The organism is Bacteroides sp. AN502(2024) (assembly GCF_041227145.1).
Taxonomy (GTDB): Bacteria; Bacteroidota; Bacteroidia; order Bacteroidales; family Bacteroidaceae; genus Bacteroides.
This window is the reverse complement of record NZ_JBGFSP010000012.1, coordinates 1-230,686: the sequence shown is the minus strand read 5'-3', so window position 1 is coordinate 230,686 and position 230,686 is coordinate 1. Positions and strand designations below refer to the sequence as shown.

Below are 230,686 nucleotides of genomic sequence, written 5' to 3'. Positions count from 1 at the left end.
CTCTTTCTTACCTTTCGCCAAAGCGACTACTAGTTTCGCCAAACCTTTTTCATTGATAAACAAGCGTACAGGAACAATCGTAAAACCAGGATTTTTCATCTCCCGCTGGAGTTTTTCCAATTCTTTTTTACTAAGTAACAACTTCCTCTCTCTACGTGCCGTGTGGTTATTGTACGATCCATAGAAATATTCGGCGATGTGCATGTTCTTCACCCACAATTCGCCTTTCGCAAAATAACAAAACGTATCTACCAGGCTTGCTTTTCCCAAACGAATGGATTTGATTTCCGTACCGGTCAGCACAATACCTGCTGTATAGGTATCTATCAGCTCATAATCAAACGTAGCCCGTTTATTCTTTATATTTACAGAGGGTTGTTTCATCTTCACACAATTAATTAAGTATGGCCGTCAGTTTGTTAAACACAATTTGTATCACCGCCGGACATAGTATTAACAATACAGACGACAAAAGGGTATATTTTAATCGTTGTTTTTCTTCCACTCCCATCAGTACAGGAACTCCCTCCCATACCACATAGACGATGTAGAACTGCAGCAACCAGGCAATAATTCTAAAATCGGGTAATAGTCCAGTTACAATCTGGAGTAAGAAAGGCACAACAAGCGCATATCCTGCAAATTGTTGCGTCAACGGCATATTGCTATGCATACCAAACATTCTTGCTCCCATTTCATTTATGGCATAAGCTGCCAGAAAGTAGCCACCGAACAGGGCTACAGCTACGGCACAACAGTTAGTCATAGCTATCTGGAAACTTTGCGGGCCACCCCATCCATTCGTCAGTAATGAACCGATGAATACGGACAAGCCGCATAAACCAATCATAGGATAGACAAAAGCCATATATACTTTTCGTCTATCCTCCTCCATAGAAATTTCCTCCCAAGCCTTGGCCGGAGAGGAAATCAATTTCATTGCTATGTTAAATAGTTCTTTGTAGTTCAATGCTATTTTGCAGTATAACCTTCAACATTATATTCTTTTTCTGTGTACTTATCAGTATTTTCTCCTGTGATTTCAATAGAAGAACTACTTTCTTGAGTTACAACAACAATCTTTTGAGGAGTTTGTCCATCATTATCATTTTTAAAAGAAGAAATTAAAGGACTTATATTAAATGCTTTATAAGCTTCATACGGATTATAAGCAATATTTACCGTCTTTTCTTTATCAATAGCTTCCGATGATTTATGATACAAATGCAATTTCAATATTGAATTTTTAACCTCCTCATCTTTAAAATAGGCCAGCGTAAACGAATGCTGAGAAATATTTTCATATTTTTCTGTATAATAAGGAATAGGAATAACAACCCAATCTGAACCATACATCGAAGGTAGAGCACCTTGATAATTGCTTAAAGGCATAATTGTACGATTAGCTAAAGATTTACTAACTTCCATAGGATATGAGCCTGCTGACACATTACCATTTATTTTTATAGCAAAATTTACATCAACATAAATTTTAGATGTATTTTGGTCAACAGGCTGCGTTTCTGTATCATATTGAGCACTCAAAAATACAATATCACCAGGAGTGGCATTCATCAAACTTTCTACTGTTTTATTTGATATAAAAGTTACTCCTCCCCCTGCTACCTGAAATTCACATTGTGGAAAATTACTCTTTAGAGTGATTATACCAAACACAGAAACAACGGTATTATCTTCTCCTTTCATACAAGAAGTAAAAGACACACTCGTTAATACCATCAAAGCCACCAAGAAAAATTTCATCTGTTTCATAAACATATTTTTTAGATTTTGCAAAGATATAAATTCTAATTCATAATTAATAAATGCAAGGACTTAAAAAATACTGCATCAGATCTTATTTTTATTTTATATGACAATCCTCTTTTTGAGTATTCGATTGTTTTTTCAGATGATCTATTGAAGTATAAAAAGCTACCATTGAAAATTAAAAATCACTATTTGTATATTTGCCTTACCTATGTTTAGCAATAGCCAGTAGATTAATTGGGGTTGAAATACTGTCCCTTATCTTTCGTTCTCTTTCCATATTGCACTGCATGCTGCGGACAAACATGATAACATGCCAGACATGAGGTGCAATCCATTCCCCAGACAGGTCTTCCGTCCACAACTGTAACATTCCCTACCGGACAGCTCTTCTCACAGCACTTACACCCAATACAAGCATCCGTAGCATAAAAGTGCTTGGGAGACATCTGAAAACGGTTAAACAGCGGATTTATAATCCTCGTCTTGATAAAAGGCATACTCCCTTCATGACAGAGAAACACAGCTTCTCTCTTACTTATCAATGCATTTATTTTACTGACAGTCAGAACAGCATCCGCCAGTTTTTTCTCTTCCAACTCTTTATCATCTACGTCAAAACCGGGAAGTAATACATAATTATTAGGCATGGTTACCGAAAAACCGGCATGACATTCCCAGCCTTTATTCTTTAATGCCTTCGCCAACACTTGCCGGGTAAGCCCGGTATCATCACCACAGGAACAAACAAAAAACAAATATTGTCCTTTATACTCCTTTAAAACGAGTTGTCTAATAAAGTTCAATACAATTCCGGGAGGTCCCCACGAATAGACAGGAAATACAAAACCGACCTTTTCATCCGCCCGCAAACAAAACTCCAATACTCCATCCTTTAATGCATCAGAGATAAAAACCAACTCTTCTTTTTGTCCTTTGGAAAGCTGATTTGCAATCCACTTAGAGTTACCTGTACCAGAGAAATAAAATATCATAGAAAAGTATATAAAAAAAGCCGCATCGACGATGTGATGAAACTCTGATAGAACAAGATTTGAGCGCTCGCCTTCTTTGTAATCCACCGGCTTAAAGCTGTCCCGAAGGATGTGGCCCGCCATTGAAGAACGAAGCTTTCTCGGTGCATCAGATTAATTTGATGAGTTTCCCGATCCAGTCGACGCGGCTAATATTTTTGTATCACAAATGTAATCAGAATCTATGAGATTAACAAGAAAAAAAAGGAATTTGTTTACCGACTCATATTTTTTTCATTCCCTTTTATCTGCCTAACAAAAAAAAAGTGCCGGTTACTAGCTTAGTAACTGACACTTTGTAACTCATATCTGTTGAAACTTAAGCATCTTTTGCCTTAGCAACTACAGCTTTGAAAGCTTCCGGGTGATTCATAGCTAAATCGGCCAAAACCTTACGGTTTATTTCAATGCCGGCTTTGTGCAGACCACCCATCAGTTTAGAATAAGACATTCCTTCAAGACGTGCGGCAGCGTTGATACGTTGTATCCAAAGAGCACGGAAGTTTCTTTTCTTATTTCTACGGTCACGGAACGCGTAAGTCAACCCCTTTTCCCAAGTGTTTTTAGCTACGGTCCATACATTCTTTCTCGCACCAAAGTAACCTCTGGTCAATTTCAAAATTTTCTTTCTTCTTGCTTTTGAAGCAACATGATTTACTGATCTTGGCATAGTTTTACTTTTTTTGAATGTTAGCGCCGCTACTTCACGCAGCGAACTTCAGGCTAATGCATTCGGTTAATACTTTAATAATACTTTTACGCTTTTGATTACTTCATCGCTAAGAGTTCCTTAACCTGGCTTACATTTGTTGTATCAACAGTTGTGGAGTAGCACAGATTTCTTTTTCTCTTCTTAGTTTTCTTAGTCAAAATATGACTATGAAAAGCGTGCTTTCTTTTGATTTTACCTGTTCCGGTAAGGGTAAACCTTTTTTTAGAACCGGAGTTAGTCTTCATCTTTGGCATCTTACTTGTTTTTAAATTATTAAATATATAATGGCAACGCACTATACCTGCGCGTTACGCATCCTCTTATTCTGCACTCATTTCCGGCTTCTCTGCTTTTTGTGCAGGAGCAGCATGTTTGGGTGCTCCGCCCGTTGCAGGCTTTTTAGAAGCTTCTTTCTTCTTTGGAGAAAGCTGAATAGTCATACGTTTTCCTTCCAATATCGGCATTTGATCCACCTTTGCATAATCTTCCAAATCATTTGCAAAACGAAGCAAAAGTACTTCACCCTGTTCCTTGAAAAGGATAGAACGACCTTTGAAGAATACATAAGCCTTCACTTTATCGCCATCTTCCAAAAACCCTTTGGCATGTTTCAACTTAAAGTTGTAATCATGGTCATCTGTCTGGGGACCAAAACGAATCTCCTTCACATTAATCTTCACCTGCTTTGCTTTCTGTTCCTTCTGACGTTTCTTTAATTGATAAAGAAATTTAGAATAATCAATAATACGACAAACAGGGGGTTGAGCATTAGGAGAAATTTCCACTAAATCCAATTCTTTTTCTTCAGCCATTTTCAGAGCCTGAAAGATTGGATATACTTTCGGTTCAATATCATCGCTTACTATGCGAACTTCCTTGGCACGAATCTGTTCATTGATTCTGTATTGCCCTTTTAGAGTGTCATTCTTCATTAAAAACGTTTACTTCCTGATTTGTTCTTTTTATTGTTATACTAAATATTTTATTCTGAAACGGCTGCAAAGTTACCATTTATTTATCATATTCTGAACTTCTTCATTCAAAATTTTAGCAAATTCTTCAAATTTCATAGTTCCTTTATCACCTTCGCCTTGTCTACGAACAGAAACTTCTCCATTTTCCGCTTCCTTCTCACCGACAATCAACATGTAAGGAATACGTTTCATTTCATTATCACGAATCTTACGACCGATCTTCTCGTTACGATCATCCACAATCGCACGGATTTCATGCACTTTCAGATACGTCTTTACCTGTTCTGCGTATTCATTGAACTTCTCACTGATTGGCAAAATAACTACCTGTTCCGGTGTCAGCCACAATGGGAACTTACCGGCAGTATGTTCAATCAATACGGCGACAAAACGTTCCATTGACCCGAACGGAGCACGGTGAATCATTACCGGACGATGTTTCTGATTATCAGAGCCCATATATTCAAGCTCAAAACGCTCCGGCAAGTTATAGTCAACCTGAATCGTACCTAGCTGCCAACGACGCCCGATAGCGTCTTTCACCATAAAATCAAGTTTAGGACCATAAAAAGCAGCCTCTCCATACTCAATTTTGGCAGGCAAGCCTTTTTCCGCACAAGCCTCGATAATAGCCTGTTCAGCTTTTTCCCAATTTTCGTCGCTACCGATATACTTTTCACGATTCACTTTATCACGCAAAGATATCTGCGCCTCAAAATTCTGGAAATCCATAGAACGGAACACAATAGATATAATATCCATCACACGAAGGAATTCATCTTTCACCTGTTCCGGACGACAGAAGATATGCGCATCATCCTGTGTAAAGCTACGCACACGGGTTAATCCATGCAACTCACCACTTTGTTCATAGCGACAAACCGTACCAAATTCAGCTATACGCAACGGAAGGTCTTTATAAGAACGCGGGAAGTTCTTGTAAATCTCACAGTGGTGAGGACAGTTCATGGGTTTCAAGAAATACTCTTCCCCCTCTTCCGGAGTATGGATAGGTTGGAAAGCATCCTTGCCATATTTTGCATAGTGCCCCGAAGTCACATACAGCAGCTTATTACCGATTGGCGGAGTAATCACCTCCTGATAATCGTAACGTGTCTGTATACGACGCAAGAACTCCTGCAGACGCAGACGTAATGCAGTACCCTTCGGCAACCACATAGGAAGTCCCTTACCTACCGTCTCGGAGAACATAAACAACTGCATCTCCTTACCGATCTTGCGATGATCTCGTTTCTTCGCTTCCTCCAGCAATACCAGATATTCATCCAGCATTTTCTTCTTCGGGAACGTGATGCCATAAATACGGGTCAACATCTTACGATCTTCATGACCACGCCAGTAAGCACCCGCCACAGAAGTTAATTTAATAGCTTTGATCGGAGCAGTCGTCATCAAGTGAGGACCACGGCAAAGATCAGTAAACGCCCCCTGGGTATAAGTCGTAATGTGTCCATCTTCCAGTTCGGAAATCAATTCACATTTATATGTTTCTCCACGGTCACCAAACATTTTCAAAGCATCTGTCTTTGCAATGCTTTTTCTGACCACGTCTTCTTTCTTTGCAGCCAGTTCCAACATTTTTGCTTCAATGGCAGGAAGGTCACTTTCTTTAATCACGGCTTCACCCGGATCCACATCATAATAGAATCCGTTTTCAATAGCCGGTCCGATACCAAACTGAATACCCGGATAAAGCTCCTGCAAAGCCTCCGCCAACAAGTGTGCACTTGTATGCCAGAACGCATGCTTACCTTCTTCATCCTCCCATTTATAAAGAATAAAATTAGCATCTTCATCAATAGGACGTCCTAAATCATAAGTCTCGCCATTCACCCCACATGCCAGCACCTCCTGTGCCAGACGCGGACTGATACTTTCAGCAATCTGCAAACCGTTCACCCCTTCGTTATACTCACGAACAGAGCCATCGGGAAATGTTATCTTTATCATAATATGATGATGTTATATTTTCCATAATTTGAACGCAAAAGTAACTAAATCTTTTGAGTTTTCTGTTTTTTATCAAAAAAATGTTATTCCGACTGATCCGTAAAACGTTTGATAACATTATAAGCGGACACAATCCCCAACTCACCGGCTTTACTCAGATCAGAAATTCCAAGTTTATTATTACCTAAGAAAATATGAGTAAGCCCACGGTTGAAATAAGCATCTGCAAAATCCGGATTCAGTTCGATAGCCTTATCATAATCGGTAATCGCGGCCCGGTAATCTTTCAGCATAGCCGAAACATTAGCACGATTATAATACGCATATACAAAGTCCGGAGCCAGATTAATCACCTTATCCAAATCTTTTCTGACCACTTCATAATCTACCGCAGTAATCTCTTTGCGCTTATTATCACCCGGAACAACATCTGTTTCGACAGCTTGTTCAGCCTTTTGATATTCCAACTGTTTACAACGGATCAACGCACGCATAAAATATGCCGGGAAGAAATCGCCATCCAACATGATGGCCTGGGTCAAATCTGATACCGCACTCGAGAAGTCCTGCACCAGATAAAAATCAATCGCGCGGGCAAAACGTTTCGAAGCATTCTTGTCATCTTCCACAATCGCCGATGTATGCGTATCAATCAAGGCAAAATGAACTTTCACCTGTTCTTCCGTCAACGGAGCTTCCATATTTGTGATACGAAGACGTTTCGGAAGTATACCCGTACGGTTCATGTCTTCAATATATTTATGGAAGTTCACCGAACGCTTCACGTCACTCATCTTCTCATAATAAGTCAAAGCGAACATCGCTTCCAGCGTTATATTCACGTTCTTATCCTGCACTCGTCCACGATAATCACTTGTATAACGTTGTTCCACTTCCGAGTCATCCGCAATCACTATCTTACGATAGTTATTCATATTCTTATCAGACTTCTTACGGGTTTTCTCTCCCTCTTCACCATCGTTCTCCTTATCTTTGTCCGCATTCTGTGCTACATCCTTATTCGTCACACCGTTTTGCTTGTCTATCTGTGCTTTCATAACTCTAAATTCATCCTGCTCGGCCCCTTTCTTATCTCCAATCTTCCTGCGGGCTTCCGAACGCTGATAATATCCGGTGAGGAAATTTGGATACTGATTGATAACAGTGGTATAGTCTTGTATAGCTCCGCGATAATCACCTGTTTGTGCACGCAGCAATCCACGGTTAAAGACAGCCATCATATTATCCGGCTCCATCTTGATGACAAAATCAAAGTCTTCAATAGCTCGGTTATCATCCCCTACCCGAGCACGTAACAGACCACGATTATAGTGACCGATAAAATTATTCGGATCAATATCCAATGCCAGATCGTAATCGCTCATGGCACCTCTCAAATTATTTTGGTGAAACCGGGCCAATGCACGGTTAATATAAATTCCCGCATTCTTAGCACTCAACGGAATAGCACGGTTGAGATCCGCCTCCGCTTCTGCATACCGGGCCTGCTGCAATTTCACAATCGCTCTTGCAACCCACGCGTCCGGATCATATTTATCCAAATCTAGCGCTTTATTGAAGTCATTCAAGGCAGCAATCGTATCCTTCTGTTGCAAAGCCACTTCCCCCCTCATCAGATAAGCGCGGGTATAACGCGGGGATACTTTCAGTAAACTTTCCAAATCATCTTTCGCAGAATTATAATCTTTCTTTTGGATGTGAGATAAGGTCAGATTATGCCACAAGGTGATATTCTCCGGATCATAATGCAATGCTTTCTTATAATCCTCAATCGCCCCATCGAATTTACTCTGACGAATCCTTGCCAAACCACGAATTTGATAAGCACCCACCACAAACGGATTGCGTTGGATAGCTGCATCACAGTCCGCCTCAGCACCTTGAAAATCCTCCAGATTCAGTTTTGCCAATGCCCTGAAGAAATAAGGTTCATACAAATAAGGCTTAGCGTTAATAACCTGGTTAAAGTACTGAATAGAAAGAACATAATCCTCAAAATAAAGAGCGTTTCGAGCAATAGTCATCACCCGATCCGTATTTATCTGCGCACACACCAGCGTTGGGAACAGTAATAAAACGGTTAAGATTCTTTTTATCATTGATATTTTATACTTGTAAACGAAGCAAAAATAATGCTTTTCGCTTACTTAACAGGGATATAAACGTTTTTTATCTTTATTTTACCTGTTTCATCTTATAAGAACTACGCGCTTTGCCTTTCAACATCGTATTCAGTTTTCCTTTAATCATCTGCTTACGGAGTGCCGAGATATGATCGATAAACATTTTACCATCCAAATGATCAAATTCATGTTGCATCACCCGAGCCAGATAACCTTCCACCTCTTCCTCATGCTCCACAAAATTTTCGTCCATATATTTCACGCGAATCTTATTACCTCTTTTCACTGTTTCATGAATACCGGGAAGACTTAGACATCCCTCCTCCATATTCACTTTCTCCCCCCTACTTCCAGAATATGGGGATTGATATAAGCCTTATTAAAGTCTTTAAATTCAGGATATTCTTCCGAAAGAGGATCCAATGTAATTGTGACTACGCGAATAGGCAAGCCGATCTGTGGAGCGGCCAATCCTACACCGTCCGCATGTACCATTGTTTCAAACATGTTCTCGATCAACTCTTTCAGATTCGGATAATCCGGTGTTATATCCTCTGCAACCTTTCTCAATACAGGTTGACCATATACATAAATAGGTAAAATCATATTTTATACTCTACTAAAAAATTAAATTATTCTTATGTCCTATATACTACGTTTACTCTCCAAATATGTTTGCAAAATAATAGTAGCACTTATCTCGTCCACCAATGCTTTATTTTGTCGGTCTTTTTTCTTCAAACCAGCCTCCAGCATGGTACGGTGTGCAAGAACAGAAGTGAAGCGTTCGTCCACATATTCGACCGGAAGATCCGGGTAGCGCTTTTTCAGCGACCGAACAAAAGGCTCTATATTCTTCATATTCTCCGAAACCTCATTATTCATTTGCTTAGGCAGTCCAATAATAATCCGCTCCACCGGTTCTTTTGCTATATATGCACCGATAAAGCCCAGAAGCTGATGTGTAGGCACAGTCGTCAATCCGTTTGCGATCAACTGCATTGTATCGCTCACAGCTATTCCGGTACGCTTTCTTCCATAATCTATTGCTACTATTCTGCTCATGGGGTACAAAAATACAAAAAAGACGCTTCCCGTGAAAGGAAACGCCTTTTTTATTCTATTATTTCAAAAGTATATTATTCTTCAACAATAGCTACACGGCTCAACTTAGCGTCATCATAGAACATGTTGTCTACACCACCCTTGTAATCAACCTTCAATTGAGAAGCAGAAACACCAAATTCATTAACCATCAGGTCACGAACTGCTTCAGCTCTCTTCTTACTCAACTTCATGTTGTATTCAGCAGAACCAGTACCCTTATCAGCATATCCGGTTACAGTAAATACTTTATCAGTTGCTTTGATACCCTTAGCCATCGCTTCGATATTCATGTATTCTCTCTTGCTGATGTTGCTCTTTCCGATATTGAATACAACAACCAGACGTGGAACGAATCCGGCTTCTTTCTTAACGATCACTTCCGGTTTCTTGTTACGAGCTTCCACCAAGTCACGTTTCAAAGATTCGTTTTCACTCTTCAGAGCGTTAACTCTGTCTCTCATATCGTTCAACTGGCTTTCCGGAACCATCGGTACAGTAGGAACAGCATTCCAACCACGTTTCTTAAATTTGTAAGTAAGCCCAACAGTCACACCGGCCATACCTTCTTTGCTTGCGCCACCAAAAGCATTTTTCATTAACAATCCACGCAATTCCACATTCAGATCCCATGCTGAAGACAAACGGAAACGGTTAATCAAACCTGCATTTAGACCAAGATTATTCTCGACCGGTTTTGTCCATGAATGTACTAGACCAACACCTACATAAGGAATAAATGAATAAACACGCTCTTCATTATATCCGCAGAACATATTAGAAAGGTTGAACATCACATCACCATGGAAATTAGCAACATTCCATTTTTGTTTGTAATACCCATTCGAATAAGTGCCACCTTTTACATAAAGATCATCTGCTTCCGGAGATGCCCCTTTAGCCTGAAGGCCATTATATGCAACACGCAATCCCAATCCCGGAGTAAACCACTTACCTACGGCAATATCAAGCGCCGGAGCAATACGTTTTCCAAAACTAGCCTTACTGTCGTTGTCACCAAAGTACATTTGTGCACCAACTCCACCGCTGATAAACCAGTTAGCACCAAAGCGATTCGTTTCCACACTATAACTCTTTGCTGCATTTTCTTTTTCTTGTGCAGGCAGACATACAGAGGCTGCTGCCAATAAAATAAACAATAAACCCTTTTTCATCTCTAGTTATTTTAGTAAATAATATATTCAAAATTGTCTTACAGGATAGATGCACATCAAATGCCCTATACCTGACAAAGAGACAATAAACATCCCCTTCTTTTAAAATTTAGTGCAAATATAGATATTTAATATAATACAAACAAAAAAACACGTAATTTTTCATTCATCAACAGATTCTCATAGAACAACTATACTTTATTAATATATCAGTTTTACATTGTCAATCCATAGCGTATTTCCCGGAGAGCCAATATAAGCCCCTCCATGACTGGAAGTAAACTGAAGACACATGTGAGTCGGAACATCTTTTTCATTCCCCCAAGCCACCTCATGGATAGGCACACTTTCACCTTTGCTGTTCACCGTATAGTTTTCGGTCACTTGCAGACGCATCATATGAGACTTATATTCCGGACGATTCGTTATGTCACCATACATAATCTCATAAGTTGCATTATTTTTCCAGTCCGTAGAATGATAGTAATAAGTCACCATTGTCCCTATCCGTTTCGCATACACATTACCATTGGCATCCTCCCAGCGTTTCTGCAAAAACAGGATAGCTGCCGGATAATCTTTTCCGGGAACATCTGTAATCTTGCTGAAACCGGTAGCACGGATACGATTCTCCCGGTCAGACATCTTCACTTTGTAATCAAACTGAAGAGCAACCGGCTTCTTTGTAAACGGAATACCGGTCTGCAACATTTTCTGTGGATTTTTAGTACCCTTAATCGGCTCATGCATCGAACCGGTGAAAATAGAACCTGCTGCCAATACCGTAATATTAACAATTCCTAATACCTTTACACTCTCCATGCGTGTATCCAAACGGGCGCAATATCCATCTCCCCGTTTCTCCGGAAAGACCGAAGTATTAGTTTTCGTTATACCGGCAACCTTCGCCATTACATTCGAAGTACCCCAAGGCGATCCGCCCATATTTTTATAAGCCTGATCTCCCTTGATCACCATCGTTGGTCCTATCGCATATACATTCTTCGTATTCCCACCAATAATGCTCGACTCCTTTATCTGACGGTCCACCCATTGGTCCATATCCCCAAAAGGGAGCATTTCAACTTTATGCTGCGCCATCAAAGACAAAGAAGAAATAAATGCAACGCAAGCTGTCATCAACAGTCGATGAACGTTTTTCTGAATCATCAATACTATTCCTTTCTTTTTCTTCTTATAAATTATAATTCCATTGCTTCAAAGCAAAACCCCAGTTCTCCTCTACCAAACGGATCGTACGGTCATCGTATTTATATTTATTCTTCTTATATCCCTTCTTTCCGCCCACATATTTCTCTATATTACTACGTGCTTCGGCAAATCCTGGAATAGAAAGAGACTGATAAACAGTTTCCGTCATACCCATCGCATCCGCTTCGAAATCTTCAAACCTCACTTCCATCAAGTTACCCTCCGGAATAAATTTCTTATCCGATTCATACTTATGATAAAGCTTGGCATAAATAGAAAGGATATTTTCCTCTAACTGTTCATTGCTAATATCCTGCAATTTCAGCGGCTGAATCGTATTAGTAAAGAAACTGCGTGTAGATTCGAATACAGTATACGGATTACGCATCAAGTAAATAAACTTAGCATTCGGGAACATTTTCACCAATTCCTTCACCCTTCCGGTATGCGGAGGATTCTTGCTAAGGAACTGAGTACCATGAGTATTCCACAAAGAAATCTTAATCAACTTAGTGAACACCTCTTCAAACACCTTCAATTCGGCATCCGTTATATCATCAAACAAAAGATATTTATCAGCATATTCCTGTTGATATCTCGGCAGGAACCAGAAATTATAATATGTATAAGGCATCATGTTCGACAAAGCAAACTCCTCTTCCTGGGGAAGATCCACTGCCAGCTCCATATTATCCGTCGGACGCTTATCCGGCATCAGCCAACTCATATTCTTTTTGAAGAAAGGCTGTCCCCACATGATCAGATGAGGGAATACAGTCTGATAAGTAGTGTTATACCCAAAATGCTTGTCACAAGAGAACACATTATGTACAAATGTAGTTCCACTCCGCCAGTGTCCCAGAATGAACACCGGGTCATGCTCCAATGGCTGATTAGCCAACAACTTCTCATAACGCCTGTCTTGTAATGACGCCAGTGGAGAAAGCAATCGGCACACAGCCTTCGTCAATCGGTATTTACCTTTGTAGGCTGCATCAATTTCACGACTGGCGGTGATAGCCTTGAATGTTTTCCAGTCTGCCCCTACCAATGTATTAATCGGAAGTTTGTTAAATTCGAGTAATCCCACTTTATGAATTAAAAATTAAAAATTAAAAAATCTATTTTATGAGTCGCACTGCAAGCCCTTGGCGTTCCAGTTCCTTCACAGCTTTTTCTACCGCTTCGTAATGTTCCGGAGCAATTCCCAATTTTGCCATATCCAATACCGGAATATCCTCCGTGTCACTCATATCTTTCATTTCCACTCGGTCGATAATCATACCTACTGCCGAAGTATTATTGGTGATCGGGTCAATCAGGATAAATGAGCCACAAGATTTATTCTTCTTATAAGGATCAAAGAACAATTCCTTAGCCGTGGTCAGCACCACCCGGGCAATCTGATTCAACTGCAACGGCAACGTTTCTTTAGTCAGCTGACCATTTTCCAGAGACAGATGCTCCATGGTATTCACATCCACCTTATACTTTATCGTATCAATTCGTGTACGGCTCAAATTGGTAGTCTGCTTAATAAAGAATGACTTATTTACATCCATCGGTTCCTCATCCATCCAAACCATCATAGCTTCGAAGTTACGATCCACCGTCGGCAAATTGTCAGGATGCACCAACATTTCACCGCGCGACACGTCAATCTCATCCTCCAGTGTCAAGGTCACAGACTGCGGCGGGAAAGCGTAATCCAATTCCCCGTCATAAGTCACAATGCTTTTCACCTTAGACATTTTTCCGGAAGGAAGAGCCATCACCGTATCCCCCTTACGGACGATACCGGATGCAACCTTACCGCAGAATCCTCTGAAATCCAAATTCGGACGAAGCACATACTGAACCGGAAAACGGAAATCCGTAAAATTATGGTCATTATCAATATGAACCGTTTCAAGGAAATCGAGCAGAGAAACCCCTTTATACCACGGAGTACGTTCCGATTTATCCACCACATTATCTCCATCCAATGCAGAAAGCGGAATGCAATTGACATCAGGAATACCTAATGGAGCAACAAACTCCTTATAGTCAGCCACAATCTCATTAAAACGTTTTTCCGAGAAATCCACCAAATCCATCTTGTTAACAGCCAATACCACATGCTTGATTCCCAGCAAAGACACTAGGAAAGAGTGGCGACGGGTCTGGGTAATCACTCCGGTACGGGCATCCACCAGGATAATAGCCAGGTTAGCCGTAGACCCTCCAGTAATCATATTACGGGTATACTGTTCGTGCCCCGGAGTGTCCGCGATAATAAACTTACGGCCATTCGTTGAGAAATAGCGATAAGCCACGTCAATCGTAATTCCCTGTTCACGTTCAGCCTTCAAGCCATCAAGCAATAACGCATAGTCAATATGCTCGCCTGCGTTTCCGACACGCTTACTATCACGTTCCAGTGCATCCAACTGATCCTCATACAGTTTCTTACTATCAAACAACAAGCGTCCGATCAACGTTGATTTTCCATCATCTACCGAACCCGCAGTCAACAGTCTCAACAAGTCTTTCTGTTCATCCTTGTCCAGAAAAGCTTTTATATCTAATTTATTATCTGCCATTACTTTTTTAAATTAAAAGTATCCTTCACGTTTCTTTTGTTCCATGCTACCCTCCTGATCAAAGTCAATCACACGGGTAGTGCGTTCACTCTTCGTCGTAGTCATCATTTCTTCCACAATCTCTTCAATCGTAGCAGCTCCACTTTCCACCGCCCCTGTCAAAGGCCAGCAGCCCAACGTACGAAAACGAACCATCTTCATTTCAATCTGGTCACGGTACTTTTCAGGCAAACGGTCATCATCCGCCATAATGAGATTACCATCCAGATTAATCACCGGACGCTCTTTAGCATAATACAGCGGAACGATCGGAATATTCTCCAAACGGATATACTGCCAAATATCCAGTTCAGTCCAGTTGCTAATCGGGAATACACGGATACTTTCCCCCTTATGTACGCGGGCATTATAAATATCCCACAATTCAGGACGCTGATTTTTCGGGTCCCATTGGTGAAACCTATCCCGGAAAGAGAAAATACGTTCCTTCGCGCGTGACTTCTCCTCATCACGACGAGCACCGCCAAATGCAGCATCAAACTTATACTTATCCAATGCATGAAGCAAAGCCTGCGTCTTCATCAAATCCGTATGCACTTTACTTCCATGCGTAAAAGGTCCCACCCCTGCATGAAAAGCCTCCATATTACTTTCAACGATCAGATTCCATCCGTACTTTTTCGCATATTCATCACGAAACTGAATCATCTCCTTGAACTTCCATTTCGAATCGATATGCATCAATGGGAATGGCACTTTCCCTGGATAAAACGCTTTTTCAGCCAAGCGTACCATCACTGAGGAATCCTTTCCGATACTGTAAAGCATCACCGGATTCTCAAATTCCGCCGCCACCTCGCGAATGATATGAATAGACTCGGCTTCGAGTTCTTTCAAGTGGCTTAATTTATATTCTTCCATATTTATTTCATTTTATACACTTCACTTTGGGCAAAACAAGCTCCAACAGACGGTTCACCGACTCCTCCAACGTCAATTGGGAAGTATCCAGTGACAAAGCCGGCTGTTCGGGAACCTCGAAAGGTGCAGAGATCCCTGTAAAATTCTGAATTTCCCCTTTCCGTGCCTTCGCATACAACCCTTTCACATCACGTTTCTCACATACCTCCAGCGGAGTACTAACAAAAACCTCCAGAAAATCATCCTTACCAATAATGTTTGCAGCCATTTCGCGAATATCATTATTAGGGCTGATAAATGCAGCAATCGTAATGATACCACTATCCAGAAACAACTTCGACACTTCCGCTATGCGACGGATATTTTCCACCCGGTCCGTTTCGGAGAATCCCAGGTTATTATTAATTCCACTACGGATATTATCCCCATCCAAGATACGGCAAAGTAATCCGCGCTTATGAAGTTCACGTTCCAATGCAATGGCAATCGTACTCTTTCCTGAACCGCTCAATCCGGTAAACCAGATCATCACGCTGTGTTGCCCCAACAGTTCTTCTTTATCCTGCCGCGTCATCATGCGGTCAAATATCGGATATATATGATTCTTTTCTTCCATTTACAGATTCAATTATTAAAAGTTCCAGATCAACGGGATCAGAATAATAGAAATTAAGAAAGTGATGATATTAAGCGGTAACCCGATACGTACAAAATCCGTAAACTTATAGTTACCGATACCTTGCACAATCAAATTAGTCTGATAACCGATCGGTGTCGAGAAGCTGGCAGATGCAGCCATACAGATCACCACAAAGAAAGGGGTAGGACTGACTCCCAATTGGGAAGCAATCGACAATGCCAGCGGGAAAGCCAAGGCAGCAGCTGCATTATTCGTTATCAGTTCCGTAAACAAATTCGTAATGATAAACAACATTGCGAGCAACACATGCGGGCCGTAATCATCACTCAACCCGATAATAAACCTTGCAACGCTATCCGCCACCCCGGAGTTTACCATCGCCTTACTGATGGCAAAAGCACAAGCAATAGTAATCAGAATATCCCACGAAATATATTTAGTATATTTACGGGCAGGGAACAGATTCGTCCATGCCATAATAATAGTCGTAATAGACACAAAGAAAAACATATCCAGCTTGATATCCGGAAACATCTCCTTAGTTACCGGAAGCTCCCCCACCGTTGCGCCGACAATCATCAAAACCAGCAACAACAAAGCAAGCCAACGCTTCTTTTTCCCTGTAATATCCGGCTCATTCCCATTCGTCAACAAGACAAACACAGAAGATTCCCCCCATGTCGGTATAAACGTATCATCAGCCATCACAACCAACGTATCCCCTTCGTGGAGCACCACATCCTCCAGATTCGACACAAAACGTTGTCCGCTGCGTGTTTTAATCTCTTTTACCTCCGCACCGTAATGGCGTTGGAAATTAAAATCCTTCAGTTTTTTATTGATACCGGGAAAACGGGCACCCAACACAGCCTCTACCCGATGCAACCTCCCCCCTTCCTCTACTTCCTCATCCGGCACAGCCGTATCCGGACGTGCATCCGGCAAAAGACGTTTGGAAAAAAGAAATATATAAATGATTCCGGCAATAGCGATAAAAATACCCACCTTTCCGAGTTCGAACATAGAAAAGCCTTCGAATCCTGCTTCCAATATCATACCGTGCACCACCAGATTGGTAGAAGTACCGATCAATGTACAGATACCTCCCAAAATAGTCACATAAGAAAGAGGAATCAGAAACTTCGTAGCCGGGAGACTCACCGACTTAGCCCAATGCTTGATAATCGGAGCAAAAATAACCACAACAGGCGTATTATTCAGAAAAGCGGAAATAAATGCCACCGAAGGTAAGATACGCAACTGTGCCTTAAATACAGTCGTCTTTCCTTGCGGAAGCAATTTCTTAATCACTTGTCCTAATGTGCCCGACTGGCGGATCCCCTCACTCACCAGAAACAACAGAGCAACGGTAATCATCCCTTTGTTGCTAAACCCTTCCAACATCTCCTTAGGAGTCAGAATGCCGGCACACAGAAACAAAACCACTACCGAAAAAAGTATCATGCCCGGTCGCATCTTATCCGCCACCAAAGCCGCTACCATTCCTAATAGGCATAATAGTACAAATACAATTTCAAATGTCATATAAACATTATTTAATGTTCTCTTTTGGGCTCAACGATAAACCACGGATTCAATAAATCCTCCTTATTATATCGTAGAGGTTCTTCCTTTCCGGCCTGATACACTTCCATTCCTGCGGCACGGGCTATCGCATGTCCGGCAGCCGTATCCCACTCCATCGTGGGAGCGAAACGTGGATATACATCAGCCTTACCTTCAGCCACCAGACAGATTTTAATAGAGCTTCCGCTCGAAATCAGTTCCACACTGCCGTATTTCTTCCTCAAATCTGCAATATATAATTCAGTCTCAGGTGACAGATGCGAACGGGAAGCAACCACTATCAGATGATCGTGCACCTCCTTCAAAGGCATCTGTTCCGATTTCCCAATCAACTTCTCCAATGAAACGCTGTCCTCATCCAGACTCACAATACCGGAACATTTATAAGCCCCTGTACCTTCGATCCCGAAATAAAGTTCTTTTTTCACGGGCACATAAATAACGCCGAACACAGGTACAGCGTTCTGCACCCAAGCAATATTTACCGTAAATTCTCCATTACGCTTAATAAACTCCTTCGTTCCATCCAGTGGATCTACCACCCATAAAGTATCCCACTCACATCGGGTCTCATACCCTAAATGCTTCCCTTCTTCACTAAGAACAGGAAAAGGAGTATCATTCAGAACGGCCACAATTGCTTCGTGCGCTTTTCTGTCTGCAATAGTCAGCGGAGAGTTGTCAGCCTTCCTCTCTATTTCAAAGTCCGACGCCGGATCATTATAAATAGAAAGAATCTCTCCACCTGCTTTTAGAGCCGCGTCGATAGCAGCCATTACATATTTTTGTTCCATTCAATCTCTAAATTAAAGCCCTATTCACATTCAGGCAATACATCCTCCCAATTAAGAGTAGACAAATGTAAAAACTTTCTTTACTATAAAAGTTTCCCCACTATCATTTATAACTTCTTTTAGTAGAATGATAAAAATATCTAAACGAAGAGCCACTCCTTCTCAATAAAAAAGCAGTAACTTCCCAGTTACCGCCTTCCTATCCGGAAAAAACATGGGTTCTTTCCAATATATATTACCAAAAAGAAATCAATATACACGATACAGCAGCCAAGCTCCCTGAAAATCCGAACGGTTCGGATATTTAGCCTTGAATGCATCGCGAGCTTCAGCAGCAGCAGACTTGTCAGCAAATGAGCTCACAATCACACGATACATTGCCTTATCAGCATTAAATGCAATCGTAGAGTGATATCCCTGCCCGTCCAACCAATCTTTCAGGCCTTCCGCATTCGCTTTCACTCCAAAGCTACCTACCACAACGCTATAATCCTTCAGTCCTTCGTTACCGGAAACCACTGTAACCTTTTCCTGACGAACACCGGATGTATCTGCCACTTTGGTAGTTGTTACAGGAGCTGCAACCACTGGAGTAACCTCTACCGGAGCTTCCACCTGCGGTTCTGCCAATTCTTGTTGTTTTGCTTTCTCGTAAGCTTTCTTATAGGCACTTTCACTGGATTTACAAGATGTAAATGCCAGCACCAAGCATACTCCCATTCCTAATACGACTAATCTTTTCATATTCCTATACTCTGTTTTAATTAATAATTCAATATTCTCGTCTATTATATTTAGTTTCGGGCAACAAAATAATGGAAATTTTATCACCCGACAAAGAAATCCGTCCAAAAAAAACTTCTATCCCGGCTTCTTCTTATACGAAACAGTACTTGTCGCCTGACAAGTAGGTAACAAAACCACTTCCGTATTTGAAAACAAAGGTACGCCTTAACCTTCAAAGGTCAGCTACAAGAGCCCGTTAAATAAGATTAAACCATAAAAGAAAAAAAGAATGATAAAACGAACCACTTTTTTTCAGTTTTCACGAACAACCTTTCAATAAAAATGTTATATTTGTTGTATTATAATCATTTTAAACATTATACATTATGAAAGGATTGAATGTTTTAGCAGCTTTTTTGGGTGGTGCAGCCGTAGGTGCAGCCCTTGGTATTTTATTTGCTCCTGAAAAGGGAGAAGATACCCGTCATAAAATCTCAGAGATTCTTCGTAAAAAAGGAATCAAGCTTAATCGCAGTGAAATGGAAACTCTCGTTGACGAGATCGCTTCCGAAATAAAGGGAGAAATAGCAGAATAAGTGAGTAACCAAAGAAAGAGTAAAAACAGAGCGACTATGTTTGCAGACGATAAAAGTATTGAGAATTTTCAGCAGTTATTTTGCGAGTTCAAGAAATATCTGGAACTTCAAAAAGAATATACCAAATTAGAACTGACGGAGAAGTTAACCATACTTTTTTCCACGTTAATCATGGTATTAGTACTTATTATCTTGGGCATGGTTGCCCTGTTTTATCTTCTTTTTGCTCTTGCTTATATATTGGAGCCTTTTGTGGGCGGTCTGATGTCGAGTTTCGCCATCATAGCAGGCATCAATGTTGTTCTCATTGTCCTGGTTATTATTTTCCGCAAGCAGCTCATCATTTCTCCGATGGTGAACTTCCTCGCTAATTTATTTTTAACTGATTCAAATAAATAAATTATGAATGTGCAGACCCCGCAGAAATTCACATTAGAAGAGATTGCCGAACGTAAAAAGAAGCTTTTAAATGAGATCCGCGCTCAAAAAAAAGCCATGACAGCTACTACACGCGAAATATTTGCCCCACTTGCTCCGGCAACCAACAAGGCAGATGCACTCATGCGTTCGTTCAATACCGGTATGGCTGTATTCGATGGCGTAATGATGGGAATCAAGATGATGCGGAAGGTACGGGCGTATTTCAGGAATTTAAGATAATATGAACTTATGCGTCTGCAACACAAGGTCGATGCGCCCCTCACTGGTATGATATTCCACTTTGGTATAAAAGCCCACGAGTTTAAAAACGATAAAAAGCACATTTTCATAATACAATTCCTGCTCGCGAATCACGTCATAACCAGTGTCCGCAAAGAAACTTTGTAGACGACGGAAGAAAGAGTCATAGTCACCGGCTTCCACTTCACGATTCGGGAAACCTAAACGATACATACCAAAACGTTCGTCATACCCCTTAATGGTGAGATATCCGCTCTGGTAAATCACCGGAATAGGGTTGTTGGATTCCGAGTCGATACTATTCAGCACCTGTTCATCTCTTGAAAATACGCCTCCAAGGTAGAGATCAGCAGACTCTTCCCCAAACGTCGCGGACGACTCAAAAAGTAATAACAACCGGTCTTTACCATTTGATACATCAAGGCCGTTTTATCAACATAGAAATAACCGTCTTGACGGATTTTCTCGAAGTTCTGGATACCATTAGGATATATTTTATTGCTCATACATGCTACAACCTTGCTATTATAGGGGTTATATAAAGATACGGTTTTCTTTCTATCAATCATTCATCCATATTCTTTCGCATATACTCACGAAGCAAGGATAAACATTCTACAGTAGTCAACATAATAAATTGCTTTTTATCTATTATAGTTAACCCTTATTCGAGAAAAAACATTATCTTTGTCTGTTAAATAAGAAATTTCAATATTATGAAACGTCTGCTCATAAAGAATTTCGGTCCTATTAAGGAGGCTAATCTTACATTAAGGCAAGTCAATATAATCACTGGTATGCAGAGCTCTGGTAAGAGTTGTGTACTTAAAACCGCATGTTATTGTTCATGGGTAGAGAAACGCTTGGAACTCACTCAAAAGGTCAATGGCTTTGGTAAGGGCAGTGCCTTTATTGACATTATGGCAGACTACTATAAAATGACTGGCTATATTCAAGATTACACATATATCGAATATGAAACTCGCTATTTGAAATTCAGCTACGACCATTCATCTAAAACATTTAAGATGACATGGAAATCTAAGCGTTGGGAATATAAACACCCCAAAGTGAGTTATATACCTGCTGATCGAAATTTGGTAGCTGCAATTCCCGGATGGAGTTCATTATCAATGGATGGGAATATGATTGAATTTATGTCTGACTGGGATAAGGCCCGTAGATTTATCAAGAAAGAAGAAAATTTTCTTGATCTAGGAATGTCATATTCATACGATAGTATGTCTAATTCTGATAAAATTCAATTGAAAAATGGAAAACCTTTGATGCTTAGAGAGAGCTCAAGCGGTGTTCAATCACTTCTTCCAATGTATGTTCATTTGGATTATCTTGTAAATGGTCAATACCAAGATCGTACCGGTAAGATTTCATACGATCAAAAAGGGGAGCGTAGAAACTTACTTTCTACAATTTATAATAAAATCAGGAGTAAGGGGAAAATTGTTAATTCAGAAATCGTAACAATAGAAGGATATGATTATAACTTCGGAGGCCATGAAGAAGCAGATCGTTTTAAAGTTATGTATAATAAATATATCAATGTGGATCATAGTGAAATATTCCTTGAGGAACCTGAGAATAATCTATTCCCTCCTACACAATGTAAGTTTGTGAATTGGTTATTAGATGCTATTAAAGGACATAATGATATGTTGTTTATAGCAACCCATAGTCCATACGTTCTTAACCAACTTATAAAGGTTGCTCCCGAAGGCATGAATGTACTGTTTACATATCCTTCTAATGATACAGAAAGGACATATTGCGTAAGACAATTAAACGAAGAGGAAACTCATGAAATATATGATAATGGAGTGGATATGTTCTTTAATTTCGAGTTATATATATGAAACAGAACAAACTACTACATATAATGCCTGAGTGTTTCGTTGATACTAACCTTATAGAATATCTATTGAATGCAGGTGTTAATCATCAACATTGTTGCTCTAAGGTTGTAGGACAATTGAATTCTACTTTTGCAGACAAGTTCGCTATTGGAATTATTGATAAGGATAAAGTTCAACTTGGCTATATCCGAGAATGTGATATCATAGCCCAAACCGAACATTTGACATTGATGAAACATCGTGAACGCCATCAGTATCTTATAACAATTGCTCCAGCAGTAGATAAATTTATTTTAGATTGTGCCGAAGAACAAATGATTGATCCTAATAGTTTTGGTTTGCCGACAGAATTTAAGAAGTTTACGGACGAATCAAAAAAGGTATCTTCCAACTCAGATCCGCGTTTTAAGTCTTTGTTTGCTGCGATTAAAGATAATAGTGAAATTCATTCTCTTAAAATGGCATTAAAGTATTTATGTGAAAATAGATACACACCTGACAGTGCACATCTGAAAGAAATATTTGTCGGTCAATAAGAAATATAGCTATTAATAACACACAAGCACTCTCTAGTCTTTCAATTTCAACACAAACATCGACATCATTACCCTCCTGTTGTTCACCACGAGCGACAGAGCCAAATATCCCCATGCGAGAAGATATTGCCTTTAATCAATCAGCATACTATAAAAAATATATCAACGATCTTCACAGACAGTTGATATATTTAGAATACATATCAGCATATTGCGGATATATAAGGGCCAGATCAAGAATACACCGCTGTATATTTCCTGACCTGCAAAATGTAGGGATCTTCATGTGTGTAGCATGAAGTTAGGGACCTACATATTTTGTTATACTACAAGCTAATAATCTTCAGAATTTAATTAAAAAAGTAAATAGTCAATCTACACCAACCAGCTATCAATTTCATTTAATTGCTATGCTCCTTTCAATAATGCCAATATAAACTGTGGCACTTTCCATGTCATCTTCCCACATTTTCCTACGCTTAGCTCTATCAGTAGAAAGTCCGCCCGTCATCAGATAGCGAACCAATAAGTCACTATCCGCAGAAATCTTATAGCTTTCGTTATAAAAGCCCAGTCTCATCATTACCTCACGCCGGATGCAACAAGTAGGATGGAGCGGAAGCCAACCATGACGCACCTTGTTGAACAGCTTCCAGGAAACCTTGTTGCGAATGCAATATTCCTGAATTGAGATCTTCTAAGGTACTCATTATTGGCTATCTGTGCTGGGACGCTTACGAATCCGTGCTGGGAATTTATCTTTAATGTAGAATAACACACTTGTTATAATTGCCTTATTCCATAACATAGCAAAGCATATCGATGTAACCAGACCGATAATATTACATATTGGATTTCGGATTAAATATATAAATACAAATATGGCGTAAATTCCACACATTATCCAAATATCTTTTGCATCCAAAGTGATATTCATATTACGATTAATATCTTTATGCCGGTATATCGCAAGGAAAAGCATTGCGCTGATTGTTGAAATTGCTGCGGCATATAGCCCTATATATTTTATAAATATGACATTCGTTATGAAATTGACAATTGCCGCAATAAATGCAGTACGCGATACTTGCTTAGTGTCTTTTTTACCTATGTAAATAATGCCATATAATGTTTGAATGATATTGATAATATTGCCAATTACGAATAGCGGAATTAATGGATAAGCTTCATAAAATTTTTCATTAACTAAATATTTGAAGAAAACAGCACAGATCATAATAAGTACGATCCCCCCTGTGCTGAATAGGTTAAAACATTTTTGGGTAATATCAGATATATAAATATCACGATCTTTGTCATTGATGTGTACTGCAACAGATTCAGTCCAAGAGAGATTGAAGATGGCAAACACATTGGTAACAATTGCAGAAAATTTAATAACGACAGCTAATATTCCGTTTGCATGTGTTCCTAACACAACAGAAGCGAGAGTGCGATCTGAAGCACTAATTATCCACCATGATAAACCATTCAAAATTAGCGGGACAGAATAGCGTGCCATTTTCTTCATTAAATTTCTGCAAAGTAAAGAGAAATCAATATATTCACAGACTTCGTCTCTTATTATTATGTAGCAAAAAGCAATGAATTGAGCAATAGCTGTGGAATATAGCATACCCGCAACGCCATACGGGAAAATGATGACAAATATTATATTCAATAAAACAGTCATAATACCAGAGATGGCACTTCCTACAGCATATGACATATTATCACCAAGACCTCTTGCAATCTGAAGAGCAATACACAAAATCGAATTGGTGATAATTCCACTTAAAAATGGTCCAAGGTATTCAAAATCAAGCGATAGAGCAATAGGAAAATATAATATTATAAATAATAATGATGGTCCCATTGCACAAGCTAAGCAATTTGACAGCACACGTGCTGTTTCTTGTTTGTTTCCCCGGGTATCAATAAGGAAACGGAAAATTGACATCTCCATCTGTATCGTTATAACCGGAGAAATCAACAAAATATATGTTAACAACAGATCTATTGTACCATAATCCGACGGAGTGAGAATAGTCGTATATATAGGTAACAATAAGTATGTAATCAGTTGTGTACATACTTTACCAATTGATATAATGAATGTATTCTTTAGTAGTAAGGAGTTACGCCCCATTATGATCTTAAATATGTATTAGTTTATATTTTACAATGAGGTCTTTAATGAGATTTCTGATGGTAAGAAAGATACGTTTCCCGGCAAATTTATAGCAGGTCTCCTTATACGAAGTCTTATAATACGTATTCCAAAATGCATCAATTCGCTTAGGACGTTGCACTGGCATAATCAACTGCATTTGTAATGCCTTTGACAAAGATGTTTCAATATAAGTACAATGTCCTTTTATTATATCCATTAATTTTTTTGCTTCTGATGTGTTGGCAAATACAACGCTCACGCCTTTATTATCTTTAAAGATATCCGAAACTTGATTAATGCCCCAATAGTCCCCTAATGTAATATCACCCTGTCGTGATAGACTGCTGTATTTGCATATATAGCAACTATCTCTAAGCCCATAATTGCTAAAGAACAGGCGTTTATAGCACTGAGTCCAATATGAATGTATTGACGAACCTCCATCTTTAAAAATTATACGGTTAATATTATAATTCCAACCAAAAACTTTATCCCTAAATCGATAATCTGCAACCTTTTTTGAAAAAGAAGTTTCTATCGCTCTTATATGATCTGCAAATAAACGAGGACTCGGGACGCCATGGCAGATCAAATCGCATGTCAACAATTGCTTGCCGGTATTAAGAAACACTTTCTTGATCGCTGCTACTTGGCATGGTGTTCCTATAAAGAGAACCTGTATACCATTAGACAAATCCTGTTTGATAAGAGCATATATATTTGTTATATCACTTTGTACATATTTACTACCTTGTAACCGATATAATTCAGACTCATTTTCTACACGGATATGTTTTACTGTCATATTTTCATCAAACGCAGCTCCGTAAACGGCTCCTCCTTGTTGTAGGATGTGCTTTGAGAGTATCCATGCAATTCCTCCAGAAGAACTATTTGATAACACACCGTTATCGATTATTCTTGCAGCAAGTACAGTTGATGGGAGTGTTTTTGTGTGCTTCCCTTCCGCTTGGCAAATCCGTAGGCACGATTTGCATGAAATACAAATACCTGAATCAATTACAGGCCTTAAAAAACCTTTGTTGTCCGGTTGCATTGAAATGCACTGTTTGGGGCAGATTGCCATACAAGCAGAACACCCGACACACGATTCAAGAGGCAATACAATTCTTTTTTTTGAAGACTGCATATCAAGATAACGATTTTTTTATAAAACCAATTGAATGACCTTTCAATTCAAATCTACACACAGCAACCTTTTCCCAATCGATCGGTTGATCAATATCTGATAAGATAGAACCGATCGAACAATTATTCGTTATCAACCGTTCTTGAAGATTAAGATGATTAAGTAATGTGTGCATACGTGAATTATATGCGCCATTACCAAATACTAAAAACGGCTTCTGATATTGAATGGAAAAAACTGTTCCATGAAATGAACTTGTCAAAATGTAGGTTGCATGATGGAATAATGAGAGAAAGCCAGCCGGTCCTACTTTAGGCCGATAAGCTCCTTTAATCTTTCGTCCGATAGAGACAATGGGCAATCCTGTTTTTTTTTGTAAGGCTAATGCTGTAGTCGGAACGGATATATTTCTACCTAAAAAATATACAAGAATATAGCCGTTCGGAAGTGACTTATTTAACTCGTTTTGCTCAATAGAGACCCAATCAGACTGTTCAAGCAGAAGCGTTGGATCACATACCAATGTTACTTCTTGTTGAGATAATTCACGGACCGGATGTACCATATCTGCTTCTCTTACAGAAATAGCATCGAAACGATGAAGTAAATTCCAATATGTTTTTAAATATTTTTCCCATAACATCACATTTCCAGCTGAAGCTGCATAAGCTATTTTTTTACAGGAAACAGTTCCAAGAAGGTATGCGTCAAAATCTTGAAAGATAGCATTTGGGTTCCATACCTGATCGCTACCACTAATCACAGCATTATATACTGATTCTACATTCTGTAATTCATTCAAAGTTTGACAAGAAGGCGATAATTTTATGTGTTTATGGCGAAACGCCTCAAAACGAAGCCATATTGCTTTATTGTAATGATAGCGAATAATTTTTCCTATCATCGTTTTATAATGATTACAGGATCTTATTCTGTAATCATAATAACCGTATATACGGTTATTATGATAATCAATGATAGAAACCTTGAATCCCTCATTTTCCAATGTCTTCTGCAATGCGTATGCTTGTAGGATTGCTCCATAATTGGTCGTTTTATGAAATGTCAAAATACCGACTTGCATATTGTCTATTTTCTTAAAAGTTTATTGATCCTATATTTTACCCATATTTTTCTCCAAGTCAAAGATTGCCATCTTTTCCGGTGGTAATTTATTACATGCAGTTTATTGCTTTCTTCTACATTATTCGTATATAATCTGTCTGGGAAAATACCCTGAGGTGTGAAATAAATACGTGCTTTTCCATTCAAATCTGATTGGGAATAAAATGGTGTTAACGGCCTTTTCTGAAAATGTATGTACATAATCTCAGATAAAGTTTCCTCGCTATCAACAGACCGATACATCTGAAATAATCTTCCATTTTTCCAACAGAATCGTTGTTTGGCACGATTGGTTATGGTACATGTAGGAGCCACAACAAAAGTTGCATATTGTGGTAATATATCAGCAAATACATTCTCCCCATATTGTATTACATCATTCTCTTTACAAATTTCCGGCATAAATATCTCATCAAAAAAAGCCGGTTCACTAAAAGAGATTGCTTGGGCGAAAGAAATACCATTTTCGAGTTCCCTTGTGAACATCATGTTCATTTTATGGCTATTCTTATAAAAAGTAAGATGCCCTTGCGTTAATATACGTTCACTTTGGGACAATTTATCTAACGAGAGGATATTGAATATCTTGCCGAATATCAAGTCCATATCACAGAATCCCCAAAAGTCGGCACCTTCCAAATAATCTTCAAATAGTTTTCCATATGCAGGTTTGTAATCACATAATTTATATGGAGAAAGAGCATACATAGCTTTGATATTTAATGACAATTTTCCTTGTATCATTTTTTTTAAATCAAAAAACTGCCATTGGAAGATTTCAACGTTAGGTGGACACAATGGAATATTGTGTTGATCTGTAAAAATCAAGAAAGTAATTTCGGGATTATACCGACAACTTTCTAAAAACAAGTCAAAGAAAGGCGGAAATTTCCCGAAATATGGAGAAATCACTTTAATTTTCATGGAAACAACAAATATTGAAACATGAATAAAAACTATGTTCAAAAAAAATCGGACTGTTGTCTTACCTGTTAAAAGGTAGTCTAATATAGTCTGCTGCTATCAGTAGAAAAATAGGAATGAGTTTACAACGATGTCTGATTGCAGTTCCATAATTGGAAGTTACAGCTGCAAACATAGCTATAATGATGACAAGAGTAATGAATAATAGCAGAAGAAAACGTTCATCCGGACTTTTTCCTTTTCTTTTTCTGTGTATTTCCTTTAGTTTCTTATAGATAGGAATAGAAGCCCATATATATAGTATCGCGTCAAAGAATCCAACAATATCTATAACAGAACGTATCATCCACGGAAATGGGGTATATAAAAAATATAACACTCGGACAGGTAAGAACAATAACGTCAAAACAGGGTTAGAAAAAGTAACTCCGCTAAGATAAGCCGCTCGCCCCACGGCTGACATATTGCCGATATTACTAATAGAAGATACATTTAGGTCTACACCTCCTCCGATATTAAATTTCTCCATTCCAATACCACTGGAAAGCATATATAAGAATACGGCAATTGTGGCAATTGTCAAAAAAGCTTCCCGAATAAAATTAGTTCCTTTATTTTGCGTTTTTCCCTCTTTTGATAATATGATTAATATTGTAAGTAAAATCATGGCAATCATGGAAGTATGTAATATCATTGAAGGAATGAGCGCCAATATCGAAACAAGCAAATATCCATTGTTGGTGCGATTATAATATAGATAAGAATACTTTATATATAGAAGCATAAAAAGCATCAGGATAACTTCCCTATTAGCAAAATAACTCGAGAAACGGATCAAATTAGGGAATACCGCTACTATCCATGCGATTTTTATAACCGTTTTGGGATTTTTATATAAGTATGACGCAATGTCAGCAATAATCCAAACACAACAGACACTTAATGTCGCATTTATAACTCGTATCGGCATATAATTTTCCCCAAATAGGCGGAATGAAAAGCTAATAAGCCATGAGTAAAAATAGGCCCCTGTTGGAATATTGGAAAAAATCTCAGTAATTGGCATATTTGCAAAATGCACGGCATATACCCCGTAATTATCCGCATCACCATCACCTTTAACGGATAATAATAAACAGAATCCAATACGAAAAATGAATGCAATTGCCAAAGGTTGTGAGATAATCGAATGTTTTCTGGAACAAAAAGCTAATAAGAGCGTACATATAAACATCGTAAAGAAACCATACCCAAAGTCATCATTTTGGAGAAGAACAAACGACAGGAGTGATGCTACAGCTGCCACTATTGCCGTAAATGCCATGATGTTAGGCGCAATTGTATCTCTTTCAGAATAGATCATTCACTAATTTTTTTATAACTTTCAAATAAAGGCCAGCTGAGTGTGCGATTGTAAAAACTTCGGCTCTTTTTTTGATAACACAAGAGTCATATTTCCTATCCAATGTAGAAAGGATTCCTTCCGCAAGGGCCTGAGAATCTTGACAGGGACACAAAGCGCCATAGCGTTTGTCACCTCCTTCCATAATATCCCTTGGCCCTCCACTCGCACAATCCGTAGCAACACAAGGAAGTCCACAGGACATGGCTTCTATCAACACATTACCAAATGCTTCCTCTTTTGAAGAAAGTACAAATAAGTCAGCACTTTTCATAAATCCGATGACATTATTGGTATAACCTAACAAATCGATATCGTCAGCATACCTACTAGACTGGCGTATTTCTTCCAGTCCTTTTCTGAGTGGACCGTCTCCTAAAATAATCAATCTGGCGTCTTTATTTTGACGGACCTTGTTAAATGCTTTTAATAAAGTTGCAAAATCTTTTTCAGGGACTAATCGGCCAACTGCTAACATCAATTTTACCCCATATTTACGAGCTTTGATAAAAGGATGTTCCGTTTCTGGCGCAGTATTCTCTATTGCTATGGGAGATATTAACGGATGGTATATTTTATAAACCCTTGACGGAGGGATATTGTAACATTTTATTTGCTCTTCTTTTGCTAATGAGTGGGCAGCGATAATCGCATTCAAATATCCGAACAATGATTTATTGAGACAATAGACCACCTTGTGGTACAAACTACCGCCTTTTAATAAAGTACAACGATTGTCTACAATTGAAATAACTTTGAACCGTCTGCAAAATACTTTTATAAAAGCGGTCAGCGTCCCTGCTAATCCTGGCGCTGCCAAAATAACTGTGTTTGGGTGACTATGCATATAATTATATATGCCATATAAAGCCCCTAATAATTTGGCATCTCCTCGATAAAATTTTTTATTAAAGTTGATGATTTCACAACAGGATGGAATTTCTTGCATCATCTCTCCACGAGCATCACCAATTAAAAAACTGACGTTTACCCCATGTATAATAAGCCCTTTAGCCAAATTAATCATAATACGCTGGACACCTCCAGCTTCTCCACTTTGCATCAACATGGCTACAGCCAGATATGAATTTCCACTTGATTCTATTTTTATTTCCATACTTTGATCCATCATTGTAGTTTGTAAATATCCTGCATTTGGTTGATAATGCATGCTATGTCATATTGTTGAATAGCAGCGTGATTGTACGTCCCCATTTCGGTACGATCGCTTTCCAATAAAGTCAATATCGCTTCTTTTATGTCAATTATACGGTGTGGGTTAAACAATATGCCACCTTGCGTATCTATTAAATCGGTACATCCCCTGATTCGGCTGCATACAACCGCTTTACTACAGGCCATGGCTTCCATTAAAGCAACGGGTAACCCCTCTTGCATAGAGGGAAACGCAAAGATATCGGCAGCTGTACACAACTCTGGTATGTCAGACCTATAACCTAATAGTTTTACCCGATGACTCAATCCCAGTTGATTAATTAATGTGTCTAATTCTCCCTTTAAAACACCTCGCCCTGCAATAGTCAAATAGATTTCGGGAATTTCAGAAATAGCCTTAATCAAACGGACATGATTTTTACGGGGAATCAATTCTCCAACAGATATAACCCATATTTTATCATTCGGAATACATAGACTTTTACGCTTAGCTACAATATCTATAGCCTGTAGAGCAAATTTTGACAAATCAATACCCACTCCCGGGATATACTTAACAGAACGAGCGGGTATGTATTTTGCAGCAAACTGATAATCTTCCTGATTTATCGTAATTAGTGTATCTGTCATAAAAGCGCAGAGCCATTCAACTGGGAAATATATAATCCAATTTAATAAAGGTGCGCCTTTAAAAAAATGGAATCCATGAGCTGTATATATCACTTTCGTTCCTCTTTTTCTTGCAGATATGGCTGCAAATCGGCTAATCATTGCTCCAACTGGAGTATGACAATGAATTATGTTAAAATTATTATCATCAATAACTTTTTTCAGAGTCTTATAAGCACGTATGTTCGCGGCTTTTAGAGGGCAACGTTCAAAAGGGGTATCATAATAATAATCGCAATACGGGATATTGCAATCTTCAGGGTTATCATAGTCATTTTTTGCAGCAACATAAGTCTCCCAGCCATAATCCTTAAACATTTTAAGGTATGGAATATGGAATTCCATAATATGTGTTTTAACCACAGTCGCGACAAAAAGGACCTTATTCTTTTGAGTATTATCCATGAAGCACACAGTTTTTCAGAATTTCTTCCCGAACACAATTGAGCAAAACGTATTTACCAAAATTTTAAAATCAAACCACCAGGAACGATGTCCAAGATAATACAAGTCGTACTCCAAGCGGCGAAGCATCTTCTCCATCGTATCGGTGTAACCGTTATAAAGTGTGGCGTATGATGTCACTCCTGGACGGATCTGATAGAGATATTTGTAGCGAATGTCATGTTCCAATATTTGGTCAATATAGAATTTTCGTTCTGGACGCGGTCCGATAAATGACATATCGCCACGAAAAACATTCCACAGTTGGGGCAGTTCATCCAAATGATGTGCTCGTATGAAGCGTCCAACCTTTGTCAGTCTCGGATCGTCATCACCGCAACTGTGGCTCAACTGTGGACCAAATTTCTCTGCATCAAGACGCATCGAACGAAATTTATAGATATAGAACGGACGACCAAAACGACCGATACGTTCCTGTTTGAAGATTGCCGGACCTCCATCCTCCCTCCGAACGGCTATATAGCAAAGTAAAAAGAGCGGAGAAAATACAATCAAAGCGATAAAGGAGAGAAAAAAATCACTTATACGCTTAATATTCCGAGTGAATGCCGACATATGATCAGGAATAAAACTACCTTTGGGCACATATTGACTTACCGGTGTAAAAACAATGATGTCATCATCAGTAGTCTTGGTTTTTAATTTATTTACCCATTTGGCATATGCTTCTTCATTTATTTTATTCGGCATTCTGACCTGTGTATGTAGGTCTGTTTGTTCGACAACTTCTACCGCATATTTCAATAACGGTTTAAGAGTTGCATCTTCCATAATCGAACAAGGCATCTGCATATCTTTTGAGAAACTCCGCAAATTGTTATATCCATTGGATTTGCTAAATAACCGCAAACCGTATGCCGAATAGCCATATGCACACCAAGCCCCTATCTGTTCGTTACGATATAAATTGATAAATGAGCCGTCATTGCCACACTCATTTATTGTTATAATTTGAATGTTCATCGAAAAAAAATGAGCTTTTAACATCAAATGTAACCCACTCATACGACGCACTCTTGTTTATCAACAAGTTACGTTCATAGGTAAGCGTCCAAGCACAGTTTGATAAAGTTGTAAATCACTGGTTCAGTGTTTGCTAACCTCTAACCAGAATTTTATTATCATTAAATATTTAGTTGTTATTAACACTTAAACCCATATTCATGGAGAGCATGCTGCTGTAGTCGGTGCAGCCGCACACGATTTTGGCGAACACTTTGCTGAGGTATTCGGACACGTACACCTTCATCAGTCTGCAGGGTGAGATAAGGATATGATACACCGCTGAGACGTTTGCCATCTTGTCGGCTCCATAGAAGGAGGAGCTTTTCCTCCCGTTTACCGACGGTTTCATGAACCGTCGACCATATTATTGTCAATCGAGTATCGCCCGTTGTTCCGATAGGCCATTATCTGTGGCCGGAAGGAATCGAGATAATCAACAGCTTTTTGAAGGCTTCCGTCCATCGACAGATGACCATCGAATTTCATAGCACTTATCTTGTTTTGGAGATCTATGATAATTGCAGATGTCTCCACCCTGTTTCGCCTGAGCTTTATCTCATCGGGGAAAGTCTGGCAAGTGGATCTCTGACAAAAGCTCGACACCCCCAGTCACCCATGGCAGACTTCTCTCCACCAGCATCACGATGGGTTTCGCCATCATCGGAACTATAATCATCTTTTTCATTTCTCCGGTCAGAATCCGCTTTATTAGTCTTACCTTTAGCCGTTTTAGACTTTAACTTCTGACGCCTCTCACCGAAGAGCTGCTGGTTAGCGTATGACAATTTTTCCTGAGTCGATTTTAGCTGACGCTCCAAAGACTTGCATAATTTATTTTTTGACGAAAGCTCTTTTTGCAAGTACGCTTGATTAGATACTACAGCAGACATCTGTCCTTCAAGTTCCTGTATTTTGACCATAAAATCATCCAGAACAAGCTTCATTGCCTCTCCTGACAAACGGAGATCATGATTCTGATCTGCAAGATATTGAATATAACGGTCTTTTTGATCGGCTGACATACCTTCACTATAATTTATTGGGTTACGTGAGTAGGTTTCCCAACTCAGCAACTCCCTTTTGACGGTAATTATATCTTGCAGTTCGATCATTCTTAAACCTTTGATTTACAGCTTTAAAGGTAATGAAATAATCTCAAAACTGCAAGCAAACTATAAATCTAATTATCTGATTTTTAATATTTTAACTACAGGACTTTCAAGAATTAAAACTACATCTTTCCAGTCAATCCGATAGATAGTCTCCACTCCATTTCGATCTACTTTCATGAATTGATAACCGGCTACAAATTTCTTCTCGAACAGGCTGTATGAACGGTTATCGAATGAAAACATGCGGACGATTCTTCGGTTACGGGACATGACTATAAAGACATCACCATCATTGGGCTCCCTGTGAAGACGCTCACGAATGATGGACAGAATCCGGCTGTGTTTACAACGCATATCGGTAAAATCACGGACATAATAAAAATGATTAAGACCCGTTACACTCAACATAAGCCCTCCAATTTTTTTACTATCCGGACTAAATCCGGATAGCTTAAATTCTTTTGGGATAAATGTAAACCATTGCTTATGCGAATATCAATCCAAATACGAACAGGAGTATCGCTACTACTTCTTGACACTCTCTGAGCTTGACTGATAGTCTTGGAAACTTCCGCACTATCGGTAACTGGAATACCTTCAACTTCGACTTCAACCACTTTTTTACGGGTATCCTTAAACCATTTTTGAAAAATGTTATAAGGAACTTTGTGCTTAACACAAAAAGATTGGAGAGATTCTCCATGAGGCAAAGCCTCACTCTGGTACTGAAAGTAAAACCTTTCAAGATCTTCACTGCTATACATAATGCTATTTTTTTGGTCGCAGCGAAGATAAAACTTTCAAACAATAGCCTTTTTTTTGACTGCTTACGGTACATAGCGATACTCATGTATTACCGTGACTGCATCTTTCTTTTTTCATAACAATATTTTCATAATCTGCAAAATACTTACGTATCCTTTGAATCTGTGCTTTAGTTATGCTTTTAAAAAGAAAAACTTTCTTTATCTTTTCAGCTCCATACGATGCAATAAGTTCTCCAAAGGATGTATTCATAAATACAGTTGGAACAGATTCGACCTCGCTCATATTTAAAATAAGGGTCTCCCCATTATCTATAGCCTCTTTTGCTATTTTAAATAATAACACGCCCGCTTCCGGATATTGATTATCCTTCAGAATGTCTTTTAATAATACTACATTTTCCATATTAAATCATTATATCGTCCAACATCTCTTCAAATGTATCTATACATATATCAAAAAAGACCAAAGTCCCTTGAAAATTATAATCTATTAAATACTGTTTTACATTATTCTTGGCATTTGTACAAAATACAACACCACTATTACTCACCATTCTTAACATACCACCCTCAGAAAGATTGGATGTGACATTATCCAATCCAAAACCTTTGTTATGCGTTTGAGATTTTGCAGAAACACCTATTTCCAGAGATTGTCTTATAGCTTCCGCATCATTTTCATAATTATATCCAGCTTTTTTTAATGTAAACGGAATACCTACCCCAAAGTCACAGGCAGCAACATGAATCATGTGCTTTTCCTTATCATAACTAATATAAGAGAATGCATTCCCGTTGGCCTCTGAATGATCCGCAATATTGTTATATATCTCATCCAATGAAGTCTGAAGTCCTGTTAAATCATACCCATCAAAACATGTTCTGCGGAAAAAGGTTGTAACACTTATACTATATCCCTGAGCTTTATTTTTTACGACTTTCCACAAATTTAATATAGAACTGTTTTCTGACTCAATATGTTCAGTGCTAGAGTTATCAAAATACAAATGAAATTTAAGTTCTTCTTTCAAGAAATCTACGATTTCAGAACTAGCGTTAACTTTTATATGAAATTTTAACCGATGCAAATGTTCGCATAGACACGCTAATAAAACAATATGTACTGGAGTAAATTCCTCCTTTTTTATATTATAGAAATTTAATTCTACAGTACAAGCAAGTGAGAATTTTGATATTTGAGTATGAATAGAATTTATCTGTTCTATCCAGTATTCTCTTTTACTTTTATCTAATGTATAGCTTAGGATCATACCATTTACATAAATTACATAACGCTACGCAAATATACTCATTTATTTGGTTATATTATCTACATTACATTATTTATTATCATTCCGTTTGTAAGCATTCAGTAAACGTCCAAGCGCAGTTTGAAAAAAATAGTATATTTTCTCAAACAATGATATTTTTCAGCTATTTACTCTTCCTTTACTTTATGCTCTCCATAACCGTAACCGTAGCCATGCCTTTTGCCATATCCATAATACTCACCATATTTACCGTAACCATAATAGTAACCGTACTTTTTCTTCTGAAGATCAAGACCGTTTATTACCGTACAAAGAGTAGGCAGCTTATGGGCAGATGCCAGTTCGTTTATCAACGTAAACTCTGCTTTGTGGGTATAATCGGCGCGACATACATAAACAGACAAATCGGCTACACGACCTATCAGCAAAGTATCCGTCACCATACCGACTGGAGCAGTATCCAAAACGACATAATCGAAATTCTTTTTCAATGTTTCGATCGCTTTATCCAAACCGTCACGAGCCAACAATTCCGTCGGATTGGGAGGAACCGTACCACCGGGAAGAATGTACAGACTCTTGCTTACATCCGAAGGCTGGACAAATTCCATCAGATTATTTTCCGGATTCGACAGATATTGAGTAATTCCCGGATCTTTTCTCGGAATATTAAAAACTTTATTCAAACCGGGCTTACGAATATCAAGACCGACAATGACCACCTTTTTTCCCAATAAAGAAAGACTGATCGCCAAATTAGAAGAGATAAAAGATTTACCTTCACCACTCACTGTCGAAGTCACCAGAATCACTTTCTGACCGCCATTAAGCATAAACTGAAGATTGGTACGAATGTTACGGAAAGTCTCGCTCATTAAAGTATTCTGATTCTCAAACACAACAATAGAACCATGGGATTCTTCTGTCAACGGCACATCACCCACAATAGGCAAACTTGTCAATTTCTCGACATCCGCACGCCCCTCTATTTTGAATTTAGTAAGCCCAAGCAGGAAAATAATGCCAACAGGCAAACCTACTCCCAACACGAAAGCAATCATGTAAATCATTTTAGGTTTCGGAGATACCAGGACACCTTCAGCTACCGGCTCATCAATAATTTTCGCATTATTCGCAGTAGCAGCCAACATGATAGCATTCTCTTCACGTTTCTGCAAGAGCATCAGATAAAGCCCCGCCTTGATTTCCTGCTGACGGGCAATACTGACGTACTGACGTTCCTGTCCCGGAGCATCGCTGATACGACGGGAAAAACGACCAGCTTCACGATCCAGACCAGCCTTCACGATGAGCAAGCCTTGTAAAGTCCCATCAATGGCAGCTTTTACATTTGCTTTCATGGCACGAATACTTGTATCCAGATTTACAATCATCGGGTTACTCTCCGTAGAAGTACGAAGTAAACGTTTGCGTTCGATAATCAACTCATTATAACGATCTATTTGAGTAGTCAAACCATTATCAGATAAACCAATATTACTCGGCAACACTTCATACTCATTCGACGGATTATTGATATATTTAGTCAGATCACGAACTAAATTGATCTGTGTTCCGTTTTCCACCCGTTTCTTTTCGTATTCGGCATTTTCCGATATAGCCAATTGGGCATCACTACTGATATCCGTCAAGCCTGCATTTCTTTTAAATGCTTCCAGTTTATCCTCCGTAGTGCCAAGTTCCTCATCGATAATCTGAATACGTTCATTGATAAACTCTCTCGTTTTTTCGGCAACCTCATTTTTATCATTATTCGTATTCCGATTGTACATCTCTATCAACTTATTAATGAAATCCTCCCCACGCTGTATATTCGTATTCATCAATGAAACAACAGCTACCGAAGTTGTTTTGGAGGTAGGCTCTATTTTTAATGCCAACTGATAACCTTTGGCTGTTTCAAATGGCCGGCTAACTACAGCGCTGATATTTCGTTCCACGCTTTGCCCTGCTATCTTCCCATTGAATAAAGAGTCTTTCAATACAAAACCAAATGTACCTGCATCCGTAGGCAACACTGCCGGAAGTTTATCAAAATGCTTTTTATATTCATTCGGACCTATCGTTACACTCACATCCAAAACACCTTCCGGAGCCAATTTCATATCAACCAGGGCTGTACCTGCCAATTTATCCGCCTCTTGCGACGTCAGACTCACGATGACTGGAGAGGTTTTATACAGCTCCTTTTTAGGGAATTCATCCTCATCATAATAAGTAATATAAAGTTCCAAATTATTGACAACCTCTTTCAAGATTGTCTTTGAACGCAATACTTCTATCTCATTGTCGATGCTCTGTGCGGAAGTAATCATTCCGCCAAATCCCAAACTTTCCAAATCAGCAGCGTTTCCACCACCATTCTTTTTATCATCCTTAATCATGATAGAGGCGGAAACCTGATACACCGGAGTTTGAAAATGCAAATACACCCAAGCACCTATCAAACAGGCTAGAACAGAAGCTACAAACCAAGGCCAGTGAATGATATACTTAAAGAGAAGTTCTTGATAATTAACTTTATCTTCCTCCGGTTCATTCATTGGATTGTCGTATGAGTTTTCTTTCATCATTGATTATAAATTTAATAAAACTACCAATATGTTTGCAAGTGAAGCTAAGATGGAAATACCGGAGAACCACAATCCCGTACTAGTCCCCACATCCGAATTCTTCGCCTTCGTCTTATTAGGCGTCACATAAACAATATCATTCTGCTGTAGCTGATAATAAGGAGAGAATACCGTTTCAGCCTTATTCAAATCAAAAGTTATTATTTCCTGTTTATGATCCAGTCCGGTCCGAATCAATTTCACATTATCACGCATGCCGTAAATGGTCAAATCACCTGCCATGGCGAGCGCTTCCAAGAGATTAATCTTCTCGTTGGAAACGACAAAGCTACCGGGCTTGGCAACCTCTCCCAATACCGAAATCCGATAATTAACAATACGTACGGTAACAAGCGGTGCTTCTTTCAGATAAACCTTCAGTTTGTCTATAATCAGGTTTTCGATTTCCGGTTTGGTCAGTCCACCTACATGAATTTCACCCAACACCGGGAAATTGATATTCCCCTGATTATCCACCAGGTATTGTTGCAGAGCCGATGACGCCGTTTCTTGTCCGGTCGTCTTTCTCTCTATTCTACTATCCCTATCCGAATGCACCAGATTGAAAGGTGCAGCCAGTTCCGGAGTAGAACAAGACACGGCAATCGTCAACAAATCCTTGGGCATTACCTTCACGCCAGTCTGACGAACACGCTGTTCTGTCTTATTCACAAAAGCCGTATCCTGTAAATAAGGAACTTTCTTGTATGATTGGCAGGATACCAGCCCAAAAGCAAGTAACGCACCCCAAGTCAATCGTTTCAAATTTCTCATAACCACCCACTCATGTAAATTACAACTATTGATATCATCTTTATTCAAATTCCGGCTCTCCGCCTAATAAGCCTCTTTATCCCCACGGATGAGGTTATACACAGTCCTATATAGGATATATAAATCCAAAAGAAACGTCCATATTCTATAAAAGAGACACGGAATACTCAAAAAGAGACCGGTTTTCCCAAAAAGAGATAAACATACATAACAGCAAGTTCAATAAGATGATGTCCCCTAAAAAGACAAAAGATTTTAGGACTTTATTGAAACGTTGGACTTCCTGCATACTTTTACTCTTAGTTTAGATTCTCATCCCTTATCAGCATTTTTCTCTCTATACTTGATATAAAGTTCTCCTCATTCAGCCATTTTGGCTAAAAACTCTTCTTTGGTGAGATTATCATAGTAATAGTTCATAATACGGATATAATGTCTTAGAGCCTTATCGAGTCCCCTCTTTACCTGTTCATAGGTATCCAGACTCATATGAAGTTCTTTACACATACTTTTCACATCTATCTTCGCACGCTTAAGTTGCTCTGCGATAAACAGACCGAGAGCATAATGAATCCTTTTTTCTTCCATGTTTTTATCCTTTGTTAGTTGCTAAAAAATACATAATACATTTAAATCTATTCACATAGTTTCAGACATGTCTGAAACCCCTATTTCATGTTTTTCCGACCTTCGCCCCCACGCCTTGAAAAATCAAGGTGATAATCAACTAATTATAAATGTTATGACAAATGATTTCAGAATGTCTTATTTCAGACCTCCCATTGCTCCTATCAAAAACGAACAGGGGCGGATTATTACTCCTGCAACACTTGTTCCCGCCTGCGAAGTCTCTATCAAGCAAGTTTTTCAAATGATAACCTGCAACGAGAAGCTCAAAATCCTGACCGGACAAGTACGCAATTCCGAAGATATGCGGGCAGCAAAAGCATCACTATTGCCTTATGTGACTCCCTGTGGTACATTCTCGCGTCGCAACAGCAAATGTTTCGTAGCTTCTTCACATCTGGTAGTAGTCGATATCGACCATCTCGACTCCTATCAGGAAGCAGTGGAGATGCGCAGCGCATTGTTTAACGACCGCCTTCTGCACCCTGTGCTCACGTTTATCAGTCCCAGCGGACGGGGTGTGAAAGCATTTGTGCCCTACCCTCATTTACCTATGGCCGACGACACAGAAAGTATCATAGAAAATATGAAGTTGGCAATGATATTCACGGTGTTGCTCTATGGCACGGAAACGCCACCCCCATTTGGAGAAAAACGCAAGGGCGTAGACTTTTCCGGTAAGGACATTGTGAGATCTTGCTTTCTGAGTCATGATCCGGGAGCATTGTTTAGAAACAATCAATCATTATAAATTAAAATCATACATTACATTTATGAACGAAATCGAATCGTTATGCCGCCTCTGTGAAGCGGTTGAAACTGCTGGAGCGGATATTGCCCCTACGTATGCCGAATATGTACAACTGGCGTTCGCCATCGCAACGGATTGCGGAGAAGCTGGACGCGAGTTTTTCCATCGGTTGTGCCGGATGTCTGCCAAGTACGAACAGAGACATGCCGAACGGATATTCTCCAATGCACTGACTACCAAACACGGAGAAATCCATCTGGGGACCGCCTTCCATCTTGCTGAAAGGACGGGGGTGACTCTCTGCAAAGAGGAAGTGACGAGCCACCGAAAAAATGCAGAAAATGCAAAAAATGCACTGTCCCCAAATCTCACACACGCGCACGTATATAATAAGGTGGACAATGAAGAACCGGACGAATCCGAAGAGCTGCAGGACGGGAGTGACCCGAACCAACCATTGCCTTCTTTCCCCGAAGCGGACTGGCCGAAAATCCTGTTGCTCATCATGAGTTATGCCACTAGCTCTACACAGCGTGACATCATGCTGCTCGGAGCATTGACTGCCATAGGTGCCAGCATGGAGCGATATGTAAGATGTCCATACGCCGGCAAACTTCAGTCTCCTTGTCTGCAAAGTTTTATTGTGGCTCCTGCCGCCTCGGGTAAGGGAATTCTTTCGTTCATCCGTCTGCTTGTGGAGCCTATTCATGACGAGATCCGCCAACAAGTAGCGGAAAAGGTCAAGGCCTACAAGAAAGAGAAAGCCGCCTATGATGTCATGGGAAAGGAACGCTGCAAAGTGGAAGCCCCTCAAATGCCCAAGAATCAAATGTTCCTCATCTCGGGTAATAACAGCGGAACGGGTATTCTGCAAAATATCATGGATGCCAACGGCACCGGACTTATCTGCGAAACCGAAGCGGATACCATTTCTTCCGCCATCAGCTCTGAATACGGGCACTGGAGCGATACGCTTCGTAAAGCGTTCGACCACGACCGCCTGTCGTACAACCGACGTACCGACCAAGAATACCGAGAAGTAAAGAAAAGTTACCTTTCCGTCCTGCTTTCCGGTACACCCGCACAGGTAAAACCACTTATTCCCTCGACAGAGAACGGTCTCTTCTCGCGTCAGCTGTTTTATTATATGCACGGTATATGGACGTGGATCAATCAGTTTGAAAGTGGCGAAACCGATCTGGAAGCTGTCTTCACAAACATAGGCCTGGAATGGAAAAAACGACTGGACCTGATGAAAGCACACGGGCTGCATACCCTCCGACTCACGGATGAACAAAAGCAAGAGTTCAATGCCCTCTTTGCCGATCTGTTTTTCCGTTCGGGACTTGCCAACGGGAACGAGATGAGCAGCTCCATAGCCCGACTGGCCGTCAATACATGCCGTATCATGGCGGAAATAGCTATGATGCGTGCACTGGAGTGCGACCAACCTTATCACTTCAAGGGTGCTTCCGCCCCTCTGCTGACTCCTGACAAGGAGGTTGTCTCCGATAATATCAAAGACGACATTATCACCCGTTGGGATGTGACCATCACTGCTAAAGATTTTAAAGCGGTTCTGGAACTGGTAACTCCACTCTATCGTCACGCCACACATATCTTGTCTTTTCTTCCTTCCACAGAAGTCAGACATAGAACCAATGCCGACAGAGATGCACTTTTTGAAATGATGGGCAACCGGTTCACCCGCGCACAACTGTTGGAGCAGGCGGAAAAGATGAAAATCAAAGCCAACACTGCTCTTAGCTGGCTGAACCGCCTGATAAAAAAAGGATTGCTTACCCATGCAGACGATAAGGGCGTATATACGCGCACGCACGTGCGCGTGTGTTAGGAAGCCCCTGGAAAAAGTGCATTTTTTGCATTTGTATAACCCAGTGAATTCAGTCATTATCAAACAGGGCGTTTTATGAACTCTAAAGCGGCGCTTTAGAGGTGGTAAAGCATCGCTTTACGACTGCTAAAGCGATGCTTTATTTTTTTCTTCTCTAAGGTTCTCCCAAGGCGTCTACAATCACCCTCACCTCCAATGGAGTGAATGAGCGGCGATTGGAATCGTACCCTAAGTCGTACAGACGTTGCAGCAGTCCGGGACAGAAAGAAATCCACTTCTGCATCTTTCGATAGGCAGCAATGTCAGTTAATTCTGGAGAATAGAGTTGCGCCAGTTCCATACGGCCGTAGGCGCGGATTTTGAATTCGTTCATGATAAATAAGTTTCTGATTTACTGTTACAAAAATAACAAAACTTATTCACATATCCTACTTTTTTCCATTGAATAACAGACTGTTACTACACTTAATTGACAACAATTACACGGAAGCATACGCCATTGATTTATTCAACAAAACCTACAACAGATTGCTTAAGGAAATTATAAAGTATTATCGAAGTATATTGACCAGCAAACTGGCTATGGATACCAGAACGGAAAAGCCGGAAATCCACATCGTCGTACTTGTTCCGATATCTGCACTCCGCGCTTTGGTTTTATTTGGAGTGACATACAGGATATCATTCTGTTGCAACTGATAGTAAGGAGATACTAACAAATCCGCATCGTTCAGATTAAGTGTAACGAACTGTCTACGCCCGTTCCTATCTTCGCGGATTAGTTTTACATTATCACGGGCGCCATAAATAGTCAAATCTCCTGCCATGGCAAGGACCTCGAGCACATTTACCTGCTCATTCACCACCGGATAAACACCGGGGGAAGCCACTTCGCCCAATACAGAAACTTTAAAACCGGACATACGGACCACTACCGTAGGGCGTTCTTTCACGTAAGATTTCAATCGCTCCGTTATCAGGTTTTCAACTTCACGACTTGTCAAACCATTCAAAGGCAGTTTACCCAAAACAGGATAATTGATGTTTCCCTGATCATCCAGTAAAAACGTACTGCCTTGTTCGTTGAATGGCTGCGCAACAACCGGATCGGAAGTGGAAACAAGAATGGAAACCTCATCGCCCGGTATCAGCCTTGCGTCCTGAACAGGGACCACTTGCGTATTCACCTGTTTCAAAATCTCCGCATCCTGCAGATAAGGAACTTTCTTATAAGACTGGCAAGCCGAAAAAAAGAAGAAAAAGAGTATCAGTGCAAAAGCACCGGATAATTTCGTATTCATGTAAACGGAGGATAAATGATGACTGGATTAGTTTTTCTCGCAGACAGCTTCGACATAACCGATGGGCATATTGACGCAGGCGCATCCCAGCATATTCAGACGGACAGCAATCTTACTCTTGCCGCCAACCGTGACAAGCTCGCCCACAAGCCCCGTCAAAGGACCTTTGATGACACGGACCTTCTCACCACGTGCCAAGGGAGCACTGTTCATACTGATCGACTCTTCCGAATAGTCGAGCATAAAACGGAAACGGGCCATCTGATCATCGGGAATTACTGCAGGACTGCTCTCACCGCGCATGACCATATACCGGCTCACCGTAGACAGGGAAAGGACCTCTTTGCGTTCTTTCCCATCCGCATGTACAAAAACCATCATGGGAAGCAACACACATTCGACCACCTTGCGGCGGTCGCTCCATTGATGTACTTCCTGCTGGACCGGTACAAAATTTTCAATCCCCATCTTGCCTAAACGCTCGGCCACTTTCTTCTCATGATGCATACGAACCAAGGCGACATACCAGCGTTTAGGGTGTGCTACGCCTTCCCCTGTCCCATTACTAGGCCCAGCACTTAAAGTCTCTTGCGTTAGAATCATACTTTTTTACCCCATACTAGTCCGTTACTTCTTAGGTAACGGATTATACACACACGAAACGCATACTACAATGAAAATAGAAATCACACACATGACAAAGGCGTGAAATATGGAAAAGCCTAATGTTCAATAAGAAAACGATTGAATTAGGCAATGAAAAAGTAGAGAGCATGGAAATAAGCTTATTTCATGTTCAGATAGTTTTTTGCTCTATGTTTCAGATAAAACGAAAAAAAATGGGAGAATATTTGCTAACTATTCGTGTTTTTGTCTATATTTGCACCAAATTTAAGTTCCGTTACCTAAGAAGTAACAGACACATTTTACTTCTGATTATCAACAAATTAAGTATCTATTATCTGTCTACACAACAGTTTCTCACGTAAGATAAATTCCCCTTATTTACCTCTGTGCGTTCTTTAAGACCGAAGCCTTTCAAATAGATTTGTGTGGTTCTGATAGATTTGTGTCCCAATGATTCACTAATCATTTCGATCGATACTCCCCGATACTTGGCGGTCGTGGCCCAGGAATGGCGGAGGGTGTAAGAAGTGACGGGAGACTTCAGATGTAAGGCTCTGGCCAAGTCTTTCAAACAATTATTGAACTGACGCAGGGCGGACTGGTATTCCCGATAAGCCCGTTCATCCGTCCGTTTCTTATCACTACTAAGAATGTCAAACAGATAATCCGGACGATCGGGTTGAGCCTCTTCCCTGCTACGGAGCCGATTGATCATTTCCTTTGCCGTATCAAGCACTTCCACACTCATCGGAGTCTTGGTCTTGATTCGGTTATACCGCAATACATTCTGATCCAAGGCAGATTTCTCCAGATGGGCCAGATCTGCAAACGACATTCCACAGAACTGGAACATCAGGCAGGCAATGGCCTGTGTTCGACGCAATCGATCCGACTTGGGATCTTCATACAGAAGCTTATGCAATTCGACAGCGGGCAGGGCTTTCTTTTGACGAACATCCACTCCCGTATAAACATCGTGAAACAATCGCGGCACATAAGGTGCACGACCTGCTTCCACTCCCCGATTATAAATACAACGAAGCATACGCATATACGTAGAAATCGTGTTGAGTGTCAAGCCACACTCGTAAAGATACTGCCCGTAACGTCGTAAACGCCCGCGGGTGACCTGTCCGAACGACACATGGGACGTGCCGCAAAACTTTCTAAAAGAGAAGAGAGCATTCTTATAGACATGTGCTGTAGAATACCTCCCTTCCTTTTGTAAACGGCCGATGTAGAACTCTGCACACCGGCTAAATCCATTTTTGTTCATAATTTACATCACTAATGATTTTATATATCTTCTTCAAGCATATCCACTTTCTGTATACTCATCTTCTTTCCATCAGCAGTAATCGTTATGGAAAGCGGCATATACAAATCTGTCTGTGGGTAACAGACACTTGCTGCATACACAATTCCCTGCGGGGTAGTCTTATCATATACAATGCCTTCCAATATAGACTTTGACAGGAAGTCCGCATCGACTACCGATGAAAAATCATTCTTGGTAAAGGTCTTGTTCAACACGGTTTTGTTATCACACGTCAGGTGCAGCACGATTTTATTGTCGACATAGGTGTCTCCCATCTCGTTTGTCACATGGGGCAGATTTTCATCCGGAGTACGCGAGACGAAGGAATGATAATCTTTTCCCTTAAACTTAAAGTCAGTTTCGCTCTTAGACGTCTGCATACGCTGCAATCCTTGAGCATCGACACTGTCCATCGTTGCCAGTGTCGACTTATTATCTGAAGATCCTTTTTTACCGCCACATGCACTCACAGCTACTGCCATCAGCAGTAAAAGCCCATAAATTAGTTTTTTCATATATCAATTTTTTGTTTATAAATGGATAGCAAAGGAACAAAAAGAGCAGGATATTTACAAATGTAACCCACTTTTTCCGTATATTTGCAGGAAAGAAGGAAAAGCCAAAATGAACATGAGACACCCCAAGCAGTTATTAGCTGTACTTTTGATGGGAATCGCTTGCACATTGCAAGCACAACGCAGTGAGACGCTGCTCGAGAAAAACTGGAAATTCAGTAAAGGAGACTTTAAAGAGGCTGGTCAGCCGGAGTTTAATGACACTCAATGGGAGTCGGTTGTTATTCCGCACGACTGGGCGATTTTCGGTCCATTCGATATGAATAATGACCTGCAGAATGTGGCTGTGACACAGAACTTCGAGAAAAAGGCCTCCTTGAAAACCGGACGTACCGGCGGACTCCCTTATGTAGGCACCGGATGGTATCGAACCCATTTTGATGCTCCTGCCGACAAGGAGGTGACGCTGCTCTTTGATGGCGCCATGAGCGAGGCACGTGTCTATGTAAACGGGAAAGAGGCTTGCTTCTGGCCTTTCGGCTATAATTCTTTTCACTGTAAGGTAACTTCTTTACTAAATAAAGACGGTAAAAACAACACACTGGCCGTGCGTTTGGAAAACCGTCCGCAATCGTCGCGCTGGTATCCGGGAGCAGGGTTGTATCGTAATGTGCACTTGATTGTGACGGACAAAGTGCATGTACCTGTATGGGGAACACACATCACTACTCCTCATGTCAGCAAGGACTTTGCAGCCATACGGCTCCACACAAAAATAGACAACGTAGGGAAGAAAACAGCTATCCGTATAAAAACGGAAATTCTTTCTCCGAGCGGAAAGGTGGTTGCAAGCAAAGAGAATACGATCCGCATCAATCACGGGCAGCCCCTCGAACAAAATTTTATCGTAAACGAACCCGAGCTATGGTCGCCGGAAAGTCCGTCACTCTACAAGGCTGTCTCCCACATATATGCAGGCGATAAACTGGTAGATACTTACACGACCCGTTTCGGTATCCGCAGCATAGAGTATATTGCCGACAAAGGTTTCTATCTGAACGGAAAACACCGCAAATTCCAAGGGGTATGTAATCATCATGATTTAGGTCCGCTGGGCACCGCTATTAATGTGGCAGCGCTTCGTCATCAACTTACATTGCTCAAAGATATGGGATGTGACGCTATCCGTACTTCTCACAATATGCCGGCTCCCGAGCTCGTAGCATTGTGTGACGAAATGGGATTTATGATGATGATTGAACCGTTCGATGAATGGGATATCGCCAAGTGTGAAAACGGTTATCACCGTTATTTCAATGAATGGGCTGAACGTGATCTGGTAAATATGCTCCACAATTATCGAAATAACCCTTGTGTGGTCATTTGGAGTATCGGCAACGAAGTTCCGACTCAATGCAGTCCTGCCGGTTATAAAGTAGCCCAGTTCCTACAGGACATCTGCCACCGCGAAGATCCGACACGTCCTGTCACTTGCGGAATGGATCAGGTGACTTGTGTACTTGCTAACGGATTTGCTGCTATGATCGACATTCCGGGACTTAACTACCGTACGCAACGCTATAAAGAGTCGTATGACCAACTCCCGCAGAATCTGATTCTGGGTAGTGAAACAGCTTCTACCGTCAGCTCACGCGGCGTGTACAAGTTCCCGGTGGAAGATAAGAAAGGAGCTAAATATGAAGATCACCAATGCTCTTCTTATGACGTGGAGGTTTGTCCTTGGTCGAATATTCCGGACGAGGATTTTGCATTAGCCGACGATAATCATTGGACCATCGGACAGTTCGTATGGACCGGATTTGATTATCTGGGTGAGCCTTCCCCTTATGATACCGATTCATGGCCTAATCACAGTTCGATGTTTGGTATCATCGACCTTGCCGGTTTGCCCAAAGACCGCTATTATCTTTACCGCAGCGTATGGAATAAGGAAGCGGAAACACTACATATCCTGCCCCACTGGACTTGGCCGGGACGTGAAGGTCAAGTGACGCCGGTTTTTGTATATACCAGCTATCCTACTGCCGAGTTGTTCATCAATGGCAAAAGTTATGGTAAACAAAGCAAGAACAACCGTTCGCTGAAGAACCGCTATCGTCTGATGTGGATGGACACAAAGTACGAACCGGGCGAAGTGAAAGTAGTAGCCTACGACAAAAACGGAAAAGCAGTAGCGGAAAGAGTAGTCCGTACCGCCGGAAAGCCCCATCACATCGAACTGGTGAGCAACCGTAACGAACTGACAGCAGATGGAAAAGACCTGGCTTATGTCACTGTTAGAATCGTAGACAAAGACGGTAATCTCTGCCCTGCCGATAATCGTCTGATAACCTTCTCAGTAAAGGGAACGGGTAAATATCGTGCTGCCGCCAATGGTGACCCGACAAACCTGGAGCAATTCCATCTTCCGAAGATGCATGCTTTCAGCGGTATGTTGACAGCTATCCTGCAAGCCGGTGAAACTGCCGGAGAGATTGTCTTTACAGCCAAAGCAAACGGAGTGAAAGCCGGAAATATTCGTATTCAAACGAAATAGGGAGACGAACTTATACGCATCCAAAAGCCCGTTACTGATAAACGACTCTAAATCGCTTTCCAGAAATTTTGGAAATCATGGTACTTGCCGTAGCAGACCAATTCGTCTCCTTCTTCCACTTTCTCATTTTCCGGCAATTCGTTCTTCACATGAAGTTCGGTCAGAGAGATACCCAGGCAATTGGTTATCTTATTCGCCCGTTTCAAGCCTATCATTTTCAGATGAAACTCTTCATCCAGGTTTAGCTCATTCACAAAATATCCTACAAATTTCTTCGGAACCGTGAACTTCACCACATAATAATCCTGATCAATGCGGAACCCTTCCATGTTTGTACCGAAATCGAGCAGTTGCACCAGACTACGGGCAGCATCTTCTTCCGGTGTCAGGATTTTTTCAATATTAAAGGCCTCAAGCACCGCTTTATGTACGGTGTCAATAGCACGGGCAAAGATGCGCGAAACCTTTTTCTGCTTTAACAGAGCAACGACACGTATCGATGCGCCAAAGTTCTCGCCAATTGCTACAATGACTATATCCACACTCTTTAATGGCAACACCGATAATGATTGTTCGTCAGTGGCATCAATGACGAAAGCCGTAGCAACCTTATCTTTGATTGAATCTACGCGACTTTCACTGATATCCGCACCAATAATCTCGTGTCCTAACGCAGACAATCCCTCCGCCAACACATGACCGTAATTTCCTAAACCGATAATAATGCACTTCATATCTTTAGTTTATTATAATGTTATCACTCGGATAACGGTATTTGGTATTCTTTTTCTGTTTGACAATTCCCAACATCAATGTAATCAGCCCCACACGTCCGATAAACATCAACAAAGATACCAACAACTTACTGGCATCACACAAATGAGGGGTCAGATTCAGACTGGATCCCACAGTACTGAGTGCAGAGACACATTCGAAAGTCAATGCCATAATAGACACACCCGGTTCGAGTAGGCTCAATGTGAAAATAAAAATGAATAACACTCCCAATGACATGACTACTGTTGCATTGGAACGCCGGATTGAATCATACGACAATTCTCTGCCCAACACTTCCACCCGTTCAGTGCCACGTAATACGGCTACAAGATTCAGAACGACGACCGCAAAAGCATTCACTTTCACACCACCCGCCGTAGACTGTGAGCCACCGCCAATCCACATCAGGAACAGATAAATCAATAAAGTCTGAACGCTCAACGAGGTCAGATCGACACTACTGAAACCGGCTGTCCGCGGACAAGTGGCATTAAAGAAGGCATGGGTCCATTTGTCAGTCCAAGGCATACCCGCAAAAGAAGCATTCCACTCAAAAGCAGCAATCACTAAGGTACCGATTAATAAAAGCAGGAAAGTCATGAGTAACACGATCTTCGTATTCAAGTTATAAAGATGCTGCATTTTATGACGTTCCAGCTTGCGTGTACGGACTAACTTCCAGAAACGGCGTAGGTGATATACTACAATATCCTTGAAATTGACAAGAATGGGGAAACCGATCCCCCCGAAGATTACCAGCAAAGAAACGGAAATAAACAGTCCGTTATGACCGGTCATCACCATCGGATTCCCTAAATTACCGGAAAGCGTAGAAAAACCGGCATTACAAAAAGCCGATATAGAATGGAAAACAGCAAAACCTAACTCCTCTTTCAAAGTCATTCCCAACGTACCGTGAATACTAAGCCAGATCGAGAGCATGCCCATCCCTTCAATCACTAAAGTAAAGCCTAATATATATAATAAGGTGGACAGTAAGGAGCTTAACGAATTGGAGCTGACCATATCACGCACAACGAGCTGATTGTAAATGGAAGTGTTCCCCATGAAGAACATGGCAAAGAAACTGGTTAATGTCATCACTCCCAATCCACCTATCTGAATCAATAGAATAATGACGACTAATCCGGAAGTTGTGAATGTGGTAGATACATCTACCGGAACCAATCCTGTAACACATACGGCACTGGTGGCTGTAAATAAAGAGTCTATCCAGGTAATGCCATTCACCGTGCAGCGCGGAAGCATCAGCAGGCCCGCTCCAATCAGGATAATAGCCATGAAACTGACTGCCAATATCAAGGACGGATTGGTGCGCCGTCCCAACAGACGCACCAACCCATTGGACAAGTTGAGGAAGGAAAGGACTAATAGTAACAGGAGATGATAAAGCTTCCCATGCAGAAATTCCCAAATCTGCAAAATAGCCCCTTCTTCTTCCGGACGGTAAAAAATAACGGGTACCAACGTAAGATATAATAACCCGTTTAATATCCAGGCTAATCGTCGGTATTGTTTTTTAGTATTCCGGTATTCCAGTGAAATATGCAAAGTAACATCGATCAGAAAGACAATCCAGACTGTTTTATACAGTGTCTGCAAGTGAGCCACTTCAACGACAGACAAGGGAAAACCGTGCTCATATACCACCCCGACAATCAGCAACAGAGATGCCAGATAAGTGAGTGCTTCTACCAGTCCTAACAGGATACGTACGTAGGGTTTTAGCAGTTTATTCTGATACAATAAGAACTTATGATAAATCTTCATACCATCTTTTTTAACAGGGTCGTGCAAACTTAACTAAAATAACAATTAAATCCGATTCTTTGTTGACAAAATTTTCTGAATATTAAAAATTTGAGTACTTTTGGCAACAAAAAACTAAAGAACAACAATATTATGAGTGAAAAAAGAAAAAGGTATATTTTACCCGAGGAAGAGATTCCACACTACTGGTACAACATCCAAGCTGATATGGTCAACAAGCCTATGCCTCCATTGCATCCTGGAACCAAACAGCCGCTGAAAGCAGAAGACTTGTATCCGATTTTCGCTAAAGAACTGTGTCGTCAGGAACTGAATCAGACCGATGCATGGATCGAAATACCGGAAGAAGTGCGCGAAATGTACAAATATTATCGCAGTACTCCGCTGGTTCGTGCCTACGGATTGGAAAAAGCACTCGGTACTCCGGCTCATATCTATTTCAAGAATGAAAGTGTAAGCCCCATCGGTTCACATAAATTGAATTCCGCACTGGCACAGGCTTATTATTGCAAAAAAGAGGGAGTGACCAACATCACCACTGAAACCGGTGCCGGACAATGGGGAGCCGCTCTTTCATACGCAGCCAAAGTCTTCGGTCTGGAAGCTGCAGTTTATCAGGTAAAGATCAGTTATGAGCAAAAGCCATACCGCCGCAGCATCATGCAAACTTTCGGAGCACAGGTAACCCCTTCTCCCTCTATGTCTACGCGTGCAGGTAAGGATATTCTGACTAAACACCCCACTTACCAGGGTTCATTGGGAACAGCCATTTCAGAAGCTATCGAACTGGCACAGATGACTCCCAACTGTAAATATACACTCGGTTCCGTACTGAGCCATGTGACTCTTCACCAGACTATTATCGGACTGGAAGCTGAAAAACAGATGGAAATGGCAGGTGAATATCCGGATATCGTTATCGGATGTTTCGGAGGTGGTTCCAACTTCGGCGGTATCTCTTTCCCATTCATGCGTCACACGATGCAGGAAGGGAAAAAGACTCGTTTTGTGGCTGCCGAACCTGCTTCTTGTCCCAAGTTGACACGTGGTAAGTTCCAGTATGACTTCGGCGACGAGGCCGGATATACTCCGTTGCTACCGATGTTTACCCTGGGACACAATTTTGCTCCAGCTCATATCCATGCCGGCGGTCTTCGTTATCATGGTGCAGGTGTCATCGTTTCACAATTGCTCAAAGATCATCTGATGGAAGCGGTAGATATACAGCAATTGGAATCTTTCGAAGCAGGTTGTCTGTTTGCACAGTCTGAAGGGATTATTCCGGCTCCTGAATCCAGCCACGCCATTGCAGCGACTATCCGCGAAGCTAACCGGTGCAAGGAGACAGGGGAAGAAAAAGTGATCCTGTTTAATCTCTCCGGACATGGCCTGATCGATATGGCTTCTTACGATAAGTATTTGGCGGGTGACCTGGTGAACTATTCATTGACCGATGACGATATTCAGAAGAATTTAGACGAGATAGGAGATCTGGCAAAATAAGATTCCCGCAGTTTTAAGAATAGACAGCCAGAAAAGTAAATCCAAGAATATCATGATTTTTACGGAATAGAGAGGGTGTGTCAAAATTCCCTTTTTGAAGAAATGACCCCTGCTATAGCTATCTGTGGCAGGGGTAAATCTTTATATTCAGGCATTATGACACACCCTCTTGAAGAAAAAATGTTCTTAAACCAAAGACGAGGCTATATTCGTAGAAGAAGGAAACGGAAAGCTAACCACTTACGAATTTAAGTGGAATCCTAAACGCTCCGCCAAATTCCCCAGAGCTTTCTCTGAGAATTATCCGGAAGCAACTTTCACTGTGATTACTCCTGAAAATATGGAAGAATTTCTATTATAGGAACAATATTACACAAATTTGATATACTATTCGATAAAACTATTAACAACAAGACTGCTTTCTCCCCTATCTTTGGGTCCCAAAACATAAAACAGCGTTATTAAATAAGTACCCAATTCACTCAAAACAAAATAATACGATGAATCATAAAACAGAGTTTATCCATATCAAAAGTCTGGCAGGGGAACCTTGTATTATAACGACTGATATCGTTAATCCTGTCTTTAAAGGAGGAAGAAACTTCACTGTACAATCACTCGAAAACAATACTTACCGGATTGATTTAAAGAAAGGAGAAGAAGTGTTCATTTCCCCCAAAGGAGAAGAACCGGAGTTTATTATCTCCCCGATTACCCATACTTCCCAAAATTATTTTGGATTAAAAATCATCCGATAGAACATCTGAAGACATACAAAAATAACAGGCTTTTAAACAGAAGTAATATATGATTCAACAATTTTAGTATCAAAAAAATCATTTCTGAACAAAGGCTGAACAATACTGCTTACCAATCAGAAATAAACAGCCTACATTTGCAAAGAATTTGCAAACAACTTGCAAACAATAACTTTATAATAATTAAAACCTGATAAAGTATGAAGAACATCTTCTTTATTTGCATTTGTGCCTTATTTACAACTATTGGATGCACCGATGATCATGAAATTCTTTCCACAGGAAACAGTGTAAACATTGAACTACTCCCCGACAACAAGCCCAACGATGTACTGAACGCAAGGCTCTTTGAGGTTATCAATTTAGACTATCCGGGATTAGAAAAAGTAAAATCGTATTATGAAGCCAATGAGTATTATTATGCAGCACATGAATTGCTGGAATACTATCGAAACAGATCTGAGATCAACAATCCGAATATCAACTTGATGAACCCGAGTATTACCGCTTCAGAACAAAATATTGCAAACCAAGCATTGGATTTTCGTTTCTATGTACGTAATTTCAAGGAATCAACCGATGCCTCCGGAAATGAAATCTATTATTCTTTTAAAAAGGATGGAAAAATAGACTGGGATTTTATCCCTGCTGAAATCACAGATCAAGAGTTCAAGTCACAGAAGCACCGTCATCAATGGATGCTTCCACAAGCAAAAGCATACAGAGTGAAACAAGACGAGAAATACTTTCAGTCGTGGATGGCTGTTTACAGCGACTGGCTGAACACATTCCCATGCCCAGAAAATGGTACTGTTAATAAAGACAACGTACAATGGTATGGACTTCAACCGGCCGAAAGAGTATTGTCACAAATAAACATTTTACCTTATTTCATCCAGTCGGCCCACTTTACTCCCGAATGGCTTTCTATTTTTCTGACAGCATTCGCCGATGAAGTGGAATGTATCCGCAAAAATTACTTCACGGATGGTAGCAATATTTACGTAACCCAAGTACAAGCCGTCACCACAGCTGGTATGCTAATGCCTGAATTTAAGAACTCAACCGAATGGTTGACGGAAGGCTCACAAAAAATCAGCGAACAGGTAACAGCACAGTTCCTGGAAGATGGAGTGCAAGTTGAATTGGACCCTTCTTATCATATAGGAGTAGTTGACGGGTTCTATAATATCTATAAACTAGCCATGCTCAACGGTAAACTGCACTTATTCCCCTCCAATTATATAGAATTGTTGAAAAAAGCATCTCGATTTGTAATGGATATTATTTATCCCAATTACACAATTGACAATTTCAACGATACACGTTCCAGTTCATATAGTAAAAGTGTCATATTGAAAAATCTGAAGAAATATATGGAGATGTTCCCCGAAGATGAAGAAATACGATGGATGGCAACGGAAGGAAAGCAGGGAACAAAGCCAACGGAATTGGTTCAAGTTTACGATGCGGCAGGTTATTATATGTTGCGCAGCGGATGGGAAAAAGATGCCACGATGATGATTCTGAAAAACAATAAAAATACAGATAACAAATGGCACTGCCAACCGGATAACGGAACATTCGGATTGTATCACAAAGGACGCAATTTCTGTCCGGATGCCGGTGTGTACTCCTACGGTGGTACAAGCTCAAGCAACGCCGACCGTACAGCATTTGCAGCTACAGTCATGCATAACACAATGACAAGAAATAAAAAAGATATAGCTAAAAACTATATGAACGGACGATTGCTATTGCAAGAAAGTAAAAACAATATGGACATCCTCGTCACTGAAAACCAATCATACAGTGACCTGACTCACCGCCGCGCCGTATTCTTCATCAGAGACAAAAAAACATTTGTCCTTGTAGACGAAGGATATGGAACAGGCTCCACCCCTACGGTCAACCTCAACTTCAAACTGTGCCCCAACAAAAACAATGTTGTAATCGACGATGAGAGTGCCCACCATCAATATGGGGCTCATACCCTATTTACAGATGGCAACAATATGATATTCAAAACGTTTGTTGAAACGACCGAAGGATACACTGCAGAAAACAATACAGCATATATTTCTGAAAAACTTGGAGAAAAAACTCATCAGCGTAGGTTCTACCAAGTAAACATTACCAAACCTGCCAACGGAGCCGCACGTTTTATCACCGTTATTTGTCCGTTTGAGAAAGAAGCCGATCTTGAAAAGCTACCTATAAACGCCCGGTTCACAGACAACAATGAAGAGAACGCCGGTACGTTCCATGCAAACGGTGCTTCCGTAGAAGTGAACATTGGTGCTGAAAAATATGAGTTATCCTATACATTATAATCAATAAACAGATCTAAGAACAATGAAATCAAATTTACAAAACCTGACTTCAAGATTCGTTGCAATCTTAATGACGATAGGGTTATGCATATCGGGTGTTTCGTGTACAGACCCTGAGACAACCGACTCTACAAAGTTTGCAATCTTCTATGCCGGAGTCACCGACATAGGTCCCTCAATGAATTTTAAGATGTCCGGACCAACTTATATCGGAGGAACTCCCTCGGATTTTGCAATTACCCGTGTCACTCTCAATGGAGAAGTATATGATACTGATTGTTTCCAGATAGAGCCCCATACAGGAGCTGTTTCTATATCCGAAACTAAAGAACTCGCTGTCGGTTTATATGCTTTAAGCATCTCTTGCCGTTCTAATGGGAGTTTTTATGAATTCAAAGATATCATATCTATCAATATGATGAGAGCCATTCCTGAAGGAATCTATGTTGATCCTAATAAAATAAAAGTCGACTTTGCCGACATTATTAATAATGAAAGCACGGTAGAGCTACCAACAGCACGGGTAAAGAGTGACGGGAATCATATATCAATCAAAAAATATATCATCGCTAACGTACGCAAGAATGGAGAATTAATAGAGAAATTTGACTTTTTCAAAATCTCAAATGAAGGAACAATCTCCATTACAAAAGGAAAATCCGATATCACCCCAGGGAAATATGTACTTGATTTAAAACTTACCACTGCAATTGTGGATGAGGAATCGGAAGAGGGTATTTTTGAGAATGCCATTGAAATAGATGTAACATCCCAGCCATTGTCTTTAACTTATACTCCCAACTCCGTTAAAGCAGAAGAAAACACCCAAAATGTATCAACTGCCCCCGCACTTATCGGTTCTACAGATGGATTGGTTTATTCTATCAAATCTACGACCCCTCAGACTTCGATGATAAGTATTGAGCCTACAACCGGAATTATCACATTGGCAGCTGATAACAAACTGGAAATCGGAACAACTTGCAATGTATCGATTACGGCTTCCAACCAGTATGGAAGCAAAGATTTTGATAATGCATATACCATAAACATAGTTAAGTATATCGCACCTATTTCTGAATTTACTTATAATAATACGGAAAATATCATTCAGGCTGCCGCTTTTGAGCATCCCGTCAATAAAATAACAGGTGATGAAGTTACATACTCATTTGTTAATCTTGACTCCCGATTAAGCGACTTAAGCATCGATCCTACCACGGGAACCATATCTGCTAAAAAAGGGAATAACATTCCTATAGGAGAGCATACAATCACTGTATCAGCTAAAAACAATAAAAGCGAGCTACAGACTTCTTTTAAATTGAACATACAAAAAAATCCATACTATTTCACATACGTACATTGGGGAAACAATTTGAATTTATCTCCTGCAAGAAATTATGCAAGTCAATACAGAGTAACAACAAAGAATGAGTTATCTAAATTATCCATTTCCGTGGCAGATTCGGACATACCGGAAGGCATAGAGGTTAACTGGGCAATCAAAGAATCTACCATGGGCAAAGATGCAACTACGGGAATCCCCCATGCGGAAATTGATCATAACGGTAAAATTACATTCAATGGAGGTTGGACTAACGGAAAAGTCTTCATGTTACTAATATCTGCAACAACCGGAAAAGGAACACCCGGTGAAATCACAATAAAAGTTCCGGTATTTATTCATTGTGCAGGTGCCGTAGAGGGAGTAACCGTAAATTACACCCCCTTTGTATTCCAAGTAAACCCACGTACGGGCGGCACTTCAACAGCCCCTGCAATTTCCGGTGTAGAACCCAGTTTATTTGTAGCTGATTATCGAAGAGCGTTCAACTACTATAATATCAACGGACCGGAAGGGCATATTAATGGACAACCGAGTAAAGCATCATCGTTCATGAACAAACTATGGAATTCATATTATGATCCCAAGACTCCCAATTACGGACAAAAATGGCCGTTATCATATTATGACGACACATCCAGTATGGCAAAAAAACTAGGGTATGTGGATGCATCCAAGAATTGTGCCATCACCATTAACCCCAATAAATGGCAAGATGAACAAGGCTATGCCAATGGAGTCATGATTGGGCAGATAACATTTGTAAAAGATGGAAATCCTAAAAATGTCAGCGGTGGGAAACAGATATCCCCTATAGCCATCTGGTTCGACACTAAATTCTAATCATAAAAAACATCTTATAATGAATACATATAAATCTATAGTGAATACATGGAGCAAAAAAGGGTATCTCACCCTTTTGGTTCTCCTGATTGCAATGACTACATTCGGACAGGAAATTACAGTCAACGGTGTAGTTATTGATGAGACAGAGACTCCACTAATTGGAGCGACCGTCCAAGTGAAGAATACTCAAAAAGGAGTTGTGACAGACTTTGATGGAAAATTTTCCATCAAAGCCCATCATAATGCAACATTGATTATCAGTTATATCGGTTATAAGAATCAGGAGATCAAAATCAAAAATCAAAGAAACCTGAATATCAAATTGGAACCGGATAATGCAATGCTGGATGAAGTGGTGGTAGTCGGCTACGGTAGCATGAAGAAAAGCGACCTGACAGGTTCCGTATCTTCCGTTGCAGCCAAATCCATCGAAGGCTTCAAAACAGGTTCTGTGGTCGAAGCTCTCGGAGGCCAAATTGCCGGTGTACAAATCACACAATCCGATGGTACTCCCGGCTCTGGTTTCGATATTAAAATTCGTGGTGTCGGCACAGTAAACGGTGACTCTTCTCCACTTTATATTGTGGACGGATTTGAAGTTGGCGGAATTGACCACATTGCCAATTCGGACATCGAATCAGTGCAAGTGCTCAAAGATGCCTCAGCTTCTGCCATCTACGGTGCACGCGCAGCTAATGGTGTAATTCTGGTCACCACCAAATCAGGAAAAGAAGGGAAGCCTGTGATTACTTATAACGGTTCCGCAACTTATCGGAAGATCCCTCAAAAGCTGGATATGCTCAGCACTTATGAATTTGTGGCATTACAAACAGAGCTCAATCCTAACAAGTATGAAACGACATACTACCAGGAAGGGAATGATTCAGACGGCGTCCCCTATCGTCATCAAACTTTAGAAGATTATGTAAACGATTCCGGAATTGATTGGCAAAGCGAATCGTTCCAACCTACATGGTCACAAAATCATGATTTTAGTATCAGCGGCGGTACCAAGGATACTAAATATGCTGCTTCATTCTCACATTTTGATGAAAACGGTATCTTTAAAAACAGTGGTTACAAGAAAAATACCGGAAAACTGCGTATCAATCAAAAAATCAACAAGTCCATCACTTTCGATGCCACTGTCAACTATGCCAACACTGTGAAAGAAGGTATCGGTACCTCCGGAACAGGTGGGACATTAAATATGCTTTCCAACATATTGCGCTTCCGTCCTACCGGTGGTAACCATGTAACCAATGAGGAACTTTTAAACTCGGTATTCGACCCATTGGAACTAAGTGAAAACGCCACTTATTCACAAATTAATCCTATTAAACAAGCAGAAGCAGTTAAAGATAGAAGACAATCTGAATTATGGGGTATCAACGCTTCATTAACTATAAAATTAATGAAAGATCTCACGTTTAAGGCTGCGGCCACTTACAATACGACGAATACCCGAAGAGACCTTTTTTATGGCGAAGAATCCAGCCAAGCTTACCGAAGCGGTGGTGTATATGGTTCCACGCAAATGCAGAAAGAGCTACGTTGGCAGAGTAGTAACACATTAACCTATAAAAAGAAAATCAATAAGAAACACTCACTTGATATGATGTTAGGACACGAGTTCGTATTCAGAAGCTCCGAACTACTGTACGGTCAAGCAAAAGATTTCCCATTTGCCAATTTAGGCAATGACAACCTGGGAATCGGTGCTACCCCCAGTAGTGTGTCCACATCCAGAAGCGATAAAAAACAATTGTCTTTCTTTGCACGAGGCAACTACAGTTTTGACAATCGCTATTTGCTCACTGCAACTATTCGTGCGGACGGTTCCACGGTGTTCTCTGCAAAAAACAAATGGGGATATTTCCCGTCATTCTCTGCGGCATGGCGTATATCGGAGGAGCAATTCATGAAAGATATCACCCCTATATCCAACCTGAAACTTCGTCTGGGATGGGGTACAGTAGGAAATGACCGTATCACCAATTATTTGTCTATGGATTTATATACCTCCTCCAAATACGGACTCGGTCAACAGCTTGCCACAGTTTTAAGTCCTAAGCAATTGGCTAATAAGGATTTAAAATGGGAGGGTTCCACCACTGCCAATGTAGGTATCGATCTTGGTCTTTTTGAAAATCGTCTGAATCTTACAGCAGACTTCTTCATCAAAAAAACGAAAGATCTGTTGCTTGAACAAAAATTAGCTTATGTAACAGGATTCAACTCTCAATGGCAAAATATCGGTAAAATTCAGAATAAAGGTATTGAGCTGAATATGAATTCTACGAATATCAAGACCCGCCACTTCTCATGGCAAACAGATTTTAATATTTCATTTATCAAAAACACCTTGAAAGAATTGCAAAGCGGAACATCCTACATACAGTCGGCAACAAAGTTCAATAGTAATTTCAACGGAAATGACTATATTTCAATCGTAGGTTCTTCTCTTGGACAGATGTACGGTTATGTTTTTGACGGTGTTTATCAAACTTCCGATTTCAACCTGCTTCCTGACGGAACGATGCGATTAAAACCCGGAATAGCAGATATCAGCACTCATGCAGGAAAAACAGTAGTGCCCGGTATGGTGAAATATAAAGATATGGACGGGGATGGCGTTATCACTCCTGATGACCGTACGACAATCGGAAATGGACAGCCCGACTGGTATGGCGGTATTACCAACACTTTCAATTATAAAAACATTGATTTCAGTTTCATGTTCCAATTCCAATACGGCAATGACATTTATAATGCGACACGTATGTTCAACACACAATCGCAAGACGAGCGTAGCAACCAGCTGGCAGAAGTTGCCGACCGGTGGACTCCGACACATGCTTCCAATCGTGTTCCTTCTGCCAAAGGATATGTCAAATATGAATTATATTCACGCTTTATTGAAGACGGTTCATTCCTTCGTCTGAAAAATATAACATTGGGATATACCTTCCCCAACAAATGGACAAGAAAAGCATACATAAACCGTTTACGTATATACGGTACAGCTCAGAATTTATTCTGCTTTACCAAATATAGCGGTTACGACCCGGAGGTAAATATGAAAAGCAGTCCGCTTATGCCGGGATTCGATTGGGGAGCATATCCTAAGAGCAGAGTATTCACATTTGGCGTAGAAGTTCAATTCTAAACAAAAAGACAATGAAAAATTTCAAATACTATTTATACACATTAGCTTGTGCTATTACTGTTTCATCTTGCTCGCTGGATGAAACCAGTTATACAGAAATTGAAAAAACAAACTATATGAAAAATGCGAAGGAAGCCGAAAATGTACTCTTGGGTGTATATCGCAATATGGTAAAAGATGGTATATATGGTTTCCATCTATCCATGTATTTCACCATACCCAGTGACATTGCAAAAGTACAAGGAAACAGTACAGACGGTCTTCGCCTCATTCCCTCCAATGCTTATACCAGTTCTCAAACCGAAATTGCAACTACCTGGGCCAACTTGTATAGTGCCATTTATGATGCAAACAACTTCATCGAGACACTGCAACAAAGGATAGGAGATTACGATGAAAAAAATTATAAGCCGGCTGCCATCTACATGGCTGAAGCACGTTGCCTTCGCGCGTTATACTATTTTGAATTGGTACGTTGGTTCGGTAATGTAGCACTAATTACCAACACTGCCCAGTCACACCTACATCCATCCACTTTCACCCAGGCAGATCCGGTAGATGTATATAAGTTTATAGAAGCAGATCTGAAATATGCCATCGAAAATCTGCCCTACGCCCTCGATGATCATATACGTTCAGACAATAGTTTCCGTTTCTCTAAAGGGGCAGCTCTCGGTTTGTTAAGTAAAGTATATGCCACTTGGGCCGGTTATCCGATTCACGATACAAGTAAATGGGAAGATGCTGCAAAAACAGCTAAAATTCTGGTTGAATCCGGAAAACATCATTTGCTTAATGATTACGAACAATTATGGAAAAACACCTGTAACGGTATTTGGAACGAAGCAGAAAGTCTGATTGAAGTAAGTTTCTATGCTCCGACAGTAACAGGGGTGTCTGCCAACGACCCGTGCGGACGTATCGGTAAATGGAACGGAGTACAGGCTAACGGAATCAGAAGTGTCCGCAATGCAGGTAACTGGCGTGTCATACCGACTTTCTTACGTGACTGGAAAGAGCGTCAGAACGATAGAAGATGGGGACTGTCTTTTGCCGATTACAAATATGGCAAATCCACAGATACCGGTGAAAATGGAGTGAAAATTGCAATCAATAACAGCGGTAATATTGAAGATGCTATTTTGGATGATGCAAAAGATGGATTAAAAAAATCATATATTGATAATGTATGTCCCCAAAAATGGGACACTGAAAAATATGTCAGTAGCGCTAATTATCTGATTGATGCCAACCTTTCTAATATCAACTGGTATATCTTACGTTATGCCGATGTACTGCTTTTGTATGCAGAAGCTCTGAATGAATGGAAACAAGGACCGACAGAAGAAGCCTACAGAGCTATCAATATGGTGCGCAGACGCGGATTCGGACTTCCGGTAGAAACTGATAATCCACGTTCAGACCTATCCACCGGTATGTCTTACAAAGATTTCCAATCGGCTGTACGCAATGAACGCGCATATGAACTGGCATTCGAAGGACACCGCCGCCAAGATTTGGTTCGCTGGGGAATCTATTACGAAAGTATCAGACAGACAGCCCAAGACTTAGTAAACTGGTATAGCGGTGGGGACGGATTCTATGTATGCGTTGATTATACGAAGAAGAATAAAAACGAATTGCTCCCAATACCACAACAAGAAATGGATATATGTACTCAGTTTGAGCAGAATCCGGGATGGAAATAATCAATCTAAAACAATCACTAAAATGAATAATATGAAAAAGCAACTTGCCCTCTTTGCTTCGGTTAGTATTGCACTCGCGTCGTGTCAGACATCCCCCAAAGAAGACTACAGTTGGATAAAAAAAGGACTGGATGTGGCGTCTGCGCAATTACTACTTTCAGCAGAGGAGGTTAGCAGTACAGGTCATCTCCCCCGCTCTATCCGCACAGGTTATGATATGAATTTCCTTTGCCGACAGTTGGAAAGAGATTCATTAACATTCAAAGATTCACTACGTGCACAACCGACAGCCGAACAGTTAGGGCAACGTCGCCTCTGCAGCGTTTACGACTGGACAAGCGGTTTCTTCCCCGGTTCGTTATGGCATGCATACGAACTGACAGGAAACGATATACTGAAAGCACGAGCCATCGAATATACCAATCTTCTGAATCCGGTGCGTTATTATAAAGGTACGCATGATTTGGGATTTATGGTCAACTGTAGCTACGGCAATGCAGAACGTCTTTCACCGAACGATACGATCGCTGCAGTGATGAAAGAAACTGCCGATAACCTCTGTGGTCGTTTCAACGACTCCATCGGTGCTATCCGTTCCTGGGACTTCGGAACATGGAACTTCCCGGTGATTATCGATAATATGATGAACCTCGACCTCCTGTTTAATGTAGCAAAAGCAACCGGTGACAATAGATATAAAGACATCGCTATCAAGCATGCTATGACTACCATGCATAATCACTTCCGCCCGGATTATACTTGCTGGCATGTAGTAAGCTATAACAACGACGGAACAGTAGAACGGAAACAAACTCACCAAGGCAAGAACGATAATTCTTCATGGGCACGGGGACAGGCATGGGCTGTATATGGCTACACCGCTTGTTTCCGCGAAACAAATGACAGCACTTTCCTGAACTTCGCTGTTAAAATAGCCGACATGATTATGGATCGCGTAAAAACAGACGATGCTATCCCTTATTGGGATTATGATGCTCCTGTAACTTCAGAAACCCCACGTGACGCATCTGCTGCTACTGTGACCGCTTCGGCCCTCATCGAACTAAGCACAATGATTCCCGATGGAAAGAAATATCTGGATTATGCGGAAAAGATTCTGAAGAGCTTGTCAAGTAATGCATATCTCGCCCAAGCGGGTGACAATCAAGGATTCGTTTTGATGCATTCTGTAGGTTCACTGCCGAATGGTTCTGAAATCGACACTCCGCTGAACTATGCCGACTACTATTACCTGGAAGCATTGAAGAGATTCATGAATCTGAAAGGCATCAACTACAAAGATATCTAATACATTAAATTATAATACTTATTATATCATGAATAAAACTTTAAAGTATATCGCTCTGCTGACAATCACTTGTTTTGTAAGCAAAGGGTACGCTCAGGAGTTGAAAAGCGAAGTCTTTTCTTTTCTTAACATGGACTATCCGGGATTGGAAAAAGTAAAAGCCTTGCATCAGGAAGGCAAAGATGAGGATGCTGCCCAAGCATTACTAGATTATTACCGTGCACGTACCCATGTAAAAACTCCGGATATCAATCTGAACAAACTGACCATCAGCAAAGAAGAACAGCAATGGGCCGATGACGGATTGAAACATACATTCTTCGTGCACAAAGGTTACCAACCTTCTTACAATTATGGAGAAGATATCAACTGGCAATACTGGCCGGTGAAAGATAATGAGCTCCGCTGGCAGTTGCACCGCCACAAATGGTTCACTCCGATGGGTAAAGCTTACCGTATATCCGGTGATGAAAAATATGCTAAAGAATGGGCACACCAGTATATCGATTGGATAAAAAAAAATCCATTGGTGAAGATGAACAAGGAAGAATATGAGCTGGTCAGTAATGGAAAAATCAAAGGTGAAGTAGAAAATGTACGTTTTGCATGGCGCCCTTTGGAAGTGAGCAATCGTCTGCAAGACCAGACTTCACAGTTCCAGCTATTCCTTCCCTCCCCTTCTTTCACTCCGGACTTCCTGACCGAATTCCTGGTGAACTATCACAAGCATGCCGCGCATATCCTTGCTAATTACTCGGAGCAAGGCAACCATTTACTGTTCGAAGCTCAACGCATGATTTACGCAGGTGCCTTTTTCCCGGAATTCAAAGATGCTCCGGCATGGAGAAAAAGTGGTATCGACATTCTGAACCGTGAAATTCACGTACAGGTATACGAAGATGGAGGACAGTTCGAACTTGACCCGCATTATCACCTGGCAGCCATTAACATTTTCTGTAAAGCCTTAGGTATCGCAGATGCTAATGGATTCCGTAAGGAATTCCCTCAAGACTATTTGGATACCATTGAAAACATGATTATGTTCTATGCAAACATTTCTTTCCCTGATTACACCAATCCCTGTTTCAGCGACGCCAAGTTGACAACCAAGAAAGAAATGGTGAAAAACTACAAGTCATGGAGCAAACTGTTCCCGAAGAACCAGGCAATCCGATATTTTGCGACAGAAGGAAAAGAAGGTGTATTGCCGGATTATATGTCTAAAGGTTTCCTGAAATCAGGCTTCTTTGTATTCCGTAATTCATGGGGAATGGATGCTACCCAAATGGTCGTAAAGGCAGGTCCGAAAGCCTTCTGGCACTGTCAGCCGGATAATGGAACATTTGAACTTTGGTTCAATGGCAAGAACTTATTCCCGGATTCAGGTTCGTATGTATACGCCGGTGAAGGCGAAGTAATGGAACAACGTAACTGGCACCGCCAGACTTGTGTTCACAACACAGTAACTCTGAACAATAAGAACTTAGATACAACAGAATCTGTTACTAAGTTATGGCAACCGGAAGGTACTATCCAAACTTTAGTTACCGAGAATCCGAGTTATAAGAATCTGAAACACCGTCGTTCTGTTTTCTTCGTCGATAATACCTATTTTGTCATTGTAGATGAAATGGTAGGTAGTGGTAAAGGTTCTATCAATCTCCACTATCAGATGCCGAAAGGAGAAATTGCCAACAGTCGCGAAGACATGACATTCCTGACACAGTTTGAAGATGGAAGTAACATGAAACTGCAATGCTTCGGCCCTGCCGGCATGAGTATGAAAAAAGAACCGGGATGGTGCTCAACAGCTTATCGCAAACGCTACAAACGTATGAATGTATCATTCAACGTGAAGAAAGACAGCGAAGAAGCTGTACGTTACATCACTGTTATCTACCCGGTTAAGAAAAGCACAGATGCTCCTAAACTTAACGCTAAATTCAAGAACAAAGCGTTCGATGAAAACGGTCTGGATGTCGAGGTGAAAATAAACGGAAAGAAACAGTCATTAAAATACAAACTGTAAAAAGCCACAGCCTCTCCCTGCCCCTTTCGCGGGAGAGGCGACTTCATCATTATCGGAAACGATTCCTCCTCTACCCTACTCCTTCCATTGGCAACACTAAGACTCTTCTCTTGCAGCAGCCAAAAAGAATTCTCTCCACAAACATATACTCCTTTAAAAAAGTTATATTTGCAGAGTAATATAAATTAAGAAAGAACAATGAAATATATCGGAGCACACGTTAGCGCCTCAGGTGGCGTAGAGTTCTCACCTATTAATGCGCACGAGATAGGAGCAAACACTTTTGCGTTATTCACCAAGAATCAACGTCAATGGGTAAGTAAACCTCTAACCCAAGACAGTGTCGGCCTCTTCAAAGAGAATTGTAAGAAATATGGTTTCCAACCGGAATATATCCTGCCACATGACAGTTACCTTATCAATCTCGGGCATCCGGAGGAAGAAGGGCTTGCTAAAAGCCGTATCGCTTTTCTGGATGAAATGCAACGTTGTGAGCAACTTGGATTGAAGCTTTTAAATTTCCACCCGGGCAGCTCTCTCAATAAAATATCAATAGAAGATTGCCTGTCTCTTATTGCAGAAAGCATTAATCTCGCTTTAGAAAAAACAAAAGGAGTAACAGCAGTTATTGAAAACACAGCCGGACAAGGCAGTAATCTAGGAAGCGAATTCTGGCAACTGAAATATATCATTGACCGGGTAAACGATAAGAGCCGAGTAGGCGTTTGTCTCGATACGTGCCATACTTATACCGCCGGTTACGATATTGTCAATGAATACGATAACGTTTTTGATAAATTTGACAAGGAAGTGGGATTCAATTACCTTCGTGGTATGCACTTGAATGATTCAAAAAAAGCACTGGGTACCCATGTAGACCGTCACGATAGCATCGGTGAAGGGTTGATTGGAAAAGCCTTTTTTGAAAGATTGATGCAAGATCCCAGATTCGATAATATACCATTGATACTGGAAACACCGGATGAAAGTAAATGGAAAGAAGAAATTGCATGGCTAAGAAGTCTGGAATAATATCGCACTGTTATAAGCCTGTTATTACTAAAAAGTGATAACATCCGTAGCACCGCTGCCTAAGAATATACAATCCGGTAACGCTAAAAAAGGCAGTCTAACAGGTCTCAGTAATTAGAAATCACCCCTGCCAAAGCATATTCTGGCAGGGGTAAAATCGTTAAAATAGGACTTGTTACACAACCTCTGATAGCTTCTTTATTTCTGGCCTGGACGTGGAGCGCGAGGTCTTTGTCCCTGATGATGTCCTTGTCCCGGTTTCTGTCCCTTTCTGCGGTCAAACTCCTTCCTGAACTTATTAGCGTTCATCTTCTCCTGCTGATAAATCTTCAGAATTTGTTTCTGTGAAAGTATCTTGCTGAATTCATTGTAATACTTTTCACGGACATCCAACATTTTACGGCTTTGAGTAAACTGATTCCGCAACATGGCTGCAATCTCTTCATCAGTCATGGACGGCCGTTCTTTTTTAGCATTGGCATCTGTAGCTTTAGCTTTTTCTGTTCTCGGCTTGAAATTCATCATACGGCATTCGCGCAATTCTTTGAGATATTTCTCATAAACCGGAGTAAATCTGGCAGTTGTTGCATCATCCAGCATCAATGTTCTTACCATCTGGTCCACCTGCATTTGCATCATTTGCTGCTGTGTAGGACGTTGTTTTCTCTCTTTGTTATCTGCATTCTGTGCAGACAAAGTCATCTGGCTTCCCATCAAAAGAACAACCAAAATCACATAAACAAATTTAGTCTTCATAATCTTCACGTTTAAAATAATGATTGAGTTATTTAATTTAAAAATATATCATTTTCAGAGAAGCTGACGAGTTCTTCCAACTCCTCATCCGACAGCTCTTTAATCCATCTATCTACAGGTTCCATACCATTGGCTAATACATTCGAAGAAGGTGTTTTCGCCTCATCTGCCTGTTTCAAAGACGAAGCAAACAGAAATCCGACCCATACTGCTGCCGCGGCAATCACCGTAGAAATAATCAGCTTCATGTGAGATTTCCGATGTTGCTTCACTCCGGCACGTTCCATCACCTTTCGCTGCACGTCCTCGAAGAATCCATCGGGGATACGGTAAGGTGTACGCTTGCCCATATCGTCAAAATCAAAATCCTTTTTCATCATTCTATCTGTTTAATATATATTCCTTTATCTTCTCTTTTGCATAGTGGTAATTCACTTTTAGTGTATCCACTTTACTATCCAATACACGGGCAATTTCTTCATATTCAAGTTCATCATAATAGCGTAAGTTGAATACGATCCGTTGCTTTTCCGGTAAACTTAGAATGGCCTCCTGAAACTTCACTGCCAGCTCATTCTCATAATCAATATAATCGGAAGCCTTCAACTTGCCTATCAACTCTTCCTGAACCTCTTCTGCAGAAACAACTTTCCCCTCTTTACGACTGTTCAGCAAGCGTAAACTCTCATTCGTGGCAATCCGGTAAATCCAGGTTGACAGTGAACTTTCTTCGCGAAACTGATCGATATGCCGGAACACCCGGATAAAGACTTCCTGAAGCACATCTTCCGCATCTTCATGAGATACGACCAACCTACGGATATAATTATATATCGGTACCTGAAAAGAGTCCATCAGCATCTTGAATCCCCGTTCACGATTCAAGGTACAAGCTTCACGAATTTTATTCTCGTTTATCATTCATTCTTTTTCTAAGCTTTATTTGTTAGAACGCAGAAGAGAGGGGAAGTTAAATACAGGATTCTGTATTTTGCTTTTATTAACAGGAAAGAGTAAGAGAGAAGCGACCCATAAAATACACAAAGTGCCTCCATATCTTCTGTAAAGTCGATGGAGACACTTCAAGTAGTCTATCTATAAGATGTAAACAAGAAAATAATTACCAGAACTTATTATGTTCCGCACTATATTCAAAGCCCACAGCTTTCAACTGATTCACTAATTCATCCTTGTCTACATTCATATCTTCACATAGTTCATCAAGTGAAGAATAACAATCGCGCAGCTTCATATTGATGACGCTGAGCAACATCATCGGGTCTTTTGGTAATTCCATAACATACAATCTTTAAAACCGATGCAAATATACCACCTTTTGAGGAAACAAATTAAAGTTTTTACACTTATGATCTCTTTTAACCGGTTTACTCCAAAGGAAGCTAAATTTTCCCATTACTGAAACAGCTATCAGAAATACTCTGTGAAACATCAGTTGTTTTAATAAAAAGCTTGCAACATGAACTTTCCAATATAGAATAATAGTCATTTAAAACTAAAAAGGGAACGGTTATTTTAACAGATTATTCATTTTATCCTTACCTTTGTAAGTGATATTGGGGTATTTTACCCGATCAATAATAAAAAACGATGCAGATACATAATAAGTTCACATTATAAAACAATTTATTATATGTCAATATGGAGCAGACTCATAGGAATTAAGAAAACTGAGGATAGAAACAATGTCATCAGTAATAAAATTACACCTGTACCATTTAGTGCCCTCCACTATGCCATAATAGATGTTGAAGTTGGCCTGCAAGATCATAAAATCCATGATATAGGAGCACTCCTACACGATGGCACGACATTCCATCAAACTTCCAAAGATGAATTGTTTGATTTTCTTTGTGATACAGACTACATTTGCGGTCACAATATCATTCATCATGATGCCAAATATCTGTTCACAGACAAAACATGCCGCTGGATTTTAGTGGATACACTTTATGTCTCACCTTTATTGTTCCCGGAACGCCCTTACCATAGGCTTGTGAAAGATGATAAACTAATTAGTGAACAGATGAACAATCCGGTAAACGATTGCAAGAAAGCAAACGACTTGTTACTGGACGAAATAGCATGCTGGAATTCATTGCCGAAAGAGAAGCGCGTATTATTCGCATCGTTACTAAAGGGGCAAAAAGAGTTTGATGGATTTCTCAGCATCATAAATGCGGAGTATATCAACAAAGGAATACCTGAGCTTATCAAAAAACTGTATGCAGGAAAGATTTGCCAACATGCTGATCTTGACATGCTCATCAAACAATATCCATGCGGATTAGCGTATGCATTGGCTCTCATTGAGACTACCGATTATCGTTCCATCACTCCCGGATGGGTGCTTTACAATTATCCGGAAGTGGAATTTATTGTCAAACTCCTGCGCCACACCAGTTGCCGGGAAGGCTGTGACTACTGCAATACACAACTGGACGTGCTTCATAACTTAAAAATATTTTTCGGATATGAACGCTTCCGGACATACGAAGGTGAGCCACTGCAAGAACAAGCTGCTCAAACTGCGGTGAAAGGCAAATCGTTGCTGGCGATATTTCCTACCGGTGGTGGCAAATCACTTACCTTCCAATTGCCTGCACTCATGGCAGGACGTTCTGTACACGGGCTTACGGTTGTTATCTCCCCCTTGCAGTCCTTGATGAAAGACCAGGTAGACAACCTTGCTGACAGAGGCATCACGGATGCCGTAACCATAAATGGAATGTTAGACCCCATCACAAGAGCACTATCCATACAAAGAGTACAAGACGGAGAAGCCTCGCTTTTGTATATCTCTCCCGAAATGCTTCGTTCAAAAACCATCGAGAAAATATTAATAGCACGCCACGTTGTAAGATTTGTGATAGACGAAGCGCATTGCTTTTCTTCATGGGGCCAGGATTTCAGAGTTGACTATCTCTACATAGGTAAGTTCATCCGAGAATACCAGCAAAAGAAAAAATGCAAGAATCCAATACCCGTATCCTGCTTTACGGCTACGGCAAAACAAAAAGTAATACAAGACATCTGCGACTATTTCAAACAAACATTGAATGTGGACTTGGAATTATTCGCATCAACAGCCTCAAGAACAAATCTGCGTTATTCCGTCATACATGCCGACAATGACAATGATAAATATTTAAAGCTAAGAGAACTTGTGGCTGAATCCACTTGTCCGACCATTATTTACGTATCACGTACCAAACGAACGAAAGAACTGGCAATCCGATTAACCCGTGACGGCTATAAGGCACTTCCTTTCAATGGCAAAATGGAGTCTGATGAAAAGATTGCCAACCAAGACGCATTCATGAATGACCAAGTACCCATCATCGTGGCGACGTCCGCATTTGGTATGGGGGTCGACAAAAAAGATGTCGGTCTCGTGGTACATTATGACATTTCCGATTCACTGGAGAACTACATTCAAGAAGCAGGCAGAGCCGGTCGTGATCCCGGCCTCAGCGCACGTTGTTATGTGCTTTATAGTGACAATGATTTGGACAAACATTTTATACTACTGAACCAGACAAAACTAAGTATCAGTGAAATACAACAGGTATGGAAAGCCATAAAAGACCTTACCAGACAACGCAAGAAAGTCAGCTGTTCTGCATTGGAAATTGCCCGGCAGGCAGGATGGGACGATTCGGTGTCTGATATTGAAACTCGCGTACGAACAGCATTAGCAGCTTTGGAACAAAGTGGATACTTGATAAGAGGAAATAATGTACCTCACGTATATGCCACAGGCATCACAGTAAAGAACATGGATGAAGCCAGAAAGCGAATATCAATGTCATTACTCTTTGACCGTGACGAAATAGAAAAGGCAGTCCGAATCATCAAATCATTGATATCCCAAAAACACATATCCAAAGCTCAAAATTCAGAAGCAGAATCGCGGATTGATTATCTGGCAGATATTCTGGGAATCAGCAAAAGAGAAGTAATATCCGTAGTGGAACGAATGCGGCAAGAAGGCATATTGGCAGACAGTAAAGATATATCTGCCTATTTATTGGATGCAGGTGACTCGGAACGAAAATCGCAAACACTCCTCGAACGTTTTGCAAAACTTGAACAATATATCCTCAGCCATATTCCTGACGAGTCCTTGCGAATATCATGCAAGCAACTGAATGACAATGCAATAAACAACGGGATCAAGACATCCAAAGAAAAAGATATTCGGACACTACTCTATTTCCTCACTGTCAAAGGCTATACCCGCAAGAAAGAGGATGCAGTTCATAATATAGAAATAAGTCGTTTGGCAGACTTGGAATCAACCATCAAGCGTTTGGAAAAGCGATTGGAAATAAGTCGTTTCGCCATAGAATGGCTATACAAGATCGCCTCAGATACGGAAACAGGAGATTCACCGAATAAGGCTATCCAATTTTCTGTAGTAGAACTTCTGAATCAAATAAAATCAAGTCACCAATCCCTTTTCGGCGACCTCGATGACATTCAATTGGAAGACGTGGAAGAAGCACTTCTGTACTTATCCAAAATCGGTGCGCTAAAACTTGAAGGCGGCTTCTTGGTTCTTTATAACGCCATGAATATCCAAAGGATAAAAGACAACAAATCAAGATATAAGCAGGACGATTACCGAATGCTCAACGAATTCTACAAACAGAAGATTCAGCAAATACATATTGTGGGCGAATATGCCAATCTGATGGTGAAGGATTACAACACAGCCCTGCGATATGTCCAAGACTATTTCCAAATGGATTACAGGAAGTTTATTACAAAATACTTCAAAGGGGACAGAGTAAGCGAAATACAACGTAATTTAACACCACAGAAATACAAGCAGTTGTTCGGACAACTATCCAAACGTCAAATGGAAATTATTTCTGATAAGGATTCACATTGCATTGTGGTTGCAGCCGGACCGGGCAGCGGGAAAACACGAGTATTGGTTCACAAACTTGCCTCACTTCTGCTACTTGAAGACGTAAAACACGAACAACTTCTAATGCTGACGTTTTCAAGGGCAGCGGCTACAGAATTCAAACAGAGGCTTATGGAATTGATAGGCAATGCAGCTCATTTTATTGAAATAAAGACATTCCACTCCTATTGTTTCGACCTCTTGGGACGGATAGGAAATCTTGAAGATGCAAAAAATATCGTTGCCAAAGCAGCCGAGATGATCAGTCAAGGAGAAGTAGAGCCTAACAAAATAGGCAAGACGGTACTGGTCATAGACGAAGCGCAGGATATGGGAGTTGAAGAATCTGCACTGTTAAAAGCTCTGATGGCCAATAATGAGGAAATGCGTGTGATAGCAGTGGGAGACGATGATCAAAACATTTATGAATTCCGTGGATCTGATTCCGACTATATGTACCGGCTAACACAAGAAAGCGGAAGTAAATTTGTCGAGATGACCGAGAATTACCGCAGTGCACGCCATCCGGTGAATTTTGCCAACCAATTCTTGAGAGCCATTGACAAAAGAATAAAAAGTACGCCCATTATCTCCATGAGAAAAGAAGAGGGTTGGGTCGAAGTAACACGCCATCAATCAAAGTGCATGTATCAGCCACTCGTTGAAAAATTACTTCAACATAAAGACAAGGGTACTTCGTGTGTACTCACCCAAACAAACGAAGAGGCTGTTATCCTGATGGCCCTTTTACGGAAACATGGCATAAACAGTAAATTAATACAGTCAATGGATGGTTTACGCTTCTGGAATATAGCCGAAATAAGATATCTCCTGCGGTATATAGATAAACGAGCGAAGACACCTCTGATTCCAGAAGAATTATGGGAGGAAGCCAAACATGCCACCTTTTCTACTTATAATGGTAGTCTAAGTCTGACCTATGTAAAGCATTGTGTAGAGCAGTTCGAACAAACCAACAAAGCCAAATACCTCTGCGACTTCAAAGAGTTTGTATTTGAATCATCGGTGGAAGACTTTTGTGATGTTTCAGAAGCAGAAGTAGTGGTATCGACCATTCATAAAGCCAAGGGCAGAGAGTTTGACGACGTGTATATGCTCATATCTGATAATTATTCAAAAGATGACTATCTGATGCGCAAGTACTATGTAGGAATAACTCGTGCGAAAAACCGACTGTTTATACATACGAACGGTGACTGCTTTAATCGTTTAAGTGCAGACCGATATTTTGTCGACCAACGACAATATGATATGCCCGAAGAAATTATACTACAGCTTTCTCATAAAGATGTCTATCTAGGATTCTTCAAAGAACGTAAGCAGGAAGTTTTAGCATTGAGAGGTGGAGATTCTCTGAATTACAATGATTTCTTTTTGTTTAGCTCATCCACTAACAAACCTGTAGCAAAGTTATCATTAAAAATGCAAGAAACATTATCAGAGTGGGAAGAAAGAGGTTATAAGGTGAAATCTGCATCTGTACGGTTCGTTGTGGCATGGAAACCCAAAGATGCACCCAAAAATGAACCGGAAACAGCCGTTCTCTTAGTAGATTTGGTTCTTTCTTTGTAAGTCAAAAACAGCTGGATATTATCACATTATCACTACCTTTCTTATCACACTGGCATAATGCTATATAGCAACCATGCTCATTAAATGCACAAAGAGCCGTAAATCATCAGTTTACGGTTCCCTTCTTTAATATTTCAATCGCTTATTTATCGATTTTATTTGAGACTTCCTAAATACCACTGAGTACCCATATTCATAAAGACACATCAACGTTTTGGAAATCTATTGGCTCAGTAGAAAATTGGTGTTGCTAAATTTTGTCTTAATCTGAAAAATTGGAGATACGGTGAGGCACAAAATAATATGTATATGAATTGTTCGATCCGGTACTGAAGCAATCCGAATTCTCCTACTAATTGCAGTTAAATCTCCCACTAACTATTAAAAAGAAAAACCGCCTTCAGCCTTCAGTTCTTCACCAAAGTCCCTGTTCATCGGCGTTTGAGCCTGAAAGCACTCCTGAAAGCGAATGTGTATAACTCCGGCTCCTTCTATACTTATTTCCAACAGAGGCTCTATTATAGTAAAATAAAGCCTGCATTTCATGGTAACAGAGGCGCTGTTATAACCAAACAGAGCCTACATTTCACCTCACAATAGATAGGTCTACCGACAAGTCTGAAAAAGCTGAAAGCGCTGAAAGCACTACCCCTTGCCTACAATACCTTCCTGCAAGGGGCAATATGTTCCGCCTTCAGCCGCTATCTCCTTCTGGCAAAGCGTTTGCGGATAAAACTGAAACCGCTGAAAGCAGATTATAGTATGAAAATTCAAGATGATATATGATTAGGTCTATATTAATGCCGGAATTAAATTGTTTTGGACTATGCATGGAGTGGCGGACAGAAAATTCTTTCTTTGCAGAATTGCGAAGAGTTGGCTCTATTCCCACTAAATTTCTACTGTGCCAATCTATAGGGGTTAGTTGTGGCAAACAAAAACAAAGAACAATAAGATGTTTTGTGAATTCTGTAAAAACCATATAGATTTGTTTGTTGTTATCTTGGGATTACAAATGTGCATTAGAGATCTTCGAGCATATAAAGCCGACTTCGACAGTCACATATCCTACTATCGTGATAGGTACGGACTTGAAGCCGACCTCGTCCTGCATCTTGCGGATAGTCGTTACGCACTTATTACACCTTTTCCACATTGACCTTGGCAGCCGGCGGTGACCTTTACATTACAAGTCGAATGTTGGGGCACACCAACGTACACACAACAGAAATCTGCGTGGTTCTGACGTTTGTATGTCCCATTAAAGATTTAGCTGCCCGGTAAAACTTTTTAGAGTGAATCGAGTAGGAGGAAAACGAAGTAGTTTTCTTCCTACTTGATTATAGGTTATATTGTATATAAATTATCATTATAGACTTATTTATCTATATTCCATAATTATAGACTATTTAATCTATAATTCTTGGTGAAATAGAAGAATATTCATACCTTTGTCATCAAATTAATGAACAATAATATGTTTGCAACAATTTCAGCGGATATAGTAGCATCCACGTCCTTGTCTGTGAATGAAACTATAGGATTAAAGCAAAGGATAGAATCATTATTTGGCTTGCTAAAAGTAAGTTATCCTGATTTTGAAGGTCGCCAAATCAAAGGGGACTATATAGAGTGCGTAATGCAAAATTTATCAAACGCATTCCGGATAGCCTTTATAATCAAATCCTGCATCAAATCTTTTTCCACAGTTAAAAATGAAAAGACGAAAAATTTCCAGACATACGGAATACGGATGGCCATTGGTATCGGAGATATGAGGATAGTGGACACCGAACAAGGTATTTGGGATGGTGAGGCCATATATCTGTCAGGACGTGCGCTTGAGGAAATGAGTCCCTTGAATAAGGGAACGATGTCTGTCCAAACAAGTAAAAAGCAATTATCTGCCCCATTGCAAACCATAGCCCTACTGACCGATGCCATATTAAATGATATGACAGTACGCCAAAGTGAAGTCGTTTACTATAAATTGCTTGGTTTCAAAGAGGCAGACATTGCCAAGAAATTGGGTATATCTCAAGCCAGTGTAAACAATGCTTCTACAGCCACAAAATGGTATTGTATAGAAGAAACCATAAAATATTTTGAACAGATAAATTTTGAAGAATATGAATAGTTGGTTGTTTTTAAGTCTGCTATTGGCACATGTTACAGGCGATTTTTACCTGCAAAATGATAAATACTGTGCACAGAAAGAGGAAATGAAATTCAAAAGCTGGTTCCTGTATGTGCATTCGCTTATCATCGGTGGCGTGTCATGGGTAGTTGTTCCTATTTATGATTTCGGATTTTATGCTCTTGCCATTGCTTTTTCCCATCTGGTAATAGATGTTATCAAAACATATAGCCCCAAAGGATTATGGAATTTTGTTATTGATCAGATTGCTCATTTGTCTATACTGATTATAGTGGCGTCTTCCTTTGACACTACAACAAAGTTGCTAATCCAATCAATGGATTGCAATGGCAGTTTCTCAATACCTCTGTTCATATTGGCGATATTATTGTGCATCAAACCTGCCAATATCCTGATTAAGTTAGTCTTGAAGAAATATCAAGTTGGAGAGACATTGTCCTGTGAAAACATCAAAAATGCAGGAGCGTTGATTGGAAATTTAGAGCGTATTCTCACAATCATATTCGTTATCATTGGGCAATATGAAGCAATCGGTTTTATCATAGCCGCAAAATCCATACTTCGATTCAAAGACACGGATACTGCAAAGACAGAGTATGTCCTTGCCGGAACATTTCTGAGTTTTGGAATTGCATTGCTATGTGGTTTAATGACAACAAAATAACATATGGACAATATTCAAGAGAAATACAATGCGCTTGTCATTAAATACGATGCCCTGCTTTCTGAAAATGAAGAACTGAAGTCAATACTTTCACAGCATGGTATAGTTTATTCCTCAATCAAATGTCCTGATGAAAACGCAGCATTCTCTTCCATAATATACCCTTCAATCAAACTCTCTCTTGATGAGAAAATTGCATTATTCCGTAGCTTTTTCAAGGGGCGAGATGATGTATTTGCACGACGATGGTTCAGCAAAACCACAGAAAGGGGTGGCTATCAACCTGTCTGTATCAACGAATGGCGTAGAGGAATATGCAACAAGAAAATGCATAAATGCACAGAATGTCCCAACCGTAATTTTGCACCGTTAACAAATCAAGACATATATCGACATTTGGAAGGTAAAGATGAGAACGGATGCGATGTTATCGGCCTGTATGTTGTTACTTCCGATAATAAATGTTCTTTCTTGTGTGCTGATTTTGATGACAAAAATTGAACTCATGGATATAAGAATGATGTATTGGCGTTTATTTCCATTTGTAGAGAGTGGAGAATCCCATTCAGCATAGAGCTCACGCTCCGGCAAAGGTGCGCATGTGTGGACTTTCTTTGATGAACCTATACCAGCCTACAAAGCAAGGAAATTAGGCAATACAATTCTTACGGAAGCCATGAAGCGTAATGGGCGAATAACATTCGATTCATACGATCGCTTCTTCCCCAATCAGGATAAAGTACCGGAAGGTGGATTCGGCAATCTCATTGCATTACCATTACAAGGAAAAGCCAGAAAAGCAGGAAACAGCGTTTTTGTAGATGATCAGTTTCTTCCATTCCAGGATCAATGGGCATACCTGTACAATGTAAGAAAAATAGATGAAAGTGCCGTAGATGCATTATTGACACAACATCAGCAGGAAGATTTTGGAACATTGACCACATCTTCGGAAAGTAAACCGTGGGAAACTCCAATCATACAAAATATTACACATGAAGACTTTAACGGCAGGCTTATAATGTATAAATCCGACAAGATATATATTCCTTTAAAATCTTTTTCAGATAAAGTTACCAATCACCTGAAACATATTGCTGCGTTCAAAAATCCTGAATTTTACAGCAAACAGGCGATGCGTATTTCCACATATAATATTCCTCGTATTATCTGTCGTGCTGATTTTACCGATGAATATCTTGCAATGCCTCGGGGTTGCGAGGATGCCATCATCGACATGCTGTATTCCCTCAAGATTGATTATGAAATAGTTGATAATACAAATCATGGAAAACCTATTGTCGTAACATTCAATGGAAAGGAACGCGATGAACAGTTGGATGCCATCAATGCCCTCATGCCATATTCCAACGGAGTATTGTCTGCAACGACAGCCTTTGGAAAGACTGTTACAGCGGCAGCTCTGATTGCACGAAGAAAGACAAATACACTTATTCTGGTACACTCCAAAGCATTGCTTATGCAATGGCATGAACGTCTGTCAGAATTTCTTAACATTGATTTTACAGAAGATGAGATTCCTAAGAAACGAGGCAGGAAGAAGACTTTTTCTCCAGTCGGGTGCTTGGATTCTATCTCTAACACTTTGCATGGCGTTATTGATATAGCGCTTATGCAATCGTGTTTTGACAATGACGAAGTCAAGCCTTTTGTAAAAGAATACGGGATGGTCATTGTGGACGAGTGCCATCACGTATCTTCCATAACATTCGAGAATGTATTAAAGCACGTTATGGCATATTATGTCTATGGACTTACTGCCACACCCATTCGTAAAGATGGTTTGCAGCCTATTATCTTCATGCAATGTGGTCCGATTCGTTTTTCTACCGATACCAAGGCACAGATACAGAAGCAGTCGTTCCAGCGTTATCTTGTGCCGAGATTTACATCTTACAGACCTGTTACCGATGACAAACAATCGTTTACGGTACTATCACAATTTCTCGCTGAATCGGAAATACGGAATAATCTTATTATAGAGGATGTCCTTAATGTTGTAGCGGCAGGTCGAACACCTATAATACTTACAGCCAGAACTTCTCATGTAGAATTGCTTGCCAGAATGTTGAAGCAGCATATCGCCAACATCATACAACTCACAGGAGAAGGAACTGCAAAAAACAAGAGAGAAACTCTACAAAAATTACATGATATATCCAAAGACACCCCTCTTGTAATAGTAGCCACAGGAAAATATGTTGGAGAAGGATTTGATTATCCACGACTTGATACACTGTTTTTGGCATTGCCAATCTCATGGAAAGGATTGGTAGCACAATATGCAGGACGTTTGCACCGTGAGAATGAGAGCAAGAAAGATGTCCGTATTTACGACTATATTGATATACACGAACCTGTTTGTGAGAACATGTATCGTAAACGCCTAAAAGGATACTCTGCCATTGGTTATCGTATACTGTCAAAAGATAGTCCAACATTGTTTGATTATACAAATGACTTGAATATATCATCGTATGAAGAACAGATTTTCAATGGCAACACATTCTGCTTGACATTTATAGAAAATTTGAAAAGTTCAAGACAATCTATTGTCATATCTTCTCCAAAGCTCTATCATACAGAACGAAACACATTTGTTAAAACGATCAAAGAGCTCCATACGAGTGGTATTCAAGTGGCAATTCTCACATCGCTAGAAAGCAATCAGACGAATTATCTAAAAAGTTTGGGATTATATGTAAAGATTGTACCTAAACTATCATTATCCTCGTGCATCATAGATAAGTCCACGGTCTGGTATGGCAGTGTCAATATACTTGGCTATGTAACAAAGGAAGACAACATTATTAAAATCACAGATGGAAAACTTGCAAATGAACTACTTGATGTCATTTACGATAGCGAAAAATAGGGAAATGCAAATAAGAGATAAAAAAGTCCATAGAAAACACATAGCAACCATGAACCCTATAAATGCAAAAGAAGGTGTGTCGTAATGAACGATACGCCTTCTTTTTTTCATCACCTATAAAGAATCAGTAAACCTTCTTCAAGCTGCGCTCTTTTGAAGATTTGTTTGATAAATGTGTTCCCCCCATCTGAAAAGAGCGGGTACAAGTTTATAAAACAGTTTAATCATCCAGTCTATACCTTCTTTTCTCATTTTTGCACACATCTTTTTTATATTGAAGGCAATGGCCAAGAATGCGAAGTCCATAAAGACCTTCTCCTTTCCAAAATGGCGGAAACGTTTGTAGTTCATATTATATTTTATTTGCCCGAACACAGCTTCCGGTTCTATACATCTTTGCCCTCTGTGTTTCAGTCCTTCTTCGGAACATAGTAATTCTTTGGCTTTCTGCCTGTATTTCCTGAGTCTGTGATTCAGTTCTATTGTCCTGTTTCCCTTTGCCTTAAAACATAGACATCTCAACGGACACCCTTCACATCTGACGGCTCTGTACCTGGCATTTTCGCTTACATATCCGGATGCAGTTTTCACATGCCCGGTTCCTGTCCTCCGCATCTTTTGTCCCATGGGGCAGATGCAATAGTCATGTTCTTCATTGTAATAGAAGTTTTCGGCCTTGAACGGATTCGGTTTGAATCCGGGTCGCTGTTCCATGTGGAAGTAGTTGTATTTGACGTAGGCTTCCATATCGTTTTCAGACATGAAACGGTAATTTTCCTCAGAACCATATCCGGAGTCGGCAACCACCATATGGGCCAATCTGTCGTATCTGCCTGAAAAGGATTGCAGGAAAGGTATCATGGTCAGTGTATCCGTAGGATTGGAGAAAAGAGCGAAGTCGGTAATGAATTGGTTCTCGGTACCGATCTGAAGGTTGTAGCCGGGTTTTGTCTGCCCGTTACGCATGGCGTCCTCCTTCATCCTCATAAAAGTGGCATCCTTGTCTGTCTTGGAATAGGAGTTGCGAGCTTGCAGATTTTCCAGATGACCGTCGTATTCCTGCAGTTTATCTCTGTGTTCTTCCAGCTCCTTGAGCTGTTTGCGTTTCTTTTTCAGTGCAGTCTTTTCCTTTTTCGTGCAAGGATCGGGAGCCTGTGCAAGTGCATTACGTAATTCTCCCGCCATTTCGGTCAGCATAGTCGGAGTAAACTCTATCCCCTCATTGGTCTCTGATGATTTCTCCTGAGCGATGAACTCGTCTATCTGACCTAATAGTACATGTATTTTCTTCATCAGGCGTTCACGGTTCCGTTCGACCGTTTTTCTCCAGACGAAAGTGTACTTGTTTGCCTTGGATTCGATTTTTGTACCGTCAATGTATTCCACATTCAGGCTGATGAAACCTTTGGAAGAAAGCAGAAGTACGGTTTGGGTAAACACCTCGTTGATTTCCTTCTTCACCCGGTTGCGGAATCGGTTGATGGTAATGAAATCCGGTTTCTCGTATCCGGCCAGCCATATATAATGGATATCACGATGGAGTAGCTTTTCTATTTTCCGGCAGGAGTAGATGTTGTTCATGTAGGCATACAGAATAACCTTGAGCATCATTCGGGGATGGTAAGCACTACGGCCGCATTCCTTGTATAACTTTCTGAAACCTTCAAGATTCAGGCTTTCAACCAGAACGTCAACCATGCGAACCGGATCGTTTTCTGCAATATCCTCATCGATTCTCCCAGGAAAAAGCACTGTTTGGTTGGGAATGTAAGGACGAAAATGTATCTTTGTCATAGTGTAAATTTTATGCTTAAAGATACAAAATCTTTAGGTAATAACAAAGCCCCTGCTTGTGAAAGTCGGGGCTTTGGGCAAAAAAAGAAGGTGCGCATTTTGACACACCTTCTTTGCTTGTTGTTTATTATCTGTATCCTTATCGGAATCATTTGACCTCCTCGAAGTCAGCATCCTGAACGTTATCTCCATGCTTGCTGTTATCTTGCTGACCAGCGCCACCGTTCATATCAGGACCAGCCTGTGCTCCACCTTGTGCACCGCTCTGTGCATACATTTCAGCACTTGCAGCCTGGAAAGCAGTATTGATTTCTGCCATAGCAGTATCGATAGCAGCCAAGTCCTGTGCCTTGTGAGCATCTTTCAATTTCTGCAAAGCAGCCTCAATCGGAGCTTTCTTGTCAGCAGGCAACTTATCACCCAATTCCTTCAACTGATTTTCAGTAGAGAAAATTACGCTGTCAGCCTGATTCAGCTTGTCAATCTTTTCACGTTCTTTCTTATCTGCTTCAGCATTAGCTTCAGCTTCAGCTTTCATCTTTTCGATCTCTTCCTTGCTCAAACCGCTGGATGCTTCGATACGGATAGCCTGTTCTTTACCGGTAGCCTTATCTTTTGCTGAAACTTTCAAGATACCGTTAGCATCGATATCGAATGTAACCTCAATTTGAGGAACACCACGGCGAGCTGGAGCAATACCTGTTAAGTTGAACTGACCGATTGATTTATTCTGTGCAGCCATCGGACGTTCTCCCTGTAATACGTGGATAGTAACTTCCGTCTGGTTATCGGCGGCAGTAGAGAATGTTTCACTCTTACGAGCCGGAATTGTAGTGTTAGCATCGATCAACTTAGTCATTACGCCACCCAATGTTTCGATACCCATTGACAGCGGAGTAACATCCAACAATACTACACCCTTGATTTCGTCTGTCAAAACAGCACCCTGTACAGCAGCACCAATAGCTACTACTTCATCCGGATTCACACCTTTAGAAGGAGTCTTGCCGAAGAAATCTTCTACCAACTTCTGAACAGCCGGAATACGGGAAGAACCACCTACAAGGATTACCTCATCAATATCAGCATTGTTCAACCCTGCATCGCTCATTGCTTTCTTACAGGGTTCAAGACAAGCCTGAATCAATCCGTGAGCCAAAGATTCGAATTTTGCACGAGTCAAAGTCTTTACCAAATGCTTAGGCACACCACCTACCGGCATGATATACGGCAAGTTGATTTCTGTGCTTGTAGAAGAAGAGAGTTCAATTTTAGCTTTTTCAGCAGCTTCTTTCAGACGTTGCAAAGCCATCGGATCCTGAGTCAAGTCAGCACCTTCATCGTTCTTGAATTCCTGTACCAACCAGTTGATAATTACCTGGTCGAAATCATCACCACCCAGGTGAGTATCGCCATTTGTAGAAAGCACTTCAAATACACCACCACCAAATTCGAGGATAGAGATATCGAACGTACCACCACCAAGGTCGAATACAGCAATCTTCATATCCTTGTGAGCCTTATCCAAACCGTAAGCAAGAGCAGCGGCTGTCGGTTCGTTTACAATACGTTTTACTTCCAGACCGGCAATCTGTCCGGCTTCTTTAGTAGCCTGACGTTGAGAGTCGGAGAAATAGGCCGGAACGGTGATAACAGCTTCTGTTACCTCCTGTCCGAGATAATCTTCAGCAGTCTTCTTCATTTTCTGAAGAATCATAGCAGAGATTTCCTGCGGAGTGTACAGACGTCCGTCAATATCGACACGCGGAGTGTTATTGTCACCTTTCACAACCTTATAAGGAACACGAGTCACCTCTTTTTGTACCTGATCCCACGTTTCACCCATGAAACGTTTGATAGAGAAGATTGTACGTGTAGGATTCGTAATAGCCTGACGTTTTGCAGGATCACCCACCTTACGTTCACCGCCATCTACGAAAGCGACAACAGAAGGAGTCGTACGTTTACCTTCACTGTTTGCAATTACTACAGGTTCGTTACCTTCGAATACGGCAACACAAGAATTCGTAGTTCCTAAGTCAATACCAATAATTTTTCCCATGATCGTTATTTTTTTATTTATTATTATTCAATGTTTTTTTGTCCGATTGTTTCTGCCCTCCTGCTAAGAAGCTTCGTCTCGAACGGACGCTTATTAAAAAGCAAACCGTGTGCCAAAAGGGAATTATATGATTGCATGACATAATATCTGCCAAAACGACAGTTTTAATAAACTTTCTTGCCATGATAGCCATAAAGAGAGTTATTCAGCAATTGACACTAAAAAATACGATCTATTCCGGTTCGATAAAAAGAATTAATTCTTAACTTTGCAATATTACACTGTAAAACAACGAGCTATTTATTAATATCGAAGTTATATATAAAATCAATTAATGACATCCACATGAAAAATTTATGTTTACTTGCATTACTACTATGCACTACCGTATTTGCACAACCTCAACAACTTGTTGTAGGAGTTTCCGGTAATGGCTATGTAACCCGGCAGCAAAATGGTGCACGAATAACACAAAAGGGAATTACACATTGGACAAATCCGAAAAGTATCGTTAGTATTTACTTCTATTTGCATCAACCGACAACGGCCGATTTGTCACTGTATGCCAAAGGACATTCCGAAATCAAAGTCAGTTATGGAAAAAAGAGTTTCAAAGTCAATCTGCAATCTGATGATTTCACCAAAGTTCCTGTAGGGAGTATCGATATACGACAGGCAGGATATGCTCGTATAGACTTACAAGGAGTCTCCAAAAGTGGCGAGAGTTTCGGAGAAATCAAGCAATTGATAGCAGACAATGTTACAGGTAAAAGTAATTATGTGAAAGACTTCTCTGACTATTGGGGACGCCGTGGTCCTTCCGTCCATTTGGGATACGCGCTACCTGAAGGTGACACTGAATGGTTCTATAATGAAGTCACAGTCCCCAAAGAAGGCGAAACAATGCATAGCTATTACATGGCAGCCGGCTTCGGGGAAGGCTATTTCGGGATGCAATACAACTCCCCGACAGAACGCCGTGTTCTTTTCTCGGTATGGAGTCCTTTTGATACACAAAATCCCAAAGATATTCCAGATGACCAAAAGATTAAACTATTACGCCAAGGCAAAAATGTACACATCGGAGAGTTTGGTAACGAAGGCTCAGGCGGACAAAGTTATCTGAAATATCCCTGGAAAGCCGGTAATACATACAAATTTCTGATGCAAGTCAGACCGGACGGGAATGGTAATACGACCTATACTGCCTATTTCTATGCAACCGATGAAAAAGAATGGAAACTAATAGCCAGTTTCTTACGCCCCAAGACCAACACATGGTATAAACGTCCTCACAGCTTCCTTGAGAATTTCAATCCGGAACAAGGATATTTGTCACGTGAAGTCATCTTCGGCAATCAATGGGCACGCAGTAAAGAAGGTAAATGGTCCCGACTCACTAACGCTACCTTTACACACGATGCAACAGGAAGTGCCCAAGTCCGTCTCGACTATCAAGGTGGTAATACTAAAGACAATCGGTTTTATCTGAAAATGGGAGGCTTCTTTAACGAATCCGTTCCAATGGGAACAAAGCTATATTGCAAGCCAACAGGTAAAGAACCGGAAATTGATTGGGACGCATTGCAACAATTGTAACAATCAGCTTCCACTCTTAATTACCAACGTTCATAAAGCTGAAAGAGACTGTTTAACAGGTATCAGTAATTAAAAGCCACCCCTGCCAAAGCATATTCTGGCAGGGGTGAAATCGTTAAAATAGGGCTTGTTAGACAGCCTCTTTATAAATATCAGACTTTATGGATACAGTCTCTCCTATTTCTAATAATCACTTTTTCTCTAATACAATAACCAATGTATTATTAGCATCATATAACCCAATACCACCTCCTGCCAATACATCGAATGACTTTACTTCATTCAACGCTTTCAGCACCTTACTTTCTGTCTCCATGTCAGGACAAGCCATCATCGTACTTGCCACTCCCGGGAAGGAAATGCATTTGGCATTACTTGCACTAGTTTCAAAACCTCCATTAATCAGATTACATCCGGCATTGCCATGAATTGTCTTTTTCTTCACATCAAAAGCAATAAAAGGTTGGTTTTCCATTCCGGAAGGAATTGCCTTACCATTCACTTCTTTTATTTTCCATTCACCATTGATAGATGACAGGGAAATTGCCTTCTCAACCGAACGACACGAAGACACCGCAAGTGCTGCACCGGCAATGCAGATTAAAACAAATACTTTCTTCATAATTGTTATAACGTTTAAGTTAAAATCGGAGACAAAGATATCAAAAGATTGAGAAATAACATCCAATACAACATAAAATATATACATTTGTCGGTAAATATACAACAACCGAACAATTTACATAGCTCACTTAAAACGAAACTTGGTTCTATTATGGCAAAACGCAGGAATTTGAGCGGTATCTTGCAACATTATAAATAAAAGAAGTAGCTATGAATGATTATCTGAAAATAATCACGTATATTTGCAAAGCTAACAATTCCAATATTCTTAATATTTTAAATTCGCAATTAACGAAATGGGTAGAGTTCTTATTATTGGTGCAGGCGGTGTTGGTACTGTCGTTGCACACAAAGTGGCACAAAATGCCGATGTATTTACAGATATCATGATTGCCAGCCGTACGAAAGAGAAATGCGATAAAATCGTCGAGGCAATAGGTAACCCCAATATAAAAACAGCTAAAGTCGATGCAGACAATGTAGATGAGCTGGTAGCCTTATTCAACGATTTCAAACCGGAAATGGTGATTAATGTGGCTCTCCCCTATCAGGATCTGACTATTATGGAAGCTTGCCTGAAAGCCGGAGTGAACTACCTGGACACCGCTAACTACGAGCCGAAGGATGAAGCTCATTTTGAATACAGCTGGCAATGGGCTTATCACGATCGCTTCAAAGAAGCAGGTCTGACAGCTATCCTCGGTTGCGGATTCGACCCGGGAGTAAGTGGCATCTATACCGCTTATGCAGCTAAACATTATTTTGATAAGATTCAATATCTGGATATCGTAGACTGTAATGCGGGCAACCATCATAAGGCATTTGCTACGAACTTCAATCCAGAAATCAACATCCGCGAAATTACGCAGAACGGACGCTATTATGAAAATGGCAAATGGGTAACTACCGGTCCGCTGGAAATACATAAATCCCTGACATACCCGAACATTGGTCCCCGTGACTCTTATCTTCTTTATCACGAAGAACTGGAGTCATTGGTGAAACATTACCCGACCATCAAACGTGCACGTTTCTGGATGACTTTCGGACAAGAGTATTTAACTCACTTACGCGTTATCCAAAACATCGGTATGGCACGGATTGACGAGGTTGATTACAACGGAGTGAAGATTGTGCCGCTGCAATTCTTGAAAGCCGTATTGCCTAACCCTCAGGATTTAGGAGCAAACTACGAAGGAGAAACCTCCATCGGTTGTCGCATCCGCGGTTTGAAAGATGGTAAGGAACGTACTTATTATGTATATAACAACTGTAGCCACCAGGAAGCTTACCGTGAAACAGGTATGCAAGGAGTGAGCTACACCACCGGAGTTCCGGCAATGATCGGAGCCATGATGTTCTTCAAAGGTGAATGGAAGCGTCCCGGTGTAAACAACGTAGAAGAATTCAATCCGGATCCGTTTATGGAGCAGCTCAACAAACAAGGTCTTCCTTGGCATGAAGAGTTCGATAAAAATCTGGAATTATAAGAGTAGACCTATTCATTAAAAAGATAATTATGATAAATGTAGGAGATAAAGTACCGGAAGTCTTGGGCATCAATGAAAAAGGTGAAGAAATCCGTATAAGCGCTTATAAAGGAAAAAAGGTTGTGTTGTACTTCTACCCGAAGGACAGTACGTCAGGTTGCACCGCACAAGCGTGTAACCTGCGCGACAACTATTCCGAATTACGTAAAGCCGGCTATGAAGTAATCGGTGTCAGTGTAGACAACGAAAAGTCGCACCAAAAATTTATCGAGAAGAACAATCTTCCTTTTACCCTGATTGCTGACACTGACAAAAAGTTAGTGGAAGAGTTTGGCGTATGGGGAGAAAAGAAATTGTACGGACGTGCTTACATGGGCACTTTCCGCACTACTTTCCTGATTAATGAAGAGGGAATCGTAGAACGGATTATCACTCCTAAAGAAGTAAAGACCAAAGAACATGCCTCACAGATTTTAAATCAATAACTCCATTAATTATATAAGATAAGGTATGGCAAAGAAAGATGAACTTAATTTTGAAACAGATAATAAAATGGCATCAAGCGAAAAACTAAAAGCCTTACAGGCTGCCATGGAAAAGATAGAAAAGAGCTTCGGTAAAGGTTCTATCATGAAAATGGGTGATGATAGTGTTGAACAAGTAGAAGTAATCCCGACAGGCTCTATCGCCTTGAACGTGGCACTTGGCGTTGGAGGTTACCCCAGAGGTAGAATCATCGAAATCTATGGCCCGGAATCATCCGGTAAAACGACATTGGCCATCCACGCCATTGCTGAAGCACAAAAGGCCGGTGGTATCGCAGCTTTCATTGATGCCGAGCACGCTTTCGATCGTTTCTACGCATCCAAACTGGGAGTAAATATTGATGATCTCTATATCTCTCAACCGGACAATGGAGAACAGGCTTTAGAGATAGCAGAGCAACTGATTCGTTCTTCTGCTATCGACATCATCGTTATTGACTCTGTAGCCGCACTGACTCCTAAAGCTGAAATAGAAGGTGACATGGGTGACAATAAGGTAGGTCTTCAGGCACGTTTGATGTCGCAGGCACTTCGTAAGTTGACAGCTGCAGTGAGCAAGACACGTACGACTTGTATTTTCATTAACCAGTTGCGTGAAAAGATCGGTGTTATGTTCGGTAACCCGGAAACGACGACCGGTGGTAATGCTTTGAAGTTCTATGCTTCCGTACGTTTGGATATCCGTGGTAGCCAACCCATCAAAGATGGTGAAGAGATTCTTGGTAAACTGACCAAAGTGAAAGTGGTGAAGAACAAAGTAGCACCTCCTTTCCGTAAAGCAGAATTCGATATCATGTTCGGTGAAGGTATCTCCCACTCCGGAGAGATCATCGACCTGGGTGCCGACTTGGGAATCATCAAGAAGAGTGGTTCATGGTATAGCTACAACGACACCAAGCTAGGACAAGGACGCGATGCTGCCAAACAATGTATCGCAGATAACCCTGAACTTGCAGAAGAACTGGAAGGTCTGATTTTCGAAGCATTGAAGAAAAAAGAATAACAGACACTGTCTTTTTGAGGCAGAACTGTACTCATAGAAAAGTGGGAGAATATCGCATTACACGAATATTCTCCCACTTTTCTATATCTATTTATTTGAATTCTCTTTTTATACAAAATAAATATAAGCCAACGTACTCAAGCTAATCACTATCCAAAGCAAGACTCCCTGCACCAATGGCTTGATCCCAACAGCCTTTAACACATCCATAGAAAGAGAAGCTCCGATAAAGAACATAGTAATCGTCAAAGTCTTACGGGCAATACCGTTGATAGCTGCCCCTAATTGCGGAACTCCATCCAACAAATAAGTATTCACCACCATTGCCAATACAAAAAAGAAGATAAACCAGGGAATGCTGATCTTTTGTCCTTTGCTCTTAAAAACAAATGAAGTAGCAAAAGCCACAGGTATTATCCAAAGAGCACGAGTCAGTTTGATAGTGGTAGCTACCTTCAAGGCTTCTTCACCGTACGCAGCTCCGGCACCGACCACCGAACTGGTATCATGAATGGCAATCGCCGCCCATGTTCCGAACTGTTGTTGATCCATATTCAACGCATGACCAATGGCAGGAAAGATGAAAAGTGCAATAGCATTCAAGATAAAGATTGTACCTAATGCCACAGACATTTCACTGTCCTTCGCTTTCAACACCGGTCCCACAGCTGCGATAGCACTACCACCACAGATAGCGGTCCCCGAGCTGATAAGATAGGCAGTATTCCGGTCTATTTTAAACAACTTACGTCCGATGAACCAGCCAATCACCAATGTTCCGATTACCGAAATGACCGTAAATTCCATACCTTCCTTTCCTGAAGCCAAAGCAGAATGAAGATTCATACCGAATCCCAACCCTACTACTGAATACTGCAACAGATATTTCGATGCTTTCTTATTAAACTTTGGATGTGCTTGTCCGCAGGTTAATGCAAAAATAAGTCCGAGGAACAAAGCAACCGGAGGAGTAACCCAAACCGACCATGCTTCCAATCCCGGAATATAGTCTAAAAACAGGAAGAAAGTCAGAGTGGAAAGCAGTACGACATAAATCATTTTATTATTTGCCTGCAAAGTTTTTGTAACTGTTGAAATCATATCTTTTTATCTTTAATTGTTTTCCGGGTGCAAAGGTATGGTAAACAATCAAGACCCGCTAATAGTTTCTAATTATGTATTATAACTTTTAGTTATAGACATACTCTCCCCCAACTACTCTTACACTGTTACAATGTCTTTCCCGAAAGGTGACAGTGACAAAGCCGCCAACTTGAAGTGTTGCAATCCAAAAGGGATTCCAATAATGGTAATGCACAATATAACCCCAAAAGCCAAATGGGACAGGCAGATCCAAATGCCTCCCAGAAATATCCACAGGATATTCATCAAGATATAGAGGCAACCACCGGAACGGGTTCCACTTCTGACTTCCTTACCGAAAGGCCATAAAGCAAGTCCGGCCAACTTCAAGGTTTGCATACCAAAAGGAATGCCGATAATGGTCAGCATCATCAATAAACTCGAAATGAGGTATTCAACGGCAGTAAAGATACCACCAAGCAACAGCCACAATAGATTCATAAAACAGCCCATATATAAATTGTATTAATTATTATTCTCCAACATTATCACCCATTTCCAGATGGGAATCACTTCTATAATAAACCCCTCCTGTTCAAACGTACGCTCTTCATTACGAGTCACAATTTGTAACTTCTCCGCCTTTAAGAACTTTGCCGTTTTCAGAAGCCCATTTACTTCACGGGTAAAAGTTTGAGCATCAGAAATATTATATGATGTTTGAACAAGCCATTTCTTATCAGGGATATAAAAATCAACTTCTACATTCTGATTATAAAAACATAGCTCCTTTCCGACCATTCTATACAAAGAGACAGCCACTAAATTCTCCAACAACAAAGTTTCCGGATTAAAGATAAACAGATTCAAAATACCATTATCAATAAAATAATATTTCCGGTTACTCTCTCTTTCTGCAAAACGAGCTGCATAATTCTCAATACTGAATATCAGCCAAGTTTCTTCCAAATATCTCACATAATCAATAACTGTTCGTACTCCCACACTCTCTCCCGCTGAAGAAACTATATTTTTAAGTCGATTGTAAGAAGAGGGTTGCATGACACTTTCCGCAAGTTTCTTCACCAACAAATTCATCGAATCTGAATTACGAAGTGCATAGCGGGCTACTAAATCACCAAAGAATATTTTCTGATAAAGGACATTCTATAAATGTTATATCCTTCACAAACTCTTGGTTCTCACCGATTATCTGCTTTATTTGTTCCTTGTCCATATCAGATATTATTTGTTATATGAAACACAAATATATTATTTTTGTTTCATATAACAAATAAAATAAAGATTCAAAATGTGATGCCCGTGTTGAATGAAAGATCCGTGCGGTTTAAGGGAAAATAATTAAGGATTAGTATATATTCTCGGATTTACTTGTTACCTTTGTGGTATAAACAGCGTAAATGAGTAAATGTTTTTACGTGAAAAAATACTGAAGGAGGGCATTTATGTATGACAATACCCAGAGATTCCTTGGAAACATGTGATGGGAATACGTGATATAATATTCATCATTATTTTGACGTAGATGCTGATGAAATCTATCGTATTTGTAAAGAGGATATCATACCTCTGCACCAGATGATAAAGAATAGTCTCATTTGCATCATGGCTATGTCTATATTCAGCATTCCTGGGTAGCTTAATATTGAACATGGACTATTTGAAGATATATTTCCATTCCCCAATTATTTTTTGCCACTTTGTCAATGTGAGTCTGCGATTTTCATTTGTTCTCATAGCCCGTGAATTGTGAAGCTGATTGTAATTATCATCATTGTGATAAAGTATTACCTTTGAGACTAAGATATCATGAGTAGGTACATCCCTGTGTTGAGATATTGATAATGGTTAGCCTATATTCGTTTACTACCGTTTTTGTAGCGAGTAATCATAATAATTGTCGCAATGACCGCGAACGAATGCGGTTGCTTTGCTGGTCGGATATTGACTCATCAGTGTCTTGAAATTCATCATTTCAAATTGAGCCTGTGCCGCCTGCTCGGGATCGGTGAATTCAGACAAAGCTTGTTTCATTAACGCATCAACCTTTTTGTAGGCTTTCCGGGCAAATGCGTTTTCCTTGAAACCATCTCGACAACTTGAATCAAACCACTTCCAATGCCAATCGTCCTCTGACTCGTAGCCCAAATTATAACCATATTCAGTGAGATACCAACATTTGCCGAAAGAATTACGAAGTCCGATGGCATAGCGTATCTTTGCGTTGGCTTTTCTATTGACTTCCGCATCAGAACTCATTAAGTTCTCAAGTTGCAGCATCTTCTGTGCAAATCGTAGTCTGTAACCACTTGAATCCGCGATATAGTGCTTTTTATCAAACTGATAACGGAATGGGTCGAGTTTGAAATATCCCTCCTTTGCAATATTAGTACGACTTTGGTAGTCTTTGGAAACTTTTGAAAGCCATTTAACAGCCATCTCATAGTTCATTTCGCGTAAAAACAGGGTGCCGACAATGTCATAGATGTAATCAGTATCGACATAACCTCTTACGTTTAGGAATCTATCTAAGTCTTCTTTGTCATCCCACCCGTAATGATGTGCCTCAAACAATGGAGCCAACTGATAGATGCGGTTTGTGGTATAATTAGCCAACTGAAGAGCCAATGTAGTATTCCCGGATTTCTCGATTTTAGGGCACACTTCACCAAGAAGCACTTTGCGGGCGACATCCCGCCAATAATAGAATGAGTAATTCATTTCATTGTCGTATTGCCATTCATTTTCAGATTTGAGTTCAACATCACGCTTCATACACTCATCGAGCCATTTCAAATCTCGCAAGAACAACGAATAGCTTGCCACAAAAACACCAAATAAAACACCTCAATAATCTAAAACGAGGCACATCAAATATGTAAAATAGAATTTCTCAAAAAGTATAAATAAAAATCATCAAAAAAGTAAATAGGTTTTGTTATTTGATTGAAAATGACGAACTTTGCAGCCAGAAACAATAATATTTATACAGTAGAAAACAAATATGAAATATTTGCAAAGGATTTTTGACGTGCTGTTGAAAGCGCACCTCAACGCAATGGGAGCAGTGCTGATAGAGGGTCCCAAATGGTGCGGAAAGACTACTACTGCCGCTCAGTATGCACGTAGTATCATCAGCCTTCAGAATACCGACCATCGCGAGGAATATTTGGCTACAGCAGCAACAAAACCTTCATTTCTATTGGAAGGCGATGTGCCACGTCTCATTGACGAATGGCAAGATGCCCCTATGCTATGGGATGCTGTAAGAACTAAGGTTGACGAACGAGGACTGCCAGGACAATTCATACTAACCGGTTCAAATGCTGTTGACAATAGCAAAATACATCACAGTGGCACTGGTCGCATTTCGCGAATGGAAATGCTTCCAATGAGTTTGTGGGAGTATGGCGAGTCAAATGGCTCAGTTTCACTCATGGATATGTTTGATAATCCAGAGAAAGAAATCTTCGCTCAATCGGAACTGACAATGGAAGAGATCATCTTTTCGGCATGCAGAGGCGGATGGCCAGCAACGTTAAACCTTAAGGACAACAAGGCGAAGTTGCTTGTTGCTAAAGAATATATCAAATCAGTTTATAAAAATGATATCTCACGCATTGATGGTGTTAAGCGAAATCAAAAGCTTACGCGCATGATACTGAAGTCGTATGCCAGAAACATATCGACGTTGGCAAAAAGCACTTCCATTCTCAGTGATGTGACAGCTGCAGACAACATAGAATGCAGCCGACCAACATTTGAAAGTTATATCGAAGCGTTAGAAAAGCTTTTCGTTATCATGGACATTGAGGCATGGTGTCCAGCGATACGCAGCAAGACAGTTGTACAAAGTCGTCCCAAACGCGCTTTTTGTGATCCATCTATTGCTGTTGCGGCTCTTGACCTGACTCCCGAGGCTTTAATGACGCAACTGAAAACCTTTGGCTTTATCTTTGAACAGATGTGCGCCCGTGATCTCAGAGTCTATTCTGCTGCTTATGATGGTGCACTATCCTATTATCGTGACCGTTATGGACTAGAAGCAGACCTCGTCTTGCATCTTTCGGATGGACGCTATGCACTTATTGAGTGCAAGCTGGGCAGTCGTGAGATTAATGATGGTGCCGCACATCTATTGCAACTCAAACGACTCATACAAGAATATAACGAGAAAGAGAAACAGGTTCCTCTGCGTGAACCCGACCTTCTTATTGTCATGACAGGAGGTAGTATGGCCTACACTCGCCCAGACGGAGTAAAGGTTATCCCACTGGCATGTCTGAAGGATTAAGCATATTATCTATTCAAAGAATTATTGAAGTATGATTCAAAGAAATACTTGGAACGAATACTCATACGAACTGAAGCAATTTTTGTGTGACGTAGCAAAATCACGATGGGCAAGATACTTGTTCTACCCATTAGGAGCATTTGTTGCTATCATGTACACAACAGGTCAAGCGGGAACTCGCCATTATACGTTCTTCAGCCTGACCTGTGAATTTGTAGGTTGCATAGCAGTTATCATATTAGGCACCGTGGTCATCCAGACTTGTGTATTCTCTGTTGACTATCCATACGACAGGCTAAGGAAAAGAAACAAAGAGAGGGATAACCAAAGGATTATAGCTACATTCCGGAAAGAGTATGACAAAGAAACGGAGCTTCGCATACAAAGAGATAACGAGTTGGTTCGTCGCTAGGTTGTCCTAGAATGTCACAATCAGCAGAAGATTCAACTGGACGAGATCCGCAAGAAGCAAAAAGAAGAAATGGAAATTCTTCAAGGTAAACTCGATCAGAAAAAGATAGAATTAGAGACATGCAAGAAAAATTACGAGCAGGATTATCAGGACTTCCAGAATACTCATCTAGAATCAAAAGAAAATTACTGAACAAGGATGGATGGAATAGAAAATTATTTTCAGCATATTGTCAGGCGATTATCAGAAAAAGACCTATTCAATCTTATCTCATTTTGCTCAACCTCCGGGCTGGGCTTTTTTATAACCTCTACACGATATAACAAAATCCTATTGATATTAGGTCTAAAATTGCAATTTTTAGGTATCATTCGGGCGACATTTACAAAATCATTTTGGTTTCTGCAAATATTTTAAACTTTTCTACTTATATTTCATATAAATTTATCACTTCTGTACCACTTTTTACCTTACTGAAAGCCCCAAAGTGGGTTTAGGCGGGTGGAGTGCATATTACATAAAAGGCGTAACTGAACGCTTTGGTTTTGATGGTCTAAGAATCTCGCAAATTCGAAAGTATAAAGAATCTGGATAAGATTACAAATAAAGAATTACTGGTACAACACCCAGAGATTCCATGGAAACATGTGATGGGAATACGTGATATAATATAGTTCATCATTATTTTGACGTAGATGCTGATGAAATCTATCGTATTTGTAAAGAGGATATCATACCTCTGCATCAGATGATAAAACGGATAATGAACGATTTACGATAGTAAGTAAGTTTGTTAATAAAAAACAGAATCGCAGTCTCAACAACTTTGTGGAGACACTGTTACTTGATGTCGCCTATAATGAGCCCAATGAAATCATGCTTGAGGCAATGGAAAAATATATGGGTATATGAAAAAGCTAAAAGCGTCTACCCAATATAAAAAAGACTATAAGCGATTTCGTAATAATCCAAAGAAGCTAGAGAAACTTTTTAAGATTCTTTAGTTTAATAGTCCCCAATCAAGGCTTAGCCAACATTTTCGTACATAAACACTACACTTATAAATATTTGTAGTAACTTTGTACGGAATTTATAAAGTACTAGTATGGGAAACAAAATGAGTCATAACGGATTTACTTCCGCAACGATGGCAAAGGAAGGCGGAAGAACTGCCTACTATAAGTTGCTTGACGAGACTCGCAACGGTGATATGGTGCGTGTTCGTCGTGGTGTATATGCCAATGCTGAACAGTTGGCAGACATTATGATAGATGTAGATATGGTAGTCCCCGGCGGTGTGCTCTGTCTGTTTTCCGCTTGGAATATCCATGGCTTGACCACCTCACTTCCACAGGCTTATCATATTGCTGTCAAGAGAGGCCGCAAGATAACCCTGCCTGAATATCCCAAAATTGAACTCTATCACCAAACCGAAAGACTTTTCGACATTGGTGTAGAAGAAATGGTGGTGAGCGGTTACCATATACATACATATAATAAAGAACGCTGTGTATGCGATGCCGTCAAGTTCCGCAATAAGGTCGGAATGGATGTTTGTGCAGAGGTCGTGAACAGTTATTTGGCTCTACCGAGCCGCAACTTGTCAAAGCTGATGGAATACGCAGACAAACTGAGAGTAAGGCAAATTCTTGAACAATATATCGCAATAAAACTATGAGTGAGATAAAAAACTATGGAAAGTCAGTGCGCGCACGCTTGTTGAATGTAGCCAAGCATGAAGAAATCTTCTTCCAGACCATCCTGACCCGATATTTTCAGGAGCGTCTGCTGTATCGTATTTCCCAAACCCAATACAAAGATAACTTCTATCTAAAAGGCGGTGTATTGATGTATGCCTATGAGCGTTTCGCAGCCCGTCCCACCTTGGATATAGATTTTCTTGGCAATAGAATCAGTAACGATGGGCAGCGTATTATCGATACATTCAAGGAAATATATGCTGCGGAATGCCTGGTTGACGGGGTGGCTTTTGCTACCGATAAGATAACTGCCAAAGAAATAACAGAGTTTAAGGATTACCACGGCATCCGACTCAGCATACCTGTAACCATGGATACTATAACGCAGGTGATGACTATGGATATCGGTTTCGGGGATGTCGTTACTCCCGAACCTGTCAATCTTGACTATCCGCTTCTACTTGAAGATTTGCCGGAAGCAAATATCTTGGCATACTCCATTGAGACTGTTATCGCCGAGAAGATGCACGCCATTATAGATCTGGCAGACCAAAGCAGTCGAATGAAGGATTACTATGACCTTTACCATCTTCTCACAGGTTTTACTTTTGATGAGACTATCCTGCAAGAAGCCATTGTGCGTACTTTCCAAAACAGACACACACCTTATACGGCTGATACGGTGTTCTTCGGTCAAGATTTTCCCAATCATCCGGAAATGCAAATTCGTTGGTCGGCTTTCTTGAAGAAATCTACTATTAAAAACGAGATTTCGTTCGCAGAAGTGACAAGGAGGCTGCAAGAAAAACTTGCACCGTATTGGGAAGCATATAGCAAGACAGAATAGACTCATTCCAAAACAGATATTTCGATGTTTTCTTATTAAACTTTGGATGTGCTTGTTCGCAGGTTAATGCAAAAATAAGTCCGAGGGACAAAGCAACCGGAGGAGTAACCCAAACCGACCATGCTTCCAATCCCGGAATATAGTCTAAAAACAGGAAGAAAGTCAGAGTGGAAAGCAGTACGACATAAATCATTTTATTATTTGCCTGCAAAGTTTTTGTAACTGTTGAAATCATATCTTTTTATCTTTAATTGTTTTCCGGGTACAAAAGTACGGTAAACAATCAAGATAATCACATTGAGAACTGTTTTAGATTGAACCCCGTTTTTTACCGCTTGAGAATCGAATATCTTGAAATAATCATCGGCTATCGGTAGCTTGAAAAACATCCGACTCTCATCGGCATAAAAAAGAGACTACACCTTTTTTAACATAGCCCATTATATTTGTGACGATAGCGTAGAATCGGTACCATGCATAGCACTGCAATCGGTACCACATTCAGCGCTATCGTCAGTGTACTTGAACTAATGCTTACTTTTATCAGGACATCTATCAGAACGCTCTCACTACCGAGACCGAAATGAGAGCACACTCCATTGGGGAAGGCAAGCGTCACACCGGGAACCTCCACCGGTTCCATCGACGTCAGTTCAATTGACGATTACCAAGACTCGTGAAAAGATATCGGGACTATTGGCAACTTCTCCCTCTCCGCCTTAATCTTCTTGCTCCAATAGTTATAGACTACTCCCAATCCTTTGAGGAACGACTTAAATGTCATCCCGCTTATGGCGAACTTACGTTGAAGTTCTTCAAATTCCAACTTTGTCACAATTTTAGAGTCAGCACAAAATCACCACCTGCCCACAATCCCTAAAAGGGGTGTTTAAGTTAATGCTTACGTCTTAATCCTTATTATACTGGAAGATACTCAATATGAAAATTTAAAAAATTATGAGCGAAGTAAAATCTGTCTTAATCCTTATTATACTGGAAGATACTCAATATGATTAGCTTTCAAACTCTCGAAATTCTTGATAAAAAGGTCTTAATCCTTATTATACTGGAAGATACTCAATATGGCAAAGAAAACAGTTCAATCCAGCGCAGTAGAAGAAGTCTTAATCCTTATTATACTGGAAGATACTCAATATGTCCCTTTTGGACTCAATTTGCAAAGCAAAAGAGTCGTCTTAATCCTTATTATACTGGAAGATACTCAATATGTTCAAAAAAAATCAAAGTACATAGTTTACTAAAAGTCTTAATCCTTATTATACTGGAAGATACTCAATATGAATATTTTAAATTTGAAAAAAGTAATAATGCAAGGTCTTAATCCTTATTATACTGGAAGATACTCAATATGAGCTAATTCTATATTATACTATATTTCAACCCATTACATCAATAATTACACCTATACACGTATACTTTTTTATAAAACGAGTTATTTAAATAGAGGGTGCAAAATTAATCAAAATTTCAAAGAACGAAAACATAAAAAGTCTAAAAAAACAGAGTATTTTTAGACTTTGTTATTATGTCAACATCAATTGTTTTTCCTATTACTTTCATTGATCGCAAAAGTTCTGTAGAAACAGGAACAATCATTATACTATCATGATTATCATAACAAGACTGAACTTCCGCTAAGGAAGAACGAATCTCTTCATAATTCCGTGTATCCAAATCTGCCAAGAAAATAGAGCGCTGGATTCGATGGCACCCTTTTTTTAACAAATACTTCACTATTTGGTAACGCACTTTGTCACTTTCAATATCATACATTACAAAAAACAACATATTCAATGGATTTCTATTAGTAACACTCAATATACCTAATATTTGTTTTATCCGTTCATCTAATTCTTCTATCGAAGATAAATCAATTGATTGCTGACCAATCATTTTTGCATTTTCAAATCCGGCATGTTTTAACTTTGCCATCTTCTCTAAAAAAGTCATCTCTTTCCTTCGATTTTTACTCATACCCCAGTACATTATATTGTAGATAAATAATTCACTATCAACTCAGATATCAAATAATTCAAATCTTCAGATGTTCCACAACGTGGAGATTGCACCACACTAAAGCCATGCTTACCATAAAATAAATTAATTTCAGCCATGCGTAATCCCACTTTACACCTTATTTTCTTAGCATACTGAATATTGATTATTTCATAAACCACCACTCCAGTCTTCTCAATGTATATTTTTAGGTCATTCATTATCTCCTCTAAATATTCAGGCACATAAGGTCTTTTCTTCAAACTATTTTTGGAAACCTTAGGATTTAGCAATCCCTTTATTTTATCCATAACCTCCTTTTCTGGATCTTTTATTTTCTCTTCCAATACTGTAGTTACCTTCTTTTCTTTCATTTCACACTCCAATTCATGTTTCAAGTCAAACATTGAAACGACATCCGAAACTGGTAAATAAGTATTTAGATCTACAGGTACCGCATCTTCCCTATAAAAGGCATCAAAATCAACACTGATAAAACATGCTCGGCACACATCACAAGTACGCTCATCCAGCACTTGCTCCAAATGATACATTATCGCAAAATCACGCAGAAACGATTTATAAAACAGCTTATAAATCCCCGCATCATAACAACGCTCTTTCAACTTAAACAACACCTTCAATCCATCTTCTCCAGGAGAAATGAAAGACAATACTACACGCTCATCACTCTCTATTTGCTTACGCATCGTTTGAATATCAAAACCCTTCTCTGAAAAATGATCAATATCTATAATAAAATACTCTGTATAAGCAAAATTTTCCGTTTTACGATAAGACGGATTGAACATTCCACATACAACATAAGGTAACTGTTTCTTTAATAAAGAATACTGTTCCTTATCCAAATCACGTATAATACGCAGTTGACGAATATGAGCCTCAACATCCGGTTTAGGATTTCTAAGGCTATAATAAAGATATTCTATGGTAACCTTTTTTAAAGTTTCCGAAGGAGATACTATATTAGAACCTGCTGATAACATAACTATTCATATTTCTTAAACATTTGAGCTAAATCCTGAGCATATAGTTGTATTTGAGTTAACCGAGAACGAGAAACTCCCTTTACTGTCACAACCTCGTCCAAATAATCATTCAGGGATTGAATCAATACTCTCCGTCCTAATCCTTCAAGCCAATAAGAACCATCCTCACGAATAGAGTAATATTCATCCGTCACTACTCGCTGAACAATCAGGCTATAAACAACATAATCAACCCAAATTCTATAAATTTCTATTACATCGTATACCAAGACTGGACGATTGTAATCATCACGATGAAGAATACCTATATACGGATCAATTCCTGCCTTTATTAAGGCTCCTTCTATTTTTCCATACAACATACCATAACCATAATTTAAAAATGCATTTACAACATCCATTGCCGGATGTTGAGAACGACATTTAAAATGATATTCGTCAGGTATATAATCATTCAGTGTTTCAAAATAAATCTTTGAAGCCACCCCCTCCCAACCTCTTAACTGAGAAGAGACATCCGAAACTATCTCTCCACTGATAGAAGTTATTTTAGTCCGATAATCCTCCAAACGGGACAAACTTTTTTCACGTTTACGATTGGCTACCGAATCCTCCGTACGCATCATCAATAATAATGCTTGTTGATTTTCTATCTTCCTACATATAATATCCTTTATCCATGATAAAGAATCTTTTGAAAATGTAAAATTCAGTTGTCCCTTACGAATCGTAGAGATAGAACCATATTTAGGACTCCAAATACGACCAATGGGCTTACCCGCTTTATCCACAAACAAGATTTCTATTTCATGTTCAATAGCCAGCAGTACCGCATCACTTGTTATCTGCGCACCACGACTTATTTGTATCGTTCGTATCCCATCAGCTGGTATACGTTGTCTTCCCTCTTTATGAGTGATTACAAATCCTTCATTATCACGATTTAAAGATACACCGAAAGTATTTAAAATAAGTTCCATTTTTCTTTTTATTTACATGACCCAAAAATCATCTACTACATACAACTCCTTTTTTGCACGCGTCATAGCCGTATAAACCCATTGATAAACATAAGGCTTATCTACCACTGGGACAGAACGAGGGATATCAAGAAAAACAGTCTCCCATTCACCTCCCTGCACCTTATGACATGTTAAAGCATATCCAAACACACTCCGCAATGCGTTCAAATAAGGGTCTTTCATCATCACTGCTTTAAATTCTTTATCCTTCTGTCTCAAATTACGCTTCTTCATTCGAAGATAGAAATCAACAAACAATTCTTTCTGTTGAACTTGAGTAGCATTACTCAATATTTTTGCCGCCCTACCTGTAGAAGCCAATAGCGAAAATTTCAAGTTTCGCCGAGTCAATTCCCCTATCAGAACTTTCATCATAGAAGTTTTCCCAGTACCAGCATAACCTTTCAAAATAAAGACCTTGGCCTCTTTATCTCTCACAAAATCTAATAGTTTCTCAAAAGCAAGTCGCTGTCCTTCTGTCAATGTGAATTTAGATTTCTGCATATTTCCTGAAACGCATAAAATTAAACATCACCTGCTTTACATGATTATCGTCCACATATTCAACATCACGTTCAGCACATGAAGCTATGCAGTTTATATTATTCATAAGCAACTTCCTTACCATCGAATAACAAAAGGTGAACTCTCCCATAACGTGAACTGTAACCGGATGTTTCTCATTCATCTTCAATATCTTATTCAAATACTGTTCAGACACCCTCTCAATATCTTCTTCATTCCAAAAAGGATCAACGTTTGGGAAGGGAAGATCAATGCATTCGCCATACATTTTCGCTGCTTCACGCTGCCTTTCTCCCCAACATGAATAAGGATGATTAGAGAGATTAATCAATAAAGATGAATCATTACTTACACATTTCATACGCTTTATCTATCCTTTTTCCCAATTCCTTTACCAAAGTATCGAACTTTACAGGATTACTCCGCATACCAGCATGATTATAATCATTCCGTAAATTAGTAGTAACCATGAAAGTAGAGGCTAATTTCGCTACTAACTCTTGCTGTAACAAAGCTTTTATCCGCTCTTTTTTCTCTTCTGTATCCACCTTCCACAATTCCTCGCCAATATTGTTTATAGATATTTTTAATGCATATTTAGCTAATTCGCGTTCTGTTTCTTCTTTACAATCCAAATGTTGCAATTCGCATACATGAGAAATAATATTCTCATGCAAAATGGTCAACGCCTGCTGATACATCTGATGCTCAAAGCACCATTTTGCAGCCAAATACCCATTCTTCACGTCTGAGGAAGGGACAAACCCTGAAAACGAGTCTTTCATTTTTTTCAAGATAGGATTCATCGGCTGAATAATGACATCTCCCAATTGTTGCGAATATTCCAAAAATCTCATAATATTATCCCCTTCCAATATATGAATACCTCTGCACCCTTTCATGTCTTGAATCACTTTTTGAAGAGAATCGACATAATTCTTCAAGATATTAAGGTCCGGGTTATTTTTTCGTATTTCCGCATCCTTTAATAATGGATGTAGAGATTTCTTACACAACTCACTTAATCGGTCGACATCTCCGTTCCGTATAAAATTTGCCGCAGCAAAAGTCCAGTCTTGCAAGGTAGATAAAGGTAACAAATCCACAATTGGAGCTTCATTCTTCTCAATATCTCGCGATTCATAATTACCATAAGAAATATGAAGAACTTCTATGTTCTTTAAGAATTTTGCATAGTTCTCCAGCACCAATACCAACATAGGCAAATACCGAAAACTATGTGTTAAATCCACATACAGTTCGTCATTCTCGCGCAGTGTATCAAAAAGTATATTAAAAATCTCCCACATTTCTGTTTCTGTCCTACCGTCCGGGATATGAAGTTCCTGAATGTGACAAGGCAAATGCATATTTTTCAATACAGTCTGCAGACCATAATATATTTCTTCTTCACCGGTCTTCACATTCTTTCGAGAAACAATACTTGCATTCCAATTATTCTTTTTCGCTCCATCCGTCAATAGAAATATGACTACATCCGTCTCTTTCCAATATGTAGCATTCAGATACTCAAGCGTAGCTTGCTGTACAAAACGGGTATCAGAAGAAACAAAATCATCTTTCCGATAGTTACAGGACGTGTAAAATCCTGTACCTAAAACTGAAACAAAGACCTTTCTATTCATATATTTATTTTTTATTTATTTCAAATAATTCAAGTTCTAACTTAATATACAACTGCTCTGCCACCGACAAATTAGCAAATGAATTTTCCAAACTGAAAGATAGTATACCACTATCTTCACACTTCTCTCTTGCAGTATTTTTCATTACAGCTTCTGTTACAAACAGAGCTTTACAAGCCATTCCCCCATAATTTTTTACGGCAGTACGAAATTTGTCTATATCCGTGATAAAAGAAATCTGGGTCTTGCATTCTACAAATAACAAACGGTTTCCTGTGTTTACTATAACATCTATTTCATTTTTCGGATTTCTTTCTGCATTATATGGGAACTTCACATTCAACCGTATTTCTTTGGCATACTTCCATCCAGAAAGTATCCTCGCAACTTCATATTCAAACCATCCTGCATGAAAGAAAAGAGAGAACACATGTGGAGACTCCAAGGTTTCCTCTTTTACAATACCCTTTTTATTTAATAGCCGAATTATTATTCTTTGAGCAGGCTTATCCCATAAAAGAGCTCCATCCGCTGACATCCAACAGCCTTCTTTCTTATTTTCTATTTCATTCCATTTTTCTATGCCCGGCATTGAAAAACCTTTAAATCCATCATAAGAATGCCTGCGTAAGTCTTTTATTTTTTTCAGACAACAAGTATCTTTCTCCGTGTATTCGGACAATAAAGTATAAGATTTAGCCAAAGTTCCATTCAGTCGAAAAACGATATCCGTATCCAAAGGAACATCCGAAAGGCGTTTTCCAGCAGTTTTCAGGTCACAGATATAATTGTTCTGATCTATATATAGAAGGCGCACATGAGGATACTCCCTGAAATACTCATAAAAAGCAACAGACCATAGTTTTGTTCCACCGGAAATATTCACTGAATATAGATTCTCAAACGACAAATTTGCAAAATGCTTTTTCAATTGACTGAATATCCGAGATATATCTACCGGGTCAAACTCTATCAACTGCACAGGAAGTTTTATCTCCTGCTTTTCTATCTCACACCTTACGCGTATCGCCTCATCAAGCGTTGTAACCGAATGTATCAAGATTACCTCATCCGGATGTTGATCAATAATGCCCAAATAAACGGGATAAGACTGTGCCCCAAGTAATGCTATATGTATGTGATTCATTATCTATTACAACATTGATAGTTTTACAAATCCCATTAAATCACCATCAAAATCCATACGCCTGGATTTAGGAAAAGGATAATCGTTATACCTATTCCTATTTCCAGGACGAGCTGCATTCATCACAAAAGATTCAAAGAAAGGAAGCTGTTCACTCCATGCACCGGTAATAAATCTCCATCCTGAAGCATGACCGACACGCAACACACAACTTTGATTATCCCCTTCGCATTTATTTACTTCGTCCAGCATTTCTTTTATTTTTTCCACATAATCTTCCATTCCTATTTTATCTCGTCCTTCTCTTTCCCAAAAATCAATTTCCTGTGTTAGCAAGGTACTCGTATGTTTATTGATTAAATGAAACAAAGCTGGAACTGTTCTCATTTCATCTGGCATTTTTCCAATCTTATCCGATATATTACTCGCTTTTAAATAATAGTCCATATTAATTTTTAACGAGAATATTGCTTCCTCGTCTACTCCGATAGCTTCTACCAATTGCGGTTTACTATCGTTCTTCTTAGGTCTTAATGATTTATTCTGAGTAATGTTCAGCCCCATTATTAAACGCAAGACGATTTCACTACCCTTATCGAAATAAGCGTCGCCTACCTGTAAGAAACGAAAAACGTCCTCTTTCGGATCTTTACCAAATAATTTTCCTTCTACATCGGAAGCTAAGTGCTTGAGATTTGGTTTGTCTAATAATGAAGGAATTATTTCCTGACTTAATGTCGCCACTAAAGCTGTACGGATTGCCCCCTTTATTGAACTGCCTGGAATATAGGGAACTCCCAAACCATCGTGTATACACTCTTTCAGAGTGTCAGTTGGCACAATACTGGAATACGAAATAGAACAACGTAATATATAATCGGAAACACTACTATGAGGAGAATAACGTTTTACCAGCTCTTGAGTGTCTTCATTCCTCTCAATGCTTAATACCCAATCATTCAAATGCACGACTCCTATCAGTTCTAATATCTTGCGTTCATCAATTATATTCAAGTACGAATCGGTATTCTTCCTTGTCACGACAAAATCGGTATTATACTGTAAGAAGTTACCCGAACCAATATGCACCGGTGTTAAAGTACTGATTTTTATTTTACTCATTCTTTTATAGATTTACAGGTATGCAAAAAGGACGCCCACTACGATATACAGGATGCATCTTTTCATCATTCCATTCCGGTTGTAAATTCACTACCTTTCCACACAAATTTTGACTTGCGGGAAAAACAGACCCTACATCAAACATATAAACAGACTTTTTCCACAAATGACGAAAAGATTCATGTCCACTTCCCGCCATATAGCCTCCACGCAAAAGAAGATTATATCGGGAAGTTGCGAGAGCCAAGCCATCTAATTCTTCCTTAGTCGGCAGATAAAGAGACAGAAGTTGAAGAGAACGAGCATCCGCTACATCTGGAAAGCGCAAACATCCCGTCTCTACCACAAACTTTCCACCACCAATATTCTTATCCGTACCAATGCCCACCTCTCCAAGCGACTCAAATAAGGACCTTAATTCAGAGAATAATTCACCGACAGTGTCAGTAAGACAATAGAGTCCCGATTCGGAATTAAAGAAACGCCAATCAAAAAAGAATGGTTCGGCTTCCATATCGTCTCCTCTCGGCACTTGAACACGTTGGACGACATGATTGGCGTAAGGTAGTTTAAAATCCTTACTGCAAGAGAGAAAAGAATGATGTATTTGCTCACTGTCTACCTCTACCTCTTTTCCTTCAGCCAATGAAGCCCATAGAGGATACTCTAGGTATTTTATCCTCTTCAAGTTTTTCCGATATTCATATTCCGCCTTTCCACGTACCTTAATTTTCAAATTACCGATGGCTTTCGGCAAATAAAAAATCTCACCCACATACGGAAATGCAGAGCTTAATGAAAATGAAGACAAGAATTCCAAAACTCCTTCTGAATGTCCACGTTGCACCCTAATTGCTGCCAATGCGGAAGTTAAGGTATCACTATGCAAATTTGACGATGAAAAATCAAAAAACTCTTTTCCTACTCCTAAATGAAGGGGAGTCAAGAATTTTATTTTTATGATATTATATGTAGCCATATTTGCCGTTTAATAAAATCGTTCTTCTCCTTCTTCCTTATCCAGATAAATTTCAACCTGCCCGTAGCCCCTAGATCCATGCCCACCTAAATAATCATCTTCCAACAAATGAATAGCCTCTTTCAAGGTTTGCTTCAATCTGTTTTCATCTTCTCCTTCAAAAACATTCAGCACCATCTCTAAGTTGAATTTGGCACCAGCCGGCACACGTTCAAATGTTCTAGGATTTGCTTTTGCCGTCACTCTATCTATACAAACTTCTGTTTTACTCTCCGTATAAGGCAAATCTGTATTCTTAAAATCAATATCCGGATCATCCTTCCACAACTCCGCATCACGTACAATCAGACGTGACGGACGACTTTTATCATTATCACCAGCCACTCCAAACAAAGCACCGGCTTTATCTTCTATTCGATTAGTAGGTTTTCCATTGTTCGTTTCGCCATTGGCTATCTCCACCAATGCCCGCATTTTCCCTTTTAATGAACTTCCCGGGATATAAGGAATATTGTTTATAGGGTTACGTACCACAAACCTATCCGGACCACCGATATTTAATCCGGCATTAGTTCCACCAATATGCAAACCGGTTTTCAATACTATTTTACCGGTATAAATAACTTTCTTTATCAATTTTACATTCATAATCATATTCATTAATCTTTACCACCATAAGCTTTATGATAAGCCAATATTGCTTCAATCAAATTACAAAAATTCAGATACTGCGTTTCATTCGTCACATCATCAAAACTCTTATCAAAAATAGATTTAAAGAGTTGCAACCCTTTCACATCTTTTTGCTCTCGTCCCAAAGCATAAGCTACTTTAGGTTTCAACAGAAAAAAAGACGCCTTGTCTTTCTCAAACGTTTTCATCTGAATTCGCTTTATTTCTCCATAAATACTCCGTATCTTTGAATTCGTTAGATTGTTTTCAGCCATATATTTACCGGCTTTTTCCGCAAATTCCACTAACGCCTTATCAGCCTTTTCCGTAATCCAGTTACTTTGATAACTCAACTGATTCAGAAAGAAAGATTTCGCATCTGCAATGTCTCTGTCCCTTGATAAGACATAACTTTGATTGTTTTGGGAGCGATACGATCTGCCACCCATTTTTTCATCATAACTCATTTACATTATTTTTTATTTGTTCTACATTCCAATTCTGCCCATCTTGTCGCAAAAGTCCACAATTCTAAAGGATGATAACAAGTTTCAATATGTTCACCATTCAATGTCGCTTTATTACCACAAATCTCCTTGATACAATTCTCAATCATTTCTTTACAAGACATCATATCCAAAGTTTTCTTCATCCTGATTAAATCATAAGTCAACATCCAATAAATTTTCAAATTCTGAATGCAATGATTGCTAATCTGGGCATTCATGGCATAACTCTGTACTTTGGAGATGAACGACTTAGGTAAATATCCTTGATCAATAAAAGTCACAATGGCGTCTTTCAATTGTTCCACCTGTGGAAATTCCTTATTCCAATTCAATGGAGTATTCATGAAAGATAAAGAATTCTTCAATTCATATTGAGCACCACCAGACACACCACAAAAGTGCTCCTTCGCATTTTTCTCTTCTTTATCACTTTGTTCCGCTCCTTTTATAATAGGATACTTTCGAGGAACAATTGCAATTCCACCTGATAATGAAAATGACGGATTATGACAAGTAAATTCTTTAAAATCTAAATATATTCGCTTAGCCAATTTTATTATTACGCTCCACTCTCCTACAATAAAGACATCATCACCACCACTATATACGATAAATGACGTATCTGGAGCTAGCTCTTGCTGTATTCTATTTAAATAACCGGAAAAGAAATAATCAAAAGAACGACTCAATGCCGCATAACGGGATAAGGTTGCTCGTTCTGGAGCAATGCCATTTTGAAAAATACTGCCTAGATTATCCACATCCATCCGTAAGACTCCCAAACGGGAGAATGAGTCATTTTCACACATTTCTTCAAATGTTTTCTTCGGATAAATATTCCCTCCATAAAACTCCAAAGAGTATATATTATTCAATCCTTCCACATTACGCAGGAAATCACAATCCAGCCGTTTACCATTCAAAGAAACAATTGTCACTTTATCTGCCGAAGCGCGCAATTGCTCTTTCATCTTATCTAAATCAGAAAAGTTGAGCAAATAATAATAAATACCCAAATTTGCCGGAGCTACAAAGATCTTATCCCGCCAATAAGTTATTTCTCCCTCTGACACAACCAGTACCTCTGCTCCCCGTAGCATTTTTCCGAGCAGAATTTGTCTCACAGTCAGTTCCTTCAAAACCGCATTTTCACGAAAGTCTTCTTCTATTTCTTTATGATGAAAAGGCGCTTCCTTTTCTCCAAACAATTCACCAGTAACTACATCACGCATAGTTTCATGTGGCATATACGGCTCAAAAAATAAATCATAACGGGTTGTAATCAACAAAGAATATTTATTCTGCTTCTTATTATTTCTTTTTTCGAAAAGAGATGTCCACGTTTTTACCAAGTTCTCACCATTGCGGTGCATCAAAGCATCTTCCGAAACCTCTACCGAATCTATCGCGATATAAAGAGTGGTTCCATGAGCTTCAAACATACTCTTATCAATGTAGGAGATAGCACTTTCTAACCGCCTCCTCACTTCCATTGTATTAGGAGCCAAGAGATAGAAACTACCACCTGAATTGTAAATGATATTCGCCTGAAACAAGTTTAACTCTTTCAACAAATATCGCACAATGCAGTCTGAAAGAATACGCAAATAAAAAGAACGTCCCTTCAGATTCTTACTAGCATATTTAGATATTACCTGATAAATATAATTTTGTATACCACTAAAGTCTGCACCAATCATCAGAAAAGGCTTTTCTCCTTTTTCTTCTGCTTGCTGATAATCATAGAGACAAACTGCTATAGCGGCAGTAGTCTTCAGATGATCATATAATGAGACATCTGGAAAATGGATCGTACTTGCGGGAATCGCAGTTGTATATTTAAAAAGCAGATTCAAAAAAGTTTCTGCAAAAGCATGACACGTATTAGCCTGAATCAATTTAAACTCATTATTAAAAGACTTCCAAAGTGTACTATAGTCTGGCAAATCTTCTTTGGCAAAAACTTTCGGGAAATAGCCCTTATCCAGACTAATAGCTTTCAACGGTAAATGATATATTATTTCAGCCTGATAATCTTTCACATTCTGTAGAATGGAAGTCATTCGCTTCTTTTTAAAAGAGTCCCAGCCACTTTCATCTTGATCATCTTTATAAGCTTCATCACTATCACGATCCATACCGGAAGAAAGATTATCCGCCTTTTTAATAATCTTTCCCAATTCGGTTTGCTGTTCAAATGACAAATGATGTCCCGCGGACAAATTGATTAGATTGTCCTTATCGGTCAAATTATCCAATTTGTTTGTAGCCAATCTTTGAAAAACAGGCTGATAATCCTCCAAAAATTGTGCTGTCCACAAACAATGTTTATGGGTATTAACGCCCTTATTATTAGAAGGAAGTATAATACTCTCCAATCCACGCACTATCGGCTTCAAGAATTTGCTGGTAGTTATATTACCAGAATCTGCTCTTTGATAAAATTTACCTATATCATGCAATAAAGCCGCCAAATAAACATGTTCTCTTATTGTACTCATCTATTATCTTTTTTTTTCATTCTGAACGTGTGTTACTACCCCATATCCAATACTTGCATTTTTCCCTATTCCAAGATAATCGGGTAATGAAAAATTAGTTTTAAACTCTATATCAAACGCTATAAGTTTTACCCCCTTATTTACTACTTGATAAGGATCGCTTATTGATACTAATTTACATATTATTTTTGAAGTAATATGAAATCCTATTCCTTTAAAAAAAGACAGCAAGTTAGATACTAAAATTTTCTCTAAAAAGGATATTCTCTCCACTAGTTCATCCATTTCCTTATACTTTTTATAATTCTCCGAATTCAGAGGAAGCCATCGTTTTAATCTATACTTTAGCAAAGACTGCCACGGCTGAATCTTAAATTTCTTTGAGTGAACCGACTCTATCTCCATATCTATTCGCCGCTCGCCCAAACACAGTGAAAAAGAGCCTTTGGATAGAAACTGTCCGATAGCATCTGTACCTTCTCGCAAGCAGAAAATCGCAGCCTTCTTGTGTATTCTCTTATATTGTATCAAAGGATAAGAATAGCGAAAAGACTCCCCTATATGGTTATGAAAAAGTACATCCGCTTTCCCATCTAATGCATTAAGAATAGCTCCTCGCAACAAATGTATTTCCGAATAAGATATCTCATTCTTAAACTGTAGGTTCAATATTGATATGTCTAAGTTCTCCATAGTCTTTTGTTTCAAAATAAATGCGTAACAGGTCTTTCGCAAAGATAAAAAATCTTATATATAATACAATACATTCACACAATATTTCATAAAAAAATTATTGCCATCAAACACGGCTCTTTTCATTTAAAAAGTGTTTGTTCTCTCAAAAATGGTCTTATTTTATAGGCCAGGCATCTAAGAGGATCGGTTGAGACAGAATTACGAAAATCTGTTGGTGAAATCCGTATTTTGATTATAAAAACAAAGTTGCATTTATAGTTTAACGTGAGTTCGAAATAACTCAAAACAAATTCAGTTACCTGTCCTTGATGAAATCCAATTCAATGGCAGGCTTCTTCTCAAAGAAGCAATACGCTGCGATAGCAGAAATTGCATTTGCGATAAAGTTGTTGAAAAACCGATGCCTAGAGTGCTCTATTTGTGCAATATTCTTCAATTCGCCGTTTACCGTTTCAATCAAGGCTCGCTTTCTCAGCAGAATCTTGTCTGCGATACTCATCAATGAGTTTTTCATCTTATTCTTTACTTTTGTGACCAATCTGTATGCCGTTAAGGAACAAGTTCTCAAACAATGCCTGTCCGATATATCCCTTGTCATTGATTATTAGGTGAAGTTTAAAACCAAAGAACCAACCCATGGAGTATTTTCTCCTCTCAACAAGTTTCTCGAAAGTTTTGTAAATGCAAAACATCTGCCATCTGCAACAAAATCGATATAATAGATTAATTATCAATCAGTTATAACGTTGCAGATACCTGTTGCAGATAGTTGCAGATAATGGTATCTGCAACACTTTGTGTGGCGATGAAAAGCTGTCTTTCAAGAGCAAGGTAACTTGTAAGAACAAGGCAACCAAGCCAAACAGCTACGCATAAATCTCCGTTTCCATAGGTGAAAACTTTCGTTTCCTTACTTTGAAACTCCAGTTTCCTTACTTTGAAACTCCAGTTTCCTTACTTTGAAACTCCAGTTTCCTTACTTTGAAACTCCAGTTTCCTGCTTGGAAACGAGAGTTCCCACGCAGGAAACTATGAATCGGAAGTAGGATACTGACGGAATGACCGGTACGATTCGTTTACGGTGTTGCAGATAACGGGCTATCTGCAACCATCTGCAACAGTATCTGCAACGATATAACTAACTGTTTATTAACACATTATATCGATTTTGTTGCAGATGGCAGATGTTTTGCATTTTAAAAATCTAGGAAGCTTCAAGCATTAATTCCTAATTTTAGACAATGTCCTATAGGACTAAACGGTAATCCAGTCAACTAAAAACAGGACGGTACGGAGACGGATAACAGTATGAGAAATCCTACAGGCTCTTGCTATGATGTCCGGCAAAGCGCATAAATACCTGCGACAATCCTCCCTCCTGCCCTTGCAGCTGTACAAAGTTAAATTCACGCAGCATCGGCATTCCTTTTATATCGATGACACGGAGATTGCCGGCTACAAGCTCTTTATGCACCGAACGGATAGAAACAATCCCCATACAGTCCGTATGTTCCAAAAAAAGTTTGATACTTTCTGTACTACCCAGATACATCAATACATATAAAGAAGAAAGTTTGAGATTGTGTGGCAACAAAGCACGCTCAAACACATCCAATGTGCCGGAACCTCTCTCCCGCAAAACCAACGGAATATTGGGCAAATCTTCCGGAGTAATCTCATCCGAGACAGCTAACTTACTCTGTGTATGCACCACGGCAACCAGTTCGTCTTGCAAAAATGGAGTGTACTTCAGATTAGGCAGGCGGAAAATCCCTTCAACCAGTCCCAAATCAATCCGATGCTCTTGCAGGGCAACTTCCACTCCCCGGGAATTTCCATTCATCAAAGAAAGATTGATTTGCGGAAACTTGGCTATAAAGTTTGCCAACAGAGGAGGTAGCACATATTGAGCAATCGTAGTGCTGGCTCCTAGTTTCAGTTCGCCGATATATTCATTATGCAACAGATGCATCTCATATTCCAATTGTTTATAATCGTCCAGAATTTTCTCGCTATGTTTCAGCAGCAACTCTCCGGCCTTAGTCAGTGAGATTTTACTCCCTTGGCGGTCGAACAAACGAGCTTGATAGTAAGTCTCCAGTTCCTGAATATGCTTGGTGATAGCAGGTTGGCTGACAAACACTTCTTGCGACGCCTTCGTAAAACTCAGATTTTTCGCTACGCTCTGAAATACTTTTAAACGAAAATCGGACACGGCAGTTAGCATTAACAGTTAAGAAATCAATGACGGACAATGAATGGCGGCAGAAAGAATAGAAGCACAACAATTATTACAATTCTTCCGCTTTTATCCCCAACGCCTGCATAACAGGAAAAGCCAGCATATCCCATTTATAATCCACCGGAAGATCCGGCTCATTCATACGAAATTGAATGATCTCTTTCCCTTTCACTTCATGCAAAGCATCAGTCACCTTCTTTCCATACTCCTCGTTGAAAGAAACAACAATCATTCTTTTCACGTCCGTCGAATCGGAAATGATAGAGAGTAAATCCAAAAACAAATCCTCTCTTGACACCATTCCTTCCGACGGGACACTGGCAAAAGAATATTCACCGTAAGGGCTCTGAAACGCAACTCCATTCAATTCTTCCTGCAAATCGGAAGGTTGACAATATGGCAATCGGCCGGATTCTTTATCATACACAAAAAGAAATTGCACCTCGTTCTTCCCCGCCGTAATCCCTGCATCCAAAGTCATATAAGTGGTCAACATCGAAAGGTCTATCTCTTGTAAAGGACGATGCAAAGTCACTTCAAAATACCTTTTTATATCCGTTATTACCAAATTCAAAAAAGCAGCGTCAATCAACACCACTGTTTCAGCCAGTTTAATTTGAGACTTATCATTCATATACCATCTATATTATTACAGTGGATAAAGATACTACAATACTTTTATTTATCCGCTTCTAATGCTCATTTTCTTTCATCACAGGTCAAGATTACACAAACAAGCGTATCATGTAACCAATGGTATGTGATAGCAAATTCGTCAGTTAATTCCAGATAAAAAGGTCATTTTGTCTTTTAACTCCTTAATAATCATGCTATTTTGTCACATTTTTGCACTTGGCAAATATTTTGCGTCCTCTGAAGTGTTATTAAAAACTGAAATAAGAAAGGAGAACAAAGATATGAACTTTAACAATTTTACCATCAAATCTCAAGAAGCGGTACAGGAGGCCGTGAACCTGGTACAAAGTCGGGGACAACAAGCCATTGAACCTGTCCACCTCATGCAGGGAGTAATAAAGATAGGTGAAAATGTCACTAACTTCATCTTCCAGAAACTGGGCATGAACGGACAGCAGGTAGCTCTTGTTGTCGACAAACAGATCGACTCCCTACCCAAAGTATCCGGCGGAGAGCCGTATTTGAGTCGCGAGTCCAACGATGTATTGCAGAAAGCAACGCAGTATTCTAAAGAAATGGGCGATGAGTTTGTTTCATTAGAGCATATCATACTGGCATTGCTGACTGTAAAAAGTACTGTCTCCACCATCTTGAAAGATGCCGGCATGACGGAAAAAGAATTACGCAATGCTATCAGCGAATTGAGAAAAGGAGAAAAAGTAACGTCACCATCCAGTGAGGATACTTATCAATCACTGGAAAAGTATGCTATCAACCTGAACGAAGCTGCCCGTAGCGGCAAACTGGATCCTGTAATCGGACGTGATGAAGAAATCCGTCGGGTACTCCAGATATTGAGCCGCCGTACAAAGAACAATCCGATTCTGATTGGTGAACCGGGAACCGGTAAGACAGCAATCGTAGAAGGCTTGGCGCATCGTATCCTTCGCGGAGATGTACCTGAAAACCTGAAAAACAAACAGGTCTATTCACTGGATATGGGGGCACTGGTGGCCGGTGCAAAGTATAAAGGGGAGTTTGAAGAACGGCTGAAATCAGTGGTCAATGAAGTGAAGAAATCGGAAGGTGACATTATTCTGTTCATTGATGAGATTCATACACTGGTAGGAGCCGGAAAGGGGGAAGGTGCCATGGATGCCGCAAACATTCTAAAACCTGCCTTAGCTCGTGGAGAATTACGCTCCATCGGAGCAACCACTCTCGATGAGTATCAAAAGTACTTCGAAAAGGATAAGGCTTTGGAGCGTCGTTTCCAAATCGTACAAGTGGATGAACCGGATAACTTGAGTACCATTTCTATCCTTCGTGGACTGAAAGAGCGTTACGAGAATCATCACCATGTACGTATCAAAGATGACGCCATCATTGCAGCCGTCGAATTGAGCAGCCGTTATATCACCGACCGTTTCCTGCCGGATAAAGCCATTGACCTGATGGATGAAGCCGCAGCCAAACTGCGTATGGAGGTAGATTCCGTTCCTGAAGAACTGGATGAAATCTCCCGCAAAATCAAACAGTTGGAAATCGAGAGGGAAGCTATCAAACGTGAAAACGATCAACCGAAACTGGAAATCATCGGGAAGGAGCTTGCCGAACTTAAAGAACAGGAGAAGTCTTTTAAGGCCAAATGGCAGAGTGAAAAAACGCTGATGGATAGAATCCAGCAGAATAAGGTTGAAATAGAGAATCTTAAATTTGAAGCAGAAAAAGCTGAACGCGAAGGCGACTACGGCAAAGTAGCCGAAATCCGTTACGGTAAACTTCAGGCTTTGGATAAAGAAATAGAAGAGACTCAAAGGCAACTACGTGATATGCAGGGCGATAAGGCCATGATTAAAGAAGAGGTAGACGCTGAGGATATTGCTGATGTCGTTTCCCGCTGGACTGGTATCCCTGTCAGCAAGATGCTGCAAAGTGAGAAAGATAAACTATTGCACTTGGAAGAGGAACTTCATCGACGTGTAATCGGCCAAGATGAAGCGATTGAAGCTGTGGCAGATGCTGTGCGTCGCAGTCGTGCCGGATTACAGGATCCGAAACGTCCGATCGGCTCGTTCATTTTCCTTGGAACCACCGGTGTGGGTAAGACCGAACTGGCGAAGGCATTGGCAGAATTCCTGTTCGATGACGAAACGATGATGACTCGTATCGACATGAGTGAGTATCAGGAAAAGCATAGTGTTTCCCGATTAGTCGGAGCGCCTCCGGGATACGTAGGATACGATGAAGGCGGTCAGCTGACAGAAGCTATACGCCGGAAACCTTATTCTGTGGTCTTGTTTGACGAGATAGAAAAAGCTCATCCGGATGTCTTCAATATCTTGTTGCAGGTATTGGATGACGGACGACTGACAGACAATAAAGGAAGAGTAGTCAACTTCAAGAATACCATCATCATCATGACTTCGAATATGGGTAGCTCTTATATACAGAGTCAGATGGAAAAGTTGCACGGTTCCAATAAGGAGGAAGTGATCGAAGAAACGAAGCGGGAAGTCATGAATATGTTGAAAAAGACGATTCGTCCGGAATTCCTGAACCGTATCGATGAAACGATTATGTTCTTACCTTTGAACGAAAAGGAAATCAAGCAGATTGTACTCTTGCAAATCAAGGGGGTACAAAGATTGCTTGCCGAAAACGGAGTGAAACTGGAACTGACTGAAGAAGCATTAAACTTCTTATCTCAAGTGGGATATGATCCTGAATTTGGAGCTCGTCCGGTAAAGAGAGCGATCCAACGTTATCTGCTGAACGATCTATCCAAAAAGTTGTTATCCCAAGAAGTCGACCGGAGCAAAGCTATTATTGTTAATGCCGACGGAGACGGACTGGTATTCAGAAATTGAGAGGTTCTATTCAAAAAAGAGACTGTCTAACAGGTATCAGTAATTAGAAGTCACCCCTGCCAAAGCATATTCTGGCAGGGGTGAAATTGTTAAAATAGGACTTGTTAGACAGCCTCTTTTTTCAATTCAATAAATGAGACAGATTATTCAGCCACTTCTTCCTTAACCTCTTCTTTCGGTTTGAATTCTGTAATTCCATTAGAAATCAATATGTTATACCAAGTTACCAGTTTCTTGATATCAGCTATATATACGCGTTCACGGTCGAAATCAGGTAATACTTCAGCCAAATATTCACGTAATTGTTCAGAAGTAGCCTTTTTCGGATCGATAGAAGCCTGTGCTGATTTTTCTTTCTCTTTGATGGCTTCCAGCACATCATGCAAAGGAACTTCAGCATCGTTCGTGTACATGGCTATATCTCCCAAAGAAATAATTTTTTCATTACCGTAAGCGGGGAAACGTTTCTTCTCTGTATTGACTGATTCAACAATCAACATATTTTTTCCTTGCGAAATAAGTTTGTATAGTCCCGGTTTACCCGAGATAGACAAAATAGTCTTCAACATAGTATATATCCTTTTATTTATTAATTATTTTTTGCAGGGCAAAGGTAATGATTATTTTTAGATAGCAAAGAAATAAGCTTCAAAACCTGTGGAATTAAAGGCGTTTCATCGTCATTCACGATCACGAAATCGGCATACTCTCTCTTAACTTTATCACTCATTTGAGCTTCGATACGCTTCATTACCAGTTCCCTCGATGAAAAATCACGCTTTATGGCACGCTCCACTCTCACTTCCAGCGGTGCATACACCATCACCAAAAAATCGACTTCATCTCTAAAACCCGCTTCCACAAGTATGGCAGACTCCATACCCACCCACTGTTCACCCCCAAACCGGGCAGCCCAACGGCGGAAATCTTCTTTTACCCTTGGATGAATAATTTCATTCACTTTTTGTATGTGCTCCGGATGACCGAACATATAGGAGGCCAACAAAGAACGATTCAATAATCCGTTTTGAAACACATCCTGACCGACCAGCACACTAAGTCCCTGACCGATCACAGGATCCGTCTGTGTGATACGCTTCGCTTCTATATCCGAAATATAAACAGGAATTCCCATTATTCCGAATAGTCTGGAAACAACGCTCTTTCCACTACCGATACCACCGGTTATACCAATCTTAATCGACATTAGAAGTTATTTGTTCTATCAGGAAGTCTACTTGCTCAGGAACAATACGGATTTGATTGATTCCACTCGGAAACGACTTCAGCTTAACCGTATATTTATCAGAACCGAGCTTCAACAACTCTTCGTAAGAAATATGGATGATAAAATCGCTTGCTTTTATACTACGAAACCGTTTCAGCCCGACCTGAAAAGTGATCTGAACTTTAGAAGGAAAGGTACGTAATGCCTTATCTGCCGGAAAATTAACTCCGTACAATGGTACTTCAACTGTTTTCTCCGTATAAATATCTACCGGGAATGACATTTCTACCGAAGCCGGAACAAACTTCACTCCCCTTTCTGTAGTCAGCGGAATTCGTTGCCGGGTCGTATCTGAAATATTCTCCAAAGTGATCTTTTGAGTATAGGCGGTTGTGATAGTATCTAGAATTCCTTCCGGAGCATAAACCAATACAGAATCCGGGCTGCAAATCGTATCTGATACATAATATTGAAGCCCGGCCGTCACTTTTCCCCGAAAACGGACAGGTATCAACTTAGCCTTTCCTTCAGAATAGATATACTCCAATGTATCCGGCTTGATTGACAGAATCTTGGAGGATACATTCAACTGGCTCAATATCTTTTTCTCAAAATCAGATGCATAAATCTTCACATGATTATCTTTTCCTTTATAATCAGAAAAATCCAGATTCACCGGAAAAAAACTTTTCCCCAGCATATAATTGAGAAGCACTGTCCCTTTATCTTTCACTCTAACACGAAGTTCGGAAGGCGGCTCCGATGTCAGCACTACATTATTGGGAACATCTTTCATTCGTACCGGAATGGAAAACTCTGCTTCATAGTCATTATTCAGCGTCTGAAGCAACCAGAATCCGCCAGCTATCAGGAAGAAAAATAAAAAAATTAAGAATTCCCTGCTCTTATCACTGATCAGAAAATCCTTAATTTTCTTGGATAGTTTTAAATATCTATATTCTATTTTCCTACGATCAAACATAGGCACTTATTTATCAACTTTATTTAGATTGATTACTGGCAGCTGAAGCGTCAGCGAAAATAGAATTCTTGTCTATCTTAATCTTTACATTAGAAGCAATCTCAAGTACGATATAATCATCAGCAATTTCCTTGATTGTACCATGGATACCACCTGCAGTAATCACATTCTGATTCACCTGAAGAGATTTACGGAAATTCGCTATTTCTTTTTGCTTCTTATTCTGAGGACGGATCATAAAGAAATACATGATAACAAACATAGCTATCAGCATGATCCACATCATACCTCCACCTCCGGCAGCACCGGCAGGAACTTGCAATAATACAGTCAATACGTTCATAAATAATCAGTTTTAATTTCTACTATACGGACAAAGATATCAGTTTTTAGTCAACTTACCTTCTTTTTTCAATTGATTAACTATCCCATCCAGCGTACCGTTGATAAAGCTACCGCTTTTAGCTGTGCTATACAACTTCGCTATCTCTACATATTCATTTAATGAAACACTGACCGGAATGTTCGAGAAACTAAGAATCTCGGCTAATGCAGTCTGCATAATGACAACGTCCATGAATGCAATACGATCCAAATCCCAATTTTTGGTATTCTCACTCACCAAATGACGGTAATAGTCGGAATTCAAAATAGTACGACGGAACAGACGACGTGCAAATTCTTGATCCTCGTCGTCTTTAAATTCCGGAAGCAGTTCCTGGTTGGCCCCTTTCTTTTCATCAAAACGTTTGATTGTTTTCAGAACGAATGTATCCACAATTTCTTTGTCATCATTCCAATACAGACTCTGATCTTCCAATACCTGATCGAGAGAATCGTTATTAAAGATGTACGTTTTATAGAGTTTTCTCCATAATTCACGATCGGCCTCGTATGAGCAGTCGTCAGAAGCCATATAATCTTTATAAATGTCGGTTTCTATAATTTTCTCATAAAGTCCTTTGATGAAGTCCTGGTCGTTTGCCCAGGTTCTTTTTTGATTGGCTATAAACTCTATCAATTGCTTATTGACTTCCAATTGAGCAATAAACTTATTATCTACGAATTTCCTGTTGGGATACAACTCTTCTTTCGTAGGTGCCAATTTGGCTTTTGCTGCATCCATACGTTTTTGTGCATACTCGGTCAATGCTATCATCAGCATCAACAAATAATTATAAAGGTCGTACGCCTTTGAAAGACTAAAGAATAACTCTTTCTCCGCTGAGTCTAAATTTTTGCTGCCATTTTGATAATAGGCATATACTATCTGTATAATCTTGAGACGAATAAGAACTCTGTTGATCATAATTCAAATTAATACTGTTGTTATCGAACTGCAAAAGTAGATATTTTTAATGAGTTTCCACTAATAAATCACATTTTTTTATGCAGTATTTGATTCTCTGCGCTTTTTCTTTTGACAGTTAAAAAAAAATATCCAATTTTGAAGCCGATTATAAACGGACCGAAAGATATGGAAGATTTAAAAAAGAAAATGAGCGCAGACATGAATGATAAGGAGATTGTATTCTCCAAGTCCATTAAAGCAGGTAAACGCATCTATTACCTTGACGTGAAAAAGAATCGTAAAGATGAAATGTTCCTGGCTATTACAGAGAGTAAAAAGGTGATAATGGGAGAAGGTGACGATTCTCAGGTTAGTTTCGAGAAACACAAAATCTTTCTATACAGGGAGGACTTTCAGAAGTTTATGGCAGGACTCGAAGAAGCAGTCAACTTCATTGAGTGCAATAATGCGAACGAATACATCACCCGCCTGAACACCGAAACTGATGAAGAAAGTGGACAGAAAGCAGTCGAAGAAGCCCAAGGAAACAAGTTGGACAACGAAATTAAGATTGATATTGACTTTTAAGAAAGTAACTCTTTGATATTTCAAAAAAAAGATGTACTTTTGCACCGCTTTTTTGCAACATCGTGTGATAATCCACATCGTGTGATGGTGAATTAAGCAAACTAACTTAATTTAGAGTAACACATTTTTTTTAAGAAATGAAATCAATTGAAGTAAAAGGAACTGCAAGAACAATTGCAGAACGCTCTTCAGAACAAGCAAGAGCTTTGAAAGAAATTCGTAAGAACGGTGGTGTACCTTGTGTACTTTACGGAGGTAATGAAGTCGTTCACTTCACAGTGACTAACGAAGGACTTCGTAACCTGGTTTATACTCCGCACATCTACGTTGTAGACCTGGTTATCGATGGCAAAAAAGTAAACGCTATCCTGAAAGATATTCAGTTCCACCCGGTAAAAGACACGATCCTGCACGTTGACTTCTATCAAATCGACGAAGCTAAACCTATCGTAATGGAAGTACCGGTACAGTTGGAAGGTCTTGCAGAAGGTGTGAAAGCCGGTGGTAAACTGGCACTGCAGATGCGTAAGCTCAAAGTGAAAGCTTTGTACAACGTAATTCCTGAAAGACTGGTTATCAACGTTTCTCACTTGGGATTGGGTAAAACTGTTAAAGTGGGCGAATTGAGTTTCGAAGGTCTTGAACTGATCAATGCTAAAGAAGCCGTTGTTTGTGCAGTTAAGTTGACTCGTGCAGCAAGAGGTGCAGCAGCAACCGCCGGCAAGTAATTTGAGATTATCCCTATAAAGAGATATACTTAAACGCAAATTAATGCAGATTAAAGCAGATGTTCAATCTGCATTGATTTGTATTGATTTGCGTTTTTCTTTCTATAGTAATGAACTGTTTTTACGGAACAAACGATGATAAAATATTTAGTTGTTGGACTGGGCAACATTGGTCCCGAGTATCATGAAACCCGACATAATATCGGATTCATGGCAGTAGATGCATTGGCCAGAATCAACAATGCTCCTCCTTTTATGGATAGGCGCTATGGATTCACCACCGACTTTTCTATCAAAGGACGTCAGTTGATCCTGCTTAAACCGTCGACCTATATGAACTTGAGCGGATTGGCTGTCCGCTATTGGATGCAGAAAGAGAATATTCCATTGGAAAATGTACTGATAGTAGTGGACGATCTGGCTCTTCCCTTCGGAACTTTACGCCTGAAAGGAAAAGGAAGTGACGCAGGCCATAACGGATTGAAGCACATTGCCGCCACTCTGGGCACTCAGAACTATGCCCGCCTGCGTTTTGGTATCGGAAATGATTTCCCACGTGGCGGACAGATTGATTACGTACTCGGACACTTCACCGATGAAGACTGGAAGACAATGGATGAAAGACTGGAGATGGCAGGGGAAATGATAAAAAGTTTCTGTCTCGCCGGCATCGACATCACAATGAACCAGTTCAATAAGAAATGAAATGGTAATTAGTCACTAACCAGCTAATCACTAAAAACATGTCCGAAGCAAGAATAGATAAATGGATGTGGGCTGTCCGTATCTTCAAGACGCGTACGATTGCAGCAGAAGCCTGTAAAAAAGGACGCGTCACGATCAACGGTTCTCTGGTCAAAGCTGCCCGCATGATAAAACCGGGAGACGTTATTCAAGTAAAGAAACCACCTATCACTTACTCATTCAAGGTACTACAGGCCATCGAGAAACGTGTGGGAGCCAAACTTGTATCAGAAATGATGGAAAACGTAACGACTCCCGATCAATATGAGTTACTTGAAATGAGCCAAATCAGCGGATTCATAAACCGGGCACGTGGGACCGGACGCCCGACCAAGAAAGATCGCCGGAAACTGGAAGAGTTTACCACTCCGGAGTTTATGGACGACTTTGATTTTGATTTCGAAGAATAGTTCACCACAGAGGACACGGAGGAATAAAGGAAAAGAGTCTTTTATAGATTATACTCTTAATATTAGAATCACGAGATTGTCTAACAAGCCATATCTTACCCATTTCACCCCTGTCCAAGCATATACTTTGGCAAGGGTGATTTTCAATTTCTGAGACTTGTTAGCCAGTCCCTTCGATATTCCTCTGTGTCCTCCGTGATGAATTCTAAAATCTACAGATTCGCTTTAACAGCATCAATCAGTTCCTGATATTCTGCACCAGTCAGATAAACCTTTCCCGGGTTCATTTGGAATACGCCTCCATAATCAGGACCATCCACATATTTAGGTGCTAGGTGAAAATGCAAATGAGACAATTTATCCGAATAAGCACCATAATTAATTTTTTCCGGCTGGAAAGCCTTTTGCATAGCACGTGTGACACGTGCTACATCTGCCATAAAAGCATTACGGTCTTCATCACTCAATTCATTCAAATCGTTCACATGATCTTTATAAGAAACAAGACAACGTCCACGATAGGTCTGTTCCTTAAATAAAAAAACACGTGACACACTCAGTTGCGCAATCTCAATCATCAGATTATGCAACGTTTCATTGTTCTGACAATACAGACATTCTTTCGGATCACTCTTCATGATATGATTATTTTAAGTTTTATCGTTACAAAAATAAATATTCCATCCTTATCCGGCTTGTACTTTTTCGTTTTTTTGATTGACTAATTGGTACACGTCCTCCTTTTCACCTACTGCCCAAACGACATCACCTTCTTTGAGCAGAGCATTGACATCGGGAACCATCAATGTACCGTCTTCACTTTCAACACCGGCTATCATACAATGATATTTGTCGCGGATACCCGATTCGCGAATCGTTTTACCCAGAAAAACAGAATCACTGTCAATGATAAACTGCTTCAAAACCATCTCGCTCTTTTCATAAACCTCCCACTCTATTTTCGATCCGTTTTGCATCGCTTCATTAAAGACACTCAATTGATCGTCCGTCCCTATCACCTGTATCTTATCCATTGGAAACAGCCGGACAGAACCGCCCGGAATATTAATCCGCCTCTTTCCACGAAGAATAGAAGCAACATGAACTCCAAATCTCTTTCCCAAATTCAGTTCCATCAAAGTTTTCCCCGCCCAACTGGATTCGCCCGGAATTTCCATATCGGCAAGATGCAGGTCATGCGACAACAAACGACCGGCATATTCTGGTTTTTTCTCTCCCAAATACTCTGCACGTACATCTCTGGAACGGAGATTCTGAAAGAAACGACGTTCAATCAATATCGATTGTTTTTTCAAGTAACGAGACCATACCATCAGCAACACGACAAGTACGGCCACTCCGATAATCAATCCGATAGACACCTCAAATAATCCGGAAATAACAAAGATAACGAAAAGTGCCGCTATCATAATACGAATCACAATTGTCGATACCAGCGGTGCACGATTAGCACGATTGTCATGCCATAAGGTCATGAACTCAACCGAATGATTTTTCTTCACCATAATAGCTCGCAAGAAAGGGGCAATACACAGAATTATAAATACAGCTCCCAACAACGATGCCCAGAAATGAGGCAAGTTCTCTTTAAAGAATGGTACGATAAAGCGAAAAGAAAGTATAACAATCGACATGCTGACTATTGAATAAACGACTGTTATACGTACCATTGAGAAAATCAGCTTCTTCCACAAATTCTCATAATTCAGTACAGTCTGCGAACCGGAGTAATAACGCATCATCATCTTTCTCCATGATTCCGGAAGATGCGTATCTACAAAAGTAGAGGCCGGCTCGGCAAAACGAATCATATAAGGAGTCAGGAAAGTAGTAATGACAGAAACCGCTACTACTATCGGGTATAAAAAGTCACTCGTCACATGCAAAGAAACGCCCAAAGAGGCAATGATAAATGCAAATTCACCGATCTGCGTTAAGCTAAAGCCGCATTGCATAGCTGTCTTTAGAGGTTTTCCGGAAAGAATAACACCGAATGTGCCAAACACAGACTGCCCCAAGATAACAGCCAAAGTAATTACTATGATAGGTACGGCATATTCACCAATCATTACAGGATCTACCATCATACCGACCGATACGAAAAAGATGGCTCCGAAAAGGTCCTTTACCGGTTTCACCAGCCGGTCTATGGATTCCGCCTCAATCGTTTCTGCCAGAATAGATCCCATTATAAATGCACCGAATGCAGCAGAGAATCCCGTATGAGCTGCCATCACTACCATACCGAAACAAAGTGCCAACGACACAATAAGCAAAGTCTCCTCGCCCATCAGCTTCCGGCAACGTTTCAGAAATTCAGGAATCAGATAAATACCGACCACAAACCACAGAATAAGGAAAAACAATAATTTACCGATACTTTCCAACATTTCGGTCCCCTCAAAATGCTGGCTTACCGCCATGGTGGAAAGCATCACCATTAATACGATGGCCAAAATATCTTCTAAAATCAGGATACTCAACACAAGTCCGGTAAACTGTTTTTTCCTTAACCCTAAATCGTCAAAGGCTTTATAAATAATAGTAGTAGATGACATCGCAATCATACCACCCAGAAACAGACTATCCATTCTGTGCCACCCAAAGCCCATGCCGACTCCTATTCCTAACAATATCATACAAAAGATGATGGTACAAGCCGCTATGACGGCAGAACCACCCACCTTAACTATCTTCTTAAAACTAAATTCCAACCCCAGAGCAAACAGCAAAAAGATGACACCAATATCCGCCCATATCTTAATATTGGCGGTATCTATCACAGAAGGAGTATATGGCATATGCGGACTTGCCAGAAATCCGGCAACTACATATCCCAAAACCAGAGGTTGTTTCAACTTCTTAAACAACAAAGTCATAACACCGGCACAGATTAATATCAGTGCGAGGTCGGCTATAAGAGCAGGCAAATGAGACATTATTTCATCGTATTTAATGACAAAATTATATTATTTCTACGAAATAAACAACATATTAACGGATATGTTTTACCATATCCGTCCTAAAATAAGTTAGCCCCGGATAGAGTCGTAACAGATCCGGGGCTATACACAATAACAAACTTATTTTTTATTTTCTAAAAGGCGGTTTCACTACCACAGCTTTCAATTTCCGACCACGTACATCAATACAGATTTCCGTACCTACCTTGCTATATTCAGGTTTTACATACCCCATACCGATCCCTATTTTACGGATAGGCGACATAGTGCCCGAGGTTACTACTCCAATCTTCTCTCCCTCCGGATTTACCAGCTCATAACCGTGGCGTGGAATTCCTCGATCAATCATTTCAAAGCCCACCAATTTACGGGTGACACCTTCCGCTTTCTGTTTTTCCAGCATCGGACGGTTGATGAAATCCTTACCCTCCACAAACTTAGTAATCCATCCTAATCCGGCTTCTATCGGAGAAGTCGTATCATCCAGATCATTGCCATACAGGCAGAATCCCATTTCCAGCCGGAGGGTATCACGGGCACCCAAACCGGCAGGTTTAATGCCATACTCTTCGCCAGCCTCAAAAACCGCCTTCCATATCTTATCAGCCGCAGACGGATAGAAATAAAGTTCGAAACCTCCCGCACCGGTATAGCCCGTATTGGAGATGATTACATTCTCCTCGCCTGCAAACGTTCCAACTTTAAATGTATAATATGGAATAGAAGCAAGGTCGATGTCTGTCAACTTTTGCAAAGCCATAACAGCCTTCGGTCCCTGTACAGCGAGCTGTGCTATGTTGTCGGACGAATTTTCCAACTCGGCTCCTTCCGTATTATGAGCCACACACCAATCCCAGTCTTTTTCTATATTGGCGGCATTGACCACCAACATATACTTTTCCGGTCCATAATGATACACCAGCAAATCATCTACGATACCTCCCTCTTCATTGGGGAAACAAGTATATTGTATCTTGCCCGGAATTAGTGCCGCCACATTATTAGACGTTACTTTCTGCAGAAAATCCAATGCGTGCGGACCTTTCACCCAGAATTCCCCCATGTGCGATACATCAAATACACCGACACCTTGACAAACAGCCATGTGCTCATCAATGATACCGGAGTATTCAATTGGCATATTATAACCTGCAAACTCGTGCATTTTAGCACCAAGCGCTACATGTTTCTCTGTAAACGGAGTAGTTTTCATGATTTTAAAATATTAATTATCAGGTATTAAGTTTAAAGTATTATCGTAGTTTACTGTCTTTTTATTTGGAGGCTACCAATTCTGCTATTTTCACAATCACCTTCATAGCTTTCTCCATATTCTGAATAGGCACAAATTCGTAGCGACCGTGGAAATTCAGACCACCGGCAAAGATATTCGGACAAGGCAATCCTTTGAAGGAAAGTTGTGCACCATCCGTACCTCCGCGAATCGGTTTTACATTCGGTTTCACCCCCACAGCTTCCATCGCAGCAAAAGCTATATCGATGATATGCATTACCGGTTCTATCTTCTCACGCATATTATAATACTGGTCGCGTAGTTCGAGAGTGACAGTACCTGCTCCATGTTCAGCATTCATTTGAGCAACCAGCCGTTCCATCTCTTTTTTACGATTCTCAAATTTCGCCCGGTCATGATCACGGATGATATAAGAAACGGTGCTCTGCTCCACATCTCCCTGAATACCGACCAAATGATAGAATCCTTCGTAACCGTCCGTATGTTCCGGTCTTTCCTGCGAAGGAAGCAATGTGATAAATTGATTGGCAAGATAAATCGAGTTAACCATCTTATTTTTGGCATATCCCGGATGCACATTACGTCCTTTAAAAATAATTTTAGCAGCAGCGGCATTGAAATTCTCAAATTCCAACTCCCCTACTTCACCTCCATCCATCGTATATCCCCACTCGCAACCGAATTTCTCTACATCAAAATGATGAGCACCTTCACCTATTTCTTCATCCGGATTAAAGCCGATACGGATTTTTCCATGTTTAATTTCAGGATGCTCCTTCAGATACACCATCGCAGATACAATTTCTGCAATACCGGCTTTATCATCAGCACCCAGCAATGTTTTTCCGTTGGTTACAATCAGATCTTCCCCTTTATGTTTCAGCAATTCCGGAAATTGCGAAGGAGAAAGAACCACATCCTCTTCCACACACAGCACAATATCCGAACCGTCGTACTTTTCCACAATACGCGGAGTCACATCTTTACCCGTCATATCAGGGCTTGTATCCATGTGTGCAATAAACCCGATGGTAGGCACTTCTCTATCTGTATTGCCAGGAAGTGTAGCAAAAAGATAACCATGTTCATCCAAAGTAATATCTTCCAATCCCAAAGATTCCAACTCTTTTTTCAAGTATTCAGCAAAAACCATCTGCTTCGGAGTACTTGGAGTAAGCCCTGTCGATTCATCAGATTGTGTATCAAAGCTCACATACTTTAAAAACCTGTCTACTAAAGTCATATTGTTTTAATTACAAGTTACTGATTACAATTTACAAATTGATAGTTTATAATGCCGTAAAGGTAAAAAAAGAGCCGTGAATTACAAAGCAATTCACGGCTCTTTTTTATTGCATACTTTTTATCCGGATACTTAAATATCCTGTTTGCCCACTTTAAAAATGACTGCTGCCATCAAAACAATGCGTGCACACCTTACATTTCGGCAACCCGATGGCCTCTACCAATGTTTCCAACGTATTGAATTTCAACGAAGTGAGTCCAAAACGTTCGGCGATAATGCCAACCATCTTCTCATATTCCGGAGAACCGGTAGTGGCATACTTCTCCAGATTCTTATTCTCGTCACCTTCCAGTTCCTTAATAATACGGCGGGTTATCAACTCCAATGCACTTTTAGAAGCCGAGAAACCTACAAACGGACAAGCATAAATCAATGGCGGGCAAGCGATACGCATATGCACCTCTTTGGCTCCGTAATCATACAGAATCTTCACATTATCACGCAATTGGGTTCCCCGCACAATCGAATCGTCACAAAACAACAAACGTTTATTCTGCAACATGGAACGATTTGGAATCAACTTCATCTTGGCAACAAGCGAACGCATCTCCTGATTGCTGGGGGTGAAACTACGAGGCCATGTCGGCGTATATTTAGAGATCGCACGATGGTAAGGAACCCCCTTTCCTTCGGCATACCCTAAAGCCATACCTACTCCCGAGTCAGGGATACCGCAGACGCAATCCACTTCCGATTCATCCGTCCGCCCCATTTTCAATCCGCTGGTGAACCGCACTTCCTCTACATTCTTTCCTTCATAACAAGAAGTCGGAAAACCGTAGTACACCCACAAAAACGAGCAAATCTGCATATCCGCGTTGGGACTGCGAAGTTGGTCGACATGATCGTCATACATACGTACAATCTCACCGGGACCTAAATATTTCTCGATCTCATAATCCAGATTCGGGAAACTGGACGACTCACTCGTTGCAGCATAAGCACCCTCTTTCTTTCCAATCACCACCGGAGTACGTCCCCACTGGTCACGTGCCGCAATGATACTTCCATCTTCCGTCAGAAGCAGCATCGAACAAGATCCCTTAATGTGCTTAAACACATTTTCGATACCTTCCACAAAAGTTTTGCCTTGTATAATAAGTAATGCGATCAGTTCCGTCTGGTTGGTGCTGCTCGAACTAAGTTCGGCGAAGTGCATGTTTCGACTGAGAAGTGCTTCCTCTAATTCCTGAATATTGACTATTTTAGCGACTGTGACAATGGCGAAACGCCCAAGGTGAGAATTGATGATGATAGGTTGTGCGTCTGTGTCGCTAATGATGCCGATGCCGGCGTTTCCTTCGAATTTATCCAGTTCTCCTTCAAACTTGGTTCGGAAATAAGTACTTTCCAAATTGTGAATGGAGCGGATAAAACCTTTTTCCTCACTGTATGTTGCGAGTCCTCCCCGCTTGGTACCCAGATGTGAGTTATAATCTGTGCCATAGAATAAATCAGTCACGCAACTCGTTTTCGAGACTGTTCCGAAAAAACCTCCCATTGTTGTTTTCTTTATTGATAATGTTTAAAAAAAGATGCGCAAAAGTACAAAAAAGAATCCGTCTGATAAACAAAGAGCCCCGCAAAGTTTTAGATTTCTTTGCGGGGTACAACTAACATTTATTAAAAATCGGGGAATCCGTAAACAATCTTTTTACCGAAATCTTATTTCCATTTCTTGATAGATCAGATTTATACCGGAGGCTTCAAACAATTTGAAAAAGATTTTAAAGCTTTCTGCAGATAGTTTTATCTTTTTTCTATCTTTGCATCGGCTATGGGATTAGCCTTTAACCGCCCTTTGGAGCTGATGATCCCTACAATTTGAATGTATAACCCTTAAATTGTCAGCTAATGCTCAAAACTTTATTATTTATCGGTATGGGAAGTTTCACCGGAGGCATACTACGTTACCTCATCTCACGCTATGTACAGAATAGTCTGTTCACCTCTTTCCCTTTAGGCACCTTTTTGGTCAACGTACTCGGTTGTTTTGCCATCGGTCTGTTTTATGGACTCTTCGAACGAGGGAATCTGCTGAACTCCAATCTAAGAATATTTCTTACCGTAGGATTCTGCGGAGGATTCACCACCTTTTCAACGTTCATGAATGATAACATTCAACTATTTAAAAATGATCATTTCTTCTATCTCTCGCTTTATGTTACTCTTAGCTTGTTTTTGGGATTTGTGATGTTATACCTTGGGCATGCACTCACAAAATTATTCTGAAATGGTAAACAATAAACTTGCGCACTTCCCGAATCAACGGAATAACGCCTAATATTAGCGACCTGAAAAGGGCTGTCATTAACTCTCTTCAAACGATGGGGTTACTTCCGCTGCCAGACGTTATCATCGAAGCTTAAGAATCCGTTCAGGAGTGCCCGCACATCGCAATGGCTGACAAATGTACTTCAAAGAAAAAAGCCAAAAGATATCATAGTAGCCACATTCCATTCATTCCCGATATAAAACACTTCGACAGAAGGAGTAAGTGTCCACCGTTTGAAACGCGTGTCCATTCCTAATCCGGCAACAGCAGCTATCCCTTTTTTCCTTTCATTGCGTCCAAGCGTGACCTGCCCGTCTTCATCACCGGTTATTTGGTAATCATCAAAACGAGAAGACCTGATACCATAGCCTACAAGCCCTTTGATATAGATATCAAATGTCTGATTCTCGCTCTGAAATATCTCGTAACCGGGACCAACAGCTCCCAACAGCGTGTTTCGCTCATCACTAATGTCGAACGGACTTCCTTTTTGCAGTACACTCCTACTCCCATCATGCGTACCCCAATGTCCCATGAGTTCACAAAAAAGCCGCCCCGACATATAGAAACGGGTACGTACATCAAGCGCAAATCCCTTCGAAGAATAGGCGTCCGACATCCATTCATAGCCCAATCCCATACTGTAAAGTACCGCCCCGTCTTTGAGATTACTTTCTTGAGCCGATACATGATGGCATAAGCGTGGCGAGAAGAGTGTTGCTACAATCAAGAAGAAACACCCGAAATGGAATTGCCACCTATTCTTTCTGCGATTCGAAAAGAAAGTCATTTACCTGCAGGATTATATTGCTCGGCGATAGCGGTAAAATCAAATGCATCGATCTCCTTCTTCGCTATCTTCTCACACAATACGGGATCATCAGCAAGGTATTTCTGCCACTGTTTGCGCATATACGACCGACTGGAAACACTTCTTCCGATAAGTATCGGACAATCATCGCTCTGACGCTGAATACAATATTGTATCCCCTCGTCTGCGCTGTAAGTAATAATTAAAGCTCCATCCTTGGCGAGGCTGTAAGTATGTCCGTACGCAGTTATGAGAAGATGATCGCCTACACTGTTCAATATCTGCCAAGTCTTGAATGTGCGAAATTTCTGTTCGCCCTTCTTTGTATAGGGCTTCTTGAATTCTTCATAGACCAATGTCTGCTGTTTCTCCGGATGATTTTTACGTGTCAGCGTCATGTATTTGATTTCCTCACTCTTGACTTTTTTCCGCCCTTCTTTTGTCTTGATACTGATGGTCTTGGCTCCGGAAGGCAGATTAGAAGAACGTTGGCCGCCTATTTGTCCGGTAATCTGTTGATTGTCTTTCGTAGTAATTTCTGTTTCATAGTAAGTGGTTCCACTGATTATTAATTCTGCAACTTGGCAAGAATGGAATGCCCATACACAAAATGCCGCCATGGAAATGAGTAGAAAGCGGGAGATTCTTAAAGATTTCATACGAGTTTATATTTAAATGTTAATCATATCCCAATTGTTTGTTTTGTCATATTCTTATTTAAACTACGAATATGTGTTGCAAATATAGCAAAGTTCGAAAAGCCATCAACTTTATTTGCAAAGATTAACACTCGAACAAAAAGCATCGTTTCCATGTTATAGTAATAAGAACGGATTAATGACATATAGGGAATAGGAACGAAAAGAATACCTATTTATAGTGATTTCTCACTCCCCGTCAAGTCCGTACTTTTGCAAAAGTCTTATTCAAAAACAATAGAAACGATGAAAATTGAAAAAATTGTAGCTCGAGAAATTCTCGACTCAAGAGGTAACCCCACAGTAGAAGTTGATGTAGTATTGGAATCAGGCATTATAGGACGTGCCTCTGTGCCGTCGGGTGCTTCCACGGGTGAACACGAAGCGTTGGAGCTTCGCGATGGTGACAAACAACGCTATGGTGGAAAAGGAGTACAAAAAGCAGTTGACAATGTAAATAAAATCATTGCTCCAAAGCTAGTTGGAATGTCTTCACTCAATCAGAGAGGAATCGACCACGCCATGTTGGCACTGGATGGCACCCCCACCAAATCCAACTTAGGCGCTAACGCTATCCTCGGTGTCTCTCTTGCCGTAGCCAAAGCTGCCGCCAATTATTTAGACCTTCCTTTGTATCGCTATATCGGTGGAACCAACACCTATGTAATGCCTGTACCGATGATGAACATCATCAATGGCGGTTCACATAGCGACGCTCCGATCGCATTTCAGGAATTTATGATTCGTCCGGTAGGTGCTCCTTCTTTCAAAGAGGGTTTACGTATGGGGGCTGAAGTGTTCCATGCGTTGAAGAAAGTATTGAAAGACCGTGGTCTTAGCACTGCCGTAGGTGATGAAGGTGGTTTCGCTCCTAACCTCGAAGGCACGGAAGATGCCCTAAACTCTATTCTCGCCGCTATCAAAGCAGCAGGATACGAACCGGGCAAAGACGTAATGATCGGTATGGACTGTGCTTCTTCCGAATTCTATCACGACGGCATTTACGATTACACTAAATTTGAAGGCGCAAAAGGCAAGAAACGCACCTCCGCAGAACAGGTTGACTATCTGGAAGAGCTAATCAACCAATATCCTATCGACTCTATCGAAGACGGTATGAGCGAAAACGACTGGGAAGGCTGGAAAAAACTTACTGAACGTATCGGTAACCGCTGCCAGCTGGTAGGTGACGACTTGTTCGTAACCAACGTTGATTTCCTCGCAAAAGGTATCGAAACAGGTTGCGCCAACTCCATCCTGATTAAAGTAAACCAAATCGGTTCGCTGACAGAAACGCTGAATGCTATCGAAATGGCTCACCGCCATGGATACACCACCGTTACTTCCCACCGTTCGGGTGAGACAGAAGATGCTACTATCGCCGATATCGCAGTAGCCACTAACAGCGGACAGATCAAGACAGGTTCTTTAAGCCGCTCCGACCGTATGGCCAAATACAATCAGTTGCTCCGCATTGAAGAAGAGCTTGGTGATTTGGCTGTGTATGGATATAAGAGAATTAAGTAAATAGATTCTTATACCTAATAAAAGAGAGTGGATTTATTGCAGTCCACTCTCTCTTTTTGCAAAATTATTTATGGTATATATAATTCCAATAGTCCATATTTGTAATGATTTGAACTATAATTTTACGATCTCCTTCTCGTATTTCATTGGAAGCATCCCGAGAAGCATAAGATATTTTTGAGCCTACCCCTTTTGCTTTTAACATTTTACCGGAAACCCCTCTCTTTATAAGTGCATTGACTACAGCGTCTGCACGTCTTTGGGATAAATCTATATTGTATTGTAACGATCCCTTTGCATCGGTACATCCCGTGATGAGATATCTTTTGTTGGTATCTACCAGCATGAGTTGAGCAATTTCATCAATGACAATAGCAGCTTGGGGAGTTATCTCAGCTTTGTCAAACTCAAAATAAATATTGTTGAATAAATCACATAAGACATTAACATTAGACTGAGTAATTGGAATTTCTACAATTTTTTCCTTAATTATAGGTTTCTCTATTACTTTCTCTATGATCTTTTCCACATATTGAATTGAGGGCTTGTTTTTTAAGGATTTGCCGCCAATGCGCCACATCAATCGTACGCTTCCCTGCCATGAATTAGCTATATGTTTGTATGGCATGATGAGGTAATCTCCTTGAAGTCCTATGCCTATGTTGTCATTAAGCCACATATTTACACCTGTGCCCAATGAAATAGGAATAAGATTTCGTTTGTCTTTCCCTTCTTTAGTGTAATCATTGGATAGATTCCATCCCATCTGTTCACTATTGAATTCTTCCATTTTACGATAATCGACTTCAAAATTCTTGTACATATAGTTGGCTCCTATTCGAAAGAAAGGATCAATATAATTGGAGTGGAAGTAGTTGCCTATGCGCCACTGGAGACCCACTCCCGCCATACCTAACCATCTTGATTCCTTGCCGCTACGGACCGGGTCGGAACTGTAATCTAATGTACCCTGTAAATCCAGATAAAGATGAGAGTTAAGTTCACGGGCAAAATACAGATTTCCTCCGAAGATAAAATCTTTCTTGTTGGTACCTACGCTATAACCACCTTTATGATTAGTCTGGAAATTAATAACATTAAAACGTGTCAATTGAAGTCCGGTTGCGCCTATACCTATTTCCCACGTTTTTTTATTCATATCATCGGCTATGCCATCCTTTGCGTTTTCTTGTGCATTTACGGGTAAGCCCCAACATAGCACTGAGATAAAGCATAGCATGAAATAGATTTTATGCATATATATATTTTTCATATTTTTATTCTTCATAGATAACTTGTACTTCGGGCAATTCATAAGAACTATTATAGTTTTCAATAACAAATGTTTTTTCATCCTTTCCTTTTCGAAGATAGCCTTGATAATATCTATAGAAATATACACTACTGCTATTGTCAATATATACGGATGAATTTAAAAACGGTGCGAATACTTTGAAAGTCGGAGCTTCCGCAGCAGATTTGTTATTGGAACTTGATGCTTCCTGCAAACCAGCTGTTGAGGTATATCTGAATGTAATATATGCCATTTTAAGTTTACGGGCTTCTTCTTCGGTATAAGCTACCGGTTCTACATAATCCATTCCATTCCCTTTAATGGCACGTGTGGTCGATAATTTGTAAATTCTGGTAAAGTCTATTTTTGAAAAATCCAATTCACCTTCGGCAGATGAGAAACTGAGTGCTTCTCCATTTGACATTGTTTTCAATTTTAATGTTTTTAATGTAGGTCCCATTTGATAAGGAGCTAATAAACAAACACCATTCCATTGGTAAGTTTCTCCATAATAAGATTCTCTGGCTTTTACAGTGTAATAAACGTCACTTCCATTCCAATATTCGAATTGATTGTTTTTGAATTTTCCGAAATTTTCTTTCATCAACCGATAGGTATAAATATAGTAATAATGTACTCCGTTACTAGAACTATTACTATGACTTGAAACCAGTTTTTGATCTGACAAAATACTGCCGGGATTATTTTTGTCTGAGACTCTATACGCATCTAAATTTCTTGAACCACTATTAGGTAAATAAGAAGGGATATTCTGCCATGGGTCTTCCGGATTTACTTTTCGTTGTATATAGAAATATAGACACTGGTATTCGTATAATGGATTTGAATTATCGCGGAGGATCATTCTCATGTGTACCCTATTGGGGACGTACGTGTTTTTAGCGGATTCTTGTGATGCTTTTCCGGCTATGGTTACCTCTTTTACCGTTCCCCAGCGTAAGTTGATGTCTTGTATTTCGGGCAAGTCTTCTTTAGGTACAATAAACTCTCCGTTTTCATCAGCCATATAAATTTTATCCGCATTGATACCCGGCATGCCTTTTACATAAGCATTCGGTGCGATTAGTCCGGATTCATCGTAGACTTTATAGAGTACACCACCATCAGTAGTGCGTACATATTCACCATATTCTGATTGGGAATATTGTGCGATCACATTAGGTATACCTTTAATGATGGTAACTTCCGCTCCCGGTTTGCCAGGTTCTCCGGGTCTGCCGTCTTTACCATCTTCCCCGTCTTTGCCATCTTTCCCGCGTAGATAATCATAAAAATCATTCAATGTATTTTTTTCGCAGTCCCATGTTCCACCATTCCTGTAATCGATAAGTGCGTTTATTGTACCACAGCGTTTGGCTAAGTCATTTTTCCACAGTTCATAAGCTGACAAACCATTGATTCCGTTTATTCCGTCTTTTCCGGCTAAATAATCGAAGAAGTCAGATTCCGATATCCTGTCAGAAGGCCATTTTTGCCCTTGATTTTCAGGGTCATTTATATGGCCCGTTACTACCATCTCTTTCCATAGTTCATAGGCGGATTTTCCATTGTCACCATTTGTTCCGCTGAGGAAAGTGTAGAAATCCGTCATTGCAATTTTATCTTTGGGCCATGCTGAATTATTTTTGTCCTTGATTTTATCATTTTTGACATCATTCACCCATAATTCATAGGCAGATGCTCCTTTAGTCCCTTTTTCTCCTTTTTGACCTCGAGCGGAAATATGTGTATCATGATTGCCAATGTACCAATTACCATTTTCACCAACATGTGGAGTAATGCCATTTTCACCATCTTTTCCTTTAAAATATAAAAAGAAGTGTTCCATTGCTGTTTTGTATTTAGGCCAATTTATATTTCCGCCGGCAACAGATTGTTTCCATAATTCATAGGCTGAAAGTCCGTCTTTTCCATTCATTCCATCCTTCCCATCTTTGCCTATAGCTTTGATTTCTGTATCTTTATTGCCGATATACCAATTCCCATTTTCGCCAATATGAGGCGACTGTCCGTCTCTTCCGCTAAGGAAATCCCAAAAATCAGCTTCAGTATTTCTTGAGGAGGGCCAAATAAGCGAAGAATCATGAGGGTTGGTGACATTACCTTGGGCGATCAAAGCTTTCCATTGATCGTATGCAGACATTCCGTCTTTTCCTTTGTCTCCTTTTTCTCCTTTAATGTAAACTAAAAAGTCTACTAAATCAACTTGGTGGGAGGGCCAGTTGATACGACCGGCTTCAACCTCTTCTTTCCATATTTCATAAGCGGATTTTCCATGAACTCCCTGAGGGCCTTGGGGCAGTTCAAAATCAATACTACTACACGAGAAAAAGAATGTGCAAAGTAGTACTGACAATACATAGGTTTTACATTTCTTCATTGTATACATGACTAAAATAGTTAAAAAAACATTTACTTTTCACTGTTGCATATTTAATAAATCCGGATTTGTTTTTATGGATACTGAATGGCTGGGATTGTTCATGCAATTTTATGCAGGTACAAAGTTCTATATTTGGTGGTAAAAAGAGGTTGCATATTCAAAATATATATTATATATAATCAAGACATCCTTTCATATCTGCATAAAAACGGTTTCCTTTCTTACTATTTGTTTTGGATGGCTTTAAATAATAGATACCGGATGAGACTTTACAAGAGGTGTACCTCTTGCTTCTTTTCCTTTTTTACGTATTTCGTTAGGAGTAGCTCCTATATTCCTTTTACAGTAGGTCGTAAAATGGGAAAATGTTTTGAAATGATAATCCAACATTATTTGTTTGATGGGCAAAGTGCTTTCTTTTAACTTGAATTCAATGTCATAAGACGTTTGCTTTTGTAGCCATTGGTATGGGGTGTCTCCATGGAAATTTTTCTTGAATAGTTGTGTAAAAACAGGATCATTATATCCGCATAAAGCAGCTAGTTTTTTGGCAGTTCTGCATGTTTTGTAATGTGTCATAACCGATACGAAAAATTGAAGATCAGTCGAAAGAGTATGCCGGAAAATGGAAGCAACTTCATTTTTACTATAGCAAATCCTAAATAATGAGAACAGCTCATATTCTTTAGCTCGATGCAAGTCGGAAATTTCTGCCCCTTTTTTCATATAATCGACCAGCAAATCCAGAAAGGAACGCAGTAGCGGATAAATGGGAAGAACCTCTACCGGTTTTACTTCCTTGATAGATATATCTTGCAGATATTCTATTGTTTTGCTATGTAGATAAGGAGCCACAATGTTACATGCATGAATAACAAGTTGTACCTCATCCATCGCTTTGACTTTACAATTATGCAGGCTGCTGATGAAGAAAAATTCATTTTGTACTGCTATCAGAGGCATTGATTCCATTTGATCCCTGAAGAGGCACAATGTTCCTTTTAGTACAAAACAAACTTGGAACTCATGGTTTTCATTCAGATTCCGGATAATTTCCCCCTTGCCTATATGAAGACATCTGAATTGGCTGAATCTGGATAGCGCAAGAGGATCACGATATAAATTCTTTAGTAAAAATAGCATTTCCATATATATATTAAACATTTTAAGATAGAAAAACCTATCCCGGACAAATATAACCTGATATTTAAAATGTTTAAAAGCTATAGAATAAATATGCAACTAAATAACCGCCAATATGAAATTAAATCGTCTGTTTAAGAAAGGACTTTGTGACTGACGAAGAATAAACTCGCATAGAGAGATGCGCGTAAAAAAGACGGGGTAAGTCGTGATAGACTTACCCCGTCATCGTTTATAAAAGAAACGGGCAGATTAACGATTAATCATGCGGATTACATCATATCCGTCAAGACCGTATGCCAGATAAATCAGGTCGCCGTTAACGGCTACATAGTTACAAGATACAGTCTTTCCATCCTTGTTGCGTCCGATATGGGTATATTTCAGCACAGGCTTTGAAAGATCGTTCTTTGCATAGATATACAATCCTTTACCAAATGCGACATACAGATACTTGTCGTCAACGCAAAGTCCGTTTGCCGGAGCATTGCCTTCCTTAACAGTAGCCACACATGAGGTACCGGTGTATTTCTTCACACCGTTTTGTCCGAGACATACATACATGGAACCATCGTTGTCAAGAGCGATGGTGTTCTTACCGTCAACCGGAGCGATGGTGAGATCGGATGCGATTACGGTAGGATTGCTCCACGTATAATCGTTCGCTTCAAATAAGCGAAGTTCTGCAGGTGAAGATGTAGCACCCTTTACACGTTCAGTGAGGTTGAGTTCGAGAAGTTTTCCGCCTACAAGAGAAAGGTGTTTAGCAGAACCGGTAGTCGGGACAGCACCTTCTCTAGCTTCCATAATACGGGTAAGGTCGGAATTCAAAGTATGCAGACCTCCGTAAGAAGCAACTGAAAGATATTCACCGTTGCGGACGATGCAGTTACCGTCACCGCCATAAAATTCAGGATTGTCGGCATGAAGTACCTTGTTACCTTTCAGGTTGACGAAGCTGAGAGATTCACCCTGTGTGAACGTACCGTTGGCCAGTGCGATTTCTCCGACAACAGCATGTTTGTCGTTATGACCTACAGTGAGTAGACGATTTCCGTCAAACAGGATGTGGTTGTAGTCGGTTTTGGGATCCTCTGCATAGGCAAGCAGCTTGAGACCTTCGGCAGTATTCTCAACTACTTCTACACAACCGTGAATACCGGCACCACGCTCGTGCCATGACACGTATGCCTTGTTTCCGTTAAACTGGATACAGGTTGCGGAAATAGGATGTGTGTGGTCGTTGGTGACAGAGGCTATTGTTTCCAATGACGGCTTTACTTCCGGTGTTTCATCCGGTGTTTCATCCTTGGGTGTTACAATAACAGGAGCGCATTCATCACCGGATTCCGTAATATTCACGTTAACTTCTTCATTGAGACTTACGCTGGCATTCAGTCCGAGACCTTCTTTGGTAGACTCCGTTTGCTCTCCGTAAATCCAGTTCTCACAAACAATGTTGACATTTCCGAATGTGCCCTTCAGGTTATCACCACCGGCGTTGTTCACACGGATGTTATTTGCCTTGATAAGAGCCACTTCACCAGCCTCAGCATAGATTTTTGAAGTCTGGACATTCTTGATGTCGAGTTCATCGGTTTCGATATATCCACCGTCACGAACCACCACTGTGGGATTTGCCATAACAGAAATCTTGGGCGACTTGATATAGCCTACATGGAATGTGGCTTCGTTGTCGAAGATCACTTCTTCTTTAGCCTCGATTTTGCAACCGATCCATACATTGGCCGCATTATTGAAATGTACTCTTTTTACCTTTAACGCACCGTTCGTTGAGAACTCACAGGCAAGGTTCAGATTAGGAATCTGATCTACTGCAGACTGTGAGTAAATGGTTATGTTGCCACCAAGACGACATTCGTTTTCACCGTTGTTGAAAGCCAGAGTACCATAGCTGTAGATGGTAATGTGGGCATCGCCTCCTTGGCATTCAAAGCCGCTACCGGTGAATTCAAGAGTAGAGCCCGGCAGCACGTAGATAGTGGCGTTGTGGTCGGTACCATTAGTATAAGTGCCTGAAATAGTCCATTTGGCGCCTGACGCGATATACATGGTCTGCCCCACATTGTTGAATCCAAGATTGCAATCTTTTGTAATCTTGAAGTTCTTTTTTGTGTAATCGGGCCACCAAGTATTCTCGTACTCGTCCAGGTTTTCATACTCACCGGCACCGGGGCAGGCAGGCATGGTGAATCCCCAGTCAGTCGCACGCGATTTGACAGAATTGCCAAATCCATAATTATACACTGTGGCCGGCATCTTAGATGGGTCGGTCATTACATTCAGAGCAGAAGACTGCAGTTCCAGCACATCCTGCTCGTTCTCGTTGCCGCTCGGCATATTATCATCCGAGCAAGCAGTCATGCCCGCAAGCAGCAAGGCTGCTACAGGCAGACTTTTCAGTGCCGGGATTACCAATCCCGTCGCTGTGGTTAAACTTCTGTTTTTTCTCATTTTTTTGTAACAAATTTGAGTTATTATATTCATCATATAACTTATTGGTATTCAAATATTTATCATAGGGGGGGGGTAAAGTACCTTTCGCATCAAAGACAATCCCTCCATCTTCAGCACATAAAGAATTAAAATCCAGTTCCCTAAAACAGTCATGCGCCACACAATGGACGACCGCATCATAGGAACTGTACCTAAGACCATCAATCGAACTTACGGTCTTTATACCATATTCCTTCTGTGCCATATCCGGATTAACCCATGGATCAAGCACATCAATATATGACGTGTATGGTGCAAGACGCTTATATATCTCCACCACCTTTGTATTTCTTATATCCGGGCAGTTTTCCTTGAATGTGAATCCGAGGAGCAGAATCCGTGCGTTATTCTCCGCTTTTCCGTTGAGAGTCATACATTTGATAATCCTTTCGGCCACGTAACCACCCATCGCCTCATTGATACGTCTTGCCTCAGCTGTCAGTCTTGGATATATACCCACTTGCTTTGCCTTGTCGATCAAATAATAGGGATCGACCCCGATGCAATGACCTCCGACCAGTCCCGGCTGAAACTTAAGAAAATTCCATTTGGTACCTGCCGCTTCAATCACTTCCGAGATACCTATGCCGATTGCATTCATCACAACCGCCATCTCATTCATAAAGGCGATATTGATGTCGCGCTGTGTGTTCTCCATGATCTTAGCCGCCTCCGCCACCTTGATGGAGCTGGCACGGAAAGTACCGTTGAGCAAAACCGAGTTGTATAGCCTGTCAATGGTTTCAGCTATTTCAGGAGTGGAGCCTGACGTGATTTTACGTATATTCTCCACACGGTGGTCCTTGTCGCCCGGATTGATACGTTCCGGCGAATAACCCATAAAGAAATCGGAGTTAAACTTGAGACCCGATACTTCTTCGATAATAGGTGCGCAGAAATCTTCGGTAGCACCGGGATATACGGTAGACTCATAAATCACGATATCCCCCTTGGAGATCACCTCCCCGACTGTGCGGCTTGCCTTTTCAAGCGGTGTAAGATCGGGGTGATGCTGATCATCCACCGGAGTCGGTACCGCCACGATATATACATTACACGCTCGGAGTACCTCCCACTCTGTCGTACACTTCAACCCGTTTGCCAACGCCTTGGCATGACATTCGGCTGTCACTTCAGCCGTATGGTCGTGTCCGGCATTCAGTTCGTCCACACGCTCCCGGCTCATGTCAAATCCAATCACCTTATACTTATCAGCAAATAGGCAGGCCAAAGGAAATCCCACATACCCAAGGCCTATAACACCGATAATAAAATCGCTATTCATTTTATCTTTGTTTTATTTCCTAAATTCGTTCAACCTGTGCCACTTCCGATGTCTTTCGCGGGTTCCACGCATCCTTATAGGATGAGAAGAAGAATATCTCCTTGAGATGGGCGGTCAGTCTTGCCATACGCAGGAAATAACCGGTATAGAATGTAGAAAGTGGTACATATTTAATCAAATGTTTCTCTTCCGAAGGTCTTTCGCTCACCAGCATGATGATTGAGAACGCAATAAGATTGAAGAAGAAGCGGATGATATACCCCACGGCAAATATCTCCACAATCTTATCCGGATGCTCCAGAATCAGAATCACGACATAGACAACCCATATAAAATTGAACACAAAATCGTACATGATTCCTTCGAGGTTGGAAATCAGGTTCGAGAACGAGAAGTTGCCGTAAGGCATGAACACGTCGCGGTGCTTGCGTAGGCGGAAACGTACCAGCGACTTGCTCCAACGCTGACGCTGACGATACAGTGCGCGCCACGAGGTGGGGGCGTTGGTCATTGCCACAGCGTTTTCGGCAAAAGAGATACGAAATCCCATCTTGCGGAACTTCTGGGTGATGTCACCGTCCAGTCCGGGTCCGATGTCCCATCCCCCCACCTGCATAAGTGCCTTCCGGTCGAAAGCCCCGAAAGCCCCGGATATGATATGAAGGATGCCGAGGGTGTTTGTCACCATCCGTCCTACCTGTATGGTTTTGAGGTATTCGAGCGCTTGCAGCGAACTGCATATCGTATCGTCAGCGTTACGCACCTTCACCGCCCCTCCGACAGCCCTAATGTCTTTGCCGTAATAAAATGGAAGAAGTATGTTCTCTATGGCATGACGATCAAGAGAGGTGTCGGCATCCAGATGTATGACATACTTGCCCGATGAAAAACGAAGTCCGAGGTTGGCGGCACTCGCCTTTCCACCTCTCACGTTCGTATGGATAAAGCGGTCGATGTATCCTGCCCGCTTAAGATCCTCACAAATCAGCGGAGAGTTATCGTCGGAGCCGTCGTCCACAATAATGATCTCATAGTTGGTATAGGTCTGCTCTCTCAGAGACTGCACCAGTGTATAGATATGCGCCCCTTCATTCTTACCCGGAGCGAGAATAGTGACAAACGGCCTCTCGGCATACAGTCGCTTACGGGCAGCGTTCCGTTTTTCCCGTATACTTCGATAGGTCAACTTGCGCCATAGCACGATACATATTTCAAGCAGGTAGTATCTTGGAAACTCCACGAATACCAAGAACCAGTAGGTGGTAAGCATCACCTGCCAGGTAATGTTCCGGCTGAAGCCTTCTACAATGTTATCGATTATGTCTACTCCGTAGTCTATCATATATCAGATATCATGAGCACAGAAAAACTGTATCCCGGCTTGTGTAAATGTATATTCCTTAATGTCATAAGGGGTCAATGCGTACGGTTGTGTGGTATGTCCGCAGACCGCACATGCCACCTTCATACCCGAGTGCATCTGTGTTGCACCGCACTCGTTGCAGGTATAGACTTTGGCGGGCCGGTCATAGTCGACCCCTATATGCCGCAGGAAATGCTTGCACTTGGGACAACGCAGTTCCCCGTCATACTGGTATTCCGATTCCGGTGATATGTTGGCGCATCTGAAATGGTGGATCATATCCTCTTCCCTGATATTGGAGCTCTGACATTTGCTGCAACATTCGGAAAACAACAACACCGAACTCTGACAAACAGGGCACAGGTGTATCCTTTCAACGAACTTCACCGGCTCTATGTATCCCGAATCCAAAAACCAGGCTACCATCTTCCGGAGGTTCTTGTCATCGGGGTTGTTGCCGCATCCCACAGTCTCATGAATATCCACATAGGCCGAATATACGGCGGAGAGTCCCTTCTGCAACGTGATCATGGTCGATGCCGTAAAATTGAGCACACCACGGCTAAGACAATACCGGCACAGCTCGATAAAGAAGTCGTTCTCAGTGTTGACAACACCATAGTCATGCTTAAGATGCAGATTGTTGATGTTCCGCAGTATATCCTCGGCACGGAGCGTTACCTCATCATCCACCGCCGACTGCGCGAACCCGTCGATCAGGGGGCGCAGACTGCTGAAGTCGTTACGGTTGAAAACCGTGAGGAACCTCGGCTTCAGACGACATTTCTTGGATATCAGAGGTGATGTCCTAGCCAGCAGCAGACGAACGACATTGTACGAGAGAGTCGGAGTGTCAATGAATGTCATGTCGAAGTCCTCGAGACGCAGCTCTTTGGTAGCATCGATGTCGACATATCCCTTGATGGTCAGGATTCTCCTTCCCAATTTGTTAGTATCTATACTATACGGTACCATATTCTATCTTATCCTTTTGCAAAGAATCCAGGCATTGCCGAACTCTTTTTGTTTGATCAATTGTTTCTGTGCATTCTCCGCCTCGGCTTTTGTCGCATACGAGCAGAGGGATACCCGGTGATATCCATCGGCAGAGAACACCTTTGCATATTTATATCCCCTTAGCCGCAACATCTTTACCTGCCTTTCAGCTCCGCTTTTATCCTGTCCGCTTGCCACAATTATATGGTAGGGGCCGGTGGCATTTCCTGATGCCACGAAATCAGACGGATGTGTCACAGGTGTCTTATTTTTGACAACCGTTGAGTCCGGCGCGACCGTGCGGACACTGTCCTTATCAGTGTGGACACTGTCATGATGATGCACCAACACGACATGGTCTCCGTCTTTGCTACATTTATGCTGCGCGTGCATCAATGTCTCGGGATACACACCTGTGGTCGTGTTATAAATGATGTAATCGCCCACTATGGGTTCCCGGTCTTTGAACTTATTGATTCGGATGCGTACCGGCACACCGTCTGACAACGACCAATAAGGGATGTCCTGATTGGGATCGATATCAAATATCACAATGGCTGCCGTGTGGTCACGCGACAATGTATTGCGTAGTTCACCGGGTATTTCTTCGGTACGGGCACCCAGCATCATGACCGTTCCGGTATATGAGATCTCATCGTTCACTATGATTTCCGCCTTGCTGTGGTAATTGACATACTTCATATCGTCAGGCAGCACATAGGCCACCACAATAAGGTTGTTATCACGGGCATTCAGACTCTGCAACGACATGATAGGCTCCCCCCGCAACGTCAATGAGCTGGCCGGTACATACTTTTTGGTCACAAGGGCAGAATCCATCGCCACGGAATAATAGACCAATCCGAGTTTCTGCAACAGCTCATAATCATACATGTGCACGATTCTCACATACCCGTGTCCGTTGTTGTTCAGCTTAGACAGCGATTTGTTGCTCTGGCTGACCGCATTCCACAACACTCCCAGTTTGCGTCGCAGAGCCTTATACTGTTCACGTGCCTCGGCAAGTTCCTGTTCCGTACGAAGCTTATTGTGATTGTCGCTAAGCCCGAACCGTATATTATGGTCTTCTGTTGCCAGTTGTTTTTCAAGTTCCGCGATCCTGACCTTCAGCACTTCTATATCCTGCCGGGCAAGCCCGTACTGCACCTTTATATCCCTGTTACGAGCCACGATGGCCGGCTCATAATCGTTATGTGTATGGTCGAAGAAATTTGCCGCGATGGTATACGAGAACAGGGTGTCTCCGGGAAGCACCAGATCGCCCACACGCACGTTGGCACGGAGAAAATAGATATCCTCATCGCTACGGAATTCCGTGATATCAAGTGCCACATAACCATCAAACTCGGCATACACCGTCTTGCGATACAACCATACGCAAATCAACGAAACGATAATCAGCAGGATGATGGTATAGATCAGTTGCTGCCGCGCAATCTTGCGTCTGCGCTGCCTGATGATGCTCTCAATCTCGCTGGAGTCATTATCCTCGGGTTTATAAAAGCTGAAATCTCTCATAGCTCAATGTCATTGAAGAGGTTTAACACGATCCGCCTTTAATTGCGTCTCCACACAGAAATCGAGTATGGACACATCGGGCAAATACACCTGGAGGGATGCCAGCATGCAGTCTCGTTGGTAACTGAACGACAGGAGACGTTCGCAGCATAACAGGTAGGTGTTGTATTCCTTCATGCGTAAAAGATAGTTGTACTCACCGATGCGATTGTCATACGCTTCACGCCTGACAGAAAGATAGCCTTTCAATTCCGAAAGCCGTTTCACCTCTCCCTCGATGGATCGGTTCATACGCTCTATGTCAAGCAATGCCACCCGTACATTCTCAGTGATCTCTCTTATCAGCCTGTCGCGTTCAAGATCAATCACGGCACGTTCGGCTTTCATCGCCTTCCGTTTTTTGGCGGTTTCGAGTGTCAAAGGAATGATAAAGCTTGCCCCGGCGTCCACATTGGATGAGTTCGGGATCTTCGGACGCATATAATAAGAATATCGTATGAACGGCGACAGGTTCAGTGTGGTCCAGTAGCTGGTGTTGCTGATCTGTTGGTCCAGTAATCGGCGGCGCAGCTCCACCGTGCTTGTACCGGTATTGTATTCGCAGATAAACGAAATAAGCCGTGTGGAATCGATATCTACGATGATTCCGCTCGGGTTCGAAAGGTCACTGCTTGCCGGATAATCGCGTATGATGGTCGCCATGAGACGTTCCGCCTCGGCTTTCTCGTTCAGAATATTCAGTAAATCGTCACTGGATATGCCACCTTGCATCAGCAGGAAAGACTGGGTGGTGCTCAACAGCGTCAGGTTCTCAATCCGATGGGTCAGCACTCCGCAAAGCAGGCTGTCATATCTGTTACGGAACAGTTCTTTCTGTAAAGCGACCCAACGTCCGATGTTCTCTCTCTTATATTCGAGACGCTGAATGTCGCCCTGCAACCGTATTTCATTGGCCTTGCCCTTACGGTTGATGATCGAACTTTTAAGGAAATTCCAGCGGATCTCAGCCTGTATCTTGCCTTTGTACCGTGACAGTGCATCCTCTTCGTCCAGTCCGAACCCTTCGTCAAGACGACCGTATACCTGTCCGTTCACAGTCAGACCGGTCACGTTCTTCATCTCGCTGATCCGAGCGTCGACTTTGTTATCGATAACCGAATCCACGACCCTCCGGTCGTAATGGTCGGCGACTATTTTATTATCCGACAAAGCGGCACCGGCATTGGCTGAATGCCGTTCAGGGTGATTAATGATGGAATCGAGCAACTCGAATCTCCTTTCGAATTGCCTGAATAACGAATCAGCCTTTTGAGCATACACGGTCGACACGCTCAGGCAGGCAATCACCAACACTATGATCCATCTATTTCTATTCTTCACCGTTTTCCCCGTTCTTTAATTGCGCCTCACGTTCCACAAACCTACGGTGACTTTCCCCTTCATCAGGACAGCTACGCAGGAAGTACCCCATGATGCTTTATATATAATTCTGTCGTTATGCGTTCATCATGCCAGTTTCATCAACACGCTAAATACTGATTTTCAAGATATTGCATACCAAAAAGTCAGCGTCTAAGAGTCATGCTCTTGATAAGAGATGCATTGTTAATGATAACAGATTATATATCAGTGTGATGAATTCTTGACCCATACGACTCTCTCACATATAAAAATGAAAATCCTCTTTCAACCTATCACCGTCGTCCTGAAACGCCCTATCTATAATACTTTCAGAATGGTGATAGGTTGTTGCTAACCTATCACCTCATCTGTCACCTATCACCGACTAATTTTTGAAAAGCGTCTGGCAAAACAGTCTTTTTAATAAGGGATAATTTTTGTTTCATACTGATGAAACACTTTGTTTCAATGCGCTGAACACTTTGTTTCAAGGCGCTGAACACTTTGTTTTAAAGGCGCTGAACACTTTGTTCCAAGGCGCTGAACACTTTGTTCCAAGGCGCTGAACACTTTGTTTCAAGGCACGAAACACTTTGTTTCAAGCTGCAACGTAATGTTGAAACATCTATTTACATATAGGATAAATATACATTTGTCCAGGTGATAGGTGACAGATATGGGTGATAGGTTAGCAACAACCTATCACCGCTCTGTAAATACGATGAATAAAGAGTTTCAGGATGACGGTGATAGGTTGAAAGAGGATTTTCATTTTTACGTGTGAGAGAGCTGTATAACCCCATCAATTATTATTAAATATTTTATTGATATATAAATTTTATTTGTAATTTTGCAGGGTGTAATGCATCTCTTATCAAGAGTAGTATCGTTAAGGACAATCATCCGGCAGATAAAATATTCTTTAATTTAACGTTCTATATAAAATCAGAAAATAGTAAGTTACGATTCGGTTGTCAGTAATCAATCTAAAGAGATGAAAGTAATAGAGTGTTTCTTATTATCAGATTCTTTCAATTTCATCTAAGGAAAGTCCGGAAGCTTGCGAGATAGTGGCAGCGGGGACACCTAGTTCCTTCAGATTACGAGCTATTTCCTGGCTCTTTTTCTTCATGCCTTTTTCTATGCCTTTTTCTACACCTTTCTTCATGCCTTTCTCTATGCCTTTCTTCATCCCTATCTCTATCCCCTTCTTCATGCCTTCCTCTTTCGCAAACGAAATGGTAACCAGCTGGTCACGAAACACTTTGATGCTCTCATCGTATTTCATGCGTTCTTCTTTGCTCAGGGAAGCGATATCGACAATCTTTTCCAACTTCTCGAAGACTGATTTCCGTGCCTTGAAAGGCATTCTTTTCAATGTTTCCATGTTCTTCAATACATAAATCCAACGTTCAAAATCCGTATCACATTCCGACTCCTCCTTGTTGAAAGACGGGAGTTCGATAAAGATAAAGCGCAACTTGTCTGAGAATGTCTCATGCGTGTCCCGGTCGGTCAATACCACATCCGTACGCAGTTTGTGGGAACCGTTGGGCAGACTGAAGTTCAAGAAAAACACGCCGTACACCGCTTTCAAGTCAAACTTCCAGAAAATACCCCGCTCTCCCTGACGGGCAATGGTATGGGAGAGGTAAAAAAGGGCACGCTCCTTAAAGTTCGTCTGCTGCTTGTTCTGCATCTCGACAACCAGTTGTTCACCGTTTTCCGTCGTACAATAAATGTCATAGATAACCCCTCTGTCTCCCATGTATTCCGGAAGCAATTCCTTGTCCAGAAAGGTTATATCGGTGATACACTTCTCGTTCACAAGCAATCCGTTTAAGAAATCGATCAACAAGTCTTTCGTTATCTCCTGCCCGAATATCTTTTTAAATCCTACATCCGTAAACGGATTGATAAAGTTTCCCATTCTGTTTTTTTAGTTTATCCGAGACAATGTGTATCCGATTGGAACAAAGATAGTCTATTTTTCGAAACATCTGGTTAAGTATACGGTTTGTTTCTCTTTTTTAACTAAAACAGTTCTATAACACTCCCGGCTTAAGGAATACTGACAACATATTATCATTATTTCCGTTCATATCCATTATACTATCCAAATATTGTTTGTTACAAAGATAGCATACTTTCCCGGAACGACCATATAAATATCGGAAACTAATCGGTTAAAAAGTAGAGAACGCGCCCACGGCAACGCAAGGGATAGGCACGATCTACGGGAGATATACGATAATGTCACCCAGTTGCTCACCGTATTCCACCGAGCGGCTCGCGACCGCTTGCTCGGAAGCAGCGGCAGCTTTTGACCTCAGACGTATGGTGAAGTGATAGCGGGTGTTACGACTCAAGGAATAACCGTTAGTAACCTTATCAGCCTCCGAAGGATGGACGTTGCACATCGGAACTCTGATACTCTTAGAGTCGTCTGTCGTATCATCATCCACAATCTTACGGTCATAGAAAAGATGCAGTTTGGTAGCATCCTCTTCACCTTTAGCGGAGTGTGCAGCCACATAGAAGTAGCGGGTATGGGAAGCTCCGTTCTTGAAAGTCCTCGGCACAATCTTATACTCCTCCGTGTCACCCTCTACCGGCTCGTCTCCGGAACATATCACTGTACGCGTCTGACCTGCCCCGAAGGTAGGTGGCACCCCCATCTTGATCGGGAAGAAGTAGGCACTCTTGCACACGTTGTCAAAATGATACCCCAAACGCTTATCCAAATCTCCCCCGGTTTCATTCACAACGGTTATATCCAAGCGGGATGCCAGTCGGCCGAGGTCCACACGGATATTCTCGGGTTTGCTCGATTCATCACTTTCACTGTCGATAGGACCCTCGTAATACCCGAACATATACATATCCTCAAGATGCCCGGCAGTACTTTCATTGTAGGTCCCTTTCGGAATCTCTTTGTATTGGAAGGGCAACGTCCATGTCTTGAATTTGTCGAGCGTCATACGCCCATAGGTTTGTTCCGGTTCGCGGTATTTTTCGTAAAAAGCCAACACCGAGTCTTCGAGGACATTGGCAACCAGACAGATCGTACCGCCCGTGTATTTTTCAAATGCAATATCCTTTAGCGTTGTCTCGACTACGCCGAACTCTGTTTTCTGGATATCTCCGACACCCGAAGAACCGTCAACGGTCCCGGCGAGAAAGTCTATGAAATGATAGGTTGTCGGGCCTTTTATATGCATGCCCTCGTTATCAAACTCAAACACAGCGAGCGTTTCGATGTATTTCTCCTCGTCCGGACTCATCGGATCCGCAGCACGGGACACTGCGGTCATCGTCATATCGGAAACACCCAAGTGAATCTCGGGATAAACAACTGTGGATTCATCCTTCACGGCATATTCGTCATCGGCCGTACATGCAGCAAGCAATAAGGCAACAGCCATACATGCAAGCCATCTATTATAATGTATCATCTTCATTGTCATAAGCTTTTGAATGTTAGAAAGGGAAATTCACGTCATATTCCCACGAAACGAACTGCCAAGTCACCACCGTGACACCCTCCTCAATAGACACCTTACCACGATAACCGTATGAATATCCGGCTTTGAAGTCTTTCTCGTTGAGCATCATCTCGTAAGATGTCGGCACACCGTTGACTTTAAGACGGAAAATCACAATGACAGGTTTCGAGGTGCTGTACATCGGCAATACCGGCACTTCGATATTTACACGCTCATCCGTGTCTATGGTATAATCGTAGCAGTCGAGCATACCGACCTTATCGCCGTGCTGCAAATCGATCGGATCATCACCCTCGGATTGCGACATGTGCCAATGAAGCCCATCAGGACCGCCGTAAACAGCATTCTTAGTCGTGTCATTTTGCAGACCTGAAATCCGGATACCGGACGGCTGTATGTCAAGGTCATGCACACCGACTCCCTTATCGATTTGGAATTTGAGTTCCGCCGTCTGATTCATCATCGGACGGAGCTTGATGATCTGTACATCTTCAGGATTACTGCTTTCCACTTCTATCGTGTCCGGAGTGGTGCTTGCATACCGGCAGTCATTGGCATAGAAATATTCTCCATTCTTAACCTTAAACCCAACCGTATCTCGCGCCAACTTTTCCTCATCAAGTTTGCGTGCGGGCGAAATGGCGTAGAACATATATTTTTGACCTTTTTTCAGATAAAGCGGGCTCCCCTCCATGTCCAGCATATCGCCGTTGTCATTAACGGTACAGGGGACCAGGTACGATTTACTCATATCGCCCTCCAAAGGGTTAAACACCACATACGATTTCTTCACATAGGTGGCTGTCGCCTGTCCCTTCACTTTACTCTTGACGATAAGCCATACCGTAGAACCGTGAGGCAGACGTTCCAGCTTATTTGTATCCAATTTACTTTCTGTTATCGCGTCGCTGTCATACGCCCTTGAAGCGACTGACCTAACCCCGCCCGGGTCTCGCGGAATAGCACTGAACATTCCGGGCAACACCGGACGAATCTCCACCATACCCTCCGGGACGGTACCGCCGTTGGGGTCCGGAACGTCCTGACCATCGCAGGCACATAGCAGCGGCAATAACAGCATTGTCACCACAAATTGATATATATGTAATCTTATACTATTCATAACTTCCTCATTTACTGCTATTTACCCCCCCACTCTAACTGGGCGAACTTGCATACCGAAAGTACGGTTTATCACTCCTCTTACCACGGCTATATAGGAATTGTAGGGGTCATTGCCGGTGACTTTTATCTGGACCGCACTTGTCTTGCCATCCACAATTGTGTCGGAAGTGGCATACTGACATTCCGTACCGAAATTGATATACTCTCCGGTATGATCGCCCAGACCGCAGATAGGAAAATATATGGTGGCTGCCGGATGGTTCCAATCATAGCCCTTGTAATTATCCACGGTCAGTTCGGCATCGGGTTTGCAGCGATAGCGGCATATTTCGACATAGAAGCAGGGATTCACCGCCGACTTGGTGGAATTTACCACACGCCAACGCATACGGTAAGCCTCCGAAGTATATATACGTTTTATGGCATAAATAGTGCCCCATGATTTAATTGCCCAATCTTTCCCTTGCGAATCGGGATTTTTCAGGATATCCGGCACTACCAAGTCGTCACCCTCCCGGCTTATGATGTAGACTGACGCATATCCATCCTCGGGATCCCCGTCAGGTTCATAATTCGGATTACTCCCACCGGGGCCATTAGAATAGCCCTCTAAGGTACAACCGGGATCTTGTTTACTTTTCAGAGTGTTCCATGCCTCGGTATATTTCGCGCTTGCATTACTTTTGGCAGGATTCTGCATCCCGTCGTAATAATAGGGCACAGTGACACGCAGCACATTAGGAGCTTCAGTGCCATCCATTGCGTCACCCCTCCAACCCATCGGATCATTGTTTCCCGATCCTTTACGGAACGTTATATTGCCGGCATGAGGAGTGGACGGGAATACGGTTAGAAATTCCCGGCTTGACGGAATTTTCCACCCACCGGGAACAGGTTGATTGCCTGATCCCTTGCACCAATGCATATCCTGATTTGGGGACAATCCTGCAGTCGTTTGACTACCCTTTGAAAAATCGAAATACGCATCCGTTGGCTTGACCTCGGGAATATCCATCTGCGGATTTTCATTAGGACTCATAACCCAATACCAATTATCTTCTTCCTCCTTAGAATCAGGCTATCCACCATCGGGAAAAACCGGTATTTGGAAATCCCGTATGACGAACTTCTATTGGCAAGGTCCTGATCGATTTTCTCTTTCGGGTCAGGTATCTTTTTTTTATTATTATACTCTTCGAATAGAAACGGATAGTAAGGGATGTTGCGCCCTGCCTGATAAAAATAGCCTACGCACTTTTCATAATCCGATCCGGTAGCGTCATAGTGGTCGGCACCGAGATTACGGTCGCTCCACACGATGTTGTCGAACATCTGCGGCTGCCCCATCGCCTGGTCCTGCCAAGGGTCTGTCGGCGTCCCCTCACCGGGAAGCAATTTCTCGACCTGCGGAATCACGGTGATGATGCGCACTGCATCCTTCTTGAAGGCAATGATGAGTATATACGAGGTGTTCTGCTTGAAATGCAGGTACACTTTCTTATCCGTAGTGCTCTCATCATAGTTTACGATCTGCTTTTTGACTATAGTTCCTTTATACCATGTAGTCCCGTCAACAATTTCCGATGTGACTGATGATTCGTTGCCATCGGTATTGGTATTTCTGACCATGTTTTTAATATGCTCCTCTTCTGTGCTTCTGACGGTTATTCGCAAGCCGACGTCATAACCGTCAGGCATATTCATATCCTCCGTCAAAGCGCCACCGTCTGAAGGAAAGATAATCATATTACCGACATCGGTGTTTTTTTCTGTCACCTTGCCATCGTAGCCGGTCTTGAATGACAAATCACGGTTATATTGGTTGCCGGTCAGTTTTATTTTGCCGTTCTGAAGATAAACATCACCGGAACTGTATGTGTTTATAACCTCAATCTTGTCGACATAAAGATTTGGGAAGCTCAGAATCGGGTTGCCGGCATCATCCTTGTTGTCTTCATCACTTTGCTGTGAGACCTGGAAACGGAGTTTCGAGAAGCAGTGCTTGAATGGCATGACGCTTTGGGTGTAGGCATTGTTAGTCCAAACGTTGTCTTTTTCGGATTTACTCTTACCCGCAGTCTGGATATTCTGATTGAGAAGCACACCACGCTTCAAGTCCTCCAGTTCGCCATTCTCGACATTGGAAGTATGCTTCAGATCTTTAAGTTGGGTTGAACTGTCTGTCCACCCATCGACAGGAATATAATCTTCCGTATGGTCAGCATTCTTGCCATAGGTGAAACCATAGAAATCGAGCGACACAAGACCGTCAGTACCGGTTTTGTCTTCGTTATCAAGAGCCGAGAAGCCGAACCATTTATCAGGCTCGCTGTCTATATTGATGAAGCGCAGACCGTTGGTTGTCTCGCCTTCCCACGCCACCTTGTTAAAGCGCGGATGTCCGGCAGGGGTTTCATTATACGCATCGGCTGCCTGATAAGCTTTCGTAAACGCAAACAGACGGTATGGCGTGCCGACTTCAAACAGTTTAGGCTCCTCCGTATCACTCGCCACTTCGGAAGCATCCTCGCTGCGTGCGGTAAAGTATCTGCCTTCTGCAATCAGAGTCTCTATATCCGGTTGGGAATCCACAAAATCATCCTGCTGACAGGATTGGAAGCAAACTCCTGACACAAAGAGAAGGAGTGCACCGGATAGTATATGGTAATTCCTGTTCATATCGTTTCTATTTATTCTTTTCTTTTTCATCGGCAGGTTGTATGATGCCATCACCGGAAATGGTGATGTAATGCACGCCACCTTGATTCCAAGGCATCTCCAAGGCCGTAAGGTTAACCCCCGTGCGATAGAAATGTATGTAGATGCGGTACTCCTTACCCGCCTCGAATACTTTTACTTTTCCTGCTTCCTCCTGATTGACCTTACCGTCCGTGCCCACAGGATATATGGCGCTAAGCTGAACATTCGTCCATGTACGGGTAAAAGTCAAATCATCAGTGAGGGAACCGCCACTACCGTCGTTCAACGGAAAGTCGAAACGGAACGAAAGCTCCGCACTGATGTTCATCTTGAGACGTATGGGCTTGAGCTGATCACCACTCACTGCTCCGGTCTCTATCGGATTGCATACATAGCATGAGTCTATATACATACCGCTGATCGGCACACGGTCGGCAGCATTTCTATGCAACACAAAGGCACCACCATCATTGCCGGAAAAGGCTTCGCTGGCGCATACACGATAGCCGTATTGAGGCATAGTGGATACTCCCTCGTTTCCCGGAGTCGCTTTCACTTCATCTATCGTCTTCTTATACGAAGAAGTGAAGTCGCCCTCTTTCATTACGTCCCACTGGAACTCCGAGGGCGTGTGCATAGGATGCCATCCTGCCTCATCGTTACCATCATCGGTGCGCATATATAGGTTAGTGATACGCACATTGCGCACAAACTGCTTGTTTTCCATCGACTCCCTGTCGCGGTCAGCATAAAACTTGAGCTTTGCCGCAAGGTGACGGAAGTAGAGCTTGTTCTTATCCTTGGCAAAGGGGTCGCTCTGCGAGCCTCTGTATGCCTCAGGCCACAAGTCGCAGCCGAGGAAGTCGTGACGCCCCTTATTCGGATCACCTTCATTTACCTTAAGCGTCCGGAAATTACCCTCCGGAGTCAGGGCAGATGTAGGTGCATATCCGGTGGCATACAACAGGGCCGTTTCGGGGTAAGGGTATGGATAGCCGGTGTCATATACAGTCTGGTTATAAAACTCTACCGACTGGGGCGCTTCTCTGGAGAGGTAGGGTACGGGGAAATCGCTGGTAGTGCTTTTAAGACTCGCCAACTCATCTTCCCTCCAAAACAGCACCACAAATTTGTCATTGTCTGTATCGGCTAACGGTGCAATGCGCGGCGAACCGTTTATCACCATCGTATTGATACGGATGTTATCGCTCTCACCCGAATCATCTTCGCCATCGTAAACACACGACGAGAGCGACACTCCTGCAATGAAAGTCATTGCAATCAGCCATATAGTATGATATAACACTTTCATATTTCCTGATAATTAATGCAAGATAATATCCCCCCTACCGAAATAGTCCCAGCCCACACGTTCGGTGTTCACCTTGATATATTCAGGGTCGGTTATCGTACCGCCCGGCGTGCCGAAATTATCTACGGTAATGATATAATATGTATTTCTCGTCACCTGCGATGACGTAAAGGGTACATCGTTTACCCCCATTTTATCGTTATCTATATACGTATAATAGTAGCCCCATCCGCCCACATGAGGCACGGAGTGCAGCTTTATGCCGATATTATCGTCAGTTGCATTCGCCACTGCACCGGCCACCAGATATACATACTTCCGCCCCCAATCATCCTCACCCGCCACACTTGACACTTCGTCGTACTGCGTATCATAGACATAATAGGTGTTTTTCGGATACTTGCTCTCCGTGAATACCTTATCGTCACTACTCCACAACCCTCTGGCTATCAACGACCAGTTGATAAAACAATTGGCCTCTTCAATATTTCTGGACGAGAAGATATAAAATTCCTTGCGTTTGGGTTGCGCAGCCTTACTCCGTCCTGGTGTGTCAACGAAGTAAAATTGCTTCATTCCCTCCACATCCTCCGTTCCCTCCCATCGCTTCGCATCCTCATCAAGGTTGATACCCGCTGCGATAAGTTCCTCTTCTGTTATGCCGTACTCTTCGTAGAATGAACCACCTTTCTTCCTTTCTTTGGCTTTTTCAAAGAAAAGATCCAACTTCTCAGGAAAATCCTGAAGAACGACCAAGTCCCTGGGTACGAGCTTGGTGGCTATGGAAAGATGCGTAACCATCGGTATGGTATTTTTCCGTCTGCTATAAAACTCCAGGTTTGTCGGAATGTCGAAATAGTTTTCCAGACAGTACAAGCCTTTAGTATAACGGTTTGCGGCACCTGTACCTGTGCCTGTATTGCTCAAGCTATCCTCATCAAATTTCCCTGCCCGCCCGAAATATGCATTATTCGAGATATTGGCACTATGCAAAGAAATACCGTGATAGTAATTAAAGTCTTTGCCCCACAATGATTCATCAAACGAATAACCGGAGCGGTAGGCTGCCAGATTCATGTTCAAGTCTTTCATCTTACCTTCTGCGTTCTTCTGCGGCAAAAGATAGGTCGACTTGTTTGTGCCGTTAATTATATAACGTACATCCGACAGACGCATCCAACCGAGCCAATCTTCAAAATTGAAAGTTTCTTGAGTAGCATCGCCGGCTGATTGGGCAGCAGACTTTTCAGCTGCAATGACATAATCAACCTCCGGAGTACCGGCTTTAATCGATTTTGCCAACACGTGCACTTTTGCCACTATGCGACTGAGGTCTGCCGAAACGTCCAAAGCATTCTCCTTCGTGCTATGTCCCCCTCCGGTGACTGTTATATCAAAATTGTCACCGTCTACCTTAAACTGCCCTGTCATAGGGATACCGGAGCTGCCGAGCTTCTCCTGATTGCCGTTGCTGCCGGGAACAAACTCGTCCATTACGTTCCAGAAGTCGACACCGGCTGATCGATACGACACATCGGTGCCACAGCCATAGATAAACTTACTGCGCATCTGAGGCGGCATATTCACAGCTGCGTAGATATGCAGGGTCTTTCCCTTTCCTCCCATGATAGGCACAGTAACTTCCTTTCCGGATTTAGCGTCATTCACCTGCGCGGCATCGAGACACACCATATCAAACAGCGTATTGTCGGCGGCATCAAACACAAGGATATCGACCGTATTTATGACCTTCTCATTGTCGGAGCCGACAGTTTCGGATATCCCCCCCTCGGCTCGCGAGATCATGCCGTCACCAAGACGCAGGCTGAAACGGATAAACAGGTCCCCGGTCGGCTCCTCGCCATTCACAGTAGTGTCTGTGGCGTCGTCCTCCGGAAAGTCGTCGTTAATGCAAGCGGTAAACAGCAGCATCACCACCGGCATTATCAGTATCCATATTTTCAAAGCCTTTTGCATGAACGGAAATACATTAATAAGGTTACCTGTCACTACCAAAATCTACTTTATTAATCACCAGTTTCCATGAGTTGATGATGATGGAAGTACCTATCCAAGATCGGTCTTCATCAAGGAAAAAAGTCAAAGCGTATTCATCCTGCCGGTCGAGATACTCCTGGTCGCCGATTTCCTCACCGTAACCGTCTTTGAGCAACAGGGCATACTCCGTAAGTGGAATCTGCGCCACAGTGTGACCGTCATCGTTGGCCACTATGGTAAGAACGGCCTCACGGTCTTCCATGAGACGGGCTATCGTAAGGTCGGCAATGGCAACGCTCACCTCCGTGATGACGCGTGAAGAACTGACGTTCTTCGCTTTGCCCGGTTCGGGATAGTCGTCGATACCCATACTGGCGGTATCAGATTTCACATTGTATGCCTTATAGGTAATCATTTCATCGGGCAGCAGGTTGTTGTCGTAGTTCATCCACCCGTTTTTTTCCTCAATGCGGAAGGTGAACTTTTTTGCGTCTACCGGATCTCCTGAAAGATGTTGCAAGATGACACGCACATGATTGGTATCCTTTGTCAGATCCATCGTGTAAAAGTAATCGTTGCCATCGTCATCAGCCGGTAAGGTCACATTGCGCATACCGTGATAAAGCGGATACAGTTCTTCTTTACTATATGCTGCTCCGGTGGCATCGTACTGACGGTTCAGCTTGCACTGCAACTCCTCGATGCGTGTCACACCGACACGGGCTTCGGGAACGGTGAACGACTCGGCACGTTCGCCATCATTCTCCAGACCGCACCATGCTATCAGGCAGTAATCACCGGCAGGCAGGTCGAGTGTCATGGAATAACCGTCGGCTTTGAGAGCCTCGCCCCGCTCCGACTGCTGCCACACGAGAGTGCCCGACTTGTCGAAAGCGTACAGGTGTACCGATTTCACCTCGTGGGCGAAAGCATCCGCCCATTTCATGTTACGGTCGTAACGGAAACCGACGCGGTATGTTACGGAGCAGTCTCCCTCATCGTCATATATGGCATGATCACACGAGGTCATCATGCAACAGAGAGTCATGACCGCCAACACCGTGCGTCCAGTCTTTTTCAGATATGCCGGTATCATATTCATATATCAATATTCTTTATCTTCACAACCAGTTAATAAATTGCCCCTGCACAATGAATGGGCAAGGAGTATATATAGTGCGGTAACGTTGTCGTTACCGTCGGATATTCTCGTTTAGTGGGAGTCTTGCTCTTGGTGCAGCCTCCAAAGCCGTATCTCTCTTTGCACCGGTACGGAAGTGCTTGTGTTGCAAATAGTTTATTTAATCACGGGAGAAACCCCAAATGGAGTCTCCCGTGATTATCGTTATTATAGATTGCTGTTATCAGTTTCCTTCAAAGCTCACATTTTGTTTTACGAATTTCCATTTCAGCACATTAATTCTAGCTGCGAGATAGTAAAATTCATCATGCGGCGGTTTTACCGGAATGATTGTTTGCTCTGGATCAAACACTGCTGTGCCAATTCCCTTGATGCTACTCAATGTAAGTTCATAAATATGGTTACGCACTACACCCTCATATTTTGTCGGAGCTGGGGTGACATTGCCAAGCACACCTGTCTGGTCAATATTGACGAAATAGTAACACAAACCATTCTTGAACACTTCTGCATACAACGATGTTTCAGAAGCGAGACGACCATCATCTGTACCAACAGAAGCCCCATTCAGGTCGTCGATCCCGTAACTAGTTTCTGTCTCACCTTCCTTCTTTTTGATTTCTGTCGCAGCATCTGTCCCCACACCGGAAGCCTTGCATATAAACGAACCTGCAGAAGGAGTCTTTACTTGTGCAATAGCTTGATAGTCTTTAAGATTAGAGTTAAGCAGAATTTTAGTTTCAGCATCCGGATCTACATAACGCGCCCAATCCAAATCAGTTGGCTCAATATTGCGAAACTCAGTTTTGCCGTCAGGCATAGAAGTCTTTATAGCCCATTGTTTAGCTTTGAGATGAGAGCAAACCAACTTAAGGGCGTCTGTGTTAGTGAAATAACCACCTTTTATCCACACTAAATCAGCAGGTTTATTGGCATTATCAAGAAGCTGTGCGGTCACAAGAACAGCAGTTTTATTGTCACTGGTGTTTGGTTGAATATACAATGTTTTATCGAAATTTGAAAATGCACCATAAACTTTCTGCTCGGTGGAACCACCTGTCTCGCCTGTCCCACCTGTCTCTGCTGCGGTACTTGTTCCGGCACCTACAATAGCAGTGTAAGATTGGTTTATATAGTCACCAGCGGTAAGAGTCGGTACCGTTTCCCAATAACAACGTGTATTATTTGCATCCCATACTTGGTTATTCCAATCTGTAGGCCACCCGCTGCCAGTTACGTTTCTACCACTAACATTCTTGAATAAATAAGACTTGGTAGCGATATTGGCTATCTCCATTCCTGTAATGCGAATAGTCAATTTTTTACTGTTATCATTTGTTCCGAATGGGTCTGGTTGTTCATTGTTGAAAGGGTCAGCTTTCTTGGTATCTACTCTTGCAACAACACGCTCTACATATATATCAACAGGATTTGCGAGAGCTTCATTGGGAGTGGTCTTGTAGTTGTCTGTTGTAAATTGAGTTCCACAAGTTACATCCTCTGAAAGGTTGGTTTTTGCTTCATCGGCATAACCTCTGTATGTAGAATTAGACATAATGAAAGATCCTTTCGTAGCACTACCGTAGCTACCAATGAGTCCTTGCAAAGTAGCTTCTGTCTTATCTTCTGCTCCATCAAATTCTTTAATTTCCTTAGGAGCATTCAACACGCAGTAAATTATACCGGCAAACCTCGGATCTTTGGCTGGATCTGTGCTCGGTTTCAAATCGTCGTCCGCATCAATTACAAGCACTGCACTGTATATTTTCTCTACTGCAGGCTGTCCGTTAGGTCCAGAGGTTGCTTCCAGAGGAATGGTCTGGGTACTGAGATACTCATGGGTTTTAGATGCGTCATTCTTTTTCTTGTAAATGATGAATGTCGCATCACCAGCAAAATTCTCCTCCTCATCACCAGATACAAAACCACCGGATTGAGTACCATCAGGTACTGTTGCTGAACGCCCGGTCACTGCCCCAGGCTGTACAATATTCACGGCTATATAGCCGAGATCCTTCCCATTGTCTTCTCCCCCCTCATTAATGACCGACTCATCACTTGAACAACCCGCAAACAAGACGGACAGAAATAACGATAAAATCCCCAATTTTCTGTTCATAAGATTTAATTGCATTTTAAGTTAATATTACGTGTGTTATCTCGTTTCTTTGCTTTTTATTATTTATTGTTAATACGCTTCCCCTGTGCCAACTGCTCAAGCGTTGTCTTCGCCTGTGCCACACCCATTCGTTTTGCCCGTTCAAGATAGCGGCGTGCGGTGTCATAGTCCTCGTTGCGTATGGCAAGCGCACCACGAGCATAGACAGCCTCCGGTGAATTACCTGCCTTGGCAAGATAACGTTCGGCCAGCGCATTGTCGCCACGGCGCATGGCGGCATTGGCAGCATTGAGGTTGGCCGTCTCATCGGTGGGATACATACGCACTGCTGTCTCGTATACCTCGGTGAACTTATCGCTGCCCGGCTCGTACTCCTGTGCCACGAGGTTGAACTCGTTAAGACTCAGGTTCTGAGGGCGGGTGTGCATGATACGCTCTATCTCGTCCACATCGCTGTAACCACGTATGGTGTAGGCGATGCGATAGTCTGTGTGACGCAGCGAAGGATAGCAGTTCTGCAACAGGAAGCGGTATTCCTCCGGGTAGGTGGATTTGATTTTCCACTCCTTGGCATCCGGCTCACGGTCGCAGTCGATCAATGCAAGGATTTCCTTTCGGTGGTCGATATTCGACTGTTCTACGTAGCGGCGAAGACCTGCCCAGTCTTCCGGCTCGTAGTCGGTGACAATCACGTTGTCATTGAAACTATAAAGCTGACGGATATACCTCTTGAGAGCCTCGGTACGGCCGATTGCCAGTTCGCGGTTATGCTCGTAGGGACTTTCAGGCGAAGCAAACCCTTTGAGCCATACCTGCGTGATGGTCACGTCGCGGTCGTTGCGCACGGAGTCGATGGTGGCCTGTATCTTGCCAAGCTCAATGGTATTCCGACGATATTCGGGATTGATGACAGTCTGGTTGACAGGGAAGTCAATAAAAGCGGAGCCTTCGAGCGAACGGCTCTTGACTATCTCGGCTGCCGGACGCACATACACCAGTTCGGGGAAGAATGCCACAGCCTCCGTGAAGTCACCCAGTGTGCCGGTCTGCTCGGCCAACAGTGTGTTGCAACAGCCATAGTCGCTGCGATGGAGTGTCAGCTCTGCACCGTTCATCCATTCCTGATAGGGCAACACCTTATTATATATAATATTCTCGGGCTTGTCCGATGCCTTGTAGCTCATCTCGTCCTTGCCTGTGAGCATGCTCTCACCGTTGCGTACATAGAAATAGTAGCGGCGGCGTCCGTAGATACCCACGGATGGAAGTTCTAAGGAATCCGTACCGTTGACCAGCCGTGGAGTCAGCAACACGGCCCGATTACCGTCCACCCGGAGCCCGGACAGACCCAATGTCATGTCCACGGACATATACTGACCGCTATGCTCCAATTTTACCCCGTCGACGGAAACCCCATCGACTGTGCCTTGGGCTTGGGAAGCTGATGCCAAGCCCGTCGTTAATACCGTTATGAGTATAAATCTCTTCATCGCCTCTTGATTTAGAACAGATAAACCAAATTGACAGCCGCCTTGGTCGGTCCCACATAGTGGTGCGGCTTGTCACTCTCTATCTTCTTGCCGCATCCGGCACAACGGAAACGGTCGTAACGGGTATAGGAATAGCCGATACCGATTTCGGCCTCCAGATTCCAGTGCTGCCCCAAAATCCAAGCGTAGCCGTAAGAGACTCCCGCCCCCACGAACCACCCCTGATAACGGGTGTCCTTCAGCTTGCGGGCATCGGTGCCGAGGAAATTTATCTTCCCGTCAATACCACCGATATTGTACTGTCCGCCGTGGGCATGAATACCTATGAAATGACCTGCGAAGCGGTCGCAGAACCAGTACCGAGCCTCAGGCTGGACTGCCCAGTTCTTCCAACGGCGGTCGTGCGAGAGCGTCCATCCGTTAAACTGCCCCGACACGTCCAACGTCCACTTCGGAGCCATACCGATTTCAAGTCCAAGGTTGGGATTCAGCAATGCATCTGCCAAGAAATTCGTTTTAACAGCAACTTCCTGACATAACGCACGGTGGCATGTACAGACAGCCCAAGCCGTAACAATCCATATTAAAATGGTACGTTTCATTCTATTCTGTTATTACATCATTGTATTGACTTCTACTTGGCGAAGAGATTTTTACGAGACGGAAGTCACCTTGGGAGATGCTTTTTGCATTTCCCTTACTTTCCATGCCCCCTTTCATGTGTTTCAACATTGTCATGGAAATATCTACCATAATATGTTCCTGCGCACCTCGCATATAATCACAGTTTGTCGTCTTAGAAGGTTCTATTTCATATTTCCTTAAGATGGAGAAATCAATTTTAGGGTATTGATTTCAGGCTGCAAAAATAAGAATAATAAATCAAAATAAAAACAAATTATCTGAATAATTTAATTGCTTTACATAAATTTATTTTCATATTTTACCTGACACACGAGTGTATGCCATCCTCCGCACAGTTCACAAGTCATACGCTAAAATCGTTGACAGTAAGAAGGTTGAAGCAGTCAAATGTGCCATGTTCCCCAGTCTCCAGCCATTGACATTGAGTCCATCAAAGACAGGCAACTTAATTTGCTTTGAGTCATTTCGAATTCACGTTATTTAAAAATTTTCTAAGGCAAAACAAGGCTGCTTTATCGTTTCTAAAAGCCTGCGGGCGTTTTGCAGGCGTGCAAAATCGTTTCTAAAAACGGCTCTTTCATTTAAAACTGTTTTGTTCTCTCAAAAATGGTCTTATTTTATGGGCCACAGCCGACACCATGTCGATGCAGAAAGACATCATACCGGGAGTTCCTCTCTATGTTTGAAATACACAAAACATCTGCCATCTGCAACAAAATCATGCTAAATCGATGAATACAAGAGACTTATGATGTTGCAGATACCTGTTGCAGATAGTTGCAGATAAAGTTATCTGCAACATATTACTCAAATACCGGATTAGTACAGTTTACACCTTTGAAAGTGTTTCGCGCCTTGGAACAAAGTGTTCAGTGCCTTGAAACAAAGTGTTCAGCGCCTTGAAATGTCTTATACGGATTTAGGTTGACACCTTTTTAGAGACATAAAAAAAGAAAAATTATGTCTAAATTATCTCGTAAGATTTATTCTGAGACTTTCAAATTGGAAGTTCTCCGTGATTACTTCAGTAGCGGTTTGTCAATGTTTGCTACTGCCAAGAAATGGGGTTTACCCAACCATACTTATATTCTGCGTTGGCAAAAGTGTTATGCAATTGATTCGGATTCCTTATCTTTGTCCCCCGAACTTCTGTCAGATCTTCAAATGAAAAAGAATCCAAAATCAAAATCTAAAGAAGAACTTCTTGAAGCGGAAAATTTGCGTCTGAGAAAGGCTTTGGAACTTGAAAAACTTCGTTCCCATGCCTTTGAAAGACTGATTGAACTCACAGAAAGAGAAGAAGGGATTTCCATCTTAAAAAAAGATGGTGCCAAATAGTCACCGGCCTTCGTGAAGAGTTTCCTCACATCAGTGTGAAAACCCTTTGCGGACTGTTTGGCATGTCTTCCCAGGCCTATTACAAAAAGAAAAAAAATCTTTTGTCGCGTCATCAGATCAGAACAGCCATCTTGGATGCCGTCTTCTTCTACCGCTCAAAGGCTCCGGGCATCGGTGGTTTGAAATTATACCATGAGCTCCGCTCCCTTTATGGAAGCGAGATAACCGGAGGGCGGGATGCCTTCCTTCATCTGCTGCGTTCGGAACGCCTTATGCTGCCCCCGAAGAAACCCAGGCATACGACGGACTCCCACCATCTTTACAAGAAGTATCCGAATCTGATCAAGGGGGTAACGGCACAATACCCGAACCATATCTGGGTATGTGACATCACTTACATCTGGATTGAAGGTGGCGTATGCTACCTCCATCTTGTAACGGACATGTACTCACATGCCGTTTTAGGATGGGTGCTCTCTCCCAGTTTGCATGCCGAATATACGCTACAGGCACTGGAACAGGCCATCAATGAGGCTGGAGGTGGCAATCTTTGCGGCACAATCCACCATTCCGACCGGGGGGTACAGTATGCCTGCGATGCCTATATCGACACACTGGTCACTCATCATATACGTGTGAGCATGACTGAAGATTACAACCCGACGGACAATGCGGTAGCAGAAAGGATGAATGGCATCCTGAAAACGGAATGGATATACGGCATGTCGCTGTTCAGGGATAAAGAGATGGCACGGGAGCAGATTACGCGAATGATTGACTTCTATAATAATGGACGACCGCATATGAGCATAGGTATGAAAAAACCCATGGACGTATATCATGGAGAGGTGCCGGGAAAATCATTGTGGAAAAAATAAGGTTCCATATGATAAATAAATACTATATTTGCGATACCGAGAACCCGGGACATGACGGTTTAAGCCATTGTCTCACAAAAGCCAATAGGGTGTCGAACCCTATTGACTTTTACCGAGAGCCCGAGCACACTCAGATTTGTCCATTGTTTTTACGTATGACAACTATCTTAGGAGCAAAGGGAAGAAACTAACAACTGTTTTAGTTATGAATAACAGAATGTGACAACTTATTTAGTAACTAGCCTCTAAAAGTGACAACCATTTCTAGTATAAGTCAAAATAAAGTGTTCAGCGCCTTGAAACAAAGTGTTCAGCGCCTTGAAACAAAGTGTTCCACCATATTGAAACAAAGTGTTCACCGTATTGAAACAAAGTGTTCCACCGTATTGAAACAAAGTGGTTCGCTGAAGTAACAAATACAAAATAGCAAAGCATACGAGTTTACTTGTGAGATTGAAAGAGTAGTTTATCATGTTGTCAGACCATCATGAGCTAAAACAGAAGTGTTGCAGATACTTGACCTGCAACATATCTGCAACAGGTATCTGCAACGCCATAAACCATTATATTTCAATTAGATACAACGAAATTGTTGCAGATGGCAGATAATTATCATAAATATATTCTTTTGTGTAGGAATCGGATGTAGGATACTCCGGATTACCCGGCTCGCATTGGACCGGATAAGGGGCAGTATGGCTATATTTTTACCTTCAATGGAAAGAGCCGTGGTTTCTAAAAGTCTGCGGACGTTTTGCAGGCGTGCGAAATCGTTTTTAATGCGAATTCGATATAATTGAATAAATATATCCCTGAATTAAAGAACTGTTTTAGTTAAAAAAGAGAAACAGGACCGTATCATAACCAGATGTTTCGAAAAATAGACTATCTTTGTTCCAATCGGATACACATTGTCTCGGATAAACTAAAAAAAACAGAATGGGAAACTTTATCAATCCGTTTACGGATGTAGGATTTAAAAAGATATTCGGGCAGGAGATAACGAAAGACTTGTTGATCGATTTCTTAAACGGATTACTTGTGAACGAGAAGTGTATCACCGATATAACCGGACAAGGAATTGCTTCCGGAATACATGGGAGACAGAGGGGTTATCTATGACATTTATTGTACGACGGAAAACGGTGAACAACTGGTGGTCGAGATGCAGAACAAGCAGCAGACGAACTTTAAGGAGCGTGCCCTTTTTTACCTCTCCCATACCATTGCCCGTCAGGGAGAGCGGGGTATTTTCTGGAAGTTTGACTTGAAAGCGGTGTACGGCGTGTTTTTCTTGAACTTCAGCCTGCCCAACGGTTCCCACAAACTGCGTACGGATGTGGTATTGGCCGACCGGGACACGCATGAGACATTCTCAGACAAGTTGCGCTTTATCTTTATCGAACTCCCGTCTTTCAACAAGGAGGAGTCGGAATGTGATACGGATTTTGAACGTTGGATTTATGTATTGAAGCACATGGAAACATTGAAAAGAATGCCTTTCAAGGCACGGAAATCAGTCTTCGAGAAGTTGGAAAAGATTGTCGATATCGCTTCCCTGAGCAAAGAAGAACGCATGAAATACGATGAGAGCATCAAAGTGTTTCGTGACCAGCTGGTTACGATTTCATTTGCGAAAGAGGAAGGTAAAAAAGAAGGTATGAAAGAAAAGAGTTTGGAAATTGCCCGTAATCTAAAAAAACTAGGTATTCCCCTTACCACTATCTCACAGGCTTCCGGACTTTCCATAGACGAAATTGAAAGAATCTGATAATAAGAAACACTCGATTACTTTCACCTTCCAAACAGATTCACCCGCTATGCTCATCTCAGGAATCGAGACGATTGGATATTACTATTGTTGTCATAAAGAACGACATTTATAAATTGAAATACAAAAATCAAGAGGCTGCCTAACAGGCCTCTTGATATGCGTTACAAAAGTAACCGGTTTATGCAAGAAGAGATAGCAGGCTCCACAGCCCGCCATCTTTTCGATCAACAGTGCCCCACTACGATTATACCGGCAGAACGTGCCTGACGCCTTGCGGCAGAAACATCAAAGGGATTTAAGTATGACAAGATTCGCCTTGTCCACCACAGAAGTATCCAAAGAGGCGAGATAAATGCGTGTTGTGTTCTCCGAGTCGTGCCCCATAGCCTCACTGATGATAGAGACGGGTATATTCTTACTCTTCGCTATGGAAGCCCAGGCATGCCGAGCCACATAGCTTGTCAGCGGTATAGGCAGCTTGAGCAGCTCTCCGAGCTTCTTCAACCGTGCATTTACAACATGCGAGGCATTCAGATACTGTCGTCTGCCGTCCGTCTTCATGTCCCGGATAATCGGCAGCAGATAGGGAGTTGCCGACGTGTCATACTTGGCGACTATATCCTGCATGGGCTTTTCCCACTTGATGAAGAGCTGCTGTCCGGTCTTCTGCCTGCGGTAAGTAAGTATGCCATTCCTCAGGTCTGACTTTTTCAAGTAAGCCATGTCAATAAATGACATCCCACGGGTGTAGAACGAGAATAAGAACAGATCTCTGGCCAGCCCATCGACCGAGTTTGCTTTCAGCTCCAAGTCGCGCAACTGCCGTATGACCTTCAAGGGCACAGCCCGTTTGACGGTTTTATCGATGCCGGTATAGACATGACGAAACGGATAGTTCTGAGGAGTCAGCTCTTTTTCAACCGCACGGTTGTAGATGGCACGGAGATTGCGCATATAGAAAGAGGTGGAATTGGGACATACCCCCATCCTTCTAAGTTCGGATTCGTATTCAACCATCAGGGAAGAATCCATCTCGTCGAAGAAGATATCACGTCTCTTTCTAAAACGGAGAAAGCTCTGCAATGCCGATGCATAGGTTTCCGATGTACGCACCTTACCTATGCGTTTCAAATCCTCGATGATATGCCGGGCAAACGAGATAAAACTCCCACATTCCGAATTTGAGCGGAAAATCTCCACTACCTTGTCGGCCGTATAGGTCCTCCCGTTACGTTCAAGCCGGGAGACAATGCTTCGCAATTTGGCTGTGTCTTCCTCCAATTTTCCCCGCACGGAAAGCAGATACTCCTGACGACTGCTCTCAACACCGGAATGCAGTGTCACATCTTGCGCAACATCATCCCACTCACGGTCATACAATTTGCTACCTGTACTGATCTGTCTTGCCATGCGATTGTGAATCACCCTGTAATAAAGCACACCTTCCTTCGATTCTGTGGAAGATGCGCGGAATTTTACTTTCACTGTAGTCATAATACTTCGTATTTTTAGATTATACAGCATAAAAAATAGTAAAACATTGCCTTAGATTATGGCATTTACAAAAATATCATTCCGAATCATACGCTACTACTATCCCATTACGACATGCAGACACGCACATATCGCAACATCGGAAAGGACTGTTTGGAGTGGTAAAAGCTGAATATATGTCTGTTTTGCAAAGTATAGCCGGAATATGCAAATATATACAAAAAAAAGCATTCGGGCAATTACCTGAATGCTTTTTCACCTAAATAGACTGTGAATCTTTCGAGCCTCTTGTCGGATTCGAACCAACGACCCCGAGATTACAAATCACGTGCTCTGGCCAACTGAGCTAAAGAGGCGGGTGGGCAAGCTATCTATATCGCGCCGCTACAACCAACTACCTTTGCTGCGATCAAGCCCTGGAGGATTCGAAGGGAGCTGGCCGTATAGGACTTACCCGTTTTGCGATTGCAAAGGTAGACATTTTTATGTATTCTGCAATAGCTACAGACAACTTTTTTTGCACGCAAAAGACTAATAAGCTACATTTCAAGCAATTAAACTTGCAAAAAAAAATAGTCAGACAGCAACTTCCTCTGCTTTATTAACTTTAACAGCCAGATTTTCCCTACCAACCGATATTATTTGTACCTTTGTGCACAATTTATAAATGAAGATGACAGAGAACAGAAGCTATTTACAAAAATATGCCATGCATTTTGGCACGTGTATGGGAATCTACTGGATACTGAAGTTCATTCTATTTCCGCTGGGATTCCGCATACCTTTCCTTTCGCTTTTATTTGTAATCCTGACATTATCCGTACCTTTCATCGGATATCACTATGCGAAAACGTATCGGGATAAGATTTGCGGGGGAAGTATCCAATTTTCGCATGCCATACTTTTCACCGTATTCATGTATATGTTTGCTTCTCTATTGGTAGCTACGGCCCACTATGTCTATTTCCAATTCATCGATCATGGATTTATCATCGACTCCTATATCCAGCTGTGGGACGAGTTGATGGCCAACACCCCGGCTCTGATAGAAAACAAAGAAATTATAAAAGAAACGATAGATACCGCCCGTTCGCTTACTTCGATCAATATCACCATGCAGCTATTGTCATGGGATGTATTCTGGGGAAGTATCCTGGCCATCCCTACCGCATTGATGGTGATGAAAAAAGCCAAACCGGAACATGACGGACTGTCGCTATCGTAACTTGTAATTCGTAAGTAATTAGTAATTAAAAATGGATATATCAGTTGTAATCCCATTATTCAATGAAGAAGAGTCGCTACCCGAACTCTATGCTTGGATAGAACGGGTCATGCAAGCCAACGGATTCTCATTCGAAGTGATTTTCGTCAACGATGGAAGTACCGACCATTCATGGGAAGTGATTGAAAAGCTTAAAGCACAATCGGAACATGTAAAAGGGATCAAATTCCGCCGCAATTATGGTAAATCACCGGCACTCTACTGCGGATTCGCTGAAGCGGAAGGAGACGTAGTCATCACCATGGATGCTGACCTGCAAGACAGCCCGGATGAAATCCCCGAGCTGTACCGGATGATTACCAAGGATGGCTACGACCTGGTGTCCGGCTGGAAGCAAAAGAGATACGATCCTATTTCGAAGACACTGCCGACCAAGTTGTTTAATGCGACCGCCCGAAAAGTGTCGGGCATCAAAAACCTGCACGATTTCAACTGTGGCTTAAAAGCGTATCGAAAAGAGGTTGTAAAGCATATCGAGGTCTATGGCGAAATGCACCGTTATATCCCTTATCTGGCAAAGAACGCCGGATTCAAGAAAATCGGTGAAAAGGTGGTACACCACCAGGCGCGTAAATACGGCACCAGCAAATTCGGTCTAAACCGTTTTGTGAATGGATATCTGGATTTGATTTCCCTGTGGTTCCTTTCCAAATTCGGAGTTAAGCCGATGCATTTCTTCGGACTGCTGGGATCATTGATGTTCCTGCTCGGTGTGATTTCAGTCATCATCGTAGGTGCCAGCAAACTATACGCCATGTCCAACGGTCTCCCCTATCGACTGGTAACCGACTCTCCTTATTTCTATCTGTCACTTACGGCAATGGTGATAGGTACGCAATTATTCCTGGCCGGATTCTTGGGCGAACTAATCTCGCGCAATGCACCCGAACGGAATAACTATCAGATAGAAAAGAAAATTTGATTCACATTCAACAGATTGACTATGAAGAATTTAATTCGCATCTTTCTCTTATTGATAATCGTTGGCGGTGCTGTCGGCATTCCCAGCTCGTGCTCGGACGAGAACGATTGCTCATTGGCAGGACGTCCGATGATGTATTGCACGATATATACCATCGATCCGGACAACCCCAACGTTGCACGAAAAGACACGCTAGACTCGCTGACAATCACCGCACTGGGCACCGACTCCATCATCCTGAACAATGAAAAGAACGTGCATACGTTGATGCTTCCATTGCGATATACAAGCGACTCTACCGTACTCATATTCAGATATGACCCCAAACGTAAAAAAGAGGATGTTGACACATTATACATCGTACAACAGAACACGCCCTATTTCCAATCCATGGAATGTGGATACATGATGAAACAGAACATCATCAGTGCGACATTCGGCAAACCGGGACGACCCGGCACTCCTCCTCCGTACGGTAACGGACAACCGGACCGGATAGATTCTCTTCATATACAAAATAAAGAAGCCAATACAAATGAAATTCAGAACTTGCAGATATTCTTTAATTATCGGCCGGAACGTACACCTGACGAAACGACTCATTAGCCTGCTCCTGCTCTTTTGCATTGGACTTCCGTTGCCGGCCCAACAACGGCGGCCTATGCAAACGACCCAAAGAGATCAGAAAAAGAAAGAGGTTGCCGAGATAGATACCATTCCGTTTTACAATGGTACGTATATCGGTGTGGATGTATATGGTATAGGAAGCAAGCTCCTGGGAGGCGACTTTATGAGTTCCGAGGTCAGCGTGGCGGTCAACCTTAAAAACAAATTCATCCCTACCTTTGAGTTTGGCATGGGAGGAACAGATACCTGGAACGAAACAGGTATACACTATAAGAGCAAACCGGCTCCATTCTTCCGCATCGGGGTGGATTACAACACTATGGCTAAGAAGAAAGAGAAGAACAGCTACTTATATGCAGGACTCCGCTATGCATTCAGTACATTTAAATATGACGTCTCCACGATGCCGGTGGACGATCCCATCTGGGGAGATGCAATAGGTAACCCCAGTTTAGGAGATGATTACTGGGGAGAAAACATATCTTTCAACCACCCGGGTATGAAAGGCTCCATGCAATGGCTGGAAATCGTTTTAGGCGTTAAAGTACGTATCTACAAAAACTTTAACATGGGGTGGTCGGTACGTATGAAATACAAAACCAAAGCATCTACCGCAGAATATGGGAATCCATGGTACGTGCCCGGCTACGGAAAGTTTAAATCAAACAATATGGGAATTACTTATTCCCTGATTTACCAATTGCCTCTTTAGCCTATTCTTTATTAAATAGAAGAGCGTATGAAAACAAAAAAAAATTTCCTTTGGCTAGCTTTCCTGATTCTGGCAACCATCTGGATATTAGTCAGACATAATCAACAAGCCGGCTATTATAGCATCAAGGGCTTGGTATTCGGAACGGTATACAAGATTACTTATCAACATGACGGTGACTTAAAACCGGAAATAGAAGCTGAACTGAAACGCTTCGATCAATCTCTGTCTCCGTTCAACGACAGTTCTGTTATCAGCCGTGTCAACCGCAACGAGGAGGTGGTTACCGATAGCTTCTTTCAGAAATGCTTCAACCGCTCGATGGAAATTTCCCGCAAGACGAAAGGTGCTTTCGACATCACGGTAGCTCCCCTCGCCAATGCCTGGGGATTCGGCTTCAAAAAAGGCGCTTTCCCTGATTCATTAATGATAGACAGCCTGTTGCAAATCACCGGATATGAAAAGGTGAACATGGAAAATGGCAAAGTGAGCAAACAAGACCCGCGTATCATGTTGAGTTGTAGCGCAGTAGCCAAAGGGTATTCGGTAGATGTCATAGCTCGCCTGCTCGACCGGAAAGGTATAAAGAATTATATGGTAGACATCGGTGGAGAGGTAGTAGTGAAAGGCAAAAACCCTTCCAAAGGCTTATGGCGCATCGGAATCAATAAGCCCATCGACGATTCACTGGCTGTAAATCAGGACTTACAAACAATACTTGAAATAACGGATGCAGGTTTAGCAACTTCCGGAAACTACCGCAACTATTATTACAAGGACGGAAAGAAATATGCTCATACCATCGACCCGAGAACGGGTTATCCGGTACAGCACAGTATCTTATCGTCCACCGTAATCGCTAAAGACTGTATGACTGCCGACGCATTGGCCACCGCCTTCATGGTGATGGGACTGGAAGAGGCGGAAGCTTTCTGCAAAGCGAACCCGGAAATCGACGCCTACTTTATTTATAGCGAAGAAAACGGAGGGTTCCATACTTTCTACACGGAAGGGATGAAAAAATACGTGGCGAAATAAAGTGAGGATATGGAATGGTTTCAGGCCGTTATTTCATAAACACGAAATACACCGCCGCAATCAGGCAGACAAATGCAGCCAAATGATTCCAATGTAACGCTTCACCTTTAAAGAAGATGGTAGTGAACACTGTAAAAATAATAAGTGTTATCACCTCTTGGATGACTTTCAACTGCATCAATGAAAACGGACCTCCATTGCCTATAAAGCCAATACGATTGGCGGGTATCTGGCAGGAATATTCAAAAAAAGCGATTGCCCAGCTAAACGTAATCACACCAATCAGCGGAAGAGTTGCGAACCAACCGTACTCCTGTCTCATCTTTAAATGTCCGTACCAGGCGAATGTCATAAAGACATTGGAAACAATCAGCAACAAAATGGTATAGAATCCTTTCATAACAATCTATTCTAACTAATCTATTTTATCCGGTAATAAATCTTCCTGTACATTAGTCATGCTCCCCCAAAGGCTGTAACGTGCCTCCGGATTCATCGCTTCCAGCTGACGTAAAATTCCTTTCATATCACTCCGGCTGGACTGCGATTCGTAAGGGCAATTCTTCACTTGTTTCTGATAATGGCGCAACGCTGCCCACTCTACCAGATCGGCTTCGTGAACCAGACACATCGGACGGATAATTGTCATATCAAACTTCTTCATCACCAACCGGGGCGGCATTGTACTGAAGGCTCCCTGATATGTGATATTCATCAACAAAGTTTCCAGAATATCATCCATGTGGTGACCGAGAGCGATTTTATTGCATCCGTGCTCCTTGGCAACAGTGAACAGGGTTTTCCGGCGATTCCATGAACAAAGGAAACAGGGAGATTTGCGTGTGTCGGTAGCAGGATCAAAAGCTGTCTCATACTGCACAAAGGGAACTCCATACGCTTCACAATGCGCTTTCAAATATTCCGTATCGCTCTGATAAGGAATATTCTTCATCACCACATGAACGGCTACAACAGAAAAACGAGGCTTATAGATACGTGCGCGTCTACCCAACAGTTCAACAAGCGCCAACGAATCTTTTCCTCCCGACAGTCCGATAAGGATGTTGTCTCCTTCTTCTATCAATCCATATTGCACCACTCCTTTGCTAAACCGCCGTTCAATGCGGCGAATGGTTTTCTCTTCTTCCGTAAATTGTGCCATATCTTTAAAAATCGGCTGCAAAAGTAAGCGAAAAGAATGATTTAAAGAAGAATTAACATAATAGAATCACTGAAAAAGGGTTTATTTCTAATAAATTTGTACTTTTGAACAATTGATAAATGGACCGGTGCCCGAAAGCAGCCATGTTTTCAATCTACCCGTCACTCATTAACGCTCAAAACAATGAAAGGAAAATATATTCTATTTTTAATTGGCAGTCTCTTCCTTTGCGAAGTATCTGCACAAACGTTGGAACAGGCACGCACCTTATTTGCCAAAGGTGAGTACGAACAAGCCAAACCTGTTTTTCAGAAGTATGCCCAATCACAACCGTCGAACGGGAATTATAATTATTGGTATGGTGTATGCTGCCTGAAAACCGGAGAGGCAGAAAAGGCGGTGAAACCTCTTGAAATAGCGGCAAAGAGACGTGTGACCAGTGGGAAACTCTATTTGGGACAAGCCTATAACGAGACGTATCGCTTCGAAGATGCCGTGAACTGCTTTGAGGAGTATATAGCAGATTTAAGTAAACGTAAAAAATCGACGGAAGAAGCGGAAAAGCTTCTGGAGAAAAGTAAATCCGACCTCCGTATGTTGAAGGGGGTTGAGGATGTGTGCATCATCGACAGCTTCGTTGTGGACAAGGCTACGTTCCTCCATGCATACAAGATGAGCGAAGAATCGGGTAAATTATTCACTTACAATGAGTTCTTTCAGACAGAAGGAGATCATCCGGGAACTGTTTATAAAACAGAAATCGGAAGTAAGATTTATTATAGCGAAATGGGTGAAAAAGGTAACCTCGACATCTTCTCAAAGAACAAATTGTTGAATGAATGGAGTGACGGACGCCCATTACCGGGTAGTATCAATGCTTCCGGAAACGCCAACTATCCGTTTGTCCTTTCGGACGGAGTGACCGTTTACTATGCCAGTGATGGCGAAGGAGTGGGTGGATACGACATCTTTGTCACTCGCTACAATACGAATACCGACACTTATCTTGTTCCGGAAAATGTGGGAATGCCATTCAATTCACCATACAATGATTATATGTATGTCATTGATGAATATAATAACCTCGGATGGTTTGCTTCCGACCGTTTCCAACCGGAAGGAAAGGTATGTGTTTATGTGTTCATTCCTAACGCTTCCAAACAGACTTATAATTATGAAGCAATGGAGCAGCAACAGATCATTCGTCTGGCACAGATCCATTCGCTGAAAGAAACCTGGAAAGACAAACAAGCAGTCACCGAAGCATTGCAACGCCTGAAAACGGCTATCAGTCATAAACCGCAAAAACGCCGTGCCATGGACTTTGAGTTTGTTATTGATGACCATACCACTTACTATCTGATGAGCGACTTTAAATCCGCCAAAGCAAAAACGCTTTTCCAACGCTATCAGCAGATGGAAAAAGACTATTATCAACAGGAAAGAAAGCTGAACAGTCTTCGCCAACAATATGCCGGTGCCAACCAACAGGGAAAAAAACAAATGGCTCCTGCCATTCTTGACCTAGAAAAGCGGGTACTGCAAATGTACGAAGAGCTGAATACTCTTGAAGTGAATGTACGCAATGCAGAAAAAACAAAATAACTAATCACTCTGAACTATGGATATACTCATTATCGCCGTCCTCATTATTGCCGCAGTCATACTGTTTCTGGTAGAACTGTTCGTCATCCCGGGCATTAGCCTGGCAGGAATTTCTGCATTGGTTTGCATCCTGTATGCCAACTATTACGCGTTCGCTAAATTAGGTATGGCAGGCGGATTTGTCACTCTTGGCATATCAGCAATTGCCTGCATCGGATCATTGGTCTGGTTTATGAAATCGAAAATGCTGGACAATTTGGCGCTGAAAAAGAATATTGATTCAAAAGTAGACCGTAGCGCAGAAGATAGTATCAAGGCAGGGGATACAGGAATCAGTACTACACGTCTGGCACAAATCGGTTATGCCGAGATAAACGGAAAAATTGTGGAAGTAAAGTCAATAGACGGGTTCCTCAATGAGAAGACTCCGATAATCGTAAACCGTATCACCGACGGTACAATCATGGTTGAGAAATATAAAGAATAATATTCACTTAATAAAAACATCAATGGAACCATCTTTCTACTTACCTATCTTTCTGATAGCCGGAGGTATTATCTTCTTGATAATATTTTTCCATTACGTGCCGTTCTTCCTTTGGTTGTCGGCTAAAGTCTCGGGAGTTAACATCTCGCTGATACAACTGTTCTTAATGCGTATACGTAACGTTCCGCCGTATATCATCGTTCCGGGAATGATCGAAGCTCACAAAGCCGGTCTGAAAAACATCACCCGCGATGAACTGGAAGCCCATTATCTGGCTGGCGGACACGTAGAAAAGGTTGTTCATGCCTTGGTATCCGCATCGAAAGCCAACATCGAATTGCCTTTCCAGATGGCTACTGCTATCGACCTGGCAGGACGTGATGTATTCGAAGCCGTACAGATGTCTGTTAACCCGAAAGTGATTGATACTCCTCCCGTAACGGCTGTTGCCAAAGATGGTATCCAGCTGATTGCCAAGGCTCGTGTTACAGTACGCGCCAACATTCGCCAGTTGGTCGGTGGTGCAGGTGAAGATACGATTCTCGCCCGTGTAGGTGAAGGTATCGTTTCATCCATCGGTTCTTCCGAAAATCACAAGTCGGTACTCGAGAATCCGGATTCTATCTCCAAACTGGTACTTCGCAAAGGATTGGATGCAGGAACAGCTTTCGAAATCCTGTCTATTGATATTGCGGACATCGACATAGGTAAGAACATCGGTGCGGCTCTGCAAATCGATCAGGCTAATGCAGATAAGAATATTGCACAGGCAAAAGCTGAAGAGCGTCGTGCCATGGCAGTAGCTTCCGAACAGGAAATGAAAGCAAAAGCACAGGAAGCTCGTGCCAAAGTGATCGAAGCAGAAGCTGAAGTTCCGAAAGCAATGGCTGAAGCTTTCCGCAGCGGAAACTTAGGCATCATGGATTATTATCGCATGAAAAATATCGAAGCTGATACTTCAATGCGTGAGAATATCGCCAAGCCTACAACAGGTAATGCAGGTAATCAACCGTTGAGCAAATAATCGGTCACAAACACCGGAATCCGATTTCATTTCAGTTGCAAGATGTACTCCACTTTTCCAAAAGAAAAAGATAGAGGCCTCTCCTGAACTTAAATCCGGTTCCGGCGTTTTTATTTATAAATATAGCCCTATTATAAATTATAGATGCAACCCCAATTATAAAACTAAAACCCTTCAATAACATGAAAAAGTACTTTCCATCCTCTGAATTGATAATCAATGAAGACGGTTCAGTATTCCATCTTCACGTAAAGCCCGAATGGCTGGCAGACAAAGTAATTCTGGTAGGTGACCCCGGACGTGTAGCACTCGTAGCTTCTCATTTCGAAAACAAAGAATGTGAAGTGGAAAGCCGCGAATTCAAGACCGTCACGGGTACTTATAAAGGTAAACGGATTACGGTAGTCTCCACCGGAATCGGTTGCGATAACATCGACATCGTAATGAATGAATTGGACGCACTTGCCAATATCGACTTTACCACCCGTGAAGAAAAGGAGCAGCCCCGCCAACTGGAATTAGTACGTATCGGCACATGTGGCGGTCTGCAGCCCAATACCCCTGTCGGCACTTTTGTCTGTTCACAAAAGTCCATCGGTTTTGACGGGTTACTGAATTTCTATGCCGGACGTAATGCCGTATGCGATTTACCATTCGAACGTGCTTTCCTCCATCACATGGGTTGGTCGGGAAATATGTGCGCCCCTGCTCCTTACGTCATCGATGCCAATGAAGACTTGATTGACCGGATCGCCAAAGATGACATGGTACGCGGAGTGACAATCGCCGCCGGAGGTTTCTTCGGCCCTCAAGGACGTGAACTCCGTATCCCGCTAGCAGATCCGAAACAGAATGATAAGATTGAAACATTCGAATATAAAGGGTACAAAATTACCAACTTCGAAATGGAAAGTTCGGCTTTAGCAGGACTTAGCCGGTTGATGGGACATAAAGCTATGACCGTCTGCATGGTAATAGCCAACCGACTTATCAAAGAAGCCAATACCGGATATAAGAATACAATCGATACGCTGATTAAGACAGTACTTGATAGAATATAACTCTACATTCAGAAGAATTAAATTGCAATTATTATCTTTGCTCATCCAAAAAAGAAAAATAATGAATCAAGACACTATCTGCGCTATCGCTACCGCTCAAGGCGGTGCTATCGGAAGCATCCGCGTTTCCGGTCCGGAAGCTATTTCTATCACCGGCAGCATCTTCAAGCCTGCCAAGGCGGGCAAATTATTGAGCGAACAGAAGCCATATACTTTGATATTCGGACGTATTTATGACGGAGACGAGATTATTGACGAAGTACTCGTCAGCCTTTTTCGCGCTCCTCATTCATATACGGGAGAAGACAGTACGGAAATCACGTGTCATGGTTCTGCTTATATTCTTCAACAGGTGATGCAGTTGCTTATTAAAAATGGTTGCCGCATGGCCCGACCGGGAGAATATACGCAACGTGCTTTCCTCAATGGAAAGATGGATTTAAGCCAGGCAGAAGCTGTGGCGGACTTGATTGCTTCCTCGTCTGCCGCTACCCACCGATTGGCAATGAGCCAGATGCGGGGCGGGTTCAGTAAAGAGCTGACAGATCTACGCAACAAGTTGTTGAACTTCACCTCCATGATTGAGCTGGAATTGGATTTCAGCGAAGAGGATGTTGAATTTGCCGATCGTTCGGCATTAAGGAAGTTGGCAGAAGAAATTGAACAGGTCATTTCTCGGTTGGCTCATTCATTCAGTGTCGGCAATGCCATTAAAAATGGTGTTCCCGTAGCTATCATCGGTGAAACGAATGCTGGAAAATCAACTTTACTGAATGTATTATTGAATGAGGATAAAGCCATTGTCAGTGATATCCACGGGACAACGCGTGATGTGATCGAAGATACTGTCAACATCGGAGGAATCACTTTCCGGTTCATCGATACTGCCGGAATCCGGGAAACCAATGACACGATTGAAAGCTTGGGCATTGAGCGTACTTTTCAGAAGTTGGGTCAGGCAGAGATTGTTCTTTGGATGGTAGATGCTGTGAATGCCGCCTCTCAAATTGAACAGTTATCCAGAAAGATAATTCCACGCTGTGAAGGAAAACATTTGATTGTTGTATTCAATAAAGCTGATTTGATTGAAGGCAAACAGAAAGAGGATTTATTATCTTTATTAAAAGACTTCCCCCAAGAATCTACGGAATCTATTTTCATTTCGGCCAAACAACGGGAGAATATAAATGAGCTGCAAAAAATGCTTATTAATGCTGCACACTTACCCACAGTGACACAGAATGATATTATTGTGACAAATGTAAGACATTACGAAGCTTTAAACAAAGCTTTAGAAGCTATTCATCGAGTACAAAACGGACTTGATTCGCAGATTTCTGGAGATTTCCTTTCACAAGACATACGAGAGTGTATCTTCTTCATTTCGGACATAGCGGGTGAGGTTACGAATGATATGGTACTTCATAATATTTTTCAACATTTTTGCATCGGAAAGTAAGTGGTGATTACCAACGATTAGCATATCTCATCAACGATTATTAAGGCGTTCATTTTGAGCGCCTTTCTTTTTAGCCTTATAAGCGATAGTTATCGTTTATAGGGCTTTTTCAGTTCATTTTTGTACCGCATTTGTTGCTCGCTTGCTACTATCCGATTTTAGGTCGGAAAGGTTGTGGAGAAAGTTGACTATGGTTGACTATGATTTACGATAGTTAAACAAAATGGAGAAATAACAAGAGAAATAAAACCTCTAAAAGTAACGAATATGGCAACGAGTAAAATGAAAATCAAAAAGGTATGTGAATGGTGTGGCACAACATTCTATGCTCAGAAACTAACGACACGTTCTTGTTCTCATCGATGTAGTAATCTTGCATACAAGGAAGCTGTTCGGCAAAAGAGAATACAAGAAGTAGAAACCAAAGTCCAATCGGTCATCAGTGAACAACCAATATCTGATTTTAAGGACAAAGAATATCTGTCATTCAAAGAGACTGCAATTTTATTAGGGCTAAGTAAACAAGCTATCTATAAAATGGTGTATGCTAGAAAGCTGCAAGCATTCCGCATTAGTAGCAGATTGTCATTTATCCGCAAAGAAGATATTGACCGAATGTTAGAAGCTCGTCCTTATGAACAGCGACAGCCTAAAGACACCATTCCTATCACCGACTTCTACACCACCGCTGAAGTCAAAGAGAAATATCATATAAATGAGTCATGGATATTTGCGGTAGCCAAGAAAAACAACATCCCCCGTACTTTCAATCGTGGCAAGACCTACTGGAGCAAAAAACATATAGACGCTTACTTTGCCAAGAAAGCCCCGAATCCTGATATTACCGAATGGTATAGCACACAAGAAATGCAGGATAAATTCGGTATGACCTTATCCGCTATCTACTGTTTCGTTTCCAAGAATGCCATTCCTAAGAAGAAAGAAGGCATCATGGTGTACTATTCCAAGAAGCATGTTGATATAGCCAAAGGTGTAGCCGCACCCGAAGAACCGCAATATTATACGGTAGCCGAAGCAATGGAGAAATTCAATCTCACCCGTGACCAACTCTATCACTATACGAAGTATCATAACATCCCCAAGGTGAAGAAAGGCAAATACACGCTTATCTCCAAACCCGAATTGGACAGATTACTTGAAGCTCCCAAGATAGAATAATTCGATTGACAGTTATTTAGCGGTGAATGTACCCACCATCGAATCACTATATTCCTTTGCACCAAACAAATGTAAAACTCTAAATATTAAACAGTATGTCACACACATGTACAAAAGTAACAGTTCGTCAGAGAGCGATTCGGAACAATCGTATCTCCTTGTATCTGGATTATTATCCGGCAGTCCGTAACCCCGAAACGATGCAGATGAGCCGCAGGGAATACCTTGGCATTTACATCTATGCCCATCCGAAGAACGAGATGGAACGGGAGTTCAACAACGACATGTTAAACAAGGCAGAGGCTATCCGTTGTATCAGAGTGCAATCGCTCATCAATGAAGAGTTTGGCTTCTTGGATAAAACCAAACAGAAAGCCGACTTCCTTGCCTACTTCAAAAAAATGTGCCGAAACAAAGACCAAAAATGGCAATTCGTCTATCAGCATTTCTACAACTTCGTCAAAGGTCAATGCACTTTTGGCGAAGTGAATGTAGATTTATGTAAGAAGTTCCGTGAATACTTGCTAAATGCCAAGCAACTCAAACACAGCAACCGCCCTGTATCCCTCAATTCGGCATCCGGCTACTATTCTACTTTCAGAGGATTATTAAAGATTGCCTATCGAGACAAATGGCTTCGAGAGAATATCAATGATTACCTTGATAAGATTGAACCGCAAAATGTAAAGAAAGAGTATCTGACACTGGACGAAGTGAAACAACTTGCCGCTACGCCTTGCGACATTCCCGTTCTGAAAGCAGCCTCTTTATTCGCTTGTTTGACAGGCTTACGCATCAGCGACATTCTCAACCTACAATGGGAAGATTTTACTATCGCCCCCGACCAAGGCTATTGCTTGCGTATCAGAACACAGAAAACCCAAACGGAAGCAACCCTCCCTATCAGTTACGAAGCCTACGAACTATGCGGTACGCCCGACACAGGCAAAGTATTCAAAGGGTTGAAGCGGAGCATGATTAACTACCCACTTAAAAACTGGCTCAAAAAAGCCGGAATAACGAAGTCGATAACCTTCCATTGCTTTAGGCACTCCTACGCAGTTATTCAAATTTCCTTAGGTACAGACATTTACACAGTATCAAAGATGCTGACGCATAAGAACGTGTCCACCACTCAAATATATGCTGATTTGGTTAATTCCAAGAAACGAGAAACAGCCAATAAAATATCACTCAAATAAATTATAGCTATGAAACGAGGAATCATAACCAACGATGGACAAGGCATCCATATCTCCGATGGTGAAATATGGATGACCGCTTGGGAAATTGCCGACTTGTTTTATACAACGGCTGGAGCTATCCACGCAGCTATCAATAGAATCCTGAAAACCAATATTTTGAGGAACTATAAAGTGTGTCAGTACATCAAATTGGGAAATGGGAACAGTGCCGATGTGTATAATCTCGATATGGTTATAGCCCTATCTTATCAGATAGACACCGGACATTCCGCAGCATTCAGGAAATTGGTAGCAAATAAAGTCCAATCCTCACAAAAGGATAACGTATCATTCTTTGTCCATTTAGGAGGTAAGTTCTATTGTTAATCCGAAGCAGATAGCAAAAGCCCGAATTTGAAATCACACCAAATTCGGGCTTCAATCCATTAAAAGTGGCATAGGTTGTCCGAGGTATCGACGCATCATGCTGCCACTTTCCCAAAAACGCATCTACTATTCACCGAATGATATATATTTGCACACAAACGATTAATATATATCAATATGGAGCAGAATAAGATAGAACATATTACCTTACATCTGATTGTTTTCAGTACAATCTTCATCATTGGGGCTTTAGCCCGTCAAACCGTATTACACTATGGTTGGGACGAATTTAGCGGCTACCTTATTTTCGTGATATGCTCCATTATTATGGGAGCTATCTACTTCAATCTGCAAATGGTGTTCTGTCAAATTCTTTCACCTACAATAGAAAAGTATTTTATGAAATTTGAGTGCTACCGCAATAAGGCAGTGTTGGTTGAAACTCCAATAGAGCACCACGCACTTATTGAAAGTATCATAAATACAGAACTTATCGTTTCTGAACCTGAAATAGGAAGCGACACTACATCTGACACAACAGAAGAAGTTTCAATGCCTCCGCTTCCTGAATCCAATGAAGAAGACAAGGCGGAGCTTCCAAAGGAAGAAGCCCCACCTTCCACTATTAATAATACCCCTATTGAAGAATCCAATCAACCATCAGAATACGAGATACTTCGTGCCAATGCAATGGCTGAAAAAGAGCGTGCCTCACAAGAAAAACTTGATAAGGTTATTGCATACACGAAACGAACTTTAGTTTCCTATCTTGACGAAACAGGACTTAATCGCTTATGCAGATATGTGACAGAGTATTACCTATCAGACTCTCTGCCTAAAACCGAACCAATAAAGGTTGATTCTCAATTAAGGACTATTGACATCATGCACTTTGGCTGGAATATCGGTAAAGCTTTCGGTAAACCACGTTTGCAGACTGCGACATTTATAAAAAGGGTATTTGCCCATACTCTCCGTGATTCGGAAATATCTACTATCGAGCGCAAAATGTCGCACACGGAATCAGAATGCAAGATTAAATTGAATAAAAAAATCGCATGATTAATAATCAATCTAAAATTCCAATCTTTCTAATCCTACGAGTACCTCTTATCTCCTTTGAAACAGAATCATAAATCATCAAGTCAGGGATATAATTTGCAGGAGAATTAACTTTGACTTTCTTCCATTCTTTATTCTTGCTGGGATGGAACCATTGATTTATAATATACACATCGAAAACAGGAGGACGAAAATTTGTTTCATTCATCATATTTTCATATCCCAGTTCAAGCTCCGCTAATTCAGAGGTGATAATCTTCTCTGCTACATTAATATCCGATTTATCAGGTATTATGTTTGAAAATTTACCTATCCATATAGAATAATCACTATGGATAATTTCATGAAAATGATGATTCCTGTCTCTCAACCTTTTATAAACACATCGTGTTGTTTGTCCACAATAATAAGTATATCTCCGTGCGTACTTTCTCTTACCTTGTAGTAAGTATAAATTGAAGCTATCGGCATTATTATCTAACGAATTCTTTTCCCATTCATATAAATTCTCATATGAAGAAAATGGTCCAACCCATTTAATAAGATATACTTTATCAATATTTTCCATGCTCAAATTTTACGCAAAGGTACTTAAAATGCTTGTAATCACCACAGATTACCACCAAAAAGTTATTCATCAGTTATCTTTTGGTGAATGATTCCACCATTGAAACACCTGTTTCCTTTGCCATCGAACAATTAAAAACAAGCGACGTATGAACAAAGAAACAGTAACATTTGATAAGCTGCCTGAAGCGGTAGGTTATCTGACCGAACAGGTCATCGAGTTGAAAAAGATGGTAGAGGGACTCCAGCCACAGCCATCTGACAAACATGTGTTGGTAGAAATTGAAGATGCTTGCCGTATCATCAGAAAAGCCAAGCCTACTATTTATACATTGGTGCGCAAAGGACTACTCCCAGCTTACAAGAAAGGCAAGAAACTCTATTTCTATGAAGACGAACTTCTTGCTTGGATTGAGAACGGACGGAGAAAGACTTCCGAGCAGACATACGAGGAGATGCTTGCCAATATGCAAAGTGGTGTACGTCATAAGCCCAAATCATCAGTGCAATTTTAATGGATTGGGCTATGGATACATATTCTATTAATCCGGCATCCATCATTGATGAAGCAATTGATTTAAGCACAAGATTGTCTGGTACAACATTCCCTATCAGCATATTCCCAACGAAAATCCAACGCATCATCCGTGAGGTACACGAATGCCATAACTACCCCACCGACTACATTGCCGCAGCCATCCTGACGGCAATAGCAGTCGGTATAGGTAACACGCACCTTGCCCAAATCAAACAAGGTTGGCAGGAAAGCCCTATCCTGTATATGGCATTAATCGGACGACCGGGAGCGAACAAAAGCCATCCGCTCAGTTTTGCGATGAAGCCGTTTCTTGATTATGACTACCGACAAAATCAGGAATTTGAAAAAGCCCTTGCAAAGTACGATGAGTTAATGAGCATGAGCCGCAAGGAACGTGCGGAAAGCGGTGGAGAACATTTTCCTCAAGAGCCTATCCGCAAACGCTTCTTGGTTTCTGACGTAACGCCCGAAGGATTAAGCCTTATTCATGCGCAAAACAAACGTGGATTATGCTTGTGGGCTGATGAATTATCCGCTTGGTTCAAGAACTTCAATCGCTACAACAACGGTTCGGAAGAACAGTTCTGGCTCTCTGTATTCAGTGCCAAGACAACCATATCCGACTGTAAAAATGCGAAGAGTTCCATCTTCATCAAGCGACCGTATATATCGGTCATTGGTACTATCCAAAAGAAAATCTTGAACGAGTTGGCTAAAGGCGAACGCTCCAGCAACGGGTTTATCGACCGCATCCTGTTTGTAATGCCCAATCTGCAACAGAAGGCACGATGGAATGACAAAGAGTTGCCGGAAGATATAGAGCAAGAATGGAATACCATCATTGATAGGCTGATACAATCGGAGTGCAAGCTCAATGAACATGGCGAGATTGAACCGCAAATTCTTCTCTTCTCAGAGGATGCAAAGAAACGGCTTTATGAGTGGCAACACCATTTCTCAGAGTTGTGCGACCGGGAAATGAACGACACCATCGTAAGTATCTATTGCAAATTGGAGATATACATCATCCGCTTTTGTCTGATTATTCAATTGGCACGATGGACTTGCGGAGAGTGCGACAAGGCATATATCGACCTCCTGACTGTGGAGAGAGCCATCAAACTGACGGAATATTTCAAAGAATCCGCATTGAGCGTACAAAATATTCTGAATGAGAATGCCCTCAACAGCCAACAACAGGCGATAGTCAATCTGCTGCCTCCATCCTTTACCACCGCCCAAGCTTTACAGATAGCTGAGCATAACGGAATGAAGGAGCGAACATTTCAACGCTTTCTCAATGACAACATCGGGACATTGTTCCGCAAAGAGAAGCATGGAGAATATACAAAGATTAACCCGTGACATTTTTGTCGGTTTTGACACTTTCCAAGCGAAAACGACAATAACGACAAAAGTGACACATATAAAAAAGATATATACAATGAGTACACATAGATTCATATTAGAGCCCTACAAAGGTGTCAGCACACGGCATACTTGCCCGAACTGTCACCGTAAAAGATGTTTTTCCAAGTACATCGACACGGAAAAACAAATCCAGTTCCCTGATTACGTTGGTCGTTGCGACCACGAGCAAAAATGTGGTTATCATTTCACGCCTCGTGAATACTTTGAGCAAAACCCATCTGAGAAAGAAAAGTTGTCTGAGGATAACTTTCGGAGCTATATGCCTGTTAATGCCCCCCAGCCGAAAGCTACTTCCTACATTGATTTGGAAATAATCAATCAATCATTACGTGGTTATCCATCCAACAAACTTTTTCAATTTCTATCGACTCAATTCGGAGATGCGGAGACATTGAAGCTGATGGAGAAATACAAAGTCGGTACTTCCAGGCATTGGGATGGTGCAACTGTATTTTGGCAAATGGATTATCAGAATAGAGCCCGTACAGGCAAGATAATGCTTTACAATCCAGAAACGGGCAAACGAGTAAAAGAACCGTACAATCATGTTACATGGGTACACTCCGTACTGCACAAGGGCGATTATAATTTGAAGCAATGCTTCTTCGGTGAACATCTGATTCCAGAAGACAAAAGCCGTCCTGTTGCACTGGTCGAAAGCGAGAAAACCGCTATCATCGCATCCTACTACCTACCTCAATTTTTATGGATTGCGTCTGGTGGAAAGAACGGTTGCTTCAATGCCAACAGCCTATCCGTTCTGGCAGGAAGAAGCGTTGTGTTATTCCCCGATTTGGGAGCGACCGACTATTGGCGAAGCAAAATTGGATTAATGAAAAGCTACGGAATTGATGTGCAACTGTTCGATTATCTGGAAGCCAAAGCAACCGAAAGCGAACGGAAAGAGGGGTACGATATAGCCGATTATCTGTTGAAGATGCGCCCCGATGAAGCCGTACTCCAGCAAATGGTCAAGAGGAATCCAAACTTGAAAACACTGATAGAAACATTCGATTTGAGACTCGTCAGCATACAACGAGGCATCCCTCAACCGAAGGTTTCACCACCAAAGAAAAGAGGATTCAGACTTTGAACAAAGGGAGAGGAATCGAGACTTTTTTACTGTAGCAAGTTAATGTCGGTGTATTACATTCCCGACCACTTGCTCCTCAAAAAGTCTGAGGAGGCGGCTCCCGATGGTCACAAATTATTCACTAAAAACAATCCAAAAATGGAAAAGAATCATACGATAACACTTCGGCTGTCACACAGCCAATTCGCATGGCTCGGTGCGCTTTGCAGACGGAGTAAGCAGACACAAAGCGCAGTCATCCGTTCCCTCATTGAGAATGGGACGGTATGTGAACGAATCACACAAGAGCATATCCACATCATCCGTCAATTGATAGGAGAAAGTACCAACCTCAACCAGTTGGCGAAGCAGGCAAACACCTACGGATTTTTTGCCGTTGCCAAAAGATGCGAGGACATAGCGCAGCGTATTAGCCAACTCATAAAGCAACTGAAAGATGATAGGTAAGCAGACTAAAGGAACATCGTTCGGTGGCTGTGTCCGATATGTCCTCAAAGAGGAGAAATCCAAACTGTTGGAAGCTATTGGAGTGGAAGGCACACCAGAACAAATGGCAGAGCAATTTGAATTACAATCGTTGCTCAATGATAAGGTAAAGAATATTGTCGGGCACACTTCGCTCAACTTCTCACCGGAAGATTGTGAACGCTTGAAGGCTGATGATGCGTTGATGTTGCAAATCGCCCACGACTACATGAGATTGATGGGTATTCAAAACACGCAATACATCATCGCCCGACATATCGACCGTGAGCATCCGCATTGCCACATCGTTTTCAATCGGGTGGATAATGACGGTAAGACGATTAGCGATAAGAACGACTTCCGCAGGAATGAGAAAGCATGTAAGATGCTAACGGCAAAATACCGATTGCACTTTGCCAACGGGAAAGACCATATCAAGGAGGAACGCTTGCGCCCATACGACCGGGCAAAACATGAGATATACAAAGCATTGAAAGAGGAACTGCCCAAAGTACAAAATTGGACTGACTTGAAGGATGCGCTTGCCGACCGAGACATTTATATGAAATTCAAGGTCAGTCGGACTACACGAGAAATACAGGGAGTCAAGTTTGAGTACAACGGATTTTCCTTCTCTGGTTCAAAAGTCAGCCGGGAGTTCAGCTACTTGAATATCGACAACCGATTGGAACAGAATGCTTGTGAGTCTTCATTTGAATACCCCAAACAAGGATTCACGCATAAAGATGAAGAAGTGCAGCAAAGCGTATCCCATTCCGATAATGGTTCAAGCATCAGTCTTGGTTTGCTAAACGGCAACCCATCCTACGATGCCACTGCCGCAGAAGAAGCAGAGTTCAATCGCTTAATGAAAAAGAAAAAGGCTAAGCGCATGCGAGGCTTTCGTTTATAATTCACTATTTATTAACTTTTTAAATTCAATTATTTATGTTACAAAACGATTTAATTCTTGATTTCAATCTCTACTTGTGTGAGAAGTTCGGCTACAAAAACAGTTGTAGCGTGATGCAAAACGCCAACGGCTTTTGCGTGGATATCCATGAGCGTGATTTAGACTGCTACATTCGCTTCTGGGAATACAGCAATGGCGTGGGCAACTTCCCCGACTGGTCTATCATCATCGTTCGCTGCAACTTCAAGAAAAACCAAGCCGAAAGCCTGAAAGACTTGGCTCGTTTCTTCAAGGAGTACATGCCACGCTACGGTTACAAACACCTCTGCACTGAAAGCGATGACTACAAGTATTATCAGACACTCGGTTTGAAACTTATCCATAAAGGACTTTTCGACCAAAACAATTATGGATTGCCGATGAAAGATTTGAATGTCTAATACCTAGTTTAAAGCTAAGGAGGGGATTATTCCTCTCCTTATTCTTTCCGATACGCCCCATTATGAGAATGTGCCGTTTGAGGTGCCGAATGGGTGGGAATGGTGTAAACTGGATGATTTAGCCTTTTACAAAAAAGGACCATTTGGAAGCAGCTTGACCAAAGCAATGTTTGTCCCTAAAGGTAATGATACATATAAAGTTTATGAACAAAAAAACGCTATTCAAAAGGAGGAACATTTAGGATCATATTATATAACTGAAGAAAAGTATCAGTCGCTTATTGGTTTTGCTGTTCAACCGAATGACATTATAGTAAGTTGCGCTGGTACTATTGGTGAATCCTTAGTTCTATCGGATAATCCAGATAAGGGTATTATCAATCAAGCCTTAATGCTCATTAGATTATTCAATCGTAATATTGAAAGTTTCTATTTACTTTATTTTGATTATATCCTAAAAGAAGAAGCTTATAAAGAAAGTAAAGGTACTGCTATCAAAAATATCCCACCATTTGATGTTCTTAAGAATTTTTACATACCCATCCCTCCATTAGCTGAACAGGTAAGAATCGTTCAAGAGGTTGATAAATGGTTTGAATTTGTCGATACGATGGAAAATAATATCGCAAATCTGCAAACCCTAATCATTCACATCAAAAGTAAAATCCTTGACCTCGCTATTCATGGCAAACTCGTACCCCAAGACCCAAATGATGAGCCTGCTATTGAATTGTTGAAACGCATAAATCCCGACTTCACACCTTGTGATAATGGGCATAGTAGGAAGTTACCACACAATTGGTGTTGGATAAAAGGTAAATATATCTTTTTGCCAATGAAATCAGTAAAGCCAAGCAATGAAGAGTTTTTGTATGTTGACATTGATTCTATTGATAATAAACATCAAATCATCAAAGAATTAAAAAATATAAAGACTGCCAATGCTCCAAGTCGGGCAAGTCGTTATACACAGAAAGGAGATATTGTATTCTCTATGGTGCGTCCTTATTTGCGAAACATTGCTAAAATAGAGATTGATGGCTGTATAGCATCAACCGGTTTTTACGTGTGCAGTCCTATAAAAGAAGTGTTGCAGCCCAATTATTGCTACTACCTCATGATTTCTGATTATGTTGTAAACGGGCTAAATATGTTTATGAAAGGGGACAATTCTCCATCTATAAATAAAGGGAATATTGACGATTGGCTCTTTCCTTTACCACCTCTTACTGAACAACAACACATCGTTCAAAAGATAGAGGAGCTTTTCTCTTCCCTTGATGACATTCAAAAAGCCTTAGAAGTGTAAACGAATACACTTCTAAGTTGCTGATGCGACTTTACCAATTCACGACTTTATCCACGATTTTCTGCTGCTCGCTGGCAGTTCTGCGGAGATAGATACGAGTGGTTTCGATGCTCTCGTGCCCCATAAGGTCGGCAAGTAGGGCAAGGTCGTTGAAACGGTCAAGAAAGTTCTTGGCGAAACGATGACGGAATGAATGAGGATAAACCACCTCCTTATTCATTCCGTATTTTACGGCAAAATGTTTCAGTTGTTGAGCTATACCACGCGTGGTGATACGCTGCCCGAATCGATTTAGGAATATATAGCCTGAAACAATACCTTTTTCTTTGAGCCACTTCGCAGCTTCTATACGCAAGTTCTTTGGAATGTATAAGCGACGTATTTTCCCACCTTTGCTATAAAGGTCAAGATGTCCGACCTGCACATGCTCCGCTTTGATATGGAGCAGTTCGCTGACACGTGATCCGGTAGCAGCCATAAACCATACGACAAAGTACCATTCATCGTAACCGTCAGCTTTTAATCGAGTTTTCAGAAATTTATAATCGGCATCGCTGATTACGTTCTCCAAAAAGTTCTTTTGTTGCACTTTGACGAACTTTACCTTCAGTTTCTCCTGTTTCGTAAACTCCAGATACTTGTTGATGCCCTGCAATCGTAGATTTACCGTTTGTGGCTTGAAGTTCTCCACCAGATACCCTTTGTATGCCAAGAGGTTCTTTTTGTTCACTTCCCCATAATGACCGAGGAAATACTGTACCGTCCACACATACGATGTAACGGTGTTCTTTGCCAAGTTCGTCTTGGCGAGATAGCTTTTGAATTTTGTTACCATATTACATTGATTTATAATGAATACAGCAACAATATAACAGAATGTATCGGGCATTATACGCAGTTGCCTGATTCGTGGTGCGTCATACCTATGCAGATGATATGTTCTTTAATCGATGGAGAAAAGCAAAGTGGTATAGAAAGAATAAATCTTGATGTCAAATATTTGCGTGGAGAGCGTGATGCTAAGATGATAACCTATGGGAAATATACTTCCGCAAATTCACTTTTAATACTGGTAGATGGCGAAAACTCCGGTGAAGTGTTCCGAACGCCGATAGAAGGCTATCAAGGTAGCACATTCAAACAGCTGTCTATAAACAGCAATGTGAATACCGATTATATTCTGCAAGTTATCAATTTGCATCGTAAGACATTGCGAGAAAATAAAGTCGGTTCAGCCATTCCTCACTTGAACAAAAAGTTATTCAAAGCAATAGATGTGCCGCTACCGCCTTATAATGAGCAACAAAGGATTGTTAATGCCATAAATATTGCATTTAAGCATCTTGATGCAATCATGGGTAGTTTATAGATTCTCCATGATTGTATCTATTTTAGCGAATGCTTTACGAATAGCATCTATAATACGCCTTTGTTCTGCATATGGAGGTACAGGTATATATGTATTGATAATTTTCTCCTTTGATATATTAGGTTGTGCTCCACCACCTCCTAACCTTATAAAATCTTCTTTATGAGAGAGTAAAAAATAGGAAAGATACTCTTTTTCTATTCCTTGAAAAACATTACAAGCACAACAAGCCTGATTTGTAGTAGCAGGAAATGTCAATATCCCAATTTTACCTATCGTTGCACCATACATGGCGATTAACACACTTCCTGTAGGATTCAACTTTACAGATGTCTCATTCAGAGCTTTTTCTGTTATGTTTTCCGGAATATATGTAATCAATCCATCATTTAAGTCCCCTGTCTTTAGCCAAGGAATATCACCACCATAATACTCTTTATTTAATCTGTTTGGAGTCCCGCCAGACTGCCATTTACCAATTTCATTTAGTGTTGCCCATATCCAATTTTGAGGGATAGCAAAAGGCAAGTTCTGATAATGCCCGTTATCACAAGGTGTGAAGTCGGGATTTATGCGTTTCAACAATTCAATAGCAGGCTCATCATTCGGGTCTTGCGGCACAAGTTTACCGTGAATGGCGAGGTCAAGGATTTTGCTCTTGGCTTGCTTAATGGCTGCTTGTAAGTCAGCTTTCCCTTGTTCTATTTGGTCAATCAAAGCAAACCAATGTTCAATCTCTGTCACTATGCGCTGTTGTTCTGCAAAAGGAGGAAGAGGTATAGGTAAATCTGTGAATATTTCTTTGTGAACTCTTTGTTGCCCAACAACTCCTTTGAAGTATTTAGTACCTTCTTGAATATACCAATCTGATTTGAAAAGATAAAGATAGAATCTTGCATAAACCATAATTGGTCGAAGAATTACTAATTCGGTCGTTCCTGCCCCATAGTTGTTGGGCAGATTTTGAAATATTGTTGATTTACGATTTTCAAAACATGGCGATATTTTTGCAATACCAATATCCCCATTTGCAAAATGGCAATACCCCTTTTTAACGTCATTCCATATACGTTCTTCAAACAAATGATTTCCTGAGAATCCATCCTCTACAAGAGCCATTGGGATAAATCCGACTTTCAGGTTTGCAGCTAATTCCGATTTGGGATTGAGACAAAACAAATCTGAAACAGGAGCAAAATCCCACGAACTCGGCACTTCAAATGGCACGTTCTCATAATGGGGCGTATCGGAAGTCTTTGCGGCTTTTTTACTACGCTTTATCTTCCCTTCTTTTATCAGCCGTTCTTTCTCCGCTTTGATACGTTCAAGCAAAACGGATGCAGGCTCATCGTTCGGGTCTTGCGGAACAAGTTTGCCACGAATGGCAAGGTCGAGTATCTTTTGACGTAATTTCTTGGTGTCCATACCGGTTAGTCTTTGTTTAAGAACAGGTTGCAGAATTCATTCAGTTGCTGTTGCATACGTTCCTGCGGAATAAGGATGCGCTTGTATTCGGCTATCATCGTAGGACTCATGCTTCTGCTCATGGCATATTCCACCACTACACGGTTTGCTTCCGGACAGAGAATGATACCGATAGAGGGGTTTTCGTTGGAACGCTTCACGTCTCGGTCGAGTGCTTCCAAATAAAACTCCAGTTGCCCGAGGTCGCGCGGATGGAATTTTGTCTTTTTCAATTCCACCGCCACCAACGCCTGCAATCCACGATGGAAGAACAACAAGTCTGCCTTGAATGTAGATGCGCCAATATTCAGACGATACTCTTGATCCATAAAGATAAAGTCCTTGCCAAGTTCAAGAATAAACTGCTTCATGTGTCCCAGCAAACCGTTTCTCAGCTTTGATTCACTATGCTTCTTCGGCAAATTAAGGAAATCCACAAACAGCGTGTCTTTGAACATAACAGGAGCATTGGGGTATGCTTCAAGCAATCCTTTTGACATATTGTCCTTGCTGCCTAATAAAGCTGTATATGTTTGGTTGGAGATACAACGCTGAAGTTCTCGTTTTGCCAAATGCTCTTTATTGGCATAGAGTATGTAGAACATTCGTTCTTCGTTGCTTTTACATCGGCACAATATCTCTATATGGTTGGTCAAAGTGGTTAATTCCAGAATTTTAGGCATTTGTCCAGTTCTTGGTTGGACAATTTGTGCAGGTGTTGACTGCACAATTACAGCCATTTCTTGTACAGGTCGATCCGTTCCTATTTGTCCAATTCTTGGCTGGATAAACTCTGCGTTCAGATATTTCTCTACTGTTGCAGAAAATGCTTCCGATGAATATTCATCATAGAACAGCACCATATTATAAATGCTGCTTCGGCTATAGCCCTTGATATCGGGTCGTTGGGAACGGATATATTCGGATAGCTGCGATACGACTTTGCTTCCCCATTCTTCGCTTTTCAGCTTGGCTGATACATATCCGCCTACATGCCATGCAGTAAGCAGCAGTTCTTCGTTTACGGCTCTTGAGGCACGGCTTTTATGTTGGAGAATAATATCTATGACTTCCCCAAACTGTTGCTCCATTGACAGGACTATCTTTTTGTTTTCCATACGCTCAATCTTCATTTATGTTTGCAAGCAACTTTTCGAGTTCAGCCACAGCCGCACTTATCGTTTGGCTTTTCTCCTTTATATCAGTCATCAGTTCTGTCAATGAGCGGTCATCAGCTTCACCGCCTTGCTTTATCCATGTAATGTCAAGGCTTGTCTTATCACGAGTAAGGATTTCATCTACCGAATATTTGCGCCAACGTCCTTGCGGATTGTTCTCGGCATCGAAAGTTTCCACCCGGTTATTATAACAAGCAACAAAATCATCCAAATGATGTCGCTCTAATTTGTTGGTGGCAAGCGTATGCTTGATGTCTGTACGATAGTCGTAGAACCAGACTTCTTTTGTAGGTTGTCCTTTTGTAAAGAACAGTACATTGGCTTTTACTCCTTGCGCATAGAATATACCCGTAGGCAAACGGAGGATGGTGTGCAAGTTGAAATCTGTAAGCAATTTCTTGCGTATCGTCTCTCCGGCACCACCTTCAAAAAGTACATTGTCGGGCAATACTACTGCGGCACGACCACCTGTCTTAAGCATCAGCATCATGTGTTGGAGAAAGTTCAGCTGATTGTTCTTTGTCTCTACATAGAAATCCGGACGGTTAATGTCAACAGACCCTGCCGGACGAGTGCCGAAAGGAGGATTGGCAAGTATCACATCTACAAGCGTTGAAGGCTCCTTTTCCAAAGAATCTTCGCAAACAATCGGACTCCGGTCGGTACCCACACCATGCAAATAGAGATTCATGGAAGCAAGGGTCACCACCAATGGGGTATTGTCCACGCCATGCAACGCCTTGTTACGCAAGAAATCGCGTTTCTCCTTACTTGCCGACTGATTCTTCATGTAATCGTATGCCGTCAACAGGAACCCGCCCGTACCACAAGCCGGATCGCAAACCGTTTCACCGATTTGCGGGGCTATGCAATCTACCATCGCCTTGATGAGCGGACGGGGAGTGAAGTATTGTCCGGCACCGCTTTTCTTGTCTTGCCCATTCTTTTCGAGAATGCTTTCGTAGATGGCACCTTTTACATCACCGTCCATGATGAGCCATTGCTCCTCATCAATCATGGTAATGACCTTTTTCAGATAGACAGGCTTGTCAATCTTGTTCTGTGCCTTAGTGTAAATCGTACCAATCAAGTTTTCTTGTTCGCTAAGTCGTTTCAGAGTTTCTTCATACTGCCTGACCAAATCCAGACCGTCAAGAGAAATCAAATCACGCCATTGATAACCTGCCAGAATTGCGGATTCTTCTCCGAACATTTCTACGTTCTCAGCATCCATCTTCAGGAACAGGAGATAGGTCAACTGGGTGATATAATCGGTGAACCCGACGCCTTGCCCGGCAAGTGTGGTTGCCAGATTCCAGACTTTCTTGGTGAGCGATTGCTCTGTCATATTATTTGTTGCCATATATTTATGCTGCTTTTCTTAAAACCACAAATGTATAAAGAGATTGGAGGGCTTCATCGGCTTTTTGCATATTGCCGAATGCACGAATCATTTGTGCCGCATGAGTAGCATCGTCCTCCCGAATATCCCTGACGGTACAAGCACCGTTGGCGGCTATGTAATCCACTATGCGGCTGATGACTTCACGCTGCTTGTCGGTTATTTCGCGTTGGTTTTGCCCCAACCACAGGTTGAAATACTGTTTGGATGTGGCGACTACGCTGTCCAACCGTTCGATTTGACGGAAAGCAAAACGAACTAACTGGATGATATTTGTCAAGGCATCACTTTCTTCTTTGGTGGTGGAACGTCGCACACTGCTTGGATTGACAATGGCATACGAGTTCCAAAGTTGTTTGGGGGTGAAACGGTTGTTTGCCATTTTGAGTTTGTTCTCCAAATCCTTTAGCATTGAATAGGTTATCGGCTCGCCTTCATTGTTGTGAATGATGCGAAGCACCTCTATCTCATCATAGTACTCTTTGCAAAAATCCTCGAAAGCCTCTGTCGTGTTTTTTGCGTCCTCCAAGGAAAAGCCTTTAGAGATAAGCGTATCCTCACCCGGCAGCAACGTATTGACAAACCCAGCGGCAAGAATGAGCAAGTATCGCCGCGCATCTGCATGGTTGGCAAGGGGAGAAACCAAACCTTTGCGCTCGTTGTTCGGCTCGTTTGTACTGACGAATGGTGGAAGGGTGTCATGTTCAAGCGCATCATAAATTCCGGAAGCAAGTTCCTTCATGTCATCATGAGCCAAACGTATGAACTCATTTCGCTGCGCGTTGTCAGCTTTGTTATATATTCGGGAAAGCGTTGCTGCGAGACGCCTCAGGTATTCATCGGGAAGGTATCCATGAGTGATACGTTCCAATAGTTCCTTAAAAGTGATTGTTTTTGTCGTTGGTTCGTCTGTCGCCGTCGGAACAGTCATTTCATGCTCTGTTACACCCACGGCATCTACCAAGTAGAAACAATCTTTGCTGAATGCGTTCGGGGTAACGTTACGCAATTGTTCATCGCCGATAGTACGCACACCACGCCCTTTCATCTGTATGTAGAGTGGCAAGGATTCCACGTCACGCATGAACATAACAACTTCCAACGGTTTGATATCCGTACCGGTGGCAACCAATGTACAGGTCACTGCTATGCGGAAATCCTTGTCATTTCGAAATTGACGTATCAACTCGTTGCTGTCGCCTGCCGAATAGGTGATTTTCTGAACAAAACGGTCATCAGTACGTCCAAACACTTCCTTAGCAATCTGTACGATATTGGTGGCATGAGTTTCATTGAGAGCAAAAATCAAGGTCTTGGGTAAATAATCCATATCCTTGTCTCGCGGCGGGTCATTGAACAATTCTGTATATACGACATCGCGATAAGTGGACAGAATAAGTTTGATTTGTGCCGGATTGATGATACTGCGGTTCAGTTCCTTATTGGTATAGGCTCTGGTCTCTTTGTTGCTCACTGTCTTAACCTCGCCCGTATATTTCGTTTCTTCTTTGACTTTCTCGCCCTCTAATATAGCTCCTCCTGTTTCTGTAACTTGCGTTTTTATCCTATATATCCGGCAGTCCACATTCACACCGTCAACAATACTCTTTTCCAAGGTATAGTTGACAATAATATTGTAGTTAAAGAATTTCTCTGTCTCTTTAATCGGAGTTGCCGTCAATCCCACAAGTCTTGCCGTATCGAAGTATTCCAACACCTTGCGCCAGTTCCCATAAATGGAACGGTGGCACTCGTCTATGATAATCATATCAAAGTAGTCGTGCGGCAAGTTGGGATTAGGCGGCAACAGAACTTCCTCTGTCGGCTCATTCTCGTCATCGTCATCATTATCTTCAATATTTTCCCCTTTCAAGAATGAAAAAAGGCGTTGTATTGTAGAGATAATCACGTTGCTGTCAGACGGAATAGAAGATGAACGGAGGCGATTGACCGTAAAGATAGTATTGAAAGCATCACCGTTTTCCGTCAGTCGGAACGTACCGAACTCGCCCTCTGCTTGTTTGCCAAGGTTGTTTCTATCCACAAGAAACAGAATCTTTCGCATAGGAGTATATGACAGCATCCGGTATGCAGCAAGACAAGCAGTATACGTTTTACCGGCACCCGTTGCCAACACCATCAAGGCACGATTTTGTCCGCTACGAAAGCTCTTTTCAAGTTCAGTCACCGCCTCGTATTGGCAATCACGAAGCCCTTTCTTTCTCAATGTCGGAAGTCCGGCAAATGTATCTTCAATTCCCAATTTCTTCACCAGCTCATGCGGAGTGGGAATTGTCATTATCTGCCTGAAATAAACATCTTTTTCGCTGAAATCGCAGAAGTACAGTTCTTTGCCATTTGAGGTGAAAATAAAAGGTAGTGGCTTTTGATATGTCTGATAGATGTTAGGAACACTTCTGGCATATAAAGTCGCTTGGTCACAAACTTTTGAGGCCAAAGCATCTGTTTCTTCACGTTTAGCCTCAAGTATCCCCACTGCTTTCCCGTTAATAAACAGGAAATAATCAGCTTCAAGATTTCCTTTCAACAAACCTTCCCTTATGGCTACAGCCGTACAAGTAGGTTCATAATCATCTCTATCAACTACCTTCCAGCCTGCATCGGCAAACCACTGGTCTATTTTTTGCCTCGCTTTTTCTTCTGGTGTCATATATTCCTATATTTTTATATTATCGGAAGTTGTACACTAAAAAACAATAGACATTCATAAACGCTATTGGCGCTCATTCTTGTCTGTTATCAAGTCCTTCAAATCAACTTGCAGTATTTCAGCTATCTTTTGGAGCGTCTCCAAATTAGGCTGAATCCTATTGCAAGCATAAGCATTGACCATACTGAAACTCTTATCAAGTTGTTTAGCCAACCATGTCTGAGAAATGCCTTTGTCCGACAAGACTGCCTTTATTCTGTTCAATTTCATTCTTAGATGCGATTTAATTGTGCAAATATAGCGAATTATATTCGATAGTCAAGATTATTTTTTGTACTTTTGTGCTATTATATGACAAACATTAAAAAGAGCCATGATTCTAACAGAAAATAAGCTAAAGGAACTTACTCTTGCTGCCGATGTCCTCTCCGAAGCTCATCAGCAAACTAGATTTTTTTCAGCCGGTCAACATGCATCCGTATTTCTTTCCCATAAACACGATGAAATTAGCCAACTCAAACGAGTTGCCTACATTTTAGAAGAATTACATGCCAGTATCTATGTTGATTGGCTTGATAATTCTATGCCTAAAAAAACATCTGGAACCACAGCAACCATAATCAAACAGCAAATCCAAAAATACGATAAATTTATACTAGTTGCCACAGACGGTGCTATTGATTCAAAATGGTGTAATTGGGAGTTAGGTTACGGAGATGCGCAAAAATTAGATTTAGGGAAAATAGCTTTATTCCCGATAGCTCAGAACGATGGTGGCTGGAAAGGTTCTGAATATATGCAAATATATCCGACTATTCAATATTATTCTGGAACAGAAAGATATTCAAACGAGAATTTAATACCTAGAGGATACTACTATTGCTACAAGGATAAAGGTGGGAATTATTATATCAAAAATTTATACGATTGGATTGTATCATAGCCACTTATAACGAACAACAATTATCATGACATATAAATACCAACTTATCTTTCTAGGAGATATTAAGAATAATGCTTGCAATACAATAAAAGCTCGCTTTTTTGAAAAGATTCATAGTATAGGTTTGAAGAACAATATGTTTGAGGTAATCTATGATGAAACTTTTCGTGAAAAATATTCGAATAAACAGCCATCTTTTGTATTCTATTTTGGCAATATAAATCATTCCGAAAAAGAGAACGATATATTAAAAGTTCTTCTTGATAATGGGGATGCTATCTTACCAATATATTTTGGTGAAAATTTTGAAGCTGAAATTCCTGAAATCATTCATATAATGAATGGAAGACAATATATTGCTGATCATGTTGAAAAGTATATTAACTATGCATTTGAATCAATGAGGCTATTGAGAGAAAACCGAAAGCTATTCATTAGTTATCGCCGTACGGATTCTTCTACTGTAGCCAACCAATTATTTGATGCTTTTGTCCGGAATAATTACGATGTATTTCTTGATACATATTCTATCAACCCCGCTAAAAACTTTCAAGAAGAGCTACATCACCGGATGACAGATTGCGATGTATTAATCCAACTATACACCAATGATTTTAAAAATAGCAAGTGGTGCAATGAGGAAATTGTATCAGCGAACCAAAAACAAATTGGAGTAGTTGAAATTATCTGGCCTGATTGTACTCCAGACATACACAACTTATTATGCGAACCTATCCAATTAACACAACAAATGTTTATGGATGAAGATTCCAATAGCGAATCTTGTCGCATTACTGAAGAATGTATTGAGAACATTGTTCATACGGTAGAGTCTGTTAGAGTTAGAAACCTCGCCGCAAGACAAGATAATCTTGTGGGAGAATTTGTTAAAGAAGCCCGCAAACAAGGGAGACAACTTATACAAGAGTATCGCTATCTTGTAGAGACTTTGAAAGATGACAGAATTAGATTGTTTATCCCGGCAGTAGGAATTCCACAATCTTATGACTGTTTCGATTCTCTACGTTTTAGAAAATTGCTTAATAACGAGAAAATCGAATTATTCCTTATATATGATGACTTGCGTATTCGTAAGAAATGGATAGAACATCTAGAATGGTTAAATGAATCATTAGAGGTTAAAACTATCAAGAAAAAAGATTTTGAATTATGGCTCAAAAACAATTAAATATATTCTTGTCAGCAAGTATTCCTATGTTAGGAAGAGATGAAAGATATTTCAAAACAGCGGATACAATCGCAATACGTGATTCCGTATTAGCTTTAGCTAGTGTGGCATTGCCTAAGTATAAACTGATTTGGGGAGGTCATCCTTCAATAACGCCACTTATAGCTAGTATTTTGCAGCATTCGGGATTAGATATACAGAGCAGCGTAATTTTGTATCAATCTACGTATTTTGAACAGTTCTTTCCTTTAGAGAATGAAAGTGTTGCTCATATTATAAAGACCAACGATATGGGAGATAAAGATTTGAGTATAGAAGAGATGAGAAAACATATGCTTGGCGATAATGAATTTTACGCAGGAATCTTTATTGGAGGTATGGAAGGTGTAGAAGATGAATATACAATGTTTACTCAGTTACATCCAGAAGCAAAAGTATTTCCTTTGGCTAGCACTGGAGGTGCCGCCAAAATCATTTATGACAAATATTTTGATGGTAAAGAACCTGAATTATGTATTAACTTGGCATATTCTTCATTGTTTAAAGATTTACTTAATTTATAAATAGTTATGGGACATAAGATTTTTATATCATATAAATATGGTGATACTTCTGTGAAGCATCTTGAAAGAACACCTTGGTACGAATCAACTAAAGTTCGTCACTATGTTGATGAACTACAGGATAAGCTTGAAGATGATGATCATATTAATAAAGGAGAACTAGATGGTGAAGATCTATCCAATTTTAAAGACTCCACTGTGGAGTCAAAATTAAGAAACAAAATTTTTGATAGTAGCATTACCATTGTACTCATCTCTCCTAATATGAAAGAGTTAAATAAAAGCGAAGATGAACAATGGATTCCTTGGGAAGTGTCTTATTCTCTAAGAGAGACAACTCGAAATGACAGAACTAGCAGAAGAAATGGTATACTGGCAGTTGTTCTTCCTGATATTAATGGTAGATATGATTATATACTCGAACCGAAGATGTGTTGTCAGTCAGGATGTACGTTATGGCATACAAATAAACTATTCAAAGTCTTACGTGCGAATATGTTTAATCAAATAGAGAAAACAAATTCAATTTGTAATATTGGTGATAATGTTTACCGTGGTTATGTCAGTTATATACATATGGTTAGATGGGATAGTTTCATTAACAATATTAGCTTTTGGATTAATGAGGTTAAAAAGATTCAAGACAAAAAAAACGAATACGATATTCACATTAATGTTTAATGTTGCAGAATAAAATCATTTTTTACTAAGCAATAAAAAACCGGAGTTTTATTACTCCTATTCTTAGACTATGATTATTCCTATGAACAACCTTAATTGTATTTAAACATTGACAACAACGGAAACATTATGGTATCAATTTGCAGATAAAACATCATACTTGATTTGAGTATCAGGTTTATATACAACCTGTTTCGGTTCAAGGATGGAAATACTTTGGATTCTGTTTACAGAAAGCAATTAGAGTAATCATATATCAATTGAATTACGGACAAATATGGAAATTATCAATCTACTGGACTTCACAGACCGCATTGAACTGAGAAATTGGCTGAAGGCTAACCACAACCAAGCAAAATCATGTTGGGTTGTAACTTCACGTTTTAAACAGCCCACATACGAATGTATTCCATACATTGAGGTCGTTGAGGAAGTATTATGCTTCGGATGGATTGATTCGACTCTAAAAAAATTGCCTGATGGACGCCTTGCACAGCGGCTTTCACCTCGTCGCAAAGGCAGTCATTGGACTGAGTTAAACAAAGAACAATGTATAAATCTTGAAGACCGAGGACTTATGACAGATGCCGGACGACAAGCATTTGAAAAATCCTATTCCTACGAAATAGTCTCGAAAGGCTTTCTTGTGGAAGAAAAAATAAAGAAGCATAATACAGAATTGAGATCGGGATTATATAAATAATTGCACACTATTCTAAAAAGTATCAAGACAATGGAAGAAAACAATATATCCCCTATTCAATCAGACTTTGAACAGATTAAAAAAACAGACGAAAACGGTTCAGAGTATTGGACTTCTCGTGATCTATGCGTTGCATTAAGTTATAGTACCTATCAAAAATTCACACGTATCATAAACAAAGCCATTGCGATAGCCAACCATAAAGGACTTAATGCAGCAGAGCATTTTAACCATACGGTTGAAATGGTCAAATTAGGTTCCAGCTCTTTTCGTAAAGTAGAAAACATACATTTATCACGCATAGCTTGTCTGATAATTGCGGAAAATGCCGATGGCAAGAAACCACAAGTACAAATGGCAAGAGAATATTTCAAACAAGAACTTCCTTCTCCTGAATTAACCAACAACAGTTTGTCATCCAACATTTTACTCTATAAAACTAGGCAAGGAGAAACGCGGATTGAGGTCATCTTCAACAATGAAACATTCTGGATGTCACAAAAGCGAATGGCCGATTTATTTGGAGTGGATGTACGAACTATCAACTATCATCTTGGTCAGATTTACGAATCAGGAGAGCTTACTAAAGAGGCAACTATCCGAAAAATTAGGATAGTTCAATCGGAAGGAGAACGAGATGTAGAACGTACACCATTGTTCTATAATTTGGATGCTATCATTGCCGTAGGATATCGTGTGAACAGTTATCAAGCCACTCAATTCAGAATTTGGGCGACATCTGTTCTGAAAGAAATGATAGTCAAAGGATTCGTATTGGATGATGAACGTTTGAAACAGGGAAAACATTTTGGTAAAGATTATTTTGATGACTTATTAGAACGCATCCGGGAGATACGGGCTTCTGAACGCCGATATTATCAGAAAATCACTGATGTATATGCCGAATGTAGTGCCGATTATGACCCCAAATCTGAAACTACCCAACTGTTCTTCAAGATGGTACAGAATATGATGCATTGGGCTGTAACCCATCAAACGGCAGCTGAAATTGTATATTCAAGAGCAGATGCCGAAATGCCTCACATGGGACTTACCACTTGGAGAAACGCACCTGATGGCAGAGTTCAAAAGTCAGACACAATAGTTGCTAAGAACTATTTGTCCGATAAGGAAGTCTCTGCCTTAAATCGTCTTCAACTGCATTCCTTGATTTTGCAGAACTTCGTGCAGAACGGCAGATTATTACCACAATGGCAGATTGGAAAAAACAATTAGATGATTTTTTGACTTTATACAAATATGATACATTGAATGATGCTGGAACTATTTCCGCAGAACAAGCAAAAGAAAAAGCATACGCAGAATATGACAAATTCCGCTTGATTCAAGACAAAGAATATCTTTCGGACTTTGACAAGGAAATCAAGTTGTGGAAAGATAAAGGATTGTTTGACAAGGATACACAGTTTTAATCAGTAAATACAAATGAATCATAGCAACACATTCTCACTATCTTTTCCCGAAGCCAAGACAATTATTGTTTCTGGTGATATTCATGGCGACTTTAATCAGTTGGTGTTCAAACTCTGTATTCAATATAAGTTGACGAACACCCTATTAATTGTAGCTGGGGATTGTGGCTTTGGCTTCGAAAAGAAAGAGTACTATAAGCAGATGGTTAGACGAAATACCAAGCGAATGAACCAAGCCAACAATTGGATTGTATTTGTACGTGGCAATCACGATAATCCTGCTTATTTCGATGGAGCAACATTCAATTACAAACGTTTCATTGCTATTCATAATTATACTATTCTCCAAGCCTGTAATCATACCATCCTTTGTATAGGTGGAGCTGTCTCTATTGACAGAGTCTATCGGATAAATGAATGGAATAAACGAAAACACAGACTCCATCCCAATGATTCACAAGAAAACGATATTTCCCGCAATTTATATTGGAAGAACGAAGCTCCTGTTTACAACGCTGATAAGATGAATACTATCCGTCCAAACTTCTTGATTGATACTGTTGTCACACATACTGCACCATCATATTGTGAGCTATTCTTAAAAAGTAACCTCAATCAATGGGCAGAGAACGATCCACTACTTCTTAAGGATGTACAACTTGAAAGAGAAGCAATGGATATGCTTCTTCACCATCTCAAAACAGATAACCATCCGGTGAAACATTGGTACTATGGTCATTTTCATCAAAGTTGGCATTCCTCCATTGACGGAATATTATATCAGATGCTCGACATTATGGAGTTCAGTCAAGTTTATTGATTTATACCCTTTCTGGTATAATATTAATATTAGACACAGAATTATACCCGATAGGATATAATAAGAAGTGTACCATTTATGGTGTATAAACACATTTTCAAGCAAATAAATTAGCCTTACTACATTTTCCCAACGAATATCACTCATTCTGCCACACTTTTTCAAGCGAATCAAATATGTCATTGCACCAGACTAATAAAAATTTCACCACAAATCACAGAAATTTCAAGAAAAGCACTACCTTTGTAATCAACAAGCGTTCTGTAACTTATATGCGGAAATACCCTATCGTTCAACACATTGTATCTGATAGCGGATATTTCGCAAAAAGGCTGAAAGAAAGCGATACAACACGTATATGCAAAACAATGAAATACAACGGTTTGCATTTGTCCCCACATTCTGTGTACTTGTAAAAACAGAGGTTGTACCGATTAAAATGAATGGTCACTGATAATCAGTGATGTAAATATGCTGCATCGGAAAATAGACAACAAAACCAGCAAAGTAACTCAAAGTAAATCGGGAGTAAAAAGGAATAAATATCTCGCTTTTATTCAACGATTTAAGCTGATTAAAATTTTAAGGTTATTTGTCTTTAGTTACTCCCGATTTACTGTAATTTTGTTGTACTTTTGTTGTTCGAAAAATTCAAACAACAAAAGCAACAAATATATGGGAAATTCAAAAGAGCCTATCCGACTTCGGAAGCGCAAGACCAAGTCGGGAAATACATCGCTCTACCTCGACATTTACCTGAACAGGGAGCGGTCATACGAGTACCTGAAATTATACTTGATACCTGAAAGGAATCGGGCTGACAAGGAAAAGAACCGAGAGACACTACAACTTGCGGAGGCTATCAAATCGAAAAGGGTTGTCGAGCTTCGCAACGGCGAGTTCGGTTTCAAAAACGGGTTCGCCACCGACACCCTGTTTTTTTGACTACTACAAATTCCTGTGCGAAAAACGCCTTGGCGAGGAAAGCAGGGAAAACTGGGGCAACTGGAATTCGTGCCTCCACCACCTGGAAAATCCAGTGTAAGATGCCCCTAAAACCAATCGCTTGCCCCCTGTTCCAAAATAATCCTGCCTTTTGATTCCAATATAAAAATACCCCTGTCAAAGAATGTCCGGCAGAGGATTTTTTTGTAGATTTGATACCCGTCTTGACCGGTGGGATAAAATCATTTCTACTATGACAACAAAGATAGCAAACATTCTCCAATGTTACGCATTGGGGATGAGGATAAAGCAGATAAGCAGGAGCTTTGAGCTGTCCCGCAGCACGGTACGCAAATATGTGCGCCTGTTTCAAGAGTGTGGCATACTGATAAAGGAACTAGCAGCCATGCCTTCCGCCCGTATCCAGGAAATATTCTCGGAAGGTGTTGGCCGTAACAGGGTTCCGTCACAACGTCAGCTTGAGCTTGAAGCGCTTCTGCCCAAGTATGCCGCCCGGTTCAGCCGCCGGGACGTGACAGTGAAAGCTCTGTACGAGGAGTACCGCGAGACGCACCCTGACGGATGCAGGCATGCCAGTTTCGGCAACTATCTCATGAGCTACCGTATGGTGACGCATGTTGTAGGTCATGTCGAGCATTATGCCAGAGACCAGATGTACATCGACTTCGCCGGCGATAAACTTGAGGTGGTTGACAGTGAAAGTGGCGAATGCCGCAGTGTTGAAGTGTTCGTGGCCATATTTCCATGCAGCCACTATACCTACTGCGAGGCGGTCTGGTCCCAATCAAAGCAGGATCTGATCAAAGCGTGTGAGAACGCCCTGCATTTTTACGGTGGGGTTCCGATGGCGATAGTACCCGACAACCTCAAGGATGCCGTAGCCCGCAGCGACCGTAACGAGCCTGTAATCAACGAGGAGTTTGCGGCATTTGCCGAACACTACGGATGTGCCGTATACCCCGCACGTGTACGTCATCCAAAGGATAAGGCCTTGGTGGAAAATACCGTGAAGCTGCTTTACCGCTCTGTCTACACCGACATCGAGGGGCTTGTGTTCAACTCGCTGGAAACCCTGAATGCAGCTGTCGCCGAATCGCTCTCGGCCTTCAACGGGCGCAGGATGAGCGGACGTCCCCTATCAAGACGGGAACAATTTGAACAGGTTGAATCCGACTGCCTCCGCCCGCTTCTCGCCATACGCCATCAGATGAAGGAACGACGCTCCGCGACGGTAATGCGGAACAGCTATGTCACCTTCAGGCTCCACCATTATAGCGTGCCGAAAGAGTATATAGGCAAACGTGTCGAAATTGTCTATGATGCCGACAGGCTGGAAATATATCATGGCCTGCGTTTGGTAACCACACACCGGCGTGATGACACGCCCTATATCTATACGACCAAGGATACCCACGGACTGCCCGGACGTCATGAAAGTTACGAAAAGGATCTGGAACAGATTTACGAACGGGCCGGCCAGGCGGATAACGTCCTGTTGCTGTATCTACGCAAGGTGGCAGAACTCAAGAAGTATCCTCCCGCAGCGTTCCGTTCATGCAAAGGAATCATGGCACAGGAAAAGACCTTCGGACTGAAACGGTTGGTGGTGGCAAGCGCATGCGCCACGCAACAGCGCCAATACGGCTATCAGGAAATAAGACAAATCCTTGAGCGTGGCGATGATGCGGGCTTCCTGTCAAAAGACGACATCGACGATGAAGCCCCCGTAACATCCACCCACAAGAATATCCGCGGAGCAGCCTACTTCGCAAAATCAAAACATTTAAATAAGAATAACAATGGAGACAAATAATCTTACCGCCCCGATAGCAGTCGAAAAAGACCGCAACACGTTGACAATCGAACTGATGAGCCGTATGAAGCTACACGGAATGGCCGCCGCTTTCACTGAAAGCCTGGCTTCCACCATGGCTGAAACAATGACAATCGACTCTTTCCTGCACATGTTACTTGCCAGGAAATGGGACTACCGCGCTAATGCAGCCATCCAACGTCTTATACGCAGAGCTTCGTTCCGCTACAAGGCCTGCCTCGAGCAGATAGACTATACAATCCCGCGTGGCCTTGACTGTAACCAGGTGGAGCGGCTTGCATCGTTGGAGTTCATCCAGCAGGGACAGAACCTCTTCATTACAGGCTCCTCCGGAACCGGAAAGAGCTTCCTTGCCACAGCCATGGGTTATGAAGTCTGAAGAAAGGCATACGGACATACTATGCGAATGCCCCGAAACTTATGGGCACGCCCAAGGTGGCAAAAGTAAAAGGCACACTGTAATCAGAACTCAAGAGAATCGAACGGGGCACACTGCTCATACTGGATGACCTCTTCCTTGTAAACCTTGATGCCAAGGAACGTCCCATCCTGCTCGATATAATAGAGGACCGGCATGGATGCAAGTCCATCATCATCACCTCGCAACTGCCAACCGACAATTGGTATGACGCAATCGGTGATCCTACCGTGGCAGATGCCATCATGAACCGTATCATACATACGGCTCACCGGATTGAGTTAACCGGGGAAAGCGTTCGGAAGATGGCGGCATACAGAGGGTAATAAACTATAATAATGACCCCATCGGTCAAGACTTTTAAGGGGGTATTATTGAATATTTTCAGGGGGGGACAAGCGCTTTGGTTTTAGGGGGCATCTTACACTGGATTTTCCAATTGGCAATGGAAAATTTGAATGTCTGATATTTGGTTTAAGCTTAAGTAGGGGATTTTCCCTCTCCTTTTCCTTTTATATAGCACAAAATTTTATATCTTTGCAAACATATTGATGATATAAAAATAAAGCGATGGATAAACCCATGAATCGGATAAAAGAGGTACTTGAAGAAAGAGGTATCAAACAAACTTGGCTGGCAGAAAAACTAGGCAAGAGTTTCTGTATAGTCAATGCGTATGTATGTAACAGACGTCAACCAAGTTTGGAAGTGCTATTTGAAATTGCTGAGATTCTTCAGGTTGCCCCCAAAGACCTAATAAAGAATCAAATATCCAACTAAATATGATTAGAGAAAAGCAAATAGAAGAAAACTTTATCCACAAATTGATAGAGTTAAAATATACATATCGACCGGATATTTGCGACAGAAACTCTTTGGAGCAGAATTTCCGTGAGAAATTTGAACATTTGAATCATGTTCATATCTCTGATTCTGAATTTACACGATTACTGGAAGAAATAACTGATTCTGATGTATATTATTCTTCCAAAAGATTGCGTGAACGCAATACGTTTTTTCGTGAAGACGGCACACCGTTGCAATATACATTAGTGAATATAAAAGACTGGTGTAAGAATGATTATGAGGTTGTACACCAGTTACGCATCAATACACGTAATAGTTTCCAGCGATATGATGTTATGTTGCTGATTAATGGCTTACCGCTTGTGCAGATAGAACTTAAAGCACTTGAGGTTAGCCCACGACGGGCTATGCAGCAAATTGTTGACTATAAAAATGATATGGGTAATGGATATACGAATTCATTGCTTTGCTTCATTCAGATGTTTATTGTAAGCAATCAGACAAATACATATTACTTTGCCAACAACAATAACCTGCATTTCAACTTCAATGCCGATGAAAATTTCCTGCCGGTATATAGGTGGGCGGATGAAGACAATAGGAAAATAAACGGATTGGATGCCTTTGCAGATGCTTTTCTTCCCAAATGCAGATTGGGAGAAATAATCAGCCGTTATATGGTGCTTGTTGCCAGTGAACAGAAAGTACTGATGATGCGTCCCTATCAGATTTATGCTGTAAAGGCAATAGTCAAATGCATTGAGGAAAATCGTGGAAACGGTTATATATGGCATACAACGGGAAGCGGCAAGACACTCACTTCTTTTAAGGCTGCCACATTATTGAAAGACAATCCTGATATTGCGAAGTGCTTGTTCGTTGTGGACCGAAAAGATCTTGACCGACAGACACGCGAAGAATTCAACAAGTTTCAGGAAAACTGTGTGGAGGAGAACACCAATACGGATTCTCTTGTACGCAGGATGTTGTCAGAAGACTATAAAGACAAGATCATTGTCACTACCATTCAGAAATTGGGAATAGCATTGGATCCAGAAAACCGAAAGAATTATCAGGAAGAACTGGAGGATTTAAGGGACGAAAGGATTGTCTTCATATTCGATGAGTGCCATCGTTCACAATTTGGCGATAATCATAAAGCCATAAAGGATTTCTTCCCTAAAGCACAATTATTTGGCTTTACCGGTACCCCCATATTTGACAAAAATGCGACATATGTGCAAGCAACAGGAGAAGAAGGGCACTACAAAACGACGGTGGATATATTTCAGAAGGAATTGCATTCATACACAATAACGAATGCAATTGATGACAAGAACGTATTACGTTTCCATATTGACTATTTCAAACCTGACGAGAATATCATGCAGATAGTTGACGGAGAGATGAAGAAACAAGCCGTTGTCGATGCCATTCTAAACAAACATCGGGCAGCCACCAACGATATGCGATTTAATGCTCTGTTTGCCACCGGCTCAATCAATGAGGCGATTGAATATTACAATCTTTTCAAAACAGAACAAAAAAAGCGGACAGAGGAAGATGAGAATTACGTTAAACTGAATATCGCCTGTGTATTCTCACCTCCGGCAGAAGGGAACAAGGATATAATACAGATTCAGGAGGATTTACAGCAGGAGCGTTTGGATAACGAAAAAGAGCTGGACCAAAAGAAAAAAGCTCTGGAAGAAATTATAGATGATTATAATGGACAATATGGTACGACCCATTCTATTACAGAGTTTGACACCTACTATCAGGATGTACAACAACGTATAAAAGACCAAAAATATACCAATAAGGACTATCCACATCACAACAAGATAGACATTACCATCGTGGTGGATATGTTACTTACCGGTTTTGACTCCAAATTCTTGAACACACTGTATGTCGATAAGAATTTGAAGTGGCATGTATTGGTACAAGCTTTTTCACGTACAAACCGTATTCTGAACGATACAAAGCCCTACGGAAACATTCTTGATTTTCGTGGACAACAAGCCGCTGTGGATGAGGCAATAGTACTGTTTTCCGGAGAAAAAGATGAAAGAGCGCGGCAAGTCTGGCTGGTTGAACCTGCGTCTGCCATTATGAAGAAGTATAAGGATGCAGTCAGGAGTCTGCGTGAATTTATGAATCTGCACGATTTGGAATTTAAAGCGGAAGAAGTGGCAAATCTTAGAGGGGATAATGCCAAAGCCGGTTTTATCAATCATTTTAAGGAAATACAGAGATATAAGACCCAATTGGACCAATATACAGATATTATTGATACGAGAAGCAATGAACCGGGTATAGTCAGTGAGCCAAGTGTACCTTATGGCTTTACCGATAATGATTTAGTAGCGTTCCGTGGTGCATATCTGGATTTGGCAAAGGAACTTCGAGATAAACGACAGAAAAAGAGTGATGAAGTATCCGATACGATAGATGATTTGGATTTCGAGTTTGTCCTGTTTGCATCTGCCATCATCGATTACGATTATATCATGGAACTTATAGCACGCTATTACAGCGGTGTTCCGTCCATGGCTAAGATGACTAAAACCCAACTGATAAGTCTGATTTGTTCAAGTTCAAATATGCTTGACGAACGCGACGATATTATAGCCTTTATAAATAGTCACGACTCTGATAGTTTGAACGGAAAGACCGTGCAGGAAATCAAGGAGGAATATGAAGTGTTCAAGACAGAGAAATATGCCGCAGAACTTTCTGTGATAGCAGATACGCATAGGCTGAATATCGTTTCGCTGCAACAGTTTGTCAATGATATTGTGGAGCGGAAAATATTTGATGGGGAGAAACTTAACGAACTGCTTGAACCACTGGAGCTGGACTGGAAAGCACGGGCAAAAGAAGAAACGGCATTAATGAATGACTTGATACCATTATTGAAGAAAATGGCAACAGATCAGGAAATATCGGGATTGTCAGCATATGAGGAGTGATATGTCTAAAGGATGTGAGATAAAAAGGACAGGAGAAAAGCATCTTGTTCCTGCTCTTCGTTTTCCAGAATTTAGGGAGAGTGCAAGTTGGGATTTTGTCAATGGTAATAACTTGTTTGCGCCTATAGTAAATAAAAATCATAATTCTGATTTACCAATATTGGCAATAACTCAAGATAAAGGTGCTGTACCAAGAAATTTAATTGATTATAATGTTATTGTTAGCGATAATAGTATTAAAAGCTATAAGATTGTAGAAGTAGGTGATTTCATTATTAGTCTAAGATCCTTCCAAGGTGGAATAGAATATTCTAACTATAAAGGCTTGTGTAGCCCTGCGTATATTGTGTTGAGAAAAATTTCTGATACTGTCTATAATGATTTTTATCGACATTATCTAAAATCTGCCAATTATATATTGGAACTCAATAGAAACATAGAGGGAATCAGAGATGGTAAGATGATTAGTTATCTTCAATTTTCTAATATTAAACTTCCATTTCCTTTTCCTGAAGAACAGCAAAAAATCGCAGCATGTCTCTCGTCAATAGATGAAGAGATAAGTGCTATGAAAGAAAAGGTAGAACAATTGAAGACACATAAGAAAGGGCTTATGCAGAAACTTTTTCCTGTTGAAGGAAAGTATGTACCTGAAGTTCGTTTTCCAGAATTTAGGAATGATGGTGAATGGGAAGAAAAGGAACTGCACGAAATAGCTAAACATGAAACAGCCAAGAATAAAGAGAATTGCAAATACCCTGTTCTAACAAACTCTGCTATTTATGGTATTGTACCCCAACAGGATTACTTTGACCGGAAAATTGTAACTAATGATAATTTAAATAATTATCAAATTGTAGAATATAATGATTTTGTATATAACCCGAGAGTTTCTACAGAATCTCCTGTCGGGCCTATTTCAAGGAATAAAATATGTATGGGTATAATGTCACCGCTTTACACAATCTTTAGATTTAAAGAGAAAAATGTTGATTATTTTGAATACTATTTTGGAACTGATGTATGGCATGAATCTATAAAGAAGAAAGCAAATTATGGAGCAAGATTCGATAGAATTAATATATCAATAGATGATTTCTTTAGTTTACCAATACAGTGTCCTTCCCCTGACGAGCGGCAAAAAATAGCAGAATGTTTCTCATATGCAGAAAAACTGATAAGCCTATATGAGAGCAAAGTGAGTTTATTGGAGCGGCATAAAAAAGGTTTGATGCAACAACTATTTCCTAAATTATAAAAAAGAAGAAATATGGAATTACACGATATAGCCCAAGAAATTAAAAATGCCAAAGAGCAAATATTTCTCTTGTACGCATTCAATGCTACAGGAAAGACAAGACTTTCTGTAGAGTATAAGGAGTTGGCGAGAAATGAGCAGCATAAGCAAACAGGTGTTTACTACAATGCTTTCAGCGAAGACCTTTTCGTGTGGAATAACGATATAGAGAATGCTGAAGAAAACATCAGTATGCGGATTGTCAAAAGCAGTCTAAACGACTTACATTCTTATATAGATGAAACGAAAGTAAGGGAAAAGCTAAAGCCATATTATGTAAAGTATGACTTTGATTTTCACACAAACGAAGAACACCCTGAAGACGGCATTGAAGAAATAATTTTCTATCTGAGAGATGATGAGGATAAAAATCCTATCAAGATTTCCAGAGGCGAGGAACGTATTTTCATCTGGTGCTTTTTCCTTGCGATGTTTGATACAGAGGGATGGCAAGATGAACAAAATGAATATATATTTATTGATGACCCAGTTTCAAGCCTTGATGACCATAATATATTCGTCACGATATTTACCCTATTGGAGTTGATAGACAAATATTGTAACAAAAAGAAGATAATAATAACAACCCACCACATCGGGTTTGCGACAATATTAAGCGATTGTCTGTTTAAAGGAAAAAAATCGGATAGATATAAAAAGAAATCCAAGATTCAGTTATTGGAGCGAACGGATGACGGATATGCGTTGGCTAATCCTAAAAACGATGTGCTGTTATATCATCTGCGGCTTCTCCAGATTTTAGACGATGCCGTTATAAAAGACGAACTGGAGATTTATCATATTGCTCTTTTAAGGCAAGTATTAGAGAACATCGCATCGTTTTTAGGTACAGGACAATTAAAATATGTCATTGAACAGATTGGCATTACAAATGCAGACCGAGTATCTACCATTGTCAATACTCTGACGCATCAGAAAGTATATTATCCGCAAATGGAAGCAATGGTTGATGACAACAAACAGATTGTCAGGGAAGTTTATCATGCCCTTATGTCAAAATACAAATTCATAATTCATTCTAACAATTAAGTTATGACAACAAGCAAGCAAAGTGAATTGGGCAAGACCCTTTGGAGTATAGCCAACAACCTGCGTGGCGCAATGATGGCGGATGATTTCCGTGACTATATGTTGTCGTTCCTTTTTTGGAAATATCTTTCAGACAACTATATAAAGGCTGCACAGAAAGAACTCGGTTCTGATTATCCTGTCCCTACAGAAGAAAAACTGAAGAAATGGGATGTTACGACATCATTGCACATCTGGTATAAAGAAAATGCGAACGACACATTTCTTTTTGAGAAACAGATACGTCGTAAAATTCATTATGTAATTGAGCCACAATATTTATGGGACAATATTGTAGAACTGGCAAGAATACAGAGTGACGAATTACTACATACATTGCAGGATGGTTTCAAATATATAGAAAACGAATCTTTTGAAAGTTCTTTCAAAGGATTGTTCTCTGAAATCAATCTTGATTCCGAGAAGTTAGGCAAGAATTATATGGAAAGGAACAATCTTCTTTCCAAAGTCATTAAGACCATAGCTGACGGACTAACGGAATTCACCTCCGATTCGGACTCACTCGGTGATGCGTACGAATATCTTATCGGACAATTTGCGGCAGGTGGAGGCCAGAAAGCCGGAGAGTTTTATACGCCACAGATGATTTCTACAATATTATCACGCATTGTGACTTTGGATTGTCAAGACCCTGCAATGGGGAAGAAGAATAGGATAAACAGGGTCTTGGACTTTGCCTGCGGTTCGGGGTCACTGCTGCTGAATGTACGCCATGAGATGGGCGACAATGGTATAGGCAAAATCTACGGGCAAGAAAAGAATATAACCACTTACAACCTTGCTCGCATGAACATGCTTTTGCACGGAGTGAAAGATGCAGAGTTTGAGATTTTCCACGGTGATTCGCTTATCAATGATTGGAACATCTTGAATGAACAAAATCCGTCGAAAAAGATAACATTTGATGCAGTTGTGGCAAATCCGCCATTCTCATTGCGCTGGGAACCGACAGAAGAGACAGCAAAAGATTTCCGTTTCAATAGATATGGAGTGGCACCAAAGTCAGCAGCAGACTTTGCCTTCCTGTTGCATGGCTTTCATTTCCTAAGCGAAGAAGGAACAATGGCTATTATTTTGCCGCATGGTGTGTTGTTCCGTGGTGGTAAGGAACTTGCAATAAGAAAGAAATTGATTGAAGATGACAACATTGATGCTGTAATAGGGCTGCCTGCCAATCTTTTCTATTCAACCGGCATACCTGTCTGTCTGATAGTATTGAAAAAATGTCGTAAGAATGACAAGGTGCTTTTTATTAATGCCAGTTCGGATGAACATTACAAGAAAGGCAAGCGGCAGAACTATCTTCGCAAGGAGGATGTGGATAAAATTGTTTCTACTTACCAGTACTGCAAGGAGGAGACACGTTATTCACGTCAAGTCTCGTTGCAGGAAATCAAAGAAAATGAATACAATCTTAACATTACCCGTTATGTAAATCTTTCAAAAGAGGAAGAACGAATAGACTTGCTGGCAGTGAATAAAGAACTGAAAAAAATAGACGAGCAGATAAAAAATGCCCGCAACCGACATAATGAGTTCTTACGAGAATTGGGATTGCCGGAAATTTAATTTGTGAATAAATTATAGCAGCCACTCATTTAACAACAAATATTTTAGTGATTTATCGACTATATTTGATATAGTAAAAAAATCTGGTCGAAATAATTATGGGCAAGACAGTAACAACATATTTAATAGACGGAGATCCGAAAGGAACTCAATACGCATTCATCAGCAATAAGATTTGCCAAATGTTTGTCGTGCCACGTTCCAACCTCTCTTATCTGAATACCCAAGAGAAGTTGCAGAAACCTGCGTTTTATATATTGCTGGGTGAAGATGAATCAACCAAGCCGAAAGCATATATTGGCGAAACGGAGAATTTCAAAGAACGTGTGAAAGGCCATGACAGCAAAAAGGCATTTTGGCAAAAAGCACTCATCTTTGTATCGAAAGATGCCGATATGACTAAAGTTGATGTGCAATACTTAGAGCATAAAGCGATAGCCGAAGCCAAGGAAGCGAATACTTTTATCCTAAACGATAACAAACAAATTCCTAAAGCTCCCAATTTACCTGAACACCAACAGGATTCGATGGATGAATTCTTTGAGGATGTGAAGTTTTTGGCGTCATTTATCGGTTGCAATATCTTCGAAATCTCACAGCCAAAGAGCGAGCATTTGTTCTACACCAAAGGTAGAGGATGCAATGCAAAAGGCTTTTATAGCTCCGATGGTTTTACCGTCCTAAAAGGAAGTATTATAGCCCGAACAATTGTACCATCTTTCAATTGGAAAGAAAAGCGGGAAAAGATGCTTCAAGACTACACCGTCAATGAAAACGGCATATTGACATTGACATCAGACAAAACATTTTCAAGTCCCAGCACTGCTGTTGATTTCTGTATTGGCAGTAGTAATAATGGCTGGTTAGTTTGGAAAGACAAAGACGGTAATACTTTGGATTCAGTTTACAGAAAGCAATTAGACTGATGTTCTTGTAGAAATTCTTCTGTCAAACACACATATAAGAATAGCTCTATGACAAATCATACTAGTATCTATTTAGAATTTGATTCATTTTTGCGATCCATCAAACAAAATCTTGATGGGTCATTTGGAGTTCTCCTTGGAGCTGGAGCTTCAATTTCATCAGGTATTCAATCTGCAAATGATTGCATTTGGGACTGGAAAGAATCTATATATCAAACACTTTCAGGAAACCAGCAAAAACTTGTAGACCCTAAGAAATCCGAAAGAAGTAGAATGATTATTCAACAATGGTTAGATGCTCAAAATGATTTTCCACAAGCAGGCTCACCTAATGAGTATTCTTTTTATGCAGAAAGAACATATAAAATTGAGGCAGATAGAATAAAATATTTTCAAAACCTATGCCAAGGGAAAATCCCCTATGTAGGGTACAAACTTTTATGTTTATTAAATAAATATGGGATTGTCAAATCTGTCTGGAGTACAAATTTTGATGGGCTTGTGGAAAGAGCTGCTCAACAAGCAAATATAACTCCAATAACAATCAATCTTGATTGTGTAGATCGTATATACAGGACAGAAAGTTCTAATGAATTGCTATATATAGCTTTACATGGCGATTATAAATATAGTACACTAAAGAATACAGCCAAAGAACTAGATTCGCAACATGAAGAGTTTGTTGTTGCAATGCGTCGTTATTTCATTGATAAGAGTTTAATTGTGCTTGGATATAGCGGTAGAGATCGTTCTCTTATGGACGCAATAAATCAAGCATTCACAGATAAAGGAGCCGGAAGATTATATTGGTGTGGATATGGCAAAAATGCAGCTCTCGAAGTTCAAAATTTGATACAAAACATTAGAAATACAGGTCGAATAGCTTATTATATTGATACTAACGGTTTTGATAATGTTATGCTATCTCTTATGAAGTTTTGTTTTAATGAAGACGTAGCCAAACAAAAGGAGATCAATGAAATTCTAAAAATAATAAATACAGATCAACCCATTTTACCATTCCACATTAAAAATGGTATTACAAAAAAATATTTAAAGAGCAATTTGTTTCCTGTCACTTTTCCAAAAGAAATATTGTAATTCCAAGTATCATATGGAGAAGAAAACAATAGATGGAAATATCTAAGGGATAAAATTACTAATAAAGACATAGTTGCCGTACCATTCCAAGATAAAATCTACGCTATATCAACAATTTCCACAATTAACGATATATTTAGCTGTGATTTAATTAGCGAAATAGAACGTATTCCAATAACTATTGATGAAATAGAAAAAAAGTAAGCATTCGGTAAACCACGTTGCAATTTTTGTGAAATTAGTTCCGAATCGGTGCTATTCGTAGTCGATTCGGAACTAATAGTATCTATTCGGAACAAGTTTGATTGGATTTTACCCAATTACGTGGTAGAAGTTCTTCCATATTCTTCTCATCCCTTTCATAATATGGAATTTTGCTCAGGACATCTTCCATCCAGATTCTGGGGTCTACTTCTGCTGATTTGCAGGTTGAAATCAGTGAGTATACGATGGCAGCCCTGTATGCTGATGCATCGTTTCCGCAGAACAGATAGTTCTTTCTTCCCAAAGCCAAAGGTCTTATGGCATTTTCTATACGGTTGTCATCAATTTCGATTCTTCCGTCGTTTACGTATCTGGAAAGTCTTGGAAGGAGCGTGTACGTATATTCGATGGCTTTACCCATACGGCTTTTAGGAAGCACTCTAAGATAGGTGTCCTGCAGCCACTTTTCAAATTCAAGTATCAGCGGATAGGCCTCACTGATACGTTTTTCCTTACGCTCTTCAGCTGTGAGCCCTGCATCATTGGCTTCAGATTCTATCTTGTACAACTTGCCGATGTAGTGTATTGCCTGTGTGGCCAGGGGCCTGTTCTCTTCCAGGGCATCCACGTACTTCCTTCTGACATGTGCCCAACAGCCGACCATAGTGATTCCTTTCACCTGCTCAAACTGTTCGTAAGCTGCATAGCCGTCACATTGCACAATGCCATGGTAACATCCCAGCAGTTCACGGGCTACAGTCCCCGAACGGCTGCCACGGTCATAATGGAACATGACGTCCCCCGTGATGCCGTCGCGTACGCACCACTCATACCCCTTTTTCGCCTTATGTTTCTCATTGTCCAGCACAGGAATGACACTCTCGTCCACTTGTATATACTCACTGGAGAGTATCTTCTGTTTGAGCAGGTTGTACAGCAACCTGAGTTTCTCCACCGCCATTTCATACCATCCGCACATGGTAGATTCGCTTATGCTGATTCCTGATTCGCGATACTGCTGTATCAGACGATAGAACGGGAGATGATACATGAACTTGCCGATGATAATGTCTGTCAGGACCGAGGCGCCTGCCATACATTTACTGACCGGAACAAGAGGTAGAGGGTGAATCAGGATCTGTCTTTCCTCGGGGTATTTCTCCATATCGGACTTACTTATCACTTTGTGACGGACAGTCTTCAGGATATACAATTTTGCCGGAACACGTTCCAGGCGTGAACTCTCTTCCTTTCCGATTTCAATGAAATCATCCTTAAGCCTGCCTTCCCCGTCTGTTGTCCCTTCGGGGTAAAGATCAACAACCTCTACCGCAAGAGAAGATGTATCCAAGGGCTTGCGGGCCGGCTTCTCCTTGACTTTTATGGTTCTGGTGATTTCTTCATCGCTTTTGCGGACTTCCTCCTCCATCCGGGATATTTCCATGGAGGACATTTCAGCTTTTGAGAACAGGAACAGTTGGTTGGGATCAAGCGGAAGATTCTTCTCGCTCATCCGGCCAAAGACTTTTTTCCGAAGCCAGTACAGCGACTGTTCCAGTGAGGAAACCCTGCTGATAAGCGCCGCTTTATCCTGACGGAGCTGCTCTAATTCTTCCAATAAGGCTTTTTCCTGTTCCTCTGTAAGCATCTGCATCTCATTTTTTCACAATGTAAATATACTAAAATCCAATGACATACAAAAGCAAACAGAGTAAAAAATCCGATACTATTTTCGAAGTTTCTGCAGGTTTTCAAGTCTCGTGCGACGGGAGTCACGGGCTTCCATGATACCCTCCACTATCATGACAAGTTCCCGCCATTCTATATTTGTACAGACCTCATTGTCGTTGGCAGAATCAGGTTTACCTAAGGTACCGGCTTCCAGAAGTTTGGAATATAACACCATGCCGCCAGGCTCCCAATGCAGGAGTTTTATACGGTCACGGGCACGGTTTATGAAGATATACACGTTGCCGTTACAGGGGTCCTGACCCATGGCGTCGGTGATGATACCGCTGAGGGTATGGAAGCTTTTGCGCATATCAGTTGGGCGGTTATACAACAGATAGCGCATACTGTCATTAAGGCTGAACATGGCTGCAGGCCCGGATGATTGAAAACAGTTCCTTTTCATTTAGCTCACCACAAATGCGTATGGCACTACCGGCCGGTGTACGTATTTCTATCTCTTTCAATCCGCTTGGCGTGGTCGGTGTACTTTTCTGTTTCCGTCCGGTTGTACCGGCAAATGAAGGAACCGGAACAAAAAATCCGCTATGCGGAAGCTCGATAAACTCACCTTGAGCCGTTTTACCAGATGATTGCTCGGCGGCATAACGGGATTTGCTGTCATAAAACCGCCATACAGGGATATTGAGTTCCTCTAATCTTGACTTATAAGTCACTTTGTGCTCTTTGCAGTAGTTCATTATTTCTACTACTTCTTCTCGTGTCATCATAACTTGGCTTTTTGGACGTAAAGTTAATGATGGAAGGTGGAGACGAAAATACGTGGTTTACCGAATGCTTACGAAAAAAACAGCCATTTTAAAGAACTGTTTCTTAATGCCATATTATTGGGGTTTTCTAAAATTCGAGAACTTGGAATCATATGGGCGTGAAAACGAAACGTACAAAAGCATAATACTCGTTTGAGGATATAAGGATTTGATAATTAAATATATAAGTAAAAATAATAGGATAGAGTACTATAAAACGAAACGTACAAAAGGTTTAAGTTGGTTTAGTTTTGGTTTAAGACGAAAGCAAAGTGTTTAAGCAGGTGTTTAATGCGGCTTTGCTTCAGGTTTAATTTGCTTTAATCGCATGGGCGGTCAGGTGGCTTTTTAGAGGCTTTCTGACCGCTTCCTTTTGTTTGGCGGCAATGCTTACAAATGGGCAAGAACTGCGTTAAATGGGGCTTTTGCCCGTATGTCTGTTCGTTTCCTAACATGGAGTCGGTATTGGAAAGGTGAGGTTGCAAATGGAACACAAACACTGTTTAATGGGTATTTAACCGCCTGTTAAATGAGCCTTCGGAAATGATAGAATTAAGGTAGTAAATGTTCGTGTAGGTAGGAGGTAAAATGGTACGTTTCGTTTAAAAAAATAGGTGTTGGGTATAGTGTTGGGTATAGTTATCGGTAGGGGAATACTCCCCCCAAATGGCAAAAATGACTATAAAAAAGCGGCTTTTTCGTGAAAATCTACCCCTTTAATTCCTTTTTGAATATAGGAAAAATAACGGCTATAATCTGTATAAGTAATTGATTATAAATGTTTAACACATGGTTTACTCTCCAAAAATGAAGAAGATAGCTAATCATCATCCTTTTTGCCCCATTTTAGGGATGTCGGCAGTATGAATGTAGACAGTGTGTTGGTGTACCGAATTAGCCGACATTGGCAATAGTATCGGTGTTCGCATTGGTTGCATTTTTTTCAAAACGCTGTTGCATTTGGGCTATGCGCTCACGTAACCGACCAATTTCTTCTGCTTGCTGTACAATTTGAGCGTCTTTTTTTTGGATAAACACATCAAACTGTTGTAGAACGGGAGCAAGTTTATCATTATCTGAAACAAGTACAGGTGCATTTATATCTAAATTACTCACACGCATGTGTCCAATGCCTGTGAGTAGCCACATAGCATTAACATCGAGTATTCTCACGATTTTCTCAAGGACATCTGCTTTAGGCATGATACCTTTGATATAACCGCGTATATTTCCTTCACTTACACCTATTTTATTGGCGAATACGGTATTCTTCCCATTGCCATATTCTTGGACTAACGCCCCGATTCTATCGTGAATTGTTTCGTTCATACATGCATATTTCATTATAAAATTAAATTTATCACGATTTTATTTGATTATTCGTGAGAAATTACGATATTTGCAACGGATTAAAAAATTAACCAGCGCCCAAATATACGAAAAAAAGGTGATATGGTGAATTTAAGGTGTAAAACATAAACAAGCAACAATGAAAAAGTACATTCATGTGACTAAGGAAGATCGTCATTTTTTGGCACAAGCATTCGGAGTGTCGGACGTTACGGTATGGAAAGCGCTCAAATATGAGCAGGACACGAGCACCATTCGGAAAATTCAGTTTCACGCGCTTCAACGTGGTGGTATTCTAATGATTGTTTCCCCCGCAATGGAAACAATGCACGATGCTGACGGCTATATGCGTCAGTATTTCCCCAATGGTGTGATGCTGGAATGCGACAAGAACACGGGGCGTGTGGACATCATCAAGGACGGCAAGCCGGTGAAGAACTACAAAAACGTAATGTTAAACCAGTTTCCTGCCATACAGGCGGAAGCACAAAACCTTTAAGCCATGAGCAAAAACAGGATCAATCGTCAAGGTGGTACTCGAAAACAATCTCAACCCCTTTCTTGTAGGCCAGATTTGAGAATAGAGATTTCATTAGTTCAACCCTTAAATATGCCTGTTCCAGACAGGAATATTGAAAGGATAAAGGCAGCGTCAGGGTGCCTTCTTCATCAAATGAATGTTGTAAATAGTTTGGTTCGGGTGCAAGATCGGACTTTTCCCATACAATCAAGAAAGCCCGAGCCACAACTTGTAGAATGCCTGATATATCAGACAGAAACTCTTCTAAATATTCTCGAACGTTATGTTCTTCCACAGCTGGAGCGGACAAGTGACAGTAAATATTGACTTCCATAAATGTAATTTTAACAACCGCTACAAATATACGCAAATTATGGAATATTACGGTAACACGCTTTGTATAAGCCATGCAGAATTAACGGCAGGCATCATGTCGAAATCTAACCTTAACTACTATGTAAGAGAGGGGAAGATTAAGCAGGTGCAACGTGCCTGTTATGGTACACCCGCGCTGTTTGCCGTTGAAAGCCTGCCATTAAAATACCGCACGGAGGTTTACCGCCGCAACCCCGACTTACAGGAAAAAGCCGACAGCAAGCCTTTCATGGATACAATCACCCCGGACGGACAGGCCATGCGGTTTTATGAGGCCTACGTGCTGCCCGATGGTCGCCATCTCTCCCCCGAGAAGCAGGCGGAATACTCAAACAACTGTGCCATCATGAATGCTTTTCGGCAGTGTATCGAAACCAGCAACAGTCACCGCATGCGTCAGAGCAAACCGCGCCTGAATAAGACGGAGTTCTGGCGCAAGGCCGCGGCAGCCCTGCCTCGCCTGACTGACCGCTTCCCGCACTCGTTACCCGAAAGCGATCGCCGCCTGCAACGCAAGTTCAACGAGTACCTGCACGAGGGTTATGCGTGCTTCATCAGCAAGAAATTCCAGAATATCAACGCCGCAAAGGTTGATGACGAAGACAAGGAAAGCGTTTTAACGGTCATACTTGCGCACCATAACAACCTTGACGACGTAACAATCGCGGGGTATTATAACCGTGAAGCCCGCAAGAACGGCTGGAAAGAGATCACCCCCTCCGCCGTCGGTGTGTGGAGAAAGAAAAAAGACCTTATAATTTCAGTCGGCCGCCGCGGTCTTACGAATTTCCGCAACGAAAAGAGTATGCAAGTGAAGCGCAGCCGTCCGACCGCTCCGTTCCTGATGTGGACGCTTGACGGTTGGGATGTGGAACTGCTCTATCAAAAGACCAAGACGAACAGCAAGGGACACAACGTCGCCAATTACGACAACCGTCTGACGTTGGAGGTGGTGCTTGACCCGTGTGTAAATTACCCGATAGGGTATGCCATCGGCACGCACGAGACCCCCGATTTGATAGCCGAAGCACTACGCAATGCAGCCAAGCACAGCGAGGAGCTTTTCGGGGTCATGCTTCGGGCAAACCAGATACAATGCGACCACTATGCCATTAAGGCCATGACGCCTGTTTATGGCGTGATGGGCAAATTGCTGACCCCCGCCCGCGTGAAGAACGCCAAGTCAAAGGTAATAGAACCGTATTTCGACTACCTGAATGAAACCTACTGTAACAAGTGGAACAACTGGAGCGGCTACGGCGTGACGACGAACCCGAAACGCCAGCCCAATGCGGAAGCCCTGAACAGGCTTCGGCACAGTTTCCCCGACGAGGCAGGCGTCCGCCGCCAGATAGAGGAAATGATACAGGCTGAACGCGCCTTAAAAATAGCGCAGTTCCGCGCATTGATGGAGAACCTGCCGACGGAACGCCGCCTGCCTTTGAACCGTGAGGCGTATCTGTACAGCTTCGGCGCGGCGACAGGCTTCAAGAACGCCATCGAGGGCAGCGGCCTGCGCCCCACGCTTCTGGGTATGAAGCGCGACTATGACTGTTTTGACATCCGTTTCAGGGAACACACGGGAACACGCTGGACGGTCAAGTACGATCCTGACAACCTGCATGAGGTTCTGGCTGTGAATGAAGACGGCACGCTGCGTTTCATGCTGACAGAAAAATACGTGCAGCCGATGGCACTTGCCGACCGAAAGACGGGTGATGCCGCGGAACTTCAAAAGGTGTTTGATTTTAACGAACGGCTGGAGGGGTACGTTCTGGAGAACCTGAATGCCGCTTATGAAAAGGCCGATACGTACATGCGTGAGGATAATACGTTAAACCGCCTACTGTTATGTGACAGCCGCGGACAGCATAAACTGCCGAAAGCGCAGAAACGTCTGAAAGCTGTTGATGTGGAGGCGATAGAAGTTAAGACGGTGGAAGTTCCCATTATACCGCAGGGCGCACCCTCGACAGATAAAGACGATTATTCAATTTTCTAAAACGAAATAAGATGCAAAAGGACGAAAAACAACAGATTGCCGCACGTCTTAAAGACTACTGCGCGCAGAAAGGCAGCCAAAACAAGGCGGCCAACAGCATGAACGGCGTAAGCGCGGCCACTGTCAGCAAGGTGCTGGCAGGAGATTGGGACACCATCAGCGAGGAAATGTGGCGCACGATAGCCGCCCAGACGGGACACGAGGCAAAAGCATGGCGCATTGCTGAAACACGCGCGTACAGCCGCATGGGCTTCCTGCTTGACAATGCCCGCGAGGACAGCCTTGTATTGGCCGTTACGGGTGATGCCGGATGCGGTAAGACGGAAGCCATAAAGAACTACGCCGCCGCGCACCGCCACGTTTACCACCTCTGCTGCTCCGAGTATTGGAACCGCCGCACGTTCATGGGCAAGCTGCTGCAATGTATGGGTGTGGACTTCACGGGCAGCACGGTGTCGGATATGATGGACGACATCATCGACACGCTCAAACGCAAGGAAAATCCGCTTGTGGTGCTTGACGAGGCCGACAAACTTTCGGATCAGGTGCTTTATTTCTTTATCAGCCTTTACAACCAGCTGGAGGGACACTGTGGAATCATCCTTTGCGCCACCAATTTTCTGGAGAAGCGCATTAAAAAAGGGCTGCGCACCAAACGCAAGGGGTACGAGGAAATTTACAGCCGCATGGGACGCAAGTTCGTGGAGTTGCAGGTGGTGAACAGCGAGGATGTAGCCGCCATTTGCGTAGCAAACGGCATTACAGCCACGAACGCCATCAACCGCATAGTGGAGGACTGCGAATGTGATTTGCGTCGTGTAAAACGCGCTATTTGGGCTTTGCAAAAGGAGGGTAAATAAATAGCTATGGGACGGGCGATAAGCAATAAAAACGTACTGACGGCAAAATTTGAGGTGGCCGACTTTGACGGGGCATTTCTTGCCAGCTTCGGACGACCGGAACTGCGTGGCGCATGGATAATCTACGGCGGCAGCGGCTCAGGTAAAACCACCTTTGTGATGCAGGTCTGCAAGTACCTTACCCGCTTTCGTCGCGTGGCATATAATAGTCTGGAGCAGGGTTTAAGCCTGTCATTGCAAAAAGCATGGGAGCGCGTGGGCATGGCGGAAGTCGGCAACCGCATTATACTGCTGAATAAAGAACAGCTGAAAGAATTGCGCACCCGTTTGAAGAAGAAACAAAGCCCTGACGTGATTGTGATTGACAGCGTACATTATTTAAGACGCTTCAATATGGATCAGTACCAGACTTTGCGTGACGAGTTCCCCGGCAAACTGTTTATTTTCATTAGCCATGAAAAGGCAGGCCAGCCCAAAGGCACGATGGCACAGAACATCCGCTATGACAGTGAGATAAAAATACGTGTGGAGGGTTACAAGGCATTCGTCACTACCCGTTACGAGGTTGCCGACCTCGGTGAGGGCGGCGCGGACTTCGTGATATGGGAAGCAGGCGCACAGGAGTATTGGATTGATAAAATGTAAAATGATATGACAGAAAACAAAACGATGGATGAAATCCACAGGGATATTTTGAAGAAGTTCCACACCCTTTGCAGCGTGTTGGGGCTGACTGACGCGGAGAAACGCGCCATTGTGGAAAGCTACGGTGTGGAAAGCAGCCGCGACATGGATACCCACGATTTGATAAACGTGTGCGGTCAGCTTTCGGCACAGGTGAATGAAAAGACGGGCGCGGGTGAAATGGACAAACTGCGCAAGCGTGTAATGGCCGCCATCGGCGGCTATCTGAAAGCCACGGGCAAAGAGAGTAACGCCACGGTGATTAAAGGTATTGCCTGCCGTGCCACGGGACACACGGACTTTAACAAGATACCGCGTGAAAGGTTGCGCAATCTGGTGGCCGCGTTCAACAACAAGGTAAAAGACATACAGGCGGTAAATGACATTGCCGACACCCTGTTTATGCAAACACTGTTAGGTCATGGGAACAAAAGACAGGCAAATGCGTAAGGAGCGCAATCTGCGCTACTGGATGCGGAAGAAAGGCTACCTGTTCAACCGTGAACAACGGGTGGTCATACTTCCGGAGGACAGCAAGAACCGCAGTGCGGTACAGGAAAAACGGCTGCGGACATTGGGATATGATTTTCAGTATAATATGTTTCAAACAAATCAGTAATGAATATAAAGAGATTGATAAACGAAGTCGGAAGTTCGTACATCTCATATAGGCAATATTGCGATAAAGTAGCGATAGAAGCTCAAAAGTATATAGATTGGGACAATGATATAGGTTGTGAATACTTCCCTTCTGATGGCGTTTGTCTTACAACGACAGATGCAGATGTTTGTCCGGCTACTGCTTTCTTTAGAGTAATCGAAGAGAAGGGAAAGATTTCTCAATCGGAGTTTAAAAGTATTTGTGTATAACTAATAACAAAACAGGCATGAATAAAATAAAGAATCGCTGGCTTGCTCTACGAGCCTATAAAATCAGAGTTAAACAATACCCTTACAATGAGCTATTGATTGATAGAAACAATCTCGCTTTTGTCCGTAGAGAAAATGACGGAAACCGATGTGATTGTTTCGGGCATTGGCGTAACTATTGGAATACGATGCCATTTTAATAAACTAATAACAAATCAGGTATGAGTGTAAAAAGCGACATCATCAAAGTAACACCTCCTGCATTTGTCGGGGGTGGCAATCTGAAAGAAGACATCATCAGCAGCGGTCATTCGTGCGGGTATTGTCACGGTAACGGCTTCTTTTGGAGTGAAGAACTGCGGGAGCGTGTGAAAAAAGACTGCCCCGTGTGTAACGGTAGCGGTAAACTCGATGCCGTGATAACAATCGAGTGGAAACCATCAAAACAATAATATGAAAAAGAAATCAATAACGTGTTGTCTTTGCGGCAAAGAGATAAAAGGCGGTATGTATAACACACCGAGTGGCGTTTATTGCCCTGACTGTTGGGAACGTAAGCCCAAACAAGAGAAGAAAAAGGAGGAAATGATTGCTTTGTCGCGTTTGGCAACACTTGGAAAAGTTTTTAAGATATGAGCAATGTAGTAATGAAAGACGTGCAGCGCACCATCAGGGAGCGTACCGTCGAAATGGAAAGCGAGGAATACGCGGCATTCATGAGGGAACTTGCCGAATGGGCGCAGACGCAGGCCGACATGGCCGAATACGCCGATGATATATACCGGCACTTCGACAACGATTAAACAGCATTTAATCCCTTTTTAATAACTTCAAAATCCGTTTAATATGGAAAATGTAACAATGACAGCGGAAGAACGCCAAGAATTTGAGGCGTACCGCGCGGAGAAACAAAAGAAAGAAGCTTCGGCACAGCGCAAGCGGCAGCGCGAGAACTACGCCGCTATGGTGGATGACGAACTGCGTACCACGCTGCCCGTCCTCCAAGAGTTGAGCGAACAGATTAAGACGGTCAAGAACACCGTTTTCGGCAACTTCGACGCCATTCTGAAAATGAAGTCGGAGGTGCTGGGGCTGACGAAAGACGACCAGCGTAGCCACACGTTTACCTCCGGCGACAGCAAACTCCGTCTTACCCTCGGCGTGAACACCATCGATGGCTACCGTGACACGGTGGAGGACGGCATCGCAATGGTCAAGGCATATATTGAAAGCCTTGCCAAAGATGAAACGAGCAAAGCCCTTGTGAATGCCGTGCTGCGTCTGCTTTCCCGTGACCAAAGCGGGAACATCAAGGCCAGCCGCGTGCTCCAGCTCCGTAAGATGGCCGAGGAAACGGGCAACGAGCGTTTTATCGAGGGTGTGCAAATCATCGAGGAAAGCTACCAGCCCACCGAAACCAAGAAATACATTCGTGCCGAATACAAAAACGAAAAGGGTGCGTGGGTGAATATTCCGCTCGGCATGACCGACGTGGAATAAAAAGCCGCGCCGGCTCCATCTGCTAAAATACAGCGAACCGGCGCAAAGCCTTTGCAAAAGGACATTTGCAAAGGTAATAAAAAGGAAGCAGATGGAGAAACGAAAACACCACGAAAGTACCATAGAGCGCATAAGGATGGTTCGAGCCATTACCGAGCGTTACTATGAAAGCGGCAATCAGGCACGATGTTACAAGGCCGTATGGCGGCAGCATATTTTCCCGACGTTCAAAATCTGCTATCGCACCTACATGAATTATTTAGGCAT

The 230,686-nt window shown here is 41.3% G+C and carries 204 protein-coding genes, 1 tRNA gene, 14 pseudogenes, 1 CRISPR repeat array and 1 riboswitch (1 of these 221 cut by a window edge); of the genes and pseudogenes, 93 read left to right on the top strand and 126 right to left on the bottom strand.

The window, feature by feature from the left end; genetic code table 11:
* The 20 genes and pseudogenes from smpB to AB9N12_RS19575 form a co-directional block, all read right to left on the bottom strand.
* Window positions 1-384: the 5' portion of an SsrA-binding protein gene (smpB, locus tag AB9N12_RS19670; protein WP_369893767.1), read on the bottom strand. It extends 69 nt beyond the left edge of the window; the window shows 384 of its 453 coding nt (coding positions 1-384); its start codon is at window positions 382-384; its stop codon lies off the left edge, out of view.
* Window positions 385-394: 10 nt separating this feature from the next.
* Entirely contained in the window at window positions 395-940 is a 546-nt protein-coding gene (locus AB9N12_RS19665) for a Yip1 family protein (RefSeq protein ID WP_369893766.1), read from the bottom strand.
* 32 nt (window positions 941-972) lie between these two features.
* Window positions 973-1,773 carry a hypothetical protein gene (locus AB9N12_RS19660; protein ID WP_369893765.1) on the bottom strand — a complete coding sequence of 267 codons (801 nt, stop codon included), beginning with the start codon at window positions 1,771-1,773 and terminating at the stop codon, window positions 973-975.
* Between the two features lie 230 nt (window positions 1,774-2,003).
* The gene (locus AB9N12_RS19655; RefSeq protein ID WP_369893764.1) at window positions 2,004-2,765 is read right to left on the bottom strand and encodes an EFR1 family ferrodoxin; all 762 of its coding nucleotides are present in this window, start codon (window positions 2,763-2,765) and stop codon (window positions 2,004-2,006) included.
* Window positions 2,766-3,123: 358 nt separating this feature from the next.
* The gene (gene rplT / locus AB9N12_RS19650; protein ID WP_369893763.1) at window positions 3,124-3,474 is read right to left on the bottom strand and encodes a 50S ribosomal protein L20; all 351 of its coding nucleotides are present in this window, start codon (window positions 3,472-3,474) and stop codon (window positions 3,124-3,126) included.
* 98 nt (window positions 3,475-3,572) lie between these two features.
* Window positions 3,573-3,770, bottom strand: a complete 198-nt coding sequence (gene rpmI / locus AB9N12_RS19645) for a 50S ribosomal protein L35 (RefSeq protein WP_004326827.1) — start codon at window positions 3,768-3,770, stop codon at window positions 3,573-3,575.
* Window positions 3,771-3,836: 66 nt separating this feature from the next.
* Window positions 3,837-4,448, bottom strand: coding sequence for a translation initiation factor IF-3 (gene infC, locus AB9N12_RS19640; RefSeq protein WP_369893762.1), 612 nt, complete (start codon window positions 4,446-4,448; stop codon window positions 3,837-3,839).
* A 72-nt stretch (window positions 4,449-4,520) separates the two neighbouring features.
* Window positions 4,521-6,461, bottom strand: coding sequence for a threonine--tRNA ligase (thrS, locus tag AB9N12_RS19635; RefSeq protein WP_369893761.1), 1,941 nt, complete (start codon window positions 6,459-6,461; stop codon window positions 4,521-4,523).
* A gap of 83 nt (window positions 6,462-6,544) precedes the next feature.
* Complete coding sequence (locus tag AB9N12_RS19630; RefSeq protein ID WP_369893760.1) at window positions 6,545-8,581, bottom strand: tetratricopeptide repeat protein; 2,037 nt, start codon at window positions 8,579-8,581, stop codon at window positions 6,545-6,547.
* A gap of 76 nt (window positions 8,582-8,657) precedes the next feature.
* Window positions 8,658-9,211: pseudogene (gene def, locus AB9N12_RS19625) on the bottom strand (peptide deformylase).
* Window positions 9,212-9,250: 39 nt separating this feature from the next.
* Entirely contained in the window at window positions 9,251-9,670 is a 420-nt protein-coding gene (ruvX, locus tag AB9N12_RS19620; RefSeq protein ID WP_369893759.1) for a Holliday junction resolvase RuvX, read from the bottom strand.
* A gap of 74 nt (window positions 9,671-9,744) precedes the next feature.
* Window positions 9,745-10,884 carry an OmpA family protein gene (locus tag AB9N12_RS19615; protein WP_369893758.1) on the bottom strand — a complete coding sequence of 380 codons (1,140 nt, stop codon included), beginning with the start codon at window positions 10,882-10,884 and terminating at the stop codon, window positions 9,745-9,747.
* Window positions 10,885-11,085: 201 nt separating this feature from the next.
* Window positions 11,086-12,054, bottom strand: coding sequence for a PCMD domain-containing protein (locus tag AB9N12_RS19610; RefSeq protein ID WP_369893757.1), 969 nt, complete (start codon window positions 12,052-12,054; stop codon window positions 11,086-11,088).
* 25 nt (window positions 12,055-12,079) lie between these two features.
* Complete coding sequence (locus AB9N12_RS19605; protein WP_369893756.1) at window positions 12,080-13,186, bottom strand: sulfotransferase; 1,107 nt, start codon at window positions 13,184-13,186, stop codon at window positions 12,080-12,082.
* A 31-nt stretch (window positions 13,187-13,217) separates the two neighbouring features.
* A complete protein-coding gene (gene cysN, locus AB9N12_RS19600; RefSeq protein WP_369893755.1) occupies window positions 13,218-14,678 on the bottom strand; it encodes a sulfate adenylyltransferase subunit CysN in 1,461 nt (486 codons plus the stop codon).
* A 12-nt stretch (window positions 14,679-14,690) separates the two neighbouring features.
* Entirely contained in the window at window positions 14,691-15,599 is a 909-nt protein-coding gene (gene cysD, locus AB9N12_RS19595) for a sulfate adenylyltransferase subunit CysD (protein ID WP_369893754.1), read from the bottom strand.
* 7 nt (window positions 15,600-15,606) lie between these two features.
* A complete protein-coding gene (gene cysC, locus AB9N12_RS19590; RefSeq protein ID WP_369893753.1) occupies window positions 15,607-16,215 on the bottom strand; it encodes an adenylyl-sulfate kinase in 609 nt (202 codons plus the stop codon).
* 15 nt (window positions 16,216-16,230) lie between these two features.
* Window positions 16,231-17,784, bottom strand: a complete 1,554-nt coding sequence (locus AB9N12_RS19585; protein WP_369893752.1) for an SLC13 family permease — start codon at window positions 17,782-17,784, stop codon at window positions 16,231-16,233.
* Window positions 17,785-17,795: 11 nt separating this feature from the next.
* On the bottom strand, window positions 17,796-18,620 hold the full coding sequence (gene cysQ, locus AB9N12_RS19580) for a 3'(2'),5'-bisphosphate nucleotidase CysQ (RefSeq protein ID WP_369893751.1): 825 nt from the start codon (window positions 18,618-18,620) through the stop codon (window positions 17,796-17,798).
* 249 nt (window positions 18,621-18,869) lie between these two features.
* Window positions 18,870-19,364, bottom strand: a complete 495-nt coding sequence (locus AB9N12_RS19575) for an SPOR domain-containing protein (protein WP_369893750.1) — start codon at window positions 19,362-19,364, stop codon at window positions 18,870-18,872.
* Between the two features lie 368 nt (window positions 19,365-19,732).
* Between AB9N12_RS19575 and AB9N12_RS19570 the strand changes: the two genes are divergently transcribed.
* The 3 genes from AB9N12_RS19570 to AB9N12_RS19560 are packed head-to-tail and all read left to right on the top strand — an operon-like array spanning window position 19,733 to window position 20,602.
* Window positions 19,733-19,942 (top strand): YtxH domain-containing protein, encoded by a 210-nt coding sequence (locus AB9N12_RS19570; protein ID WP_369893749.1) that lies wholly within the window; start codon window positions 19,733-19,735, stop codon window positions 19,940-19,942.
* A 36-nt stretch (window positions 19,943-19,978) separates the two neighbouring features.
* Window positions 19,979-20,341 carry a phage holin family protein gene (locus tag AB9N12_RS19565; RefSeq protein WP_369893748.1) on the top strand — a complete coding sequence of 121 codons (363 nt, stop codon included), beginning with the start codon at window positions 19,979-19,981 and terminating at the stop codon, window positions 20,339-20,341.
* Between the two features lie 3 nt (window positions 20,342-20,344).
* Window positions 20,345-20,602, top strand: coding sequence for a hypothetical protein (locus AB9N12_RS19560; RefSeq protein ID WP_369893747.1), 258 nt, complete (start codon window positions 20,345-20,347; stop codon window positions 20,600-20,602).
* On the opposite strand, the pseudogene AB9N12_RS19555 reads toward AB9N12_RS19560, so the two are convergent.
* Window positions 20,603-21,129: pseudogene (locus AB9N12_RS19555) on the bottom strand (AAA family ATPase); the annotation flags it as partial.
* A gap of 210 nt (window positions 21,130-21,339) precedes the next feature.
* On the opposite strand from AB9N12_RS19555, the gene AB9N12_RS19550 reads away from it, so the two are divergent.
* On the top strand, window positions 21,340-22,494 hold the full coding sequence (locus AB9N12_RS19550; protein ID WP_369893746.1) for a hypothetical protein: 1,155 nt from the start codon (window positions 21,340-21,342) through the stop codon (window positions 22,492-22,494).
* Window positions 22,491-23,030 (top strand): hypothetical protein, encoded by a 540-nt coding sequence (locus AB9N12_RS19545; protein WP_369893745.1) that lies wholly within the window; start codon window positions 22,491-22,493, stop codon window positions 23,028-23,030. The genes AB9N12_RS19550 and AB9N12_RS19545 overlap by 4 nt, the downstream gene beginning before the upstream one ends.
* Window positions 23,031-23,067: 37 nt before the next feature.
* Here the strand turns inward: AB9N12_RS19545 and AB9N12_RS19540 are convergent.
* The 20 genes and pseudogenes from AB9N12_RS19540 to AB9N12_RS19445 all read right to left on the bottom strand — a co-directional run.
* Window positions 23,068-23,145: pseudogene (locus AB9N12_RS19540) on the bottom strand (nucleotidyltransferase domain-containing protein); the annotation flags it as partial.
* A 293-nt stretch (window positions 23,146-23,438) separates the two neighbouring features.
* Window positions 23,439-23,670: pseudogene (locus AB9N12_RS19535) on the bottom strand (glycosyltransferase); the annotation flags it as partial.
* 69 nt (window positions 23,671-23,739) lie between these two features.
* The gene (locus tag AB9N12_RS19530; protein WP_369893744.1) at window positions 23,740-25,179 is read right to left on the bottom strand and encodes a lipopolysaccharide biosynthesis protein; all 1,440 of its coding nucleotides are present in this window, start codon (window positions 25,177-25,179) and stop codon (window positions 23,740-23,742) included.
* 7 nt (window positions 25,180-25,186) lie between these two features.
* Window positions 25,187-26,353, bottom strand: coding sequence for a Coenzyme F420 hydrogenase/dehydrogenase, beta subunit C-terminal domain (locus AB9N12_RS19525; RefSeq protein ID WP_369893743.1), 1,167 nt, complete (start codon window positions 26,351-26,353; stop codon window positions 25,187-25,189).
* 1 nt (window position 26,354) lies between these two features.
* A complete protein-coding gene (locus tag AB9N12_RS19520) occupies window positions 26,355-27,437 on the bottom strand; it encodes a polysaccharide pyruvyl transferase family protein (RefSeq protein WP_369893742.1) in 1,083 nt (360 codons plus the stop codon).
* Between the two features lie 5 nt (window positions 27,438-27,442).
* The gene (locus AB9N12_RS19515) at window positions 27,443-28,402 is read right to left on the bottom strand and encodes a DUF6625 family protein (RefSeq protein ID WP_369893741.1); all 960 of its coding nucleotides are present in this window, start codon (window positions 28,400-28,402) and stop codon (window positions 27,443-27,445) included.
* 61 nt (window positions 28,403-28,463) lie between these two features.
* Window positions 28,464-29,765, bottom strand: coding sequence for a glycosyltransferase family 39 protein (locus AB9N12_RS19510; RefSeq protein ID WP_369893740.1), 1,302 nt, complete (start codon window positions 29,763-29,765; stop codon window positions 28,464-28,466).
* Entirely contained in the window at window positions 29,752-30,936 is a 1,185-nt protein-coding gene (locus AB9N12_RS19505; protein ID WP_369893739.1) for a glycosyltransferase, read from the bottom strand. Before AB9N12_RS19505 ends, AB9N12_RS19510 begins: the two co-directional genes overlap by 14 nt.
* A complete protein-coding gene (locus AB9N12_RS19500) occupies window positions 30,933-32,054 on the bottom strand; it encodes a glycosyltransferase family 4 protein (protein ID WP_369893738.1) in 1,122 nt (373 codons plus the stop codon). Before AB9N12_RS19500 ends, AB9N12_RS19505 begins: the two co-directional genes overlap by 4 nt.
* 15 nt (window positions 32,055-32,069) lie before the next feature.
* Complete coding sequence (locus AB9N12_RS19495; protein ID WP_369893775.1) at window positions 32,070-32,669, bottom strand: sugar transferase; 600 nt, start codon at window positions 32,667-32,669, stop codon at window positions 32,070-32,072.
* A 795-nt stretch (window positions 32,670-33,464) separates the two neighbouring features.
* Complete coding sequence (locus AB9N12_RS19490) at window positions 33,465-33,605, bottom strand: hypothetical protein (RefSeq protein ID WP_369893737.1); 141 nt, start codon at window positions 33,603-33,605, stop codon at window positions 33,465-33,467.
* 65 nt (window positions 33,606-33,670) lie between these two features.
* Complete coding sequence (locus tag AB9N12_RS19485; RefSeq protein ID WP_369893736.1) at window positions 33,671-34,231, bottom strand: hypothetical protein; 561 nt, start codon at window positions 34,229-34,231, stop codon at window positions 33,671-33,673.
* Between the two features lie 72 nt (window positions 34,232-34,303).
* Complete coding sequence (tnpB, locus tag AB9N12_RS19480; RefSeq protein WP_369893735.1) at window positions 34,304-34,639, bottom strand: IS66 family insertion sequence element accessory protein TnpB; 336 nt, start codon at window positions 34,637-34,639, stop codon at window positions 34,304-34,306.
* Complete coding sequence (locus AB9N12_RS19475; RefSeq protein WP_369893734.1) at window positions 34,633-34,995, bottom strand: hypothetical protein; 363 nt, start codon at window positions 34,993-34,995, stop codon at window positions 34,633-34,635. The genes tnpB (AB9N12_RS19480) and AB9N12_RS19475 overlap by 7 nt, the downstream gene beginning before the upstream one ends.
* 82 nt (window positions 34,996-35,077) lie before the next feature.
* Window positions 35,078-35,401, bottom strand: a complete 324-nt coding sequence (locus tag AB9N12_RS19470) for an STAS-like domain-containing protein (protein ID WP_369893733.1) — start codon at window positions 35,399-35,401, stop codon at window positions 35,078-35,080.
* Between the two features lies 1 nt (window position 35,402).
* On the bottom strand, window positions 35,403-36,269 hold the full coding sequence (locus AB9N12_RS19465) for a hypothetical protein (RefSeq protein WP_369893732.1): 867 nt from the start codon (window positions 36,267-36,269) through the stop codon (window positions 35,403-35,405).
* A gap of 167 nt (window positions 36,270-36,436) precedes the next feature.
* A complete protein-coding gene (locus tag AB9N12_RS19460; RefSeq protein ID WP_369893774.1) occupies window positions 36,437-38,860 on the bottom strand; it encodes a GumC family protein in 2,424 nt (807 codons plus the stop codon).
* A gap of 6 nt (window positions 38,861-38,866) precedes the next feature.
* A complete protein-coding gene (locus tag AB9N12_RS19455) occupies window positions 38,867-39,676 on the bottom strand; it encodes a polysaccharide biosynthesis/export family protein (RefSeq protein ID WP_369893731.1) in 810 nt (269 codons plus the stop codon).
* A 148-nt stretch (window positions 39,677-39,824) separates the two neighbouring features.
* Window positions 39,825-39,965: pseudogene (locus AB9N12_RS19450) on the bottom strand (undecaprenyl-phosphate glucose phosphotransferase); the annotation flags it as partial.
* 71 nt (window positions 39,966-40,036) lie between these two features.
* Window positions 40,037-40,264, bottom strand: a complete 228-nt coding sequence (locus AB9N12_RS19445) for a hypothetical protein (RefSeq protein ID WP_369893730.1) — start codon at window positions 40,262-40,264, stop codon at window positions 40,037-40,039.
* 154 nt (window positions 40,265-40,418) lie between these two features.
* On the opposite strand from AB9N12_RS19445, the gene AB9N12_RS19440 reads away from it, so the two are divergent.
* Both AB9N12_RS19440 and AB9N12_RS19435 read left to right on the top strand, forming a co-directional pair.
* On the top strand, window positions 40,419-41,054 hold the full coding sequence (locus AB9N12_RS19440) for a BT4734/BF3469 family protein (protein WP_369893729.1): 636 nt from the start codon (window positions 40,419-40,421) through the stop codon (window positions 41,052-41,054).
* Window positions 41,055-41,076: 22 nt separating this feature from the next.
* Window positions 41,077-42,909, top strand: a complete 1,833-nt coding sequence (locus AB9N12_RS19435; protein ID WP_369893728.1) for a DUF3987 domain-containing protein — start codon at window positions 41,077-41,079, stop codon at window positions 42,907-42,909.
* 154 nt (window positions 42,910-43,063) lie between these two features.
* Here the strand turns inward: AB9N12_RS19435 and AB9N12_RS19430 are convergent, their stop codons facing one another.
* The 5 genes from AB9N12_RS19430 to AB9N12_RS19410 all read right to left on the bottom strand — a co-directional run bounded on the left by AB9N12_RS19430 (window position 43,064) and on the right by AB9N12_RS19410 (window position 46,670).
* Entirely contained in the window at window positions 43,064-43,282 is a 219-nt protein-coding gene (locus AB9N12_RS19430) for a DUF4248 domain-containing protein (RefSeq protein WP_369893727.1), read from the bottom strand.
* A gap of 178 nt (window positions 43,283-43,460) precedes the next feature.
* Window positions 43,461-44,210, bottom strand: coding sequence for a polysaccharide biosynthesis/export family protein (locus tag AB9N12_RS19425; RefSeq protein ID WP_369893726.1), 750 nt, complete (start codon window positions 44,208-44,210; stop codon window positions 43,461-43,463).
* A 27-nt stretch (window positions 44,211-44,237) separates the two neighbouring features.
* Entirely contained in the window at window positions 44,238-44,813 is a 576-nt protein-coding gene (locus AB9N12_RS19420; protein WP_369893725.1) for a UpxY family transcription antiterminator, read from the bottom strand.
* Window positions 44,814-45,168: 355 nt separating this feature from the next.
* Complete coding sequence (locus AB9N12_RS19415) at window positions 45,169-46,116, bottom strand: tyrosine-type DNA invertase cluster 3b (RefSeq protein WP_369893773.1); 948 nt, start codon at window positions 46,114-46,116, stop codon at window positions 45,169-45,171.
* Between the two features lie 17 nt (window positions 46,117-46,133).
* Window positions 46,134-46,670, bottom strand: a complete 537-nt coding sequence (locus AB9N12_RS19410; RefSeq protein WP_369893724.1) for a DUF4738 domain-containing protein — start codon at window positions 46,668-46,670, stop codon at window positions 46,134-46,136.
* 109 nt (window positions 46,671-46,779) lie between these two features.
* Between AB9N12_RS19410 and galB the strand changes: the two genes are divergently transcribed.
* A complete protein-coding gene (gene galB, locus AB9N12_RS19405) occupies window positions 46,780-49,227 on the top strand; it encodes a beta-galactosidase GalB (protein WP_369893723.1) in 2,448 nt (815 codons plus the stop codon).
* Between the two features lie 47 nt (window positions 49,228-49,274).
* On the opposite strand, the gene AB9N12_RS19400 is transcribed toward galB, so the two are convergent.
* Both AB9N12_RS19400 and AB9N12_RS19395 read right to left on the bottom strand, forming a co-directional pair.
* Window positions 49,275-49,961: a TrkA family potassium uptake protein gene (locus tag AB9N12_RS19400; protein WP_369893722.1), complete on the bottom strand. Its 687-nt coding sequence runs from the start codon at window positions 49,959-49,961 to the stop codon at window positions 49,275-49,277.
* Window positions 49,962-49,965: 4 nt separating this feature from the next.
* Window positions 49,966-51,795 (bottom strand): TrkH family potassium uptake protein, encoded by a 1,830-nt coding sequence (locus AB9N12_RS19395; RefSeq protein WP_369893721.1) that lies wholly within the window; start codon window positions 51,793-51,795, stop codon window positions 49,966-49,968.
* A gap of 132 nt (window positions 51,796-51,927) precedes the next feature.
* On the opposite strand from AB9N12_RS19395, the gene AB9N12_RS19390 reads away from it, so the two are divergent.
* The 9 genes from AB9N12_RS19390 (at window position 51,928) to nfo (ending at window position 67,831) form a co-directional block, all read left to right on the top strand.
* Window positions 51,928-53,298, top strand: coding sequence for a TrpB-like pyridoxal phosphate-dependent enzyme (locus tag AB9N12_RS19390; RefSeq protein ID WP_369893720.1), 1,371 nt, complete (start codon window positions 51,928-51,930; stop codon window positions 53,296-53,298).
* 500 nt (window positions 53,299-53,798) lie between these two features.
* Window positions 53,799-54,056: a hypothetical protein gene (locus AB9N12_RS19385; RefSeq protein WP_369893719.1), complete on the top strand. Its 258-nt coding sequence runs from the start codon at window positions 53,799-53,801 to the stop codon at window positions 54,054-54,056.
* A 200-nt stretch (window positions 54,057-54,256) separates the two neighbouring features.
* On the top strand, window positions 54,257-56,389 hold the full coding sequence (hepC, locus tag AB9N12_RS19380) for a heparin-sulfate lyase HepC (protein WP_369893718.1): 2,133 nt from the start codon (window positions 54,257-54,259) through the stop codon (window positions 56,387-56,389).
* A 22-nt stretch (window positions 56,390-56,411) separates the two neighbouring features.
* A complete protein-coding gene (locus tag AB9N12_RS19375; protein WP_369893717.1) occupies window positions 56,412-58,580 on the top strand; it encodes a surface glycan-binding family protein in 2,169 nt (722 codons plus the stop codon).
* A 19-nt stretch (window positions 58,581-58,599) separates the two neighbouring features.
* Window positions 58,600-61,752 carry a SusC/RagA family TonB-linked outer membrane protein gene (locus AB9N12_RS19370; protein ID WP_369893716.1) on the top strand — a complete coding sequence of 1,051 codons (3,153 nt, stop codon included), beginning with the start codon at window positions 58,600-58,602 and terminating at the stop codon, window positions 61,750-61,752.
* An 11-nt stretch (window positions 61,753-61,763) separates the two neighbouring features.
* A complete protein-coding gene (locus AB9N12_RS19365; protein WP_369893715.1) occupies window positions 61,764-63,461 on the top strand; it encodes a RagB/SusD family nutrient uptake outer membrane protein in 1,698 nt (565 codons plus the stop codon).
* Window positions 63,462-63,483: 22 nt separating this feature from the next.
* Window positions 63,484-64,770 carry a DUF4995 domain-containing protein gene (locus tag AB9N12_RS19360; RefSeq protein WP_369893714.1) on the top strand — a complete coding sequence of 429 codons (1,287 nt, stop codon included), beginning with the start codon at window positions 63,484-63,486 and terminating at the stop codon, window positions 64,768-64,770.
* Between the two features lie 28 nt (window positions 64,771-64,798).
* On the top strand, window positions 64,799-66,799 hold the full coding sequence (gene hepC, locus AB9N12_RS19355) for a heparin-sulfate lyase HepC (RefSeq protein ID WP_369893712.1): 2,001 nt from the start codon (window positions 64,799-64,801) through the stop codon (window positions 66,797-66,799).
* 198 nt (window positions 66,800-66,997) lie between these two features.
* Entirely contained in the window at window positions 66,998-67,831 is an 834-nt protein-coding gene (nfo, locus tag AB9N12_RS19350; RefSeq protein WP_369893711.1) for a deoxyribonuclease IV, read from the top strand.
* A gap of 198 nt (window positions 67,832-68,029) precedes the next feature.
* Here nfo and AB9N12_RS19345 read toward each other — a convergent pair whose 3' ends face one another.
* The 4 genes from AB9N12_RS19345 to AB9N12_RS19330 all read right to left on the bottom strand — a co-directional run bounded on the left by AB9N12_RS19345 (window position 68,030) and on the right by AB9N12_RS19330 (window position 69,884).
* The gene (locus AB9N12_RS19345; RefSeq protein WP_369893710.1) at window positions 68,030-68,587 is read right to left on the bottom strand and encodes a hypothetical protein; all 558 of its coding nucleotides are present in this window, start codon (window positions 68,585-68,587) and stop codon (window positions 68,030-68,032) included.
* Between the two features lie 32 nt (window positions 68,588-68,619).
* On the bottom strand, window positions 68,620-68,964 hold the full coding sequence (locus AB9N12_RS19340; protein ID WP_369893772.1) for a hypothetical protein: 345 nt from the start codon (window positions 68,962-68,964) through the stop codon (window positions 68,620-68,622).
* 4 nt (window positions 68,965-68,968) lie between these two features.
* A complete protein-coding gene (locus tag AB9N12_RS19335; protein ID WP_369893709.1) occupies window positions 68,969-69,508 on the bottom strand; it encodes an RNA polymerase sigma factor in 540 nt (179 codons plus the stop codon).
* Between the two features lie 199 nt (window positions 69,509-69,707).
* Window positions 69,708-69,884: a DUF4250 domain-containing protein gene (locus AB9N12_RS19330; protein ID WP_369893708.1), complete on the bottom strand. Its 177-nt coding sequence runs from the start codon at window positions 69,882-69,884 to the stop codon at window positions 69,708-69,710.
* A 69-nt stretch (window positions 69,885-69,953) separates the two neighbouring features.
* On the opposite strand from AB9N12_RS19330, the pseudogene AB9N12_RS19325 reads away from it, so the two are divergent.
* Together AB9N12_RS19325 and AB9N12_RS19320 are read left to right on the top strand one after the other, a co-directional pair.
* Window positions 69,954-70,069, top strand: a pseudogene (locus tag AB9N12_RS19325) (DUF47 domain-containing protein); the annotation flags it as partial.
* A gap of 169 nt (window positions 70,070-70,238) precedes the next feature.
* Complete coding sequence (locus AB9N12_RS19320; RefSeq protein ID WP_369893707.1) at window positions 70,239-75,113, top strand: RecQ family ATP-dependent DNA helicase; 4,875 nt, start codon at window positions 70,239-70,241, stop codon at window positions 75,111-75,113.
* 694 nt (window positions 75,114-75,807) lie between these two features.
* On the opposite strand, the gene AB9N12_RS19315 is transcribed toward AB9N12_RS19320, so the two are convergent.
* Window positions 75,808-76,095: a hypothetical protein gene (locus tag AB9N12_RS19315; RefSeq protein WP_369893706.1), complete on the bottom strand. Its 288-nt coding sequence runs from the start codon at window positions 76,093-76,095 to the stop codon at window positions 75,808-75,810.
* A gap of 30 nt (window positions 76,096-76,125) precedes the next feature.
* Between AB9N12_RS19315 and AB9N12_RS19310 the strand changes: the two are divergent.
* From AB9N12_RS19310 to AB9N12_RS19295, 4 genes and pseudogenes are all read left to right on the top strand, one after another.
* Window positions 76,126-76,254: pseudogene (locus AB9N12_RS19310) on the top strand (AAA family ATPase); the annotation flags it as partial.
* A gap of 336 nt (window positions 76,255-76,590) precedes the next feature.
* Window positions 76,591-77,250: an RNA polymerase subunit sigma-70 gene (locus AB9N12_RS19305; protein ID WP_369893705.1), complete on the top strand. Its 660-nt coding sequence runs from the start codon at window positions 76,591-76,593 to the stop codon at window positions 77,248-77,250.
* A complete protein-coding gene (locus AB9N12_RS19300; RefSeq protein ID WP_369893704.1) occupies window positions 77,243-77,935 on the top strand; it encodes a DUF3307 domain-containing protein in 693 nt (230 codons plus the stop codon). The genes AB9N12_RS19305 and AB9N12_RS19300 overlap by 8 nt, the downstream gene beginning before the upstream one ends.
* A 3-nt stretch (window positions 77,936-77,938) precedes the next feature.
* Window positions 77,939-80,831: pseudogene (locus tag AB9N12_RS19295) on the top strand (DEAD/DEAH box helicase family protein).
* A 138-nt stretch (window positions 80,832-80,969) separates the two neighbouring features.
* Here AB9N12_RS19295 and AB9N12_RS19290 read toward each other — a convergent pair.
* Both AB9N12_RS19290 and dnaK read right to left on the bottom strand, forming a co-directional pair.
* Window positions 80,970-82,625: an IS1182 family transposase gene (locus tag AB9N12_RS19290; RefSeq protein WP_369893703.1), complete on the bottom strand. Its 1,656-nt coding sequence runs from the start codon at window positions 82,623-82,625 to the stop codon at window positions 80,970-80,972.
* A 148-nt stretch (window positions 82,626-82,773) separates the two neighbouring features.
* Window positions 82,774-84,687 (bottom strand): molecular chaperone DnaK, encoded by a 1,914-nt coding sequence (dnaK, locus tag AB9N12_RS19285; RefSeq protein WP_369893702.1) that lies wholly within the window; start codon window positions 84,685-84,687, stop codon window positions 82,774-82,776.
* A 345-nt stretch (window positions 84,688-85,032) separates the two neighbouring features.
* Between dnaK and AB9N12_RS19280 the strand changes: the two genes are divergently transcribed.
* Complete coding sequence (locus tag AB9N12_RS19280; RefSeq protein WP_369893701.1) at window positions 85,033-86,286, top strand: DUF3472 domain-containing protein; 1,254 nt, start codon at window positions 85,033-85,035, stop codon at window positions 86,284-86,286.
* Between the two features lie 190 nt (window positions 86,287-86,476).
* Here the strand turns inward: AB9N12_RS19280 and AB9N12_RS19275 are convergent.
* Window positions 86,477-86,824 (bottom strand): annotated as a pseudogene (locus AB9N12_RS19275) (META domain-containing protein); the annotation flags it as partial.
* 382 nt (window positions 86,825-87,206) lie between these two features.
* Between AB9N12_RS19275 and AB9N12_RS19270 the strand changes: the two are divergent.
* The 3 genes from AB9N12_RS19270 to recA are packed head-to-tail and all read left to right on the top strand — an operon-like array spanning window position 87,207 to window position 89,948.
* Window positions 87,207-88,400, top strand: coding sequence for a saccharopine dehydrogenase C-terminal domain-containing protein (locus tag AB9N12_RS19270; RefSeq protein WP_369893700.1), 1,194 nt, complete (start codon window positions 87,207-87,209; stop codon window positions 88,398-88,400).
* Window positions 88,401-88,429: 29 nt separating this feature from the next.
* Window positions 88,430-88,885 carry a thioredoxin-dependent thiol peroxidase gene (gene bcp / locus AB9N12_RS19265; protein WP_369893699.1) on the top strand — a complete coding sequence of 152 codons (456 nt, stop codon included), beginning with the start codon at window positions 88,430-88,432 and terminating at the stop codon, window positions 88,883-88,885.
* A 25-nt stretch (window positions 88,886-88,910) separates the two neighbouring features.
* Window positions 88,911-89,948 carry a recombinase RecA gene (gene recA / locus AB9N12_RS19260; RefSeq protein WP_369893698.1) on the top strand — a complete coding sequence of 346 codons (1,038 nt, stop codon included), beginning with the start codon at window positions 88,911-88,913 and terminating at the stop codon, window positions 89,946-89,948.
* Between the two features lie 108 nt (window positions 89,949-90,056).
* Here recA and AB9N12_RS19255 read toward each other — a convergent pair whose 3' ends face one another.
* The 4 genes from AB9N12_RS19255 to AB9N12_RS19240 form a co-directional block, all read right to left on the bottom strand.
* Window positions 90,057-91,049 carry a YeiH family protein gene (locus AB9N12_RS19255; protein ID WP_369893697.1) on the bottom strand — a complete coding sequence of 331 codons (993 nt, stop codon included), beginning with the start codon at window positions 91,047-91,049 and terminating at the stop codon, window positions 90,057-90,059.
* A 120-nt stretch (window positions 91,050-91,169) separates the two neighbouring features.
* Entirely contained in the window at window positions 91,170-91,544 is a 375-nt protein-coding gene (locus AB9N12_RS19250) for a YccF domain-containing protein (RefSeq protein ID WP_369893696.1), read from the bottom strand.
* A 12-nt stretch (window positions 91,545-91,556) separates the two neighbouring features.
* Window positions 91,557-92,036: a hypothetical protein gene (locus AB9N12_RS19245; RefSeq protein WP_369893695.1), complete on the bottom strand. Its 480-nt coding sequence runs from the start codon at window positions 92,034-92,036 to the stop codon at window positions 91,557-91,559.
* Between the two features lie 882 nt (window positions 92,037-92,918).
* Entirely contained in the window at window positions 92,919-93,827 is a 909-nt protein-coding gene (locus AB9N12_RS19240) for a hypothetical protein (protein WP_369893694.1), read from the bottom strand.
* A 229-nt stretch (window positions 93,828-94,056) separates the two neighbouring features.
* Here AB9N12_RS19240 and AB9N12_RS19235 point away from each other — a divergent pair, with 229 nt between their 5' ends.
* From AB9N12_RS19235 to AB9N12_RS19215, 5 genes are all read left to right on the top strand, one after another.
* Window positions 94,057-95,346, top strand: coding sequence for an ATP-binding protein (locus AB9N12_RS19235; protein WP_369893693.1), 1,290 nt, complete (start codon window positions 94,057-94,059; stop codon window positions 95,344-95,346).
* 31 nt (window positions 95,347-95,377) lie between these two features.
* Window positions 95,378-95,758: a hypothetical protein gene (locus AB9N12_RS19230; RefSeq protein ID WP_369893692.1), complete on the top strand. Its 381-nt coding sequence runs from the start codon at window positions 95,378-95,380 to the stop codon at window positions 95,756-95,758.
* 670 nt (window positions 95,759-96,428) lie between these two features.
* A complete protein-coding gene (locus AB9N12_RS19225) occupies window positions 96,429-96,539 on the top strand; it encodes a HepT-like ribonuclease domain-containing protein (RefSeq protein WP_369893771.1) in 111 nt (36 codons plus the stop codon).
* Between the two features lie 324 nt (window positions 96,540-96,863).
* A complete protein-coding gene (locus tag AB9N12_RS19220; protein ID WP_369893691.1) occupies window positions 96,864-97,436 on the top strand; it encodes a hypothetical protein in 573 nt (190 codons plus the stop codon).
* Entirely contained in the window at window positions 97,433-98,305 is an 873-nt protein-coding gene (locus AB9N12_RS19215; RefSeq protein WP_369893690.1) for a nucleotidyl transferase AbiEii/AbiGii toxin family protein, read from the top strand. Before AB9N12_RS19220 ends, AB9N12_RS19215 begins: the two co-directional genes overlap by 4 nt.
* A 13-nt stretch (window positions 98,306-98,318) precedes the next feature.
* Here AB9N12_RS19215 and AB9N12_RS19210 read toward each other — a convergent pair.
* The 18 genes and pseudogenes from AB9N12_RS19210 to AB9N12_RS19125 all read right to left on the bottom strand — a co-directional run.
* Window positions 98,319-98,540: pseudogene (locus tag AB9N12_RS19210) on the bottom strand (putative sulfate exporter family transporter); the annotation flags it as partial.
* 192 nt (window positions 98,541-98,732) lie between these two features.
* Window positions 98,733-98,948: a hypothetical protein gene (locus AB9N12_RS19205; protein ID WP_369893689.1), complete on the bottom strand. Its 216-nt coding sequence runs from the start codon at window positions 98,946-98,948 to the stop codon at window positions 98,733-98,735.
* A gap of 262 nt (window positions 98,949-99,210) precedes the next feature.
* A CRISPR array of direct repeats spans window positions 99,211-99,677; the repeat unit is 37 nt; unit sequence GTCTTAATCCTTATTATACTGGAAGATACTCAATATG.
* Window positions 99,678-99,817: 140 nt separating this feature from the next.
* Window positions 99,818-100,300 (bottom strand): CRISPR-associated endonuclease Cas2, encoded by a 483-nt coding sequence (cas2, locus tag AB9N12_RS19200; protein WP_369893688.1) that lies wholly within the window; start codon window positions 100,298-100,300, stop codon window positions 99,818-99,820.
* An 11-nt stretch (window positions 100,301-100,311) separates the two neighbouring features.
* A complete protein-coding gene (locus tag AB9N12_RS19195; RefSeq protein ID WP_369893687.1) occupies window positions 100,312-101,328 on the bottom strand; it encodes a CRISPR-associated primase-polymerase type B in 1,017 nt (338 codons plus the stop codon).
* A gap of 2 nt (window positions 101,329-101,330) precedes the next feature.
* Window positions 101,331-102,311 carry a CRISPR-associated endonuclease Cas1 gene (gene cas1, locus AB9N12_RS19190; RefSeq protein WP_369893686.1) on the bottom strand — a complete coding sequence of 327 codons (981 nt, stop codon included), beginning with the start codon at window positions 102,309-102,311 and terminating at the stop codon, window positions 101,331-101,333.
* 12 nt (window positions 102,312-102,323) lie between these two features.
* A complete protein-coding gene (locus AB9N12_RS19185) occupies window positions 102,324-102,857 on the bottom strand; it encodes an ATP-binding domain-containing protein (protein WP_369893685.1) in 534 nt (177 codons plus the stop codon).
* Window positions 102,844-103,239 carry a CRISPR-associated protein gene (locus tag AB9N12_RS19180; protein WP_369893684.1) on the bottom strand — a complete coding sequence of 132 codons (396 nt, stop codon included), beginning with the start codon at window positions 103,237-103,239 and terminating at the stop codon, window positions 102,844-102,846. Before AB9N12_RS19180 ends, AB9N12_RS19185 begins: the two co-directional genes overlap by 14 nt.
* Complete coding sequence (csx2, locus tag AB9N12_RS19175) at window positions 103,223-104,524, bottom strand: TIGR02221 family CRISPR-associated protein (protein ID WP_369893683.1); 1,302 nt, start codon at window positions 104,522-104,524, stop codon at window positions 103,223-103,225. The genes AB9N12_RS19180 and csx2 overlap by 17 nt, the downstream gene beginning before the upstream one ends.
* A 4-nt stretch (window positions 104,525-104,528) precedes the next feature.
* The gene (locus AB9N12_RS19170) at window positions 104,529-105,671 is read right to left on the bottom strand and encodes a Card1-like endonuclease domain-containing protein (RefSeq protein WP_369893682.1); all 1,143 of its coding nucleotides are present in this window, start codon (window positions 105,669-105,671) and stop codon (window positions 104,529-104,531) included.
* Between the two features lie 6 nt (window positions 105,672-105,677).
* Complete coding sequence (gene csm5 / locus AB9N12_RS19165) at window positions 105,678-106,793, bottom strand: type III-A CRISPR-associated RAMP protein Csm5 (RefSeq protein ID WP_369893681.1); 1,116 nt, start codon at window positions 106,791-106,793, stop codon at window positions 105,678-105,680.
* A gap of 4 nt (window positions 106,794-106,797) precedes the next feature.
* Window positions 106,798-107,772, bottom strand: coding sequence for a type III-A CRISPR-associated RAMP protein Csm4 (gene csm4 / locus AB9N12_RS19160; RefSeq protein WP_369893679.1), 975 nt, complete (start codon window positions 107,770-107,772; stop codon window positions 106,798-106,800).
* 9 nt (window positions 107,773-107,781) lie between these two features.
* Window positions 107,782-108,426, bottom strand: a complete 645-nt coding sequence (gene csm3, locus AB9N12_RS19155; RefSeq protein ID WP_369893677.1) for a type III-A CRISPR-associated RAMP protein Csm3 — start codon at window positions 108,424-108,426, stop codon at window positions 107,782-107,784.
* A gap of 5 nt (window positions 108,427-108,431) precedes the next feature.
* Entirely contained in the window at window positions 108,432-108,911 is a 480-nt protein-coding gene (gene csm2, locus AB9N12_RS19150) for a type III-A CRISPR-associated protein Csm2 (RefSeq protein WP_369893675.1), read from the bottom strand.
* A 5-nt stretch (window positions 108,912-108,916) separates the two neighbouring features.
* Window positions 108,917-111,454 carry a type III-A CRISPR-associated protein Cas10/Csm1 gene (gene cas10, locus AB9N12_RS19145; protein ID WP_369893674.1) on the bottom strand — a complete coding sequence of 846 codons (2,538 nt, stop codon included), beginning with the start codon at window positions 111,452-111,454 and terminating at the stop codon, window positions 108,917-108,919.
* 3 nt (window positions 111,455-111,457) lie between these two features.
* On the bottom strand, window positions 111,458-112,147 hold the full coding sequence (locus tag AB9N12_RS19140; RefSeq protein ID WP_369893673.1) for a CRISPR-associated endonuclease Cas6: 690 nt from the start codon (window positions 112,145-112,147) through the stop codon (window positions 111,458-111,460).
* A gap of 298 nt (window positions 112,148-112,445) precedes the next feature.
* Window positions 112,446-112,854, bottom strand: a pseudogene (locus AB9N12_RS19135) (transposase); the annotation flags it as partial.
* Window positions 112,855-113,468: 614 nt separating this feature from the next.
* Complete coding sequence (locus tag AB9N12_RS19130) at window positions 113,469-114,365, bottom strand: LysR substrate-binding domain-containing protein (protein ID WP_369893671.1); 897 nt, start codon at window positions 114,363-114,365, stop codon at window positions 113,469-113,471.
* A gap of 76 nt (window positions 114,366-114,441) precedes the next feature.
* Window positions 114,442-115,026: a DUF6621 family protein gene (locus AB9N12_RS19125; protein ID WP_369893670.1), complete on the bottom strand. Its 585-nt coding sequence runs from the start codon at window positions 115,024-115,026 to the stop codon at window positions 114,442-114,444.
* 283 nt (window positions 115,027-115,309) lie between these two features.
* On the opposite strand from AB9N12_RS19125, the gene clpB reads away from it, so the two are divergent.
* Window positions 115,310-117,898 carry an ATP-dependent chaperone ClpB gene (gene clpB / locus AB9N12_RS19120; RefSeq protein ID WP_369893669.1) on the top strand — a complete coding sequence of 863 codons (2,589 nt, stop codon included), beginning with the start codon at window positions 115,310-115,312 and terminating at the stop codon, window positions 117,896-117,898.
* Window positions 117,899-118,041: 143 nt separating this feature from the next.
* On the opposite strand, the gene AB9N12_RS19115 is transcribed toward clpB, so the two are convergent.
* The 5 genes from AB9N12_RS19115 to nusB are packed head-to-tail and all read right to left on the bottom strand — an operon-like array spanning window position 118,042 to window position 121,417.
* Window positions 118,042-118,467, bottom strand: a complete 426-nt coding sequence (locus AB9N12_RS19115) for a DUF5606 domain-containing protein (protein ID WP_369893668.1) — start codon at window positions 118,465-118,467, stop codon at window positions 118,042-118,044.
* A 20-nt stretch (window positions 118,468-118,487) separates the two neighbouring features.
* Window positions 118,488-119,105 (bottom strand): dephospho-CoA kinase, encoded by a 618-nt coding sequence (gene coaE / locus AB9N12_RS19110; RefSeq protein ID WP_369893667.1) that lies wholly within the window; start codon window positions 119,103-119,105, stop codon window positions 118,488-118,490.
* Window positions 119,095-120,108, bottom strand: coding sequence for a CdaR family protein (locus tag AB9N12_RS19105; RefSeq protein WP_369893666.1), 1,014 nt, complete (start codon window positions 120,106-120,108; stop codon window positions 119,095-119,097). Before AB9N12_RS19105 ends, coaE begins: the two co-directional genes overlap by 11 nt.
* A gap of 19 nt (window positions 120,109-120,127) precedes the next feature.
* Complete coding sequence (gene yajC / locus AB9N12_RS19100; RefSeq protein WP_369893665.1) at window positions 120,128-120,451, bottom strand: preprotein translocase subunit YajC; 324 nt, start codon at window positions 120,449-120,451, stop codon at window positions 120,128-120,130.
* Between the two features lie 39 nt (window positions 120,452-120,490).
* The gene (gene nusB, locus AB9N12_RS19095; RefSeq protein ID WP_369893664.1) at window positions 120,491-121,417 is read right to left on the bottom strand and encodes a transcription antitermination factor NusB; all 927 of its coding nucleotides are present in this window, start codon (window positions 121,415-121,417) and stop codon (window positions 120,491-120,493) included.
* Window positions 121,418-121,585: 168 nt separating this feature from the next.
* On the opposite strand from nusB, the gene AB9N12_RS19090 reads away from it, so the two are divergent.
* From AB9N12_RS19090 to AB9N12_RS19075, 4 genes are all read left to right on the top strand, one after another.
* The gene (locus AB9N12_RS19090) at window positions 121,586-121,987 is read left to right on the top strand and encodes a PUR family DNA/RNA-binding protein (RefSeq protein WP_369893770.1); all 402 of its coding nucleotides are present in this window, start codon (window positions 121,586-121,588) and stop codon (window positions 121,985-121,987) included.
* A gap of 137 nt (window positions 121,988-122,124) precedes the next feature.
* A complete protein-coding gene (locus AB9N12_RS19085; protein WP_369893663.1) occupies window positions 122,125-122,715 on the top strand; it encodes a 50S ribosomal protein L25/general stress protein Ctc in 591 nt (196 codons plus the stop codon).
* 138 nt (window positions 122,716-122,853) lie between these two features.
* Window positions 122,854-123,420 (top strand): aminoacyl-tRNA hydrolase, encoded by a 567-nt coding sequence (gene pth, locus AB9N12_RS19080; RefSeq protein WP_369893769.1) that lies wholly within the window; start codon window positions 122,854-122,856, stop codon window positions 123,418-123,420.
* A gap of 38 nt (window positions 123,421-123,458) precedes the next feature.
* Window positions 123,459-123,869 carry an RNA-binding S4 domain-containing protein gene (locus tag AB9N12_RS19075; protein ID WP_369893662.1) on the top strand — a complete coding sequence of 137 codons (411 nt, stop codon included), beginning with the start codon at window positions 123,459-123,461 and terminating at the stop codon, window positions 123,867-123,869.
* A gap of 212 nt (window positions 123,870-124,081) precedes the next feature.
* Here the strand turns inward: AB9N12_RS19075 and AB9N12_RS19070 are convergent, their stop codons facing one another.
* From AB9N12_RS19070 to AB9N12_RS19050, 5 genes are all read right to left on the bottom strand, one after another.
* Complete coding sequence (locus AB9N12_RS19070) at window positions 124,082-124,507, bottom strand: HIT family protein (RefSeq protein ID WP_369893661.1); 426 nt, start codon at window positions 124,505-124,507, stop codon at window positions 124,082-124,084.
* A 48-nt stretch (window positions 124,508-124,555) separates the two neighbouring features.
* Window positions 124,556-126,829, bottom strand: a complete 2,274-nt coding sequence (locus tag AB9N12_RS19065; RefSeq protein ID WP_369893660.1) for a cation:proton antiporter — start codon at window positions 126,827-126,829, stop codon at window positions 124,556-124,558.
* A gap of 151 nt (window positions 126,830-126,980) precedes the next feature.
* Window positions 126,981-128,066, bottom strand: a complete 1,086-nt coding sequence (gene gcvT / locus AB9N12_RS19060) for a glycine cleavage system aminomethyltransferase GcvT (RefSeq protein WP_369893659.1) — start codon at window positions 128,064-128,066, stop codon at window positions 126,981-126,983.
* Window positions 128,067-128,127: 61 nt separating this feature from the next.
* Entirely contained in the window at window positions 128,128-129,351 is a 1,224-nt protein-coding gene (pepT, locus tag AB9N12_RS19055; RefSeq protein WP_369893658.1) for a peptidase T, read from the bottom strand.
* A 154-nt stretch (window positions 129,352-129,505) separates the two neighbouring features.
* A complete protein-coding gene (locus AB9N12_RS19050; protein ID WP_369893657.1) occupies window positions 129,506-130,915 on the bottom strand; it encodes an amidophosphoribosyltransferase in 1,410 nt (469 codons plus the stop codon).
* A gap of 263 nt (window positions 130,916-131,178) precedes the next feature.
* A riboswitch (Fluoride riboswitch) is annotated at window positions 131,179-131,241 on the top strand.
* A 27-nt stretch (window positions 131,242-131,268) separates the two neighbouring features.
* On the opposite strand from AB9N12_RS19050, the gene crcB reads away from it, so the two are divergent.
* A complete protein-coding gene (gene crcB / locus AB9N12_RS19045) occupies window positions 131,269-131,646 on the top strand; it encodes a fluoride efflux transporter CrcB (RefSeq protein ID WP_369893656.1) in 378 nt (125 codons plus the stop codon).
* Between the two features lie 185 nt (window positions 131,647-131,831).
* Here the strand turns inward: crcB and AB9N12_RS19040 are convergent, their stop codons facing one another.
* Window positions 131,832-132,479, bottom strand: a complete 648-nt coding sequence (locus tag AB9N12_RS19040) for a hypothetical protein (protein WP_369893654.1) — start codon at window positions 132,477-132,479, stop codon at window positions 131,832-131,834.
* Window positions 132,476-133,159 (bottom strand): hypothetical protein, encoded by a 684-nt coding sequence (locus AB9N12_RS19035; RefSeq protein WP_369893653.1) that lies wholly within the window; start codon window positions 133,157-133,159, stop codon window positions 132,476-132,478. The genes AB9N12_RS19040 and AB9N12_RS19035 overlap by 4 nt, the downstream gene beginning before the upstream one ends.
* Before the next feature lie 285 nt (window positions 133,160-133,444).
* Here AB9N12_RS19035 and eno point away from each other — a divergent pair, with 285 nt between their 5' ends.
* On the top strand, window positions 133,445-134,725 hold the full coding sequence (eno, locus tag AB9N12_RS19030; RefSeq protein ID WP_369893651.1) for a phosphopyruvate hydratase: 1,281 nt from the start codon (window positions 133,445-133,447) through the stop codon (window positions 134,723-134,725).
* A gap of 64 nt (window positions 134,726-134,789) precedes the next feature.
* Here the strand turns inward: eno and AB9N12_RS19025 are convergent, their stop codons facing one another.
* The 20 genes from AB9N12_RS19025 to AB9N12_RS18930 form a co-directional block, all read right to left on the bottom strand.
* Window positions 134,790-135,998 (bottom strand): OmpA family protein, encoded by a 1,209-nt coding sequence (locus tag AB9N12_RS19025; protein WP_369893650.1) that lies wholly within the window; start codon window positions 135,996-135,998, stop codon window positions 134,790-134,792.
* A 4-nt stretch (window positions 135,999-136,002) separates the two neighbouring features.
* Window positions 136,003-138,429: a hypothetical protein gene (locus AB9N12_RS19020; RefSeq protein ID WP_369893649.1), complete on the bottom strand. Its 2,427-nt coding sequence runs from the start codon at window positions 138,427-138,429 to the stop codon at window positions 136,003-136,005.
* A gap of 237 nt (window positions 138,430-138,666) precedes the next feature.
* Entirely contained in the window at window positions 138,667-139,572 is a 906-nt protein-coding gene (locus tag AB9N12_RS19015) for a helix-turn-helix domain-containing protein (RefSeq protein ID WP_369893647.1), read from the bottom strand.
* A gap of 246 nt (window positions 139,573-139,818) precedes the next feature.
* Entirely contained in the window at window positions 139,819-142,041 is a 2,223-nt protein-coding gene (locus AB9N12_RS19010; RefSeq protein ID WP_369893646.1) for a hypothetical protein, read from the bottom strand.
* Complete coding sequence (locus tag AB9N12_RS19005; RefSeq protein WP_369893645.1) at window positions 141,932-143,368, bottom strand: nucleotide sugar dehydrogenase; 1,437 nt, start codon at window positions 143,366-143,368, stop codon at window positions 141,932-141,934. Before AB9N12_RS19005 ends, AB9N12_RS19010 begins: the two co-directional genes overlap by 110 nt.
* A gap of 19 nt (window positions 143,369-143,387) precedes the next feature.
* The gene (locus AB9N12_RS19000; protein WP_369893644.1) at window positions 143,388-144,710 is read right to left on the bottom strand and encodes a glycosyltransferase family 2 protein; all 1,323 of its coding nucleotides are present in this window, start codon (window positions 144,708-144,710) and stop codon (window positions 143,388-143,390) included.
* Between the two features lie 3 nt (window positions 144,711-144,713).
* The gene (locus AB9N12_RS18995; RefSeq protein WP_369893643.1) at window positions 144,714-145,706 is read right to left on the bottom strand and encodes a hypothetical protein; all 993 of its coding nucleotides are present in this window, start codon (window positions 145,704-145,706) and stop codon (window positions 144,714-144,716) included.
* 3 nt (window positions 145,707-145,709) lie between these two features.
* Window positions 145,710-147,266, bottom strand: a complete 1,557-nt coding sequence (locus AB9N12_RS18990; RefSeq protein ID WP_369893642.1) for an SPOR domain-containing protein — start codon at window positions 147,264-147,266, stop codon at window positions 145,710-145,712.
* Window positions 147,267-147,275: 9 nt separating this feature from the next.
* Window positions 147,276-148,646: a hypothetical protein gene (locus AB9N12_RS18985; RefSeq protein ID WP_369893641.1), complete on the bottom strand. Its 1,371-nt coding sequence runs from the start codon at window positions 148,644-148,646 to the stop codon at window positions 147,276-147,278.
* Window positions 148,647-149,688: 1,042 nt separating this feature from the next.
* Window positions 149,689-150,597: an Rpn family recombination-promoting nuclease/putative transposase gene (locus AB9N12_RS18980; protein WP_369893640.1), complete on the bottom strand. Its 909-nt coding sequence runs from the start codon at window positions 150,595-150,597 to the stop codon at window positions 149,689-149,691.
* A 304-nt stretch (window positions 150,598-150,901) separates the two neighbouring features.
* Complete coding sequence (locus AB9N12_RS18975) at window positions 150,902-152,128, bottom strand: hypothetical protein (protein ID WP_369893639.1); 1,227 nt, start codon at window positions 152,126-152,128, stop codon at window positions 150,902-150,904.
* 19 nt (window positions 152,129-152,147) lie between these two features.
* The gene (locus AB9N12_RS18970; RefSeq protein WP_369893638.1) at window positions 152,148-153,296 is read right to left on the bottom strand and encodes a BF2992 family fimbrillin-A clan protein; all 1,149 of its coding nucleotides are present in this window, start codon (window positions 153,294-153,296) and stop codon (window positions 152,148-152,150) included.
* Between the two features lie 21 nt (window positions 153,297-153,317).
* On the bottom strand, window positions 153,318-154,337 hold the full coding sequence (locus AB9N12_RS18965) for a hypothetical protein (protein WP_369893637.1): 1,020 nt from the start codon (window positions 154,335-154,337) through the stop codon (window positions 153,318-153,320).
* A complete protein-coding gene (locus tag AB9N12_RS18960) occupies window positions 154,334-156,007 on the bottom strand; it encodes a hypothetical protein (RefSeq protein ID WP_369893636.1) in 1,674 nt (557 codons plus the stop codon). The genes AB9N12_RS18965 and AB9N12_RS18960 overlap by 4 nt, the downstream gene beginning before the upstream one ends.
* Complete coding sequence (locus tag AB9N12_RS18955) at window positions 155,985-157,310, bottom strand: hypothetical protein (protein ID WP_369893635.1); 1,326 nt, start codon at window positions 157,308-157,310, stop codon at window positions 155,985-155,987. The genes AB9N12_RS18960 and AB9N12_RS18955 overlap by 23 nt, the downstream gene beginning before the upstream one ends.
* A gap of 12 nt (window positions 157,311-157,322) precedes the next feature.
* The gene (locus AB9N12_RS18950) at window positions 157,323-159,326 is read right to left on the bottom strand and encodes a hypothetical protein (RefSeq protein ID WP_369893634.1); all 2,004 of its coding nucleotides are present in this window, start codon (window positions 159,324-159,326) and stop codon (window positions 157,323-157,325) included.
* Complete coding sequence (locus tag AB9N12_RS18945; protein ID WP_369893632.1) at window positions 159,310-160,410, bottom strand: FimB/Mfa2 family fimbrial subunit; 1,101 nt, start codon at window positions 160,408-160,410, stop codon at window positions 159,310-159,312. The genes AB9N12_RS18950 and AB9N12_RS18945 overlap by 17 nt, the downstream gene beginning before the upstream one ends.
* A gap of 262 nt (window positions 160,411-160,672) precedes the next feature.
* Entirely contained in the window at window positions 160,673-162,568 is a 1,896-nt protein-coding gene (locus tag AB9N12_RS18940; RefSeq protein WP_369893631.1) for an Mfa1 family fimbria major subunit, read from the bottom strand.
* 59 nt (window positions 162,569-162,627) lie between these two features.
* A complete protein-coding gene (locus tag AB9N12_RS18935; protein WP_369893630.1) occupies window positions 162,628-164,058 on the bottom strand; it encodes a DUF3868 domain-containing protein in 1,431 nt (476 codons plus the stop codon).
* An 11-nt stretch (window positions 164,059-164,069) separates the two neighbouring features.
* Window positions 164,070-164,660, bottom strand: coding sequence for a DUF3575 domain-containing protein (locus AB9N12_RS18930; protein WP_369893629.1), 591 nt, complete (start codon window positions 164,658-164,660; stop codon window positions 164,070-164,072).
* Between the two features lie 1,003 nt (window positions 164,661-165,663).
* Here AB9N12_RS18930 and AB9N12_RS18925 point away from each other — a divergent pair.
* From AB9N12_RS18925 to AB9N12_RS18915, 3 genes and pseudogenes are all read left to right on the top strand, one after another.
* On the top strand, window positions 165,664-166,041 hold the full coding sequence (locus AB9N12_RS18925; protein WP_369889012.1) for a hypothetical protein: 378 nt from the start codon (window positions 165,664-165,666) through the stop codon (window positions 166,039-166,041).
* Between the two features lie 35 nt (window positions 166,042-166,076).
* On the top strand, window positions 166,077-166,919 hold the full coding sequence (locus AB9N12_RS18920) for an IS3 family transposase (protein ID WP_369889013.1): 843 nt from the start codon (window positions 166,077-166,079) through the stop codon (window positions 166,917-166,919).
* 939 nt (window positions 166,920-167,858) lie between these two features.
* A pseudogene (locus tag AB9N12_RS18915) lies at window positions 167,859-168,690 on the top strand (Rpn family recombination-promoting nuclease/putative transposase).
* A 288-nt stretch (window positions 168,691-168,978) separates the two neighbouring features.
* On the opposite strand, the gene AB9N12_RS18910 reads toward AB9N12_RS18915, so the two are convergent.
* On the bottom strand, window positions 168,979-170,187 hold the full coding sequence (locus tag AB9N12_RS18910) for a tyrosine-type recombinase/integrase (RefSeq protein WP_369893628.1): 1,209 nt from the start codon (window positions 170,185-170,187) through the stop codon (window positions 168,979-168,981).
* A 282-nt stretch (window positions 170,188-170,469) separates the two neighbouring features.
* A tRNA-Thr gene (locus AB9N12_RS18905) sits at window positions 170,470-170,543 on the bottom strand.
* A gap of 311 nt (window positions 170,544-170,854) precedes the next feature.
* Between AB9N12_RS18905 and AB9N12_RS18900 the strand changes: the two genes are divergently transcribed.
* The 5 genes from AB9N12_RS18900 to AB9N12_RS18880 are packed head-to-tail and all read left to right on the top strand — an operon-like array spanning window position 170,855 to window position 174,771.
* Window positions 170,855-171,412, top strand: a complete 558-nt coding sequence (locus tag AB9N12_RS18900; protein ID WP_369893627.1) for a DUF4199 domain-containing protein — start codon at window positions 170,855-170,857, stop codon at window positions 171,410-171,412.
* Between the two features lie 31 nt (window positions 171,413-171,443).
* Window positions 171,444-172,394, top strand: coding sequence for a glycosyltransferase family 2 protein (locus AB9N12_RS18895; protein ID WP_369893626.1), 951 nt, complete (start codon window positions 171,444-171,446; stop codon window positions 172,392-172,394).
* 21 nt (window positions 172,395-172,415) lie between these two features.
* Window positions 172,416-173,000, top strand: coding sequence for a DUF6452 family protein (locus tag AB9N12_RS18890; protein WP_369893624.1), 585 nt, complete (start codon window positions 172,416-172,418; stop codon window positions 172,998-173,000).
* The gene (locus tag AB9N12_RS18885) at window positions 172,930-173,733 is read left to right on the top strand and encodes a DUF6048 family protein (RefSeq protein ID WP_369893623.1); all 804 of its coding nucleotides are present in this window, start codon (window positions 172,930-172,932) and stop codon (window positions 173,731-173,733) included. Before AB9N12_RS18890 ends, AB9N12_RS18885 begins: the two co-directional genes overlap by 71 nt.
* Before the next feature lie 27 nt (window positions 173,734-173,760).
* Window positions 173,761-174,771, top strand: a complete 1,011-nt coding sequence (locus tag AB9N12_RS18880) for an FAD:protein FMN transferase (protein WP_369893622.1) — start codon at window positions 173,761-173,763, stop codon at window positions 174,769-174,771.
* 28 nt (window positions 174,772-174,799) lie between these two features.
* On the opposite strand, the gene AB9N12_RS18875 is transcribed toward AB9N12_RS18880, so the two are convergent.
* Together AB9N12_RS18875 and AB9N12_RS18870 are read right to left on the bottom strand one after the other, a co-directional pair.
* Window positions 174,800-175,171: a DMT family protein gene (locus AB9N12_RS18875; protein WP_369893621.1), complete on the bottom strand. Its 372-nt coding sequence runs from the start codon at window positions 175,169-175,171 to the stop codon at window positions 174,800-174,802.
* Window positions 175,172-175,186: 15 nt separating this feature from the next.
* On the bottom strand, window positions 175,187-175,933 hold the full coding sequence (locus tag AB9N12_RS18870; protein WP_369893620.1) for an ATP-binding protein: 747 nt from the start codon (window positions 175,931-175,933) through the stop codon (window positions 175,187-175,189).
* Between the two features lie 183 nt (window positions 175,934-176,116).
* Between AB9N12_RS18870 and AB9N12_RS18865 the strand changes: the two genes are divergently transcribed.
* From AB9N12_RS18865 to AB9N12_RS18825, 9 genes are all read left to right on the top strand, one after another.
* The gene (locus AB9N12_RS18865) at window positions 176,117-177,538 is read left to right on the top strand and encodes a tetratricopeptide repeat protein (protein ID WP_369893619.1); all 1,422 of its coding nucleotides are present in this window, start codon (window positions 176,117-176,119) and stop codon (window positions 177,536-177,538) included.
* A 16-nt stretch (window positions 177,539-177,554) separates the two neighbouring features.
* Window positions 177,555-178,025, top strand: coding sequence for an NfeD family protein (locus AB9N12_RS18860; protein ID WP_369893618.1), 471 nt, complete (start codon window positions 177,555-177,557; stop codon window positions 178,023-178,025).
* Window positions 178,026-178,047: 22 nt separating this feature from the next.
* The gene (floA, locus tag AB9N12_RS18855; protein WP_369893617.1) at window positions 178,048-179,049 is read left to right on the top strand and encodes a flotillin-like protein FloA; all 1,002 of its coding nucleotides are present in this window, start codon (window positions 178,048-178,050) and stop codon (window positions 179,047-179,049) included.
* Window positions 179,050-179,231: 182 nt separating this feature from the next.
* Complete coding sequence (locus tag AB9N12_RS18850) at window positions 179,232-180,110, top strand: nucleoside phosphorylase (protein WP_369893616.1); 879 nt, start codon at window positions 179,232-179,234, stop codon at window positions 180,108-180,110.
* Window positions 180,111-180,171: 61 nt separating this feature from the next.
* Window positions 180,172-181,569 carry a tRNA uridine-5-carboxymethylaminomethyl(34) synthesis GTPase MnmE gene (mnmE, locus tag AB9N12_RS18845; protein WP_369893615.1) on the top strand — a complete coding sequence of 466 codons (1,398 nt, stop codon included), beginning with the start codon at window positions 180,172-180,174 and terminating at the stop codon, window positions 181,567-181,569.
* A gap of 267 nt (window positions 181,570-181,836) precedes the next feature.
* A complete protein-coding gene (locus AB9N12_RS18840; protein ID WP_369893614.1) occupies window positions 181,837-182,748 on the top strand; it encodes a helix-turn-helix domain-containing protein in 912 nt (303 codons plus the stop codon).
* Window positions 182,749-182,843: 95 nt separating this feature from the next.
* Window positions 182,844-183,950, top strand: coding sequence for a site-specific integrase (locus AB9N12_RS18835; RefSeq protein WP_369893613.1), 1,107 nt, complete (start codon window positions 182,844-182,846; stop codon window positions 183,948-183,950).
* Between the two features lie 9 nt (window positions 183,951-183,959).
* Window positions 183,960-184,319 (top strand): lipofamily protein, encoded by a 360-nt coding sequence (locus AB9N12_RS18830; RefSeq protein ID WP_369893612.1) that lies wholly within the window; start codon window positions 183,960-183,962, stop codon window positions 184,317-184,319.
* A 177-nt stretch (window positions 184,320-184,496) separates the two neighbouring features.
* Window positions 184,497-185,381 carry a mobilization protein gene (locus AB9N12_RS18825; RefSeq protein ID WP_369893611.1) on the top strand — a complete coding sequence of 295 codons (885 nt, stop codon included), beginning with the start codon at window positions 184,497-184,499 and terminating at the stop codon, window positions 185,379-185,381.
* A 7-nt stretch (window positions 185,382-185,388) separates the two neighbouring features.
* On the opposite strand, the gene AB9N12_RS18820 is transcribed toward AB9N12_RS18825, so the two are convergent.
* A complete protein-coding gene (locus tag AB9N12_RS18820; protein WP_369893610.1) occupies window positions 185,389-185,949 on the bottom strand; it encodes a hypothetical protein in 561 nt (186 codons plus the stop codon).
* Between the two features lie 148 nt (window positions 185,950-186,097).
* Between AB9N12_RS18820 and AB9N12_RS18815 the strand changes: the two genes are divergently transcribed.
* The 7 genes from AB9N12_RS18815 (at window position 186,098) to AB9N12_RS18785 (ending at window position 192,137) form a co-directional block, all read left to right on the top strand.
* The gene (locus tag AB9N12_RS18815) at window positions 186,098-186,463 is read left to right on the top strand and encodes a helix-turn-helix domain-containing protein (RefSeq protein ID WP_369893609.1); all 366 of its coding nucleotides are present in this window, start codon (window positions 186,098-186,100) and stop codon (window positions 186,461-186,463) included.
* 11 nt (window positions 186,464-186,474) lie between these two features.
* Entirely contained in the window at window positions 186,475-187,851 is a 1,377-nt protein-coding gene (locus AB9N12_RS18810) for a DUF3987 domain-containing protein (RefSeq protein ID WP_369893608.1), read from the top strand.
* A 79-nt stretch (window positions 187,852-187,930) separates the two neighbouring features.
* Complete coding sequence (locus tag AB9N12_RS18805; RefSeq protein ID WP_369893607.1) at window positions 187,931-189,010, top strand: DUF6371 domain-containing protein; 1,080 nt, start codon at window positions 187,931-187,933, stop codon at window positions 189,008-189,010.
* Between the two features lie 138 nt (window positions 189,011-189,148).
* A complete protein-coding gene (locus AB9N12_RS18800; RefSeq protein ID WP_369893606.1) occupies window positions 189,149-189,457 on the top strand; it encodes a MobC family plasmid mobilization relaxosome protein in 309 nt (102 codons plus the stop codon).
* Window positions 189,447-190,388, top strand: a complete 942-nt coding sequence (locus tag AB9N12_RS18795) for a relaxase/mobilization nuclease domain-containing protein (protein WP_369893605.1) — start codon at window positions 189,447-189,449, stop codon at window positions 190,386-190,388. Before AB9N12_RS18800 ends, AB9N12_RS18795 begins: the two co-directional genes overlap by 11 nt.
* A gap of 35 nt (window positions 190,389-190,423) precedes the next feature.
* On the top strand, window positions 190,424-190,828 hold the full coding sequence (locus AB9N12_RS18790) for a hypothetical protein (protein ID WP_369893604.1): 405 nt from the start codon (window positions 190,424-190,426) through the stop codon (window positions 190,826-190,828).
* 82 nt (window positions 190,829-190,910) lie between these two features.
* Window positions 190,911-192,137: a restriction endonuclease subunit S gene (locus AB9N12_RS18785; protein WP_369893603.1), complete on the top strand. Its 1,227-nt coding sequence runs from the start codon at window positions 190,911-190,913 to the stop codon at window positions 192,135-192,137.
* A gap of 31 nt (window positions 192,138-192,168) precedes the next feature.
* On the opposite strand, the gene AB9N12_RS18780 is transcribed toward AB9N12_RS18785, so the two are convergent.
* Entirely contained in the window at window positions 192,169-192,972 is an 804-nt protein-coding gene (locus AB9N12_RS18780) for a tyrosine-type recombinase/integrase (protein WP_369893602.1), read from the bottom strand.
* Window positions 192,973-192,978: 6 nt separating this feature from the next.
* Between AB9N12_RS18780 and AB9N12_RS18775 the strand changes: the two genes are divergently transcribed.
* Window positions 192,979-193,506, top strand: a complete 528-nt coding sequence (locus AB9N12_RS18775; RefSeq protein ID WP_369893601.1) for a restriction endonuclease subunit S — start codon at window positions 192,979-192,981, stop codon at window positions 193,504-193,506.
* Here the strand turns inward: AB9N12_RS18775 and AB9N12_RS18770 are convergent.
* The 5 genes from AB9N12_RS18770 to AB9N12_RS18750 form a co-directional block, all read right to left on the bottom strand.
* Window positions 193,501-194,931 carry a restriction endonuclease subunit S gene (locus AB9N12_RS18770; protein ID WP_369893600.1) on the bottom strand — a complete coding sequence of 477 codons (1,431 nt, stop codon included), beginning with the start codon at window positions 194,929-194,931 and terminating at the stop codon, window positions 193,501-193,503. The genes AB9N12_RS18775 and AB9N12_RS18770 overlap by 6 nt on opposite strands.
* Before the next feature lie 5 nt (window positions 194,932-194,936).
* Entirely contained in the window at window positions 194,937-196,088 is a 1,152-nt protein-coding gene (locus AB9N12_RS18765; protein WP_369893599.1) for a YhcG family protein, read from the bottom strand.
* 4 nt (window positions 196,089-196,092) lie between these two features.
* The gene (locus tag AB9N12_RS18760) at window positions 196,093-197,511 is read right to left on the bottom strand and encodes an N-6 DNA methylase (protein ID WP_369893598.1); all 1,419 of its coding nucleotides are present in this window, start codon (window positions 197,509-197,511) and stop codon (window positions 196,093-196,095) included.
* Window positions 197,512-197,515: 4 nt separating this feature from the next.
* Window positions 197,516-200,221, bottom strand: a complete 2,706-nt coding sequence (locus AB9N12_RS18755) for a DEAD/DEAH box helicase family protein (protein ID WP_369893597.1) — start codon at window positions 200,219-200,221, stop codon at window positions 197,516-197,518.
* A 63-nt stretch (window positions 200,222-200,284) separates the two neighbouring features.
* A complete protein-coding gene (locus AB9N12_RS18750; protein WP_369893596.1) occupies window positions 200,285-200,491 on the bottom strand; it encodes a helix-turn-helix domain-containing protein in 207 nt (68 codons plus the stop codon).
* Window positions 200,492-200,594: 103 nt separating this feature from the next.
* Here AB9N12_RS18750 and AB9N12_RS18745 point away from each other — a divergent pair, with 103 nt between their 5' ends.
* The 17 genes and pseudogenes from AB9N12_RS18745 to AB9N12_RS18665 all read left to right on the top strand — a co-directional run bounded on the left by AB9N12_RS18745 (window position 200,595) and on the right by AB9N12_RS18665 (window position 219,556).
* The gene (locus tag AB9N12_RS18745) at window positions 200,595-201,164 is read left to right on the top strand and encodes a TIR domain-containing protein (protein ID WP_369893595.1); all 570 of its coding nucleotides are present in this window, start codon (window positions 200,595-200,597) and stop codon (window positions 201,162-201,164) included.
* Between the two features lie 25 nt (window positions 201,165-201,189).
* Window positions 201,190-202,353 carry a toll/interleukin-1 receptor domain-containing protein gene (locus AB9N12_RS18740; RefSeq protein ID WP_369893594.1) on the top strand — a complete coding sequence of 388 codons (1,164 nt, stop codon included), beginning with the start codon at window positions 201,190-201,192 and terminating at the stop codon, window positions 202,351-202,353.
* On the top strand, window positions 202,335-202,916 hold the full coding sequence (locus AB9N12_RS18735; RefSeq protein ID WP_369893593.1) for a hypothetical protein: 582 nt from the start codon (window positions 202,335-202,337) through the stop codon (window positions 202,914-202,916). Before AB9N12_RS18740 ends, AB9N12_RS18735 begins: the two co-directional genes overlap by 19 nt.
* A 6-nt stretch (window positions 202,917-202,922) precedes the next feature.
* A complete protein-coding gene (locus AB9N12_RS18730; RefSeq protein ID WP_369893592.1) occupies window positions 202,923-203,597 on the top strand; it encodes a TIR domain-containing protein in 675 nt (224 codons plus the stop codon).
* A 277-nt stretch (window positions 203,598-203,874) separates the two neighbouring features.
* Complete coding sequence (locus tag AB9N12_RS18725; protein WP_369893591.1) at window positions 203,875-204,300, top strand: YdeI family protein; 426 nt, start codon at window positions 203,875-203,877, stop codon at window positions 204,298-204,300.
* A 30-nt stretch (window positions 204,301-204,330) separates the two neighbouring features.
* Window positions 204,331-205,733, top strand: a pseudogene (gene rhuM / locus AB9N12_RS18720) (RhuM family protein).
* A 13-nt stretch (window positions 205,734-205,746) separates the two neighbouring features.
* Complete coding sequence (locus AB9N12_RS18715; protein ID WP_369893590.1) at window positions 205,747-206,553, top strand: metallophosphoesterase; 807 nt, start codon at window positions 205,747-205,749, stop codon at window positions 206,551-206,553.
* Window positions 206,554-207,228: 675 nt separating this feature from the next.
* Window positions 207,229-207,498, top strand: a complete 270-nt coding sequence (locus AB9N12_RS18710; protein ID WP_369893589.1) for an Arm DNA-binding domain-containing protein — start codon at window positions 207,229-207,231, stop codon at window positions 207,496-207,498.
* A 253-nt stretch (window positions 207,499-207,751) separates the two neighbouring features.
* Window positions 207,752-209,332 carry an IS21 family transposase gene (gene istA / locus AB9N12_RS18705; RefSeq protein WP_369893588.1) on the top strand — a complete coding sequence of 527 codons (1,581 nt, stop codon included), beginning with the start codon at window positions 207,752-207,754 and terminating at the stop codon, window positions 209,330-209,332.
* Window positions 209,319-210,097 (top strand): annotated as a pseudogene (istB, locus tag AB9N12_RS18700) (IS21-like element helper ATPase IstB). Before istA ends, istB begins: the two are co-directional and overlap by 14 nt.
* 244 nt (window positions 210,098-210,341) lie before the next feature.
* Window positions 210,342-210,551, top strand: a complete 210-nt coding sequence (locus tag AB9N12_RS18695; protein WP_369893587.1) for a helix-turn-helix domain-containing protein — start codon at window positions 210,342-210,344, stop codon at window positions 210,549-210,551.
* A 2-nt stretch (window positions 210,552-210,553) separates the two neighbouring features.
* Window positions 210,554-213,553: a type I restriction endonuclease subunit R gene (locus AB9N12_RS18690; protein WP_369893586.1), complete on the top strand. Its 3,000-nt coding sequence runs from the start codon at window positions 210,554-210,556 to the stop codon at window positions 213,551-213,553.
* A 1-nt stretch (window position 213,554) separates the two neighbouring features.
* Window positions 213,555-214,811, top strand: a complete 1,257-nt coding sequence (locus AB9N12_RS18685; protein ID WP_369893585.1) for a restriction endonuclease subunit S — start codon at window positions 213,555-213,557, stop codon at window positions 214,809-214,811.
* A gap of 12 nt (window positions 214,812-214,823) precedes the next feature.
* Window positions 214,824-215,900 (top strand): AAA family ATPase, encoded by a 1,077-nt coding sequence (locus tag AB9N12_RS18680; protein WP_369893584.1) that lies wholly within the window; start codon window positions 214,824-214,826, stop codon window positions 215,898-215,900.
* 3 nt (window positions 215,901-215,903) lie between these two features.
* Window positions 215,904-217,529: a type I restriction-modification system subunit M gene (locus AB9N12_RS18675; RefSeq protein ID WP_369893583.1), complete on the top strand. Its 1,626-nt coding sequence runs from the start codon at window positions 215,904-215,906 to the stop codon at window positions 217,527-217,529.
* Between the two features lie 98 nt (window positions 217,530-217,627).
* On the top strand, window positions 217,628-218,455 hold the full coding sequence (locus AB9N12_RS18670) for a GIY-YIG nuclease family protein (protein ID WP_369893582.1): 828 nt from the start codon (window positions 217,628-217,630) through the stop codon (window positions 218,453-218,455).
* A 48-nt stretch (window positions 218,456-218,503) separates the two neighbouring features.
* Window positions 218,504-219,556, top strand: coding sequence for an SIR2 family protein (locus AB9N12_RS18665; protein ID WP_369893581.1), 1,053 nt, complete (start codon window positions 218,504-218,506; stop codon window positions 219,554-219,556).
* Between the two features lie 286 nt (window positions 219,557-219,842).
* Here the strand turns inward: AB9N12_RS18665 and AB9N12_RS18660 are convergent, their stop codons facing one another.
* The 4 genes from AB9N12_RS18660 to AB9N12_RS18645 form a co-directional block, all read right to left on the bottom strand.
* The gene (locus AB9N12_RS18660) at window positions 219,843-221,408 is read right to left on the bottom strand and encodes an IS66 family transposase (protein WP_369893580.1); all 1,566 of its coding nucleotides are present in this window, start codon (window positions 221,406-221,408) and stop codon (window positions 219,843-219,845) included.
* Between the two features lie 78 nt (window positions 221,409-221,486).
* Complete coding sequence (gene tnpB, locus AB9N12_RS18655; protein ID WP_072542649.1) at window positions 221,487-221,855, bottom strand: IS66 family insertion sequence element accessory protein TnpB; 369 nt, start codon at window positions 221,853-221,855, stop codon at window positions 221,487-221,489.
* The gene (locus AB9N12_RS18650; protein ID WP_369890454.1) at window positions 221,842-222,219 is read right to left on the bottom strand and encodes a hypothetical protein; all 378 of its coding nucleotides are present in this window, start codon (window positions 222,217-222,219) and stop codon (window positions 221,842-221,844) included. The genes tnpB (AB9N12_RS18655) and AB9N12_RS18650 overlap by 14 nt, the downstream gene beginning before the upstream one ends.
* 933 nt (window positions 222,220-223,152) lie before the next feature.
* A complete protein-coding gene (locus AB9N12_RS18645; protein WP_369893298.1) occupies window positions 223,153-223,587 on the bottom strand; it encodes a helix-turn-helix domain-containing protein in 435 nt (144 codons plus the stop codon).
* 160 nt (window positions 223,588-223,747) lie between these two features.
* On the opposite strand from AB9N12_RS18645, the gene AB9N12_RS18640 reads away from it, so the two are divergent.
* Window positions 223,748-224,107, top strand: coding sequence for a hypothetical protein (locus AB9N12_RS18640; protein ID WP_369893297.1), 360 nt, complete (start codon window positions 223,748-223,750; stop codon window positions 224,105-224,107).
* Between the two features lie 19 nt (window positions 224,108-224,126).
* On the opposite strand, the gene AB9N12_RS18635 is transcribed toward AB9N12_RS18640, so the two are convergent.
* Window positions 224,127-224,423 (bottom strand): hypothetical protein, encoded by a 297-nt coding sequence (locus AB9N12_RS18635; RefSeq protein ID WP_369893296.1) that lies wholly within the window; start codon window positions 224,421-224,423, stop codon window positions 224,127-224,129.
* On the opposite strand from AB9N12_RS18635, the gene AB9N12_RS18630 reads away from it, so the two are divergent.
* From AB9N12_RS18630 to AB9N12_RS18580, 11 genes are all read left to right on the top strand, one after another.
* Window positions 224,412-226,505 carry a hypothetical protein gene (locus AB9N12_RS18630; RefSeq protein ID WP_369893295.1) on the top strand — a complete coding sequence of 698 codons (2,094 nt, stop codon included), beginning with the start codon at window positions 224,412-224,414 and terminating at the stop codon, window positions 226,503-226,505. The two genes, AB9N12_RS18635 and AB9N12_RS18630, sit on opposite strands and share 12 nt — an antisense overlap.
* Window positions 226,506-226,750: 245 nt before the next feature.
* The gene (locus AB9N12_RS18625; protein ID WP_369893294.1) at window positions 226,751-227,365 is read left to right on the top strand and encodes an AAA family ATPase; all 615 of its coding nucleotides are present in this window, start codon (window positions 226,751-226,753) and stop codon (window positions 227,363-227,365) included.
* Between the two features lie 6 nt (window positions 227,366-227,371).
* On the top strand, window positions 227,372-228,010 hold the full coding sequence (locus AB9N12_RS18620) for an ATP-binding protein (protein ID WP_369893293.1): 639 nt from the start codon (window positions 227,372-227,374) through the stop codon (window positions 228,008-228,010).
* 75 nt (window positions 228,011-228,085) lie between these two features.
* Window positions 228,086-228,499: a hypothetical protein gene (locus tag AB9N12_RS18615; protein WP_369893474.1), complete on the top strand. Its 414-nt coding sequence runs from the start codon at window positions 228,086-228,088 to the stop codon at window positions 228,497-228,499.
* Window positions 228,471-228,668 carry a hypothetical protein gene (locus AB9N12_RS18610; protein WP_369893443.1) on the top strand — a complete coding sequence of 66 codons (198 nt, stop codon included), beginning with the start codon at window positions 228,471-228,473 and terminating at the stop codon, window positions 228,666-228,668. Before AB9N12_RS18615 ends, AB9N12_RS18610 begins: the two co-directional genes overlap by 29 nt.
* Window positions 228,668-228,919 carry a hypothetical protein gene (locus tag AB9N12_RS18605; RefSeq protein WP_369893444.1) on the top strand — a complete coding sequence of 84 codons (252 nt, stop codon included), beginning with the start codon at window positions 228,668-228,670 and terminating at the stop codon, window positions 228,917-228,919. Before AB9N12_RS18610 ends, AB9N12_RS18605 begins: the two co-directional genes overlap by 1 nt.
* Before the next feature lie 17 nt (window positions 228,920-228,936).
* Window positions 228,937-229,119: a hypothetical protein gene (locus AB9N12_RS18600; RefSeq protein ID WP_369893445.1), complete on the top strand. Its 183-nt coding sequence runs from the start codon at window positions 228,937-228,939 to the stop codon at window positions 229,117-229,119.
* Window positions 229,120-229,140: 21 nt separating this feature from the next.
* On the top strand, window positions 229,141-229,371 hold the full coding sequence (locus AB9N12_RS18595) for a hypothetical protein (protein WP_369893289.1): 231 nt from the start codon (window positions 229,141-229,143) through the stop codon (window positions 229,369-229,371).
* A gap of 1 nt (window position 229,372) precedes the next feature.
* On the top strand, window positions 229,373-229,555 hold the full coding sequence (locus AB9N12_RS18590) for a hypothetical protein (protein ID WP_369893288.1): 183 nt from the start codon (window positions 229,373-229,375) through the stop codon (window positions 229,553-229,555).
* Complete coding sequence (locus AB9N12_RS18585; protein ID WP_369893287.1) at window positions 229,552-229,722, top strand: hypothetical protein; 171 nt, start codon at window positions 229,552-229,554, stop codon at window positions 229,720-229,722. The genes AB9N12_RS18590 and AB9N12_RS18585 overlap by 4 nt, the downstream gene beginning before the upstream one ends.
* A gap of 43 nt (window positions 229,723-229,765) precedes the next feature.
* A complete protein-coding gene (locus AB9N12_RS18580) occupies window positions 229,766-230,419 on the top strand; it encodes a DUF3164 family protein (RefSeq protein ID WP_369893579.1) in 654 nt (217 codons plus the stop codon).
* The last annotated feature ends 267 nt before the right edge of the window (window positions 230,420-230,686 follow it).

Coding starts and splice junctions, on each gene's coding strand:
- AB9N12_RS19665 (WP_369893766.1), bottom strand. CDS start 940: ATGAAATTGATTTCCTCTCCGGCCAAGGCTTGGGAGGAAATTTCTATG.
- AB9N12_RS19660 (WP_369893765.1), bottom strand. CDS start 1,773: ATGAAACAGATGAAATTTTTCTTGGTGGCTTTGATGGTATTAACGAGT.
- AB9N12_RS19655 (WP_369893764.1), bottom strand. CDS start 2,765: ATGATATTTTATTTCTCTGGTACAGGTAACTCTAAGTGGATTGCAAAT.
- rplT (WP_369893763.1), bottom strand. CDS start 3,474: ATGCCAAGATCAGTAAATCATGTTGCTTCAAAAGCAAGAAGAAAGAAA.
- rpmI (WP_004326827.1), bottom strand. CDS start 3,770: ATGCCAAAGATGAAGACTAACTCCGGTTCTAAAAAAAGGTTTACCCTT.
- infC (WP_369893762.1), bottom strand. CDS start 4,448: ATGAAGAATGACACTCTAAAAGGGCAATACAGAATCAATGAACAGATT.
- thrS (WP_369893761.1), bottom strand. CDS start 6,461: ATGATAAAGATAACATTTCCCGATGGCTCTGTTCGTGAGTATAACGAA.
- AB9N12_RS19630 (WP_369893760.1), bottom strand. CDS start 8,581: ATGATAAAAAGAATCTTAACCGTTTTATTACTGTTCCCAACGCTGGTG.
- ruvX (WP_369893759.1), bottom strand. CDS start 9,670: ATGAGCAGAATAGTAGCAATAGATTATGGAAGAAAGCGTACCGGAATA.
- AB9N12_RS19615 (WP_369893758.1), bottom strand. CDS start 10,884: ATGAAAAAGGGTTTATTGTTTATTTTATTGGCAGCAGCCTCTGTATGT.
- AB9N12_RS19610 (WP_369893757.1), bottom strand. CDS start 12,054: ATGATTCAGAAAAACGTTCATCGACTGTTGATGACAGCTTGCGTTGCA.
- cysN (WP_369893755.1), bottom strand. CDS start 14,678: ATGGCAGATAATAAATTAGATATAAAAGCTTTTCTGGACAAGGATGAA.
- cysD (WP_369893754.1), bottom strand. CDS start 15,599: ATGGAAGAATATAAATTAAGCCACTTGAAAGAACTCGAAGCCGAGTCT.
- cysC (WP_369893753.1), bottom strand. CDS start 16,215: ATGGAAGAAAAGAATCATATATATCCGATATTTGACCGCATGATGACG.
- AB9N12_RS19585 (WP_369893752.1), bottom strand. CDS start 17,784: ATGACATTTGAAATTGTATTTGTACTATTATGCCTATTAGGAATGGTA.
- cysQ (WP_369893751.1), bottom strand. CDS start 18,620: ATGGAACAAAAATATGTAATGGCTGCTATCGACGCGGCTCTAAAAGCA.
- AB9N12_RS19575 (WP_369893750.1), bottom strand. CDS start 19,364: ATGAAAAGATTAGTCGTATTAGGAATGGGAGTATGCTTGGTGCTGGCA.
- AB9N12_RS19570 (WP_369893749.1), top strand. CDS start 19,733: ATGAAAGGATTGAATGTTTTAGCAGCTTTTTTGGGTGGTGCAGCCGTA.
- AB9N12_RS19565 (WP_369893748.1), top strand. CDS start 19,979: ATGTTTGCAGACGATAAAAGTATTGAGAATTTTCAGCAGTTATTTTGC.
- AB9N12_RS19560 (WP_369893747.1), top strand. CDS start 20,345: ATGAATGTGCAGACCCCGCAGAAATTCACATTAGAAGAGATTGCCGAA.
- AB9N12_RS19550 (WP_369893746.1), top strand. CDS start 21,340: ATGAAACGTCTGCTCATAAAGAATTTCGGTCCTATTAAGGAGGCTAAT.
- AB9N12_RS19545 (WP_369893745.1), top strand. CDS start 22,491: ATGAAACAGAACAAACTACTACATATAATGCCTGAGTGTTTCGTTGAT.
- AB9N12_RS19530 (WP_369893744.1), bottom strand. CDS start 25,179: ATGGGGCGTAACTCCTTACTACTAAAGAATACATTCATTATATCAATT.
- AB9N12_RS19525 (WP_369893743.1), bottom strand. CDS start 26,353: ATGCAGTCTTCAAAAAAAAGAATTGTATTGCCTCTTGAATCGTGTGTC.
- AB9N12_RS19520 (WP_369893742.1), bottom strand. CDS start 27,437: ATGCAAGTCGGTATTTTGACATTTCATAAAACGACCAATTATGGAGCA.
- AB9N12_RS19515 (WP_369893741.1), bottom strand. CDS start 28,402: ATGAAAATTAAAGTGATTTCTCCATATTTCGGGAAATTTCCGCCTTTC.
- AB9N12_RS19510 (WP_369893740.1), bottom strand. CDS start 29,765: ATGATCTATTCTGAAAGAGATACAATTGCGCCTAACATCATGGCATTT.
- AB9N12_RS19505 (WP_369893739.1), bottom strand. CDS start 30,936: ATGATGGATCAAAGTATGGAAATAAAAATAGAATCAAGTGGAAATTCA.
- AB9N12_RS19500 (WP_369893738.1), bottom strand. CDS start 32,054: ATGGATAATACTCAAAAGAATAAGGTCCTTTTTGTCGCGACTGTGGTT.
- AB9N12_RS19495 (WP_369893775.1), bottom strand. CDS start 32,669: ATGTCGGCATTCACTCGGAATATTAAGCGTATAAGTGATTTTTTTCTC.
- AB9N12_RS19490 (WP_369893737.1), bottom strand. CDS start 33,605: ATGAAATTCGATGGTCATCTGTCGATGGACGGAAGCCTTCAAAAAGCT.
- AB9N12_RS19485 (WP_369893736.1), bottom strand. CDS start 34,231: ATGATCGAACTGCAAGATATAATTACCGTCAAAAGGGAGTTGCTGAGT.
- tnpB (WP_369893735.1), bottom strand. CDS start 34,639: ATGTTGAGTGTAACGGGTCTTAATCATTTTTATTATGTCCGTGATTTT.
- AB9N12_RS19475 (WP_369893734.1), bottom strand. CDS start 34,995: ATGTATAGCAGTGAAGATCTTGAAAGGTTTTACTTTCAGTACCAGAGT.
- AB9N12_RS19470 (WP_369893733.1), bottom strand. CDS start 35,401: ATGGAAAATGTAGTATTATTAAAAGACATTCTGAAGGATAATCAATAT.
- AB9N12_RS19465 (WP_369893732.1), bottom strand. CDS start 36,269: ATGATCCTAAGCTATACATTAGATAAAAGTAAAAGAGAATACTGGATA.
- AB9N12_RS19460 (WP_369893774.1), bottom strand. CDS start 38,860: ATGAAAGAAAACTCATACGACAATCCAATGAATGAACCGGAGGAAGAT.
- AB9N12_RS19455 (WP_369893731.1), bottom strand. CDS start 39,676: ATGAGAAATTTGAAACGATTGACTTGGGGTGCGTTACTTGCTTTTGGG.
- AB9N12_RS19445 (WP_369893730.1), bottom strand. CDS start 40,264: ATGGAAGAAAAAAGGATTCATTATGCTCTCGGTCTGTTTATCGCAGAG.
- AB9N12_RS19440 (WP_369893729.1), top strand. CDS start 40,419: ATGACAAATGATTTCAGAATGTCTTATTTCAGACCTCCCATTGCTCCT.
- AB9N12_RS19435 (WP_369893728.1), top strand. CDS start 41,077: ATGAACGAAATCGAATCGTTATGCCGCCTCTGTGAAGCGGTTGAAACT.
- AB9N12_RS19430 (WP_369893727.1), bottom strand. CDS start 43,282: ATGAACGAATTCAAAATCCGCGCCTACGGCCGTATGGAACTGGCGCAA.
- AB9N12_RS19425 (WP_369893726.1), bottom strand. CDS start 44,210: ATGAATACGAAATTATCCGGTGCTTTTGCACTGATACTCTTTTTCTTC.
- AB9N12_RS19420 (WP_369893725.1), bottom strand. CDS start 44,813: ATGATTCTAACGCAAGAGACTTTAAGTGCTGGGCCTAGTAATGGGACA.
- AB9N12_RS19410 (WP_369893724.1), bottom strand. CDS start 46,670: ATGAAAAAACTAATTTATGGGCTTTTACTGCTGATGGCAGTAGCTGTG.
- galB (WP_369893723.1), top strand. CDS start 46,780: ATGAACATGAGACACCCCAAGCAGTTATTAGCTGTACTTTTGATGGGA.
- AB9N12_RS19400 (WP_369893722.1), bottom strand. CDS start 49,961: ATGAAGTGCATTATTATCGGTTTAGGAAATTACGGTCATGTGTTGGCG.
- AB9N12_RS19395 (WP_369893721.1), bottom strand. CDS start 51,795: ATGAAGATTTATCATAAGTTCTTATTGTATCAGAATAAACTGCTAAAA.
- AB9N12_RS19390 (WP_369893720.1), top strand. CDS start 51,928: ATGAGTGAAAAAAGAAAAAGGTATATTTTACCCGAGGAAGAGATTCCA.
- AB9N12_RS19385 (WP_369893719.1), top strand. CDS start 53,799: ATGAATCATAAAACAGAGTTTATCCATATCAAAAGTCTGGCAGGGGAA.
- hepC (WP_369893718.1), top strand. CDS start 54,257: ATGAAGAACATCTTCTTTATTTGCATTTGTGCCTTATTTACAACTATT.
- AB9N12_RS19375 (WP_369893717.1), top strand. CDS start 56,412: ATGAAATCAAATTTACAAAACCTGACTTCAAGATTCGTTGCAATCTTA.
- AB9N12_RS19370 (WP_369893716.1), top strand. CDS start 58,600: ATGAATACATATAAATCTATAGTGAATACATGGAGCAAAAAAGGGTAT.
- AB9N12_RS19365 (WP_369893715.1), top strand. CDS start 61,764: ATGAAAAATTTCAAATACTATTTATACACATTAGCTTGTGCTATTACT.
- AB9N12_RS19360 (WP_369893714.1), top strand. CDS start 63,484: ATGAATAATATGAAAAAGCAACTTGCCCTCTTTGCTTCGGTTAGTATT.
- hepC (WP_369893712.1), top strand. CDS start 64,799: ATGAATAAAACTTTAAAGTATATCGCTCTGCTGACAATCACTTGTTTT.
- nfo (WP_369893711.1), top strand. CDS start 66,998: ATGAAATATATCGGAGCACACGTTAGCGCCTCAGGTGGCGTAGAGTTC.
- AB9N12_RS19345 (WP_369893710.1), bottom strand. CDS start 68,587: ATGAAGACTAAATTTGTTTATGTGATTTTGGTTGTTCTTTTGATGGGA.
- AB9N12_RS19340 (WP_369893772.1), bottom strand. CDS start 68,964: ATGAAAAAGGATTTTGATTTTGACGATATGGGCAAGCGTACACCTTAC.
- AB9N12_RS19335 (WP_369893709.1), bottom strand. CDS start 69,508: ATGATAAACGAGAATAAAATTCGTGAAGCTTGTACCTTGAATCGTGAA.
- AB9N12_RS19330 (WP_369893708.1), bottom strand. CDS start 69,884: ATGGAATTACCAAAAGACCCGATGATGTTGCTCAGCGTCATCAATATG.
- AB9N12_RS19320 (WP_369893707.1), top strand. CDS start 70,239: ATGTCAATATGGAGCAGACTCATAGGAATTAAGAAAACTGAGGATAGA.
- AB9N12_RS19315 (WP_369893706.1), bottom strand. CDS start 76,095: ATGGTTTTTACAGAATTCACAAAACATCTTATTGTTCTTTGTTTTTGT.
- AB9N12_RS19305 (WP_369893705.1), top strand. CDS start 76,591: ATGTTTGCAACAATTTCAGCGGATATAGTAGCATCCACGTCCTTGTCT.
- AB9N12_RS19300 (WP_369893704.1), top strand. CDS start 77,243: ATGAATAGTTGGTTGTTTTTAAGTCTGCTATTGGCACATGTTACAGGC.
- AB9N12_RS19290 (WP_369893703.1), bottom strand. CDS start 82,625: ATGACAAAGATACATTTTCGTCCTTACATTCCCAACCAAACAGTGCTT.
- dnaK (WP_369893702.1), bottom strand. CDS start 84,687: ATGGGAAAAATTATTGGTATTGACTTAGGAACTACGAATTCTTGTGTT.
- AB9N12_RS19280 (WP_369893701.1), top strand. CDS start 85,033: ATGAAAAATTTATGTTTACTTGCATTACTACTATGCACTACCGTATTT.
- AB9N12_RS19270 (WP_369893700.1), top strand. CDS start 87,207: ATGGGTAGAGTTCTTATTATTGGTGCAGGCGGTGTTGGTACTGTCGTT.
- bcp (WP_369893699.1), top strand. CDS start 88,430: ATGATAAATGTAGGAGATAAAGTACCGGAAGTCTTGGGCATCAATGAA.
- recA (WP_369893698.1), top strand. CDS start 88,911: ATGGCAAAGAAAGATGAACTTAATTTTGAAACAGATAATAAAATGGCA.
- AB9N12_RS19255 (WP_369893697.1), bottom strand. CDS start 91,049: ATGATTTCAACAGTTACAAAAACTTTGCAGGCAAATAATAAAATGATT.
- AB9N12_RS19250 (WP_369893696.1), bottom strand. CDS start 91,544: ATGGGCTGTTTTATGAATCTATTGTGGCTGTTGCTTGGTGGTATCTTT.
- AB9N12_RS19240 (WP_369893694.1), bottom strand. CDS start 93,827: ATGAAGCGTGATGTTGAACTCAAATCTGAAAATGAATGGCAATACGAC.
- AB9N12_RS19235 (WP_369893693.1), top strand. CDS start 94,057: ATGAAATATTTGCAAAGGATTTTTGACGTGCTGTTGAAAGCGCACCTC.
- AB9N12_RS19230 (WP_369893692.1), top strand. CDS start 95,378: ATGATTCAAAGAAATACTTGGAACGAATACTCATACGAACTGAAGCAA.
- AB9N12_RS19220 (WP_369893691.1), top strand. CDS start 96,864: ATGGGAAACAAAATGAGTCATAACGGATTTACTTCCGCAACGATGGCA.
- AB9N12_RS19215 (WP_369893690.1), top strand. CDS start 97,433: ATGAGTGAGATAAAAAACTATGGAAAGTCAGTGCGCGCACGCTTGTTG.
- AB9N12_RS19205 (WP_369893689.1), bottom strand. CDS start 98,948: ATGGAACCGGTGGAGGTTCCCGGTGTGACGCTTGCCTTCCCCAATGGA.
- cas2 (WP_369893688.1), bottom strand. CDS start 100,300: ATGAGTAAAAATCGAAGGAAAGAGATGACTTTTTTAGAGAAGATGGCA.
- AB9N12_RS19195 (WP_369893687.1), bottom strand. CDS start 101,328: ATGTTATCAGCAGGTTCTAATATAGTATCTCCTTCGGAAACTTTAAAA.
- cas1 (WP_369893686.1), bottom strand. CDS start 102,311: ATGGAACTTATTTTAAATACTTTCGGTGTATCTTTAAATCGTGATAAT.
- AB9N12_RS19185 (WP_369893685.1), bottom strand. CDS start 102,857: ATGCAGAAATCTAAATTCACATTGACAGAAGGACAGCGACTTGCTTTT.
- AB9N12_RS19180 (WP_369893684.1), bottom strand. CDS start 103,239: ATGAAATGTGTAAGTAATGATTCATCTTTATTGATTAATCTCTCTAAT.
- csx2 (WP_369893683.1), bottom strand. CDS start 104,524: ATGAATAGAAAGGTCTTTGTTTCAGTTTTAGGTACAGGATTTTACACG.
- AB9N12_RS19170 (WP_369893682.1), bottom strand. CDS start 105,671: ATGAATCACATACATATAGCATTACTTGGGGCACAGTCTTATCCCGTT.
- csm5 (WP_369893681.1), bottom strand. CDS start 106,793: ATGAGTAAAATAAAAATCAGTACTTTAACACCGGTGCATATTGGTTCG.
- csm4 (WP_369893679.1), bottom strand. CDS start 107,772: ATGGCTACATATAATATCATAAAAATAAAATTCTTGACTCCCCTTCAT.
- csm3 (WP_369893677.1), bottom strand. CDS start 108,426: ATGATTATGAATGTAAAATTGATAAAGAAAGTTATTTATACCGGTAAA.
- csm2 (WP_369893675.1), bottom strand. CDS start 108,911: ATGAGTTATGATGAAAAAATGGGTGGCAGATCGTATCGCTCCCAAAAC.
- cas10 (WP_369893674.1), bottom strand. CDS start 111,454: ATGAGTACAATAAGAGAACATGTTTATTTGGCGGCTTTATTGCATGAT.
- AB9N12_RS19140 (WP_369893673.1), bottom strand. CDS start 112,147: ATGGAGAACTTAGACATATCAATATTGAACCTACAGTTTAAGAATGAG.
- AB9N12_RS19125 (WP_369893670.1), bottom strand. CDS start 115,026: ATGAATGATAAGTCTCAAATTAAACTGGCTGAAACAGTGGTGTTGATT.
- clpB (WP_369893669.1), top strand. CDS start 115,310: ATGAACTTTAACAATTTTACCATCAAATCTCAAGAAGCGGTACAGGAG.
- AB9N12_RS19115 (WP_369893668.1), bottom strand. CDS start 118,467: ATGTTGAAGACTATTTTGTCTATCTCGGGTAAACCGGGACTATACAAA.
- coaE (WP_369893667.1), bottom strand. CDS start 119,105: ATGTCGATTAAGATTGGTATAACCGGTGGTATCGGTAGTGGAAAGAGC.
- AB9N12_RS19105 (WP_369893666.1), bottom strand. CDS start 120,108: ATGTTTGATCGTAGGAAAATAGAATATAGATATTTAAAACTATCCAAG.
- yajC (WP_369893665.1), bottom strand. CDS start 120,451: ATGAACGTATTGACTGTATTATTGCAAGTTCCTGCCGGTGCTGCCGGA.
- nusB (WP_369893664.1), bottom strand. CDS start 121,417: ATGATCAACAGAGTTCTTATTCGTCTCAAGATTATACAGATAGTATAT.
- AB9N12_RS19090 (WP_369893770.1), top strand. CDS start 121,586: ATGGAAGATTTAAAAAAGAAAATGAGCGCAGACATGAATGATAAGGAG.
- AB9N12_RS19085 (WP_369893663.1), top strand. CDS start 122,125: ATGAAATCAATTGAAGTAAAAGGAACTGCAAGAACAATTGCAGAACGC.
- AB9N12_RS19075 (WP_369893662.1), top strand. CDS start 123,459: ATGTCCGAAGCAAGAATAGATAAATGGATGTGGGCTGTCCGTATCTTC.
- AB9N12_RS19070 (WP_369893661.1), bottom strand. CDS start 124,507: ATGAAGAGTGATCCGAAAGAATGTCTGTATTGTCAGAACAATGAAACG.
- AB9N12_RS19065 (WP_369893660.1), bottom strand. CDS start 126,829: ATGTCTCATTTGCCTGCTCTTATAGCCGACCTCGCACTGATATTAATC.
- gcvT (WP_369893659.1), bottom strand. CDS start 128,066: ATGAAAACTACTCCGTTTACAGAGAAACATGTAGCGCTTGGTGCTAAA.
- pepT (WP_369893658.1), bottom strand. CDS start 129,351: ATGACTTTAGTAGACAGGTTTTTAAAGTATGTGAGCTTTGATACACAA.
- AB9N12_RS19050 (WP_369893657.1), bottom strand. CDS start 130,915: ATGGGAGGTTTTTTCGGAACAGTCTCGAAAACGAGTTGCGTGACTGAT.
- crcB (WP_369893656.1), top strand. CDS start 131,269: ATGCTCAAAACTTTATTATTTATCGGTATGGGAAGTTTCACCGGAGGC.
- AB9N12_RS19040 (WP_369893654.1), bottom strand. CDS start 132,479: ATGACTTTCTTTTCGAATCGCAGAAAGAATAGGTGGCAATTCCATTTC.
- AB9N12_RS19035 (WP_369893653.1), bottom strand. CDS start 133,159: ATGAAATCTTTAAGAATCTCCCGCTTTCTACTCATTTCCATGGCGGCA.
- eno (WP_369893651.1), top strand. CDS start 133,445: ATGAAAATTGAAAAAATTGTAGCTCGAGAAATTCTCGACTCAAGAGGT.
- AB9N12_RS19025 (WP_369893650.1), bottom strand. CDS start 135,998: ATGAAAAATATATATATGCATAAAATCTATTTCATGCTATGCTTTATC.
- AB9N12_RS19020 (WP_369893649.1), bottom strand. CDS start 138,429: ATGTATACAATGAAGAAATGTAAAACCTATGTATTGTCAGTACTACTT.
- AB9N12_RS19015 (WP_369893647.1), bottom strand. CDS start 139,572: ATGGAAATGCTATTTTTACTAAAGAATTTATATCGTGATCCTCTTGCG.
- AB9N12_RS19010 (WP_369893646.1), bottom strand. CDS start 142,041: ATGAGAAAAAACAGAAGTTTAACCACAGCGACGGGATTGGTAATCCCG.
- AB9N12_RS19005 (WP_369893645.1), bottom strand. CDS start 143,368: ATGAATAGCGATTTTATTATCGGTGTTATAGGCCTTGGGTATGTGGGA.
- AB9N12_RS19000 (WP_369893644.1), bottom strand. CDS start 144,710: ATGATAGACTACGGAGTAGACATAATCGATAACATTGTAGAAGGCTTC.
- AB9N12_RS18995 (WP_369893643.1), bottom strand. CDS start 145,706: ATGGTACCGTATAGTATAGATACTAACAAATTGGGAAGGAGAATCCTG.
- AB9N12_RS18990 (WP_369893642.1), bottom strand. CDS start 147,266: ATGAGAGATTTCAGCTTTTATAAACCCGAGGATAATGACTCCAGCGAG.
- AB9N12_RS18980 (WP_369893640.1), bottom strand. CDS start 150,597: ATGGGAAACTTTATCAATCCGTTTACGGATGTAGGATTTAAAAAGATA.
- AB9N12_RS18975 (WP_369893639.1), bottom strand. CDS start 152,128: ATGAAGATGATACATTATAATAGATGGCTTGCATGTATGGCTGTTGCC.
- AB9N12_RS18970 (WP_369893638.1), bottom strand. CDS start 153,296: ATGAATAGTATAAGATTACATATATATCAATTTGTGGTGACAATGCTG.
- AB9N12_RS18965 (WP_369893637.1), bottom strand. CDS start 154,337: ATGAGTCCTAATGAAAATCCGCAGATGGATATTCCCGAGGTCAAGCCA.
- AB9N12_RS18960 (WP_369893636.1), bottom strand. CDS start 156,007: ATGAAAAAGAAAAGAATAAATAGAAACGATATGAACAGGAATTACCAT.
- AB9N12_RS18955 (WP_369893635.1), bottom strand. CDS start 157,310: ATGAAAGTGTTATATCATACTATATGGCTGATTGCAATGACTTTCATT.
- AB9N12_RS18945 (WP_369893632.1), bottom strand. CDS start 160,410: ATGAATATGATACCGGCATATCTGAAAAAGACTGGACGCACGGTGTTG.
- AB9N12_RS18940 (WP_369893631.1), bottom strand. CDS start 162,568: ATGAACAGAAAATTGGGGATTTTATCGTTATTTCTGTCCGTCTTGTTT.
- AB9N12_RS18935 (WP_369893630.1), bottom strand. CDS start 164,058: ATGAAGAGATTTATACTCATAACGGTATTAACGACGGGCTTGGCATCA.
- AB9N12_RS18930 (WP_369893629.1), bottom strand. CDS start 164,660: ATGAAACGTACCATTTTAATATGGATTGTTACGGCTTGGGCTGTCTGT.
- AB9N12_RS18925 (WP_369889012.1), top strand. CDS start 165,664: ATGTCTAAATTATCTCGTAAGATTTATTCTGAGACTTTCAAATTGGAA.
- AB9N12_RS18910 (WP_369893628.1), bottom strand. CDS start 170,187: ATGACTACAGTGAAAGTAAAATTCCGCGCATCTTCCACAGAATCGAAG.
- AB9N12_RS18900 (WP_369893627.1), top strand. CDS start 170,855: ATGAAGATGACAGAGAACAGAAGCTATTTACAAAAATATGCCATGCAT.
- AB9N12_RS18895 (WP_369893626.1), top strand. CDS start 171,444: ATGGATATATCAGTTGTAATCCCATTATTCAATGAAGAAGAGTCGCTA.
- AB9N12_RS18890 (WP_369893624.1), top strand. CDS start 172,416: ATGAAGAATTTAATTCGCATCTTTCTCTTATTGATAATCGTTGGCGGT.
- AB9N12_RS18885 (WP_369893623.1), top strand. CDS start 172,930: ATGAAATTCAGAACTTGCAGATATTCTTTAATTATCGGCCGGAACGTA.
- AB9N12_RS18880 (WP_369893622.1), top strand. CDS start 173,761: ATGAAAACAAAAAAAAATTTCCTTTGGCTAGCTTTCCTGATTCTGGCA.
- AB9N12_RS18875 (WP_369893621.1), bottom strand. CDS start 175,171: ATGAAAGGATTCTATACCATTTTGTTGCTGATTGTTTCCAATGTCTTT.
- AB9N12_RS18870 (WP_369893620.1), bottom strand. CDS start 175,933: ATGGCACAATTTACGGAAGAAGAGAAAACCATTCGCCGCATTGAACGG.
- AB9N12_RS18865 (WP_369893619.1), top strand. CDS start 176,117: ATGAAAGGAAAATATATTCTATTTTTAATTGGCAGTCTCTTCCTTTGC.
- AB9N12_RS18860 (WP_369893618.1), top strand. CDS start 177,555: ATGGATATACTCATTATCGCCGTCCTCATTATTGCCGCAGTCATACTG.
- floA (WP_369893617.1), top strand. CDS start 178,048: ATGGAACCATCTTTCTACTTACCTATCTTTCTGATAGCCGGAGGTATT.
- AB9N12_RS18850 (WP_369893616.1), top strand. CDS start 179,232: ATGAAAAAGTACTTTCCATCCTCTGAATTGATAATCAATGAAGACGGT.
- mnmE (WP_369893615.1), top strand. CDS start 180,172: ATGAATCAAGACACTATCTGCGCTATCGCTACCGCTCAAGGCGGTGCT.
- AB9N12_RS18840 (WP_369893614.1), top strand. CDS start 181,837: ATGGCAACGAGTAAAATGAAAATCAAAAAGGTATGTGAATGGTGTGGC.
- AB9N12_RS18835 (WP_369893613.1), top strand. CDS start 182,844: ATGTCACACACATGTACAAAAGTAACAGTTCGTCAGAGAGCGATTCGG.
- AB9N12_RS18830 (WP_369893612.1), top strand. CDS start 183,960: ATGAAACGAGGAATCATAACCAACGATGGACAAGGCATCCATATCTCC.
- AB9N12_RS18825 (WP_369893611.1), top strand. CDS start 184,497: ATGGAGCAGAATAAGATAGAACATATTACCTTACATCTGATTGTTTTC.
- AB9N12_RS18820 (WP_369893610.1), bottom strand. CDS start 185,949: ATGGAAAATATTGATAAAGTATATCTTATTAAATGGGTTGGACCATTT.
- AB9N12_RS18815 (WP_369893609.1), top strand. CDS start 186,098: ATGAACAAAGAAACAGTAACATTTGATAAGCTGCCTGAAGCGGTAGGT.
- AB9N12_RS18810 (WP_369893608.1), top strand. CDS start 186,475: ATGGATACATATTCTATTAATCCGGCATCCATCATTGATGAAGCAATT.
- AB9N12_RS18805 (WP_369893607.1), top strand. CDS start 187,931: ATGAGTACACATAGATTCATATTAGAGCCCTACAAAGGTGTCAGCACA.
- AB9N12_RS18800 (WP_369893606.1), top strand. CDS start 189,149: ATGGAAAAGAATCATACGATAACACTTCGGCTGTCACACAGCCAATTC.
- AB9N12_RS18795 (WP_369893605.1), top strand. CDS start 189,447: ATGATAGGTAAGCAGACTAAAGGAACATCGTTCGGTGGCTGTGTCCGA.
- AB9N12_RS18790 (WP_369893604.1), top strand. CDS start 190,424: ATGTTACAAAACGATTTAATTCTTGATTTCAATCTCTACTTGTGTGAG.
- AB9N12_RS18780 (WP_369893602.1), bottom strand. CDS start 192,972: ATGGTAACAAAATTCAAAAGCTATCTCGCCAAGACGAACTTGGCAAAG.
- AB9N12_RS18770 (WP_369893600.1), bottom strand. CDS start 194,931: ATGGACACCAAGAAATTACGTCAAAAGATACTCGACCTTGCCATTCGT.
- AB9N12_RS18765 (WP_369893599.1), bottom strand. CDS start 196,088: ATGGAAAACAAAAAGATAGTCCTGTCAATGGAGCAACAGTTTGGGGAA.
- AB9N12_RS18760 (WP_369893598.1), bottom strand. CDS start 197,511: ATGGCAACAAATAATATGACAGAGCAATCGCTCACCAAGAAAGTCTGG.
- AB9N12_RS18755 (WP_369893597.1), bottom strand. CDS start 200,221: ATGACACCAGAAGAAAAAGCGAGGCAAAAAATAGACCAGTGGTTTGCC.
- AB9N12_RS18750 (WP_369893596.1), bottom strand. CDS start 200,491: ATGAAATTGAACAGAATAAAGGCAGTCTTGTCGGACAAAGGCATTTCT.
- AB9N12_RS18745 (WP_369893595.1), top strand. CDS start 200,595: ATGATTCTAACAGAAAATAAGCTAAAGGAACTTACTCTTGCTGCCGAT.
- AB9N12_RS18740 (WP_369893594.1), top strand. CDS start 201,190: ATGACATATAAATACCAACTTATCTTTCTAGGAGATATTAAGAATAAT.
- AB9N12_RS18735 (WP_369893593.1), top strand. CDS start 202,335: ATGGCTCAAAAACAATTAAATATATTCTTGTCAGCAAGTATTCCTATG.
- AB9N12_RS18730 (WP_369893592.1), top strand. CDS start 202,923: ATGGGACATAAGATTTTTATATCATATAAATATGGTGATACTTCTGTG.
- AB9N12_RS18725 (WP_369893591.1), top strand. CDS start 203,875: ATGGAAATTATCAATCTACTGGACTTCACAGACCGCATTGAACTGAGA.
- AB9N12_RS18715 (WP_369893590.1), top strand. CDS start 205,747: ATGAATCATAGCAACACATTCTCACTATCTTTTCCCGAAGCCAAGACA.
- AB9N12_RS18710 (WP_369893589.1), top strand. CDS start 207,229: ATGGGAAATTCAAAAGAGCCTATCCGACTTCGGAAGCGCAAGACCAAG.
- istA (WP_369893588.1), top strand. CDS start 207,752: ATGACAACAAAGATAGCAAACATTCTCCAATGTTACGCATTGGGGATG.
- AB9N12_RS18695 (WP_369893587.1), top strand. CDS start 210,342: ATGGATAAACCCATGAATCGGATAAAAGAGGTACTTGAAGAAAGAGGT.
- AB9N12_RS18690 (WP_369893586.1), top strand. CDS start 210,554: ATGATTAGAGAAAAGCAAATAGAAGAAAACTTTATCCACAAATTGATA.
- AB9N12_RS18685 (WP_369893585.1), top strand. CDS start 213,555: ATGTCTAAAGGATGTGAGATAAAAAGGACAGGAGAAAAGCATCTTGTT.
- AB9N12_RS18680 (WP_369893584.1), top strand. CDS start 214,824: ATGGAATTACACGATATAGCCCAAGAAATTAAAAATGCCAAAGAGCAA.
- AB9N12_RS18675 (WP_369893583.1), top strand. CDS start 215,904: ATGACAACAAGCAAGCAAAGTGAATTGGGCAAGACCCTTTGGAGTATA.
- AB9N12_RS18670 (WP_369893582.1), top strand. CDS start 217,628: ATGGGCAAGACAGTAACAACATATTTAATAGACGGAGATCCGAAAGGA.
- AB9N12_RS18665 (WP_369893581.1), top strand. CDS start 218,504: ATGACAAATCATACTAGTATCTATTTAGAATTTGATTCATTTTTGCGA.
- AB9N12_RS18660 (WP_369893580.1), bottom strand. CDS start 221,408: ATGCTTACAGAGGAACAGGAAAAAGCCTTATTGGAAGAATTAGAGCAG.
- tnpB (WP_072542649.1), bottom strand. CDS start 221,855: ATGTTCAGCCTTAATGACAGTATGCGCTATCTGTTGTATAACCGCCCA.
- AB9N12_RS18650 (WP_369890454.1), bottom strand. CDS start 222,219: ATGATGACACGAGAAGAAGTAGTAGAAATAATGAACTACTGCAAAGAG.
- AB9N12_RS18645 (WP_369893298.1), bottom strand. CDS start 223,587: ATGAACGAAACAATTCACGATAGAATCGGGGCGTTAGTCCAAGAATAT.
- AB9N12_RS18640 (WP_369893297.1), top strand. CDS start 223,748: ATGAAAAAGTACATTCATGTGACTAAGGAAGATCGTCATTTTTTGGCA.
- AB9N12_RS18630 (WP_369893295.1), top strand. CDS start 224,412: ATGTTCTTCCACAGCTGGAGCGGACAAGTGACAGTAAATATTGACTTC.
- AB9N12_RS18625 (WP_369893294.1), top strand. CDS start 226,751: ATGGGCTTCCTGCTTGACAATGCCCGCGAGGACAGCCTTGTATTGGCC.
- AB9N12_RS18620 (WP_369893293.1), top strand. CDS start 227,372: ATGGGACGGGCGATAAGCAATAAAAACGTACTGACGGCAAAATTTGAG.
- AB9N12_RS18610 (WP_369893443.1), top strand. CDS start 228,471: ATGGGAACAAAAGACAGGCAAATGCGTAAGGAGCGCAATCTGCGCTAC.
- AB9N12_RS18605 (WP_369893444.1), top strand. CDS start 228,668: ATGAATATAAAGAGATTGATAAACGAAGTCGGAAGTTCGTACATCTCA.
- AB9N12_RS18600 (WP_369893445.1), top strand. CDS start 228,937: ATGAATAAAATAAAGAATCGCTGGCTTGCTCTACGAGCCTATAAAATC.
- AB9N12_RS18595 (WP_369893289.1), top strand. CDS start 229,141: ATGAGTGTAAAAAGCGACATCATCAAAGTAACACCTCCTGCATTTGTC.
- AB9N12_RS18590 (WP_369893288.1), top strand. CDS start 229,373: ATGAAAAAGAAATCAATAACGTGTTGTCTTTGCGGCAAAGAGATAAAA.
- AB9N12_RS18585 (WP_369893287.1), top strand. CDS start 229,552: ATGAGCAATGTAGTAATGAAAGACGTGCAGCGCACCATCAGGGAGCGT.
- AB9N12_RS18580 (WP_369893579.1), top strand. CDS start 229,766: ATGGAAAATGTAACAATGACAGCGGAAGAACGCCAAGAATTTGAGGCG.